Origin of the sequence: Pseudomonas sp. rhizo25, assembly GCF_031931935.1 — a bacterium.
Classification (GTDB): domain Bacteria; phylum Pseudomonadota; class Gammaproteobacteria; order Pseudomonadales; family Pseudomonadaceae; genus Aquipseudomonas; species Aquipseudomonas synxantha.
The window spans coordinates 114,340-340,967 of sequence record NZ_JAUJXA010000006.1 but is presented as its reverse complement, the minus strand read 5'-3'; the positions used below and the strand labels follow the sequence as shown (position 1 = coordinate 340,967).

At 59.9% G+C, this 226,628-nt stretch carries 213 protein-coding genes, 1 other RNA gene, 3 pseudogenes and 1 riboswitch (2 of these 218 only partly in view); of the genes and pseudogenes, 143 read left to right on the top strand and 74 right to left on the bottom strand.

Annotated features, from left to right (window positions below):
* From QZR30_RS16545 to QZR30_RS16535, 3 genes are all read left to right on the top strand, one after another.
* Window positions 1–784 carry the 3' portion of a mechanosensitive ion channel family protein gene (locus tag QZR30_RS16545; protein WP_003193288.1) on the top strand. 41 nt of this gene lie to the left of the window's left edge, so 784 of the gene's 825 nt are visible here — the last part of the coding sequence; its start codon lies off the left edge, out of view; its stop codon occupies window positions 782–784.
* Between the two features lie 87 nt (window positions 785–871).
* On the top strand, window positions 872–1,462 hold the full coding sequence (gene sigX, locus QZR30_RS16540; RefSeq protein WP_003193286.1) for an RNA polymerase sigma factor SigX: 591 nt from the start codon (window positions 872–874) through the stop codon (window positions 1,460–1,462).
* A 107-nt stretch (window positions 1,463–1,569) separates the two neighbouring features.
* On the top strand, window positions 1,570–2,550 hold the full coding sequence (locus tag QZR30_RS16535; protein WP_046071663.1) for an OmpA family protein: 981 nt from the start codon (window positions 1,570–1,572) through the stop codon (window positions 2,548–2,550).
* A gap of 60 nt (window positions 2,551–2,610) precedes the next feature.
* On the opposite strand, the gene cobA is transcribed toward QZR30_RS16535, so the two are convergent.
* The 8 genes from cobA to QZR30_RS16495 form a co-directional block, all read right to left on the bottom strand.
* On the bottom strand, window positions 2,611–3,354 hold the full coding sequence (gene cobA / locus QZR30_RS16530; RefSeq protein WP_311903697.1) for a uroporphyrinogen-III C-methyltransferase: 744 nt from the start codon (window positions 3,352–3,354) through the stop codon (window positions 2,611–2,613).
* A 9-nt stretch (window positions 3,355–3,363) separates the two neighbouring features.
* Complete coding sequence (locus tag QZR30_RS16525) at window positions 3,364–6,072, bottom strand: nitrate reductase (RefSeq protein ID WP_311903696.1); 2,709 nt, start codon at window positions 6,070–6,072, stop codon at window positions 3,364–3,366.
* Window positions 6,072–6,389 (bottom strand): nitrite reductase small subunit NirD, encoded by a 318-nt coding sequence (gene nirD / locus QZR30_RS16520; RefSeq protein ID WP_005790365.1) that lies wholly within the window; start codon window positions 6,387–6,389, stop codon window positions 6,072–6,074. The genes QZR30_RS16525 and nirD overlap by 1 nt, the downstream gene beginning before the upstream one ends.
* The gene (gene nirB, locus QZR30_RS16515) at window positions 6,386–8,839 is read right to left on the bottom strand and encodes a nitrite reductase large subunit NirB (protein ID WP_046071666.1); all 2,454 of its coding nucleotides are present in this window, start codon (window positions 8,837–8,839) and stop codon (window positions 6,386–6,388) included. Before nirB ends, nirD begins: the two co-directional genes overlap by 4 nt.
* A gap of 224 nt (window positions 8,840–9,063) precedes the next feature.
* Window positions 9,064–10,737: a bifunctional protein-serine/threonine kinase/phosphatase gene (locus QZR30_RS16510; RefSeq protein ID WP_311903710.1), complete on the bottom strand. Its 1,674-nt coding sequence runs from the start codon at window positions 10,735–10,737 to the stop codon at window positions 9,064–9,066.
* Window positions 10,737–11,948, bottom strand: a complete 1,212-nt coding sequence (locus QZR30_RS16505; protein ID WP_311903694.1) for a nitrate/nitrite transporter — start codon at window positions 11,946–11,948, stop codon at window positions 10,737–10,739. The genes QZR30_RS16510 and QZR30_RS16505 overlap by 1 nt, the downstream gene beginning before the upstream one ends.
* Before the next feature lie 154 nt (window positions 11,949–12,102).
* Window positions 12,103–12,678, bottom strand: a complete 576-nt coding sequence (locus QZR30_RS16500; protein WP_046071668.1) for an ANTAR domain-containing response regulator — start codon at window positions 12,676–12,678, stop codon at window positions 12,103–12,105.
* A 13-nt stretch (window positions 12,679–12,691) separates the two neighbouring features.
* Window positions 12,692–13,891, bottom strand: a complete 1,200-nt coding sequence (locus QZR30_RS16495; protein WP_311903693.1) for a CmpA/NrtA family ABC transporter substrate-binding protein — start codon at window positions 13,889–13,891, stop codon at window positions 12,692–12,694.
* Window positions 13,892–14,137: 246 nt separating this feature from the next.
* Between QZR30_RS16495 and QZR30_RS16490 the strand changes: the two genes are divergently transcribed.
* The 5 genes from QZR30_RS16490 to QZR30_RS16470 all read left to right on the top strand — a co-directional run bounded on the left by QZR30_RS16490 (window position 14,138) and on the right by QZR30_RS16470 (window position 16,722).
* Window positions 14,138–14,380 carry a hypothetical protein gene (locus QZR30_RS16490; RefSeq protein WP_311903691.1) on the top strand — a complete coding sequence of 81 codons (243 nt, stop codon included), beginning with the start codon at window positions 14,138–14,140 and terminating at the stop codon, window positions 14,378–14,380.
* 15 nt (window positions 14,381–14,395) lie between these two features.
* Window positions 14,396–14,611, top strand: coding sequence for a FliM/FliN family flagellar motor switch protein (locus tag QZR30_RS16485; protein ID WP_043047071.1), 216 nt, complete (start codon window positions 14,396–14,398; stop codon window positions 14,609–14,611).
* A gap of 164 nt (window positions 14,612–14,775) precedes the next feature.
* Window positions 14,776–15,162, top strand: a complete 387-nt coding sequence (locus QZR30_RS16480) for a winged helix-turn-helix domain-containing protein (protein ID WP_046071671.1) — start codon at window positions 14,776–14,778, stop codon at window positions 15,160–15,162.
* Entirely contained in the window at window positions 15,155–15,616 is a 462-nt protein-coding gene (locus QZR30_RS16475; protein WP_046071672.1) for a transglycosylase SLT domain-containing protein, read from the top strand. Before QZR30_RS16480 ends, QZR30_RS16475 begins: the two co-directional genes overlap by 8 nt.
* 86 nt (window positions 15,617–15,702) lie before the next feature.
* Window positions 15,703–16,722, top strand: coding sequence for a quinone-dependent dihydroorotate dehydrogenase (locus QZR30_RS16470; protein WP_043047068.1), 1,020 nt, complete (start codon window positions 15,703–15,705; stop codon window positions 16,720–16,722).
* 135 nt (window positions 16,723–16,857) lie between these two features.
* On the opposite strand, the gene rmf is transcribed toward QZR30_RS16470, so the two are convergent.
* Window positions 16,858–17,073 (bottom strand): ribosome modulation factor, encoded by a 216-nt coding sequence (gene rmf / locus QZR30_RS16465; RefSeq protein ID WP_002553055.1) that lies wholly within the window; start codon window positions 17,071–17,073, stop codon window positions 16,858–16,860.
* 543 nt (window positions 17,074–17,616) lie between these two features.
* Between rmf and rlmKL the strand changes: the two genes are divergently transcribed.
* Together rlmKL and QZR30_RS16455 are read left to right on the top strand one after the other, a co-directional pair.
* Complete coding sequence (gene rlmKL / locus QZR30_RS16460) at window positions 17,617–19,881, top strand: bifunctional 23S rRNA (guanine(2069)-N(7))-methyltransferase RlmK/23S rRNA (guanine(2445)-N(2))-methyltransferase RlmL (RefSeq protein ID WP_046071673.1); 2,265 nt, start codon at window positions 17,617–17,619, stop codon at window positions 19,879–19,881.
* Between the two features lie 232 nt (window positions 19,882–20,113).
* Window positions 20,114–22,540 carry a sensor domain-containing diguanylate cyclase gene (locus QZR30_RS16455; RefSeq protein WP_056845686.1) on the top strand — a complete coding sequence of 809 codons (2,427 nt, stop codon included), beginning with the start codon at window positions 20,114–20,116 and terminating at the stop codon, window positions 22,538–22,540.
* A gap of 70 nt (window positions 22,541–22,610) precedes the next feature.
* On the opposite strand, the gene dacB is transcribed toward QZR30_RS16455, so the two are convergent.
* A complete protein-coding gene (gene dacB / locus QZR30_RS16450; RefSeq protein WP_046071674.1) occupies window positions 22,611–24,071 on the bottom strand; it encodes a D-alanyl-D-alanine carboxypeptidase/D-alanyl-D-alanine endopeptidase in 1,461 nt (486 codons plus the stop codon).
* 234 nt (window positions 24,072–24,305) lie between these two features.
* Here dacB and QZR30_RS16445 point away from each other — a divergent pair, with 234 nt between their 5' ends.
* Entirely contained in the window at window positions 24,306–24,650 is a 345-nt protein-coding gene (locus tag QZR30_RS16445; protein ID WP_003193255.1) for a YggL family protein, read from the top strand.
* Between the two features lie 37 nt (window positions 24,651–24,687).
* Here the strand turns inward: QZR30_RS16445 and QZR30_RS16440 are convergent, their stop codons facing one another.
* On the bottom strand, window positions 24,688–25,878 hold the full coding sequence (locus tag QZR30_RS16440) for a benzoate/H(+) symporter BenE family transporter (RefSeq protein WP_043047064.1): 1,191 nt from the start codon (window positions 25,876–25,878) through the stop codon (window positions 24,688–24,690).
* A gap of 342 nt (window positions 25,879–26,220) precedes the next feature.
* Between QZR30_RS16440 and QZR30_RS16435 the strand changes: the two genes are divergently transcribed.
* Complete coding sequence (locus QZR30_RS16435) at window positions 26,221–26,985, top strand: GntR family transcriptional regulator (RefSeq protein WP_046071676.1); 765 nt, start codon at window positions 26,221–26,223, stop codon at window positions 26,983–26,985.
* Between the two features lie 139 nt (window positions 26,986–27,124).
* On the opposite strand, the gene guaD is transcribed toward QZR30_RS16435, so the two are convergent.
* The 4 genes from guaD to xdhA form a co-directional block, all read right to left on the bottom strand.
* Window positions 27,125–28,429 carry a guanine deaminase gene (gene guaD, locus QZR30_RS16430; RefSeq protein ID WP_311903688.1) on the bottom strand — a complete coding sequence of 435 codons (1,305 nt, stop codon included), beginning with the start codon at window positions 28,427–28,429 and terminating at the stop codon, window positions 27,125–27,127.
* A 12-nt stretch (window positions 28,430–28,441) separates the two neighbouring features.
* Entirely contained in the window at window positions 28,442–29,281 is an 840-nt protein-coding gene (xdhC, locus tag QZR30_RS16425; RefSeq protein WP_056845645.1) for a xanthine dehydrogenase accessory protein XdhC, read from the bottom strand.
* 123 nt (window positions 29,282–29,404) lie between these two features.
* On the bottom strand, window positions 29,405–31,804 hold the full coding sequence (xdhB, locus tag QZR30_RS16420; RefSeq protein ID WP_311903687.1) for a xanthine dehydrogenase molybdopterin binding subunit: 2,400 nt from the start codon (window positions 31,802–31,804) through the stop codon (window positions 29,405–29,407).
* Window positions 31,797–33,245: a xanthine dehydrogenase small subunit gene (gene xdhA / locus QZR30_RS16415; protein WP_311903686.1), complete on the bottom strand. Its 1,449-nt coding sequence runs from the start codon at window positions 33,243–33,245 to the stop codon at window positions 31,797–31,799. Before xdhA ends, xdhB begins: the two co-directional genes overlap by 8 nt.
* A gap of 280 nt (window positions 33,246–33,525) precedes the next feature.
* On the opposite strand from xdhA, the gene QZR30_RS16410 reads away from it, so the two are divergent.
* From QZR30_RS16410 to QZR30_RS16370, 9 genes are all read left to right on the top strand, one after another.
* Window positions 33,526–34,185, top strand: a complete 660-nt coding sequence (locus QZR30_RS16410) for a GntR family transcriptional regulator (protein ID WP_046071681.1) — start codon at window positions 33,526–33,528, stop codon at window positions 34,183–34,185.
* 2 nt (window positions 34,186–34,187) lie between these two features.
* Window positions 34,188–37,676, top strand: a complete 3,489-nt coding sequence (gene smc / locus QZR30_RS16405; protein WP_046071682.1) for a chromosome segregation protein SMC — start codon at window positions 34,188–34,190, stop codon at window positions 37,674–37,676.
* Window positions 37,677–37,934: 258 nt separating this feature from the next.
* Window positions 37,935–38,798 (top strand): cell division protein ZipA, encoded by an 864-nt coding sequence (zipA, locus tag QZR30_RS16400; protein ID WP_046071683.1) that lies wholly within the window; start codon window positions 37,935–37,937, stop codon window positions 38,796–38,798.
* Between the two features lie 87 nt (window positions 38,799–38,885).
* Window positions 38,886–41,252, top strand: coding sequence for an NAD-dependent DNA ligase LigA (ligA, locus tag QZR30_RS16395; protein ID WP_046071684.1), 2,367 nt, complete (start codon window positions 38,886–38,888; stop codon window positions 41,250–41,252).
* A 199-nt stretch (window positions 41,253–41,451) separates the two neighbouring features.
* Entirely contained in the window at window positions 41,452–42,618 is a 1,167-nt protein-coding gene (locus tag QZR30_RS16390; protein WP_059397805.1) for a zinc-binding metallopeptidase family protein, read from the top strand.
* A gap of 160 nt (window positions 42,619–42,778) precedes the next feature.
* Window positions 42,779–42,875, top strand: an RNA gene (ffs, locus tag QZR30_RS16385) — signal recognition particle sRNA small type.
* A gap of 159 nt (window positions 42,876–43,034) precedes the next feature.
* Complete coding sequence (locus QZR30_RS16380) at window positions 43,035–44,996, top strand: hypothetical protein (protein WP_046071686.1); 1,962 nt, start codon at window positions 43,035–43,037, stop codon at window positions 44,994–44,996.
* A gap of 158 nt (window positions 44,997–45,154) precedes the next feature.
* Window positions 45,155–46,201 (top strand): N-acetylmuramidase family protein, encoded by a 1,047-nt coding sequence (locus QZR30_RS16375; RefSeq protein WP_046071687.1) that lies wholly within the window; start codon window positions 45,155–45,157, stop codon window positions 46,199–46,201.
* Window position 46,202: 1 nt separating this feature from the next.
* Window positions 46,203–46,793: a hypothetical protein gene (locus tag QZR30_RS16370; RefSeq protein WP_046071688.1), complete on the top strand. Its 591-nt coding sequence runs from the start codon at window positions 46,203–46,205 to the stop codon at window positions 46,791–46,793.
* A 114-nt stretch (window positions 46,794–46,907) separates the two neighbouring features.
* On the opposite strand, the gene QZR30_RS16365 is transcribed toward QZR30_RS16370, so the two are convergent.
* Window positions 46,908–47,771 carry a LysR family transcriptional regulator gene (locus tag QZR30_RS16365; RefSeq protein ID WP_046071689.1) on the bottom strand — a complete coding sequence of 288 codons (864 nt, stop codon included), beginning with the start codon at window positions 47,769–47,771 and terminating at the stop codon, window positions 46,908–46,910.
* 102 nt (window positions 47,772–47,873) lie between these two features.
* Between QZR30_RS16365 and QZR30_RS16360 the strand changes: the two genes are divergently transcribed.
* The 6 genes from QZR30_RS16360 to QZR30_RS16335 all read left to right on the top strand — a co-directional run bounded on the left by QZR30_RS16360 (window position 47,874) and on the right by QZR30_RS16335 (window position 54,534).
* Window positions 47,874–48,815 (top strand): DMT family transporter, encoded by a 942-nt coding sequence (locus QZR30_RS16360; RefSeq protein WP_046071690.1) that lies wholly within the window; start codon window positions 47,874–47,876, stop codon window positions 48,813–48,815.
* Between the two features lie 77 nt (window positions 48,816–48,892).
* Window positions 48,893–50,959 carry a DNA polymerase III subunit gamma/tau gene (dnaX, locus tag QZR30_RS16355; protein ID WP_311903685.1) on the top strand — a complete coding sequence of 689 codons (2,067 nt, stop codon included), beginning with the start codon at window positions 48,893–48,895 and terminating at the stop codon, window positions 50,957–50,959.
* A gap of 44 nt (window positions 50,960–51,003) precedes the next feature.
* Window positions 51,004–51,342: a YbaB/EbfC family nucleoid-associated protein gene (locus QZR30_RS16350; RefSeq protein ID WP_017527493.1), complete on the top strand. Its 339-nt coding sequence runs from the start codon at window positions 51,004–51,006 to the stop codon at window positions 51,340–51,342.
* Between the two features lie 139 nt (window positions 51,343–51,481).
* On the top strand, window positions 51,482–52,516 hold the full coding sequence (locus QZR30_RS16345) for an NADP-dependent oxidoreductase (RefSeq protein ID WP_056845637.1): 1,035 nt from the start codon (window positions 51,482–51,484) through the stop codon (window positions 52,514–52,516).
* Window positions 52,517–52,582: 66 nt separating this feature from the next.
* Window positions 52,583–53,185 carry a recombination mediator RecR gene (gene recR / locus QZR30_RS16340; RefSeq protein WP_043047046.1) on the top strand — a complete coding sequence of 201 codons (603 nt, stop codon included), beginning with the start codon at window positions 52,583–52,585 and terminating at the stop codon, window positions 53,183–53,185.
* A 200-nt stretch (window positions 53,186–53,385) separates the two neighbouring features.
* A complete protein-coding gene (locus QZR30_RS16335) occupies window positions 53,386–54,534 on the top strand; it encodes an acyl-CoA dehydrogenase family protein (protein WP_311903684.1) in 1,149 nt (382 codons plus the stop codon).
* A gap of 133 nt (window positions 54,535–54,667) precedes the next feature.
* Here the strand turns inward: QZR30_RS16335 and QZR30_RS16330 are convergent, their stop codons facing one another.
* Together QZR30_RS16330 and fnr are read right to left on the bottom strand one after the other, a co-directional pair.
* Window positions 54,668–55,216, bottom strand: a complete 549-nt coding sequence (locus QZR30_RS16330; protein WP_057011878.1) for an adenine phosphoribosyltransferase — start codon at window positions 55,214–55,216, stop codon at window positions 54,668–54,670.
* Window positions 55,217–55,292: 76 nt separating this feature from the next.
* Window positions 55,293–56,027, bottom strand: a complete 735-nt coding sequence (fnr, locus tag QZR30_RS16325; protein ID WP_046071695.1) for a fumarate/nitrate reduction transcriptional regulator Fnr — start codon at window positions 56,025–56,027, stop codon at window positions 55,293–55,295.
* A gap of 156 nt (window positions 56,028–56,183) precedes the next feature.
* On the opposite strand from fnr, the gene QZR30_RS16320 reads away from it, so the two are divergent.
* On the top strand, window positions 56,184–56,645 hold the full coding sequence (locus QZR30_RS16320; RefSeq protein WP_056845634.1) for a VCBS domain-containing protein: 462 nt from the start codon (window positions 56,184–56,186) through the stop codon (window positions 56,643–56,645).
* A 6-nt stretch (window positions 56,646–56,651) separates the two neighbouring features.
* Here the strand turns inward: QZR30_RS16320 and hemN are convergent, their stop codons facing one another.
* From hemN to ccoG, 6 genes are all read right to left on the bottom strand, one after another.
* Window positions 56,652–58,034: an oxygen-independent coproporphyrinogen III oxidase gene (gene hemN / locus QZR30_RS16315; protein WP_046071696.1), complete on the bottom strand. Its 1,383-nt coding sequence runs from the start codon at window positions 58,032–58,034 to the stop codon at window positions 56,652–56,654.
* 102 nt (window positions 58,035–58,136) lie between these two features.
* Complete coding sequence (locus QZR30_RS16310) at window positions 58,137–58,820, bottom strand: sulfite exporter TauE/SafE family protein (protein ID WP_046071697.1); 684 nt, start codon at window positions 58,818–58,820, stop codon at window positions 58,137–58,139.
* Complete coding sequence (gene ccoS, locus QZR30_RS16305; protein WP_068967571.1) at window positions 58,813–59,025, bottom strand: cbb3-type cytochrome oxidase assembly protein CcoS; 213 nt, start codon at window positions 59,023–59,025, stop codon at window positions 58,813–58,815. Before ccoS ends, QZR30_RS16310 begins: the two co-directional genes overlap by 8 nt.
* A gap of 22 nt (window positions 59,026–59,047) precedes the next feature.
* Complete coding sequence (locus QZR30_RS16300; protein WP_311903682.1) at window positions 59,048–61,492, bottom strand: heavy metal translocating P-type ATPase; 2,445 nt, start codon at window positions 61,490–61,492, stop codon at window positions 59,048–59,050.
* 116 nt (window positions 61,493–61,608) lie between these two features.
* Entirely contained in the window at window positions 61,609–62,148 is a 540-nt protein-coding gene (locus tag QZR30_RS16295; RefSeq protein WP_046071700.1) for a FixH family protein, read from the bottom strand.
* A gap of 15 nt (window positions 62,149–62,163) precedes the next feature.
* Window positions 62,164–63,579 (bottom strand): cytochrome c oxidase accessory protein CcoG, encoded by a 1,416-nt coding sequence (gene ccoG / locus QZR30_RS16290; RefSeq protein WP_046071701.1) that lies wholly within the window; start codon window positions 63,577–63,579, stop codon window positions 62,164–62,166.
* 575 nt (window positions 63,580–64,154) lie between these two features.
* Between ccoG and QZR30_RS16285 the strand changes: the two genes are divergently transcribed.
* A complete protein-coding gene (locus QZR30_RS16285; protein ID WP_311903681.1) occupies window positions 64,155–64,652 on the top strand; it encodes a hypothetical protein in 498 nt (165 codons plus the stop codon).
* A gap of 137 nt (window positions 64,653–64,789) precedes the next feature.
* Complete coding sequence (locus QZR30_RS16280) at window positions 64,790–65,206, top strand: hypothetical protein (RefSeq protein WP_124401521.1); 417 nt, start codon at window positions 64,790–64,792, stop codon at window positions 65,204–65,206.
* Between the two features lie 95 nt (window positions 65,207–65,301).
* Here the strand turns inward: QZR30_RS16280 and ccoP (QZR30_RS16275) are convergent, their stop codons facing one another.
* The 8 genes from ccoP (QZR30_RS16275) to ccoN (QZR30_RS16240) all read right to left on the bottom strand — a co-directional run bounded on the left by ccoP (QZR30_RS16275) (window position 65,302) and on the right by ccoN (QZR30_RS16240) (window position 72,150).
* Complete coding sequence (gene ccoP / locus QZR30_RS16275) at window positions 65,302–66,279, bottom strand: cytochrome-c oxidase, cbb3-type subunit III (RefSeq protein ID WP_046071704.1); 978 nt, start codon at window positions 66,277–66,279, stop codon at window positions 65,302–65,304.
* Window positions 66,276–66,461, bottom strand: a complete 186-nt coding sequence (locus QZR30_RS16270) for a CcoQ/FixQ family Cbb3-type cytochrome c oxidase assembly chaperone (protein WP_005790274.1) — start codon at window positions 66,459–66,461, stop codon at window positions 66,276–66,278. The genes ccoP (QZR30_RS16275) and QZR30_RS16270 overlap by 4 nt, the downstream gene beginning before the upstream one ends.
* Window positions 66,462–66,466: 5 nt before the next feature.
* Window positions 66,467–67,075, bottom strand: coding sequence for a cytochrome-c oxidase, cbb3-type subunit II (ccoO, locus tag QZR30_RS16265; RefSeq protein WP_068933558.1), 609 nt, complete (start codon window positions 67,073–67,075; stop codon window positions 66,467–66,469).
* The gene (ccoN, locus tag QZR30_RS16260; RefSeq protein ID WP_046071705.1) at window positions 67,075–68,517 is read right to left on the bottom strand and encodes a cytochrome-c oxidase, cbb3-type subunit I; all 1,443 of its coding nucleotides are present in this window, start codon (window positions 68,515–68,517) and stop codon (window positions 67,075–67,077) included. The genes ccoO (QZR30_RS16265) and ccoN (QZR30_RS16260) overlap by 1 nt, the downstream gene beginning before the upstream one ends.
* A gap of 441 nt (window positions 68,518–68,958) precedes the next feature.
* On the bottom strand, window positions 68,959–69,906 hold the full coding sequence (gene ccoP / locus QZR30_RS16255; protein ID WP_068967569.1) for a cytochrome-c oxidase, cbb3-type subunit III: 948 nt from the start codon (window positions 69,904–69,906) through the stop codon (window positions 68,959–68,961).
* Window positions 69,903–70,103: a CcoQ/FixQ family Cbb3-type cytochrome c oxidase assembly chaperone gene (locus tag QZR30_RS16250; protein WP_043048991.1), complete on the bottom strand. Its 201-nt coding sequence runs from the start codon at window positions 70,101–70,103 to the stop codon at window positions 69,903–69,905. The genes ccoP (QZR30_RS16255) and QZR30_RS16250 overlap by 4 nt, the downstream gene beginning before the upstream one ends.
* Window positions 70,104–70,106: 3 nt before the next feature.
* Entirely contained in the window at window positions 70,107–70,715 is a 609-nt protein-coding gene (gene ccoO, locus QZR30_RS16245) for a cytochrome-c oxidase, cbb3-type subunit II (RefSeq protein ID WP_003193159.1), read from the bottom strand.
* A gap of 10 nt (window positions 70,716–70,725) precedes the next feature.
* On the bottom strand, window positions 70,726–72,150 hold the full coding sequence (ccoN, locus tag QZR30_RS16240) for a cytochrome-c oxidase, cbb3-type subunit I (protein WP_046071707.1): 1,425 nt from the start codon (window positions 72,148–72,150) through the stop codon (window positions 70,726–70,728).
* Between the two features lie 79 nt (window positions 72,151–72,229).
* On the opposite strand from ccoN (QZR30_RS16240), the gene QZR30_RS16235 reads away from it, so the two are divergent.
* Complete coding sequence (locus QZR30_RS16235; RefSeq protein ID WP_068967568.1) at window positions 72,230–72,919, top strand: alpha/beta family hydrolase; 690 nt, start codon at window positions 72,230–72,232, stop codon at window positions 72,917–72,919.
* A gap of 141 nt (window positions 72,920–73,060) precedes the next feature.
* Here the strand turns inward: QZR30_RS16235 and QZR30_RS16230 are convergent, their stop codons facing one another.
* The 3 genes from QZR30_RS16230 to QZR30_RS16220 form a co-directional block, all read right to left on the bottom strand.
* The gene (locus QZR30_RS16230) at window positions 73,061–73,537 is read right to left on the bottom strand and encodes a hypothetical protein (protein WP_052721989.1); all 477 of its coding nucleotides are present in this window, start codon (window positions 73,535–73,537) and stop codon (window positions 73,061–73,063) included.
* A 204-nt stretch (window positions 73,538–73,741) separates the two neighbouring features.
* A complete protein-coding gene (locus QZR30_RS16225) occupies window positions 73,742–75,307 on the bottom strand; it encodes a methyl-accepting chemotaxis protein (RefSeq protein ID WP_046071709.1) in 1,566 nt (521 codons plus the stop codon).
* 94 nt (window positions 75,308–75,401) lie between these two features.
* The gene (locus QZR30_RS16220; protein WP_046071710.1) at window positions 75,402–76,193 is read right to left on the bottom strand and encodes a CPBP family intramembrane glutamic endopeptidase; all 792 of its coding nucleotides are present in this window, start codon (window positions 76,191–76,193) and stop codon (window positions 75,402–75,404) included.
* A gap of 161 nt (window positions 76,194–76,354) precedes the next feature.
* Between QZR30_RS16220 and QZR30_RS16215 the strand changes: the two genes are divergently transcribed.
* Window positions 76,355–76,519, top strand: coding sequence for a hypothetical protein (locus tag QZR30_RS16215; protein WP_173664494.1), 165 nt, complete (start codon window positions 76,355–76,357; stop codon window positions 76,517–76,519).
* A 98-nt stretch (window positions 76,520–76,617) separates the two neighbouring features.
* Complete coding sequence (locus QZR30_RS16210) at window positions 76,618–77,478, top strand: DMT family transporter (RefSeq protein ID WP_059397793.1); 861 nt, start codon at window positions 76,618–76,620, stop codon at window positions 77,476–77,478.
* Window positions 77,479–77,597: 119 nt separating this feature from the next.
* Here the strand turns inward: QZR30_RS16210 and QZR30_RS16205 are convergent.
* Window positions 77,598–78,176: pseudogene (locus tag QZR30_RS16205) on the bottom strand (DMT family transporter); the annotation flags it as partial.
* A 54-nt stretch (window positions 78,177–78,230) separates the two neighbouring features.
* Here QZR30_RS16205 and QZR30_RS16200 point away from each other — a divergent pair.
* From QZR30_RS16200 to QZR30_RS16145, 12 genes are all read left to right on the top strand, one after another.
* On the top strand, window positions 78,231–79,847 hold the full coding sequence (locus QZR30_RS16200) for a recombinase family protein (protein ID WP_311903680.1): 1,617 nt from the start codon (window positions 78,231–78,233) through the stop codon (window positions 79,845–79,847).
* A gap of 896 nt (window positions 79,848–80,743) precedes the next feature.
* Window positions 80,744–81,298, top strand: a complete 555-nt coding sequence (locus QZR30_RS16195; RefSeq protein WP_311903679.1) for an NUMOD4 domain-containing protein — start codon at window positions 80,744–80,746, stop codon at window positions 81,296–81,298.
* Window positions 81,299–81,536: 238 nt separating this feature from the next.
* Entirely contained in the window at window positions 81,537–81,824 is a 288-nt protein-coding gene (locus QZR30_RS16190) for a hypothetical protein (RefSeq protein WP_311903678.1), read from the top strand.
* Window positions 81,821–82,171 (top strand): hypothetical protein, encoded by a 351-nt coding sequence (locus QZR30_RS16185; RefSeq protein ID WP_311903677.1) that lies wholly within the window; start codon window positions 81,821–81,823, stop codon window positions 82,169–82,171. The genes QZR30_RS16190 and QZR30_RS16185 overlap by 4 nt, the downstream gene beginning before the upstream one ends.
* 185 nt (window positions 82,172–82,356) lie before the next feature.
* The gene (locus QZR30_RS16180; RefSeq protein ID WP_311903676.1) at window positions 82,357–82,917 is read left to right on the top strand and encodes a hypothetical protein; all 561 of its coding nucleotides are present in this window, start codon (window positions 82,357–82,359) and stop codon (window positions 82,915–82,917) included.
* A gap of 15 nt (window positions 82,918–82,932) precedes the next feature.
* Window positions 82,933–85,215 (top strand): tape measure protein, encoded by a 2,283-nt coding sequence (locus QZR30_RS16175; protein ID WP_311903675.1) that lies wholly within the window; start codon window positions 82,933–82,935, stop codon window positions 85,213–85,215.
* Between the two features lie 9 nt (window positions 85,216–85,224).
* Complete coding sequence (locus QZR30_RS16170; RefSeq protein ID WP_311903674.1) at window positions 85,225–85,587, top strand: hypothetical protein; 363 nt, start codon at window positions 85,225–85,227, stop codon at window positions 85,585–85,587.
* Window positions 85,588–85,722: 135 nt separating this feature from the next.
* On the top strand, window positions 85,723–86,724 hold the full coding sequence (locus QZR30_RS16165; protein ID WP_311903673.1) for a hypothetical protein: 1,002 nt from the start codon (window positions 85,723–85,725) through the stop codon (window positions 86,722–86,724).
* A gap of 181 nt (window positions 86,725–86,905) precedes the next feature.
* Window positions 86,906–87,178: a hypothetical protein gene (locus QZR30_RS16160; protein WP_311903672.1), complete on the top strand. Its 273-nt coding sequence runs from the start codon at window positions 86,906–86,908 to the stop codon at window positions 87,176–87,178.
* A gap of 113 nt (window positions 87,179–87,291) precedes the next feature.
* Window positions 87,292–88,101, top strand: coding sequence for a hypothetical protein (locus tag QZR30_RS16155; protein WP_311903671.1), 810 nt, complete (start codon window positions 87,292–87,294; stop codon window positions 88,099–88,101).
* 168 nt (window positions 88,102–88,269) lie between these two features.
* The gene (locus tag QZR30_RS16150) at window positions 88,270–89,085 is read left to right on the top strand and encodes a DUF4393 domain-containing protein (RefSeq protein WP_311903670.1); all 816 of its coding nucleotides are present in this window, start codon (window positions 88,270–88,272) and stop codon (window positions 89,083–89,085) included.
* 342 nt (window positions 89,086–89,427) lie between these two features.
* Window positions 89,428–90,144: a recombinase family protein gene (locus QZR30_RS16145; RefSeq protein ID WP_311903669.1), complete on the top strand. Its 717-nt coding sequence runs from the start codon at window positions 89,428–89,430 to the stop codon at window positions 90,142–90,144.
* Between the two features lie 245 nt (window positions 90,145–90,389).
* On the opposite strand, the gene QZR30_RS16140 is transcribed toward QZR30_RS16145, so the two are convergent.
* Complete coding sequence (locus QZR30_RS16140; protein WP_311903668.1) at window positions 90,390–90,572, bottom strand: hypothetical protein; 183 nt, start codon at window positions 90,570–90,572, stop codon at window positions 90,390–90,392.
* 91 nt (window positions 90,573–90,663) lie between these two features.
* Window positions 90,664–90,972 (bottom strand): annotated as a pseudogene (locus QZR30_RS16135) (EamA family transporter); the annotation flags it as partial.
* Window positions 90,973–91,126: 154 nt separating this feature from the next.
* On the opposite strand from QZR30_RS16135, the gene aceK reads away from it, so the two are divergent.
* The 5 genes from aceK (at window position 91,127) to QZR30_RS16110 (ending at window position 99,079) form a co-directional block, all read left to right on the top strand.
* Window positions 91,127–92,836, top strand: coding sequence for a bifunctional isocitrate dehydrogenase kinase/phosphatase (aceK, locus tag QZR30_RS16130; protein ID WP_056845623.1), 1,710 nt, complete (start codon window positions 91,127–91,129; stop codon window positions 92,834–92,836).
* Between the two features lie 116 nt (window positions 92,837–92,952).
* Window positions 92,953–96,864, top strand: coding sequence for an ATP-dependent RNA helicase HrpA (gene hrpA, locus QZR30_RS16125; protein ID WP_046071714.1), 3,912 nt, complete (start codon window positions 92,953–92,955; stop codon window positions 96,862–96,864).
* A gap of 209 nt (window positions 96,865–97,073) precedes the next feature.
* Window positions 97,074–98,195: a beta-ketoacyl-ACP synthase III gene (locus QZR30_RS16120; protein WP_068967567.1), complete on the top strand. Its 1,122-nt coding sequence runs from the start codon at window positions 97,074–97,076 to the stop codon at window positions 98,193–98,195.
* Between the two features lie 42 nt (window positions 98,196–98,237).
* The gene (locus QZR30_RS16115) at window positions 98,238–98,852 is read left to right on the top strand and encodes an RNA polymerase sigma factor (RefSeq protein WP_046071716.1); all 615 of its coding nucleotides are present in this window, start codon (window positions 98,238–98,240) and stop codon (window positions 98,850–98,852) included.
* Window positions 98,846–99,079, top strand: coding sequence for an anti-sigma factor family protein (locus QZR30_RS16110; protein WP_046071717.1), 234 nt, complete (start codon window positions 98,846–98,848; stop codon window positions 99,077–99,079). Before QZR30_RS16115 ends, QZR30_RS16110 begins: the two co-directional genes overlap by 7 nt.
* A gap of 37 nt (window positions 99,080–99,116) precedes the next feature.
* Here the strand turns inward: QZR30_RS16110 and QZR30_RS16105 are convergent, their stop codons facing one another.
* Window positions 99,117–100,439, bottom strand: a complete 1,323-nt coding sequence (locus QZR30_RS16105) for a putative porin (RefSeq protein WP_046071718.1) — start codon at window positions 100,437–100,439, stop codon at window positions 99,117–99,119.
* 284 nt (window positions 100,440–100,723) lie between these two features.
* Between QZR30_RS16105 and QZR30_RS16100 the strand changes: the two genes are divergently transcribed.
* The 3 genes and pseudogenes from QZR30_RS16100 to QZR30_RS16090 all read left to right on the top strand — a co-directional run bounded on the left by QZR30_RS16100 (window position 100,724) and on the right by QZR30_RS16090 (window position 102,430).
* Window positions 100,724–101,848, top strand: a complete 1,125-nt coding sequence (locus QZR30_RS16100; protein ID WP_046072698.1) for a GNAT family N-acetyltransferase — start codon at window positions 100,724–100,726, stop codon at window positions 101,846–101,848.
* Window positions 101,849–101,925: 77 nt separating this feature from the next.
* Window positions 101,926–102,204 (top strand): annotated as a pseudogene (locus QZR30_RS16095) (BrnT family toxin).
* Complete coding sequence (locus QZR30_RS16090; RefSeq protein ID WP_046071719.1) at window positions 102,182–102,430, top strand: BrnA antitoxin family protein; 249 nt, start codon at window positions 102,182–102,184, stop codon at window positions 102,428–102,430. Before QZR30_RS16095 ends, QZR30_RS16090 begins: the two are co-directional and overlap by 23 nt.
* A 54-nt stretch (window positions 102,431–102,484) precedes the next feature.
* Here the strand turns inward: QZR30_RS16090 and aqpZ are convergent, their stop codons facing one another.
* From aqpZ to QZR30_RS16065, 5 genes are all read right to left on the bottom strand, one after another.
* Entirely contained in the window at window positions 102,485–103,186 is a 702-nt protein-coding gene (aqpZ, locus tag QZR30_RS16085) for an aquaporin Z (RefSeq protein WP_046071720.1), read from the bottom strand.
* A gap of 175 nt (window positions 103,187–103,361) precedes the next feature.
* Window positions 103,362–105,194, bottom strand: a complete 1,833-nt coding sequence (locus QZR30_RS16080; protein WP_046071721.1) for an ABC transporter ATP-binding protein — start codon at window positions 105,192–105,194, stop codon at window positions 103,362–103,364.
* A gap of 82 nt (window positions 105,195–105,276) precedes the next feature.
* The gene (locus QZR30_RS16075) at window positions 105,277–105,840 is read right to left on the bottom strand and encodes a peptidylprolyl isomerase (RefSeq protein ID WP_032879982.1); all 564 of its coding nucleotides are present in this window, start codon (window positions 105,838–105,840) and stop codon (window positions 105,277–105,279) included.
* A 3-nt stretch (window positions 105,841–105,843) separates the two neighbouring features.
* A complete protein-coding gene (locus QZR30_RS16070) occupies window positions 105,844–106,647 on the bottom strand; it encodes an alpha/beta fold hydrolase (protein WP_046071722.1) in 804 nt (267 codons plus the stop codon).
* 14 nt (window positions 106,648–106,661) lie between these two features.
* A complete protein-coding gene (locus QZR30_RS16065; RefSeq protein WP_046071723.1) occupies window positions 106,662–107,585 on the bottom strand; it encodes a LysR family transcriptional regulator in 924 nt (307 codons plus the stop codon).
* Window positions 107,586–107,634: 49 nt separating this feature from the next.
* On the opposite strand from QZR30_RS16065, the gene QZR30_RS16060 reads away from it, so the two are divergent.
* The 3 genes from QZR30_RS16060 (at window position 107,635) to QZR30_RS16050 (ending at window position 109,775) form a co-directional block, all read left to right on the top strand.
* Complete coding sequence (locus tag QZR30_RS16060; RefSeq protein WP_046071724.1) at window positions 107,635–107,949, top strand: hypothetical protein; 315 nt, start codon at window positions 107,635–107,637, stop codon at window positions 107,947–107,949.
* A gap of 149 nt (window positions 107,950–108,098) precedes the next feature.
* Window positions 108,099–108,698, top strand: a complete 600-nt coding sequence (locus QZR30_RS16055; RefSeq protein WP_046071725.1) for an FMN-dependent NADH-azoreductase — start codon at window positions 108,099–108,101, stop codon at window positions 108,696–108,698.
* A 204-nt stretch (window positions 108,699–108,902) separates the two neighbouring features.
* Complete coding sequence (locus QZR30_RS16050; RefSeq protein WP_046071726.1) at window positions 108,903–109,775, top strand: carboxylate/amino acid/amine transporter; 873 nt, start codon at window positions 108,903–108,905, stop codon at window positions 109,773–109,775.
* On the opposite strand, the gene QZR30_RS16045 is transcribed toward QZR30_RS16050, so the two are convergent.
* Together QZR30_RS16045 and QZR30_RS16040 are read right to left on the bottom strand one after the other, a co-directional pair.
* Window positions 109,729–110,760, bottom strand: coding sequence for an NADP-dependent oxidoreductase (locus QZR30_RS16045; RefSeq protein ID WP_068967566.1), 1,032 nt, complete (start codon window positions 110,758–110,760; stop codon window positions 109,729–109,731). The genes QZR30_RS16050 and QZR30_RS16045 overlap by 47 nt on opposite strands.
* A gap of 78 nt (window positions 110,761–110,838) precedes the next feature.
* Window positions 110,839–111,627, bottom strand: a complete 789-nt coding sequence (locus QZR30_RS16040; protein WP_046071728.1) for an SDR family NAD(P)-dependent oxidoreductase — start codon at window positions 111,625–111,627, stop codon at window positions 110,839–110,841.
* Between the two features lie 137 nt (window positions 111,628–111,764).
* On the opposite strand from QZR30_RS16040, the gene QZR30_RS16035 reads away from it, so the two are divergent.
* The gene (locus QZR30_RS16035) at window positions 111,765–112,331 is read left to right on the top strand and encodes a TetR/AcrR family transcriptional regulator (RefSeq protein ID WP_059397789.1); all 567 of its coding nucleotides are present in this window, start codon (window positions 111,765–111,767) and stop codon (window positions 112,329–112,331) included.
* A gap of 16 nt (window positions 112,332–112,347) precedes the next feature.
* Here the strand turns inward: QZR30_RS16035 and QZR30_RS16030 are convergent, their stop codons facing one another.
* A complete protein-coding gene (locus tag QZR30_RS16030; RefSeq protein WP_046071730.1) occupies window positions 112,348–113,640 on the bottom strand; it encodes a mechanosensitive ion channel family protein in 1,293 nt (430 codons plus the stop codon).
* Window positions 113,641–113,833: 193 nt separating this feature from the next.
* On the opposite strand from QZR30_RS16030, the gene QZR30_RS16025 reads away from it, so the two are divergent.
* Window positions 113,834–115,180, top strand: coding sequence for a DEAD/DEAH box helicase (locus tag QZR30_RS16025; RefSeq protein WP_046071731.1), 1,347 nt, complete (start codon window positions 113,834–113,836; stop codon window positions 115,178–115,180).
* Between the two features lie 47 nt (window positions 115,181–115,227).
* On the opposite strand, the gene QZR30_RS16020 is transcribed toward QZR30_RS16025, so the two are convergent.
* The gene (locus tag QZR30_RS16020; protein ID WP_068967564.1) at window positions 115,228–115,503 is read right to left on the bottom strand and encodes a hypothetical protein; all 276 of its coding nucleotides are present in this window, start codon (window positions 115,501–115,503) and stop codon (window positions 115,228–115,230) included.
* Window positions 115,504–115,657: 154 nt separating this feature from the next.
* Between QZR30_RS16020 and QZR30_RS16015 the strand changes: the two genes are divergently transcribed.
* Window positions 115,658–116,059 carry a hypothetical protein gene (locus QZR30_RS16015; protein ID WP_056845613.1) on the top strand — a complete coding sequence of 134 codons (402 nt, stop codon included), beginning with the start codon at window positions 115,658–115,660 and terminating at the stop codon, window positions 116,057–116,059.
* Window positions 116,060–116,098: 39 nt separating this feature from the next.
* Here the strand turns inward: QZR30_RS16015 and QZR30_RS16010 are convergent, their stop codons facing one another.
* The 3 genes from QZR30_RS16010 to QZR30_RS16000 form a co-directional block, all read right to left on the bottom strand.
* Window positions 116,099–116,968 (bottom strand): DUF6279 family lipoprotein, encoded by an 870-nt coding sequence (locus tag QZR30_RS16010; RefSeq protein ID WP_311903666.1) that lies wholly within the window; start codon window positions 116,966–116,968, stop codon window positions 116,099–116,101.
* Window positions 116,969–117,034: 66 nt separating this feature from the next.
* Window positions 117,035–117,757: a TorF family putative porin gene (locus QZR30_RS16005; protein WP_056845611.1), complete on the bottom strand. Its 723-nt coding sequence runs from the start codon at window positions 117,755–117,757 to the stop codon at window positions 117,035–117,037.
* A 207-nt stretch (window positions 117,758–117,964) separates the two neighbouring features.
* Entirely contained in the window at window positions 117,965–118,144 is a 180-nt protein-coding gene (locus tag QZR30_RS16000; RefSeq protein ID WP_003193095.1) for a hypothetical protein, read from the bottom strand.
* 322 nt (window positions 118,145–118,466) lie between these two features.
* Here QZR30_RS16000 and QZR30_RS15995 point away from each other — a divergent pair, with 322 nt between their 5' ends.
* A complete protein-coding gene (locus QZR30_RS15995) occupies window positions 118,467–119,303 on the top strand; it encodes a CvfB family protein (RefSeq protein WP_019820451.1) in 837 nt (278 codons plus the stop codon).
* Between the two features lie 112 nt (window positions 119,304–119,415).
* Window positions 119,416–119,814 carry a DUF2177 family protein gene (locus QZR30_RS15990; protein WP_311903665.1) on the top strand — a complete coding sequence of 133 codons (399 nt, stop codon included), beginning with the start codon at window positions 119,416–119,418 and terminating at the stop codon, window positions 119,812–119,814.
* Here QZR30_RS15990 and QZR30_RS15985 read toward each other — a convergent pair.
* Entirely contained in the window at window positions 119,758–120,936 is a 1,179-nt protein-coding gene (locus QZR30_RS15985) for an MFS transporter (RefSeq protein WP_046071736.1), read from the bottom strand. The two genes, QZR30_RS15990 and QZR30_RS15985, sit on opposite strands and share 57 nt — an antisense overlap.
* A 104-nt stretch (window positions 120,937–121,040) precedes the next feature.
* On the opposite strand from QZR30_RS15985, the gene ptrR reads away from it, so the two are divergent.
* A complete protein-coding gene (gene ptrR / locus QZR30_RS15980) occupies window positions 121,041–121,934 on the top strand; it encodes a putrescine utilization regulator PtrR (RefSeq protein WP_046071737.1) in 894 nt (297 codons plus the stop codon).
* 142 nt (window positions 121,935–122,076) lie between these two features.
* The gene (locus QZR30_RS15975) at window positions 122,077–122,199 is read left to right on the top strand and encodes a PA1414 family protein (protein ID WP_003193089.1); all 123 of its coding nucleotides are present in this window, start codon (window positions 122,077–122,079) and stop codon (window positions 122,197–122,199) included.
* Window positions 122,200–122,295: 96 nt separating this feature from the next.
* On the opposite strand, the gene QZR30_RS15970 is transcribed toward QZR30_RS15975, so the two are convergent.
* Window positions 122,296–123,678 (bottom strand): sodium:solute symporter, encoded by a 1,383-nt coding sequence (locus QZR30_RS15970; RefSeq protein ID WP_046071738.1) that lies wholly within the window; start codon window positions 123,676–123,678, stop codon window positions 122,296–122,298.
* A 163-nt stretch (window positions 123,679–123,841) separates the two neighbouring features.
* Window positions 123,842–124,792: an agmatinase gene (speB, locus tag QZR30_RS15965; RefSeq protein WP_021490873.1), complete on the bottom strand. Its 951-nt coding sequence runs from the start codon at window positions 124,790–124,792 to the stop codon at window positions 123,842–123,844.
* A gap of 153 nt (window positions 124,793–124,945) precedes the next feature.
* Here speB and QZR30_RS15960 point away from each other — a divergent pair, with 153 nt between their 5' ends.
* The 7 genes from QZR30_RS15960 to QZR30_RS15930 all read left to right on the top strand — a co-directional run bounded on the left by QZR30_RS15960 (window position 124,946) and on the right by QZR30_RS15930 (window position 132,770).
* A complete protein-coding gene (locus tag QZR30_RS15960; protein ID WP_032895879.1) occupies window positions 124,946–125,839 on the top strand; it encodes a LysR family transcriptional regulator in 894 nt (297 codons plus the stop codon).
* Window positions 125,840–125,845: 6 nt separating this feature from the next.
* Window positions 125,846–126,451: a tRNA-uridine aminocarboxypropyltransferase gene (locus QZR30_RS15955; RefSeq protein WP_059397786.1), complete on the top strand. Its 606-nt coding sequence runs from the start codon at window positions 125,846–125,848 to the stop codon at window positions 126,449–126,451.
* Window positions 126,452–126,603: 152 nt separating this feature from the next.
* Window positions 126,604–127,506 (top strand): cysteine synthase CysM, encoded by a 903-nt coding sequence (gene cysM / locus QZR30_RS15950; protein WP_005790197.1) that lies wholly within the window; start codon window positions 126,604–126,606, stop codon window positions 127,504–127,506.
* Entirely contained in the window at window positions 127,506–128,858 is a 1,353-nt protein-coding gene (rlmD, locus tag QZR30_RS15945; RefSeq protein WP_046071740.1) for a 23S rRNA (uracil(1939)-C(5))-methyltransferase RlmD, read from the top strand. The genes cysM and rlmD overlap by 1 nt, the downstream gene beginning before the upstream one ends.
* Before the next feature lie 123 nt (window positions 128,859–128,981).
* The gene (gene relA / locus QZR30_RS15940) at window positions 128,982–131,225 is read left to right on the top strand and encodes a GTP diphosphokinase (RefSeq protein WP_046071741.1); all 2,244 of its coding nucleotides are present in this window, start codon (window positions 128,982–128,984) and stop codon (window positions 131,223–131,225) included.
* A 140-nt stretch (window positions 131,226–131,365) separates the two neighbouring features.
* Window positions 131,366–132,199: a nucleoside triphosphate pyrophosphohydrolase gene (gene mazG, locus QZR30_RS15935; protein WP_046071742.1), complete on the top strand. Its 834-nt coding sequence runs from the start codon at window positions 131,366–131,368 to the stop codon at window positions 132,197–132,199.
* A 25-nt stretch (window positions 132,200–132,224) separates the two neighbouring features.
* Window positions 132,225–132,770 (top strand): DUF2058 domain-containing protein, encoded by a 546-nt coding sequence (locus tag QZR30_RS15930; protein WP_014719402.1) that lies wholly within the window; start codon window positions 132,225–132,227, stop codon window positions 132,768–132,770.
* Between the two features lie 97 nt (window positions 132,771–132,867).
* On the opposite strand, the gene QZR30_RS15925 is transcribed toward QZR30_RS15930, so the two are convergent.
* From QZR30_RS15925 to purM, 4 genes are all read right to left on the bottom strand, one after another.
* On the bottom strand, window positions 132,868–133,056 hold the full coding sequence (locus QZR30_RS15925) for a hypothetical protein (RefSeq protein ID WP_043048934.1): 189 nt from the start codon (window positions 133,054–133,056) through the stop codon (window positions 132,868–132,870).
* A gap of 318 nt (window positions 133,057–133,374) precedes the next feature.
* Complete coding sequence (locus tag QZR30_RS15920) at window positions 133,375–134,088, bottom strand: DUF3108 domain-containing protein (protein WP_046071744.1); 714 nt, start codon at window positions 134,086–134,088, stop codon at window positions 133,375–133,377.
* Between the two features lie 8 nt (window positions 134,089–134,096).
* The gene (gene purN / locus QZR30_RS15915; RefSeq protein ID WP_056845600.1) at window positions 134,097–134,747 is read right to left on the bottom strand and encodes a phosphoribosylglycinamide formyltransferase; all 651 of its coding nucleotides are present in this window, start codon (window positions 134,745–134,747) and stop codon (window positions 134,097–134,099) included.
* Window positions 134,747–135,805, bottom strand: coding sequence for a phosphoribosylformylglycinamidine cyclo-ligase (purM, locus tag QZR30_RS15910; protein WP_005790182.1), 1,059 nt, complete (start codon window positions 135,803–135,805; stop codon window positions 134,747–134,749). Before purM ends, purN begins: the two co-directional genes overlap by 1 nt.
* A 353-nt stretch (window positions 135,806–136,158) precedes the next feature.
* On the opposite strand from purM, the gene QZR30_RS15905 reads away from it, so the two are divergent.
* From QZR30_RS15905 to QZR30_RS15885, 5 genes are all read left to right on the top strand, one after another.
* The gene (locus QZR30_RS15905) at window positions 136,159–137,199 is read left to right on the top strand and encodes a DUF2066 domain-containing protein (RefSeq protein ID WP_311903662.1); all 1,041 of its coding nucleotides are present in this window, start codon (window positions 136,159–136,161) and stop codon (window positions 137,197–137,199) included.
* A 59-nt stretch (window positions 137,200–137,258) separates the two neighbouring features.
* Complete coding sequence (locus QZR30_RS15900; RefSeq protein ID WP_043048930.1) at window positions 137,259–138,332, top strand: AI-2E family transporter; 1,074 nt, start codon at window positions 137,259–137,261, stop codon at window positions 138,330–138,332.
* Between the two features lie 204 nt (window positions 138,333–138,536).
* Entirely contained in the window at window positions 138,537–139,241 is a 705-nt protein-coding gene (hda, locus tag QZR30_RS15895; protein WP_003193052.1) for a DnaA regulatory inactivator Hda, read from the top strand.
* 209 nt (window positions 139,242–139,450) lie between these two features.
* A complete protein-coding gene (locus QZR30_RS15890) occupies window positions 139,451–140,080 on the top strand; it encodes a C40 family peptidase (protein ID WP_046071747.1) in 630 nt (209 codons plus the stop codon).
* Window positions 140,081–140,224: 144 nt separating this feature from the next.
* Complete coding sequence (locus QZR30_RS15885) at window positions 140,225–140,764, top strand: C40 family peptidase (protein WP_034117134.1); 540 nt, start codon at window positions 140,225–140,227, stop codon at window positions 140,762–140,764.
* A gap of 150 nt (window positions 140,765–140,914) precedes the next feature.
* Here QZR30_RS15885 and QZR30_RS15880 read toward each other — a convergent pair whose 3' ends face one another.
* Window positions 140,915–142,228, bottom strand: coding sequence for a PQQ-dependent sugar dehydrogenase (locus QZR30_RS15880; protein ID WP_311903660.1), 1,314 nt, complete (start codon window positions 142,226–142,228; stop codon window positions 140,915–140,917).
* 99 nt (window positions 142,229–142,327) lie between these two features.
* Window positions 142,328–142,573: riboswitch (cobalamin riboswitch) on the top strand.
* Between the two features lie 80 nt (window positions 142,574–142,653).
* Between QZR30_RS15880 and cobO the strand changes: the two genes are divergently transcribed.
* From cobO to QZR30_RS15815, 13 genes are all read left to right on the top strand, one after another.
* A complete protein-coding gene (gene cobO / locus QZR30_RS15875) occupies window positions 142,654–143,265 on the top strand; it encodes a cob(I)yrinic acid a,c-diamide adenosyltransferase (protein WP_043048925.1) in 612 nt (203 codons plus the stop codon).
* Window positions 143,262–144,653: a cobyrinate a,c-diamide synthase gene (locus QZR30_RS15870; protein WP_056845597.1), complete on the top strand. Its 1,392-nt coding sequence runs from the start codon at window positions 143,262–143,264 to the stop codon at window positions 144,651–144,653. The genes cobO and QZR30_RS15870 overlap by 4 nt, the downstream gene beginning before the upstream one ends.
* A complete protein-coding gene (bluB, locus tag QZR30_RS15865) occupies window positions 144,650–145,300 on the top strand; it encodes a 5,6-dimethylbenzimidazole synthase (RefSeq protein ID WP_311903658.1) in 651 nt (216 codons plus the stop codon). The genes QZR30_RS15870 and bluB overlap by 4 nt, the downstream gene beginning before the upstream one ends.
* On the top strand, window positions 145,297–146,205 hold the full coding sequence (cbiB, locus tag QZR30_RS15860; RefSeq protein WP_046071751.1) for an adenosylcobinamide-phosphate synthase CbiB: 909 nt from the start codon (window positions 145,297–145,299) through the stop codon (window positions 146,203–146,205). Before bluB ends, cbiB begins: the two co-directional genes overlap by 4 nt.
* The gene (gene cobD, locus QZR30_RS15855; protein WP_046071752.1) at window positions 146,198–147,187 is read left to right on the top strand and encodes a threonine-phosphate decarboxylase CobD; all 990 of its coding nucleotides are present in this window, start codon (window positions 146,198–146,200) and stop codon (window positions 147,185–147,187) included. The genes cbiB and cobD overlap by 8 nt, the downstream gene beginning before the upstream one ends.
* Window positions 147,184–148,635 carry a cobyric acid synthase gene (locus tag QZR30_RS15850; protein WP_046071753.1) on the top strand — a complete coding sequence of 484 codons (1,452 nt, stop codon included), beginning with the start codon at window positions 147,184–147,186 and terminating at the stop codon, window positions 148,633–148,635. Before cobD ends, QZR30_RS15850 begins: the two co-directional genes overlap by 4 nt.
* Window positions 148,636–149,106: 471 nt before the next feature.
* A complete protein-coding gene (cobU, locus tag QZR30_RS15845) occupies window positions 149,107–149,628 on the top strand; it encodes a bifunctional adenosylcobinamide kinase/adenosylcobinamide-phosphate guanylyltransferase (protein ID WP_059397779.1) in 522 nt (173 codons plus the stop codon).
* Entirely contained in the window at window positions 149,625–150,680 is a 1,056-nt protein-coding gene (gene cobT / locus QZR30_RS15840) for a nicotinate-nucleotide--dimethylbenzimidazole phosphoribosyltransferase (RefSeq protein WP_311903657.1), read from the top strand. The genes cobU and cobT overlap by 4 nt, the downstream gene beginning before the upstream one ends.
* Window positions 150,677–151,252, top strand: a complete 576-nt coding sequence (cobC, locus tag QZR30_RS15835) for an alpha-ribazole phosphatase family protein (protein WP_311903656.1) — start codon at window positions 150,677–150,679, stop codon at window positions 151,250–151,252. The genes cobT and cobC overlap by 4 nt, the downstream gene beginning before the upstream one ends.
* Before the next feature lie 2 nt (window positions 151,253–151,254).
* Window positions 151,255–151,983: an adenosylcobinamide-GDP ribazoletransferase gene (locus QZR30_RS15830; protein ID WP_056847906.1), complete on the top strand. Its 729-nt coding sequence runs from the start codon at window positions 151,255–151,257 to the stop codon at window positions 151,981–151,983.
* Between the two features lie 42 nt (window positions 151,984–152,025).
* A complete protein-coding gene (locus QZR30_RS15825; RefSeq protein ID WP_046071758.1) occupies window positions 152,026–152,430 on the top strand; it encodes a MarR family winged helix-turn-helix transcriptional regulator in 405 nt (134 codons plus the stop codon).
* A gap of 63 nt (window positions 152,431–152,493) precedes the next feature.
* Complete coding sequence (locus tag QZR30_RS15820; protein WP_162252764.1) at window positions 152,494–153,693, top strand: MFS transporter; 1,200 nt, start codon at window positions 152,494–152,496, stop codon at window positions 153,691–153,693.
* 150 nt (window positions 153,694–153,843) lie between these two features.
* Window positions 153,844–154,392: a glutathione peroxidase gene (locus QZR30_RS15815; RefSeq protein ID WP_046071760.1), complete on the top strand. Its 549-nt coding sequence runs from the start codon at window positions 153,844–153,846 to the stop codon at window positions 154,390–154,392.
* A 65-nt stretch (window positions 154,393–154,457) separates the two neighbouring features.
* Here QZR30_RS15815 and QZR30_RS15810 read toward each other — a convergent pair whose 3' ends face one another.
* The 4 genes from QZR30_RS15810 to QZR30_RS15795 all read right to left on the bottom strand — a co-directional run bounded on the left by QZR30_RS15810 (window position 154,458) and on the right by QZR30_RS15795 (window position 157,615).
* On the bottom strand, window positions 154,458–155,735 hold the full coding sequence (locus tag QZR30_RS15810) for an OmpP1/FadL family transporter (RefSeq protein ID WP_046071761.1): 1,278 nt from the start codon (window positions 155,733–155,735) through the stop codon (window positions 154,458–154,460).
* Window positions 155,736–155,881: 146 nt separating this feature from the next.
* Complete coding sequence (locus QZR30_RS15805; RefSeq protein ID WP_046071762.1) at window positions 155,882–156,364, bottom strand: hypothetical protein; 483 nt, start codon at window positions 156,362–156,364, stop codon at window positions 155,882–155,884.
* A gap of 278 nt (window positions 156,365–156,642) precedes the next feature.
* Window positions 156,643–156,867 (bottom strand): hypothetical protein, encoded by a 225-nt coding sequence (locus tag QZR30_RS15800; RefSeq protein ID WP_005790139.1) that lies wholly within the window; start codon window positions 156,865–156,867, stop codon window positions 156,643–156,645.
* A 442-nt stretch (window positions 156,868–157,309) separates the two neighbouring features.
* Window positions 157,310–157,615, bottom strand: a complete 306-nt coding sequence (locus QZR30_RS15795) for a hypothetical protein (RefSeq protein WP_274355381.1) — start codon at window positions 157,613–157,615, stop codon at window positions 157,310–157,312.
* 457 nt (window positions 157,616–158,072) lie between these two features.
* On the opposite strand from QZR30_RS15795, the gene QZR30_RS15790 reads away from it, so the two are divergent.
* Window positions 158,073–158,396 carry a sel1 repeat family protein gene (locus QZR30_RS15790; RefSeq protein WP_046071764.1) on the top strand — a complete coding sequence of 108 codons (324 nt, stop codon included), beginning with the start codon at window positions 158,073–158,075 and terminating at the stop codon, window positions 158,394–158,396.
* A gap of 175 nt (window positions 158,397–158,571) precedes the next feature.
* Window positions 158,572–159,936, top strand: a complete 1,365-nt coding sequence (gene rmuC / locus QZR30_RS15785) for a DNA recombination protein RmuC (RefSeq protein ID WP_177342334.1) — start codon at window positions 158,572–158,574, stop codon at window positions 159,934–159,936.
* Window positions 159,937–159,998: 62 nt separating this feature from the next.
* On the opposite strand, the gene QZR30_RS15780 is transcribed toward rmuC, so the two are convergent.
* The 3 genes from QZR30_RS15780 to QZR30_RS15770 all read right to left on the bottom strand — a co-directional run bounded on the left by QZR30_RS15780 (window position 159,999) and on the right by QZR30_RS15770 (window position 164,578).
* Entirely contained in the window at window positions 159,999–163,469 is a 3,471-nt protein-coding gene (locus QZR30_RS15780) for a hybrid sensor histidine kinase/response regulator (RefSeq protein WP_311903654.1), read from the bottom strand.
* 117 nt (window positions 163,470–163,586) lie between these two features.
* Window positions 163,587–163,970: a YbaN family protein gene (locus QZR30_RS15775; protein ID WP_046071767.1), complete on the bottom strand. Its 384-nt coding sequence runs from the start codon at window positions 163,968–163,970 to the stop codon at window positions 163,587–163,589.
* 20 nt (window positions 163,971–163,990) lie between these two features.
* Complete coding sequence (locus tag QZR30_RS15770; RefSeq protein ID WP_043049657.1) at window positions 163,991–164,578, bottom strand: UPF0149 family protein; 588 nt, start codon at window positions 164,576–164,578, stop codon at window positions 163,991–163,993.
* Between the two features lie 275 nt (window positions 164,579–164,853).
* On the opposite strand from QZR30_RS15770, the gene recQ reads away from it, so the two are divergent.
* Window positions 164,854–166,983, top strand: coding sequence for a DNA helicase RecQ (recQ, locus tag QZR30_RS15765; RefSeq protein WP_046071768.1), 2,130 nt, complete (start codon window positions 164,854–164,856; stop codon window positions 166,981–166,983).
* Window positions 166,984–167,104: 121 nt separating this feature from the next.
* Window positions 167,105–167,539, top strand: a complete 435-nt coding sequence (locus tag QZR30_RS15760; protein WP_046071769.1) for a MarR family transcriptional regulator — start codon at window positions 167,105–167,107, stop codon at window positions 167,537–167,539.
* Window positions 167,540–167,668: 129 nt separating this feature from the next.
* Here QZR30_RS15760 and QZR30_RS15755 read toward each other — a convergent pair whose 3' ends face one another.
* Entirely contained in the window at window positions 167,669–169,858 is a 2,190-nt protein-coding gene (locus QZR30_RS15755) for a patatin-like phospholipase family protein (RefSeq protein WP_056847909.1), read from the bottom strand.
* Between the two features lie 84 nt (window positions 169,859–169,942).
* Between QZR30_RS15755 and QZR30_RS15750 the strand changes: the two genes are divergently transcribed.
* On the top strand, window positions 169,943–170,230 hold the full coding sequence (locus tag QZR30_RS15750; protein WP_046071771.1) for a SelT/SelW/SelH family protein: 288 nt from the start codon (window positions 169,943–169,945) through the stop codon (window positions 170,228–170,230).
* A 34-nt stretch (window positions 170,231–170,264) separates the two neighbouring features.
* Here QZR30_RS15750 and QZR30_RS15745 read toward each other — a convergent pair whose 3' ends face one another.
* The 3 genes from QZR30_RS15745 to QZR30_RS15735 form a co-directional block, all read right to left on the bottom strand.
* The gene (locus tag QZR30_RS15745; protein WP_059397771.1) at window positions 170,265–170,546 is read right to left on the bottom strand and encodes a hypothetical protein; all 282 of its coding nucleotides are present in this window, start codon (window positions 170,544–170,546) and stop codon (window positions 170,265–170,267) included.
* Window positions 170,547–170,676: 130 nt separating this feature from the next.
* Window positions 170,677–171,561 (bottom strand): DMT family transporter, encoded by an 885-nt coding sequence (locus QZR30_RS15740; RefSeq protein WP_056847911.1) that lies wholly within the window; start codon window positions 171,559–171,561, stop codon window positions 170,677–170,679.
* Between the two features lie 98 nt (window positions 171,562–171,659).
* A complete protein-coding gene (locus QZR30_RS15735; RefSeq protein WP_056847912.1) occupies window positions 171,660–172,409 on the bottom strand; it encodes an AraC family transcriptional regulator in 750 nt (249 codons plus the stop codon).
* Window positions 172,410–172,546: 137 nt separating this feature from the next.
* Between QZR30_RS15735 and QZR30_RS15730 the strand changes: the two genes are divergently transcribed.
* On the top strand, window positions 172,547–173,356 hold the full coding sequence (locus QZR30_RS15730; RefSeq protein ID WP_056847913.1) for a UDP-2,3-diacylglucosamine diphosphatase: 810 nt from the start codon (window positions 172,547–172,549) through the stop codon (window positions 173,354–173,356).
* A gap of 124 nt (window positions 173,357–173,480) precedes the next feature.
* Here QZR30_RS15730 and QZR30_RS15725 read toward each other — a convergent pair whose 3' ends face one another.
* The 3 genes from QZR30_RS15725 to phhA form a co-directional block, all read right to left on the bottom strand.
* Window positions 173,481–174,674, bottom strand: a complete 1,194-nt coding sequence (locus tag QZR30_RS15725; RefSeq protein ID WP_311903647.1) for an amino acid aminotransferase — start codon at window positions 174,672–174,674, stop codon at window positions 173,481–173,483.
* On the bottom strand, window positions 174,674–175,030 hold the full coding sequence (locus QZR30_RS15720) for a 4a-hydroxytetrahydrobiopterin dehydratase (protein ID WP_005790113.1): 357 nt from the start codon (window positions 175,028–175,030) through the stop codon (window positions 174,674–174,676). The genes QZR30_RS15725 and QZR30_RS15720 overlap by 1 nt, the downstream gene beginning before the upstream one ends.
* A 98-nt stretch (window positions 175,031–175,128) precedes the next feature.
* Window positions 175,129–175,920, bottom strand: coding sequence for a phenylalanine 4-monooxygenase (phhA, locus tag QZR30_RS15715; protein WP_043049667.1), 792 nt, complete (start codon window positions 175,918–175,920; stop codon window positions 175,129–175,131).
* A 256-nt stretch (window positions 175,921–176,176) separates the two neighbouring features.
* Here phhA and QZR30_RS15710 point away from each other — a divergent pair, with 256 nt between their 5' ends.
* The 37 genes from QZR30_RS15710 to cspE all read left to right on the top strand — a co-directional run bounded on the left by QZR30_RS15710 (window position 176,177) and on the right by cspE (window position 213,148).
* Window positions 176,177–177,739: a sigma-54-dependent phenylalanine hydroxylase transcriptional regulator PhhR gene (locus tag QZR30_RS15710; protein WP_043049668.1), complete on the top strand. Its 1,563-nt coding sequence runs from the start codon at window positions 176,177–176,179 to the stop codon at window positions 177,737–177,739.
* A gap of 319 nt (window positions 177,740–178,058) precedes the next feature.
* On the top strand, window positions 178,059–178,799 hold the full coding sequence (locus QZR30_RS15705; RefSeq protein ID WP_311903646.1) for a flagellar basal body rod protein FlgF: 741 nt from the start codon (window positions 178,059–178,061) through the stop codon (window positions 178,797–178,799).
* A gap of 57 nt (window positions 178,800–178,856) precedes the next feature.
* Window positions 178,857–179,642 carry a flagellar basal-body rod protein FlgG gene (gene flgG, locus QZR30_RS15700; protein ID WP_003192986.1) on the top strand — a complete coding sequence of 262 codons (786 nt, stop codon included), beginning with the start codon at window positions 178,857–178,859 and terminating at the stop codon, window positions 179,640–179,642.
* A 51-nt stretch (window positions 179,643–179,693) separates the two neighbouring features.
* Window positions 179,694–180,389 (top strand): flagellar basal body L-ring protein FlgH, encoded by a 696-nt coding sequence (gene flgH / locus QZR30_RS15695; protein ID WP_046071779.1) that lies wholly within the window; start codon window positions 179,694–179,696, stop codon window positions 180,387–180,389.
* A 27-nt stretch (window positions 180,390–180,416) separates the two neighbouring features.
* A complete protein-coding gene (locus tag QZR30_RS15690; RefSeq protein ID WP_162252765.1) occupies window positions 180,417–181,505 on the top strand; it encodes a flagellar basal body P-ring protein FlgI in 1,089 nt (362 codons plus the stop codon).
* A gap of 4 nt (window positions 181,506–181,509) precedes the next feature.
* Entirely contained in the window at window positions 181,510–182,775 is a 1,266-nt protein-coding gene (flgJ, locus tag QZR30_RS15685; protein ID WP_046071780.1) for a flagellar assembly peptidoglycan hydrolase FlgJ, read from the top strand.
* 10 nt (window positions 182,776–182,785) lie between these two features.
* Window positions 182,786–184,831, top strand: a complete 2,046-nt coding sequence (gene flgK, locus QZR30_RS15680) for a flagellar hook-associated protein FlgK (protein WP_046071781.1) — start codon at window positions 182,786–182,788, stop codon at window positions 184,829–184,831.
* Between the two features lie 14 nt (window positions 184,832–184,845).
* A complete protein-coding gene (locus QZR30_RS15675) occupies window positions 184,846–186,456 on the top strand; it encodes a flagellar hook-associated protein 3 (protein ID WP_046071782.1) in 1,611 nt (536 codons plus the stop codon).
* A gap of 276 nt (window positions 186,457–186,732) precedes the next feature.
* Window positions 186,733–187,662 carry a ketoacyl-ACP synthase III gene (locus QZR30_RS15670; RefSeq protein ID WP_046071783.1) on the top strand — a complete coding sequence of 310 codons (930 nt, stop codon included), beginning with the start codon at window positions 186,733–186,735 and terminating at the stop codon, window positions 187,660–187,662.
* Window positions 187,663–187,926: 264 nt separating this feature from the next.
* The gene (locus QZR30_RS15665) at window positions 187,927–189,615 is read left to right on the top strand and encodes a flagellin N-terminal helical domain-containing protein (protein ID WP_046071784.1); all 1,689 of its coding nucleotides are present in this window, start codon (window positions 187,927–187,929) and stop codon (window positions 189,613–189,615) included.
* Window positions 189,616–189,687: 72 nt separating this feature from the next.
* Window positions 189,688–190,032 carry a flagellar protein FlaG gene (locus QZR30_RS15660; RefSeq protein WP_046071785.1) on the top strand — a complete coding sequence of 115 codons (345 nt, stop codon included), beginning with the start codon at window positions 189,688–189,690 and terminating at the stop codon, window positions 190,030–190,032.
* An 83-nt stretch (window positions 190,033–190,115) separates the two neighbouring features.
* Entirely contained in the window at window positions 190,116–191,486 is a 1,371-nt protein-coding gene (gene fliD, locus QZR30_RS15655; RefSeq protein ID WP_046071786.1) for a flagellar filament capping protein FliD, read from the top strand.
* A gap of 119 nt (window positions 191,487–191,605) precedes the next feature.
* On the top strand, window positions 191,606–191,995 hold the full coding sequence (gene fliS, locus QZR30_RS15650) for a flagellar export chaperone FliS (RefSeq protein ID WP_034117091.1): 390 nt from the start codon (window positions 191,606–191,608) through the stop codon (window positions 191,993–191,995).
* A 25-nt stretch (window positions 191,996–192,020) separates the two neighbouring features.
* Entirely contained in the window at window positions 192,021–192,317 is a 297-nt protein-coding gene (locus tag QZR30_RS15645; RefSeq protein WP_005790088.1) for a hypothetical protein, read from the top strand.
* Between the two features lie 169 nt (window positions 192,318–192,486).
* On the top strand, window positions 192,487–193,959 hold the full coding sequence (locus QZR30_RS15640) for a sigma-54 dependent transcriptional regulator (RefSeq protein WP_043049678.1): 1,473 nt from the start codon (window positions 192,487–192,489) through the stop codon (window positions 193,957–193,959).
* Window positions 193,960–194,227: 268 nt separating this feature from the next.
* Window positions 194,228–195,439 carry a sensor histidine kinase gene (locus tag QZR30_RS15635; RefSeq protein ID WP_059397768.1) on the top strand — a complete coding sequence of 404 codons (1,212 nt, stop codon included), beginning with the start codon at window positions 194,228–194,230 and terminating at the stop codon, window positions 195,437–195,439.
* Window positions 195,440–195,446: 7 nt separating this feature from the next.
* On the top strand, window positions 195,447–196,823 hold the full coding sequence (locus QZR30_RS15630) for a sigma-54-dependent transcriptional regulator (RefSeq protein ID WP_068967549.1): 1,377 nt from the start codon (window positions 195,447–195,449) through the stop codon (window positions 196,821–196,823).
* 130 nt (window positions 196,824–196,953) lie between these two features.
* Entirely contained in the window at window positions 196,954–197,283 is a 330-nt protein-coding gene (fliE, locus tag QZR30_RS15625) for a flagellar hook-basal body complex protein FliE (RefSeq protein ID WP_005790083.1), read from the top strand.
* Window positions 197,284–197,299: 16 nt separating this feature from the next.
* On the top strand, window positions 197,300–199,075 hold the full coding sequence (gene fliF, locus QZR30_RS15620; RefSeq protein ID WP_043049681.1) for a flagellar basal-body MS-ring/collar protein FliF: 1,776 nt from the start codon (window positions 197,300–197,302) through the stop codon (window positions 199,073–199,075).
* A complete protein-coding gene (fliG, locus tag QZR30_RS15615; RefSeq protein WP_003192957.1) occupies window positions 199,068–200,084 on the top strand; it encodes a flagellar motor switch protein FliG in 1,017 nt (338 codons plus the stop codon). Before fliF ends, fliG begins: the two co-directional genes overlap by 8 nt.
* 10 nt (window positions 200,085–200,094) lie before the next feature.
* Entirely contained in the window at window positions 200,095–200,859 is a 765-nt protein-coding gene (gene fliH, locus QZR30_RS15610) for a flagellar assembly protein FliH (RefSeq protein ID WP_046071790.1), read from the top strand.
* Complete coding sequence (gene fliI, locus QZR30_RS15605) at window positions 200,849–202,207, top strand: flagellar protein export ATPase FliI (protein WP_046071791.1); 1,359 nt, start codon at window positions 200,849–200,851, stop codon at window positions 202,205–202,207. The genes fliH and fliI overlap by 11 nt, the downstream gene beginning before the upstream one ends.
* Before the next feature lie 3 nt (window positions 202,208–202,210).
* Window positions 202,211–202,660, top strand: coding sequence for a flagellar export protein FliJ (gene fliJ / locus QZR30_RS15600; protein ID WP_043049684.1), 450 nt, complete (start codon window positions 202,211–202,213; stop codon window positions 202,658–202,660).
* 119 nt (window positions 202,661–202,779) lie between these two features.
* Window positions 202,780–203,085 carry an STAS domain-containing protein gene (locus QZR30_RS15595; protein WP_046071792.1) on the top strand — a complete coding sequence of 102 codons (306 nt, stop codon included), beginning with the start codon at window positions 202,780–202,782 and terminating at the stop codon, window positions 203,083–203,085.
* Complete coding sequence (locus tag QZR30_RS15590) at window positions 203,082–204,800, top strand: ATP-binding SpoIIE family protein phosphatase (protein WP_311903639.1); 1,719 nt, start codon at window positions 203,082–203,084, stop codon at window positions 204,798–204,800. Before QZR30_RS15595 ends, QZR30_RS15590 begins: the two co-directional genes overlap by 4 nt.
* Before the next feature lie 30 nt (window positions 204,801–204,830).
* Window positions 204,831–205,175 carry an Hpt domain-containing protein gene (locus QZR30_RS15585; RefSeq protein ID WP_046071794.1) on the top strand — a complete coding sequence of 115 codons (345 nt, stop codon included), beginning with the start codon at window positions 204,831–204,833 and terminating at the stop codon, window positions 205,173–205,175.
* Window positions 205,176–205,258: 83 nt separating this feature from the next.
* Window positions 205,259–206,560: a flagellar hook-length control protein FliK gene (locus tag QZR30_RS15580; RefSeq protein ID WP_046071795.1), complete on the top strand. Its 1,302-nt coding sequence runs from the start codon at window positions 205,259–205,261 to the stop codon at window positions 206,558–206,560.
* A 221-nt stretch (window positions 206,561–206,781) separates the two neighbouring features.
* A complete protein-coding gene (gene fliL, locus QZR30_RS15575) occupies window positions 206,782–207,285 on the top strand; it encodes a flagellar basal body-associated protein FliL (protein WP_043049689.1) in 504 nt (167 codons plus the stop codon).
* A gap of 9 nt (window positions 207,286–207,294) precedes the next feature.
* Window positions 207,295–208,263 carry a flagellar motor switch protein FliM gene (gene fliM, locus QZR30_RS15570; protein ID WP_046071796.1) on the top strand — a complete coding sequence of 323 codons (969 nt, stop codon included), beginning with the start codon at window positions 207,295–207,297 and terminating at the stop codon, window positions 208,261–208,263.
* Window positions 208,264–208,305: 42 nt separating this feature from the next.
* Window positions 208,306–208,773: a flagellar motor switch protein FliN gene (gene fliN, locus QZR30_RS15565; RefSeq protein ID WP_043049691.1), complete on the top strand. Its 468-nt coding sequence runs from the start codon at window positions 208,306–208,308 to the stop codon at window positions 208,771–208,773.
* Between the two features lies 1 nt (window position 208,774).
* Window positions 208,775–209,212 (top strand): flagellar biosynthetic protein FliO, encoded by a 438-nt coding sequence (gene fliO / locus QZR30_RS15560; RefSeq protein WP_046071797.1) that lies wholly within the window; start codon window positions 208,775–208,777, stop codon window positions 209,210–209,212.
* The gene (fliP, locus tag QZR30_RS15555; protein ID WP_046071798.1) at window positions 209,212–209,955 is read left to right on the top strand and encodes a flagellar type III secretion system pore protein FliP; all 744 of its coding nucleotides are present in this window, start codon (window positions 209,212–209,214) and stop codon (window positions 209,953–209,955) included. Before fliO ends, fliP begins: the two co-directional genes overlap by 1 nt.
* 18 nt (window positions 209,956–209,973) lie before the next feature.
* Window positions 209,974–210,243, top strand: a complete 270-nt coding sequence (gene fliQ / locus QZR30_RS15550; RefSeq protein ID WP_003175300.1) for a flagellar biosynthesis protein FliQ — start codon at window positions 209,974–209,976, stop codon at window positions 210,241–210,243.
* Window positions 210,244–210,247: 4 nt separating this feature from the next.
* Window positions 210,248–211,033, top strand: coding sequence for a flagellar biosynthetic protein FliR (fliR, locus tag QZR30_RS15545; protein ID WP_046071799.1), 786 nt, complete (start codon window positions 210,248–210,250; stop codon window positions 211,031–211,033).
* A gap of 3 nt (window positions 211,034–211,036) precedes the next feature.
* Window positions 211,037–212,173 carry a flagellar biosynthesis protein FlhB gene (gene flhB / locus QZR30_RS15540; protein ID WP_043049695.1) on the top strand — a complete coding sequence of 379 codons (1,137 nt, stop codon included), beginning with the start codon at window positions 211,037–211,039 and terminating at the stop codon, window positions 212,171–212,173.
* A 227-nt stretch (window positions 212,174–212,400) separates the two neighbouring features.
* On the top strand, window positions 212,401–212,577 hold the full coding sequence (locus QZR30_RS15535; RefSeq protein WP_108240712.1) for a cold-shock protein: 177 nt from the start codon (window positions 212,401–212,403) through the stop codon (window positions 212,575–212,577).
* Between the two features lie 367 nt (window positions 212,578–212,944).
* Window positions 212,945–213,148: a transcription antiterminator/RNA stability regulator CspE gene (cspE, locus tag QZR30_RS15530; RefSeq protein ID WP_274358531.1), complete on the top strand. Its 204-nt coding sequence runs from the start codon at window positions 212,945–212,947 to the stop codon at window positions 213,146–213,148.
* Window positions 213,149–213,272: 124 nt separating this feature from the next.
* Here the strand turns inward: cspE and QZR30_RS15525 are convergent, their stop codons facing one another.
* A complete protein-coding gene (locus QZR30_RS15525) occupies window positions 213,273–213,527 on the bottom strand; it encodes a DUF6124 family protein (RefSeq protein ID WP_274355320.1) in 255 nt (84 codons plus the stop codon).
* A 575-nt stretch (window positions 213,528–214,102) separates the two neighbouring features.
* On the opposite strand from QZR30_RS15525, the gene flhA reads away from it, so the two are divergent.
* From flhA to QZR30_RS15465, 12 genes are all read left to right on the top strand, one after another.
* Complete coding sequence (gene flhA, locus QZR30_RS15520) at window positions 214,103–216,217, top strand: flagellar biosynthesis protein FlhA (protein WP_046071801.1); 2,115 nt, start codon at window positions 214,103–214,105, stop codon at window positions 216,215–216,217.
* An 11-nt stretch (window positions 216,218–216,228) separates the two neighbouring features.
* The gene (flhF, locus tag QZR30_RS15515) at window positions 216,229–217,545 is read left to right on the top strand and encodes a flagellar biosynthesis protein FlhF (protein WP_005790047.1); all 1,317 of its coding nucleotides are present in this window, start codon (window positions 216,229–216,231) and stop codon (window positions 217,543–217,545) included.
* Between the two features lie 105 nt (window positions 217,546–217,650).
* Entirely contained in the window at window positions 217,651–218,484 is an 834-nt protein-coding gene (gene fleN / locus QZR30_RS15510; protein ID WP_003192912.1) for a flagellar synthesis regulator FleN, read from the top strand.
* Window positions 218,481–219,221 (top strand): RNA polymerase sigma factor FliA, encoded by a 741-nt coding sequence (fliA, locus tag QZR30_RS15505; protein WP_046071802.1) that lies wholly within the window; start codon window positions 218,481–218,483, stop codon window positions 219,219–219,221. Before fleN ends, fliA begins: the two co-directional genes overlap by 4 nt.
* Before the next feature lie 167 nt (window positions 219,222–219,388).
* Entirely contained in the window at window positions 219,389–219,763 is a 375-nt protein-coding gene (locus QZR30_RS15500; RefSeq protein WP_005790040.1) for a chemotaxis response regulator CheY, read from the top strand.
* 18 nt (window positions 219,764–219,781) lie between these two features.
* The gene (locus QZR30_RS15495; RefSeq protein WP_043049702.1) at window positions 219,782–220,570 is read left to right on the top strand and encodes a protein phosphatase CheZ; all 789 of its coding nucleotides are present in this window, start codon (window positions 219,782–219,784) and stop codon (window positions 220,568–220,570) included.
* A gap of 11 nt (window positions 220,571–220,581) precedes the next feature.
* Window positions 220,582–222,780, top strand: a complete 2,199-nt coding sequence (locus QZR30_RS15490) for a chemotaxis protein CheA (RefSeq protein WP_056847924.1) — start codon at window positions 220,582–220,584, stop codon at window positions 222,778–222,780.
* A gap of 48 nt (window positions 222,781–222,828) precedes the next feature.
* Complete coding sequence (locus QZR30_RS15485; RefSeq protein ID WP_311903636.1) at window positions 222,829–223,959, top strand: protein-glutamate methylesterase/protein-glutamine glutaminase; 1,131 nt, start codon at window positions 222,829–222,831, stop codon at window positions 223,957–223,959.
* Window positions 223,959–224,699, top strand: a complete 741-nt coding sequence (locus tag QZR30_RS15480; protein WP_043051091.1) for a flagellar motor protein — start codon at window positions 223,959–223,961, stop codon at window positions 224,697–224,699. Before QZR30_RS15485 ends, QZR30_RS15480 begins: the two co-directional genes overlap by 1 nt.
* 16 nt (window positions 224,700–224,715) lie before the next feature.
* A complete protein-coding gene (motD, locus tag QZR30_RS15475; protein ID WP_059397763.1) occupies window positions 224,716–225,603 on the top strand; it encodes a flagellar motor protein MotD in 888 nt (295 codons plus the stop codon).
* 51 nt (window positions 225,604–225,654) lie between these two features.
* Window positions 225,655–226,443, top strand: coding sequence for a ParA family protein (locus QZR30_RS15470; protein ID WP_043051089.1), 789 nt, complete (start codon window positions 225,655–225,657; stop codon window positions 226,441–226,443).
* On the top strand, window positions 226,443–226,628 hold the 5' portion of the coding sequence (locus QZR30_RS15465) for a CheW domain-containing protein (RefSeq protein ID WP_311903635.1). 603 nt of this gene lie beyond the right edge of the window; the window shows 186 of its 789 coding nt (coding positions 1–186); the start codon lies at window positions 226,443–226,445; its stop codon lies off the right edge, out of view. Before QZR30_RS15470 ends, QZR30_RS15465 begins: the two co-directional genes overlap by 1 nt.

Below are 226,628 nucleotides of genomic sequence, written 5' to 3'. Positions count from 1 at the left end.
GACCGCATTGTGGACCAAGGTGGCGAATTTCATTCCCAACCTGTTTGGCGCCCTGGTCCTGGTATTGCTGGGTTTTGTCGTGGCCAAGTTGCTCGATACCCTGCTGTCCAAGTTGCTGGCGAAACTGGGGCTGGATCGCCTGATGGCCGGCACCGGCCTTACCAAGTTGCTGGGCCGGGCAGGGTTGCAAGTGCCGATTTCGACCCTGATCGGCAAGATCGTCTACTGGTTCGTTCTACTTATTTTTCTGGTTTCTGCGGCTCAATCCCTTGGACTTGAGCGAGTTTCAGCTACGCTCGACATGCTGGCGCTGTATTTGCCGAAAGTCTTCGGTGGCGCGCTGGTGCTGCTGGTGGGGGTTTTACTGGCGCAACTGGCCAACGGGCTGGTGCGCGGGGCCGCCGAAGGCGTGGGGTTGGACTATGCGGCAGGCTTGGGGCGAATCGCCCAGGGGCTGGTGATCATCATCAGTATTTCTGTCGCGATCAGCCAGTTGGAGGTCAAGACTGACCTGCTCAACCACGTGATTGTGATTGTTTTGATTACCGTTGGTCTGGCCGTTGCGCTGGCCATGGGCTTGGGAAGCCGGGAAATTGCCGGCCAGATTCTTGCGGGAATCTATGTGCGTGAGCTGTATCAAGTTGGGCAACAGGTGCGTGTGGGCGAGGTCGAAGGGCAAATCGAGGAGATCGGCACAGTCAAGACAACCGTGCTGACCGATGACGGGGAACTGGTGTCGCTGTCCAACAGGATTCTCCTTGAGCAGCAGGTCAGTAGCCGCTAATCCGGAAAACCCTGCTAATGTACGCCGCCGCGAACCCGGGTGACCGGGTTGCAACGGACATTGACCTGACTGTCGGCACGACTTGTTTTGAATAAAGCCCAAACGCTGTCCACGCGCTATGACCCACGTGAGCTCTCTGATGAGGAGTTGGTCGCGCGCTCGCACACGGAGCTGTTTCACGTAACACGTGCGTACGAAGAATTGATGCGCAGGTATCAACGCACTCTGTTCAACGTTTGTTCAAGGTATTTGGGGAACGATAGAGATGCGGATGATGTCTGTCAGGAAGTGATGCTCAAGGTGCTCTACGGCCTGAAGAACTTCGAGGGCAAATCGAAGTTCAAGACATGGCTGTACAGCATCACGTACAACGAGTGCATCACGCAGTATCGGAAGGAACGGCGAAAGCGTCGCTTGATGGACGCTTTGAGTCTGGACCCCCTTGAGGAGGCGTCTGAGGAAAAGGCGCCGGCACCCGAGGAGAAGGGCGGACTTGATCGCTGGTTGGTGCATGTGAACCCGATTGACCGAGAAATTCTGGTGCTTCGCTTTGTCGCAGAGCTGGAATTTCAGGAAATCGCTGACATCATGCATATGGGCTTGAGTGCTACAAAAATGCGTTACAAACGTGCTCTTGATAAATTACGTGAGAAATTTGCGGGCGAGACTGAAACTTAGTGCGTAGCAAATATCTCTTACGTGTAGGCAAGTTCTGTTAGACTTGTCGCCGAGTTGTCCCCCGGTTTGTGGGACTGCTTTACAATCACCAGATGGGGATTTAACGGATGAAACTGAAAAACACCTTGGGCTTGGCCATTGGTTCTCTTATTGCCGCTACTTCTTTCGGCGTTCTGGCACAAGGCCAAGGCGCAGTTGAAGGCGAGCTGTTCTACAAGAAGCAGTACAACGATAGCGTCAAGCACATCGAAGACGGCTTCAACCCAGGCGCTCGCATTGGTTACTTCCTGACCGACGATCTGTCGTTGAATCTGTCGTACGACAAGACCAACCACACCCGTTCGAACGACGGCACTGGCAACCAGAAGATCAAAGGTGACACTGGCAGCCTCGTTGCCCAGTACCACTTCGGTCAGGCTGGCGTTGATAGCCTGCGTCCATACGTTGAAGGCGGTTTCGGCCACCAGAGCCGTACCAACGTCAAGGCTGATGGCCACAGCGGTCGCGACCAGACCACTTTCGCTACCATCGGTACCGGCGTGAAGTACTACTTCACCAACAACCTGTACGCACGTGCTGGTGTTGAAGCTGACTACGGTCTGGACAACGGCAAGTGGGACTACTCCGCACTGGTTGGCCTGGGCGTGAACTTCGGCGGTAACGCTGGCGCAGCTGCTCCAGCTCCTACCCCAGCACCAGCTCCAGAGCCAGTTCCAGAGCCAGAAGCTCCGGTTGCTCAGGTTGTTCGTGTTGAGCTGGACGTTAAGTTCGACTTCGACAAGTCGGTTGTTAAGCCTAACAGCTACGGCGACGTGAAAAACCTGGCCGACTTCATGGCTCAGTACCCAGACACCAACGTAGAAGTTGCTGGTCACACTGACTCCATCGGTCCAGACGCCTACAACCAGAAGCTGTCCCAGCGTCGTGCTGACGCTGTTAAGCAAGTCCTGGTTAAAGATGGCGTAGCTCCAAGCCGCATCACTTCCGTAGGTTACGGTGAGTCCCGCCCAGTTGCTGACAACGCAACTGAAGCTGGCCGCGCTGTTAACCGTCGCGTAGAAGCTGCTGTTGAAGCCACTGCTAAGTAATTAGCCTGGCTTTATAAAAAAACCCGGCTTAGGCCGGGTTTTTTTCGCCTGTAATTTGCCTCAGGCGCTGGCCGCTGCAGCGACACAAGCCGTCTGTGCGGCAGCAGCAACGTGGCCAATCACCAGGATCGCCGGGCTTTTCAAGGCGAATGCCTGCGCGTCCTCATGCATCCGCGCCAGCTCGCTGCGGCATTCGCGCTGCCGGGGCAGCGATGCGTTTTCGATCATCGCCACGGGCATATCAGCCGCCATGCCACCGTCCAGCAGTTGTTGACGAATTTCCTCCAGCTTCGCCACTCCCATGTACACCACCAAGGTGGTCCCACCTTCTGCCAGCGCGCGCCAGTTCAGTTGGCTGTCGTCCTGGGTATGGGCGGTGACCAATGTCACCCCGCGACTGACACCGCGCAGCGTTAACGGAATATCGCAGTTGGTCGCACCCGCCAGCCCTGCTGTGATGCCATTGATCAATTCAACTTCAACGCCGTGCTCGCGCAGCCACAGCGCCTCTTCACCACCGCGACCAAAGATGCACGGGTCGCCGCCCTTGAGCCTCACCACACATTTACCCTGGCGTGCATAACGCAGCATCAGGCGGTGAATAAATTCCTGGGGCGTGGAGCGGCAGCCACCGCGCTTGCCGACAGTCACCACCCGTGCAGCGTTACAGTGTTCCAGTACTGCCGGGTTGACCAAGTCATCAATCAGCACCACATCCGCCTCATGCAGGGCCCTGACCGCCTTGAGGGTCAGCAATTCCGGATCACCGGGCCCGGCGCCTACCAGCCACACTTTTGCGCTCATGTTGTTCCCTCACACACTAATTGCGATTGGCTGCGGGGTGCTGGCCAAAAGACGTTTGATTTCCGGTACGCAGGAGCCGCATTGCGTGCCGCAGCCCAGTTCCTGCTTGAGGCCGTCCAGGTCCAGGCCCTGGGCAATACTTGCGCATACGGCGTTTTCACTGACGTTCTTGCAGTTGCACAAAATCTTGCTGCTGGCCGCCGCACCGCCTGGTGGCGCGCTTAATGGCGCCAGGAGCCAGCGTCGCAGCTGTTCGTCGGCGCGACCTTCCAGCCATAGGCTTTGCAGCCAGTGACGGGCCAGGGTTTCGCCGGCCAGGCGCAGGGCGGTGATGCGTCCCTTCTCGATCTTCACGCGCTTGCCGATTGAGCGGCGCGGGTCGTCGTAGGCCATGACCGGCCCGTCGTCCAGTCCCAGCAGTTGGTCAATGCGGTTCAGCTGTTGCAGGTCGGGTGCCTCGGTATGTGCCGCCCGCACCAGCAGCGCTGGTCTCTCACGTCCGGCCAGGCTCAGGCTCACGTAGGCAAAGCCCTCACACAGCGGGCGCAGGGCTTCGAAGTGTTGCTGCACATCGCCCTCGATCAGCGCAAACAGCTGCCACGGCAGTTGCACCGCTTCCAGGCGTACGCCGCTGTGCTTGAGTTCCGGCTGCTTGGACAGTGGATCGAACGCCGGTTGGGTGAGAACGTTCACGCCACCCTTGAGAAAGCGGTCGCCCCAATGCATAGGCAGGAACGCCTGGCCGGGGCGCACGCTGTCATCGCTGCTGACGGCGACGATCACATTGCCTCGACGGCTTTTCAGGTTGACCAGGTCACCTTCTTTGAAACGATGGCGACGCAGTTCGTCCGGGTGCAGGCCCAACAATGCCTCGCTGACATGCCCGAACAACTGCGCGGCCGTGCCGGTGCGGCTCATGCCATGCCACTGGTCGCGCAGGCGCCCGGTGATCAGGGTCAGGGGGAATCGTGCGTCACGCTGTTCCTTGGCGGCGCGGTAAGGGTCGGCGATAAACCGCGCCCGGCCATCGTCCGTGGGGAAAATACCGTCGGTGTACAGGCGCGGCGTACCCGTCTGCGCGCCCTCGGGAAATGGCCATTGCTGTGGGCCAAGCTGGTCGAGCAGGGCATGACTGATCCCCGACAAGTCCAGGTCACGGCCTTGAGTCAGTTGCTTGAATTCATCAAACAACTGCGCCGGCTCTTCAAAGGCGAACAGGCTGGGCGCGCCGGGCCGCAGGCGCTGTTCCAGGCGCTGTGCGAAATCCACGGTGATTGCCCAGTCCGCCCGCGCCTCTCCCGGTGGGTCGATGGCATGGCGTACGTGGGAAATGCGCCGTTCGGAGTTGGTCACGGTGCCGTCCTTTTCGCCCCAACTGGCTGCCGGCAGCAGCAGGTCGGCATAGGCGGCGGTTTCGGTGGTGCGGAACGCCTCCTGTAGCACCACGAACGGGCACGCCGCCAAGGCTGCGCGCACGGCACTCTGGTCTGGCAGGGATTGGGCAGGGTTGGTGCAGGCGATCCACAGGGCCTTGATCTTGCCGGCCTGCACCTGTTCAAACAGTTCGATCGCAGTGAGGCCGGTGGGCGCCGGCAGTTGATCCACGCCCCAATAACGCGCGACCTCGGCGCGATGTTCTGGGTTGGTTGCGTCACGATGGCCCGGCAGCAGGTTGGATAGGCTGCCGGTCTCGCGCCCACCCATGGCATTCGGTTGTCCAGTCAGGGAAAACGGCCCGCAGCCCGGCCGGCCAATGGTGCCCGTGGCCAGGTGCAGGTTGATTAATGCGCTGTTTTTCGCGCTGCCAGCAGTGGATTGGTTAAGCCCCATGCACCACAGCGACAAAAAACTACTGGAAGTGCCTATCCACTGGGCGCACAGGCGCAACTGCTCGACACTGATGCCGCACAGCTGCGTGACCATTTGCGGCGTGTAGTCATGCACCAGGCGTTTCAGCTCGGCCAGGCCCTCGGTGTGGGCCTGGATAAAGGCGTGGTCGATCCAGCCTTCCCACAGCAGCAGATGCAAGATCCCATGGAACAACGCCACATCCGTCCCCGGCAGGATTGCCAGGTGCAGGTCAGCCAAATCGCAGGTGTCTGTACGCCGAGGGTCAATCACCACCACTTTCATCTGCGGGCGTTGCGCCTTGGCTTGCTCCAGGCGTCGGAACAGTACCGGGTGGGCGTAGGCCATATTGCTGCCGACGATCATCACGCAGTCGCTGTTTTCCAGGTCTTCATAGCTGCACGGCGGTGCATCGGCGCCCAGGCTGCGTTTGTAGCCGACCACGGCCGAAGACATGCACAGCCGTGAGTTGCTGTCGATATTGTTGGTGCCAACCAAGGCCCGGGCCAATTTGTTGAAGCTGTAGTAATCCTCGGTCAGCAGCTGCCCCGAGATATAGAACGCCACGCTGTCGGGCCCATGTTCGGCGATGGTGTCGGCGAACACAGTGGCCGCGTGTTCCAGGGCGGTGCCCCAATCGGTGCGCGTGCGTGCCAAGTCCTTGCCCAGGCGCAATTGCGGGTACAGGGCGCGCGCGCTCAAGTCGCCGGTCAGGTGCAGGCTCGCGCCTTTGCTGCACAACTTGCCGAAGTTGGCCGGGTGGTTTGGGTCGCCTTGCACGCCGAGGATCTGCACGCCGTCGTGCTCGATCAGCACGCCGCAGCCCACCCCGCAATAACAGCAGGTGGACGCGGTGGTCTGGCGGTTCATCAACCAGCGTCCCGTAGGGCCAGCATCACCCGACCGTTTTCCACCCGGGCCTGGTGATGGTGGGCGCAGCCGATATCCGGGGCCTGGGCTTCGCCGGACGCCAGGTCAATCTGCCAGTTGTGCAGCGGGCAGGCAACGCGCTTGCCGTAGATCAAGCCTTGGGACAGCGGGCCGCCCTTGTGCGGGCAACGGTCGTCGAGGGCGAAGACTTCGTCGTCACTGGTGCGAAAAATCGCGATGTCGCCTTTCGGCCCACTGATGATGCGCGAGCCCAGGGTGTTGATTTCATCCAGGGCGCAGATATCCAGCCAGTTCATAGCGAGACCTCCAGCTGTTTGACAGCGATAACGTCGAATTCCTTTTTCAGCAGCGGCTGTTCCAGACGCTCTTTCCACGGGTCCTGCTCGAATGACAGCGAGAACTGCAGGCGCTCGTTGAGGGCCTTGCGGCGGGCCGGGTCCTCAAGCACCGCCTTCTTGATATGCTCCATGCCAACCCGTTGCAGGTAGTGCACCGTGCGCTCCAGGTAGAAAGCTTCTTCACGGTACAGCTGCAGGAACGCGCCGTTGTATTCGCGCACCTCTTCAGCGGTTTTCAGCTTGACGAAGAACTCCGCGACTTCGGTCTTGATCCCGCCATTGCCGCCGATGTACATCTCCCAGCCAGAGTCGACGCCGATGATTCCGACATCCTTGATCCCCGCTTCCGAGCAATTGCGTGGGCAGCCGGAGACCGCCAGCTTGACCTTGTGGGGCGACCACATATTGAACAGGTCATGCTCCAGCTCGATGCCCAGTTGCGTGGAGTTCTGCGTGCCGAATCGGCAGAACTCGCTGCCCACGCAGGTTTTCACGGTGCGGATGGACTTGCCGTAGGCGTGGCCTGACGGCATATCCAGGTCCTTCCATACGCCCGGCAAGTCCTGCTTTTTGATGCCGAGCAGGTCGATACGCTGGCCGCCCGTGACCTTGACCATCGGCACGTTGTACTTGTCGGCTACGTCGGCAATTCGGCGCAGCTCCGAGGGGTTGGTCACTCCGCCCCACATCCTTGGGACTACCGAGTAGGTGCCGTCTTTCTGAATATTGGCGTGGGCGCGCTCGTTGATCAGCCGCGATTGCGGGTCGTCCTTGGCCTCGCCGGGCCAGGTGGAAATCAAGTAATAGTTGAGGGCCGGGCGGCAGGTGGCGCAGCCATTGGGCGTGCGCCAGTTGAGGTAACGCAGGGTGCTGTCGATGGTCAGCAGGTGCTGCTCGCGGATGGCCTGGCGGATCTGCCCGTGATTGAGATCGCTGCAGCCGCAGATGGCCTTTTCGCTTTTGGGTTTAACGTCGGCGGCACCGCCCACGGTGTTGATCAGGATCTGTTCCACCAGGCCAGCACAGGAGCCGCAGGAACTGGCGGCCTTGGTGTGCTTTTTCACCTCGTCGACGCTGAACAAGCCTTGTTCCTGGATCGCCTTGACGATGGTGCCCTTGCACACGCCGTTGCAGCCACAGACTTCGGCGCTGTCGGCCATGCTCATGGCCTTGTCCTGCCCTTGGTGGCCGACGTCGCCCAGCGCATTCTCACCGAACATCAGGTGATCGCGAATTTCGCCAATGGCGTGGTTCTCGCGAATCTGACGGAAATACCAACCACCATCCGCGGTGTCGCCGTACAGGCAGGCACCGACCAGGATGTCATCCTTGATCACCAGCTTCTTGTACACGCCGCCGATCGGGTCGGAGAGGGTGATGGTCTCGGTACCTTCTGCGCCCATGAAGTCGCCGGCGGAGAACAGGTCGATGCCGGTGACTTTCAACTTGGTCGAGGTGACCGAGCCCTTGTAGGTGGCAAAACCCAGCTGGGCCAGATGGTTGGCGCAGACCTTGGCCTGTTCGAAAAGGGGCGCCACCAGGCCATAGGCGATGCCGCGATGGCTGGCGCATTCGCCGATGGCGTAGATGCGCGGATCGTAGGTTTGCATCGTGTCATTGACCAGGATCCCACGGTTGCAGGGGATGCCGGACTTTTCCGCGAGTTCGGTATTGGGGCGGATACCGGCGGCCATCACCACCAGGTCGGCGGGGATGATGTCGCCATTCTTGAACTGCACCGAGCCGACCCGGCCATTGCCGGCGTCGTGCAGGGCCTGGGTCTGTTCGCACAGGCGAAACACCAGCCCACGGCTTTCCAGCTCGGTCTGCAGCAGTTGGCCGCTGGTTTTGTCCAGCTGGCGTTCCAGCAACCATTCGCCCAGGTGCACCACGGTTACATGCATGCCACGCAGCATCAGGCCATTGGCAGCTTCCAGGCCGAGCAGGCCGCCGCCGATCACCACCGCATGCTTGTGGGTCTTGGCGGTGTCGATCATGGCCTGGGTATCGGCGATATCGCGGTAGCCAATCACGCCCTGCAGGGTGTTGCCGGGGATCGGCAGGATAAACGGCGTGGAACCGGTGGCGACCAGCAGGCGATCATATTCGGCCTCAGTACCGTCTTCGGCGATGACTCTGCGCTTGACCCGGTCGATCTGCACCACCTTGCGGTTGAGCAGCAACTTGACGTTGTTGTCCAGGTACCAGTCCAGGTCGTTGAGTACGATCTCTTCGAAGGTTTGCTCACCGGCCAGCACCGGCGACAGCAGGATGCGGTTGTAGTTGGTGTGGGGCTCGGCGCCGAACACGGTGATGTCATAAATGTCGCTGCTGAGCTTGAGCAGTTCTTCCAGGGTACGCACCCCGGCCATGCCGTTGCCGATCATCACCAGCTTGAGTTTTTTCATGTCGCTCTCCGACCAAACACGCGCAAACAAAAAAAGGCGTCCCCGCTAGTCAGCTAGCGAGGACGCCTTTGTCCTGGTCCCGTTCTCTCGGGAAGCACGCGCCTTCGTCGTTGAAGGGGCGGCTGTATGTGGGTTGTTGGGGAAGCTAATGCAGCAGCTGTGCCAAGTTCCCATGCCCCCTGTTTTATTGGGCGTTTAAATAGCGCCTCGACGGATTTTGCTCGTTAGTGGTGCAAAAGCCAGTACATCAGCACCAGATTGATCAGCAGCGAAGCCACCGCCAGGGTCTGCCACACCTTGAGCGGTTCGCGCTCCAGCAAAGGCCGTGGTCGTACATTGAGTTCGCGGCGGTCGGCCTGTTCCAGTACCAGCAGCCATTCTTCGGCGGTTTCATAACGTTGGGCGGGAAGGACGGCCACGGCACGTTCCAGACTCAGGGGCAACCAATCCGGCAAGTCGGGACGATAGCGGCTGGCGCTGACCGGCTGGTTAAAGCGCGGGCGTTGGAAGGCTTCGATTTCGCCGTAGGGGTAATGCCCGGTCAGCAGGTAATACAAGGTCACACCAACGCCATACAAATCCTGTTGCGCCGTAGGCTGCTCGCCACCGAAGGCTTCCGGTGCAATAAAGCTCGGGGTGCCGGGCAGCAGATGGGCGCGGTCTTCAGACAGCCCAGGGCAGTAGGCCAGGCCGAAGTCCAGCACCCGCAGTTCGCCATCGTCCCCCAGCAGCAGGTTTTCCGGCTTGATATCGCGGTGCAGGATCTGTCGGCGATGCAGCAGGCCTACGGCGCGCAGCAAACGTTCGGCGATAGTCTGCCACTGCGCCAGCGGCAACGGGCCTTGCTGCTGGAACAGCTGGGCCAGGGTCTGCCCGGGATATTCGCGCATGACGTAGTACAAATGCTGACGACCACTGGCGGCGTGGACTTCAGGAAAGGCGCGGCCGGCGACTCGGCGCAGGAACCATTCTTCCGACAACAAGGCTTGGGCCGCTTCGGTGTCGTCGTCGTCGTGGCTCAGTGGCAGGGTCTTGAGCAGCCAGGGTTGATGCTGGGCATCGCGGACCCGATACAGCAGCGACTGCCGACTCTCGGCCAGCACGCTCTCCACTCGCCAGCCTTCAAAGGTCTGGCCGGCCTTCAGCACTGGCGGCAGCGGCCATTGCTGTAACTGCACCAGGGCGTCGCCGAGGGTGGCGGCGCCGAGTTGGTCGATGCGCACCAGCAACGCACTGGCGTTATCTTGGCTGCCGGCCAGGTGCGCAGCGTTGACCAGGGTGTTGACGGCCAGGTCGAGGTCGCTTTGTTCACGCAGGATCGTGCCGATGCTGGCGTCGCCCAGCGTGGCCCACACCCCGTCGCTGAGCAGCAGGAAGCATTCACCTTCGCGCAGTTCGCCGTCGAGGAAATCCAGCACCAGGTGCTGATCCAGGCCGAGGGCGCGCTTGAGCACATGTTGCATGCCCGGCTGTTCCCACACATGGTCTTCGCTGATGCGTTGCAACTCGCCGTCGAGCCAGCGATATACCCGGCAATCGCCGACATGGGCCAGGGTGAAACGCCGGCCGCGAAACACCAGGGCGCTCAAGGTAGTCAGCAACGGTTGCCCGCCGCCATTGGCCTGCAACCAGCGGTTCTGCGCCAGCAGCAGACGCTCCAGCGCCTGGGCCACGCCCCAGGTCTGCGGTGTGGCGTAGTAGTCCAGGGCCAGGGCCTGCAGGGTCGAGCGTGCGGCCAGGCCACCGTCGGCGCATTGGCTGACGCCATCGGCCAGAGCGCACAGGTAGCCTTTGCTCGCCGCCAGTTCCGCCAGGGGCGTGACCACGCGCAGCGCATCCTGGTTTTCGCTGCGCGGGCCGATGGCACTGGCCTGGGCGACGCTCAGTTGCAGGCTCATCAGACGCGTGCGGCGGTCACGGCGGCCGAACCCCAAGTGGTTCTCCAGCGCCGCTTCACGCCATGCAGGCCGAACCAGGCCACCACACCGAGACTGGCGAACAGCCATAGGGCCAGTTGATAACTGCCGGTACTCTGTTTGATCGCACCCATTCCGGCGGCGAGGGCGAAGCCGCCGATGCCGCCGGCCATGCCGATCAGTCCGGTCATCACGCCGATTTCGCGCCGAAAACGCTGGGGCACCAGTTGGAACACCGCGCCATTACCGGCGCCGAGGCCGAGCATGGTGCAGACGAACAGCGCCAATGCCGCGTAAGAACTCGGCAGGTTGAAACCTACTGCAGCGATGCACACCGCCGCCACGCCGTACATGCCGAGCAGGGTGCGAATCCCGCCGAATCGATCCGCCAGGGCGCCGCCCAAGGGCCGCATCAGGCTGCCGCCGAACACGCAGGCGGCGGTGTAGTAGCCGGCAGTCACCGGGCTCAGGCCGTACTGGTCGTTGAAGTAGCCGGGCAGGGCGCTGGCCAGGCCGATAAAACCGCCGAAGGTCACGCTGTAGAAAAACATGAACCACCAGCTGTCGCGGTCGCCCAGGGCCTTGAAGTAGTCGGCCATGGATTTGGCTTTCGGCCGCTCTGGGGCATTGCGTGCGAGCCAGGCGAACACGATCAGCGTCAGCACCAGCGGAATCAGCGCAAAGCCGAACACGTTGCTCCAGCCGAACGCGGCCGCCAGCACCGGTGCCAGCAATGCGGCGAACACGGTCCCGGAGTTACCGGCGCCGGCGATGCCCATGGCCTTGCCCTGGTGTTCCGCCGGGTACCATTGGGACGCCAAGGGCAGGGCGACCGCAAAGGAGGCACCAGCCATGCCCAGGAACAGGCCCAGCAGCAAGGCTTGCTCGTAGCTGTGGATCCCCAGTTTCCAGGCACAGAACAGCGCCACGATCACAATCACCTGACCAATCAAACCTGCGGTCTTGGGCGATAGCTTATCGGCCAGCATGCCCATCAGAAAGCGCAGCAGCGCGCCCGCCAGGATCGGTGTCGCCACCACCAGGCCACGCTGTTGAGTGGTCAGCTGCAAGTCGGCGGCAATCTGCACCGCCAGCGGGCCCAGCAGGTACCAGACCATGAAGCTCAGGTCGAAATACAGGAACGCGGCGAACAGGGTCGGGGTATGCCCGGATTTCCAAAAGCTTGATTTCATCATGCACCTCAACGGTTGGGGGCTAGGGGACCAAAACGCAAAAAACGCCGCCACCAGGTTCGCGAGGGGCAAACCGGATGGGCGACGTCTTTGTCGTGGAGGGGCAACCGCCGTTGGCTACCTGTCAGGATTGTTTAGCAAGAGCTGAGCCAGATCAGCCGAGCAACTCGCTCATGGCAATAATCTGCTCCGCCACCTGGATCAGTTTCTGTTGGCGACTCATGGCCTGGCGGCGCATCAGGGTGTAGGCCTCTTCTTCATTGCAGTCCTTCATTTTCATCAACAGGCCCTTGGCCAACTCGATGCGCTTGCGCTCGGCCAACTGCTGGTCGCGGGCGTGAAGCTGGGCGCGCAGGGCCTGGTCGCTCTCGAAGCGGGCCATGGCCACATCAAGAATCGGTTGCAGGCGCTGGGCCTGGATGCCTTCGATAATATAGGCACTGACCCCGGCCCTGATTGCCTGACGCATCACGTGCGGGTCGTGCTCATCGGTAAACATCACGATGGGCCGGGGTTGGTCGCGGCTGACCAGCACCACTTGCTCCATCACATCGCGACCGGGTGACTCGGTATCGATCAAGATCACGTCCGGGCGCACCGTTTCGACGCGTGCGGGCAGGTCGATGGTCAGCCCCGACTCATCGATCACTTCGAAACCAGCCTCGGTCAGCGCAGCCTTGAGGCGCCCGACCTTGCGCGCAGTGTCATTGATCAACAGGATTCGCAGCATTGTCTTACCCCTTTCAGCGCAGCGCTTGGCGGCTGGCGTCATCGGCCAGGGCATGCAGGCGAAAGCTGCGGGCGTAGCCGGCAGGGTCGGAGCCGTCCCAGGTCTTGCCGTCGATCAACGTGCTGCTGCGCATCTCTGAGTCGCTGGCGGCAATGCCCAGCGTCTCGGCCGCCTGGCGATACAGCGCCAGTTGCTGCACCTGCCGGGCGACGCCCAGGTAGTCAGGGTCTTCACGCAACAAGCCCCAGCGTCGGAACTGGGTCATGAACCACATACCGTCGCTGAGGTAGGGCAGGTTCACCTCGCCACCGGCAAAAAAACGCAATGCGTGGGGATCTTGCCACTGGTTGCCCAGGCCATCGTCATAGTTGCCCAACAGTCGCGGCTCGATACAGTCCAGTGGGGCGTCCAGATACTCAGGGGCACTGAGCAGTTGCGCAGTGGAGCGGCGGTTTTCGCTGCCCTGTTCGATAAACCGGCTGGCCTCGAGGATCGCCATCACCAGCACGCGGGCGGTATTGGGATACTCGTCGACGAAGGCCTGGGTGCAGCCCAGGACTTTTTCCGGATGATCGGGCCAGATCGCCTGGCTGGTCGCCAGGGTAAAGCCTTGATTTTCCTTCACTGCGCTGGCGCTCCAGGGTTCGCCGACACAAAACCCCTCGATGCGTCCGGCTTGCAGGTGCGCAACCATCTGCGGTGGCGGCACCACTACGCTGTTCACATCCCGCAACGGATGAATGCCTTGGCTGGCCAGCCAGTAATACAACCACATGGCGTGGGTGCCGGTGGGAAATGTCTGGGCGAAGGTCAGTTTCGTCCGGCTTTGGTGCACATGGCGTTCCAGTGCCTCAGGAGTGACCACACCCTGGGTTTGCAGGCCGCGGGACAGGTTGATGCTCTGGCCGTTCTGGTTCAGCCCCATCAGCACCGCCATGGGGCAGGGTGCGACACCGCCGATGCCCAGATGCACGGCATAGATCAGCCCGTAGAGACTGTGGGCGGCGTCCAGTTCGCCGCTGACCAGCTTGTCACGCAGGTTGGCCCAGGACGACTGGCGCTTGAGATTCAGCGTGAGGCCATAGGGTTGGGCAAAGCCCTGGGTGGCGGCAACTACCAGCGAGGCGCAATCGGTCAATGCCATGAAGCCCAGGTCGAGGCTGCTTTTTTCCGGGGCGTCACTGCCGTTTACCCAAGCCAGTGGATCGTTCATCAACACCTGCCTTTTTCCAGGAAAGCCGTGATTCCCTGGGGTGGCGGTGCAGGCCATTGCAGGGTAACCACGCCTATGTACGTAGGCTCGCCGAGTCTTTGGCGCGGGCCTGTTACAGAGTGCATAGCAAGGCACATGCCATGGGCTGGAAGGTGGGTTCTGCCGTCAGCTTTCCATCATGATTGAACCTCGTGCGCCTCGCAGTATGGCCGCTTCTTCAAGCCATACAGCCCGGGAATATCTACGGTGCACCCTGATTCATCTGTAACGATCAAATACCGCTGGCTGTACCTCGGGCTGATCTGTGGCGTGTTGTTGCTGGGCAGTCGAGCTGCCTGGTGCGAGGCGTACCTGGCACGGGATGAAGGCTTGCACACCTTCAGCCGTGCCCCATTGCCGCCCACGACCGTGCTGGCGCAGTTGACCACTGCGCAACTTGAGCCTGTGCAACGTGCGTTCCTGCAAACAGATCCTGAGTTTTCCCCCTGAAAAAGGCCTTTGTCCATGCACCTGGAAATACTGTTGCAGGAACAACTGATCAGCCGCAAGCGTCTGGCTGCGTTCGCACCGGGGAAGGTGCTGCCCTTGGATCCAGGGGTAACCCGATGTGTGGAGGTGCGGGTCAATGGGCAACTGATGGCATTGGGTGAGCTGGTGCAACTGGAGGACCGGCTGGGGGTGGAGTTGCAGGAGACCTATCAGGAGTGGATCTCTCAATAAGAGCGGGTAGCGAATTGTCCTACCGGAGGGTGCAAAAAAAAGTCGGCTGAATGGGTTTTGTCCTAGCGCGGGCAGAAGTGCCGATTTCTATAGTTGTGACATTGGCGCGAGCTGGCACAGGAAATAAGGATTTTGAATGGCAGTAGTCGAATGCAGAGGTGTGTATGGTCGTCGTGACTGCTGAACCTGCGACTTCCCTGGTCTTTGCTCGCTGGACTTTGCATGGCGATGGCCGGTTGACGGGCGGGCACGCGGATATTCAGTTGCCACCCAAGGAGGGGCAGGTTCTGCGTCTGCTGCTGGCCTCCGGTGGCACGTTGATGACCAAGGACCGTTTGTTGGAACTGGCCTGGTCCCGGGGCGAGGTGGCCGATGAGTCACTGACGCGATGCATTTACTCCCTGCGCAAGCACCTGGGTGCTGACAAAGGATTTATCAAGACGATCTACGGCAAGGGGTATCGCTTTACCTGCCCGGTGCGGGTGGTTAGCGACCCATCAAGGCACGTTGTGCACGTGTGCTCATTCTGCGGTCAGGCCAGCAATGCTTAAGGGGGGGAGCAGGAGCCTGCTGCTCGGCTTGCTGATGGGCAGCAACCAGGCACTGGCCTATTGCTGGGACGAAATGGCCCGGCGATACGATCTGGAACCTGAGTTGTTGCAGGCCATCGCTGCAGTAGAGTCGGGTTACCGCTCCCAGGCAATGAACTACACCAACCGCAACGGCACGCGTGATATCGGCCTGATGCAGATCAACAGCATCCACCTGCCGCGTTTGCTCAAGCAGGGCATTACCGAAGAGCGTCTGCTGAACGAGCCTTGCCTGTCAGTGGAGGTCGGTGCCTCGATCCTGGCTGAGTTTATCCAGCGTTTCGGATATAACTGGACGGCGGTGGGTGCCTACAACGTCGGGCCGGGGCCAGGCCCGCAACGTGAGGCACTACGCCTGCGGTACGCGGAAAGGATCTGGGTGCGTTATGAAGCGCTGGTTTCGCAGCGTCAATGAGATCAGCGCGGCGCGCCTCGCATGCGGCCCGCCACCCCGGCTATAATCGGCGCCACCTTTTGCCGCCATCCGAGTCTAGCCCGCCCATGTATACCTTGGCCCGCCAGCTGTTGTTCAAACTCTCCCCGGAAACCTCCCACGATCTGTCCCTGGACCTGATCGGTGCCGGTGGCCGCCTGGGACTCAATGGCCTGGTATGCAAGGCCCCGGCGAAAATGCCGGTGTCGGTGATGGGGCTGGATTTCCCTAACCCGGTCGGCCTGGCAGCCGGCCTGGACAAGAACGGCGCGGCCATCGATGGGTTCGCGCAGCTGGGGTTCGGCTTTGTCGAAATCGGCACCGTGACCCCGCGGCCACAACCGGGCAATCCCAAACCACGCATTTTCCGCTTGCCGGAAGCCGAGGCGATCATCAATCGCATGGGTTTCAACAATCTGGGCGTCGACCATCTGCTGGCGCGGGTCCAGGCGGCGAAGTACACAGGCATCCTTGGTATCAACATCGGCAAGAACTTCGATACGCCGGTTGAGCGCGCGGTGGATGACTACCTGATCTGCCTGGACAAGGTCTATGCGCACGCCAGCTATGTCACCGTCAACGTCAGCTCGCCCAATACGCCGGGCCTGCGCAGCCTGCAGTTTGGTGACTCCCTCAAGCAACTGCTCGAAGCCTTGCGCCAACGCCAGGAAGATCTGGCCGTGCGCCATGGCAAGCGCGTGCCATTGGCGATCAAGATCGCGCCGGACATGAGCGATGAAGAAACCGTGCTGGTGGCCCAGGCCCTGGTGGAGTCGGGGATGGACGCAGTGATTGCAACCAACACGACCCTCAGCCGCGTGGGCGTCGAAGGCCTGGCCCATGGTGACGAGGCGGGCGGCCTGTCGGGCGCGCCGGTGCGGGACAAGAGCACCCATATCGTCAAGGTGCTGGCGGCCGAGTTGGCTGGGCGGTTGCCGATCATCGCGGTGGGCGGTATCACCGAAGGCAAGCACGCTGCCGAAAAGATCGCGGCTGGCGCGAGCCTGGTGCAGTTGTATTCAGGGTTTATCTACAAGGGACCGGCGCTGATACGCCAGTCGGTGGATGCCATCGCTGCCTTGCGCTGATGTAAACGCTAATCGGCAGGTAATAAAAAGGGCTCCATAAAGGAGCCCCTGGGCCGAAGCCCGCCGCCCGGATGGGGCGCGCGTGGTTAAGTCGTTACATATTCAGAGGTGTGTGTCGGAATTTAAGTGCCCTGATTAGCCGACGGCGTGAAGTTCGTTGAGTCTGTGTATGCCCGCAGTGCCAGTCATACCGTCCCAGTTGTCGCCGCGTCCTTCTCGCCAGCCATTGATCCAGGCTTGGCGTACCGACGGTAGAGTAAATGGGCAAAGCTCACGGGATTTTCCATGAACACCATATTGATATCCGCGTAAAAATGCTCTTTCCAACGGATCACGCTTAAGTCTTCTCATAGGGTGTTTCCCTCACTTGTTGACTGTCTAGATATCCTTCGGCCTTGTCCAAGGCCGGGCAGAGTTTTTCTGCCGTTGGTGGGCTCGCTGCCGGCGTGGCGAGCCGATGTGTCGGCGTCGTTACGGCGCCAACCTGTGTTGAGTTCTAACCAATAGGTCACATGGATTCAATGATCGTTTTGTCATAAGCACGTAACGATAACGATGCTATAGCCATAAGCTGGGATGGCTTTTCGTCCCTTTTATTGGGCAAAGCCAGCTATGATGTGCCCTGCAAAGAGAAAGGGTTTAATCCTTTAGTGAGAATTTCCGCCTGTTGCAGTCGGTTATTATTCGACGAAGGGTCAGAATATTTCGTTTTGTTGCGGATGTAATCGCTAAAAAGTTCTCTCTGCCCCGTCAATAAAGGCCCGAGGGCCCGTCAGACGGGGTGGAACGGCACATTCGTGCCACGCGAGCACTCTTCAAGAAAAGTGCTTGATTGAAAACCGAGCCGGCGATGCGTCGCCCGTTCATTTATTGCTGAAAAGCCTGGAATGCCCCATGTCGGACCGTTTTGAACTCTTCCTCACTTGCCCCAAGGGCCTTGAAGGCCTGCTGATCGAGGAAGCCGTCGGGCTTGGCCTTGAGGAAGCCCGCGAGCACACCTCGGCTGTGCGCGGCATGGCCGACATGGAAACCGCGTACCGCCTGTGCCTGTGGTCGCGCCTGGCCAACCGTGTGCTGCTGGTGCTCAAGCGCTTCCCGATGAAGGACGCCGAAGACCTCTACCATGGTGTGCTGGATATCGAATGGGCCGACCACATGGTGCCCGATGGCAGCCTGGCGGTGGAGTTCAGCGGTCATGGCTCGGGCATCGACAACACCCACTTCGGCGCGCTGAAGGTCAAGGATGCGATCGTCGACAAGCTGCGTACCCCGACCGGCGAACGTCCGTCCATCGACAAAATCAACCCTGACCTGCGCATTCACCTGCGCCTGGACCGTGGCGAAGCGATCCTGTCCCTGGACCTGTCCGGCCACAGCCTGCACCAGCGCGGCTACCGCCTGCAGCAGGGCGCGGCACCGTTGAAGGAGAACCTGGCGGCAGCGATTTTGATCCGCGCCGGCTGGCCACGCATCGCCGCCGAAGGCGGCGCGCTGACTGACCCGATGTGCGGCGTAGGCACCTTCCTGGTCGAAGGCGCGATGATCGCCGCCGACATGGCCCCCAACCTCAACCGCGAACTGTGGGGCTTCACCACCTGGCTGGGCCACGTCCCGGCGCTGTGGAAGAAGCTGCACAGCGAGGCCACCGAACGCGCGGCCATCGGCATGAACAAACCGCCGTTGTGGGTACGAGGCTACGAAGCTGACCCACGCCTGATCCAGCCGGCACGCAACAACATCGAGCGCGCTGGCCTGAGCCATTGGATCAAGGTGTACCAGGGCGAAGTCGGCACCTTCGAGCCGCGCCCGGACCAGAACCAGAAAGGCCTGGTGATCTGCAACCCGCCCTACGGCGAGCGCCTGGGTGACGAAGCCAGCCTGTTGTACCTCTACCAGAACCTCGGCGAGCGCCTGCGCCAGGCCTGCATGGGCTGGGAAGCGGCGGTGTTCACCGGCGCGCCGGACCTGGGCAAGCGCATGGGCATCCGCAGTCACAAGCAGTATTCCTTCTGGAACGGCGCATTGCCGTGCAAATTGCTGCTGATCAAGGTCAACCCGGATCAGTTCGTCACCGGCGAACGCCGTACCCCGGAACAGCGCCAGGCCGAGCGTGAGCAAGCGGCTTACGACCAGGCCCCGACCGAGCCGGTAGAGCGCCAGTACAACAAGAACGGCAACCCGATCAAGCCGGCCCCGGCGCCCGTGGTAGAGCAGGCGCGCTTGAGTGAAGGCGGGCAGATGTTTGCCAACCGCCTGCAAAAGAACCTCAAGCTGTTGGGCAAATGGGCCAAGCGTGAAGGCGTGGATTGCTACCGTGTGTATGACGCTGACATGCCTGAATACTCCATGGCTATCGACCTGTACCACGATTGGGTGCACGTGCAGGAGTACGCCGCGCCGAAATCCATCGACCCGGAAAAAGCCTCGGCCCGCATGTTCGATGCCCTGGCAGCGATTCCCCAGGCACTCAACGTCGACAAGAGCCGCGTGGTGGTCAAGCGTCGTGAGCGCCAGAGCGGTACCAAGCAATACGAACGCCAGAGCGCCCAGGGCAAGTTCACCGAAGTCAGTGAAGGCGGCGTGAAGTTGCTGGTCAACCTCACCGACTACCTGGATACCGGCCTGTTCCTCGATCACCGCCCGATGCGCATGCGTATCCAGAAGGAAGCGGCGGGCAAGCGCTTCCTCAACCTGTACTGCTACACCGCCACCGCCAGTGTGCACGCCGCCAAGGGCGGTGCGCGCAGCACCACCAGCGTCGACCTGTCCAAGACCTACCTGGACTGGGCGCGTCGCAACTTCTCGCTCAACGGTTTCTCCGACAAAAACCGGCTGGAGCAGGGTGACGTCATGGCATGGCTGGAGGCCAGCCGCGATGAGTTCGATATGATTTTCATCGACCCGCCGACCTTCTCCAACTCCAAGCGCATGGAAGGCATCTTCGATGTGCAGCGCGACCACGTGCAGTTGCTCGACCTGGCCATGGCCCGCCTGGCACCGGGTGGAGTGTTGTACTTCTCCAACAACTTCCGCAAGTTCCAGCTGGAAGCCAACCTCAGTGAACGCTATGCGGTCGAGGAGATCAGCGACAAGACCATCGATCCGGATTTTGCGCGCAATGCGAAGATCCACCGGGCCTGGAAAATCACCGCACGCTGATTAAACATCAGAAGTTCTGAATGCGTTGAGTATCCAGTGTGGGAGGGGGCTTGCTCCCGATAGCAAAGTGTCAGTCACCCGATGTATTGACTGATACACCTCTATCGGGAGCAAACCCTCTCCAACATCAAGCGCCCGCAGTTTTTACGCTGGTCAAACCCTGGGCCAATGGCTATAACTGAAAGCCTAGCCATAGTGACGCCCCCGCACGCTGGCGTTGCGAGTGTTGCCCATGCCGATGCAAGCCGGTCGCCCGAAAATCCTTGGTTTTATCAGTGAGCAGGCGTCGGCTTGGCTGGTGGCGTTGGTCGTACTGTCGGTCGGTAGCGCGTTGACGGTGGTTGTCGCGTGGGCGGCGGCCGACCTGTATCAGCAGCAGGTGCACCAGCGTTTCCAATTGTTGGTCAATGAACGCTTCACTCGTATCCAGGAACGTTTCGAAGATCAGGAACAACGCCTGGGTAGCTTGCAGCGTTTCTTCGCCAATTCCGCTGATGTGTCCCGTAGCGAGTTCGACGGTTTTGCCCAGCCGCTGCTGCTGCATGCCCGTGCCTATTCCTGGGCGCCGCGGGTATTTCGCGAGCAGCGCAGCCAGTTTGAACAACAAATCTCACGCCAGCGCGGCGTACCTTTTGCGATCCGTGAACTGAATGCCTTGGGCGAGTTGGCGCCGGCCACCGAGCGCGATGAATACGTCCCGGTACTCTACAGCCAGACGCAAAGCCTGCTGGGCGCCCCCTTGGGTTTTGACCTGCTGGCCCAGCCTTTGCGCCGCTCAGCCCTGGAACGTGCACAACAAAGCGGCAAGCCTGCGGTGTCACAACCCATGCAATTGGTGGGCGTCGAGCCTGCCTATGCAGCCGGAGTATTGCTGGTAGCGCCGGTCAGCAAAGCTGGCGATACCGAGCCCTACGGTTTTGTCATGGCGGTGATCAGCATGCGCCAGCTGGTGACCGACGGTTTACCCAAACCGAACCGCGACAACCTGGTGATGCAGATCGTCGATACTTCCGACAGCCAGCAGCGGGAGTTATATGCGTCGAGCAATGCACTGGGCAACAGTGACCTGTCGTCTACGCGCCGTCTTGCCCTCGGTGACCATGTCTACGCCCTGAGCGTGCGTGCGAGCCAGGTGTTCGACATGGCGAATCACTCGTCCATGAACACCGTTCTGGCCATGGGCGTGCTGCTCAGTGCCTTGCTCAGTGCCTTGCTCTACGTGTTGGTCAGCCAGCGCCAGCGCGCGTTGAAACTGGTGGAGCAGCGTACCGTGCAGTTGCGCTTGCGAGAGCAGGAGTTACGTGGGGCTCATGGTCAGCTGCGCAGTGTGCTGAACGCGGCGACCCAAGTGGCGATCATCGCTACCGACTTGCGTGGTGTGATCAACACCTTCAACGCTGGCGCCGAACGCATGCTGGGGTTCAAGAGCGAAGAGGTGCTGGGCCGCCTGAAATTGGAAAGCCTGCACCTGGCCTCGGAACTTGAAGCACGCGCTGTGCCGTTGAGCGCGGCGTTGGGCAAGCGCATCCCGCCGAGCCAGGCGATGCTGGTGGAGAGCCCTGACAGCCAACATGAAGCCCGGGAGTGGACGTTGGTACGCAAGGACGGCAGCCAGCTGACCGTCAACATGCTGGTAACGGTACTGCTGGACGACTACGGCCTATGGGTCGGGCATTTGGCGATTTACCTGGACATCACCGCGCAGAAGGGCGCCTACGAAGCCCTTGCCGCGCGGGACCGCTTGCTTAAAAAGCTCAGCAGTCACGTGCCTGGCGGAATCTTCCAGTTCACCCTGGAACCCCAGGACAACTGGCGTTTCATCTACGCCAGCCAAGGCATGCGCGATATCTATGAAATTGAACTCGGCGTATTGCAACAGGATGCGCGCACGGTGTTCGAGCGCATTCACCCGTTGGACGCCGAGCGGGTGCGGGCGTCGATTCGTTTGTCGGCCCTGCAATTGAGCCACTGGCGCGAAGAGTACCGCGTGCAATTGCCGCAGCGAGGCCTGCGCTGGATTCGCGGCGAGGCGACGCCGGAGGAATTACCGGGAGGCGGTACGCTCTGGCACGGTTATGTATCGGATATCTCCGATCTCAAGCGGGTCGAGGAAGAACTGCGTGCGCTGTCCATCACCGATTCATTGACGGGCATTTATAATCGCCGTTATTTCCAGGATCGCCTCAAGGTCGAGATGCTCCGCCTTAACCGCAGCGCCGGTACTCTGTCGTTGATCATGCTCGATATCGATCACTTCAAGCGGATCAACGACCAGCACGGCCACGCCATGGGTGACCGCGTATTGCAGGAGTTGTGCAAGCGCATTGGCCAGCGTTTGCGGCGTACCGATGTCTTCTGCCGGGTAGGCGGCGAAGAGTTCGCGGTGCTGTGCCCCGGCACCGATGGCGCCCAGGCTTACAGCCTGGCGACGCAGTTGTGGCAGTCGTTGCGCAATACGTCGATGGAACCGGTGGGTATCGTCACCGCCAGCTTTGGCGTGGCCAGTTGGCGGGCCGATGAGGATATAGATGGGTTGCTGCTGCGTGCGGATTCGGCGGTGTATGTGGCCAAGCAGGCGGGCAGGGACCGGGTCGAGGCGTGTGGGAGTGGGCAAGCCCTAATGCCTGTAGGAGCGAGCTTGCTCGCGAAAAAGCCGTAGACGCCGCGTTTACTCAGGAAACACGCGTTAACGTTGACGATTTTCGCGAGCAAGCTCGCTCCTACAGGGTTTAGAGAACCGGCGCGGCCGCCACCGCCTTCGGCTGGCGATACAGGTCCAGCAACACCTGGTCCAGCACCGACGATGCACCCCATGGTTTGTTGTCATTGAGGATCGCCACCACCGCCCAGGTGTTGCCGTTGTTGTCGCGGCTGAACCCGGCGATGGCACGCACGGTATTCAATGTGCCGGTCTTCACATGGGCTTCGCCGCGCATGGCGGTGGTCTTCAAACGTTTACGCATGGTGCCATCGGTGCCGGCGATTGGCATCGAGCTGATGTACTCCGCCGCATAGGGGCTTCTCCAGGCCGCTTGCAGCATGGCCGCCATCTCGCGGGCGCTGACCCGTTCGGCGCGGGACAGGCCAGAGCCGTTCTCCATCACCAGGTGCGGCGCGGTAATGCCTTTCTTCGCCAGCCACTGGCGCACGACGCGTTGCGCGGCCTTGGCATCGTCCCCATCGGCATCGTTGCGAAACTGCGCGCCCAGGCTCAGGAACAACTGTTGGGCCATGGTGTTGTTACTGTACTTGTTGATGTCGCGGATGATTTCCGCCAGGTCCGGCGAGAACGCGCGGGCCAGTACCTTGGCATCCTTGGGCACTGGCGCCTGGATATCACGGCCCTGGATGGTGCCGCCCAATTCCTTCCAGATTGCACGCACGGCACCGGCGGTGTAGGTGGCGTGGTCAAGCAGTGACAGGTAGGTCTGCGAGCTGCAGCCATCCGCCAGTTGGCCGCTGACAGTCACGGTCACACTGCCGTCGGCGGCAGTCACGGGGCTGTAGCGCACGTCACCGGTGCACTGCTTGGCGTTGGTGACCTTCACTTGGTTGTCGATGCGAATGCTGGCAATCGGCGGCTCGACTGACACTATCACCCTTCCAGAATCATTGCGGGTCACGAAGCGCAGGGCCTTGAGGTTGACCAGCAAGGCGTCGGGCTTGACCAGGAACGGCTTGTTTTCGTCGTTGCCGTCGTCATTGAACTCAGGCAATTGCGGCTGATTGAAGAAGTTGCGGTCCAGTACCAGGTCGCCAGTGACTTGCTGCACGCCATTGGCGCGCAGGTCGCGCATCAGCAACCAGAGTTTTTCCATGTTCAGCTTGGGGTCGCCACCGCCCTTGAGGTACAGGTTGCCGCGCAACACGCCGCCGCTGAGGGTACCGTCGGTGTAGAACTCGGTCTTCCACTGGTGGTTGGGGCCGAGCATTTCCAGAGCCGCGTAGGTGGTGACCAGCTTCATAGTGGAGGCCGGGTTCACTGAAACATCGGCATTGAACACAGTGGGGGTGCCGGGGCCGTTCAGCGGCAGCATTACCAGGGACAGCGCGGTGTTTTGCAGCTTGGCTTTCTGCAGGGCCTGGGCAACGCTGGGCGGCAGGGTGGTATTAATAGGAGCAGCAGTGGCACAGAAGGCCAGTGGCAAGAGGAAACCGGCGAATAACACTGAACGTAAAGATTTGATCATAAGAGGTAAAACCCTACTGCTGAGGAGGGTGAAAAGGTGAGGGGTATGAAAGAAAATCCCTCAATGGTCACGAAAGTGTCGGCATTATGCCCCAAGCTGGAACCACTTGTAGCTCAACGATAGCTGCTAATTGTGGTTTTTTGTCGGCTTTTGCCCGCCCGTCCCAGAGAGTCGGGCAATTGCCGCCTTAAACTGCTAAAGTGCCGCCCGTTATTACTTATGAGGATTGTTCCAATGGCGACTAACCGTTCCCAGCGTCTGCGCAAAAAACTGTGCGTTGATGAATTTCAAGAGCTGGGTTTCGAACTGAACCTGGACTTCAACGAAGGCCTGAGTGAAGAAGCTATCGACGCTTTCCTCGAAGCATTCATCAAAGAAGCCATGGAAGCCAACGGTCTGGGCTATGTCGGCGGCGACGACTACGGTCTAGTTTGCCTGCAGAAGCGTGGCTCGGTTTCCGAAGAGCAGCGCGCTGCTGTTGAAGCCTGGCTGAAAACCCGTTCCGAGCTGACCAAGGCTGAAGTCAGCCCGCTGTTGGACGTGTGGTATCCGGAAAAGCCGATCAACGCGGCCAAGTGATACTAAATAAAACGGCGACCTGAGGGTCGCCGTTTTTTTATGCCTTGCGCCAATTCAGAATCAGCAACGTCAACACCCCCGCCACAATCCCCCAGAACGCCGAACCGATGGAAAACAACGTCAAGCCTGACGCCGTGACCATAAAGGTGATCAGCGCCGCTTCCCGCTCTTTCGGCTCATTCATGGCGATGCTCAGGCCATTGATGATCGAGCCAAACAGCGCCAGGGCTGCAATCGACAATACCAACTCCTTGGGCAGCGCCGCGAACAGTGCCGCCAGCGTTGCGCCGAATACTCCGGCAATCCCGTAGAACACCCCGCACCACACCGCTGCGGTGTAGCGCTTGTTGCGGTCTTCATGGGCATGGGGCCCGGTGCAGATTGCCGCGCTGATGGCCGCCAGGTTGATGCCGTGGGAGCCGAACGGAGCCAGCACCAGCGAGGCCAGGCCAGTGGTGGTGATCAGCGGCGACGCTGGGACGTTGTAGCCGTCGGCCCGCAGCACGGCAACGCCGGGCATGTTCTGCGAGGTCATGGCCACCACGAACAGCGGGATGCCGATGCTGATGGTCGCCGCCAGTGAGAAGTGCGGCGTGGTCCACACCGGCGTCGCCACTTCCAGGTGGAAGCCGCTGAAATCCAACAGCCCCATCAGCCCAGACAGCGCGGTGCCAATCAGCAGCGCGGCGAGCACGGCATAACGCGGGGACAGACGCTTGATGACCAGATAGGTGAAAAACATCCCCAGCACCAGTCCGGTACGATGCTGCGCGGCGACAAAAATCTCGCTGCCGATCTTGAACAGGATCCCCGCCAGCAGCGCCGCCGCCAGCGACGCCGGGATCCGCTTGACCAGCTTTTCAAAGCTGCCGGTCAATCCGCAAATCGTTACCAGCACCGCGCAGGTGATGTAGGCGCCAATGGCCTCGCCATAACTCACGCCGCCTAAGCTTGTGATCAACAGCGCGGCGCCCGGTGTGGACCAGGCGATGGTGATAGGCGTGCGATAGCGCAACGACAGGCCAATGCTGCACACCGCCATGCCGATGGAAATCGCCCAGATCCACGAGGAAATCTGCGCCGTGGTCAAGCCGGCGGCCTGGCCAGCCTGGAACATCAGCACCAGGGAGCTGGTGTAGCCGGTCATCATGGCGATAAAGCCGGCGACGACGGCCGACGCAGAAGTGTCGGCCAGCGGGCGCAAGGGCGCTTGGGTGGCATCGGTCATGGAGGGGTATTCCTTTTACCTGACTACGCACAGTGTAGGAGCGAGCTTGCTCGCGAAAAACGCCAACGATGACGCGCGGTTTCTGGAGGATTGCTGCGCTCTCGGGGTTTTCGCGAGCAAGCTCGCTCCTACAGTGCGATATCGTTTATGGGAAATCGTGGAATCAAGCCTAAACTCAAACGTAACGAGTCATTGCAATACAGCCGGGGCCGCAAACAGCCGTACAGTGTGTTGGCGCATCGGGTTGTGTACAATGTGCCCTGTTTTTAGGTGATACTTGCCAGCGTAGCGTCGTTGCCGTATTACCGTTATTTCGCCGCCGTTCTCCAAACCCGAGTGCCCATGAACGAACAGTTGCAACCTCTCAAGAAACAACCGCGAGCCGGCAAGACCGGTCGCAGCGGAACCCAGGACGATATTGTCTACGCGCATATCTTCGAGGCGATCCTCGAACAACGCCTGGCGCCCGGAACCAAATTGAGTGAAGAGGCACTGGGCGAGATCTTCGGCGTGAGCCGCACCATCATCCGCCGTGCGCTGTCGCGCCTGGCCCATGAGGGTGTGGTGCTGCTGAGGCCCAATCGCGGCGCGGTGGTTGCCAGCCCAAGCGTGGAAGAAGCGCGCCAGGTGTTCATGGCCCGGCGCCTGGTGGAGCGGGCGATCACTGAATTGGCGGTGCAGCACGCCACCGCCGAGCAGTTGGCCGAGTTGCGCCAGATGGTCAACGACGAGCGCGACAGCTTTTCCCGTGGCGATCGCGGTGCGGGTATCCGCCTTTCGGGCGAATTCCACCTGAAATTGGCTGAGGCAGCAAAAAACGCGCCGCTGATCAGCTTTCAGCGCAGCCTGGTGTCCCAGACCTCATTGATCATCGCCCAGTACGAAAGCGGCAACCGCTCGCACTGTTCGTATGATGAACACACCCAGTTGATCGACGCGATCGAAGCCCGCGATGCGGTGCTGGCGGTGAACTTGATGATGCATCACATGGACCATATCGACAGCAAGCTCAACCTCGATGAAGAGAGCGCGTCGGATGACTTGCATGCGGTGTTCTCGCATTTATTGCAGACCAAAAAGCCCGGGCGCTCGTCGGTAAAACTGTAATCTCCCTGATTCACTGGGGGATAAAAATGTGGGAGGGGGCTTGCTCCCGATAGCAGAGTGTCAGTAGCAGATAGGCTGACTGACACACCGCTATCGGGAGCAAGCCCCCTCCCACATTGGTTTTGTGTTGTGGCTGGGTTCAGCGTTGATGCACCAACTGTCCGGCTGCATAGGTCTGCAACACCGTCCGATCATCCCCCAGCGTCATCAATACAAACAGCGTCTCGGCAATGTTATTGGCCTGTTTCAAGCGATAGCTCAGCAGCGGCGTGGCGTTGTAGTCCAGCACCAAAAAGTCCGCATCCGTGCCAGGCTGCAACGTGCCGATCCTGTCTTCCAGACGCAACGCCCGCGCACCGCCCAGGGTCGCCAGGTACAGCGATTTGAACGGGCTCAACCGTGCCCCGTGCAACTGCATGACCTTGTAGGCTTCATTCAATGTTTGCAGGAGCGAGAAGCTGGTACCGCCACCCACGTCGGTGCCCAGGCCCACGTTGAGTTTGTGTTTCTCCGCCATCGGCAGGTTGAACAAACCACTGCCGAGAAAGAGATTCGACGTCGGGCAGAATGCGACTGCCGAGCCGGCCTTTGCCAAGCGTGCGCACTCGTCATCACACAGGTGCACGCCATGGGCAAATACCGAGCGCTCGCCCAGCAGTTTGTAATGGTCGTACACATCCAGGTAGCCGCTACGCTCCGGGAACAGTTCCTTCACCCACTCGACTTCCTGCTTGTTCTCACTGATGTGGGTCTGCATGTACAGGTCCGGGTATTCCCCCAGCAGTTTCCCGGCCAGCGTCAATTGCTCTGGTGTGCTGGTGGGGGCAAAGCGTGGCGTCACCGCGTAATGCAGGCGGCCTTTGCCGTGCCAGCGCTCGATCAGCGCCTTGCTTTCCTGATAGCCGGATTCGGGCGTGTCAGTCAGATAGTCCGGCGCATTGCGGTCCATCATCACCTTGCCGGCGATCATGCGCAGGTCGAGCTTCTCGGCCGCTTCAAAGAATGCATTCACCGATTGCGGGTGCACGCTGCCGAACACCAGCGCGGTGGTGGTGCCGTTGCGCAGCAGTTCCTTGATGAAGATATCCGCGACTTCCTCGGCGTGGGCCTTGTCGGCGAACTGGCTTTCACACGGGAAGGTGTAGGTGTTGAGCCAGTCCAGCAACTGTTCGCCATAGGCACCGACCATGCCGGTCTGCGGCAGGTGGATATGGGTGTCGATCAGGCCGGGGGTGATCAGCGCGTCCTGGTAGTGGGTGATGTCGATATCGGCAGGCAGGCTCGGCAGCAGATCGCTGGCGTGACCGAGCGCGCTGATCTGACCGTTATCGATCACCAGCAGGCCATCTTCGAAATACTCGTAGGAGGCTTCGATGCCAACGACGGCAGGGTCGTCGATGCTGTGCAGGATGGCGGCACGGTAGGCTTTGCGAGTCAAAGGCATGGTTATCTCAATTTAGATAGCTTGGCTGCGGCGCGAAGCCGGCAGCAATTTGGCAATGGGTTCGGCGCCGGCAGTGTGCTGGCCGAAATTGGCGTTATAGGTGGCGATGATTTCGCCGGCGATGGAAATGGCGATCTCCACGGGCAACTTGCCCTTTACCTCGGTGAGGCCCATGGGGCAGCGCATGCGTTGCAACTGCGCGGTGTCGAAGCCGCGGTCACGCAGGCGGTGTTCGAATTTCACGCGCTTGGTCTTCGAACCGATCAGGCCGAAGTAGGCGAAGTCATTGCGCTTGAGCAGGGCGGCGGTCAGTTCCAGGTCCAGCGTGTGATTGTGGGTCATGACGATGCAATAACTACCCGCTGGCAGGTCTGCAATTTCATCGACCGGCTCTTCGCTGACGATTTTACGCACGCCTTGGGGGACATTCTCTGGGAATTCCTGATCGCGGGAGTCGATCCAGCGCACCCGGCACGGCAGGCTCGCCAGCAACGGCACCAGCGCACGCCCCACATGGCCGGCGCCAAACACCGCGATCTGCGCCTGCACCTGGCCCATGGGTTCGAACAGCAGCACGGTCACGCCACCGCAGCACTGTCCGAGGCTGGCACCGAGGCTGAAGCGCTCCAGATGGGTGTTCTGCTGGCCGCGGGCGAGCATGTCGCGGGCGATCTGCATCGCCTTGTATTCCAGGTGCCCACCGCCGATGGTGTCGAACGTATGGGCGGCGCTGATTACCATCTTGGAGCCGGCATTGCGCGGCGTGGAGCCGAGCTCTTCGATGATGGTTACCAGGACGCAGGGTTCGCCCTGGTCTTGCAGGGTGGCGAGGGCGCTGATCCAGTTGTTCATGTTCACCTCAACATTACTGTTGTCAGTTCGGTCGTCATCGGGAGCAAGCCCCCCCTCCCACATTTGCTCTGTGAATACCTTCAAATGTGGGAGGGGGCTTGCTCCCGATGGCAGCGCCGCGGTCTAGAGCGAAGCCATCTCAGTTTCAGCCTCAATGGCCTTCACCGCCTGAACCTGCCGCATCTGCTCACACCCCCACAACACCCGCTCCGGCGTCGCCGGCGCATCGATCTTGGGCTGCTGGCGATAGTCAGCCAAGCTCGCCACCGCGTCCTTGATCGCACACCACGAAGCAATCCCGAGCATGAACGGCGGCTCACCCACGGCCTTGGAATGGAACACCGTGTCTTCCGGGTTCTTGCGGTTTTCCACCAGCTTGACTCGCAGGTCAAGCGGCATGTCCGCTACGGCGGGGATCTTGTAGCTGGCCGGGCCGTTGGTCATGAGCTTGCCCTTGTCGTTCCACACCAGCTCTTCCATGGTCAGCCAGCCCATGCCCTGGATAAAGCCGCCTTCGACCTGGCCGATGTCGATGGCCGGGTTCAGCGAGGCGCCCACGTCGTGGAGGATGTCGGTGCGCAGCATCTTGTATTCGCCGGTCAGGGTGTCGACGATCACTTCGCAGCAGGCGGCGCCGAAGGCGAAGTAGTAGAACGGCCGACCACGCGCCTGGCTACGGTCGTAGAAGATTTTCGGGGTCTTGTAGAAGCCGGTGCTCGACAGCGAGACCTGGGCGAAATACGCCTGCTGGATCAACGTTTCGAACGTCAGGATTTGTTCGCGAACACGCACATGGCCGTTGCGGAACTGCACGTCCGCTTCGCTGACGTCGTACTTGCGCGCGGCGAACTCCACCAGGCGCTGCTTGATGGTCTCGGCGGCATTCTGCGCGGCCTTGCCGTTAAGGTCCGCACCGCTGGAGGCGGCAGTGGGCGAGGTGTTGGGCACCTTGTCGGTGTTGGTGGCAGTGATCTGTACGCGGTCGATGTCCACCTGGAACACTTCAGCCACCACCTGGGCAACCTTGGTATTCAAGCCCTGGCCCATCTCGGTGCCGCCGTGGTTCAGGTGGATGCTGCCGTCGGTGTAGATGTGGATCAACGCACCAGCCTGGTTAAGGAAGCTGGCGGTAAAGGAAATACCGAATTTCACCGGGGTCAGCGCCAGGCCCTTTTTCAGGATCGGGCTGTGGGCGTTGTACAGGCGGATCGCTTCACGGCGCTCGGCGTATTGGCTGCTGGCTTCAAGCTCGGCGGTCATCTCTTCGAGCATGTTGTGCTCGACGGTCTGGTAATAATGGGTGACGTTGCGCTCGGTCTTGCCGTAGTAATTGGCCTTGCGTACTGCCAATGGGTCCAGCGCCAGGTGACGCGCGATGGCGTCCATCACCTCCTCGATCGCGACCATGCCCTGGGGGCCGCCGAAGCCGCGGTAGGCGGTGTTGGACGCGGTGTTGGTCTTGCAACGATGGCCATTGACCGTGGCATCGCCCAGGTAATACGAGTTGTCGGCGTGGAACATGGCGCGGTCGACAATCGAGTTGGACAGGTCCGGCGAGCAGCCGCAGTTACCCGCCAGTTCCAGGTTGATGCCGTGCAGGCGACCGCTTTCGTCGAAGCCCACGTCGTATTCGATATAGAAAGGGTGGCGCTTGCCGGTCATCAGCATGTCTTCGACCCGAGGCAAGCGCATCTTGGTCGGCTGGCCAGTGAGGCGCGCCACCACCGCGCACAGGCAGGCCGGGCTGGCGGCCTGGGTTTCCTTGCCGCCAAAACCGCCGCCCATGCGGCGCATGTCGACCACGATCTTGTTCATCGACACGTCGAGTACTTCGGCCACCAGCTTCTGCACTTCGGTAGGGTTTTGCGTGGAACAGTAGACGATCATGCCGCCGTCTTCGGTGGGCATCACCGAGGAGATCTGGGTTTCCAGGTAGAAGTGTTCCTGGCCGCCGATATGCAGGGTGCCCTGGATACGGTGCTTGGCGCTCGCCAGCGCCGCGGCCGAATCGCCGCGTTGGTGGGTGTGGCTGTCGAGCACGAAATGCTTGTTGCGAAAGGCCTCGACTATATCCAGCACCGGCTCCAGGTCTTCATATTCAATCACTGCCGCCATCGCCGCCTTGCGCGCAGTCTCCAGGTCGCGGGCCGCCACGGCCAGCACCACTTGACCTACGAACTGCACGGTGTCGATGGCCAGCAACGGGTCGCCGGGCATCAATGGGCCGATGTCTTTCAGGCCCGGTATATCTACGTGGGTGATGACGATGCGCACGCCGTCAAAGGCGTAGCAGGGCGCAGTGTCGATGCTGAGGATGCGGGCGTGGGCGCGGTCGGACAGGCGCGCATACAGGTGCAACTGGTTGGGAAATTCCAGGCGGTCATCGATGTACTGCGCTTCGCCGCTGACGTGCTTGGCGGCGCTGTCATGCTTGACGCTGCGGCCGACCCCGGAGGTCAAGTCCCGGGCAAACAGCTCGGCAAGTTCGGCCTGGGTTTTTACGACGGCGTGATGGTTAGACATATGCGGTCACCCGAGTCTCGATGTGCGGCGTTTGCAGCTCGATGAAGTATTTGCGCAGCAGGTTCTGCGCGCTGAGCAGGCGGTATTCCTTGCTGGCGCGGAAGTCCGACAGCGGCGTGAAATCTTCGGCCAGGGCGACGCAGGCTTTTTCCACGGTGGCGCTATTCCAGGTAGCGCCCACCAACACGGCCTCGCAGCTTTTTGCGCGTTTTGGCGTGGCGGCCATGCCGCCGAAGGCAACACGGGCTTCGCTGATTACCCCATTGTCGATCTTCAAGTTGAAGGCGGCGCAGACTGCGGAAATATCATCGTCCAGGCGCTTGGACACCTTATAGGCACGAAACAGTGCATGGCACTTGGGCACGATGATCTTCTCGATGAACTCGCTGTCCTGGCGGGCGGTGACGCGGTAATCGATGAAATAGTCTTCCAGTGCCAGGGTGCGACGGGTGTTGCCTTTGCACAGGACGATCTGCGCACCCAGGGCAATCAGCAGCGGTGGCGAATCACCAATCGGCGAGGCGTTGCCGATATTGCCGCCCAGGGTGCCCTGGTTGCGGATCTGCAGGGAAGCGAAGCGGTGCAACAGTTCGCCAAAGTCCGGGTATTCGTGGTGCAGCGCGGCGTAGCAGTCTGAGAGGGCAGTGGCCGCGCCGATTTCCAGGCGGTCGTCGAAGTCCTCGATGCGCTTCATTTCTTCAATATTGCCAACGTAGATCATCACCGGCAGGGTGCGATGGAACTGGGTGACTTCCAGTGCCAGGTCGGTACCTCCGGCCAGCAGGCGGGCTTGGGGGTAGGCATCGTAGAGGTCCGCCAGGTCGGCGACGGTCAGCGGCACCAGGCAGCGTTTGTCGCCACTGTTGAGTTCGCCGGTCTGGGTCGGTGCGATGCTTTTGAGACGGGCGATAGTGTCGGCCTGGCGACTGTCAAACTGGTCCTGGGGCTTGTTGCAGCAGGCTTGTTCGGCGGCGGCGAGGATCGGGCGATAACCGGTGCAGCGACATAGGTTGCCGGCCAGGGCTTCATGGGCTTTGTGGCTGTCGGGGGCATCGCTGTTCTTTTGCAGGGCAAACAGCGACATCACGAAACCCGGGGTGCAAAAGCCGCACTGCGAGCCGTGGCACTCGACCATGGCCTGTTGCACGCTGTGCAGCTGGCCCTGGTGCTTGAGATCTTCGACGCTGATCAGTTGCTTGCCGTGCAACGACGAGACAAAGGTCAGGCAGGAGTTGAGGCTGCGATAACGAATCTGCTCGGCACCCTGATCGTTGGTGTGCAATTCGCCGACCACCACGGTGCACGCACCGCAGTCGCCACTGGCGCAGCCTTCCTTGGTACCGGGCTTGCCCACATGCTCACGCAGATAATTGAGCACTGTCAGGTTGGGGTCCAGGGCGTGCTCGCTACGGAGTTCCTGGTTAAGTAAAAACTGGATCACGGAAGGCCTCGCAGACTCATTATTGTTGTTAACCGCTTTGCGCCGAATCTAGTCATGTCTGACTTTTCGGTCAATGGTTTTCTGACTTAAGGGTCAAGAAAATGCGATCGCAACACTTTCAATTATGGTCCAGTCTTCTGGAACCAGCGTTTTGGGCGGCGTACAGGCTTTCATCGTTGCTTATTTCATGCCAAATTCGCCACGGTGGGCGTAGCGCCATCAGCGGGCCAATGCGCTACACTGCCGCGCTTGTACCGATAGAAGATTTTGAAGGGAAAACATGACGTTCAAGGCGCCGGACAGTCTCGCCGAGCAAATTGCTCACCACCTCGCCGAACGTATCATTCGCGGCGATCTCAAGCCTGGGGAGCGGATCCAGGAACAGAAGGTCACGCTGGCGCTCAACGTCAGCCGTGGTTCCGTGCGTGAAGCCTTGCTGATCCTCGAGCGCCGCCACCTGATCGCGATCCTGCCGCGTCGGGGTGCCCATGTCACCGAGCTCACCGCGCACAAGGTGCAGAGCCTGTGCACCTTGATGGGCGAGATGTACATCCTGCTCGGCAATGCGGTAGCCGAAGGCTGGCAGACCCAGGCCGACATGGCGCCGTTCCTGCAGATCCAGCAACGCCTGCAAGCCAGTTACGAGCGTGAGGATATCCGCGCCTTCGTCGAAGAAAGCTTCAATGTGATGCGCGCCGCCTACCCCTTCGCCAACAATCCGTATCTGCAGGAAACCGTCGAGAACCTGCAACCGGCGATGAACCGCGCTTATTACCTGGCCCTGGACCAACGCAAGGCGTCCATGAGCGAATACCTGGCGTTGTTCGAGCAATTACTGGCCGCCGTACTGGCCCGTGACCTGGTGCAAATTCGCCTGGTGCTGTCGGCTTACTGCCAGCGCAGCAGCTCGCTGGTGATCGCTGCGTTGGCGGACGCCTAGACGTGCGGCTCAAGTGCATCAAGTTGGCGGGGTTCAAATCCTTCGTCGACCCCACCACGGTGAACTTCCCCAGCAACATGGCGGCAGTGGTGGGCCCCAATGGCTGCGGCAAGTCGAATATCATCGACGCCGTACGCTGGGTGATGGGCGAGAGCTCGGCAAAAAACCTGCGCGGCGAGTCGATGACCGACGTCATCTTCAATGGCTCTACCAGCCGCAAGCCGGTGAGCCAGGCCAGCATCGAGCTGGTGTTCGATAACTCCGACGGCACTCTGGTCGGTGAGTACGCGGCCTATGCGGAAATCTCGATTCGCCGCAAAGTCACCCGCGACAGCCAGAACAGCTACTTCCTCAATGGCACCAAGTGCCGTCGTCGCGACATCACCGACATCTTCCTCGGCACCGGGCTTGGCCCGCGCAGTTATTCGATCATCGAACAGGGCATGATCTCCAAGCTGATCGAAGCCAAGCCCGAAGACCTGCGTAACTTTATCGAAGAAGCGGCGGGTATCTCCAAGTACAAGGAGCGTCGTCGCGAGACCGAAAATCGCATCCGCCGCACCCATGAAAACCTCGCCCGCCTGACCGACCTGCGCGAAGAGCTGGAGCGCCAGTTGGAGCGCCTGCACCGCCAGGCCCAGGCCGCCGAGAAGTATCAGGAATACAAGGGCGAAGAACGCCAGCTCAAGGCGCAACTCTCGGCCCTGCGCTGGCAAGCATTGAATGATCAGGTGGGCCAGCGCGAAGCGATCATTGGCACCCAGGAAATCAGCTTTGAAGCGCTGGTGGCCGAGCAGCGTAATGCCGATGCCAGCATCGAACGCTTGCGTGACGGCCACCATGAACTCTCCGAACGCTTCAATCTGGTGCAGGGCCGTTTCTATTCAGTGGGCGGCGATATCGCCCGGGTCGAGCAGAGCATTCAGCACGGTCAGCAGCGCCTGCGCCAGTTGCAGGATGACCTGAAGGAAGCCGAACGCGCGCGCCTGGAAACCGAATCGCATCTGGGCCATGACCGCACCTTGCTGCTGACCCTCGGCGAAGAGCTGGACATGCTCACCCCCGAGCAGGAAATCACCAACGCTGCCGCCGAAGAAGCCGCTGCCGCCTTGGAAGAAGCCGAAACCACCATGCACGCCTGGCAGGAACAGTGGGACACCTTCAACCTGCGTTCCGCCGAGCCACGCCGCCAGGCTGAGGTGCAGCAGTCACGCATCCAGCAGCTGGAAACCAGCATGGAACGCCTGGCCGAGCGCCAGCGCCGTTTGCAGGAAGAGCGCGTATTGCTCGCCGCCGACCCGGAAGACGCGGCGATCATGCAGTTGAGCGAGCAACTGGCCGAAAGCGAAATGACCCTCGAGGAGCTGGAGGCCAGCGAAGAACAGCAAGTGGAGCGCTTGGAGCAACTGCGTCAGCAATTGCACACGGCAACCCAGGCGCAGCAGCAGGCCCAGGGGGATTTGCAGCGTCTCAATGGTCGCCTGGCATCCCTTGAAGCGCTCCAGCAAGCGGCGTTGGACCCTGGCACCGGTACCGCCGAATGGCTGCGCGACCAGCATTTGGCCGAGCGCCCGCGCCTGGCCGAAGGCTTGAAGGTAGAAGCCGGTTGGGAGCTGGCGGTGGAAACCGTTTTGGGCGCCGATTTGCAAGCCGTGCTGGTGGACGATTTTGGCGGCTTCGACCTGGCCGGCTTTGCCCAGGGCGACTTGCGCCTGCTCAGCCCCGCCGCCGATGGCACGCGGGTGCCGGGCAGTCTGCTGGACAAGGTTGAAGCGGCGATTGACTTGTCGCCGTGGCTGGGCCAGGTCAAGCCGGTGGAGTCGCTTGAGCAGGCCTTGGCCCAGCGTGTTCAACTGGGGGCCGGTGAGAGCCTGATCAGCCGTGATGGCTATTGGGTCGGGCGCCACTTCCTGCGGGTACGGCGTGCCAGTGAAGCCGAAAGCGGCGTATTGGCCCGTGGCCAGGAAATCGTCAATTTGACCGCCGAGCGTGAAGAGCGTGAAGCCACCCTCGAAAGCCTGGAAACCGAACTGCAAACCCTGCGCGCCACCCAGCGCCAGCAGGAGACCGGTCGCGAACACCTGCGCCGGCTGTTGCAGGACGAAGCGCGCCAGCAGGGCGAATTGAAAGCCCAACTGTCGGCGAGCAAGGCCAAGGTCGAACAACTGACCCTGCGCCGCACCCGCCTCGATGAAGAAGTGGCCGAAATGGGCGAGCAGCGCGCCCTGGAACACGAGCAGATCGGCGAAGCACGCCTGCAATTGCAGGAAGCCCTCGACAGCATGGCCCTGGACACCGAGCAGCGCGAGTTGCTGCTGGCCCAGCGCGACAGCCTGCGCGAACGCCTCGACCGCGTGCGCCAGGAAGCGCGCCAGCACAAGGATCATGCCCACCAGCTAGCGGTGCGCCTCGGCTCGTTGCGCGCCCAGCACGACTCCACGCGTCAGGCCCTCGAGCGCCTGGAGATGCAGTCCGAACGCCTGACCGAAAAACGCGAGCAACTGAGCCTGAACCTGGAGGAGGGCGAGGCGCCACTGGAAGAGCTGCGCCTCAAGCTCGAAGAGTTGCTCGATAAGCGCATGACCGTCGACGAAGAACTCAAGACCGCGCAGATCGCCCTCGAGGATGCCGACCGCGAACTGCGCGATGCTGAAAAACGCCGCACTATGGCCGAGCAGCAATCCCAGTTGATCCGCGGCCAGCTCGAACAGCAACGCATGGAATGGCAAGCCTTGACTGTGCGACGCAAGACCTTGCAAGACCAGTTGCTTGAAGACGGCTATGACCTGCACGGCGTGCTCAACACCCTGACCGCTCAGGCCAACGAGAAAGACGCCGAAGAAGAACTTGAACGGATTGCCGCACGCATTCAACGCCTGGGCGCGATCAACCTCGCGGCCATTGATGAGTACCAGCAGCAGTCCGAGCGCAAACGTTATCTGGATGCCCAGGACGCCGATCTGGTGGAAGCGCTGGATACCCTGGAAAACGTGATCCGCAAGATCGACAAGGAAACCCGCAACCGCTTCAAAGATACCTTTGATCAGATTAATGGCGGTTTACAGGCGTTATTCCCAAAAGTTTTCGGTGGTGGCAGCGCTTACTTGGAACTGACGGGCGAAGATCTACTCGATACAGGGGTAACGATCATGGCGCGGCCTCCGGGCAAGAAGAACAGCACCATCCATTTGTTGTCCGGCGGCGAAAAGGCCCTGACCGCATTGGCCCTGGTATTTGCCATCTTCAAGTTGAACCCGGCGCCGTTCTGCATGCTCGACGAAGTTGACGCACCGCTGGATGACGCTAACGTGGGACGCTACGCTCGGTTGGTCAAAGAGATGTCCCAGACCGTGCAGTTCATCTATATCACTCACAACAAGATCGCCATGGAAATGGCCGATCAGTTGATGGGGGTCACGATGCACGAGCCGGGTTGTTCGCGATTGGTCGCGGTGGATGTGGAAGAAGCGATGGCGATGGTGGAATCCTGAGCCACGCCAGCAGAGAGAATTTTCAGCACGATGTAGGGCGGTTTACCGGTCTAACGAAAGTGGCAAATGGACATATTTGTTCAAGGCATTTTGACAGACGGTGTAAAGTTGTCTTTGGTCGTGCTAGTTTAATGTCAATTTTTCGTGTGCGTGGGCAAAACGTCAGCCAGAACATAGAGTTGGCGCCACGTTTTAAAGCGGTTTGCACGGTGCTAAACCCCTTATTTTTCAGCATTTTTTATAGAGGCACGGGATTACATGGAAATCGGTCTGCGCGAGTGGCTGATCGTCATCGGCATTATTGTCATTGCCGGTATTCTTTTTGATGGCTGGCGCCGTATGCGCGGTGGCAAGGGTAAGCTCAAGTTCCGCTTGGACCGAAACCTGTCCAACCTGCCCGACGACGACGGCAGCGCCGAGCTGCTGGGGCCGCCCCGTGTGCTGGATACCCATAAAGAGCCGCAACTGGACGAGCACGACTTGCCGTCGATGAGCGCGCCGGTGCGTGAAGCTCGCGAGCCGTCGTCCAAGCGCGGCAAGCGTGGCAGTGCAGCGGTAGCCGAACCGCACCAGGGCGACCTGAACCTCGACGTCGATGATGGCCCGAGCTTCAGCAGCCGTGACAACGATTTCCCCGACGAGACCCCGACCAAGAGCGCAGCGCGCCAATCGGTAAACGATCAGCCGGCTGCCGAAGAAGTGCTGGTCATCAGCGTGATCTGCCGCGATGCCGGTGGTTTCAAAGGCCCGGCACTGTTGCAGAACATCCTTGAAAGCGGCCTGCGTTTTGGTGAAATGGATATTTTCCACCGCCACGAAAGCATGGCCGGCAATGGCGAAGTGCTGTTCTCCATGGCCAACGCGGTCAAGCCGGGCACCTTCGATCTGGACGATATCGACCTGTTCAGCACCCCGGCGGTGAGTTTCTTCCTCGGCCTGCCGGGCCCGCGTCACCCGAAACAAGCGTTCGACGTGATGGTGGCGGCGGCCCGCAAGCTGTCCCAGGAACTCAACGGCGAGCTCAAGGACGACCAACGCAGCGTCCTGACCGCCCAGACCATCGAACACTACCGTCAGCGCATCGTCGAGTTCGAGCGTCGCGCCCTGACACAGAAACGCTGAGGTTCGATCATAAGCGTTGTCTGTAGAATCCATGCACTAACATATTGAGCAGCTTCGGCTGCTCTTTTGCTTTATGAGAGAACACCCATGACCGCCGCCCTTACCCGCATTCTCGAACTGCGCGCTGAACTGGATCAGCACAACTATCGCTACCATGTGCTCGACGAGCCGAGCATTCCGGACGCTGAGTACGACCGCCTGTTCCACGAGCTCAAGGCCCTGGAAGCCGAGCACCCGGAACTGGTGACGCGCGATTCTCCGACGCAGCGGGTCGGCAGTGCGGCGCTGTCGGCGTTCACCCAGGTCAAGCACGAGATCCCGATGCTCAGCCTGGGCAACGCCTTCGATGAAGCCACCATGCTCGAATTTGATCGCCGGGTCACCGAGGGCCTCGACCTGCCGGTGGGCGATCTGTTCGGCGCTGGCGCGGCGGTGGAGTACAGCTGCGAGCCGAAGCTGGATGGCCTGGCGGTCAGCCTGCTGTACCAGGATGGCGAACTGGTGCGCGGTGCTACCCGTGGCGATGGCACCACGGGGGAAGACATCAGCGTCAATGTGCGCACCGTGCGCAATATTCCTTTGAAGCTGCACGGCAGCGGCTGGCCGGCCACCCTGGAAGTGCGTGGCGAAGTGTTTATGTCCAAGGCCGGTTTCGAGCGCCTGAACGCCTCGCAACTGGAAGTCGGCGGCAAGACCTTCGCCAACCCGCGCAATGCTGCGGCCGGCAGCCTGCGCCAGCTGGATTCGAAGATCACCGCCAGCCGTCCACTGGAATTCTGCTGCTATGGCATCGGCCAGGTGACCGCAGATATCAGTGACACCCATATTGGTAACCTCAAGCAGTTGCAGAAGTGGGGCATGCCGATCAGCCACGAGCTGAAGCTGGCCAAGGGCATCCAGGAATGCCTGGACTACTACCGCGATATTGGCGAGCGGCGTAATGCGCTGGGCTATGAGATCGACGGGGTGGTGTTCAAGGTCAACAGCATCGCCGCCCAGCGTGAGCTGGGCTTCCGCGCCCGTGAACCGCGCTGGGCCATCGCGCATAAATTCCCGGCGATGGAAGAGTTGACCGAGTTGCTCGACGTGGAATTCCAGGTCGGCCGTACCGGCGCCGTGACTCCAGTGGCGCGCTTGAAACCGGTCAAGGTGGCCGGTGTGACCGTGGCCAACGCTACCTTGCACAACATGGACGAAGTGGCGCGCCTGGGACTGATGATCGGTGACACGGTGATCATCCGCCGCGCCGGTGATGTGATCCCGCAAGTGGTCTCGGTAGTCACCGAGCGTCGCCCGGAACACGCCCGTGCGGTGCAGATCCCCGAGAGTTGCCCGGTGTGCGGTTCCCATGTCGAGCGCACGCAGTTGGTCAAGCGCAGCAAGGGCAAGGAAACCGTCAGTGAAGGCGCGGTGTACCGTTGTGTCGGGCGTCTGGCCTGTGGCGCGCAGCTCAAGCAGGCGATCATCCATTTCGTCTCGCGTCGTGCCATGGATATCGACGGCCTGGGTGACAAGACTATCGAGCAACTGGTGGATGAAAAACTCATCGGCTCGCCGGCGGATCTCTACAAGCTCAAGTATGAACAGATCATTGACTTGGAAGGCTTCGCCGACATCTCCAGCAAGAAGCTGATCAGCGCCATCGAAAACAGCAAGGCGCCAACCCTGGCGCGCTTTATCTATGCCCTCGGCATTCCCGATGTGGGCGAGGAGACCGCCAAGGTGCTGGCGCGCTCCCTGGCTTCGCTGGAGCGTGTGCAGAAGGCTTTGCCGGAAGTGCTGACGTACTTGCCGGATGTGGGGTTGGAAGTGGCCCATGAGATCCATAGTTTCTTTGAAGACGACCACAACCAGGAAGTGATCGGTGCGCTGTTGGCAGCGGACGAATGCGGCCTGCAATTGCAGGACCAGGGCGACCTGAGCGCCGAATTCGCTGCCAGCACCACCTTGGGCGGCTTGCTCGACAAGCTGCACGTGCCTTCCGTAGGGCCGGGCGCCGCGCAGAAACTCGCGGACAAGTTCGGCACGCTTGAAGGCGTAATCAAGGCCGACTGGCTCGACATGCGCCAGGCGCTGCCCGAGAAGCAGGCCAAGGCCGTGCGCGACTTTTTCGATAATGCCGACAACGCCCATCGTGCCCTGGCCATCGAGCAACAGCTCAAGGACTTCGGCATGCACTGGCAGAGCGAGAAGAAGGTGGTCGAAGGCTTGCCGGAAGCCGGGCACACCTGGGTACTCACCGGCTCCCTGGAGCTGATGAGCCGCGATGTGGCCAAGGACAAGCTCGAAAGCCTAGGCGCCAAGGTGGCCGGTTCCGTCTCGGCGAAAACCCACTGCGTGGTGGCCGGGCCGGGCGCTGGATCGAAATTGGCCAAGGCCAGTGAGCTGGGCATCAAAGTGCTGGACGAAGAAGCTTTCGTGGCCTTCCTGGCCGGGCACAACATCAGCGTCTGAAACGCTTTTGCCCCCTGTAGGAACGAGCTTGCTCGCGAAGAACCGGAGTGCCCCGCTGTGAATCAGGCCCCCCGCGTTATCGTTAACGATCTTCGCGAGCAAGCTCGCTCCTACAAAGAGCAGTGGTGTCATCCCTTGCGTGTTGAACGATCCCGAGCGAGAAATGATCTAGTCTCTGTCACCCCAGGGAGAACCCGCGATGTTTCGCTACTTCGAGCAACTCAGTTCGCGCATCGCCGCGCCGTTCATGGCCCAATCCTCGCGCAACAGCAAGGTGTGGCAATGCCGCTGCGGCCAGTCGCTGTTCTTCCGCAACAGCCAGTGCCTGGCCTGCCAGGCGGTGTTGGGTTACCTGCCGCAGCAAAGCCGCCTGTCCTCCCTGCAACCTGGCCCTGTGGTTGGCACTTGGCTGGCGGACGATCATCTCGACGCCGGTGCTTTTCGACGCTGCGCCAACCTTGACACCCCGGCCGCCTGCAACTGGCTGGTCCCGGCCCACAGTACCGCGACGCTGTGCTTGGCCTGCAGCCTGAACCGCACCATTCCCGACCTGTCGATTGCGCAAAACCCCGAACGCTGGCGCAAGGTCGAAACCGCCAAGCGCCGGTTGGTGGCACAGCTGATTAGCCTGGGCCTGCAAGTGGTGCCCAAGAGTGTCGACGAAAACACTGGCCTGGCCTTCGACTTCATCGGCATCGACCTGCAAGGCAACGCGCCCACCACTGGTCATGCCAACGGCCTGATCACCCTGGACATCAAGGAAGCCGACGATGCCCACCGCGAAAAAGTCCGCGTACAGATGCACGAGCCGTACCGCACCTTGCTTGGCCATTTTCGCCATGAAGTCGGCCACTACTATTGGGATCGCCTGATCGCCGACAGCCACTGGCTTGAACCGTTCCGAGCCTTGTTCGGCGACGAGCGCGCCAGTTACGCCGACGCCCTCGACCAGCACTACCAGAACGGCCCGCGCCCTGACTGGCAACAAAACTGCGTCAGTGCCTATGCCACCATGCATCCATGGGAAGACTGGGCCGAAACCTGGGCCCACTACCTGCACATGATGGATGCGGTGGACACTGCCCTGGGCTTTGGTATGAGCGCCCGCGAGATGGACCTGGATTACCAGCCGTTTGCCCTGACGACGCTGTACGATCCAGAACACCCAGGCGGCCCGGCATTCCTCTCGTTCGTCAACGCCTGGATCGAACTGGCCGGCATGCTCAACGAACTGTCCCGTGCCATGGGCCAGCCGGATTTCTACCCCTTCGTGCTGCCGTCGGCGGTGATTGCCAAGTTGCACTTTATTCACCTGGTCATCCAGGAAGAGGGCGGCAGGGCCGATGCGGTCCTGCATGCACAATGATTAACCCCTGTGGGGAGGGGGCAAGCCCCCACATTGGATAGCGCAATTGTTGAACGCCATGGCAAGTACTTGAAGCTTCTCATTTTTTACGGTTGTAACTTCCGATGAGAACGGTACAATGGCGCGGCTTGCCGAGAGGCCAGCGTCGTTATGGTGACCCCATCGGTCCCCCCGCAACGATTACCCGTGAACCTGGTCAGAGCCGGAAGGCAGCAGCCACAGCGGGAACATTGTGTGCCGGGGTGTGGCTGGTGGGGTTGCCTCCATAACGCTCCCTCCTGCGGTCCCTTCTTCGATTCCAATTCATATTTGCTGCCCTGCCAGTCATCTGTGACGCCGGTTGCACAGCGCATGACGGTCATCTCTCGACCAGTGGCATACTCCCAAGCGTCTCTTTCCCCTGGCTACGAGGCTATATGCACTCGGAACATTTTGATTTATCCAGCCCTGTGTTCTTGCCGATCACCGATGAAACCTGTGCGGGTTTGTTGGCTGGCGACGGTGCAGGGGCGCTCGTCGCCCTGAGTGAGCCGGAGCTGGCGGCCGTGCTGGTTATCCAGAATCTGGCGCAGGTGCCGGAAAGCGACCTGAGCGCCAGTGGCGCTGAAAAAGTCTTGGCCAAGCTCATTGACTGGGCGGTAGAGGCCAGCCATTCGACGAGCGTGTCTCTGTTGTCGGAAGCACAGCGGCTGTTCGACCAAAGGAAGCTGTACTTCGGTCTTAATGTGGTCAAAAGCCTCAAGCTGCGCTTTCTGCTGGCGGAGGAGGTACAGGCGCGAGACTACCTGCTGCCCAGCGGCAAGTGGGACGTCGAATATAAAGTGCGCCACCTCAAGGCAAATGACCCGTTCAGCAAACAGATGGTCACGCCTCGGCACCGCGAACGCTGGTTGAGCGCCGAGCAAGACAAGCTGGTCAGGACCTTCCGCGCCAACTTGAACGAAGACCTGCATGTCCAAGGCTACGCGGGCATCGGTAAGAGTCATCTGCTGGTGGCCTTGATGGAGCACCTGCGTCCGGAAAAAACCTTGTTGCTGGCGCGTACCCCGGCAAAACTGGAAACCCTGCGCGCGCGCATGGTGGGCGTACGCGAGCGAAAGGCCGGCCAGACCTTCTACGCCTTTGCGCATACCTTGTTGCATGGCCCAAGGCCCAAACCACTGGATACCCAAGCAAGGGCGCTGAGCAAGCAGGCACTGGCCCAGGAGCTGAATATCTTCGGTTTCCGGCGTTTGGAGGGGCAAGCGGTGGTGGATGTCTGTCTCAAAGTGCTGGAAGCCTACTGCCGCTCCTGGGAATACAGCCTGTCGGCGAAGCATTTGCCGCATTTCAAGCAGCCGCTGTCCGTCGTCGACTCGCGGGCACTGCTCGAATACGCCAGCCGGTTGTGGAGCTACCTTGAGGCGAATCCGGCCTGGGGCAGCCAGACCGGATTTGAAGCCTTGTTGATGATCAAGCGCGCCAGCCTTGCCGGCTGTGTGGTGCCCGAGCGCTATACCCACGTGCTCATCGACGAGAGCCAGGACATTCCGGCGCCGCTGCTGCAGATGATCGAGCGCGGCCGCCAGGTGCTGGTCACCCTGGGCGACGAGTACCAGCAGGCCAGTGGTGGGGTGGTCAAACGTGCCCGTGAGGTTCGCCACACGGACATTTGCTACTCCGTGCGTTCCGGACGCAACGTCGAGCGCCTGGTCAACCCTTTGATCAGCCAGCATTCGGATAAAAGCAAAGTGCTCTTTGAGGGCGCGCGGGACGCCGACGTCGGTATTGAGTTTTATCCGCAGGGTTTCGTGCCGCCGCAAGGTTGCGTGGTGCTGACCGCGTCCTATTGGGACACCATGAAGTGGGCCATGCAACTAAGTGACGCCCGTTGTGCATTCGGCCTGGCGAGTAAAGAGGCGCAGCAGTCACTCAAGTATTTCATGGACACGGTCATCGCGTTGTTCAAGCCAGATTTCTATAGCAACGAGTTCAATGACAGTGGCCCTCATCCTTTTTTCAGCGATATGGCCGATTGGCAGCAAGTGCGCGAGGCATGTCAGTTCGATGAGGCGTTTCTTTGGGTTGAGGCCGAGTTGGAAAAAGGCTTTAACCTGGCTGACGTTACACGTTTGAACCGGCTAAGCGGCCATCCGCACGAGCGCTGCCTGCTGATGCTGGCGCAAGATGCGGGCGGGCTGGAGTTCGAACGGGTGCTGCTTACCCCCGAGTTGTTGACCAATGTGAAGTTCCAAGACGCCTATGCGTTCGACCAGCGACTGTGTGCGGTGTATATCGCGATTTCCCGAGCGACTCAGCAATTGTATCTGCCCTACGATGTGGTTGAATGGATCGACTATCACAAGTATCAGAAAACCCGAGAGTTGCACGGTTACTGACGGATTTAACCGAGCCATTTCACAACTTTCAAAACGCCCTCTGGACAATTCGCATACCGCCTTGCTAGCTTGCGCCAGCCACTTGTTTCAGAGTATGACAAGGGCACGGATTTGATATTGAAGTGCTATCACTTCTTTCACTCACAAGGATGTCTGTCATGAAGAGCCTGCAAGGGTTGCCTCGTCTTATCAGTGCTTCAGTAGGCGCTCCCGGTAAAGCCCGCAACTTGCCCGCTGATGTTCAGTGCATCCAGTACCTATTTAACTTGATCATTCCCAAGATGGGCTTTGCCTTGCAGGAAAACGGCAAGTGCGACGGCCAGTTGGTGCAATGCATCAGCCAGTATCAGTTCCGCCATCTCAAATACGCCCATCCCGATGGTGTGATCGACCCCACGGGGCGCACGTTCAACAGCTTGATCGAAGAAGCGGTGAAGGTGCCCGTGAGGGCCTTCCCGGCCATGCGCATTCCGAGCTTTCTCAACGCATTGGGCAATAACAACGTCGATGCGGTGCAAGCCACGGTCAACGTCTACCTGAGCCAGGTGCGTGCAGTGATCGAGGCCGAGCGGCGCAACCGCCAGTTAATGCTCCAGGCCACCTGTGACGGCGGCACAACGCTCAGCGATACGGATTTCCAGAATGCCGCCAAGCAACTGGGCAACGGCATTTCGACAAATGTGGTCAAGGCTTTTGCGACCGTGGAGTCGGGCGGGAAGGTGGGTTTCGGGCCGGCAAAGTTACCGATCATCGCCTTCGAAGGGCACCACTTTCGCAAGTACACCAATCACATCTACGACCAGTCGCACCCGCTGCTGTCGTATGTCTACAAGAAAAAAGCCGGGCCGCAGTGGCAGACCAATAACAAGGACCAGGTCAAGGCCTGGGAAACCATGGCTACCGCATTCGCCCTGGACCAGGAGGCGGCATTGATGTCGGCGTCCTGGGGCATGTTTCAGGTCATGGGATTCAACTTCGCATCCTGCGGTTTCAAGACGGTGTTTGAGTTAGTCGCAGCGTTGAAAGTGAACGCCGGTAATCAACTCAAGGCCTACATCAGCTTTTGCAGCAAGAGCACGGCGTTGATGAGTGCGATGAAAAACAAGGATTTCACAGCCATGGCCCGCAACTATAACGGCGATGACTACGGCAACTATGACGTGCTGATGAAACAAGCCTACGAAGCCTTTGAAGGGAAGAAATAAGATGATTCGTTTTCTGGCGATGGGCGTGTTGTCGTTATGCACGGTGGCGTCGGCACTGGCTGGCTCGCCAACCTTGCATTCGGGCAAGTACGAAGGGTTGATGCTGGCGGTAACGCCTGGGCATCAGGTCGAGGGTTTCTACGCCGAGGCGATGGGCGAGGGCGTGAGCCGCCGTTGCAGCTTCTACCTGCAAGGCAAGCCTGAGGCGCTGACCACCTGGCTGGACGCCGCCTACCCTGGCAGTGTGGCTGTGGCGTCCGACGGCGTGATCCTGACGGTGGAGCAGGGCCGTCAACACCCCGGCTGTATCAACGTGCTGATGCCGGAAATCGCCACCGGCCTGGACCTGACCCAGACCGCCAGCAAAAAGTGGATCGGCCTGGTGACCGTATCCGCCGACAAGGCTTACCTGTTGAAAACCCCGGGTGCGAAGGCCGCCAAGCGTCCCTACATCGTCAAGGATGATGTGGTGGGTGTGCTGGCGTTCAAGGATGGCTGGGCGCAGGTGGAGTTTATCAATGCTGACGACCGTTCGTTCACGGGGTGGATCAGCCAGGGCCAGTACGCACGGTTGGTTGCGCCGAAGCTCTGAGAAGCTCTGAAATGTGGGAGGGGGCTTGCTCCCGATGAGGAAGGGTCAGCTAGCACCTATATTGATTGACACACCGCTATCGGGAGCAAGCCCCCTCCCACATTTAGGAATGTGTCAGCCAAAGGTCTCGCGCAGTAGCCCGGCGAATGCATCCCGTGCCAGGTGTCGCTGGGTGTCCTTGTGCCAAAACAGCAGGTTGTCCACCGCCGCCAGTTCGTCGAACCGATAGGACGCCAGCTGATTGGCCTGCTCATAGCGCGCCAGAATGCCCTCGGGCGCTAGCGCCACGCCAATCCCCGCGCTGACGCAGCCGATGATCGTGCCCCAACTGGCGTAGCTGGCAATCGCTGGCTTGAAGTCATGGGGCTTGAGCCAGTTTTCCAGGGCGGCGCGATAGGGGCAGCCTGGCGGCCATACCAGCAGCGTGCGGCCGGCCAGGTCCTCGGCGCTATTGATAGGTGCACTGGAGGCGCTGGCAATCAACACCAGGCGCTCGCTGTAGACCACGCTCTGTTCCAGCTTCGTACGTTTGCCACCGGCGGCCACCAGGGCCACGTCCAGGCGATGGTGTTGCAGGTCGTCGAGCAATTGCGCCCAGGCGCCGGTGACCAATTCCAGGCTGACCTCGGGGTAACGTCGGTGATATTCCGCCAGCAGCGGTGGCAGGCGGCCGCTGGCGCTGGATTCCACCGCACCGATGCGCAAGGTGCCACGGGGAATGGCGTTGGCATCCACCGCACGTTTGGACTCATCCACCAGCGCCAGGATGCGTTCACAGTAATCCAGGAAGATCTCACCCGCAGCACTGATCGCCAACCCGCGGCCGGCGCGGATAAACAGCGGCGTGCCCAACTCGTTTTCCAGCTGCTTGATGCGCGTGGTGATGTTGGACGGCACACAGTGCAACTGCAAGGCAGCCTGGGCCACGCTGCCGGTTTGTGCCACGGCGCGCACCATTTTCAGTTGGGCCAGTTCCATTGCTCAGTTCCCGTGATTTCAGAAGTCAGAAACACTTAATTGTCCTAGGCCCGGCCTGGGCCAAGACTGACGGCATGCCTTCTCAATGCGTGGATGCCGTCGATGAATACCCCGTCACCTCTAAAGCTTACGCTAGTCATTGCCAGCGTCATCCTCTGTTGGGCCTATTCGCCGATTGGCGTGCACATGGGGCTGCACAGCTACAGCCCCGGTCAATTGGCGTTGCTGCGGTTCCTGATTGCATCGGTATTCATGGGGGGCGTGGCGGTGGTGGTCGGTATCGGCCGCCCGCAGGTGCGCGATCTTCCCTGGCTGCTGGTCTTAGGTTTCTTTGGGGTGTTCCTGCACCACACCAGCATCAATAGCGGTCAGCAATGGGTGACGGCGGCGGCGTCCAGCGTGTTGGCACAGTCGGCGCCGTTGTTCAGTGTGTTGATCGCGTTTTTCTGCTTGAAGGAACGGGTCAGTGCCTGGCGCTGGGCCTGTGTGCTATTGGGCCTGGCCGGCGTGCTGGTGGTGATCTGGGGCGACCACGGCGTGGGCGACATCGACCCTCGGGGCTTGCTGATCCTGCTGGCGGCGTGCTCGTGGAGTGTGTATTTCGCCATCGCGCGGCATTACGCCCATCGCTACAGCCCGCTGACCCTGGCGTGCTACATGGTGTGGTCCGGCACCTTGATGCTTTGCGTGAACCTGCCGGGCCTGCCCGCCGCCATCGTACAGGCACCGTTACCGGAGAACTTCGCGGTGCTGGTGCTGGGCATTTTCCCCAGCGCCTTGGCCTACCTGGCCTGGGGGTATGTGTTGAAGCATGTCGAGGTCAGCCGTGCTTCGGTGGCGATGTACCTGATCCCACCGGTGGCCATGGTGATGGCCGCAATGCTGCTCGGCGAGCATGTGGCCCTGCAGGTGGTGCTGGGCGCGGTGATCGTGCTGGCCAGCGTGGCCGCCATTAGCCTGGAGCGCCACTGGCGTTCAATCGTTCATGCAGGACGTGTGCAAAAGCCCGCTGTGGGGCCAATCGGGCGACCTTCGTCAGATTAGACGAGCGTGCCGGATGCAATTTCCCCCTTGCTCCGCTAGCATTACCGGCTTCCGCTTCCCAGTTGCGACGGTTTTCGATGAGTTATCAGGTTCTTGCACGTAAATGGCGCCCGCGCTCGTTCCGCGAAATGGTCGGCCAGACCCATGTGCTCAAGGCTCTGATCAATGCCTTGGACAGCCAACGGCTGCACCACGCCTACCTGTTCACCGGTACCCGCGGGGTGGGCAAGACCACGATTGCGCGCATCATCGCCAAGTGCCTGAATTGTGAAACCGGTATCACTTCAACGCCTTGCGGCACCTGTTCGGTATGCCGCGAGATCGACGAGGGGCGTTTTGTCGACCTGATCGAGATCGACGCCGCGAGCCGCACCAAGGTCCAAGACACCCGCGAGCTGCTCGACAACGTGCAGTACGCACCGAGCCGTGGCCGCTTCAAGGTCTACCTGATCGACGAAGTGCACATGCTGTCCAGCCACTCTTTCAACGCCCTGTTGAAAACCCTGGAAGAGCCGCCGCCCTACGTTAAGTTCATCCTGGCCACCACCGACCCGCAGAAACTTCCTGCAACGATTTTGTCGCGGTGCCTGCAGTTCTCCCTGAAAAACATGACCCCCGAGCGCGTGGTCGAGCATTTGACCCACGTGCTGGGCGTCGAGAACGTACCGTTCGAAGACGACGCGCTGTGGTTGTTGGGCCGCGCCGCCGACGGTTCGATGCGTGACGCCATGAGCCTCACCGACCAGGCCATCGCGTTCGGCGAAGGCAAGGTCATGGCTGCCGATGTGCGCGCCATGCTCGGCACCCTGGACCACGGCCAGGTATATGATGTGCTTCATGCGCTGATTGAAGGCGACGCCAAGGCGCTGCTCGAAGCGGTGCGCCACCTCTCGGAGCAAGGCCCGGATTGGAACGGCGTGCTCTCGGAGATCCTCAATGTGCTGCACCGCGTCGCCATCGCCCAGGCCCTGCCGGAAGGCGTCGACAACGGCCATGGCGACCGCGATCGCGTATTGGCCCTGGCCCAGGCCTTGCCGGCCGAGGATGTGCAGTTCTACTACCAGATGGGCCTGATTGGCCGCCGGGACCTGCCCCTGGCGCCGGACCCGCGCGGCGGCTTTGAAATGGTGCTGCTGCGTATGCTGGCGTTCCGGCCGGCGGATTCGGCAGACGCACCGAGACAGCCGCTAAAGCCAGTGGGGATCAGCCAGGCCACAGTTGATTCCGCCAAACCAGTGGCTGGCGCGGCAGCTGTCGCGTCAGTAGTCGCTGCACCCGTACCGGTTGCGCCGACGCCTGAGCCTGAGCCTGAGCCGGTTGCAGCAGCGCCTGTGGTTGAACCTGCGCCGGTTGTCGAGCCAGAGCCTGTGGTCGACCTGCCCTGGAATGACCCGGTCGAAGCCGAAGCCGAGCCAGAGCCTGAGCAACAACCCGCCGTGGAGCCCGTGCTGGAAACCGCCGGCGAGCAGCCCGAGCTGACGCCGATGCCGGCGCCGACCCCGGACAGCGTCGTGCCGGATGCCCCTGAATGGGTGTCGGCACCGGTCCCCGAGCCGACGGTCGCCCAGGTCGAGGCTGCAACCCCAGGCATTGACCTGGACGATGAACCGCCGCTGGATGAAGACTACATCGAGCCGGACATGGACTCGGCCTACAGCTACCTGGACGAATTGGCCAGTGAGCATACCGCCGAGCCAGCGCCCGAGCCCGAGGCAGAACCGGCTGCGGCCCCGGCCACCGGCTTGGCCCTGCAATGGCTGGAATTGTTTCCGAAATTGCCGATCTCCGGCATGACCGGCAGTATCGCCGCCAACTGCACCCTGATTTCCATCGAGGGCGACCACTGGCTGTTGCACCTGGACCCGGCCCATAGCGCCTTGTTCAATGCCACCCAGCAGCGTCGGCTCAACGATGCGCTCAACCAGTACCATGGGCGCACGCTGACCATCGCCATCGAGCTGATCAAGCCCGAGCAGGAAACTCCGGCCCAGGCGGCGACTCGTCGGCGCCTTAACCGTCAACGCGAGGCCGAGGATTCGATCCACGCTGATCCGCTGATCCAACAAATGATGCAACAGTTCGGTGCGGTCGTCCGTCACGATACTATTGAACCTGTCGAAGCCCCGGTGTCCCAGGCGTCATGACTCCGGGCTACTAACTTGATCCACGTACTTTTGAGGTGATTCCCATGATGAAAGGTGGCATGGCCGGCCTGATGAAGCAGGCGCAGCAGATGCAGGAAAAGATGGCCAAGATGCAGGAAGAACTGGCCAACGCCGAAGTCACCGGTAAAGCCGGTGGCGATATGGTCAGCGTGGTGATGACCGGTCGTCACGACATCAAGCGCGTGAGCATCGACCCGAGCCTGCTGGAAGGCGTCAGCGACGACGACCGCGAAGTGCTCGAAGACTTGTTCGCCGCGGCCGTCAACGACGCCGTGCGCAAGATCGAAGCCAACAGCCAGGACAAAATGTCCGGCGTGACCGCTGGCATGCAATTGCCACCGGGCATGAAGCTGCCGTTCTGATACAGACTTTGGCTAGATTCAAATGCCGGGCATTGCGCCTGGCATTTTTTTTGGGCCGACGAAACATCGAACCCCAACCCGTTACCCATGGTCTGCACCTTATACCGTTGAATTCTCATCGATAACAGGAGCCCCGCTGATGCCTCAAGAAATGACGCTCAACCAACGCATCGTCCTGGTCTCACGCCCTCAAGGCGCACCCACGCCGGAGAACTTTCGCCTTGAACGTGTGAGCCTGCCGGAGCTGGCAGACGGTCAGGTGTTGTTGAAGACGCTGTATCTGTCGCTGGACCCCTATATGCGTGGGCGCATGAGCGACGCACCGTCCTACGCCGCGCCCGTGGAAATCGACGAGGTAATGACCGGTGGTGCTGTCAGCCGTGTCGAGCAATCGCGTCACCCGAAATTTGAGGTAGGCGACCTGGTGGTGGGCGCAACCGGCTGGCAGAGCCACTGCATTTGCGATGGGAGCAACCTCATGCCAGTGCCCAAGGGCCTGGCGAGTCCGTCGATGGCGTTGGGTGTGCTGGGTATGCCGGGCATGACCGCCTACATGGGCCTGATGGACATCGGCCAGCCCAAGGCCGGGGAAACCCTGGTGGTGGCCGCTGCGTCCGGCGCGGTGGGCTCGGTGGTGGGCCAGGTGGCCAAGCTCAAGGGCTTGCGTGTGGTGGGCATCGCCGGTGGTGCGGACAAGTGCCGCTATGTGGTGGATGAGCTGGGCTTTGATGCCTGTATCGACCACAAGAGCGCGGACTTTGCCCAGGAACTGGCGCTGGCCTGTTTCAAAGGCGTGGACATCTACTTTGAAAATGTCGGCGGTAAAGTCTTCGATGCGGTGCTGCCTCTGCTCAACCCCAAGGCGCGCGTGCCGCTGTGCGGGTTGATTGCCGGTTACAACGCCCACGAAGCGCCCAGCGGCCCTGATCGCCTGCCGGCGCTGCAGCGTACCTTGCTGACCAAGCGCGTGCGTATCCAGGGTTTTATCGTGTTCGACGACTATGGCGACCGCCAGCCGGAGTTCCTCAGCGCCATGGCGCCGTGGGTGCGCGATGGCAAGATCAAGTTCCGCGAGGACGTGGTCGATGGCCTGGAGCAGGCGCCCGAAGCCTTTATCGGCTTGCTCGAGGGGCGCAACTTCGGCAAGTTGGTGGTGCGCGTCGCGCAGGATTGAGTATTTGACGCTAATCCGGGGCGCGGGTATAAACCGCGTCTCGTTGTTTTGTCGGACCCTTCGCCCATGAGCTTCAGCCCCCTGATTCGCCAACTGATCGACGCCTTGCGCACGCTGCCCGGTGTCGGCCAGAAAACTGCCCAGCGCATGGCCCTGCAACTGCTGGAGCGTGATCGCAGCGGCGGCACCCGCCTGGCCCAGGCCCTGAGCCAGGCCATGGAAGGCGTGGGCCACTGCCGCCAATGCCGCACCCTCACCGAAGAAGAGCTCTGCCCGCAATGCGCCGACCCACGCCGTGACGACACCTTGCTGTGCGTGGTGGAAGGGCCGATGGATGTGTATGCGGTGGAGCAGACCGGTTATCGCGGACGCTACTTCGTGCTCAAGGGCCATCTTTCGCCGCTGGACGGGCTGGGGCCGGAGGCTATCGGTATTCCGCAACTGGTCGCACGAATTGAAGCGCAGGGCACTTTTACCGAAGTGATCCTGGCGACCAACCCGACCGTGGAAGGTGAAGCCACGGCGCATTACATTGCCCAGTTGTTGACCAATAAAGGCTTGATCACCTCGCGTATTGCCCATGGTGTACCGTTGGGTGGCGAGTTGGAGCTGGTCGATGGTGGCACCTTGGCCCACTCGTTCGCGGGTCGTAAGCCGATCGCGCTCTAACATCCGCAGCAGGATCAAATGTGGGAGGGGGCTTGCTCCCGATTGCTGTGTGTCAGTCGACAGAGTTATTGGCTGATCCACCGCTATCGGGAGCAAGCCCCCTCCCACAGTAGTTTTGTGGTGTCAGTGATAACTGTGTATGGCTTGATAACCAAGCAAGCGCTTGGTAAGTTCGCTCCATCTCGCCATGGAGCTTGCCGATGTCTGCCTATCAGGAATACTTCGATCCCAGCCACCAATTGGTCCGCGACAGCGTGCGTCGTTTTGTCGAGCGCGAAATGTTGCCGGGTATTGAGCAATGGGAGGAGGCTGAGAGCTTTCCCCGCGAGCTCTATCTCAAGGCGGGCGCGGCGGGCATTCTGGGGATTGGTTATCCGGAATCGCTAGGCGGCAGCCACGAAGGTGATCTGTTCGCCAAGGTGGCCGCCAGCGAAGAATTGATGCGCTGTGGTTCCGGTGGTGTGGTGGCGGGGCTGGGCTCCCTGGATATCGGCCTGCCCCCCATCGTCAAATGGGCCAGGCCCGAGGTGCGTGAGCGCGTGGCGCCCCAGGTGTTGAGCGGCGAGAAGATCATCGCGCTGGCCGTCACCGAACCCAGCGGCGGCTCGGATGTGGCCAACCTGCAGACCCGTGCCGTACGCGAGGGCGAAGATTACCGTGTGAGCGGCACCAAGACCTTTATCACCAGTGGCATCCGTGCCGATTTTTATACCGTGGCGGTGCGCACCGGCGGCCCGGGCTTTGGCGGCATCAGCCTGCTGATGATTGAGAAAGACACGCCCGGGTTCACTGTCGGCCAGCCGCTGAAAAAGATGGGCTGGTGGGCGTCGGACACCGCCGAACTGTTCTTCGACGATTGCCGCGTACCCGCCGGCAACCTTATCGGCGCTGAAAATATGGGCTTTGCCTGCATCATGGGCAATTTCCAGAGCGAGCGCCTAGCCCTGGCCTTGATGGCTAACATGACCGCGCAACTGGCCCTGGAGGAGAGCCTCAAGTGGGCCGCCCAGCGCGAAGCATTCGGCAAGCCCATCGGCAAATTCCAGGTGCTCAAGCATCGGCTGGCGGAAATGGCCACCGCCGTGGAAGTCTCCCGGGAGTTCACCTATCGCCAGGCCTCCAGGATGGCCGCTGGCAAGAGCGTGATCAAGGAGATTTCCATGGCCAAGAACCTGGCCACTGACACGGCTGATCGGGTGACCTATGACGCAGTGCAGATATTGGGTGGGCAGGGGTATATGCGTGGCAGCCTGGTGGAGCGGCTGTATCGGGATAATCGGATTCTGTCGATTGGTGGGGGGACGCGGGAGGTGATGAACGAAATCATCAGCAAGCAGATGGGGCTTTGACCGGCGGTGTTCTTTCGGGCCCCATCGGGAGCAAGCCCCATCGGGAGCAAGCCCCCTCCCACATTCTTGATTGTGTTCACAAGTCAAAATGTGGGAGGGGGCTTGCTGCCGATGAGGCCAGTCCTGACAAAGACTATCTTTCAGTCAACCCAAACTGCGTCAGGCAAAACGTCGGAATCCCCATGTCTTCCAACCGCTGCGACCCACCCAGCTCAGGCAAATCAATAATCGCCGCGGCTTCAAAGATCTTCGCGCCCATGCGCCGCACCAGGTTAGCCGCAGCGATCAAGGTACCTCCGGTGGCGATCAGGTCATCGAACATCAGCACCGAATCCCCTTCGCACAGGCTGTCGGCGTGCACTTCCAGGAAGGCTTCGCCGTATTCGGTCTGGTAACCCTCGGCAAGCACGTCCGCCGGCAGCTTGCCCTGCTTGCGAAACAGGATCAGCGGCTTGTTGAGCTGATAGGCGATGATCGAACCAATCAGGAAACCACGCGCATCCATTGCGCCAATATGGCTGAAGTCGGCCTCGACGTAACGCTGTGCAAAGCTGTCGGCGACCAGGCGCAGGGCGCGGGGCGATTGGAACAGGGGAGTGATGTCACGAAAGATAACCCCAGGCTTGGGGAAGTCGATGACGGGGCGAATCAGGGATTTGATGTCGAACGAATCGAAAGTCATCGTCGCAGAGTCCTGGGCGGAAAACGGACTCGAAGTATACCTGCGGCCTCGCCGATTGGCGCGGCCGCAGTCTGGATCAGACCTCCAGTGAACCGCCGGCCAGTGCGCACAGCTGGATCGGATCAAGGATATGCACTTCTTTGCCCTCGGCGGCAATCAGCTGGTTCTGCTGGAAGCGGGTAAATACGCGGGACACGGTCTCTACGGCCAGCCCCAGGTAATTGCCGATTTCATTGCGCGACATGCTCAGGCGGAACTGGTTGGCCGAGAAACCACGGGCACGGAAGCGCGCCGACAGGTTGACCAGGAATGTAGCGATGCGCTCGTCGGCGGTTTTCTTCGACAGCAGCAGCATCATTTGCTGGTCGTCACGAATCTCGCGGCTCATCACGCGCATCAGCTGGCGACGCAACTGCGGCAATTGCAGGGCCAATTCATCGAGGCGTTCGAAAGGGATTTCGCACACCGAGGTCGTCTCCAGCGCTTGGGCCGACACCGGGTGAACCTCGGTGTCCATCCCCGACAGCCCGACCAACTCGCTGGGCAAGTGGAAGCCAGTGATTTGTTCTTCACCGCCATCGCTTAGGCTGAATGTCTTCAACGCGCCCGAACGTACTGCATAGACCGAATCGAACTTGTCGCCCTGGCGAAACAGGAACTCGCCTTTTTTTAGCGGGCGCCCGCGTTTCACGATGTCGTCCAGCGCATCCATGTCTTCCAGATTCAGCGAAAGTGGCAGGCAGAGGGGAGCCAGGCTGCAATCCTTGCAGTGAACCTGGCTGTGAGCGCGCAGTTTGGCTGGCTCAGACATTTCTTAAATCCTTGTGGGAAAACACACATAAGACGTAAGGGTAACGCACTGGGGGGCACCGAAGCCAGCATGTACAAAAAACCTGGCGGAATATAAAGATTTGCCCGAGGCGGCCGATAGCACTGCCATCGAATATGAACGCGGGTGGCTCAAACCATGTTATCCCTCAGTACTCAACTCGCCTCGCGCACCCAGGTCCAGGCACTGCCCGAAGCCAAGAAGGCGGTAGACTCCGATGTTGCCGCGATCCCGTCGACGGATGCAGCCAAGCCTGCCGTTTCAGTGACCATTTCTGGTGCCGCGATGAAAGCTGCAGCGGCGGAGAAAACCTCAAACAGTGATATCGATGACAGTGGCCTGGCGGACAACGTCAAGAATCTGCTGAAGATGATTCGCGAGATCAAGAAACAGATTGCCGAGAAACAGGCTGAGATGGCGGCGGTGATGGCTGATAAAAACCTCTCGCCGGAACAGGCACGTGCCCGGCTTTCGGGCCTGCAATCGGCGTTGAGCGCACTGCAGGCCGGGTTGACCAGCGCTCAGGCGTCGCTGGCCAAAGCCATGAAAGACATGAGCGGCGCCGATGCGATCAAGACTGCCGGGCTGGCGATGAAGTAACCACCGTCAGATGACCCGCGAAAATCGCTGCCTGTTCTGGTGCTCCAGATAGGCATCGAACACCATGCACACCGAGCGCACCAACAAGCGCCCGGCCGGCAGCACACGAATGCCCAGGGCATCCAGCTCGATCAAGCCATCGGTCGCCATCGTCTCCAGTTGCGGCCATAGCTCGGTGAAATAACCGCGAAAATCGATGTTGTAGGTCTGTTCGATCCCTTCGAATACCAGGCTGAAATTGCAGATCAACTGCTGGATCACGTCCCGGCGCAGACGATCATCCGTGGTACAGACCAGTCCACGGCTGGTCGCCAGCTGCGCGCCCGCCAAGGCATTCTGGTACTGGTTCAGATCACTGCTGTTTTGACAGTACAGGTCGCCGACCTGGCTGATCGCCGACACTCCAAGCCCAATCAAGTCGCAATGCCCGTGGGTGGTGTAACCCTGGAAGTTACGCTGCAACCTGCCTTCTTCCTGGGCAATGGCCAATTCGTCGTCTGGCAAGGCAAAGTGGTCCATGCCGATATAGCGGTAGCCGGCCTGGGTCAATTGCTCGATGGTGGTTTGCAGCATCAGCAGTTTCTCAGCCGGCGAGGGCAGGTCGTCGATGTTGATCCGCCGTTGCGGCATGAAGCGTTCTGGCAGGTGCGCGTAGTTGAATACGGACAGGCGGTCCGGCTGCAAACGGATGACTTCCTCCACGGTGCGCGCAAAATTCAGCGGAGACTGCTTGGGCAAGCCGTAGATCAGGTCGATATTGATCGAGCGAAATTGCAGGGTGCGTGCCGCATCGATCACCGCGCGGGTTTCTTCCAGGCTTTGCAGGCGATTGACCGCCCGTTGCACGTCGGGATCGAGGTCTTGCAGGCCGATGCTTACGCGGTTGAAACCCAGCTCGCGCAGCAGGCCCATGGTGGCCCAGTCGGCTTCGCGTGGATCGATTTCGATACCGTAGTCGCCTGAATCGTCATCCAGCAAATTGAAATGTTGGCGCAGGCAGGCCATCACCTGGCGAAGTTCGTCGTGACTGAGAAAAGTGGGCGTACCGCCGCCCAGATGCAGCTGCTCAACCGTTTGCTTGGGGTCGAGGTGACAGGCCACCAGCTGGATTTCCTGCTCCAGGCGTTGCAGGTAGGCCTGGGCGCGGCCGCGGTCCTTGGTGATGACCTTGTTGCAGGCGCAGTAGTAGCAAATGTTGGCGCAGAACGGCACGTGCACATATAGCGACAAGGGCCGCACGGCCTTGCGGCTGTCACGCAGCGCGTGGAGCAGGTCAAAGGTGCCGACCTGGCTGTCAAATTGTACGGCGGTGGGGTAGGACGTGTAGCGCGGCCCCGCCAAGTCGTAGCGGTGAATCAGATCTGTGTCCCAACGAATGGCGTCGAGCATGCGGGCGGTCCCCGGGAATGGCTAGTGGGCCGAGTCTAGGGGCAGGGCTGGGCAGGCATCTTGATTTGCATCAACGGGGAGCGGCGCTATGCCACATGGCCTTTAATGCCCCATTAGCCAGTGCTGATGCGGGCCCGGCAGCGTCCAGATACCGAAGATCATTACCAGCACGCCCCCGGCGACACGCACGCTGCGCTTGCGCAATAACGCGGTCACGCGTTCGGCCGCCAACCCGGTGGCGAGCAGCACCGGCCAGGTGCCCAGCCCGAAGGCCAGCATCAGTAATGCACTGTCCAGCGCATTGCCCTGGCTCGCCGCCCAGAGCAGGGTGCTGTAGACCAACCCGCACGGCAACCAGCCCCACAACGCGCCCAGCAGCAAGGCGCGCGGCAGGCTGGATACCGGCAGCAGACGGTTGGCAACAGGCTGTATATGCCGCCACAGGCCACGCCCGAGGCTTTCGATACGGGTCAGGCCGCTCCACCAGCCGGCCAGGTACAGGCCCATGCAGATCAGCAGCAGCCCGGCGAGCACGCGCATGAACATCGCCGCCGGGCTGTTGGCCACTGCCCAGCCGGCCAGGCCAATCAGTAACCCCGCCGTTGCATAGCTGAGGATGCGTCCCAGGTTGTACGCCAGCAGCAAGCGAAAGCGGCGGCTGCGTTGCGCCTTGGGGATCGCCAGGGTCAGCGCGCCCATCAGCCCGCCGCACATGCCCAGGCAATGGCCGCCGCCGAGCAGGCCAAGGATCAGCGCCGAGACCAGCAGGGGCGCCAGCTCAAGCATTGGGTGGGGCTTTGGGCGGTTGCTCGGGGCCGTTGGCTTCGTCGACGGCGGCCAGGTGATTCGGATCCTGATCGTCGAACAACACGCTGTGGGCCGGACCATCGAGGTCCTCGTACTGGCCACTGTCCACGGCCCAGAAGAAGATGTAGATCGCCACACCCACTAACAGCAGCGCCGCCGGAATCATCACGTATAGAGCTGGCATCTGCACTCCATGCCCACGCGGCTCAGGCCGGCAGCGGGCGGGTTATCAAGGTGGTGCCGGTGGCTGGCGCGCTCGGCAGGCGAGTCAGGCGCAAGGCGTTGAGCACCACGGTCAATGAGCTGAGGGACATGCCGATCGCCGCCCAGATCGGGGTGATCCAGCCCAGGGCGGCAAACGGCAGCATAAGGCCATTGTACAGCCCGGCCCACAGCAGGTTCTCAATGATTACCCGACGAGTGCGTCGCGCCAGGCTGAAGGCCTGCACCAAGGCATCCAGGCGGTTGGACAACAGCACCGCGTCGGCACTGGTTTTCGCCAAGTCCGTGGCCGAGCCCATGGCTACGCTGATATCAGCGGCGGCCAGCACCGGCACATCGTTGACGCCATCGCCGAGCATCAGCACTTTGCGACCTTCCTTGTGCAGATTCTGTAGCACCCGCAGCTTGTCGTCAGGGCGCAGGCCACCGTGGGCTTCGTCGATGCCCAGCTCAAGGGCGACACTGGCGACCATCGGCGAACTGTCCCCCGAGAGCAGCAGCGTACGCCAGCCGCGCGCCTTGCAGGCGGCCAACAAGGCCGGTGCATCGCTGCGCAGGCGGTCGTCCAGCACGAACCAGGCGAGTGCGCCGTTACGATCGCCCAGCAGCAGCCATTGCCCGGCTTCATCCGGCGCCGCCGGCATCGCGCAACCACTGAGCGCGCAGACAAACGCCGGTTGGCCGATACGCAGGTGCCGCTCACCCACGCGACCTTCCAAGCCTATGCCGGGGGAACTGAGCACTTCGTCGGCGGCCAGCGGCGCACGCCCAAAGGCGCGGGCGATCGGGTGTTCCGAGCGGTTCTCCAGGGCGGCCGCGAGGCTCAGGCATTGGTCGCTGTCCAGCGCGCCCAGGGGCCGGATGGCGCGCAACGCCAGGCGCCCTTCGGTGAGGGTGCCGGTCTTGTCGAAAATCACTGTATCGATCTGGTTCAGGCCCTCAAGCACATGGCCACGAGTCAATAGCAACCCAAGAGTGTGCAAGGTGCCGGTGGCAGCAGTGAGGGCGGTCGGCGTGGCGAGGGACAGCGCGCACGGGCACGTGGCCACCAGCATCGCCAATACAATCCAGAACGCCCGGGATGGGTCCAGCTCCCACCACAGCAGGCCGATCAGCGCGGCGGCTATCAACGAGCACAGCAGGAACCACTGCGCGGCGCGGTCGGCGATCTGCGCCAGGCGGGGCTTCTCAGCCTGGGCGCGCTCCAGCAGGCGCACGATGGCGGACAACCGTGTGTCATGGCCCAGGGCGCGCACTTCGACGCTCAGCGCGCCTTCGACATTCAGAGTGCCAGCGGTGACGCTGTCACCAATCCCCCGGGGTTGTGGCAGGTACTCGCCGGTCAGCAGGGATTCATCGATGCTGGATTGGCCGTCGAGAATCACGCCATCCGCCGGCAGCACCGCACCGGGGTGCACCAACACGCGATCACCCAGCGCCAACTCACTGAGCAGGATGCGTTCGCTCTGGCCGTCATTTTTCAGGCGCAGGCAGGAGGCAGGCAACAGGTTGACCAACTGAGCGGTGGCCGCTGCGGTGCGTTCCCGGGCGCGACGCTCTAGGTAACGCCCAGCCAGCAGGAACAGCGCAAACATGCCCACCGCATCGAAATACAATTCGCCCACACCGGTGATCGCCGTCCAGATGCCCGCCACGTAGGCGCCGCCAATCGCCAGGGACACCGACACGTCCATGGTCAGGTGGCGCGTGCGCAAGTCGCGCAGGGCGCCCTTGAAGAAGGGTGCGCAGCTGTAGAACACGATGGGCGTGGTCAGAAACATCGCGACCCAGCGCAGGATCACATGCAGCTCCGGGCTCAGGTCGATATTGAATTCCGGCCAGGTGGCCATGGTTGCCATCATCGCCTGGAACCACAGCAAGCCGGCGACGCCCAGTTGGCGCAGGGCCAGGCGGTTCTCGCTGGCCAATTGCTCGGCGGCGCGGTCGGCGTGGTAAGGGTGGGCGGCGTAGCCGATATGGCGCAGTTCGCTGAGCAGTTGGCTCAACGGCAATTGCCCATCGGCCCAGCGTACCTGCAGGCGGTGGTTGGACAGGTTCAGCCGGGCCTCGGCTACGGCGGGCAGGCTGCGCAGGTGCTTCTCGATCAGCCAGCCGCAGGCGGCGCAGCTGATGCCTTCCATCAACAGGGTGGCTTCGGCAAGGTCGCCTTCGTGGCGCACAAAGGGTTTTTGCACATCGGCGCGGTCGTACAGCGCCAGCTCATCCACCAGTTGCACCGGTAATGCCTCAGGGTTGGCCGAGGCTTCGCTGCGGTGCTGGTAATAGCTTTCCAACCCACCGGCAACGATGGCTTCGGCGACCGCCTGGCAGCCCGGGCAGCACAGTTCGCGGCGCTCGCCGAGGATTTGGGCGGTAAACCGGCTGCCGGCGGGGACGGGCAGGGCGCAGTGGTAGCAGGGGGTGGTCATGGTTCAAGGTCTTTGGTGGCTGGGAGGGCCTCATCGCGGGCAAGCCCGGCTCCCACATTCGGTTGCGTTCTCCTGTGGGAGCGGGCTTGCCCGCGATGCGCGTAACGCGGCTTTTTTTACTGCTTCAGGTCTTCGGCACCCTGCAACGGCTCGTCACCCAGCAGCAAGTCCTTGTCATGGCTGACCTCTTCCTCTTCGAACATCCGCCAGGTCTGGTCACCTTCCACGCCGAGCAATTCCACGAAGCGCCGGCCTTCGACCTTGTCGGCGACCTGGCCGATATAGCGGCCCTGCCCAGTGTCACTACGGGCCAGGACGATCTTGCGATCCTTCTCCGGCTGGGTTGGGGAAATCAGGTTCAGTTCCAGGGTCGCCGGGCCGCTGTTGCCGGTCAGTTGCAGTTCGACTTCGCCGGTCAGTTCATCCAGGTGCAGCCTGGCGCGCAATTGCAGGGTCTGCGCCAGTCGTTCGCGGTCCAGGGAGCGGTTGATGCCTTTGCCGGCTTCGTAGTAGTTGTCGTTGACCAGGTTGTCCGGGTTGTTCACCGCGATGGTCACCATGGACAAGGTCAGGGTCACCGAGCAGGCCAGGATCGCAATGATGATCCAGGGCCAGAGGTGCTTGTACCAAGGGCTTGCGGCAGTGGCTGAGGACATTGGTTCTATTCCCTGTTAACGGACTTGTGGGCCGATGAATCGGCTCTTGGCTTCAATATGAACGCTGGTGTCATCGGCGTCCTTGAGGATGAACGTCACCTCGTTGGTGCTCGACGGCAACTGCTCCGGCGCACTCGACAGCTCTACCGGCATGCTGACGATATCGCCGGCAGCTACCTTGATTTCGCGTCGGCCTTGCAGCTTGAGGTCCGGCAGGCCGGCGGCGTCGAGCACGTAGGTGTGGTCGCGCTGGTCCTTGTTCATGATCTTCAGGCTGTAGACGTTCTCGATGCGCCCTTCGGCGTTTTCGCGGTACAGCACGCGGTCCTTGCTGACATCGAAGCCGACCAGCGAGCGCATGAAAAATGCGCCGACCAGCAGGCTGATCATTGCCAGCAGCACCAGCGCGTAGCCGATCAACCGTGGGCGCAGCTTATTCGTCTTCTGCCCGGACAGGTTGTGCTCGGTGGTGTAGCTGATCAACCCGCGGGGGTATTCCATCTTGTCCATGATGGTGTCGCAGGCATCGATACAGGCAGCGCAACCAATGCACTCGATTTGCAGGCCGTCGCGGATATCGATACCGGTCGGGCACACCTGTACGCACATGGTGCAGTCGATGCAATCGCCCAGGCCCTGAGCCTTGTAGTCGACGCCTTTTTTGCGCGGGCCGCGTACTTCGCCACGGCGTGGGTCGTAGGAAACGATCAAGGTGTCTTTGTCGAACATCACGCTCTGGAAGCGCGCATACGGGCACATGTAGATGCACACCTGTTCGCGCAGCCAGCCCGCGTTGCCGTAGGTGGCGAGGGTGAAGAAACCCACCCAGAAATACGACCAGCCGTCGGCCTGGCCAGTGAAAAAGTCGAACACCAGCTCGCGGATCGGCGAAAAATAGCCGACGAAGGTCATGCCGGTGGCGAAGCCGATCAACAGCCACAGCGTGTGCTTGCTGAACTTGCGCAGGAACTTGTTGGCGCCCATGGGGGCCTTGTCCAGCTTGATGCGCTGGTTGCGGTCGCCTTCGGTGACCTTTTCGCACCACATGAAGATCCAGGTCCACACGCTTTGCGGGCAGGTATAGCCACACCACACACGCCCGGCGTACACGGTGATAAAGAACAGCCCGAAGGCCGCAACGATCAGGATGCCCGAGAGCAGGATGAAATCCTGGGGCCAGAAGGTCGCGCCAAAAATGAAGAACTTACGCTCCGGCAGGTTCCACCACACAGCCTGGTGGCCGCCCCAATTCAGCCACACCGTGCCGAAGTAGAGCAGGAACAAGCCGGCGCCACCGAGCATGCGCAAATTACGGAACAGCCCGGTGAAGGCGCGGGTGTAGATTTTCTCTCGCGAGGCGTAGAGGTCGACGCTGTTGCTCGCGTTTTTGGCAGGCGGGGTAACGTCATGTACCGGTATCTGGTTGCTCATCATTGCATCCCACGGCGGTGGAGATTTGCCTCGGCCAGTACGTGCCAGCCGGGGTCAAATTGGGGGGTGTTGCAGTGGCCTGATGATACGCCCCCGAGGGTATGTAAGGGGTGCGACCTTTGGTCGCGTTGGGAGAAATCAATTGATGGTGTACGTGATCTGGATCAATTGACTTGTAAAGTATGGACGCTTTTTGCAGGCAGGCAGGTCATTCGTCTATGGATTAATCGGTATCCCCCTGAAGCTGAGGTCGTTGACGTTGCGTGTGATGCCCACGAAGCAGCGCTTTGGCGGCGGTCAGCGCATCACGTTCGTCGGTTTGGCCTGACACATTCAATATGTATGCAGTTCATCAGCGAAATTTCCGGCACTTACAATGCGCACTGGTTGCGGTTGATGCTTTTAATTAACTTGTACCTGTGTTTGAACTTCGTCCACCACGGACGTTCTCGGTTTAATGGATACAAACACGCTTACAGGTTCTCGTTTTTCTGGCGGAACTGTTTGGTGGGGGTTTTAACTAATTCACTGTCCATCGAGTGCGATGGGCTAAATTATTTTAGTTGAGGTGTTAAATGATTATTGATGACGCTGCTCGGCTGTCAGCTAATTTAACTGGGTTGGCCGACTTGCCGTTGGGGCTGCCGGCTCCCGATCATGGTGTGCCACATTACGCGAATACGCTAGAAAGTTTTCGCACTCAGCCATCGTTTGGGGGGAATCTGGTACCTCAGGATTCCAAGGTGATAGAGGGCGAGGTAGTGGAAAGACTATTGCGTAATTTCAATGTGTTTGAAGAGCCCAGCTCCCCGGGAACTATTACGGTGGGTACGCTGATGGATATTGTCAGCGGGCGTAAATCTGGCATCTCAGCCGACAACATTGAACTGGCCAAAATGATTTTTATAATGCCCGGTCTTATGAGTAAGCTTGATAGCATGAATGTTTTTAATAAAGTCGATTTGGAGAATTTGAATGGCATCATTGATAGGCGCACTTTAGAGCAGTTGGATATCTATCATGCGCCATTGCGTAACGCACGGCGGGCGTTTTTTAGAACAGTAGTATTTTGATAGAATAGGCAGGGGTCGCCTTTTAGCACCCTGTAGGCTTGTACGCATGGGCTGGAACTGGAACGACGAAAATGAACACTCATTTATCACCCAATGCCCATGGTGGGAGTGGGATTACATACCAGTAAGGTGACCACGTGATTATCGTTCCGAATCCTGCGACTTATAACGTTCCAGGCCCTGCGCCCCTGCCTGCCAGCGAGACACGTGCAACGTTGCGTGAAATGTCCAATCTTTACGCCGGCCTGGACCGGTATGAGCTAGCCAGGACCTTGGGTGATAACTTCGAGCGGTTTGTGGACCCTGAAGCCCCGGGTTTTTTGACGCTGGATTATTTGCAGTACATAGCCTTGGGCTTGGCTGGTAACCAGTTCACCCTGGCGGACCAGGTCCTCGTCCTTGAGGTCCTCAACCGCGCTGGCTTCGCGGCTTCCCTGGACTTGGACGAAAAAGGTGAGAGTAACCGCAAGTTTGATCGGCAGGATATCCATAATTACCAGGATGCGCTGTTCACTGAACATGAGGAAAGAACTGCCGGCCCGGACGCTCGATAAAGGCCGCTGCTTAGCATTAACAGGTAGTTGTAACAGCCATCTACAAAAAAGCCCCGCCAGTTTTCACTGCGCGGGGCTTTGTTGTTTTCGAGGTTTTACTGTTCTTCGGCCTTCTTATCCCCATGGGACAAGCTGTACACATAAGCCGCCAGCAAATGCACCTTATCGTTCCCTTGCAGTTGCTCCTGCGCCGGCATCTGGCCTTGGCGACCATAGCGAATGGTCTGCTGCAGCTGGGCAAAGCTCGAACCGTAGATAAACGCCCCCGGATGAGTCAGGTCCGGCGCGCCCATTGCAGGCGTGCCTTTACCGGCCGGGCCGTGGCAGGCCACGCAGTTGGCGGCGAAGAGTTTCTCACCGTTGGCTACGTCGGCCTTGGCGCCTTCCGGAAGCTTGCGGCCGTCGAGGTTGGTCACCACAAAGCCCGCGACGTCAGCCACCCCTTGCTCGCCGATGACTTCGGCCCAGCCTGGCATCACCGCGTGGCGGCCTTGCATGATGGTTTGCTTGATGGTCTCCGGCTCGCCGCCCCAGCGCCAGTCGGCGTCGGTCAGGTTGGGGAAGCCGTACGCGCCCTTGGCGTCGGAGCCGTGGCACACTGAGCAGTTGGAGGCGAACAGGCGGCCGCCCATCTTCAAGGCTTGCGGGTCCTTGGCAACTTCTTCAATGGGCATCGAGGCAAATTTGGCAAAGATCGGCCCGAACTTGGCGTCCGACCTGGCCATTTCTTTTTCCCACTCATGCACACCGGTCCAGCCGGTCTGGCCGTTGGCGAAAGCGGTTTGCTTGTCGTTATCGAGGTAGTTGTAACCCGGCAGCAAGCCCTTCCAGTTGCCCAGGCCGGGGTACAGCACCAGGTAGCCAAGAGCAAAGACGATGGTGCCGACAAACAGCATGAACCACCATTTGGGCAGTGGGTTGTCGTACTCCTCGATGCCATCGAACGAGTGGCCGACGGTCTCGTCCGTTTGCTCGGTGCGCTGGCCCTTGCGGGTCGACAGCAGCAGCCAGGTCAGGGCGAAGATGGTACCCAGACTGAGGACTGTGACGTACAGACTCCAGAACGTAGTCATTCTTTGTTACTCCTAGAAGCTTGCTCGACGTGCTTGATGGCTTCGGGGTCATCCGCAAAGGGCAGCATGGTCGCGTCGTCAAACTCCGACTTGCGCCGCGGGCTGAACACCCACAACGCCAGGCCGACAAAGGCCACCATCACCACAACGGTGCCCAGGCCACGAATCATCCCGATATCCATGTAGGTCACCGTTTGCTTTTGATGATGGTGCCAAGGCCTTGCAGGTAGGCCACCAATGCGTCCATTTCGGTCTTGCCCTTCACGGCGGCGGCTGCACCGGCGATATCTTCGTCGGTGTAGGGCACGCCCAGGGTGCGCAAGACTTCCATCTTCTTCGCGGTGTCCTTGCCGTCGAGCTTGTTTTCCACGAGGAACGGGTACGCCGGCATTTTCGACTCCGGCACCACGTTGCGCGGGTTGTACAGGTGCGCACGCTGCCAGTCATCGGAGTAACGCCCGCCGACACGGGCCAGGTCCGGCCCGGTGCGCTTGGAGCCCCACAGGAACGGGTGGTCCCACACGCTTTCGCCTGCTACCGAGTAGTGGCCGTAGCGTTCGGTTTCGGCACGGAACGGGCGGATCATCTGCGAGTGGCATCCTACGCACCCGTTGGCGATGTAGACGTCGCGGCCTTCCAGTTCAAGGGCGGTGCGCGGCTTCATGCCTTCGACCGGCTTGTTGGTCACGTCCTGGAAAAACAGCGGCACGATCTGGGTCAGGCCGCCAATGCTCACGGCGAGGACCATGAAGAAGGCCAGCAGGCCGATATTCTTCTCGACTACTTCATGCTTCATCAGTGGGCTCCCACAACGGCGATCTTGGCGGCGGCTTCGGCTTCTACAGGGTCAGAGGCACGCACGGTGCGCCAGACGTTGTAGGCCATCAACAGCATGCCGCTGGCAAAGAACGCTCCGCCCAGGGCCCGCACGATAAAGCCCGGGTGGCTGGCCTGCAGCGCTTCGACGAAGGAGTAGGTGAGGGTGCCGTCATCGTTGATCGCACGCCACATCAGGCCCTGGGTGATGCCGTTGACCCACATCGAGGCGATGTAGAGCACGGTACCGATGGTGGCCAGCCAGAAGTGCGCATTGATCAGCCCGACGCTGTGCATCTGCACGCGGCCGAACAGTTTGGGGATCATGTGGTACAGCGCGCCGATGGAAATCATCGCCACCCAGCCCAGAGCGCCAGCGTGCACGTGGCCGATGGTCCAGTCGGTGTAGTGGGACAGCGAGTTGACCGTCTTGATGGCCATCATCGGCCCTTCGAAGGTCGACATGCCGTAGAACGCTAGGGACACCACCAGGAAACGCAGGATCGGGTCGGTGCGCAGCTTATGCCAGGCGCCCGAGAGGGTCATCATGCCGTTGATCATGCCGCCCCAGCTTGGGGCCAGCAGGATGATCGACATCGCCATGCCCAACGATTGTGCCCAGTCCGGCAGCGCGGTGTAGTGCAGGTGGTGAGGACCTGCCCAGATATACAGGGTGATCAGCGCCCAGAAGTGCACGATGGACAGGCGATAGGAGTAGATCGGGCGCTCGGCCTGTTTCGGTACGAAGTAGTACATCATGCCGAGGAAGCCGGTGGTGAGGAAGAAGCCTACGGCGTTGTGGCCGTACCACCATTGGATCATCGCATCCGTCGCTCCCGAGTAGGCCGAGTAGGACTTGAACAGGCTGACCGGCAAGGACGCGTGGTTGACGATGTGCAGCATCGCCGTGACCAGGATGAATGCCCCGTAGAACCAGTTGCCCACGTAAATGTGCTTGGTCTTGCGCTTGACGATGGTGCCGAAGAACACCACTGCGTAGGTCACCCAGACAATCGCGAGCAAAATCGCAATCGGCCATTCCAGCTCGGCGTATTCCTTGGTGGTGGTGTAGCCCAGGGGCAGGCTGATGATGGCGCCGATGATGACCGCCTGCCAGCCCCAGAAGGTGAAGGCAGCCAGGCTGTCGGAGATCAGGCGGGTCTGGCAGGTACGCTGCACGACATAGTAGGAAGTGGCAAACAACGCACATCCACCGAAGGCAAAGATCACCAGGTTGGTGTGCAGCGGGCGCAGGCGACCGAAGGTCGTCCATGGCAGGTCGAAATTCAATTGCGGCCAGACCAGTTGCGAGGCGATGAACACCCCGAGCCCCATGCCAAGGATCCCCCAGACCACCGTCATGATGGCGAACTGGCGGACTACCTTATAGTTATAAGCAGTCGGACTGATTGCTGTGCTCATTCTAAGGTTCCACGGTTTAGGTTTTTTTATAGGTAAAATCGGTCGCAAGTATGTAGAAAGCGAGGGGCCATTGCAACGCAATGGCTGACCTGTATCAATGCGTTCCACGCCAGATTCTGCGCCCTTTCCATGTTTGGCGTAAGGATTAAATCCGAAATCGAAAGCTGATCAAGTGGACAGGAATTTTAGAGGGCGCGACGAATACCGTCGCCTACGCCAGAATTGCTCCACTGTGGGAACAAGCGTAGACCCGAATATGAGGGGGGGGAAGTTGGGTGTTGCGAGGGTGCGACACTTGGTCGCGCAAATGAAGACGACATTGGATCACTGTAGGAGCGAGCTTGCTCGCGAAGAAATCCAAAGCGCCGCGTTTATTCCGGATAAATGCGGTGTCCTCAGGTTCTTCGCGAGCAAGCTCGCTCCTACAGTAAAGCGGAGCGGTTACTTGGTCGGGCTGTCTGGCGTTGCACCATCAGCGTTATGGGACAGGCTATACACGTACGCCGCCAGCAGATGCACCTTGTCATTGCCCTGCAGCACTTCCTGGGCCGGCATCTGGCCCTGGCGACCATGGCGGATGGTCTGCTGCAACTGCGCCAGGCTGGTGCCGTAGATAAACCCGCTTGGTTCGGTCAGGTTCGGCGCGCCCATGGCTTCCACGCCATGGCCTTGCGGGCCGTGACAGGCCACGCAGGTGGTGCTGAATGCGGCTTGGCCGGCGGCCAGGTCAGCGGTGTTGTCCGCTGGCAAGGGCAGCTTGGCCAGGTCGTGGCGCACATAAGCGGCGACGTTCTTCACCCCATCCTCACCCAGCACTTCACCCCAGGCCGGCATGGCTGCGTGGCGACCGGCCATGATGGTGGCCTTGATCGCTTCGGCCGAACCGCCCCAGCGCCAGTTGCTGTCTGCCAGGTTGGGGAAGCCGTAGGCGCCCTTGGCATCCGAGCCATGGCACACTGCGCAGTTGGAGGCGAACAGGCGGCCGCCCATCTTCAACGCTTGCGGGTCCCTGGCGACCTCCTCCACGGGCATCGCCGCGAATTTGGCGAAGATCGGCCCGAACTTGGCGTCGGCCTTGGCCATTTCCTTGTCCCACTCCTTGGTCTGGGTCCAGCCGTCCTCATAACCCGGCAGCACGCCTTTCCAGTTGCCCAGGCCCGGGTAGAGGATCAGGTAGCCGACGGCAAACACCAGGGTGCCGGCGAACAGCATGAACCACCACTGGGGCAGCGGGTTGTCGTATTCCTCGATACCGTCGAAGGCGTGGCCCATGGTCTGGTCGACGCTGCCCTTGGTTTCGCCCTTGCGGGTGCCGACCAAGAGCCAGGTCAGGCCGATCAGGCTTCCCAGGGTCAATACGCAGATCCATGTACTCCAAAAAGTAGTCATGGCCGAGTGCTCCTTGTTGCTGGCTCTGCTTGAGCGTCGGTTGGGGAGGGTTCATCGGCAAACGGCAGCATGGTCGCATCGTCAAACTCCGACTTGCGCCGTGGGCTGAACACCCACAGCGACAGGCCGATAAAGGCGATAGCGACCACCAGCGTGCCTAGGCCGCGGATGGTGCCTGCATCGAATTCAAATCCCATGGCTCACCTCTTGCTCTTGATGGCAGTGCCGAGCACTTGCAGGTAGGAAACCAGCGCGTCCATCTCGGTCTTGCCCTTGAGGCTGGCGACCGCGCCATTGATGTCGTCGTCGGTGTAGGGCACGCCGAGGGTGCGCATCACCTTCAACTTGGTCTCGGTGTGGCTGCTGTCGACGGCGGCGGTGACCAGCCATGGATAGGCCGGCATCTTCGACTCCGGTACCACGTTGCGCGGGTTGTACAAGTGCGCGCGGTGCCAGTCGTCCGAGTAGCGCGCGCCGACGCGGGCCAGGTCTGGCCCGGTGCGCTTGGAGCCCCACAGGAACGGGTGGTCCCACACGCTTTCGCCTGCCACCGAGTAGTGACCGTAGCGTTCGGTCTCGGCGCGGAACGGGCGGATCATCTGCGAGTGGCACTGCACGCAGCCTTCGCGGATGTAGATGTCGCGGCCTTCCAATTGCAATGCGGTGTAGGGCTTCATGCCTTCCACCGGTTTGTTGGTCACGTCCTGGAAGAACAGCGGGACGATCTGGGTCAGGCCGCCGATGCTCACGGCGAGCACCATCAGCAGCATCAGCAGGCCGACGTTCTTTTCAATCGTTTCGTGTTTCATCATCGACTCCTCAGGCCATCTGCGCTGCGGCGGTGACTTCGGCCGGTTGCGCCGAACGCACGGTGCGCCACGTGTTGTAAGCCATCAGCAACATGCCGGTGAGGAAGATCGCACCACCCACCAGCCGCACGATGAAGCCTGGGTGGCTGGCCACCAGGGTTTCGACGAAGGAGTAGGTCAAGGTGCCGTCTTCGTTGACTGCACGCCACATCAGGCCCTGGGCGATGCCGTTGACCCACATCGAGGCGATGTAGAGCACGGTGCCGATGGTGGCCAGCCAGAAGTGCGCGTTGATCAGGCCGAGGCTGTACATCTGCTCGCGTCCGAAGACTTTCGGGATCATGTGGTACAGCGCGCCGATGGAGATCATCGCTACCCAGCCCAGTGCACCGGCGTGTACGTGGCCGATGGTCCAGTCGGTGTAGTGGGAGAGGGCGTTGACGGTCTTGATCGCCATCATCGGGCCTTCAAACGTCGACATGCCGTAGAACGCCAGGGACACCACCAGGAAGCGCAGGATCGGGTCGCTGCGCAGCTTATGCCAGGCGCCCGAGAGGGTCATCATGCCGTTGATCATGCCGCCCCAGCTCGGGGCCAGCAGCACCAGCGACATCACCATGCCCAGGGACTGTGCCCAATCCGGCAACGCGGTGTAGTGCAAGTGGTGGGGACCTGCCCAGATGTACAGGGTGATCAGCGCCCAGAAGTGCACGATGGACAAGCGATAGGAATACACCGGACGTTCGGCCTGCTTGGGCACGAAGTAGTACATCATCCCCAGAAAGCCCGCGGTCAGGAAAAAGCCCACAGCGTTATGCCCATACCACCACTGCACCATGGCATCCGTCGCACCGCCGTACAGCGAGTAGGACTTGGTCAGGCTGACCGGGATTTCCAGGTTGTTGACGATGTGCAGGATCGCCACGGTGAGGATAAACCCGCCGAAGAACCAGTTACCCACATAGATATGCTTGGTGTTGCGCTTGGCCACGGTGCCGAAGAACACAATGGCGTAGGCGACCCAGACGATGGTGATGAGGATGTCGATCGGCCATTCCAGCTCGGCGTATTCTTTGGAGCTGGTGTAGCCCAGCGGCAAGCTGATCGCGGCCAGCAGGATCACCAGCTGCCAGCCCCAGAAGCAGAACGCTGCCAGTTTCGGCGCGAACAGCTGGGTCTGGCAGGTGCGCTGCACCGAGTAGAACGAGCTGGCAAACAGCGCGCAGCCCCCAAAGGCAAAGATCACCGCGTTGGTGTGCAACGGGCGCAGTCTTCCAAAGCTGGTCCAAGGTAAATCGAAATTGAGCGCAGGCCAAACCAATTGGGCGGCGAGAAAAACCCCGAGCCCCATGCCGACGATGCCCCACACCACCGTCATAATGGCGAATTGGCGGACCACCTTGTAGTTATAGGCGGTACTTAAAGTAGTGTTCATGGTTCCCCATCCACGGTTCAACCCAAGCAGATGCGGCACTTGGGCTGGAGTTATAGGCAGACTAAAAAGCGAGGCAAGCATGGGCAAAGAGCACAAGGCCAGTATTGACGGGGATCAATGGGCGCAGTGTGTGTGCGAACGCGGCTGGCTGTGGGATGTCGCCACGGGCACGGCTTCGGGCGAGCCGGTCACGTTGATCCTGGCCCATGGCGCCGGCGCGCCGATGGACTCGGCGTTCATGAGCGACATGGCTGCACGCCTTGCCGGGCATGGGGTGAACGTATTGCGCTTCGAGTTCCCGTACATGGCCCAGCGCCGTGTGGATGGTGGCAAGCGCCCGCCGAACCCGGCGCCGAAACTGCTGGAGTGCTGGCGCGAGGTGTATGGCGAGGTGCGACGTCATGTCGCTGGGAAGCTGGCGATTGGCGGCAAGTCCATGGGCGGGCGCATGGCGAGTTTGGTCGCCGACGAGTTGGGGGCCGATGGCTTGGTGTGCCTGGGTTATCCGTTCTATGCAGTGGGTAAACCGCAGAAGCCACGGGTTGAGCATCTGACCGGGTTGAAGACACCGACATTGATTGTGCAGGGCGAGCGCGATGCGCTGGGCAATAGGGCGGCGGTGGAGGGTTATGACTTGTCGCCGGGCATTGAGGTGATGTGGCTGGTGGCGGGGGATCATGACTTGAAGCCGTTGAAGGCATCGGAGTTCAGTCATGAGCAGCATCTGGAGGCTGCGGCACTCAAGGTTGTTGAGTATCTGCGGCGTTGATTTTCAGGTGGGGTAAGTTTGGCGGTGCTCGCTGAGTTACATCGCTCGGCGAGCACCTGTGCAATAAAAGCTGTTTGCTGCTGTTACTCTGCTTCTACGGTTTTACCTAGCCAACAGGATTGATCCAGTAGGTTGATAACTTCAGAGCTGGTTTGGTACATCATCTCTGATCATATTGAAGCTTCCTTCGGGTTCAAGAGGAAGGCCGTCTGCTATGAAACGTGCGGAGAAGGTTCCTTCAGTCGTACCGGCACGGGGATCAAGCTTGATATGGACCTCGGCCCACTCGGCTTGAATGACGCGAACACCGTCCCAGCCATCGACCGGAGGGATGCTGTGAGCATGGGAAAACAACAAGCCGTTTGCAAGTGTGTAAGTCCGATCTATCGGATCTTCATTTATATAAGGAATCCGAAATGAAAAAGAATAATAGTTTTGTTCATCGGTTCTTCCGGTTATTCCCGACAATAGCCAGCGGTGGGTTGGTGTATCTCTGCTCAAGCCAAATTCCAAGCGCTCCGCCTCCGTCTCAGGATTGTTGCCAATTTTCCACTTAAAATAATACTCAGAGCTCTGGCGATGAGTGGCTGGTGGGATGTAGATGTCATATATGCTCATGATGAACTCCTTCTCAGTCAAACGATAAAGACCCATTGGGGGTCAAGTTTGTTTGTTGAAAACTACACCCCGAACCAGACTTCATCTACTGTCAAAAATGACAGTAGACATCGGCCCTTTTTTGATTTGGCAAATGTTGGCCTTGATGCCGGAGGCAAAAAAAATCCCCGATGCTTATCGAGGATTTTTTCTTGGTAGCCATATTCAGCGATTAAATCGCTCCACCAGTGAATACTGCGTATTCGCCGTATGAGTCAGCTCTTCACTCAACTGCGCCGAGCTCATCGCTTGTTCCGAAGTCTGATCCGCCAACAGCGCAATGGTGCTGATATTACGGCTGATCTCTTCGGCCACTGAGCTTTGCTCTTCGGTAGCCGCAGCAATCTGGGTGGTCATGTCGGTGATATTCGCCACCGCTTCACTGATACCCACCAACGCCTGGTCCGCTTCCATCACCCGCGCCACGCCTTCTTCAGCCTGGCGATGCCCGGCGTCCATGGTTTGCACGGCCGCAGCCGCGGTGTGTTGCAGCTTGGCGATCAGGGTATGGATCTGCCCGGTGGACTCCGCAGTCCGCTGGGCCAACTGGCGCACTTCGTCAGCCACCACGGCAAAGCCACGGCCCATCTCACCGGCACGCGCCGCTTCGATGGCGGCGTTGAGGGCCAGCAGGTTGGTCTGGTCGGCGATGCCTTTGATCACATCGACCACGCCGCCGATTTCATCGCTGTCCTTGGCCAATTGGGTGACGGTTACGCCGGTCTCGCCCACGGCCACCGAAAGCCGCTGGATCGCCTCGCGGGTTTCCCCGGCGATATCGCGACCGCGACCGGTCAGGCGGTTGGCTTCCTGGGTAGCATCAGCGGTGCGCTGCACGTGGCTGGCAACTTCCTGGGTGGTCGCTGCCATCTGGTTGACCGCAGTGGCTACCTGTTCGGTCTCCACACGCTGGCGTTCCAGGCCACTGGAGCTGTTGTGCGCCAGGGTGTTGGAGCGTGCCGCCTGGTCGTTGAGGTGTTCGGCGGTGTCCTGCAAGCGTGTAAGACAGGTCTTCAGACGCGCTTCCTGGCTGAGGATCGACATCTCCAGGCGCGCCTGGGCGCCACGGCTGTCGGTGTACATCTGCGCGATCAACGGGTCAGAGGTGGTCTGCTCGGCCAGGCGCAGCAAACGCTTGAGGCCGCGCTGTTGCCAGCTCAGGCCCAGCAGGCCCAGCGGCACCGACAGCGCCGCCGCCAAGGCGAAGCCCCATTGGGACGTAAGGGTGGCGCCGATCATGAAGCTCAATTGGCTGACCAGGATAAATGGCAGCCAGTCCTGCAGCACCGGCAGCCACTTGTCCCGCTGGGGAATGGCCGACTTGCCTTGGTTGATACGTTGATAGAGCGCTTCGGCCCGGCGGATCTGCTCGGCGGTGGGCTTGATGCGCACCGATTCGTAGCCGACCACCTGGTTGCCGTCGAAGACCGGTGTCACGTAGGCGTTAACCCAGTAGTGGTCACCGGTCTTGCAGCGATTCTTGACAATGCCCATCCATGGCAAGCCTTGTTTGAGCGTTGACCACATATGCGCGAACACCGCCGGCGGCACATCCGGGTGACGCACCAGGTTGTGCGGAGCCCGGGTCAGTTCGTCGCGGGTGAACCCACTGATTTCGACAAACGCGTCGTTGCAGTAGGTAATGACACCCTTGGCATCTGTGGTGGAGATCAACCGTTGCTGAGCGGGGAAGGTACGTTCGCGCTGGGTAACGGGTTGGTTATTACGCATGATTGTTCAATCCGCAAGGCTTTCAGGGGTTATCGGCCATGGCGGGCATTTATTTAACTTATTTTTGCAACAATCCGGACGAGCGGGTTAGAGCTCAGCCGGCCAGCATCGGATAGGTGAACAGCCCGAAGTGAAGCAGATTCAAGCCAAAGTGCGTGGCAATCGCCGCCCCCAACCCGCCGAAGCGATACGCCAGGCCGTAGCCGACGCCGGCAATACTCGCCAGCAGCACCCACTGCCAACCTGCGCCCAGGTGTACCAGCCCGAATAACAACGAGGCCAGCAGCAGCGCGAGGTTCTCGCCATAGGGCAGGTGTTTGAAGCGTTGGCTCAGGCCGCCCTGGATATAGCCACGGAACAGCGCCTCTTCAACCAGCGTCACCAGCAGCAGGTTATTCAATACCCACAGCCACGCCTGGTCAGGCCATTTCGGCGCCCAACTGATCATGCCCATCAGGGCAGCGCCACCCAGGGCGGCGATGGCGGTCAGGGTCAGGGCCAGCGCAGTGACGCAGATCGACAGGCGCAATGACCGTCGCGCCACAATCCATGGGCAGGCCAATAGCAGCCAGAAGCCGATCAGTGGTTTGTCCTGGTTCAGGTACATCGAGAAGGGCACGGCGTCAGGGGTAAAACGCTGGGGTGCGATGCCCCGGCCGTTGTAGAAACCCGGCAGCCAGTGCATCGCCAGGCCCAGGGCCAGGACGATGAACAACCCGTGGCCCAGGTAGCGGGCCCAGGGGTTGCGTTGCTGGCGTACGGCGTAACCGGCCACCAGCAGCAGCGCCACGGACACCGCAGCCAGCAGGCCCAGTTGGCCATAGAGCAGGGCCACGACATAGCCAATGGAAAGCAGCGTGAGGTACAGCCAGGGCAGGGCAATCATGTGAAATCCTTCTAAAAAAACTGGGCGGCATTATAGCGAGCGGCCTGGTTCGGCGGCATGAAAACTCCTCCACGCAAAAAGGCTTGTAGGGAAAGGATTGCCAAGTAAGTTTGCGGCTGGTTATAGTCGACGCGTCTTTATCCCTTCAAAAAGATCAGCACATGCCAGCTTCCCAGCGCATAGCGGTAGTCGATTCAGCGGTCAACGCTGTGGTCGTGCCGTGCGGCGCCAAGCAGCCTGCGCAGATCAGTCACTACCCGCCACCTGTCAGTAGCACGCCGGTGTACGCAGTCGTATCACCGCCGGGTGTTGGCATTTCGGGCTGATCAGCTGTTCGCTGTAGCCCTGTGCCTACCTGAAAAAAACCTACTGAAATTCGGTATTTACCGAGTCGGCTTGTTTGCCTGATCACAGGTGGTAACTCATGTCTGTTCTTTCGAAACAATCCGTGGCCGCGGCGGCCTCGACGAGCCTGTTTGTGCTGCTGTGGAGCAGCGGGGCGATTTTCTCCAAGCTGGGCCTGGCTCATGCTTCACCCTTTGCCTTTCTGCTGATCCGGTTTGCCATCGCCCTGGCCGGGCTGGTGGTGCTGGTGCCAATCCTCAAGTTGCAGCTGCCACGTCCCGGCAAGCCCATGCTGTATGCGGTGTCGACGGGGCTGGTGCTGCTGGGGGCCTATCAGATTTTTTATCTGCTGGCCCTGGACCTCAAAGTCCCCCCTGGGGTGATGGCCACCATCATGGGCGTACAGCCGATCCTCACCGTGGTGCTGATGGAACGCCAGCGCTCCTGGCGACGGTTATTCGGCCTGGGATTGGGCCTGGCCGGGTTAATTATGGTGGTGTACCAAGGCATCGGGCTGGCCGGCATGTCTCTGGCCGGGATGCTGTTCGGGCTGCTGGCGCTGGCGAGCATGACGTTGGGCTCGATCATGCAAAAGCGCATCACCGACAATCCGTTGGGCACGTTGCCGCTGCAATACCTGGCCGGGCTGTTGTTGTGCGCGGTGTTCGTGCCGTTCCAGCCCTTCCATTTCGAGCACAATGCGAGCTTTTACCTGCCGGTGCTGTGGATGGGGTTGGTGGTGTCAGTGTTGGCAACGCTGCTGTTGTATCGTCTGATCGCCCGCGGCAACCTGGTGAATGTCACCAGCCTGTTCTATCTGGTGCCGGCGGTGACGGCGGTGATGGATTACCTGATCTTCGGCAACCGGCTGGCCGTGTTGAGCCTGTTGGGGATGGGGTTGATCATCGTCGGCCTGGTGTTTGTGTTCCGTAAAAACTGAAACCCACCCCTGTAGGAGCGAGCTTGCTCGCGAAGAACGTCAACGATAACGAGGGCATCCTGAATCAATGAGGTGCTCTCGGGTTTTTCGCGAGCAAGCTCGCTCCTACAGTGAGGTGGTTATTTGGCCGGGCGCAGCACCAACCACAATGCCCCGGCAATCAACACCCCGCCATACAGGTGAGCCATGGACAGCGGTTCATCGAGCAGTAATGCCCCCCATAGCACGCCGAACGGCGGGATCATAAAGGTCACGGTCATCGACTTGACCGGGCCAATGGACGATAGCAAGCGGAAGTACAGGATGTAGGCGAATGCCGTGCACACCAGCCCCAACCCCAGCAACGACGCCCATACCTGCCAGCCGCCCCAGCTCGCCGGTGGCTGGCTGATGGCGCTGTAGGCAAAAAACGGCAGCAAGAACAATGTAGCGCCCAGCATGCTGCCCAGAGCCGACAGGCGACTGTCCAACCCGCCGCGCTGATCCAGCCAGCGCCGCGCCAGGAAACCGGCAAAGCCATAGCAGGTGGTCGCCAGCAGGCACGCCAGTGCGCCCATCAACAATTGCAGATCAAAGGCCACCGGCCCCGCACGCGTGAGCACGGCTACGCCAAGCAGCCCCAGGGCTACCCCCGCGACTTTCGACGGTGTCAGGCGTTCGCTGAAGAACAGCCCGCCAATCAGCACACCCATCAACGGGATGAAGTCGGTAATGTTAGGATCGGTGTACTAGCGTATTGTGAGGCTGTGTAAATGTCCAGAAAAGTCGCCCATTCATACATCCGTTTCAGTAGTGCCCAGCAGGCTACAGGCGACAGCTTGAAGCGTCAGCAGGACATGCTGACCAAGTGGCTGCTGGCCCATCCTGATTACACGTTGAGTAGTACCAGATTCACTGATTTGGGTATCTCAGGCTTCACAGAGGAAAACCTTCTTCAAAACGGATTCGGCAAGCTGCTGGCAGCTATTAAGCATGGCGACATTGCCAGCGGTGACGTTGTGTTGATCGAGGCTATTGACAGGGCTGGGCGCTTCAACCCAAACCACATGCTTCACACGCTCACGGGTATTACCAGGGCTGGAGTGAGGTTGATTACGCTAGACGATGGCCTGGAGTACAACGACGACCCAAATAATACCAACAACCAATTTTTACTCGTAGCCAAGTGTCAGCAAGCACACCAGTATTCCACCGCTCTTTCATCAAGGGTGAAAGCCGCATATGCGGCCAAACGGGAAAAGGCTGCTAAGGGCGAGGGTGCGACCAGACGTACACCGCTGTGGCTTGATGCTAACGGGAAGCTGGTCGAGGACTTAGCGCCTTTGATCGTTTCGATTTTTCAGGATTACGCTGATGGTATTGGCGAACGAAGAATCCTAGCCCGTGTCCGTGGACAACATCCGCTACTGGATAATCTGAATCCCAGCACCATCAAGAAGTGGCTCAAGAACCCAACGGCTATAGGTCGTTGGCAGCCACAGCCTGTTGATCGTGTAGAGCAGGCTCCAATTGAAGATGTGTATCCCGCTGTGGTCAGTAAGGAACTCTGGCACCGCGTACAGAAGCGTTTGGTATCTGGTACCAAGATCAAGTCAGCATCAGCCGTCTACCTACTTTCTGGGTTGGTAAGGTGTGGTCGATGTGGAAAGAACTTCGGTGTGGTTAACGTCAAGCGTTCTCCAGCTGTGATGTTATGCATGGGGCGTCACAGGTTGGGTGAGGCTGGGTGCAGTAACAGCCGATCAATCCCTATGCACGTCCTTGACTACATCCGTAGCCAAACGATGTATGGGGCAATGCAACGAGCTGCTGCTAGTCAGAATTTGTCTTCTGGCGAGAAACGAATGATCGAGATTGACGGTGAGCTAACCGAACTCCGTCGCCGTGAATTGAATGCTGCTGAAGCGGTCGTGCAGTACGGAATGTCGAAGGTCTTTACGGATGTACTCGACAAGGTACTGGCCCAGATTGGTGAGCTTGAACAAGAGAAAGTACTGCTGAAGGTGGCACCTGCCCCTTCGACGTTGGAGGACATGGTAGATCTGCAACACGCTCTACTTGACGACGATAAGCAAAGGTTGAATGCATTGCTCCAGGGCGTGGGGTACGCCATCGTCTGTGATGGCCCTACGATCACCGTCAACGAGCCTCACATAGAAACTGGGGGCAGTGTTCAAGTGTATGAGTACAAGGGCTCACATCGACCCACAGAGACGTACAGGCTGCTTGAGAATGGGCAGTTGCTTGCGTTGGACATGCCCAATTCAAAACAGGCTGCTGCTGCATTGGCAGAGTTTGAAGCTACGCCGACTACTCAGCACTTGCAGTGGGATGGTGGGGATGGGTTTGTTGAGTTGGGCGGGAAGTAACGCCGATAGGATGGGTGCCCAAGCCCAACGCAATTAGTGTCGCAATATCAAAAGCAAGGGCTTGGGGGTTCAGAGCTCTTAAAATCAAGAGCTGTTGTTTTTAAAATCAAAAGCTCTTGATCTTGGGGCTTCGCTGGGGTTCGTCGCCAGGATTGTTTCCATGAGTCTGATGATCATGTCTCAACGAGAAATCTACTTTCTTGTGAATTAGGTTTACATCCAATCAATCGTGTGAAATAATTTATAATAGGGTAATATTTTTCTTGACATTTGAGATTATTGTGTTATTATAGGTAGTAGATAGAGAGCAGTAAGCTTTCTTCTCCAGGTCAGCACTCCAAAGTGCATTAGCTCCCGACTGGGGAGCGACCAAATCCAGTCAAGAATCAAACTTTATAGTTTGGTGTGTAGAGTCAAGTTAGCTGATTACTTGGGTTAAAAAATATTAGCAGTTGGCATACTCATTGAAGGCTCCCACAGAAGCTACTGCCGTTCTGTGACAATCTCATGCGAGGCAAGTTGTGTCATTCCAACTTGCATCGTCGCCAGTGTGGCGCTCACTACACTGGCACCTATTCGTACTAAAAATTTCAAGCCTGCAAAAGCCTGAACTTAGCCCATTCCTTTCGTCAGGAACAAAGAAGCCATCCATGTGATGGTATTTTTTGGCCTTGACGTCAGAATTCGTACATTTTCAAAACAACTCAAACTAATCCATTAGAAAGGAGATTTTCCCGTGGCCCAAATTGCTATACGCCTTTGCAAGTGCTGCGACGTTCCCATGGAAACACGCAACGCTAAGAAAGAATTCTGTTCACAGGCGTGTCAGAAGAAATACAAACGCCGAAAGGCAAAACAAACCCAACAGTAACAACAACCTGACGAAAGGAATATACATGACCCATTACTACAACAAACAAATGACTAACGCCGTCATCCTCGGCCCAATCACAAGAAATGTGCTCGCTGCGGAGATTTGGGTTAGAAGCTCAGAATTTCATCTTTACGAAATATCTACCGTGGGCAGGGTCCGTAGAGCCCACACCAGAGAACTAGTCAAACCATATCAAGCTTGTAAGGGCTACTTGTCCGTCCAGGTCCAAGCCATTTTCGGTAAATTCCAACCCGTGAAGATAGCTCGACTTATGACTGACGCATTCTTCAAGCGTAGAGACGGTTATCAGCTCGATCATCGTAACGGTAATCGCGCTTTGAACGCCTTGTTCAACTTGCGTTACGTTCCAGCGAGCGTAAACCAACGGAATCGAAAAGACACCGTAATGGTTGAGTGGAACAACACTCGCCAGCCACTTCTAGATGCAATTGAAGCTGTATTTGGAGCCAGTAATCCACAACGCTATCAGTACATTGCTAGTCGTATTCGTGAGGGTGAAAGCTTCACAGATGCTTCCATTCAAAGGGCACAGTTTGAGCAAAGGAGTAGAAAATAATGACTCAACATTTTTTAATGATTGATCGCAAGCTAATGCTGGTCACAGTTTGTCCATACGGCGGTGGGCTGCCACGCAATACTAAGCGCCACTGTTACCACCTACTTGACTCGCGTGAAGGTGGTTATGTAGCAACAGCCCTCCGCAAGCAGAATCGTACTAACGTTTTGAGTGTTCACTCCCTAGCTAATAAACCATGGTTCATCAAAATCGTTAACAAGCTTACAGGTGGTAAATAATGCTCAATTTCTCAGTTCCAGAAACGCAAACGATTAATTACGCCGCTGTCACCGAGCTTGATGGTGTGCAGACCGTATTTCATGTAGTGCAACTGACTGCTCAAGAAGCCCATCCAGATAGCCTGGAATGGGGTGAAAAAGAATTGTCTACCAATAATGATTGCAAAGTTAGGTTGGTCAAGCTTACCCCAAGACAGGCATTGCGATGGTGGAATAAAGCTGATCATTTCAAATCAATAGCGCTTGCAGTTGTACTGATGACACCAACATTAAGGAGAGTGAAATGACGCTTCTAGAAAGGCTTCAACATAAAAGGGAGCTTCGTAGAATATGGAAGCCACGCAAGCCAAAGAAAATCATTCTAACAACCACACAGAAAGCAGAGAACAGAGCAGCCGCTGAAGGTATTGTCATCGCTATTCAACGTCAGATTGAAAAAGAACTGGCGGCTGAAGCTGAAGTACAGCAACTGTACATGGATGCATCCAAAGCCATTTTCTCAGGTGAATGTCTTGTGAATGTATCTAAAGGGACTATTTATATGAAACCAAGTTTAGAAGAGGTACAGAATAATGTATTCAAGTTTACACCCAGAAAATCCAGTCAGGCTGGTGACCCAAAGCATTTACGCTGACCTGGAACACGCCGTAGGCGAGCTGTTCCTATACACCGATGAGGCAACGTTCGATAACCTCCGCCAACAGTTCAAACGTCACCACTTGCCAAAATTCATTGCTGAAATTCAGCATATCAAATCCCTTGCTATTTCTCGTGCGATTCAACGTCGCAAAACTGACAACTATTCGGAGTAATACAAAAATGACAAGCAAACACAACAATAGCCTGACCATCGATTACAAATTCAACCAAGCAGAACTAGACTCCCGTGTATTTCAAGCCGAAGTGGATTATGAGGCTCATATTCAAGGAAGTCGCCGTTATGACCACGAAGCTGCTAAAGAAGTTGTTGTAACTGATTCAGCCAAAATACGCATTTTTGAAAACAGCCTAGCTGACGCTCTTCAAGTTTTTGCAGATAGACGCGATGAAGGTTACACGCTAATCACCAGCGCTCATGACTTCCCAACTGTTATTACAGGCTACGGTACGCAACCAACAATTGCTATGACTATGCGTAAACCACAACACATTATTGATGCTCGGTTAGCTGAAATCAAATCAGAGATTGAAGTGGTCTATCGTGCGGAGCTAGCTGCCAAGTACGAAGCTTTCATTGAAGCCCTGGCTGAACGTGAAGTAGCTCGTGAAGAACAGAAAGAGATTGACCGCCTAGCAGCGATAACTGCTAAAGCTGAAGTTAAACGCGGACAACGTATTCAAGCTCTGAAAAAAGAGCTGGTAGAAGAATTCCCAGCATAATAAGGATGTTCCATCATGCTAGAAAAAGAAATTGCCAAGTTGTACGGGACGCTTCAGTTTAAAGCGGATTATCGTCCGCTGCTTGTCTTTAAGCAGTCACTCGTAAAAACTGACAGCGAATTAAAACGACTCATGAAGTCGCTCGATCAGGTCCAGGCCAAGATTAAACGCCTTGGTTCTAGCTCTAACGTCGCCCAAGCTAGTAAGATTTTCCAAGCACAGCAAACAGCTGCGATTAAGAATGGTAAGCTGCTCGCAACACTTGAAACTCAGAGGCTTGCAGCAATCAAGAAAGAAGCAGCAGCAAGAAAGGTTGTAGATAGTGCTGATACATCTGCTGCAAAGAATCAACTCTCTATTCGTCGTGAAGCTGCCCGACTTGCAGAGGCTCAACGCCTAACTGCTCGTCGTGATCATATCCATGGTATTAGAACTACGCAGGCCCAAGCTAGATTGCTTGCGATACAAGCTACTGAAGAACACCGCCGTAATAGTCGCCAGAGTCAATTACAGCGTACACAGCAACGTTTACATACGAATGTATCAAATGGGCATCAACGTATCACCAGCGGCCTTACAAGCCTTGCAGCTAGTAGCGGGTTTGGTGGAGGGATCGGCGGTGGGCTTACCAGTTTCGCCAGTAACCTAAGCACAGGCTCTATGGCTGTCAGTGGATTCTCTGCTTTGGTTATTGCTGCTGGGGCTGCTTTGAAAGGATTCGCGGACGCTGCAACAGAGCGTACAGAGTCTCGTGTTAATACACGTTTTCAGTTTCGGGCCTTAGACGAAAAAGATCCTGAAGTCGGGAAGGTGCAGGAGTCACGATTCTATAAGCTGATGGATTACTTAGGCATGAGTGCCAAGGATGCCGCAGCGGATTACGTCAAGTCGCAACTGGCGCTAGCTGGAAGTGGTATGACTACTAATGAATCCGCTGACGTACTTGAAGGTACGTTGAGTATGGCGAAGGCCACGGGCAGCAGTACAGCGACCAATAGCCTTGTTTTGAAAGCTATTACACAGATGGCAAGTAAAGGCCAAATCATGGCGGAAGAGCTGAAAAACCAACTCGGTGACAGCCTGCCTGGAGCGATGAAGTATGCTGCTGAAGCATATTCAAATGTCAGCAAGAACGGCAAAACAGGCCAAGACGCTATCGCTGCTCTTATGAAAGATATGGAGCTTGGCAAGATCAAAGGTGCCATGGTTAAGCCCGTTTTGCTGGAGCTTGGGCGTATTCTGAAAGCTAACGCAAACCTTGGTGGTCGTTTAGACAACGCACGCCAGAGTCACAGCAGCAGCCTTAACCGCCGTGAAAATATCTACGATCAAAACTACGAAAGTGCCAATTTTGCTGGAACGTCACTCTTTGGTAAGTCCGGTGCGTTGGCAACCGCTCGTAAAGATCTTGATCGCCAAATGGAATTCCTTGCCGAAGATATGCAAGGAATTATGGATAAAGCAGGTGAGTCAGCTGGGCACCTTCTGGAATACTTGGCTCTTGGCGCTGATGCCCTTGACCGCTTGATTCAGCTAGGTAATGGCAACAAGGGCGCATTTGATGATTTATTCAGCAAACCAGAAGAGATTGAGAACTTCCATGAAGTTGTAGGTCAAGTAAGTGGGTTGTTCGATAATATTGGTGCGGCGATTGGTAAGATCAACGAAGCAACCGGCACTGTTGGCTTCTCACCAGAGTTTAAGTCTACACTTCAAGAAATCGAAGCAATCTCTAATGTCATTGCCGAAACATGGAAATTCATCACAGATAAGCTGACTCGTGCAACTAAAATGCGTGATCAGAAAATCATGGATGCTAAAGCTGAAGGTCGTGAGGCCACAATTTACGAATTGAACAAAGCTACCGTGCAAGGTATTAGTGGTTTTGGTGCTGATCCAAAAGACATGTCCAACGATGCATATCAAGCCATGCTTGAGCGACGCCCAAAGACATTTGCTGAAAACATCGGTAATGCCCTAAATAATCCAACACTGTTGTCTAACGTCGTAGGATTGGCCGTTACACAAAGTATGCAGTTGCAAGGTGTTCAAGATAGTCTGTTTGTTGGGCAGCAGAAGCTCACACAAGAGCGTCTGGACGATAAAGGTAACCCGGTTGGTGTTATGGCGTCAGATAAGGTATCAAACGTCTATAACGTCACTGTAGAGTCTGCCAATATTAAAGTTGAAGCTGGCACTGATCCTGTAGTATTTGCTCGCGAATATGCTGCTGCTCAAACTGACTCTTGGACTAACGCGATTGCCAGGTTGTCTGCGAATCAAAAAGAACTGGAGTAATACTAAGCAATGATGACCAAGCAACAATACTTTTTGTTGCTTGTACTCGTAGTTTCTCTTTTCGTTGGTTCTACTGGATTTATCTATGCTGTCCACTCTCGCCAATCCGCTTTTGTCACAACACAGTTTGAAGACGTTCTAGCCAAACTCGAAAGACAAGACGATCGAATTCTCTCCTATACCAATAATCTTATGTCCAAGCAGTTGACGGTTGAAGAGCTATCAACTCAAGGCACGAAAGCTCAACTTGTCCAGCAACGTATGTTTTATGAGGATGTACGCAAAGAGCTTCACATAATCGTAAGAGAAGTTATTTCCCAAGACTACGATGCAAGCGGCAAGAAACCTTTGCCTAAACAACAATCTCCATGAGGTCAAATATGAAAACTTTCATATGTATCAACTGTAAGCATGTGTTTGTAGCGAAACGGTATTCACCGTTTTGCAGCGGACAGTGCCGTAAAGAACAAACCCAAACCACTAATTGCCAACCAGCCGGGGCCAAACATGAAAGCAGTAACTCAGAAAACCGGTAATCGTATCACCTGTAAACACTGTGGCAAGCAAAAGCGCGTTAAGTCGTCCAAGGCCGTTTACTGTGGTGATGCTTGCAAGAACGCTGCAAGGTACGCCCGTGCAAACGGCTTAGAGGCGAAGCGCGAAGTTAAAGGCAAGAATTCTGCCTTCATGTTTTGGATGGCAAAAGAATGTCGTCGTGCTGGTACTCTTCAGATTCTTGAAGGTCACACTGTTGAATCCCTGGGCCAGCTATATGGCGTCTACAAATTCAATAGTCGTGCTAATACACGCGGCGGGCACACTGAGAAGTTTCACTTGTGCCACCTATCGCCTGTCGCTGGTGAAAAAACAATCGGTAAATTGACTGCTGCTAATCTCGTGGTAGCTCAAGCATCAGCTAATCAGAGGTGGGGTAATAAAGACATGAACGTAGGCGAGTGTATTTCCAAGGACGCACTTGAATACAAGTACGCCGTTGAAAGTGACGCTCCATTGGCTGCTCTGTCTGCACGAATCATTACCTATATTGGTAGAGCCGTGTTTGCTGAGTTCGTGAAAGTTTCAAAGGTCAAGTCTGCGGAGTTCGTAGAGCTGCAACATTGGTTTGAAGAAAATGAAATCTTTGTCAAAGACATACACAAGCAATCTACAAAAAAGCTGAAAGAGCTTAAAGCTGCCTACCTCAAAAATAATGTAACTAGCATCACCAAGAAGCCATACAGAGCGCCCCTGGGTGGTATGACAGCTATAGAGGTCTACGCTCATGAGCTAGCAAGGTTTAATGCTGATCCAGCCGCTGTGAAGCTTGTAGAGCGTTTGGCTGGTCTGGTAGGCGAGGGTGAAGCTTTTGTTGATATCTACTTAGAAGTGCCAGCTGCAACAGAGCGTGCGATTGAACGTATCTGCTTTGATTGGTTGCATGGGGCTGTGGATAATTTGCACTTGGCGATTTACAGGTTGATCCATGTCCACATTCGAAAAGCTGCATAAAGAAAACACTCACTAAGCAATAATTACCATGGTGACAAATGGCTGAAAGCTTGATTCCATAAGGGCTCCAGCCCATTTCACTGTCTTAACATTGCTAGTTCTACTACCAGCGTTAGCTGGCAATCAACTAATGAATGCGTCAGATGATTCATTCAACACCTCAACACAAGGAAACAACACAATGATTCAAGTACAACCCTATCCAACCCTAAACACTGTCTTGCTAGGTCAAGAACTACGCCACGTTTTCGTAGGTGCTGGTAAGACTTACGATGAAGCATTACACCAAGCATTCGCTAATGACATGAAGGGTGCGGACTACGATAGCTTCCACCGTAAGCAATTTATCAAGTTCTATGAAGCTGATGTAGCTCACGAAGGTGAAAAGGCTTTCCGTAACCGTAGCTGCGATGAAGCCAACTACAAACTGTTCAAGCGTCAAGAAGCTGCTTGATGCTCCACACCACGCCCTGGCCTCATACGCTGGGGCTTTTCTTTGCCTGTAGGAAAGCGTCATAGGCTTGTGGCACAATGCCTTCATGAACACATAGCATGGAGCCGAATCGAATGGATGAAGAATATTTCCCTACAAACCAAGAATTTTTTATAGGTTTGCCTCTTTACAGTTGCTATAAGGTAAATGAGAAAAATTTTCCAAAGCTTAGAGAATTCATGAGGTATGATGGGCCTCTAGATACTTACTGCGTGCAATGTGGTCGTGAAAGTGTGTTTAATGTTCAATTTTCGCCAGTAGCTAATACTAATTTGCATAGAAATAATTGGTCTGATTCGCTTTATATACACTTCATGGCTTACTGTTCGAGGGATAGGGATCATACTGCTAATTACTCCTTTAAACTTGATGGGGATGAGGGTGTTACCAAGATCGGTCAGTATCCATCTATGGCGGATGCTGATGGAGTCAAACTAAAGAAGTATAGATCTGTTTTAGATAAAGAGCTTCACTCAGGGTTCTCTAAGGCGGTGGGCTTGGTTTCGCATGGAGTTGGTGCGGGTGCCTTAGTTTATTTGCGGAGAATTTTTGAGTCGTTAATAGAGGGTGCCCATGCAGAGGCTAAGAAAGATAGTGATTGGGTGAAGTTGCATGAGGCTGAGTACGCTGCTGGTCGCGTCGCTGATAGGGTGAAGTCTCTAAAGAACTATCTCCCGTCCTATCTGGTAGATCATCATACGATGTACGGTGTCTTGTCTTCTGGTGTTCACAATATGTCAGAGCAAGAATGCTTAGAGTTGTTCCCTACGTTGAAAATTGGTATTGAGTTAATTCTAGATCAGAAAATCCAGAAGAAAGAAGAGGCTGAAAAAGTAGCCGCACTTCAAAAAATGCTCAGTGGAAAAGCAAGCGGAAGTCGTTAGTCCGATTGATTCGGGTTAGCAGAGGCTACATAGGATCAAGAATTGATGACCTGATGCTGCAAACCACGCCCTGGCCTAACAAGCCGGGGCTTTTCTTTACCTACGGTTTTCTTTCACACCATGGCATGGCATTCTGCCCTCAAGTCAGGGAATGTCCAGAGGTGTTACGTGAGCGATGACAACAAGGTCAAAGAAACCATAGATGCTGTGAAGGGTTTGGTAGAGGCTGTGCCTATCTATCAGGATCTAGCTCAACCGGCGGTGAAGCAGGTAGGCAAGGCGCTTGAGACGGTAGCCAAGACTATTAACATTGCACTGGCACCTGTCGGGGCTCTGGTTTGGGGATATGAGCAATGTCAGGGGTTCATCGCCAATAAGGTAGCTGAAAAGCTGAAGGGCGTTCCACCTGAGGATATTGTGACTCCTAAGCCAAACGTAGCCGGTCCCGCTATTGAAGCATTGCGGTACACGGGCCACGAAGAATCGTTAAGTAACATGTATGCCAACCTGTTAGCGGCATCAATGACCAAACAGACCGTGCGTGAAGCCCATCCCGCATTTGTTGAAATCATTAAGCAATTAACACCTGATGAAGCAAAGCTTATACCGCTGTTGTTACGGGAACGAGCCCTGCCACTTCTGACAATTCGTTCAAATATTATCCCTGTCGATGGTAGAACCGGTTCGAAGGATATGTTCTCGAATTATTCGTTGTTCGGTCGGGAAGTTAACGTTGAACATCTTGATATGATGCCTTCGTACCTGAATAATATCTGTAGATTAGGTTTGGCTGGGATTCCCGATACAACTTGGTACACGACCCCCGGAATTTATGATGAGTTAGAGAATTCTCCATTTGTCTTGGGGTGGAAAAGTTTTATAGAGCGAGATAATGAATTTACATGTTCATTTGCTAGGCGGATGTTAAAGCCAACTCCGTTGGGCGAACTGTTCGCTAGGATATGCACTGACGTAACCGAGTAAATTATCAGGACGATTAATTCCTGTTCTTTCGGGAGAAGTGTATGTGCTAATGGGCTGAAGTATCCATTCCATAAGGGCTTAGTCTTCGGATTGCTAGACCTTCTGCATTTCCGCTACGTAAAGCTAATTATCAATTATTTTTAGCAATTCTGAATTATAAAAAAATCAAAATTCAGCATATAATGTCAATGAATTAATTTCTATTGTAGTTGTGAAGTTGATCGGTTTCTTCTATTTAAATTGATTTGCCCAAACGCATCAAATTGGAGCTCATGATCTTTACGTATTGCTTCCGACCGTTTGCATGTTGTAAAATTGCCTTACATTGAGTGAGGTGCCGACATGAACGTAATTGCTTACTACCGAGTATCGACCAAGGGTCAAGGTGATTCAGGATTGGGCTTGGATTCTCAGAAGCTCTACGTCCAGCAAGCAGCTACACAGATGGGCTGGAATATCGTAGGAGAGTTCACCGACATTGCATCAGGCACAATCCCACCTCAAGAGCGTAATGCCTGTAAGGCCGCTCTCAAAGCTTGCAAGGATAGTAATGCTGTACTGGTAGTCGCCAAGCTCGACCGTTTGAGTCGTGATGTAGAACACATTGCAGGCTTACTGAAGCTGGTTGATTTCAAGGTGGCAGTGATGCCCCAGGCTGACAAGTTTCAACTCCACATCTATGCAGCATTGGCAGAGCAAGAAAGAGAGTTCATCAGTCAACGGACCAAGGACGGATTAGCCAGTCTGAAGGCGAGGGCGGTAGCTGGTGATGTGGTAGCTGCTGAGAAGTGCGAGCGTATGAAGAACGGCAACAAGGCTGTTGTAGCTGCTGGATTAGTGGTCAAGGCTCATGAAGGCAATCGTGCCAAGGCTGACAAGGTGAGCCAGTCATACGCCGATGCTATCAAGTCTGCCATGTTCGATGGTGTATCTACCTTGTCTGCATTGGCTGAACGCTTCAACGCGCTCAAGCTGCCTTCTAGCCGTGGTGTTGTAGGTAATTGGCAAGCCGTTCAGGTAGATCGCCTGTGCAAGCGTCTTGGTATTGCCTTTCCTTGATGGCGTGATGGCCGTCTTCTGTGCTGATCGCCACGGCCACAGATATTTGAAAAAAGCATAGCTTCAGCATTGGCCTCTCCGTGGTCTGTTAAGCAGATCAGAGAGAAATCCAATCGCCAATCCTATGTAGATATTTTTCTATCTGGCAAAAGAAAGCCCCGCACATGCAGGGCTATTTTTTTGGCGGAAAATTGGTGTGGTGTTCGGAATGCCCTAATGGAGATTCTTTCTGCAAGCCGCTTACATCACTTAGACATGTCTTCTATAAGTGCGACGTACAAAACGCCCAGGCCAATCACCAGTAGTCCCATAAAGAGGTAGTGGAGCAAAGAAGCCACGTTCTGTTTGAACGTCTGCCGTCTCTTGGCTTGGATGGTTGTTTGGATGAGGTGGCGTAGGCGGGATAGGGCCAAGGTGATGGCTTTCATGGGGTATTCACTCCGTTGTAAATAGGCGTTCCTCGCGGGTATTGAGTCCCGTGAGAAATTAGGAAATTGCCTATCCCAACAGTGCCGACTATAGCGGCGTGGTTGCATTGAAGATCGCCGAATAACCCGCCGGCAATACCTGGGCCGCCACCGAGTACATGGTCGCAGGGATCCCTGAGTTGATTACGCCCAGCAGCAGTACCGTCTTGAACTTGCCCTGGAAATCCCAGCTCACGCGCATCATCGCCAGGATCACCAACAACCCCGCGGCGGCAATCGACACGCGGAAAAACGCAGTCGGCACGGTGCCGATTTCCGGCGCGATGATGCGCATGAACAGGAAACTCGCGCCCCAGATGGCCGCCAGTCCCAGCAAGTAGAGGGTATCAACAGGTCTCACGGAAAACTCCTAAGCCAATCAGGCGGGGGAGTGTTGCCCAGCGTCCTGGTCGACACAATCTCTAAGTACCGCGGCCCGTGAAAAATCTTCCTTCTCCTGCCACCGTTCACTGGCTAAGCTCTGGGCTTCCAGCTACCCGCTCGAGGTTTCCCGCATGTCGCAGCCCGCCCTCGCTATCGCCCGGATGATCCTCGACGGTTTTGATGATTACCGTGAGCACTTTCGCCTGATCACAGATGGCGCCCGCGAACGATTCGAGAAGGCGCAGTGGCAGCAGGGGCAGGCCGCCTCGGCGGCGCGTATCAACCTCTATGAAGAGAAAGTCGCCGAGGTCACCGCGCGCCTGCGAGCCAGCTGCGAAGCGGTCGCGCTGCTGGACATCGACCTGTGGCCACAGGTGAAAAGCGCCTATATCGACCTGATCGACCTGCGCTTTGACGATGAACTGTCCGAGACCTGGTACAACTCGATCTTCTGCGGCCTGTTCAGTCATGACCTGATCAGTGACCGCTGCATGTTCATCCACACCACTCGACCAAGCCAGCGCCGTGCAAGGGCGGCGCAAACCCGGATCTACACGCCAACCGGTAATATTGCGCAGATGCTCGCGCAGGTGTTTGCTGACTACAGTTTCAGCGAGCCCTACGCCGACCTGCCGGCAGACCTGCAACGCCTCGAAGCCCAACTGCGGGAAAACCTGCCGGATTGGGTATGCAAAGACCCGGACCTCAACGTCGAGTTGTTTTCCTCGGTGCTCTACCGCAACAAAGGTGCCTACCTGGTAGGGCGCATCTACACACGTGACGAACAATGGCCCCTGGTCATTCCGCTGCTGCACCGCGAAGGCCGTGGCATCCAGATCGATGCGCTGATTACCGACGAAGCCGACGTGTCGATCATTTTCTCGTTCACCCGTTCCTATTTCATGGTCGATGTACCGGTGCCCGCCGAATTCATCGGCTTTCTCAAGCGCATCCTGCCGGGCAAGCACATTGCCGAGCTATACACTTCGATCGGCTTCTACAAACACGGCAAATCCGAGTTCTACCGTGCGCTGATCAACCACCTGGCCACCACCGATGACCAGTTCATCATGGCCCCCGGCGTGCGCGGCATGGTCATGAGCGTGTTTACGCTGCCGGGCTTCAACACCGTATTCAAGATCATCAAGGACCGCTTTTCGCCGTCGAAAAACGTCAACCGCGCCACGGTTATCGAGAAGTATCGCCTGGTTAAGAGTGTCGACCGGGTCGGGCGCATGGCCGATACCCAGGAGTTCGCCGACTTTCGCTTCCCCCTGGGCAAGTTCGAGCCAGAGTGCCTGGCCGAGCTGCTGGAAGTCGCTGCCGGCACGGTCCAGGTCGAAGGCGACACGGTCCTTATCCGCCACTGCTGGACCGAACGGCGCATGACCCCGCTCAACCTCTACCTCGACAACGCCAACCCCGCCCAGGTACGCGAAGCCCTGGAAGACTACGGCCTGGCGATCAAGCAACTGGCAGCGGCGAATATCTTTCCCGGCGACATGCTACTGAAAAACTTCGGCGTCACCCGTCACGGCCGCGTGGTGTTCTACGACTATGACGAGATCTGTTTCCTTACCGAAGCCAACTTCCGGCATATCCCCGCACCGCGCACCCCCGAGGATGAAATGGCCTCCGAGCCCTGGTACTCCATCGGCCCGCTGGATGTGTTCCCCGAGGAATTCCCGCCGTTCCTGTTTGCCGACGCCGGCCAGCGCAAGCTGTTCGACGAGCTGCATGGCGAGCTGTACAACGCCGACTACTGGAAGGGCCTGCAAGATGCGATTCGCGCCGGAAAGGTCATCGATGTGTTCCCCTATCGCAGAAAGGACCCGCTATAACGCATCCCGGTGTGGGAGGGAGCAAGCCCCCTCCCACATGTTTGACCTGCCAGATGAGTCGCTTTTCTGCCACACTTGCCGGCCGCGCATAACATAGATGACCGTCGAAGTAGCTGATGACTGACCAAGCACCCACCATCGACCAACTGCTCAAAACCCTCGATCACGCCATGCTCGCCGACCGCCACCGCTTGCGCCGGCAGTTGCTCGAGCTGCGTAAGAAGCCCGATGAGGACAAGCTGGCGCAGTGGGTGGCGCGCATGCAAGCGTCCTGTGCCCAGGTCACGGCACGGCGCGCCAGCCTGCCGGTGATTCGCTATGACGACAGCCTGCCGATTGCCGCCAAGCGCGATGAGATCAAGGACGCGCTGCTCAAGCACCAGGTATTGATCATTGCTGGCGAGACCGGCTCGGGCAAGACCACCCAGTTGCCGAAGATCTGCCTGGAAATCGGCCGCGGCCAATACGGCCTGATCGGCCACACCCAACCGCGCCGGATTGCAGCGCGCAGTGTCGCCAGCCGTGTGGCAGAAGAGTTGGCCACGCCATTGGGCGCGTTGGTCGGCTATCAGGTGCGCTTCGAGGACCAGAGCGATTCCAACACCCTGATCAAGCTGATGACCGACGGCATCCTCTTGGCCGAAACCCAGAATGATCGTTACCTGGAACGCTACGACACGATCATCGTCGACGAAGCCCACGAACGCAGCCTGAACATCGACTTCCTGCTCGGCTACCTCAAGACCCTGCTGCCGCGTCGCCCCGACCTGAAAGTCATCATCACCTCGGCGACCATCGACCTGGAGCGCTTTTCCAAGCACTTCGACGACGCGCCGATTGTCGAGGTGTCGGGCCGCACCTTCCCGGTGGACACCTGGTATCGCCCGCTGACCCTGGAACAGGACGAAGAGGGCAACCGCGTCGAGGACGACTTGACTGTCGATCAGGCGATCCTCGCCACCCTCGATGAAATCGCCGCTTACGAGCGCAGCGAACGCCGCAGCCCCGGCGATGTGCTGGTGTTTTTGCCGGGCGAGCGTGAGATCCGCGACGCCGCCGACATGCTGCGCAAGGCCCAGCTCAAGCACACTGAGATCCTGCCGCTGTATGCGCGCCTGTCGCCGGCCGAGCAGCAGCGCATTTTCCAATCCCACCCGGGTCGGCGCGTGGTGCTGGCGACCAACGTCGCGGAAACCTCGCTGACCGTACCGGGCATTCGTTATGTGATCGACAGCGGCACCGCGCGCATCAGCCGCTACAGCTACCGCGCCAAGGTGCAGCGCCTGCCGATCGAGGCGATTTCCCAGGCCAGCGCTAACCAGCGTAAAGGCCGTTGCGGCCGGGTCGAGCCGGGCATTTGCATTCGCTTGTACAGCGAAGAGGATTTTATCGGCCGCCCGGAATTTACCGACCCGGAAATCCTGCGCACCAACCTGGCCGCCGTGATCCTGCAGATGCTGCACCTGCGCCTGGGCGAGATCACCGATTTCCCGTTTATCGAACCGCCGGATGGCAAGGCGATCAGCGACGGTTTCAACCTGCTGCAGGAACTCTCGGCGGTGGACCGTAACAGCCAGCTCACCCCCTTGGGGCGCCAGCTTGCACGCCTGCCGGTGGACCCGCGCATGGGCCGCATGTTGCTCGAAGCGGCCAAGCTGGGCAGCTTGCAGGAAGTACTGATCGTCGCGAGCGCCATGTCGATCCAGGACCCGCGCGAGCGCCCACCGGAGCGTCAACAGGCCGCCGACCAGGCCCACGCTCAGTGGAAGGATCCGGATTCGGACTTCGCCGGGCTGGTCAATCTGTGGCGTGGCTTTGAAGAGCAGCGCCAGGAACTGACCGCCAGCCCGCTGCGCAACTGGTGTCGCAAGAACTTCCTCAACTACTTGCGCCTGCGCGAGTGGCGCGACTCCCATCGCCAGTTGAGCCTGATCTGCCGCGACATGCAGCTGAGCGTCAATAAAGAGCCGGCGGATTTCCCCAAGCTGCACAAGGCAGTGTTGTCCGGCCTGCTCAGCCAGATCGGCCAGAAAACCGAAGACGGCGATTACCTCGGTGCGCGGCAGCGGCGTTTCTGGATCCACCCCTCGTCCGGCATCGGCAAGAAGCGCCCGCAATGGCTGATGACTGCCGAGCTGGTGGAAACCACCAAGCTCTATGCGCGCATGGTGGCGAAGATTGACGCCGACTGGATCGAGCCGCTGGCCGGGCACCTGATCAAGAAAAATCACTTCGAGCCCCATTGGGAGAAGAAGCGCGGCCAGGTGGTGGCGTTTGAGCAGATCACTCTGTTCGGGTTGATCATAGTCGGACGTCGGCCGGTGCATTACGGGCCGATTGACCCGGTGGTGTCCCGCGAGTTGTTTATCCGGGAAGGCCTGGTACGCGGTGAGATTCAGTCCCGCGCCAAGTGCCTGACAGCTAACCAGCGCCTGCTGGAGCAACTCGACGAACTGGAAGCCAAGGCCCGTCGTCGCGATATCCTCGCCGACGAAGAAACCCTCTACGCCTTCTACGACGCACGCTTGCCGGCGGAGATTCACCAGACGGCCACTTTTGACAGCTGGTACAAGGTCAACAGCCAGAAAGACCCGCAATTGCTGATCATGCGCGAAGAAGACGTGCTGGCCCGTGAGGCCAGTGAAGTCACCGCCGCGCATTATCCGGACACCTTGCACCTGGGCGACCTGGCCCTGGCCTTGAGTTACCACTTCGAACCCAATCACCCCCGCGACGGCGTCACCCTGCGCGTGCCGGCGCCATTGCTGCCGGCCTTGCCCGCCGAGCGCCTGGAGTGGCTGGTGCCAGGCGTGATCGAAGCCAAGTGCATCGCCCTGGTGCGTAACTTGCCCAAAGCGCTGCGCAAGAACTTCGTGCCGGTGCCGGACTTCGTCAAGGCGGCGCTGCAACGCATCGAATTCGGCCAGGGCTCGCTGCCCCAGGCGCTGGGGCGCGAGTTGCTGCGCATGACCGGTGCGCGGGTCAGCGATGAAGCCTGGGCCGAAGCGGCGCAGCAGGTAGAAAGCCACCTGAAGATGAACCTGGAAGTGGTCGACGGCCAAGGCAAGTTCCTTGGCGAAGGCCGCGACCTGGCCGAACTGACCGCACGTTTTGCAGAAGCCAGCCAGGCCGCATTGGCCGTGCCGCAGACCGCGAAAAGCCAGCAGCCGGTGGAAGCCAAGGTGTTCGCGGCGGTTGCCGAAAAGACCCAGCAAAACATCGCCGGCCTGTCGATGACGGTGTACCCGGCGCTGGTGGAAGAAAATGGTACGGTCAAGGAAGGCCGGTTCTCTACCGCCGCCGAGGCTGAGTTCCAGCATCGCCGCGCGTTGCAGCGTCTGCTGATGCAGCAATTGGCCGAGCCGGCGAAATTCCTGCGCGGCAAATTGCCGGGCCTGACCGAGTTGGGTTTGATGTACCGCGAGCTGGGGCGTATCGACGCGCTGGTGGAAGACATCCTGCTGGCCAGCCTCGACACCTGCGTACTGGAGGGCGAAGCCAGCCTGCCTCGTGATGGCGCCGGCCTGGCGGCTTTGGCGGAACGCAAGCGCGGCAGCTGGACCGAACACGCCGAACGCCTGGCGCGCCTGACCCTGGACGTGCTGAAGCTGTGGCACGGCCTGCAAAAGCGCTTCAAAGGCAAGATCGACCTGGCCCAGGCGGTAGCCTTGAACGATATCAAGCAGCAACTGGGCAACCTGGTGTACCCGGGTTTTGTACGGGAAACCCCGGCGCAATGGTTCAAGGAACTGCCGCGTTTCCTCAAGGCCATCGAGCTGCGCCTGGAGAAACTGCCGAGCCAGGTGCAGAAGGACCGGGTGTGGAGTACCGAATTGGGCGGCCTGTGGGCGCAATACCAGAACCGCCTGAACAAACACACCCAGGAAGGCAAGCGCGACCCGCAGTTGGAGCTGTACCGCTGGTGGCTGGAAGAATACCGTGTGTCGTTGTTTGCCCAGCAGTTGGGCACCAAGGTGCCGATTTCCGATAAACGCTTGAGCAAGCAGTGGAGCCAGGTAGAGCCCTGAACCTTCCCGGTTTCCTGAACTGGGCAGGTCCCACATTCAAGGTGTTTGTGTGGCCTATGGCGCCAAATCCCCGGCATTGTGGCAAACTTCGCGGTCACAAGATTGAATAACGAATTGCCAGTTTGATGCCCGCCTGATGGACTCAAACGACTTACAGTTTGGTACGACGGTACCAATATCTTCTGCCTGACAGATTTAGAGGAACGACCGTGCATAACGTCGTCATCAGCGGCACCGGCCTGTATACCCCGGCCAACAGCATCTCCAACGAAGAGCTGGTGCAGTCTTTCAATGCCTACGTACAACAGTTCAATGCTGACAACGCTGCCGCCATCGAGCGTGGCGATGTGCAAGCGCTGACGGAGTCGAGCGCGGCATTCATCGAGAAAGCGTCCGGTATCAAGAGCCGTTTTGTGATGGACAAGGACGGCATCCTCGACCCTCAGCGCATGGCCCCACGCTTGCCCGAGCGCAGCAACGACGAATGGTCGGTGCTCTGCCAGATGGCCGTCGGCGCTGCCGAACAGGCCCTGCAACGCGCCGGCAAGACTGCCGCGGATATCGACGGCGTGATCGTCGCCTGCTCCAACCTGCAGCGCGCCTACCCGGCGATTGCTATCGAAGTCCAGGAAGCCTTAGGTATCCAGGGCTTCGGTTTCGACATGAACGTGGCGTGCTCCTCGGCCACCTTCGGCATCCAGAATGCAACCAACAGCATCCAGTTGGGCCAGGCCCGGGCGATCCTGATGGTCAACCCGGAAGTCTGCACCGGCCACCTGAACTTCCGTGACCGCGACAGTCACTTCATATTTGGTGATGCCGCCACCGCGGTGATCCTGGAGCGCGCTGACCTGGCGACGTCCGAGCACCAGTTCGAGGTGGTGAGCACCAAGCTGCTGACCAAGTTCTCCAACAACATCCGCAACAATTTCGGCTTCCTCAACCGCACCGCGGAAGAGGGCATCGGCGCCCCTGACAAGCTGTTCGTGCAGGAAGGCCGCAAGGTCTTCCGCGATGTCTGCCCGATGGTGGCCGAGTTGATTGGTGCACACCTGGCGGAAAACCAGCTGGACGTCACCGATGTGAAGCGCTTCTGGCTGCACCAGGCCAACCTGAGCATGAACCACCTGATCGTGAAAAAGCTGCTGGGGCGCGACGCGTCGGTGGAAGAAGCGCCGGTGATCCTCGATACGTATGCCAATACCAGCTCCGCCGGTTCGGTGATTGCGTTTCACACCTATCAGGACGACTTGCCCAAGGGCACCGTGGCGGTGCTTAGCTCGTTCGGCGCCGGGTATTCGATTGGCAGCGTGATCCTGCGCAAGCGCTGATCTGTAAGAACTGGCCGTATTTTCAGCAAGATCGAGGTTTGAATGGCTGCAGCGGACGACGCGCACCTGCTTGAACGCTTGCTCAAGGGAGAGCAGCGGGCCTACAAGGAATTGGTCAGCACTTACCAGAGCGCAATGCGCGCGGTGGCCTATGCCATTGTCGGCCAGCGCCACGCCGACGAGGTGGTGCAAGACGCCTGGCTCTCGGTGGTGCGCAACCTGGCCAGGTTCGAAGGACGCTCCAGTCTCAAGACCTGGCTGCTGACCATCACCGCCAACTCCGCCAAAGGGCGTTATAAACAGAATCGCCGGGAAGTGCTGCTCGACGATTTGCCTTCGCCCCATGGCACCATTGGTGATGAGCGATTCAGCCCGGATGACGGCCACTGGGCAGTCGCGCCGTATGCCTGGCACCAGGACACCCCGGAAGCGCTGCTGACCGAGGATGAATTGCGCGAATGCCTGGAGCACACGATTCTGAGCTTGTCCCAATTGCAGGGCAGTGTGCTGGTGCTACGTGAACGCCAGGGATTGGAGTTGGAAGAAATCTGTAATCTTCTGAGCCTTTCACTTTCCAATGTACGTGTGCTGTTGCATCGAGCGCGGCTTAAAGTCTTCGCCACGGTGGAGCATTTTGAGGAAACGGGAGAATGTTGACCTGTAAGGAACAAGTCGCTCGCTCCAGTGATTATCTCGATGGGCAATTGACCTTTCGCGAGCGTCTGCTCGTGCGTCATCACTTGATGTTCTGCCCGAACTGCCGACGCTTTATCCGTCAGATGCGCCTGATGCAGGCGACGCTGAAGATCCTGCCGCAGGAGCCGGTAAAGGATGTCGATGCGCTGGCTGAACGATTGGCAGCCGAACGGCTGAAAGATTTGTAGGAGCGAGCAAGCCCGCTCCTACAACGGGGGGGGGGGGTTAGAACTTGGCTTCAGCATCCAACTGCAAGGTGTTGGTATTGGCATCACGCTGCGTGCGGCTGGCGTAGTCAGCCTTGGTCAGGAAGTACGTGGCGCCGAGGGCAAAGTTCTTGTCGATGTCGTAGCTGACCTTCATCTTATGGCCGCGCGAACCGGTGGTACCGTTGGCGAAGTCCGAATCGGTGAAGGCGCCTACGACGGCATTACGTTGAACGTCGCGGTAGTTGTAGTCCAGGTTGAAACCGAACACCTTGGACTTGGCACCCAGCAACCACGCGGTGTCCTGGTCGGTCACAGCATCGTTGTTCTTCACGTACTGGCCGTAGAACGCCAGGGGCACTGCCAGGCCGCCGATATCTGCCTGGGCAAAACCTTCATACAGGCGGAATTCGTTGTTGGCCGAGTTGCCGTTGACCGCCAACGCGCAAGGCGTGGTGGTGGTTGTGCAGCGGCTGTCCTCGTCATTTTTGTAGGCGTAGACGCTGCCGCCCAAGGTCATTTTCAGGTTGTCGGTGACCGAGAAACGCGTACCCAGCTGGCCGGATGTCAGGCGCAGGTCGTGGCGGAACTGCACGCCGTCTCCGTCGACGTTGTCCTTGAGGTTGTAGTTGCCAAGGCTGCCGAACAGTTCGGCGCTGCTGCCCAGTGGGTATTTGTAGGTAACGGCCAGGCCTTCCGGGTTGATATCGCTATCCCAGATCACGTCGCCCATGCTCACCCATGGCTGGAGCATCTTGCCGCCGATCACGTGCAGGTTCTTGATCTGGTCCGGGTGGTAGTCGATGTAGCCCAGGTCCAGCCAGATCGATTTTTTATCGAAGTAGCCATCCTGATCCTGGTTGGTGGAACGAGCATCGTCGCCGCCACCGGTGGCGATGCGGATGCCGGTGTCCACCTGTGGGTTGATCTCGGTGTAGGCACCCAGGCGGGCACGGATACGTTGACGGTCCTTGTCACGCCCGCCGTTGTTGGGCTCGCCATCGATCTTGATGGTTTCCTGGCGGAAGCGTACGTCACCTTTGAACTGGGTTTTGGCGGCCCAGGCCAGCTTCTGGTCGAAGCTGCTCAGCTCGTTGGTTTTTTTCGCGGTGGCCGCGATCTGCTCGTTGGTCTCTTGTTGAGCTTGCCGTGCGATCTGCTGTTCTTTTTGGTCCCTGGCCAGCTCTGCTTGCAGTTCGCTGTACTGCGCCGCAGTGATCTGGCCGTTGGCCTTGAGCATGTCGAGCAATTTAGCGTCGACTGCAGCGCTGGCCGGTAGGCTCAGGGCCAGCAACAGGCCGCCACACAGGACCGCCGCAGTTTTAGTGGAAGCAAGACGCATATCAATCTCCGAAAGTGAGGAGGGATGGCAAACCATCCAGGACACAACCGACCAATGACGGACGGAAAAAATGTCACCCGGTAGACCCAGGCGCTCTAAAAACTGGCGTCAGTATCGCGACCGTTTATGACGGAGTAGTGGCTAAGTGATTTCATCTAGATGACAAATGGGCTGAGGTTGGAACTATTTATTTCCAAGTCTGTCAGCGTGTTTTCAAGGTGTGCACTGGGTTGCGATAAGCGATACTCGCCAGGCTTTAACGCCAAGAATCAGTGAGGATGCCGATGCCGTTGCAACGCCTGGACAGCCTGTCCGAAATCGCCCCAGAGGTCTGGGACGCCCTGGTGCCGCAGGCCCAGCCGTTTGTACGGCATGGGTTCTTGAGCGCGCTGGAGGACAGCGCCAGCCTGAGGCCGCAATCGGGCTGGCAGCCGGAGCATCTGCTGCACTGGGAAGGGCAGCGCCTGGTGGCGGCACTGCCGAGCTATCGCAAATGGCATTCCTACGGCGAGTATGTGTTCGACCATGGCTGGGCCGATGCCTGTGAGCGCGCCGGTATTGACTACTATCCCAAGCTGCTGACGGCGGTGCCGTTCAGTCCCGTCAGCGGCCCACGTATTTTGGCCGCCAATGCCGAGGACGGCTTCGAGTTGCTCAAGAGTCTGCCGGGCTACCTGGAGATCGAAGGGCTCTCCAGTGCCCATATCAATTTCACTGACGCCTTGGCCGATGAGGCCTTGGCCCTGCAGCCGGGCTGGATGCAACGCCTGGGCTGCCAGTTTCATTGGCAGAACCGCGGCTACCGCGACTTCCAGGATTTTCTCGATGCCTTGAGTTCACGCAAGCGTAAACAGATGCGCAAGGAGCGCGAACAAGTGGCGGGGCAGGGCATTGAGTTCGAGTGGCTGCAAGGCCATGAACTGAGCGAAGCTCAATGGGATTTTGTCTATGCCTGCTACGCCAACACCTATGCAGTCCGCCGCCAATCGCCCTACCTGACCCGTGCGTTTTTCAGCCTGCTGGCCGAACGCATGCCCGAGGCCATCCGCGTGGTGCTGGCCAAGCAAGGCTCGCGCCCGGTAGCCATGGCTTTCAGCCTGATCGGTGGCGACAGCTTCTACGGCCGCTACTGGGGCTGCCTGGCGGAATTCGACCGACTGCACTTCGAAACCTGTTTTTACCAGGGCATGGACTACGCCATCGCCCACGGCCTGCAACGCTTCGACGCCGGTGCCCAGGGCGAGCACAAATTGATTCGCGGGTTTGAGCCGGTGATTACACGGTCCTGGCACTACCTGCGCCATCCGGGGTTGAAGAGTGCCGTGGAGGATTTTCTTGAGCGTGAACGGGTGGGGATTCTGGCGTATGCCGAAGAGGCGAGGTCAGCCCTGCCTTATCGGCAGGGCTAAAGCATCGGTCTGGCAGTACTGCAGGTGAACGGTCAAATCGCTATTCTGTATGTACAAAAGTACATACAGGATGTGCCATGCATTTTGAGTGGGATGAAGCCAAGAACAAAGCCAATATTTCTAAGCACGGCATCGATTTTAACCACGTCCCTGATATTTTTAGACACCCAATGCTGGCCTAGCGCGATGATCGGGCGGATTATGGCGAAGAGCGTTGGATCAGTATTGGCTAGATCAAATTGTTAATGGGTGTGGTCGTATATACCGAGCGGCGTGGTGATGTGATCCGTATCATCTGGGCCCGAAAAGCAACCAAGAAGGAGGCCAAATACTATGACGCAAACATCGAAAACTGATTGGAAGCGCTTGGCCAAGATGAATGAAGAAGAAATCGATACCAGTGATATCCCCGAGCTGGACGCCGAATTTTTCCGGCGTGCCGAGCTTCGTGTCCCGGTGAAGCAGGCGGTGACTATTCGACTGGATGCCGACGTTCTCGAGTGGTTCAAGGGGCAAGGTACTGGATACCAGACACGTATCAATCAACTGTTGCGTCAATACATGCAGGCCCATCAGGGTTGAGCAACATTGAATTGAATTCAGCCCTGCCTTATCGGCAGGGCTGATCCGTTTGCCTTAGGCCCCTTCATCCTTGCCCAGCCATCGATAGGTCACGCCGCCGATCACCGCGCCGAGGATCGGTGCGAGCCAGAACAACCATAGCTGCTGGACTGCCCAACCGCCGACAATCAACGCAGGCCCCGTGCTGCGGGCTGGGTTGACCGACGTGTTGGTGACCGGGATCGAGATCAAGTGGATCAGCGTCAGCGCCAGGCCAATGGCAATAGGCGCGAGGCCCGCCGGGGCACGGCGGTCGGTGGCGCCAAGGATGATCAGCACGAACATCGCTGTCATCACCAGCTCGCAGACAAAGCCTGCCGCCATTGAATAACCACCGGGTGAATGCTCGCCATAACCATTGCTTGCCAGCCCGGAGGCCAGTTCGAACCCGGGTTTGCCACTGGCGATGAAGTACAGCAGTGCGGCGGCGATGGCGCCACCGATCACTTGGGACACTATATAGGCTGGCAATTCCTTGGCCGGGAATCTGCCGCCCACCACCAGCCCCACCGAGACGGCCGGGTTAAGGTGGCAACCGCTGATATGCCCGATGGCAAATGCCATGGTCAGCACTGTGAGCCCAAAGGCCAGGGACACGCCGAGCAGGCCGATGCCGACGTTGGGGAACGCTGCGGCCAACACCGCACTCCCGCAGCCACCTAACACCAGCCAAAACGTACCCAGTCCTTCCGTTACGGAACGTTTGAACAGTGACATGAACACTTCCTTAGATTGCTCTATCTGATTAACGGTCTGTGTGGCTTCCCTGCCGCCTTAAATCAGGGCCCTCCTGGGGCCTGATTGCAGTACAGCAGGATTGTGTCGCACGACCAGCCAGATGGAGAAAGCTGTCAGAATTGTTCGGAATTGAACGGCGGTTTACCCAATAAAATCAGTCTATACCGACAAACCCTCCGGTTTGATGCTGCCATAACCGCGAATAAAGTCCGCCATGTGCCAGCAATTCGGAATGGCTGCCGCTCTCGGCGATCTGGCCTTTCTCCAGCACGACCAGGCGATCCATGCGCGCAATGGTCGACAACCGGTGCGCGATGGCAATCACCGTCTTGCCCTGCATCAGGGTTTCCAGGCTTTCCTGGATCGCCGCTTCCACTTCCGAGTCCAGCGCCGAGGTGGCTTCGTCCATGATCAGGATCGGCGCGTCCTTGAGCAGCACGCGGGCGATGGCGATACGTTGGCGCTGACCGCCGGAGAGTTTCACCCCGCGCTCACCCACATGGGCGTCCAGCCCGGTGCGGCCTTCGGAGTCCGACAGCAGTGGGATGAACTCATCGGCGCGGGCCTTGTGCACCGCGGCCCAGAGCTCTTCGTCCGTGGCGTCGGGCTTGCCGTACAGCAGGTTGTCGCGGATCGAGCGGTGCAGCAGCGAAGTGTCCTGGGTGATCATGCCGATCTGTTCGCGCAGGCTTTCCTGGGCGACTTCGGCGATATTCTGGCCGTCGATCAGGATGCGTCCGCCCTGCAGGTCGTAGAGGCGCAGCAGCAGGTTGACCAGGGTCGATTTGCCCGCTCCGGACGGGCCGATCAGGCCGATCTTCTCCCCGGCCTTGATCTCCAGGTTCAGGCCACCAATGATTCCGCTCTTCTTGCCGTAGTGGAAATCTACCTGTTCGAAGCGCACTTCACCCTGGGGCACGCTCAGGCGTGGGGCGTTGTCGCGGTCGATCACGGCCAGCGGCTGGGCAATGGTTTTCAGGCCGTCCTGCACCATGCCGATGTTCTCGAAGATGCCGTTGACCACCCACATGATCCAGCCGGACATGTTGACGATACGGATCACCAGGCCGGTGGCCAGGGCAATCGCGCCCACCGAGATCAGCGAGTGGGTCCACAACCACAGTGCCAGGCCGGTGGTGGTGACGATCAGCAGGCCGTTCATGGTGGTAATCGCGATGTCCATGCTGGTCACCACGCGGCTGGCCAACTGGGTTTTTTCGGTCTGTTCAATGATTGCTTCCTTGGCGTACTGCTGCTCGTATTGGGTATGGGCGAACAGTTTCAAGGTGGTGATGTTGGTGTAGCCGTCGACAATGCGGCCCATCAATTTGGAGCGTGCTTCGGAGGAAATCACCGAGCGTTCCTTCACACGCGGCACGAAGTAACGCAGTGCCAGGCTGTAGCAGATGATCCAGCTCACCAGCGGGATCATCAGGCGCCAGTCGGCCTCGGCGAACAGCACCAGGGCGCTGATGGCGTAGATCGCCACGTGCCAGATCGCATCCACCGCCGCCACGGCGGAATCGCGCAGTGAGTTACCGGTTTGCATGATGCGCTGGGCAATGCGCCCGGCGAAGTCGTTCTGGAAGAAATTCAGGCTCTGCTTGAGCACGTAGCTGTGGTTCTGCCAGCGAATCAGGCTGGTCATGCCGGGGCTGATGGTCTGATGTACCAGCAGGTCGTGCAGGGCGCCGAAAATCGGGCGCAAGAGCAGGGCGACCACGGCCATCCAGATCAGCTCGGTGCTGTGGATCTGGAAGAAATCGGCGGGCGGCGTGCCCTGGGCCAGGTCGATGATGCGGCTCAAATAGCTGAACAACGCGACTTCGATCAGCGCCCCAATCAGGCCCACCACCAGCAGGGCGGCGAAATGCGGCCACACCTGGCGCAGGTAGTAGAGATAGAAGGGCAGGACTTTATCGGGAGGTGCGGCGCTGGGCGCGTCGCGGAAAATATCGATCAGTTGTTCAAAACGACGATAGAGCATTAGGCTTGACGCCCGCCGTGCGGGCTCTCCTTTCAAATGCGCGCGCTGCCTTGTGGGCTGCGCGCGAAGCTTGCTGCTGACCTCAGTCGATGCGCTTGGCCGACTTGATCAGGACAGGATCGATTGGCACGTTCTGCATGCCTTGCTTGGTGGTGGTCTGGGAGTTGACGATGATGTCGACCACGTCCATGCCTTTGACAACCTTGGCGAACACGGCATAACCGGCATCACGACCCGGGTCGAGGAAGGCATTGTCGGCGACGTTGATGAAGAATTGGCTGGTGGCCGAGTTCGGGTCATTGGTGCGCGCCATCGACAAGGTCCCACGCACGTTATGCAGGCCGTTACTGGCTTCGTTCTTGATCGGCGCTTCGGTCGGTTTTTGCGACATCTGTTGGGTAAAGCCGCCGCCCTGGACCATGAAACCCGGGATCACGCGGTGGAAGATCGTATTGGTATAGAAACCCTTGTCGACATAGGCAAGGAAGTTCTTGGTGCTGATGGGTGCCTTGACCGGGTCCAGTTCGATTTCGATGTCACCGTTGGTGGTGGAGATCAATACGTGGGGCGCCTTGGCAGGTTCGGCCGCCATCAGGTTGGCAGCGAACAGAACGGAACCGGCAAAGAAGGCGATTTTTTTCAGCATGGGTCAGTGATCCTGGGTAGTGGTTTCGACGGTCTTTAGAAAATCGAGCAAGGTCGCGTTAAAGACTTCGGGTTGATCCAAGGGCGTGGCATGGCGGGAATCTTCAATAACGACCAGCCGCGCATCGGGCAGCAGTTTTACATAGATTTCTTTCTGCGCCACGGGGGTGTAGTCGTGGTCGGCGCTGATGACCAGGGTTGGACAGGTAATCTTCGAAAGTTGTTCCTGCACGCCCCAGCCCACAATCGCGTCGAAGCTGGCGAGATAAGCACGTTTGTCGTTCTTTGCCCAGCGTTCGGCCATCTTGCGCCGCAGGTCGGCCTGCGCTGGTTTGGGGAACAGCCGTTCGCCCAGGGCCTTGCCGAGGGTGCTCAGGCTGAGCACGCGGGCCAGGGTCCTGCGCTTGGCCCACTGCCAATAGTCACCAGCGCTGCGCACCTTGACCTCGGGCGCGCTGTTGACGATGCACAGGCTCTTGACCCGTGCGGGTTCATCTACGGCCAGTTGGAAGGCAATCATGCCGCCCATGGATAACCCCACTACATGGGCCGCAGGCAGGTCCAGGTGGTCGATCAGGGCAATCAGATCGAAGGTGAACCCCTGGATGCTGTAGCGCTCGCGGGGTCTGTCGGAGCGGCCATGGCCGCGCACGTCGACCACGATCAGGCGATAGTGCCGGGCGAGTACCGGCACTTGCAGCTCCCAATCCTGGCTGCTTGAGCCCAGGCCATGGATCAGGATCAGCGGGTTGCCGTGGCCGTATTCCTCGTAATGCAGGCTGCAGCCTTCATGCTCGAACCAGGCCATGGATGAACTCCGTTTCAGGCTTGCAGGGGCGCGGCAAAGGGCGCGTCCAGGGGAGCGGTGTCAAAGGTGCGCAGCAGTTCCACGAGGATCTGCGTCGCCGGCCCCAGGGGTTTATCTTTGTTTGAATACAGGTAGAACGTCGGGTGGCGGCTGCCGCCCTGTGCCAAAGGCAGTTGCTTGAGCACCCCTTCGTTCAGTTCGCGCTCGACCATGTGCCGGGGCAGCCAGGCAAAACCCAGGCCGCTGCTGACGAAGGCTGCGGCGGTGGCCAGGCTGCCGACGGTCCAGCGCTGTTCGGCGCCGAGCCAGCCGACATCCCGCGGTTGCTGGCGGCCGGAGTCGCGGATCACCACCTGCATCTGGCTTTCCAGGTCCTGGAAACTGAGTTCGCGGCCCATGCGGTGCAAGGCGTGCTCGGGATGGGCGACGGCAATGAATTCCACCGCGCTCATTTCCGTGCCCAGGTAACCGGGGATACTGAAGCCGCAAATCGCCAAGTCGGCCACGCCTTCCATGAGCAGCTCCTCGACCCCCGACAGCACTTCTTCGCGCAGGCGCACGCGGCAGCCGCGGCTTTGGGGCATAAACGCGGTGAGGGCGCGCACCAGGCGCGCGTTGGGGTAGGCAGCGTCCACCACCAGGCGCACTTCAGCTTCCCAGCCCTGTTCCATATGGTGGGCGAGGTCTTCCAATTGACTGGCGTTCTTCACCAACTGGCGGGAACGGCGCAATAGCACTTCACCGGCTTCGGTAAGCACCGCCTTGCGCCCATCGATGCGCAGCAGCGGCACACCCAGTTGGTCCTGCATACGGGCCACGGTGTAGCTCACCGAGGACTGTGAACGGTGCAGCGCTTCTGCGGCCTGGGCGAAGCCGCCGTGGTCGACCACGGCTTGCAATGTGCGCCATTGATCGAGGGTAACGCGGGGCGCTTTCAAGATGAGCTCCTCTTGTCCTAAGCTGGCGGTCCTTATTGGAGACTGCCGAATGAGAAAATTCTGTTGTGTGTTGCTGGCGCTGCTGCCGATGAGCGCGTTTGCCTACCCCATCGACGTGACTAAAAAGATCAACGGCGTAAGCGTGGACTACACCGCATCCGATGTGGACGCCGACATCAGTTCGATCCAGTTGAGTAACTACGGCACCAACGATGCGCTGTGTTCGGTAATCTTCACCAACGGCCCGGAATCGCCGCGCCGTCGCACCGTGACCGTACCCGCCGGCAAAAGCACTAACACCACGGCCAAGTTCAACCGCGCGATTATCAAAATGCGTATTGCTTTGGACTGCGCTCCAAAATAAAGCAGCGGAGCATGCCAGACAGGAATACTCCGCTTAACAACAAATTTCTAGATGGGTTGTAGCAGTTTTTTGCGCTTTTTTATCGAATAGGCCCTGGTTAACCTTCGCTCCATCGACTTACAGCAATTACCGATGGAGCCTACCAAGCCATGTCCAATGTCCTGATCATCGAAAGCAGTGCGCGCCAGCAGGATTCGATCTCCCGCCAGCTCACCAAACAGTTCATCAGTCAATGGCAAGCAGCCCATCCGGCCGACCGCATCACCCTGCGTGACGTGGCGCGCAATCCCGTTCCCCACTTGGACGCCAACCTGCTGGGTGGGTGGATGAAACCCGCCGAGCAGCGCAACGACGATGAACAGGTGTCCCTGGACCGTTCCAATGAATTGACTGACGAACTGCTGGCTGCCGATGTATTGGTGATGGCTGCGCCGATGTACAACTTTTCCATCCCCAGCACCCTTAAAGCCTGGCTGGATCACGTGTTGCGGGCCGGTGTGACTTTCAAGTACACCGCCACCGGGCCACAGGGTTTGTTGACTGGCAAGCGTGCCATCGTACTCACTGCTCGTGGCGGCATTCACGCCGGCGCCACCTCGGATCACCAGGAACCGTACCTGCGCCAGGTCATGGCTTTTATCGGCATCCACGACGTGACCTTCATTCACGCCGAAGGGGTGAACCTGGGGGCGGGCTTCCAGGAGAAAGGCGTCAATCAGGCTAAAGCACTGCTGGCGCAGGTGGCGTGAAGCGTTAATCGCCAGATAATCCCGCGCTGTTTATATAGCGCCACGCAAACCCTTCAAGTACGCGTATCGAACCTCCCTTTTGCACTTGTAGCTCCTGAGTGCTCCTGCCCGACTGCCGCTTGAGCGAGGTCGGGTTTTTTTTGCGTCGAGTTTCTTCAAACCGCGAAAAGCTTTAATGTCGCGACCATTCGACATGAGGCGCGCATGGGCTATCTACTGGTTGTCACCCTGATTCAGGCATTTTCCTTCAGCTTGATCGGCGAATACCTCGCCGGTCACGTCGACAGCTACTTTGCGGTGCTGGTGCGCGTGGTGCTGGCGGGGCTGATTTTTATCCCGCTGACCCGCTGGCGCTCGGTGGAGCCTGCGTTCATGCGCGGCATGCTGCTGATCGGTGCATTGCAGTTCGGTGTGACCTATGTGTGCCTGTACCTGAGCTTTCGGGTGCTGACGGTGCCGGAAGTGCTGCTGTTCACCATCCTCACGCCGTTGCACGTGACCCTGATCGAAGACGCGCTTAATCGCCGTTTCAACCCTTGGGCGCTGGTCGCAGCCTTGGTGGCGGTGAGCGGTGCGGCAGTGATTCGTTTTGATCAGATCACGCCCCACTTCCTGATGGGGTTCTTGCTGTTGCAGCTGGCCAACTTCACCTACGCGGCCGGGCAAGTCATGTACAAGCACCTGGTGGCGCGTTATCCGAGTGACCAACCGCATTTCCGGCGTTTCGGTTATTTCTACCTGGGCGCCCTGCTGGTGGTGTTGCCCGCATTCCTGCTGTTCGGCAAGGCTGATTTCCTGCCGCAAGCGCCGCTGCAATGGGGCGTGCTGGTGTTCCTGGGAGTGGTCAGCACCGCGCTGGGCATGTACTGGTGGAACAAGGGCGCCTGCCTGGTCAATGGCGGCACCCTGGCGGTGATGAACAACTTGCATGTGCCGGTGGGGCTGCTGCTGAACCTGCTGATCTGGAACCAGCACGAGCCGCTGGGGCGTTTGGCCTTGGGCGGCCTGGTGATTCTGGCGGCGGTGTGGATCAGCCGGCTGGGTGTGCGTCAGGCGGTATCGTCTCCTTTATCGTGATCACGACTTTGCCTTTGGCCCGGCCTTGTTCGACATAACTCAAGGCCTCGGCCGTCGACTCGAAAGGGAAGGTACGGTCGATCACCGGCTTGATAATGCCGGACTCAACCAGCGCGGTGAGTTCATCCAGTTGGGCACCACTGGCGCGCATGAAGACGAAGTCATAACGGACGTTTTTTCTGCGCGCTTTGCGGCGAATGCCACTGCTCAAGACACCCATGACCAAGCCCAATCCCCACGACAGGTTTTGCTCGCGAGCGAATGCCGGCGTCGGTGGCCCTGAGATGGAGATGAGCTGGCCGCCCGGCTTGAGAATGTCGAGTGACTTTGCCAGCGCATCCGGGCCGAGGCTGTTCATGACCACGTCGTAGTCGTTGAGCACGGTTTCGAACTCTTGCTGCTTGTAGTCGATCACCACATCCGCGCCCAGCGCCTTGACCCACTCGACGTTGGCGGTACTGGTGGTCGTAGCGACAAAAGCGCCCAAATGCCTAGCGAGCTGGATGGCGATACTGCCGACACCACCGGAGCCGGCGTGAATGAAGACCTTCTGGCCTTTTTTCAGCCTCGCCGTTTCAACCAGCACCTGCCACGCGGTCAGCGCGACCAGGGGTAGGGAGGCGGCTTGCTCCATTGTGATGTTTGCAGGTTTGCGTGCCACTGCGTCTTCGCGTACCGCAATCAGCTCGGCGAACGTGCCGATGCGCTGCTTGGGAGGGCGAGCATAGACTTCGTCACCCGGCTTGAAGCGTCGTACCGCCGACCCCACGCTGAGCACCACACCGGCCAAGTCATTGCCCAGTGTCAACGGCAACGCATACGGCAGGATCAGTTTGAATTCGCCTTTGGCGATTTTTGCATCCAGCACATTGATGCTGCTGGCATGTATTTGAACCAGCACGTCATGTTCACCCACCACCGGTGTCGGGGCTTCGGTGATGCGGCCTGTGTGCTTGCCATAACGCTCGATTGAAAATGCCTTCATGGTTCAACGCTCATCGCTTCGACGGAAGGGCAGGCGCCTATGCATCGCAGTAGCACAGCACGCCTGCAAAAGGGTTGATCAGGCTTTGACCAGGTAGCGGTCAGCCACCTTGGACTGCTTGATCTGCGCCAGCAAGCCTTGTCGCGCTGCCTGCAAGGCATCCCAGCGAGCGCCGTCCTGCAACGGCGGGATCGTCACGGGCTCGCGACGGTCAAAGCCGATCAGCGCCGCATCGACCAGGTCACCCACTTCCATCACGTCCGTGAGGGTATTGATGTCAATGCCAGCCCGCTCCCAGATCTCGGTACGCGTGGCCGCCGGCAGCACGGCCTGCACATAGACGCCTTTGGGAGCCAGCTCAAGGCTCATACCCTGGGACAGGAACAGTACGAACGCCTTGGTGGCGCCATACACCGTCATGCCGAACTCCGGCGCCAGGCCCACTACCGAGCCTATGTTGATGATAGCGCCGTCACCTGCTGCCGCCAGGCGCGGGGCAATGGCGCTGGCAAGTCGCACCAACGCCGTGGTGTTGAGCGCAACCAACTGAGCGACGCTGTCGCTGGACTGTTCGATAAAGCTGCCGGACTGCGCGGCCCCTGCATTATTCACCAGCGTGCCAATGCTGGCGTCCTCGCGCAGGCGCGCTTCAACCGCTGCCAGGTCAGCGCTTTGAGTCAGGTCGGCGGGGAGGATATCAATGCTGATGGCGTGCTGTTCACGCAGGCGGGCGGCGAGCGCTTCCAGGCGCTGGGTGTCACGGGCGACCAATACAAGATTGTGGCCGCGCTGGGCAAAACGCTCGGCGTAGGCGGCGCCAATGCCGGTCGAGGCGCCAGTGATGAGAACGGTAGTGGAAGTGCTCATGGTGTGATGCTCTGTGGATGCGATGAGGTTTTATGATGTCGATCATAATCAAAACTGTCAACGGTTTTGATTACGATCAACATCATAGTAAGATGCCTATATTGCAGGGCAATCGCAGGGCAGCAGGAGCGCAAAAAATGAAGATCACCAAGACACAATCACAAAGCAATCGAGCGCATATCGTCGCGACGGCTTCCGAGCTGTTTCGTGAACGCGGTTTCGATGGTGTGGGTGTGGCCGAACTGATGGCTGCCGCCGGTTTCACCCAGGGCGGCTTCTACAAGCATTTCGGCTCCAAGGCGGATTTGATGGCAGAAGCGGCCGCCAACAGTCTGGCGCAGTCGCTTGCCGACAGCGCACACCTGGAGGTGGAGCAGTTTTTCGAGGTGTACCTCTCCAGGCAGCACCGCGACCACCGCGGCGGCGGATGCACCTTGGCGGCGTTGTGTGCAGATGCTGCGCGTCAATCGGACACGCTCAAGGAGACCTTCGCCAACGGGCTGGAAAACACGCTGCAGGCCCTGCAGACAAAGTACGACGCGGCGCAGGACGAACCACAGGAAGACGTGCGCGCGAAAATGCTCAACAGGATGGCCCACGCCATCGGCGCCATTATGCTGTCGCGGGCGTGTCCGGATGATTCCGCCCTCGCCGATGAAGTGCTTGAGGTGTGCCGCAAGGAGATTACGGCATCACTGCCGTAATCCCGTTTGGGTCACATCACACCGTTTCGACGTTGGACACCTGGGTGGCTCCGACCAAGGCAGGCAATACGCCGGCGCGCAGGTCATTGCCGCTCGGTTGCTGATACAGGCTCAACCCGAACTCCGGCAACACCGCCAACAGATAATCAAAGATATCCCCCTGGATCCGCTCGTAATCGCCCCACGCCGTGGTGCGGGTAAAGCAGTAGATCTCCAGCGGCACGCCCTGGGCGGTGGTCTGCATCTGGCGCACCATGCAGGTCATGTTCGGCTGGATGTCCGGGTGGCTTTGCAGGTACGCCAGTGCGTAGGCGCGGAACGTGCCGAGGTTGGTCATGCGCCGGCGGTTGGCCGATAGTTGCGCGCTGTGGCCCTGGGCTTCGTTCCAGGCCTTGAGTTCGGCCTGCTTGCGACCGATGTAGCCGGTGAGCAGGTGCACCTGGGTCATGCGCACTTCTTCGTCATCGCGCAAAAAACGGACGCCGCTGGCGTCGATATACAGGCTGCGCTTGATGCGCCGCCCACCGGAAGCCTGCATGCCGCGCCAGTTCTTGAACGACTCGGACATCAGGCGCCAGGTGGGGATGGAGACGATGGTCTTGTCGAAGTTCTGCACCTTGACCGTGTGCAGGGTGATATCCACCACATCACCGTCGGCGCCGACCTGGGGCATTTCGATCCAGTCGCCGACCCGCAGCATGTCGTTGCTGGTCAGCTGCACGCTGGCGACGAATGACAGCAGGGTGTCCTTGTACACCAACAGGATCACCGCTGACATGGCACCCAGCCCCGACAGCAACAGCAGCGGCGAACGGTCGATCAGCGTAGCGACAATGATGATCGCGCCAAACACGAACAACACCATCTTCGCCAGTTGCACATAGCCCTTGATCGAGCGGGTGCGCGCGTGTTCGGTACGGGCGTAGATGTCCAGCAAGGCATTGAGCAGCGCGCTCATGGCCAGCACCAGGAACAGAATGGTGATCGCCAGGGCCACATTGCCGATAAACAGGATGGCGGTCTTGCTCAGGCCCGGCACCAGGTACAGGCCGAACTGGATCACCAGGGACGGGGTCATCTGCGCCAGGCGATGGAAGACTTTGTTGTGCTGCAGGTCGTTGAGCCAGTGCAGGGCCGGTTGCCGGCCAAGCAATTTGATGGCGTGAATAATGAGGTAGCGTGCTACCCGTCCGAGTAGCAGGGCCACCACCAGCAACACCAGCAAGCCGAGGCCGGCGTGCAGCAGCGGATGTTCATCGAGGGTGCCCCAGAGGTCCTGGGCGTTGAGCCAGAGCTGTTTGATATCCATGAATGAAACCGATTCTTCTGTAAGGCGAGACGGGGGGATTAGAGCATTTAAGTGCAACAAAGTTGACGTTCTAGACAAATACGCTGACAAAAAAGCAGCTGATTAGCCCTGTTCGCGTAAAGAAACTCGGTTTGGACGCGCGAAACCGGTAACCTATGCCGCTGATATTTTGTATTTCTTCGAGGTAGCACCCGTGTTTTCCCAATTCGCCCTGCACGAACGCCTGCTCAAAGCCGTGGCCGAGCTTAAATTTGTCGAGCCTACGCCTGTGCAAGCAGCGGCCATCCCGCTCGCGCTCCAGGGGCGTGACCTGCGGGTGACGGCTCAAACCGGCAGCGGCAAGACCGCTGCTTTTGTCTTGCCGATCCTGCACCGCCTGATCGGCCCGGCCAAAGTCCGTGTGAGCATCAAGACCTTGATCCTGCTGCCGACCCGCGAGCTGGCCCAGCAGACCTTGAAGGAAGTGGAGCGCTTCTCGCAGTTCACCTTCATCAAGTCCGGCCTGATCACCGGTGGCGAAGACTTCAAGGTCCAGGCCGCCATGCTGCGCAAGGTGCCGGACATCCTGATCGGCACCCCGGGGCGCATGATCGAGCAACTCAATGCCGGTAACCTTGATCTCAAGGAAGTCGAAGTGCTGGTGCTCGACGAAGCCGACCGCATGCTCGACATGGGCTTCGCCGATGACGTGCAGCGTCTGGTGGCCGAGTGCGTCAATCGCCAGCAGACCATGCTGTTCTCCGCCACCACTGGCGGTTCGACCCTGCGCGACATGGTCGCCAAGGTCCTGAACAACCCCGAGCACCTGCAGGTCAACAACGTCAGCGATCTTAACGCGACCACGCGCCAGCAGATCGTCACCGCCGACCACAACGTGCACAAAGAGCAGATCCTCAACTGGCTGTTGGCCAACGAGACCTACCAGAAGGCCATCGTGTTTACCAACACCCGGGCCGCGGCTGACCGCATCTACGGTCGCCTGGTGGCGCAGGACTACAAGGCTTTCGTGCTGCACGGCGAGAAAGACCAGAAGGACCGCAAGCTGGCCATCGACCGCCTCAAGGCTGGCGGCGTGAAGATCCTGGTGGCCACCGACGTCGCCGCCCGCGGCCTGGACGTGGACGGCCTGGACATGGTGATCAACTTCGACATGCCTCGCAGCGGTGACGAATACGTACACCGTATTGGCCGCACCGGACGTGCCGGCAACGATGGCCTGGCCATCTCGCTGATCTGCCACGGCGACTGGAACCTGATGTCGAGCATCGAGCGCTACCTCAAGCAGTCGTTCGAGCGCCGCATCATCAAGGAAGTCAAAGGCACCTACACAGGGCCGAAGAAGGTCAAGGCGTCGGGCAAGGCCGTGGGCGTGAAGAAGAAAAAGACCGACGCCAAGGGTGACAAGAAAAAGGCCGGCGCCAAATCGCCGACCAAGCGCAAGATCGCCAACCGGCCGAAGACCGACAACCTGTCGCTGGTCAGCAAGGACGGCATGGCGCCGCTCAAGCGCCGCAAGCCAGAAGCACCGGCTGCCGAATAAGCAGCTGGGCATAAAAAAACCGGACGATGTCCGGTTTTTTTTCGCCATCAGTTTTCTGTTTTGGCGGCCGCTTCCTTCAATTCCTTAAGCCGGGCATCAATCAACTGGCACTTGTCCGGAAACTCGGCACTTTCGGTATCCAGATCCATTTTCTGCAACTGGTCATTCATCTCCTTGGCCTTGGTTGGGTTCTGCTCGGTGAGCCTGGTCACTTCCTTGGCCAGTTCTTCGCGCTTGGCCGTGGCCTCGTCGAGCGTACAAGCCCAGGCGGGCAGGGCGGCAAGCAACGTGGCGGCGATGGCCAGGTTTCTCAGGGTTTTCATGGTCGGACCTCCTTGGCGGTATAGGCAGTTGAGGCGGCGAACGTCTGGAAAGTTCAGAGAAATGACGCCCGTCTATCCGGGTGAACGGCCAGTGCCCGCACGTGTCACTACCTATGACGGGCTAATTTTCCATCGGCCTGCAGGAGGAATCAGGATGACGACTTACAACTGGGATCTGATCGAACGTCTGCTGCATGAAGTGCAGAACGGCGAGGGTAGCTTTGCCCCGCGTAAATACGCCGAACAGGAAGCTGCTGATAAAGCGACGGCTGGCGAGGACACCGGGAATCTGGATGCGCTGAAAAAGACTGCTGCGGACTACGAAGCGCTGCTGTTCAAGCGCGGGTTCATTGAGTCGCGTCCCGAAGAGGAGGGCGGCAACGGTGAGAACTTCATCTTGACCCCGCGGGGCGCAAGCCTGCTGGCGTTGATCGACAGCTCGATTCCTGGCAATGAGCACCCCCGTCAAGTGATGGACGAGCAGGAGGACGCGCTGGAGGAGGCGACCTTCGATCAAGTCTCTTCCAAAGCTGCGATTGCCGGTGGCGCTATCTAACCCCCGAATCCAATGTGGGTGGGAGCCCTGCTCCCTTCCCTATTGATTTGCGCCGGCCTTGAGGCATTTGAGTGCTTTGAAATCGCTCCGTACGCCGTCGATTTTTTGCTTCAGCTTCTGCCGCTGTTGCACCGTGCTCTCAGCCATCAGGTCCACGATCAGGCTGCGCGCTGCCGCTTCGGTCTGAGCATATGCAGCACGGTATTCAGGCGTCCATAAGCTCTCCCTGTCCACCAGCAAACGTTGCATCTTCTGCGGGAAGTCGGCGTCGTGGCGGTGCTCGACGGCCTCGATAAACTGCGCCTGCCAATGGGCGCGGTTGCCGATCCACGCCTGGTTCTGTTCACCCAGGGCGATGGACCAGGCCGTTACGCGGTGTTGCTGGCTGGCGCTCAGCGGGCCGATCCAGGCGTCCAGGCGCTTGCTCATGCGCTCGGCGCGCTCCTTGACCTGCTGGGCCAGCGGTGGCTTGAGGTATTCGTCCTGGCGTTTGCGCAGGTCCTTGGCAAGGGCCTCGCTCATGTCCTTGACCTGCTGATCATCGAGACCTTGCAGCAACTGCACAGCGGACGGGGTGATTTCCCGTGCGATCTCGGCAATCGCCTGCTTGGCTTCGACGGTTCGGGTTTGCAGCGCGGCGTCAGTGATTTGGTTGCTGTCGACCATTTGCTGCAGGCGGTCCAGCCAGTCCAGATAACCCGGCAATTGTGTGGTGCAATGCCAGGCCAGGTGTTCCTTGAGGGTATCGTTGAACCAGCTCTTTTGCCCGGCGTTCATGTCCAGGTAGTCGTTGAGGGTCCAGGGGATGATCACGTCGAGATTACGGTAGGCCAGGCCCACGCGATTGCAGCCGGCGAGCACCAGGCTCAGGGTCAACAGTACCATCAGGAGTTTGAGCCGGCGCAACATGGGCGAGTCCTTGCACGGATGGGGTTAATGCATGTGAACCTGCGCGGGGTGCGACAGTTCAGCCCATCAATAAAACGGCCGGACAGCCTTCAAGGTCAACAGACCGTCACATTGCGAATTGTGTCCGGAGTAGGCCGAGCAGTCACCGCCGCTGAGGCTGGAATCGCTGTAGATCAGGTCCAGGTCAATGCCTTTCCACGCCCGGGAAAATTGCACCGACCAATCGCTGAAACTGCTGATGGCGCCGTTTTCCACCGAGACCGGTGTGCCCAATTGGTGGGTGGTGTACTTCATGCTGACGCCGATACCGAAAGGCTGGGTGCCGCCGAGGTCGGCAAACAGGGTGCTGTCCTGGCGGTCGGGGTCGTTGCTGAAAGACACGCCAAAGCGGTTGCCCAACAGATTCAGGCCGCCGTAGACCTCCTGGCTGTCGAGGGGGCTGACCTTGGGGTAGCTATAGTGAATCAAGCCCACTTCATAGCCCAGGGTCTGGTCGAAAGGGCGTTTGAAACCCAGGTAGGAGTCGACTTCGAGATTGTTGGGTGAGGAAAGGCCCATGTTCGGTGAAAACTGGCCGAAATACAGGCCGCTGTCGTGGCTCAAGTCCAGGCCGCCGTGGAACGAGTCGCTACCAGGGGAGGTCGGCTTGACCAGGCCCTGGGCCATGCTCCGGCTGGGGGTGGTGCCCAATTTCAGGTCGAAGTCACCCAGTTCGCGCTGGAAAATCTGCGCTTCGGCCAATGGGCTGGCGACCAGGATACTGACCAGGAAAATGCAGCGTTTAAGCATGCTTCACTCCATGAAAAGCGAGGAGCAGTAACGGATGGGTTCGAGCAGATGCCCGTGCTAGACGTGTGCAAGGATACCGGCGAATGCCAGGTGTTGAGACCCGTTCGTCGATTAGCTTGATATTGGATGCGGTGCGAGGGTGTTTCAAACTCTAGTCCTAGCGCCTTGAGGGCAAGACGCTTAGGGACCAGATGCAGTGCGCAGGTATTACTTCTTGCCCAGGCTGATCTGCTTGGACGGGCCGAAAGTCTGGCCGCTCACGCCCTTGGCAATCTGCTGGATTTCGCCACCGGACTTGAGGAACGCAGCAATCTGGCTGTTGATCGATTCGCTGGTTTCAACGGCGGGAGCTGGCTTTGCTTTGCTGTTGGATGCTTTTACGCGCATGGCGGCCACTAACCTGTAGAAAATTAACTTGGCCAGGCATCGTACAGGAAATACTTGACAATTGCTTGGCAAATATCCCCGGAGAATAAGTGCTGAGATCCGAAATAATCTCAGTTAATCGATGAAATAAAGCGCTAACTTGCTGTTTTAGCTCGAAACCATTGGGCGGGCCGGGGTTGATGACAGGGCAAAACTCAACCGATTGATCAGACGAGTGGAGTGTTGCCAGTGAAACGCCATGCCAGCTTGTGAATTTTCAGGCCTGCGCGCGTGCAAGGCGCAACTCGGGTAGAATGCCGCCCACGCAATGAGGGTATTGGAAATGGCTTTAGTCGGGCGCTACAACAGCTTGCAAGTAGTCAAGCACACTAACTTCGGTTTGTACCTCGATGGTGCGCAAGATGGGGAAATCCTCTTGCCTAATCGGTATATCCCTAAAGATATTCCCAGTGAAGATGAAGACTGGCTTAACGTTTTCATTTATCTGGACAGCGATGACAAACTTATCGCCACCACCGAAAAACCCAAAGTTCAAGTCGGCGAATTTGCCAGTTTGAAAGTTGTGGAGGTCAACAGCATCGGTGTATTCCTCGATTGGGGGTTGCCAAAGGATCTGCTGCTGCCCTATTCGGAAGAAAAACGCCAATTGACCGCGGGTGAGTATTGCGTGGTGCATGTCTACCTCGACAAGCACACCAAGCGCATCACCGCCACCGCACGTCTTGACCGCTACCTGGACAAGACGCCAGCCAACTACCAAGTGGGCCAGGAAGTCGATCTGCTGGTGGCCGAAGCCACCGACATGGGCTTCAAGGCAATCATCAACAACAAGCACTGGGGCCTGATCCACAAGAACGAAGTGTTCAAGTTCCTGCGCCCGGGCAAGGAAGAAAAAGGTTTTATCAAGGAGATCCGCGCCGATGGCAACATCAGCCTGAGCCTGCAACCGGTCGGCCAGGAAGCGGCCTCCAGCCTGAACTCCAAGATCCTCGCCAAGTTGCGCGACAACAATGGCACGCTGCCGGTCAGCGATAAAAGCGATCCGGCCGTGATCAGCAACTTGTTCGGCGTGAGCAAGGGCAACTTCAAGAAGGCTATTGGTGCGCTCTACAAGCAGGGCCAGATTGTGATTCATGCCGATCGCATTGAACTAAGCTGAGTGTGCCTGGCTCTTTGTAGGAGCGAGCTTGCTCGCGAAAATATTCCAGGCGCAGCGTGGCGTCGGATGTACGTTTTTCGCGAGCAAGCTCGCTCCTGCAAAGGCTTGTGTCATGTCCAAGAGAACGCTCTTCGCCTACCTCGGTACCCTGCTCGCCTTTCTCATCCTTGACGGCCTATGGCTCGGCGTCCTGATGGGTCCCACCTACAAATCCCTGCTCGGCCCGCTGATGCTTGATCAGCCGCGCTTGTTGCCGGCGGTATTGTTCTATCTCCTGTATGTGCTCGGTTGTGTGGTGCTGGTGATCTTGCCCAGCGCAAGCTGGCAACTCGCTGCGCGTTTGGGCGCCTTGCTTGGCCTGGTGGCCTATGGCACTTATGACCTGAGCAACTGGGCCACGCTTGAAGGCTGGTCAGCCGGGCTGGCAGTGATGGACATGGCGTGGGGCACCTGCCTAACCGCGATGTGCTGCACCGTCGGCCATCTGTGTGCACATCGGCTGCGTCGGTAATCGACGGTTGATCAAGACTGAGCCCGCCAATAACAAACCGACACCGGCGATGACCAGCGCCGGTTGCAGGCCACCACTGAGGTGGCTGCTCACCGACGCCAGCAATGGCCCGCTCAGTTGACCGATGGCAAAGCTGGCGGTCAACAGCCCGGTGCTGCGTTGGTAGCCGTGGGGCGCGACTTCCCGCAAGCGTGCCATCACCAATTGCATGCAGGCCAGGAACGGCGCACCGCACAGTAATACACCAAGCGCCAGGCCCCAACTATTGCCGAGCAGGCAGGCAAACACGCCTACTGCTTGCAGCCACAAGGTTGCCATCAGCCAGTGACGGGTGGTGTGCGGGTCCTTGCGGCGCAAGCTTGCCACCCCCACACCCAGTGCGGCCGCCAGGCCAAAGCAGGGCCAGAATAGATCGGCCTGCCAGGCGCCTTTGAACTGTGCGTTGGCCATCTGCGAGAGAAAGGTCGCCGGGATGATGTAGCCCAGGCCGAATAAAAAGTAGATCCAGCACAGGTGCGCGATGCTGCCGTTATTACCTTGGCTGGCGGCCTGTGCAGGTGCGAGGGTCGGCTTCGGTAAAAACGGCAGGATCGCCAGCAGCATCAGCAGCGCCACCACGCCGTAAATCAACCACAGCGTGGCAGAACTTTGCCCCCTGAGGTTCGAGCCCAGCGCCAGCAAACCTGTCATCAAGATCCCCAGCCCTGGCCCGGCAAAGATCAACGCGCCCAGGCGTGGTCTGCCGGCGGCAATCGCCAGAGGTTGGCTCAAACTGGTGATCATCACCAATACCCAGGCGCTCGCCACGCCGGTGCCGAAGCGCAACAGCAGGTGTGGCCAGAACCCGTTGGCCCAGTACGATGCCAGGGTCAACAATACGCAGAGCCATAGCCCGCCGTAGAGGCGCCCGCGTACATGGTGATGGCTGCGGGCAAAGATCGAGTCCACCGCGCCTACGAAGTAGCCCAGGTAGTTGGCGGCTGCGATCAGCCCGGCGCCGGTCAGGTCGATCTGACCTTCGCTGAGCAAATGTGGCATTTGTGGGGTAAGGGCGAAGCGGCCAATACCCATGGCCATCATCAGTGCGATGAAACTGGCGAGTAAACGAATCAGCGGTGACATGTTCAGGGTTCCTGCAAAAAAGCGAATGACTTGCAGGCTAAGACGGATTGACTTTCTGTAAAAATGAATAATAGTGAGTAACTTATTCAGTTTTGGAGAAAGGTATGGAGTTCAGTCAATTGCGGATTTTCCAGGCCGTGGCCGAAGAGGGCTCCATTACCCGTGCGGCTGAGCGTCTGCACCGCGTGCCTTCGAATCTCTCGACCCGGCTCAAGCAGATGGAGGAACAGCTCGGCGTCGAGCTGTTCGTTCGCGAACGCCAGCGTTTGCAGCTTTCTCCTGCGGGCAAGGTGCTGTTGGACTACAGCACTCGGCTGCTGGCGCTGCATGACGAAGCCCACGGCGCCGTACAAGGCGGGCAACCGGCCGGTGACTTTGTGTTGGGCAGCATGTACAGCACCGCGGCAGTCCACTTGCCGAAACTGCTGGCGCGTTATCACAAGACTTATCCCATGGTGAACCTGCAGGTGCAGTCGGCACCCAGCGGGGAGCTGCTGGAAGGTTTGATTACTGGACGTCTGGACGCAGCTTTTGTGGACGGTCCGATGACTATCGCCACCTTGGATGGCGTGCCCTTATGCGAAGAGCGCCTAGTGCTGATTTGCGAGGCTGATCACCCGCCGGTGCGCGGTCCACAGGATGTGGCTGGCCGTTCGGTGTTCACTTTTCGACGCAGCTGCGCCTACCGTACCCGCCTGGAAACCTGGTTTTCCCATGATCGCGTCGCCATGGGGCGGGCGATCGAGATCGAGTCCTACCAAGGCATGCTCGCTTGCGTGATCGCCGGTTCCGGCGTGGCGTTGATGTCCGAATCCATGCTCGACAGCCTGCCAGGCAAGGACAGCGTGTCCGTTCATCCGCTGACTGGGCCTTTTGCCACTGCAACCACCTGGCTGATGTGGCGAAAGGGTATGCTCGGCGCTAACCTCAACGCATGGATCGACCTGCAGCAAGAGGGTAGGGCCGAGTCTTTGCCAGATACCCGTGCGATTGCTTGAACGATCCGTCAGGATTCAGATCAATCCAGTAATAGTTCGTTGTGGTTTCGTTCAAGCAATACCTAGGACTTAGGGCTACTATCACTGTAGGAAACGGCGACAGAACTCACGCCGACCAGCACTACCCTCAAAGGGGGCAACCATGAAAGAGAAAATCCAGAACTGGCTCCATGACCTTGGCGTTGCGCTGGGCTTGATCGAGCCACCGCTGCAACCGGTGCCGATCCGAACGGATGATGAGCAGCGTCGGCCACGTCGCCGCTAATTACTCGCTCTCGCACTTGTTTGTTCAAGGCGAAAAAAACGGGCGCGACCTCCGACGTCGCGCCCGCTGAAGAAACTCGCTAAATCCTTTTATAGCTCAAACCGTCCGAGCCGCCACTGTATCCGGTCGGCGCGACACTAAGCTCACCAGCACAAAACTCACCAGCGCGACCGCCAGGCTGTAGTAAATCGGCGTGTTTGCGTCCAGCCCATCCTTGAACATAAACACCAACGCGGTCACAAAGCCCAGGGTCATGGACGTTATCGCCCCGGAGGTCGTTGCACGTTTCCAGAAAATCGCGCCAATCAATGGCACTAACATACCGCCTACCAGCAGGTTATAGGCCAGGGTCAGGGCGCTGATCACATCGTTCACCACCAGGGCGATACCCAATACGGCAACGCCGGTCAGCAGGGTGAACAAACGGTTGATGCGCAAGCTCGATTGCTTGCCACCGCGCAGCCGTGGCAGCAGGTCTTCGGTCAGTACGGTGGAGGCGGCGAGGAGGCCTGCGCTGGCGGTGGACATCATCGCGGCCAGTGCGGCGGCGATAACCAGGCCACGAATGCCATCCGGCAACGAAGCTTTGACGATGGCGGCGAAGGCATTGTTGACGTTGTCCAGGTTCGGTATCAGCACATGGGCGGCCATGCCGATCAGCGCGCAGGCCAAGCCGTAGAGGATGCAGTAGACACCGGCGAACGTGCCGGCGTATTGGGCGACCTTCTCATCACGGGCAGTGAACACCCGCTGCCAGATATCCTGGCCGATCAGGATGCCGAAGAAGTAGATCATGAAGTAGGTGGTGATCGTGTCCCAGCCGATGGCGGTGAAGCTGAAGTTCGACGCTGGCAGCTTGGCAACCAGTTCGTCCCAGCCGCCGACGCGGTACAAACAGATCGGCAGTAGGATGAACATCAGGCCGACGGTCTTAATCACGAATTGCACGATATCGGTGAGGGTCAGCGACCACATGCCGCCGATGGTCGAATACACCACCACCACGCCGCCGCCTACCAATACCGACACCCAGAACGGCAGGTCGAACAGCACTTGCAGCACAGTGCCGATGGCCAGGATCGAAGTCACCCCGATCATCAGCGCGTAGGCCAGCATGATCACCGCACTGGCCTGGCGCGCCATGGGGTTATAGCGTTTTTCCAGGACCTGGGTGACGGTGAATATCTTCAACTTCAACAGCGGCTTGGCCAGGAACAGGTTCAGCGCAATGATCCCCGCACCCAGCGCGGCGCACAGCCAGAAACCTGAAATGCCGTGCACATAGCCCAGGCGCACGGTGCCGACGGTAGACGCGCCGCCCAGGACTGTGGCGGCCATGGTGCCCATGTACAGCGACGGGCCGAGGTTACGGCCGGCCACCAGGTAGTCTTCGTGGGTCTTGGCACGGCGCATGCCGTAGTAGCCGAGCACGAGCATGCCGGCGGCGTAGAGGAGTACGACGAATAAATCCAAAGCCATGGCGGTGATTCTCCGATTATATTTTTTATGGTCGATCAGGCGGCAGCCGGCTCCGTAAACACGCGAGCAAAAGTCAGGTATATCGAGGAGGGGGCTCTACGACCCCCTTGGTTGTCAGTGTGTAAAGACGGTTCTTGTTATTTTCATACCTCGTGCGCGCTCATCAGCGATGCGCCACGCCAGGCAGTACGCAAAGCATCTCGTACAGCAGGTTGGCGCCGAGCAGCGAGGTGTTGCCGGTGGTGTCGTACGGCGGCGAAACTTCTACCAGGTCGCAACCAATCAGGTCGAGGCCCTGGCAACCGCGGATGATCTCGATGGCCTGGATGGTGGTTAGCCCACCGATTTCCGGGGTGCCGGTGCCGGGCGCCCAGGCGGGGTCGATGCCGTCGATGTCGAAGCTCAGGTACACCGGGCCGCCGCCGACTTTCTCGCGTACTTCGGCCATCAACGGCGCGAGGGAGTGGTGCCAGCATTCTTCGGCCTGTACTACTCGAAAGCCCTGTTTGCGGCTCCAGTTGAAGTCTTCGGCGGTGTAGCCCTGGGCACGCAGGCCGATCTGCACCACGCGGTCGCAATCGAGCAAGCCTTCTTCCACGGCACGCCGGAAGGTGGTGCCGTGGGCGATTTTCTCGCCGAACATATGGTCGTTGACGTCGGCGTGGGCGTCGATGTGCACCAGCCCGACCTTGCCGTGTTTCTTGTGGATCGCCCGCAGGATCGGCAGGGTGATGGTGTGGTCGCCGCCCAGGGTCAGGGGGATCACATCGTGCTCAAGGATTTCATCGTAGGCCTCTTCGATGATGCGCACGGCGTCGAGCAGGTTGAAGGTGTTGATCGCCACGTCGCCGATATCGGCCACCGACAGCGAGTCGAACGGTGCAGCGCCGGTGGCCATATTGTACGGACGGATCATCACCGACTCGGCACGGATCTCCCGTGGGCCGAATCGCGTACCGGCGCGCAATGAGGTGCCGATATCCAGGGGCACGCCAATAAAGGCGGCGTCCAGGCCCTTGGCCGTTTGCAGGTGAGGAAGACGCATCATGGTGGCGATGCCGGCGAAGCGCGGCATTTCGTTGCCGCCCAGTGGTTGGTGGAAAATCTTGTCCACGGGATTGCCTCATCGTTGTTTTGTTTATTAGTGGCTGATTCTGCGAAAAGCCTGGCGTAGGAAGAATCGGCTGGGGCAAATACTTAGTTCAGATTTTTCTAAACTAATGCGCACAGGTAGACTTCCATTCTCCCTCCACGCCTGGAGCCAACCATGGCCAACGCCTTGCCCGACCTGAAACTGCTGCGCATCTTCGTCAGCGTTGTGCGCCATCAGGGTTTCGCCAATGCCCAGCACGAACTCAACCTGTCCACATCGGCCATCAGCACCTATATGAGCCAGCTGGAATCAGCCTTGGGCCTGGTGCTGTGTCATCGTGGTCGTGGTGGTTTCAGCCTGACCAGCAAGGGCGAGCTGTTTCATCAGGAAACCCTGCGCCTGCTGGGCGAACTGGAAGGCTTCGAACAATACGCCGCGGCGTTGAAAGGCGAGCTGCGCGGTACCCTCAAGCTCGGCGTGCTCGACTCCACCGTCAGCGACAAGGCCTTGCCCTTCGCCGAGGTGATCGGCGCCTACAGCCTGGAGCACCCGGCAGTGCACCTGCACCTGTCGGTGATGAGCCCCTATGAACTGCAACTGGGTGTACAGGACAACCGGCTGGACCTGGCCATCGGCGCGTTTTCCAATCGCATGAGCGGGCTGGTCTACATGCCGCTGTACCGCGAACAGCACTGGCTGTATTGCAGCACCCGGCATCCGCTGTTCAATGAGCGGCGTATCCCTGAACAAGTGATCACCCAGCAGCGCATGGTCGGCCGTGGTTATTGGAGCCAGGCCGAGCTGGCGCGTCACGGCTTCAAGCACAGTGCCGCGACGGTGGAAAGTATGGAGGCTCAACTGATCCTGGTGCTGTCCGGCGCCTACATCGGCTACCTGCCCGAGCACTATGCCCAGGCGTGGGCCGACAAGGGCGACCTGCGTGTATTGCTGCCCGCCACGTTTGGCTACCAGGCACCGTTTTCGATGATCATGCGCCGCGGTCGCAGCCGTGAACCGCTGATCCAGACTTTCCGCGACTTGCTCAAGACCCAGCTCAACCAGGCCTGAAAACACATGTCCAGACCCCAATGCCCGCGCTGCCTGCGGCCGACCACTCACTGTCTCTGTGCGCTGATCCCCCACCTCGACAGCCGTACCCGCGTGTTGCTGTTGCAGCATCCGAGCGAGGTCAACCATGCGCTCAATACCGCGCGGTTGGCGGTGTTGGGCTTGAATAATGCGCAGTTGCTGGTGGGCGAGGTGTTTGATGACCTGGCGACGTTATTGAGTGCGCCTGGGTATCAGGTGCGGCTGTTGTTTCCTGCCGATGATGCCCAGCCGTTGCAAGCCTATGCGCCCGATGACCAGCCGCTGTTGCTGGTGGTGCCCGATGGCACCTGGCGCAAGGCGCGCAAACTGCTGCATCTCAACCCGTTGCTGGCGGCGTTGCCCCGGGTGACATTGGCCAACGGCGGCGTCTCCCGGTATCGCTTGCGCAAGGCGCCGGAGCCTGGAGCCTTGTCGACGCTCGAAGCGATCGTGCAAGCGCTGCAGGTACTGGAAGTGCCGGTATCGTTCGAGCCGCTGCTCAAACCCTTTGAAGCGCTGATCGAAGGGCAGATTGCGGCGATGGGGGAAGAGGTTTTTCAGAGAAATCATGGCGGCGGACGGCAGGAGTAGCAGGTTTATCGACTTGCTCCCGATGGCGTCCGAACAGTCGCCACTTTATTCGCTTATTCCTATAAGCCATAAGCACCACACTTTGCGTGATATGGCCCGCCGGCCTTTCCCGGTATGATGTTCGCCCCCGCAGTCTGGATTGCGAATACGCCATGACCTTGCAGTACCCAACAATCGCCGATTGCGTCGGCAACACGCCCCTGGTCCGCTTGCAACGCATGGCGGGTGAAACCAGCAATACCCTGTTGCTCAAGCTCGAAGGCAACAACCCGGCCGGCTCGGTCAAGGACCGCCCGGCGCTGTCGATGATCGCCCGCGCCGAGCTGCGTGGGCAGATCAAGCCCGGCGACACCCTGATTGAAGCCACCTCCGGTAACACCGGGATCGCCCTGGCCATGGCCGCCGCGATCAAGGGCTACAAGATGGTGCTGATCATGCCCGACAACGGCAGTGCCGAGCGCAAGGCAGCGATGACCGCGTACGGTGCCCAGCTTATTCTGGTGAGCCAGGAAGAGGGCATGGAAGGCGCCCGTGACCTCGCCGAGCGCATGGCCGCCGAAGGCCGTGGCGTAGTGTTGGACCAGTTCGCCAACGGTGATAACCCCGAGGCGCACTACACCAGCACCGGTCCGGAAATCTGGCGCCAGACCCAGGGCACCATCACTCACTTCGTCAGCTCCATGGGCACCACCGGTACCATCATGGGCAACTCGCGCTACCTCAAGGAGCAGAACCCGGCGATCCAGATCGTTGGCCTGCAACCGATGGAAGGCGCGGCCATCCCGGGCATCCGCCGCTGGCCCGAAGAGTACTTGCCGAAGATCTACAACGCCACGCGGGTGGACCGCATCATCGACATGGCCCAGCGTGAAGCCGAAGACACCACACGCCGCCTGGCCCGTGAAGAGGGCATCTTCTGTGGCGTGTCCTCCGGTGGCGCCGTGGCCGGTATGTTGCGCTTGTCCAAAGAGGTGGAAAACGCGGTGATCGTCGCGATCATCTGTGACCGAGGCGACCGCTACCTGTCGACCGGCATTTTCGACGAACCCAACTGATGGCCAAGCACGAGAGAGGCCTGCGCTTCCAGCCGACGGGCGGCAGCCGGGCCCCACAGATTCCCGTAGGCAAGAAGCAGCGCTTGACCATCGAGCGCCTGGCCAACGATGGCCGGGGCATTGTGTTCCTTGAAGGCCGTACCTGGTTCGTGAATGGTGCGCTGGCCGGCGAAGAAGTTGAAGCGCGGGTGTTGGGCACCCACGGCAAAGTGGTCGAAGCCCGCACCGAGCGGGTGTTCAAGGCCAGCGAACTGCGTCGCCCTGCACCTTGCATCCATGTTGGTCGTTGTGGTGGCTGCAGCGTGCAGCACCTGCCGCACGATGAGCAGCTTGCCCTGAAACAGCGCATGCTCGCAGAGCAACTGTCGCGGGTGGCCGGTGTCGAACCGCAAGAATGGGCGCCGCCATTGAGCGGGCCTGAGTTCGGTTATCGGCGTCGCGCCCGTGTGGCGGTGCGTTGGGACGCCAAGGCAAAGCAACTCGAAGTGGGTTTTCGCGCCGTGGCCAGCCAAGACATCGTCGCCATCGATCAGTGCCCGGTGCTGGTACAGGCTTTGCAACCGATCATGCAGCGTCTGCCGAACATGCTGCGTCGTTTGAGCAAGCCGCAGGCGCTGGGGCATGTGGAGCTGTTCAGCGGTTCGTCGATCGCCGTATTGCTGCGGCATATGGCGCCGTTATCGGAAGCAGACCTGCTGAGCCTGAAAGAATTCTGCAGCTTTCATGACGCCCAATTGTGGCTGCAGGGTGAAGGGCAACCGGAACCCGTCGAACCCGGCCGGGCCCTGGGTTTCCGACTTGACGCCTGGGATCTGGAATTGGCTTACCGGCCTGGAGACTTCGTGCAAGTCAACGCCGGGGTCAACCAGGCGATGGTTGCCCAGGCCCTGGAATGGCTGGCGCCACAGTCCGACGAACGGGTGCTCGATCTGTTTTGCGGCCTGGGCAACTTTGCCTTGCCATTGGCTCGCCAAGCACGCGAAGTGGTGGCGGTGGAGGGCGTGCAGGCCATGGTGGACCGCGCCGCACTTAACGCTGCAAGCAACAATGTGCATAACGCACAGTTTTATCAGGCGGATTTGTCCCAGCCTTTGACGGACGCGGAATGGGCCAAACAGGGCTTTTCTGCGGTACTCTTGGACCCACCCCGCGATGGTGCCCTGGAGGTTGTGCGCAAGCTCGCCACCCTGGGGGCCAAGCGCCTGGTGTATGTGTCCTGCAACCCGGCCACGCTGGCGCGGGACACGGTTGAGTTAGTCAAGCAAGGCTACCGGCTAAAGCGTGCCGGGATCCTCGACATGTTTCCGCAGACCGCGCATGTCGAGGCCATGGCGTTATTTGAAGCGGGCTAGGATGCCCGTTTAATCCGACTGGCCTGCATTCTCCAAGGCCCTGATCCGCCAGGGAGTTTGCTGCAAAAGGTCAGCGATGATTCATTGGCGCACTGAAGGTGCGTCGTAGGGAAGGTAAGCAAGATGGTACAGGTGAGAGCACACCAGCCGATCAACACCGACGGCAGTATCAATCTCGAGGCATGGCTGGATCATGCCGTCAGTGTCGACCCGGCACTGGACCGTGAAGCCTTGAAGGCAGCCTGCGAGTTCGCTCGTGAGTCTGAGCAGCAAGACAATGCGGCCAAGAACCTGTGGGCCGAAGGCACTTCAAGCTTTCGCACCGGGTTGGAAATCGCCGAGATCCTGGCCGATCTCAAGCTGGACCAGGATTCGCTGATTGCCGCCGTGCTCTATCGCGGCGTGCGTGAAGGGCATATTCCGTTGGCAACCGTTGGCCAGCGTTTCGGCGCGGTGGTGGCCAAGCTGATTGACGGCGTGCTGCGCATGGCGGCCATCAGTGCCAGCCTCAGCCCGCGCCAATCGATGGTGCTGGGCACCCAGGGCCAGGTGGAAAACCTGCGCAAGATGCTGGTGGCGATGGTCGACGACGTGCGCGTCGCCCTGATCAAGCTGGCCGAGCGTACCTGCGCGATCCGTGCGGTAAAGACTGCTGACGACGAGAAGCGCAACCGCGTTGCCCGTGAAGTCTTCGATATCTATGCACCGCTGGCCCACCGCCTGGGTATCGGCCATATCAAGTGGGAGCTGGAGGACCTGTCCTTCCGCTACCTGGAACCCGACCAATACAAACAGATTGCCACGCTGCTGCACGAGCGGCGTCTGGACCGCGAACGCTTTATCAGCGACGTGATGGGCCAGCTGCGTTCCGAGTTGCAGGCCACCGGCGTGGATGCCGACATCAGCGGCCGCGCCAAGCACATTTATTCAATCTGGCGCAAAATGCAGCGCAAGGGCCTGGCTTTCAGCCAGATCTACGACGTGCGTGCCGTGCGCGTGCTGGTGCCAGAGATGCGCGATTGCTACACCGCGCTGGGTATCGTCCACACCCTGTGGCGGCATATCCCCAAGGAATTCGACGACTACATCGCCAACCCCAAGGAAAACGGCTATCGCTCGCTGCACACCGCGGTGATCGGCCCCGAGGGCAAGGTGCTGGAAGTGCAGATCCGTACCCACGCCATGCACGAAGAGGCCGAGCTGGGCGTGTGCGCGCACTGGCGCTACAAGGGCACCGACGTCAAGGCCGGGTCCAACCAATACGAAGAGAAAATCTCCTGGCTGCGCCAGGTGCTGGAATGGCACGAAGAACTTGGCGACATCGGCGGCCTGGCCGATCAACTGCGCGTGGATATCGAGCCGGACCGGGTCTATATCTTTACCCCTGACGGCCATGCCATCGACTTGCCCAAGGGCGCCACGCCGCTGGACTTCGCCTACCGCGTGCACACCGAAATCGGCCATAACTGCCGCGGCGCCAAGATCAACGGGCGCATCGTACCGCTCAACTACAGCCTGCAAACCGGTGAACAGGTCGAGATCATCACCAGCAAGCACGGCACGCCGAGCCGCGACTGGCTGAACCCGAACCTGGGCTACATCACCACCTCGCGGGCGCGGGCGAAAATCGTCCACTGGTTCAAGCTGCAGGCACGCGACCAGAACGTCGCTGCCGGCAAGACCCTGCTCGAACGCGAGCTGGCGCGCCTGGGCCTGCCCCAGGTGGACTTCGACAAGCTGGCCGAAAAAGCCAACATGAAGATCGCCGAAGACATGTTCGCCGCCCTCGGTGCCGGCGACCTGCGCCTGGCGCAACTGGTCAACCTGGCCCAGCAACTGGTCGAGCCGGAGCGCGGCAACGAACAGCTGGAACTCATCCCACGCAAGGCCACCGGCTACAAGCCGGGCAAGCGTGGCGATATCCAGATCCAGGGCGTGGGCAACCTGATGACGCAAATGGCCGGTTGCTGCCAGCCGCTGCCGGGCGACGCCATCGTCGGCTACATCACCCAGGGCCGTGGCGTGAGCATTCACCGCCAGGATTGCGCCTCGGTGCTGCAACTGGGCGGGCGCGAGCCGGAGCGGATCATCCAGGTCAGTTGGGGCCCGGTGCCGGTGCTCACCTACCCGGTGGACATCATCATTCGTGCCTACGACCGTTCCGGTTTGCTGCGGGACGTCTCGCAAGTGTTGCTTAACGAGCGGATCAACGTGCTGGCGGTCAATACCCGTTCGAACAAAGAGGACAACACGGCGTTGATGTCCCTGACCATCGAGATTCCTGGGTTGGATGCGCTGGGACGGTTGCTGGGGAGGATTTCCCAGTTGCCGAACATCATCGAGACGCGGCGCAACCGCACCCCATGAGTAACTGGGTGAACGCCGTTTGAAGTGTGGGAGGGGGCTTGCTCCCGATAGCTGCCTATCAGTTGATACATCTGGTGACTGAAACACCGCTATCGGGAGCAAGCCCCCTCCCACATTGGATCTTCAGTGGAAAGAGATTGATGTATTCACTAGATGACCTGCTGCACCTGATGAACCGCCTGCGGGACCCGCAATACGGCTGCCCGTGGGACATCAAGCAAACCTACGCCACCATCGTGCCGCACACCCTGGAAGAGGCCTACGAGGTGGCTGACGCCATCGAGCGCGGCGACTTCGACCATCTGCAAGGTGAGCTGGGCGACCTGCTGTTCCAGGTGGTGTATTACAGCCAGTTGGCGCGTGAAGAAGGGCGCTTCGAATTTGCCGGGGTGATCGACAGCATCACGCGCAAGCTGATCCGGCGCCATCCTCACGTGTTCCCAACCGGCGACCTGTATGCGCCGCTGGATATCCCGCAATTGAGCGAAGAGCAGGTCAAGGAACGCTGGGAGCAGATCAAGGCCGAGGAACGCGCGGAAAAATCCGACGCTCCGGAGCAGCTTTCCCTGCTCGATGATGTGCCAACCGCCTTGCCGTCGTTGTCCCGGGCCGCCAAGTTGCAAAAACGCGCCAGCCAGGTCGGTTTCGACTGGCCGGACGCCTTGCCGGTGGTGGATAACGTGCGCGAAGAGCTGGCCGAAGTGCTGCAAGCCATGGCCGATAATGATCCGCAGGCCATTGCCGATGAAGTCGGTGATCTGCTGTTTGCCGCGGTCAACCTGGCTCGTCACCTCAAGGTCGACCCGGAAACTGCGTTGCGCGGCGCCAATGCCAAGTTCGAGCGACGTTTCCGTTTTATCGAACAGGCATTGCGCGATACGCACCAACCCATAGAAGATTGCACCCTCGAAGCGTTGGACGCCCTGTGGGGCGAAGCAAAACGCCAGGAAAAGAATGTGTCCAGCTGCGGTTGAGCAGTTGCCTAAGTGAGTAAGCACCATGAGCCTTTCCCTTCGCGACCAGTTGCTCAAAGCAGGTCTGGTCAATCAAAAGCAGGCCAAGCAGGTCGGCAAAGAGAAACAGAAGCAGCAGCGCCTGGTCCACAAGGGCCAGGCCGAAGTCGACGACACCCAGGCACGCCTGGCCGCCGAGGCCCACGCCGAGAAGGTCAAGCGTGACCAGGAGCTGAACCGTCAGCAACAGGAAAAAGCCGAGGCCAAGGCCCGTACTGCGCAGGTCAAGCAACTGATCGAGACCTCGCGCCTGCCCAAGCTGACCACCGAGGACTACTACAACTTCGTGGATGACAAGAAGGTCAAGCGCCTGTCGGTCAACACGCTGATGCGCAACAAGCTGAGCAACGGCTCCCTGGCTATCGTGCACCACGGTGGCGGCTACGAGGTGATCCCACGGGAGGCGGCGTTGAAGATCCAGGAGCGCGCGCCTGAGCGTATCGTGCAGCTCAATATCCTGACTGAAAGCCAGGTGCCGGATGAGGATGATCCGTACGCCGCCTACCAGATCCCGGATGATCTGATGTGGTAAACCTTTAGATATGAAAAACCCCGCTCGAAAAGGCGGGGTTTTTGTTTGCAGGCACTCCAGCTGCGTGGGGCTGGGGTGGCTGTCGGATGTCAGGGTTTCAGGAGCTTTGTGCCTGGCGTTGCAGTTCAAGAGTTTCAAGCTCGTTTTTATAATTATGAGCGTCGCTCTCGTTGTGAAACATGCCGACCAGCAAATCTTGTTGGTGTACATCCCAGATGTGAATCCCATGGCCCAGTGCTTCGTGGGACATATGTGCATCGTCGCGTTCAGTTACTTTTACAGTCATCTGCTTGCTCCAATCTCTGGTTGATCTGCGGCAAGTCGTCGCAGGCCTTTGTTATATGTTTTGTTAGCTTGCTAAGTAAACGACTTTTGCGCGCAACAATTCTTTGCAGGAAACGCAACAATCCTGCAGGCCGCTTAAACCGTGACATTCGGTCGCAGGCTCATGAGTTTTATGACAAAAGTTTCATGTTCGAGCCTGCCAGTGAGCCTCAAATGTGGGAGGGGGCTTGCCCCCGATAGCGTCAGAAGCTTCACAGCAAAATTTCCAGGCAAAAAAAAGCCCCGCATTCAGCGAGGCTCTTTTCCAGCACATCAGCAATCAGCTGCCCTTGACGGCCTGGCCATCAACAGTGCCATCCTGCAGCATGATGTTGTATTCCTTGCCATCGGTCTCAACCTGACGCAGGGCTACCAGGATGCCGCCCTGGTCTTTGGCAAACCACATCTGGGTAATGCGCTTGCTCTGCGACGGGTCACGCACGCGCTCGACCTTGATCGCATCGATCGAGCCTACCTTGGTCTGGACTTTTTCCGGGCCAATCACGCGGAAGTCGTAGGTGTCGGTATCAGTGCCTTCAACCACACGGTAGCTCATGCTTTTCTTGCCGGCGGCCACGTCGCGCTGCAGGGCGAGCTGGTAGGTGGACTTGTCGAGCATGCCACTTTCGAGGGTGACATTGACCGGGTCTTTGTTTTCAAAGCCGGTGACTTTCTTGGCGCTCTGGTCGAAATCCAGGTTGACCTTCTTCGCCTTACCCAGCCCGCCACGCTCGAAGCTGTAGCTCTTGGGCTGCAGAGTGTCCTTGTCGAACAGGATCACGCTGGTTTCGGTCAGGCTGGCAATCATCATCGAGGCCTTGAAGTTCAAGGTCCAGGTGCCATCGCCATTCTTGACCAGACTGCGTTCAGCCGAACCACTCATGGGCAGTTGTTTCCAGTCGGCGGTGTAGCTGACGGAGAACGGGTGAAGGTCTGCCGCTTGTACGGCAGGCAAAGCGAACAGCGCAAAAGCGAAGAGCAGGGCGCGACGCATAAAATCTCCTAGGTTCGAATCAAGTGGCCGCTGGCCGCGAGTAACTGACCGTCCAATAATGCACCTTGGTCACCGAGAATCAACCGCCCCTCGGCAAACCAGCGAACAGCCAGCGGGTAAATCCTGTGTTCCTGGGTATGAACCCGTTGCGCAAGGGTCTGCGCTGAGTCGCCTGACTCTACCGGAACCACTGCCTGTACGACCAGAGGCCCGCCATCGAGTTCCTCGGTGACAAAGTGCACGCTGCAACCATGCTCGCTGTCACCGGCGTCAAGGGCGCGCTGATGGGTGTGCATGCCTTTGTACTTGGGCAGCAGGGAAGGGTGGATATTGAGCAGGCGTCCTTCGTAATGCCGCACGAAATCAGCGCTGAGGATGCGCATGAAGCCGGCCAGCACCACCAGTTTTGGCTCAAAGGCGTCAATCAGTTCGATCAAGGCGCGGTCGAAGGCTTCGCGACCATCGAACGCCTTGTGATCCAGGGAGCGGGTATCGATACCCGCGTCCCTGGCGCGTTGCAGGCCGTAGGCGTCGCTGCGGTTGGAAATCACCGCAGCGATGCGCACCGGGCTGTCGCCGGTACGCGTGCTGTCGATCAGGGCCTGCAAGTTACTGCCGGTGCCGGACAGCAGCACCACGACATCACAGGTCGAAGGCATCAGTGAGCCTTGAGGTTCTTCAGTTCAACCTGGGCTGCGCCTTCTGGAGCAGTGGCGATCTGGCCGATGACCCAAGGTTGCTCGCCGGCTTCACGCAACACGTTCAGCGCGGTTTCAACGTGCTCTTGCGCCACGCAGATGACCATGCCCACGCCGCAGTTCAGCACGCGGTGCATCTCGGTTTCGTTGACGTTGCCTTTTTCCTGCAGCCAATCGAAGACCGCCGGACGCTGCCAGCTGGCCACGTCGACAATCGCCTGGGCGCCTTTTGGCAATACGCGCGGGATGTTGTCCAGCAGGCCGCCGCCGGTGATGTGGGCCATGGCCTTGACTGCGCCAGTGTCCTTGATCAGCTTGAGCAGCGGCTTGACGTAGATGCGGGTCGGGGCCATCAGCAGGTCGGTCAGTGGCTTGCCGTCGAGCTGGATGTTCTCGATGTCGGCGCCAGACACTTCGATGATCTTGCGGATCAGCGAGTAGCCGTTGGAGTGCGGGCCGGACGATGGCAGGGCGAGCAGGGCGTCGCCGGCCGCCACCTTGGAGCCGTCGATGATCTCGGCCTTTTCCACGACGCCGACGCAGAAGCCGGCCAGGTCGTAGTCTTCGCCTTCGTACATGCCTGGCATTTCAGCGGTTTCGCCGCCGACCAGGGAGCAACCCGACAGTTCGCAGCCGGCGCCGATGCCGGTCACGACCTGGGTCGCGGTCTCGACATTGAGCTTGCCTGTGGCGTAGTAGTCGAGGAAGAACAACGGCTCGGCGCCGCACACCACCAGGTCGTTGACGCACATGGCAACCAGGTCGATGCCGATGCTGTCGTGCTTGTTCAGGTTCAGCGCCAGGCGCAACTTGGTGCCCACGCCGTCGGTGCCGGACACCAGTACAGGCTGCTTGTAGCCGGCCGGGATTTCGCAGAGGGCGCCAAAACCGCCCAGGCCGCCCATGACTTCGGGGCGCGCAGTGCGCTTGGCGACGCTCTTGATGCGTTCGACCAATGCTTCACCGGCGTCGATGTCTACACCGGCGTCCTTGTAGCTCAGGGAGGGTTGCTTGCTCATGATCCAGGCCTTTAGGGGGGATTTCTGGGTAACGACCGAGCGGGCAGGCGCTTTTGGTAAAAGGCCCAGCCGTTGACGGTCTGCGAAGGCGCGCGATTTTATCAGGCTTGAGGGGCAGCGGCCATCCTCGGGCCGACGGGCAGGGCCATATAGGTAGAAAACCGCTGAAAAAATCCTGATCGGCTCTGCCTGGGTGGCTGTTAAGGTATAGCCTTGGATCCGCAATCGTTATGACAGCACCAAAACTTATCGAGGCCCCTGTGAATGTTTTGCTGGCTGGCGTGGTCACAGCCTGGCTAAACCGGTTTCACAAGGTCTGTTCCAGCCGCTAATTTGTCGTTCGGGAATCTTCCATGCGTCTGTGTAAATTCTTCTTTGTAGGCTGCTTGTCGTTGGTCAGCCTGGCGAGCCATGCCGAAACCCTCAATGGCCTCTATCAAGTACTCGAGCCCGTCAGCAGCCAGTCGCCCCAAGAGCGCGACCAGGCCACCCAGCGTGCCGTGCAGACCCTGGTGATCCGCCTGACCGGCGACGCCAAGGCCGCTGACGGCCCTGGGCTGGCGGCGATCCGCAAGGACCCGCAACAAATCGTCAGTCAGTACGGCTACGACGCAGGCCCACCGGAAAGCCTGCAAGTGGACTTCGACCCGGTCAGCACTGATCGCGCCTTGCGTGACGCGGGCCTGTCGATCTGGGGCAGCAATCGGCCGTCGATCCTCGGTTGGTGGCTGAACGATTCCACCGAAGGCAGCAGCCTGGTCGGCGATGGCCAGGCGGTTGCCCAGGCGCTGCGCCGGGCCGCGCAACACCGTGGCTTGCCGCTGCGTCTGCCACTGGGCGATCTGGATGAGCAGGTGGTTGCCACTGCGCCAAACCTGGAAAGTGCCGACGCCACACCCTTGCGCGCAGCCTCCGAGCGCTACGGCGCCGATGCTTTGCTCGCTGTGCACGCGCGCCAGGAAGGCAATCAGTGGCAAGCCAAATGGCGCCTGTGGCTGGGCGACAAGGCCGAGCAGGGCACTGCCCAGGGCGCTGACACTGCCGCACTGGCCGATGCTGTATTGCTGGCGGTCAGCCAAACGCTGGCGCCGCGCTTTGCGGTCAAGCCGGGGGTGAGCAGCGAGCAGCTGCTTGAGGTGCAAGGCATGAACCTGGAGCGCTACGCCGCACTGGGCCGCTTGCTGGAACCCTTTGGTGGTCAACCGCAATTAGTGGACGGCAATCGCATCGTGTATCGCGTCAATGGCAGCGCCGAGCAGCTGCGTACTCAATTGAGCCTTGCCAAGTTGCAGGAAATCCCCGCAGGTGAAGCCCCGGTTCAACAACCGCCGGTGGATGGCACGCAACCGGCGGCTGCACCTGAGCCCCAGGCGCAACTGCGTTTTCGTTGGTAAATGATGTTCCTCCTTCTATATAGAAGGTGGGCGTAGATAGATAACAGATGGAGTGGTTTATGGCGGATACGCGTCGTTGGGTGTGGCTTGGCGGGATTGTCCTGCTGTGCGGTTTTGTGTTCTTGCTGCATTCGATCCTGACGCCGTTTCTGGTGGCGCTGCTGCTCGCGTATCTGTTCGATCCCGTGGTGGATCGCCTGGAAAAAGCCGGTATGTCGCGCACCTGGGGTGTGGTCACGGTGTTTGCGCTGTTCACGCTGATTATCACGGCGCTGGTGCTGATACTGGTGCCGATGTTGGCCAAGCAGCTGTTTCGCCTCTATGAACTGGCGCCGCAGATGCTCGACTGGTTGCAGCACACGGCAATGCCGTGGGCGCAGTCCAAGTTTGGGCTGGCGGATGGTTTCTGGAAGTTCGACAAGGTCAAGGCGGCCATCAGCGAACATATGGACAAGACCACCGACATCGTCAGCGTGGTGCTCAGCCAGGCGACCGCTTCAAGCCTGGCGCTGATCGGTTGGTTGACCAACCTGGTGCTGATCCCGGTGGTGGCGTTCTACCTGCTGCGGGACTGGGACATCATGATGGCCAAGATCCGTAGCCTGCTGCCCCGTGACCGTGAAGAACGCATCGTCTCGCTGGCGGGAGAATGCCATGAGGTGCTCGGTGCATTTGTCCGCGGCCAATTGCTGGTGATGCTGGCCTTGGGGGTTATCTACGCTGCCGGTCTGATGGCGATCGGCCTGGAGCTGGGGCTGTTGATCGGCCTGATCGCGGGCCTGGCGGCTATCGTGCCGTACATGGGCTTTGTGATTGGCATCGGTGCGGCGCTGGTGGCGGGCTTGTTCCAGTTTGGCGGCGACCTTTACCCGATGCTGGGGATTGTCGCGGTATTCATGGTTGGCCAAGCCTTGGAAGGCATGGTGCTGACGCCGCTGCTGGTGGGTGATCGGATTGGCCTGCACCCGGTGGCGGTGATCTTTGCGATCCTGGCCGGTGGCGAGTTGTTCGGCTTTACCGGCATCCTGCTCGCGCTGCCGGTGGCGGCGGTGATCATGGTGCTGGTACGGCACGTACACGACTTGTATAAGGATTCGGACGTGTACACGGGCATTGATGAGCCTGATTTGTAATCGTGATGTCACAAACCCGGCTCAGGCCGGGTTTGTCGTTTATGGCGGCGGGTGCGTCAAACAATCCGCGTAAATTCGCCAGGTTAACGCAAACCTTTGATTTTGCTTGTGGTCTGCTGCATTGTGCGCCCGGCGTCACGGGTATAAACTTTGCAAACTTTACATAGAGGCCACTAACGGTTCGATGGGAGCCGTTCAGTCAGCATGAAACCGATTCAGCTGCCCCTAGGTGTGCGTCTGCGTGATGACGCTACCTTTATCAACTACTACCCAGGCGCCAATGCCGCTGCACTCGGCTATGTCGAGCGGCTCTGCGAAGCCGACGCCGGGTGGACTGAAAGCCTGATCTACCTGTGGGGCAAGCATGGCGTGGGGCGTACCCACCTGTTGCAGGCAGCTTGCCTGCGTTTCGAGCAGATGGGGGAGCCGGCGGTGTACCTGCCCCTGGCTGAGTTGATGGATCGCGGCATCGGCATCTTCGACAATCTTGAGCAGTACGAGCTGGTGTGTCTCGATGACTTGCAGGCAGTGGCCGGTAAAGCGGAATGGGAAGAAGCGCTGTTTCATCTGTTCAACCGCCTGCGCGACAGCGGCCGGCGCCTGCTGATCGCCGCATCGACTTCACCGCGTGAGCTGCCGGTGAAGCTGGCTGACCTCAAGTCTCGCCTGACCCTGGCGCTGATCTTCCAAATGCGCCCGTTGTCCGATGAGGACAAGTTACGTGCCCTGCAACTGCGTGCGTCCCGTCGCGGCCTGCACCTGACCGACGAGGTCGGGCACTTTATCCTCACCCGTGGCACCCGCAGCATGAGCGCGTTGTTCGATTTGCTCGAACAGCTCGACCAGGCTTCGTTGCAGGCGCAAAGGAAATTGACGATCCCTTTCCTGAAAGAAACCTTGGGTTGGTAAGTGATTGATTTGCCGTGGTTCGGCACTTTTCAGGCGTCAGAAAACCTGCGCTTGAGCCAAGCAGGCCACGCAGTAGCAGCGATAAATGGAATTACGGCTTAGATGTCATAGTCGAAACCAGAAGTCACATAGATCGCGATTGAATTTGCAAATCGATGTGATAGAGGGCATAGTCTCGGCTTCTTTACACATCAGCCACGGTCGTGCCCATGCTAAATCGCTTCGCACCCCTCGTGCCTCTCGCACTCGTTACCCTGTTGTTTGGTTGCGCCTCCCACCCTCAGCAGGTGGTAGAGCAGCAGAAGCCACAACCACAGACTCAACAAAAATTCGTCGCCGCACAGTCTTCCACTGTTTATGAGGAAGAGCTGGCTACTGAGAAGGAACTGGCCGATTTCTCTGGCAGCAAGCCTTATCAGCTGCCTTTGCTGGCCGACAGCATTCTTGAACGCGGCAAGTCCCTGATCGGTACACGTTACCGCTTTGGCGGTACCTCTGAAGCTGGTTTCGACTGCAGCGGCTTCATCGGCTACCTGTTCCGTGAAGAAGCCGGCATGAATCTGCCTCGCTCGACGCGCGAAATGATCAACGTGGATGCACCGTTGGTCGCACGCAACAACCTCAAGCCGGGCGATCTGCTTTTCTTTAGTACCAGTGGTCGTGGGCGTGTCAGCCACGCCGGTATCTACTTGGGCGATAACCAGTTTATTCACTCCAGCAGCCGCCGCAGTGGTGGTGTCCGGGTCGATAACCTGGGTGACAGCTACTGGAGCAAAACCTTCATCGAAGCCAAGCGCGCACTCGCCATGGCCCCGACTACGGTTACCGCTAGTAAGTAAAGTTAAAGTGATACTTGAAGTTTGACGTGTAAGCGCTAGAATCCCTGAACATTGTTGTCATCCGTTCGCGCGAGCTTTGCTTGCGCGTTCTGGTTTTCAACGTTCGGCAGCGAAAGCCGCATCCAGTCCAGGATTGTTCTGCACATGTCGACCTCGGCCCGCCTGATTCTTATTGTTTGCGCCGCCCTGCTCAGCGCCTGCGCGAGCCGCCCACCGCCGCCCGCGCCTGTAGCGGTCAAGCCAAAGCCGGTGTTCAACTACGCTACCCAGAATTTCTCGCCCGCTGCCGAAGACGTGCTCTTCCGCGCCCTGGGCCTGGTCGGCACGCCTTATCGTTGGGGCGGCAACACGCCGGACTCGGGCTTTGATTGCAGCGGCCTGATTGGCTTTGTATTCCGCGATGCCGCCGGGATCTCCCTGCCGCGCACTACCCGCGAGCTGATTGTGATGCGTGCCCAGGACGTCAGCGAGCAGAACCTGCAAACCGGTGACCTGCTGTTCTTTGCCACCGGTGGTGGTTCACGGGTCAGCCATGCGGGGATTTATGTCGGCGAAGGGCGCTTTGTGCATGCGCCGCAAACCGGCGGTACGGTGAAGCTGGATACGCTATCCAAAGCGTATTGGCAAAATGCCTACCTGAGCGCAAAGCGAGTGTTGCCCGGGAATCTGGCACGCAACCCTTAAGTCGTAACATGGATCAAAATGTGGAAGGGGGCTTGCTCCCGATAGCGGTGTAACAGTCAGCACATACTCAGCTGACAGGCCGCTATCGGGAGCAAGTCGAATCGTCGCACCGCCCCTCCCACATTGTTTTTGTGGTGTTTTTAAGAGGGGTTATTTGGCTGCCGAAACCCGCCAAACCTTATTCCCCACATCATCAGCCACCAGCAAATCCCCTTGCTGGTCGATCACCACACCCACCGGCCGGCCCATGGCTTTCTCATCGCTGTTGAGAAACCCCGTCAGCACATCCACCGGCTGTCCTTTTGGCTGGCCCCCTTCAAACGGCACGAAAATCACCTTGTAGCCACTGTGCGGCTTGCGATTCCATGAGCCATGCTGGCCGATAAACGCACCGTTGCTGAACTGCGCGGGCAGTCTGTTGCCCTCGGCGAATGTCAGCCCCAGCGACGCAGTATGAGGGCCTACCGCATAGTCCGGCGCGATAGCCTTGGCGACCAGATCAGGGTTTTGCGGTGTGACACGCACATCCACATGCTGGCCGTAATAGCTGAAGGGCCAGCCATAAAACCCGCCATCCTTGACCGAGGTGATGTAGTCGGGCACCAGGTCACTGCCGATTTCATCGCGTTCATTGACTGCCGTCCACAGCTTGCCACTCTGCGGTTCCCAGGCCATTCCGTTAGGGTTGCGCAGCCCGGAGGCGAAAATGCGCTGCGTGCCGGTGGCGCGGTCGACTTCCCAGATTGCGGCGCGGCCCTGCTCTGCCTCCAGGCCGTTTTCGGCGACGTTGCTGTTGGAGCCGACGCTCACATACAGCTTGCTGCCATCCTTGCTGGCCACCACGTTTTTCGTCCAGTGGTGGTTCAAAGGCCCGCCCGGTAAGTCCACGACCGTAGCGCCCTGGGCTTTGATCGCGGTTTCACCCGGCTGATAGGGGAAGCGCAGCAACTTATCCGAGTCCGCCACATACAGGTCGTTGCCGACCAGCGTCATGCCAAAGGGCGAATTGAGATTCTCCAGAAACACTGTGCGGGTTTCGGCCACGCCATCGTGATCGGCATCACGCAGCAACGTAATGCGGTTCGGGCTCGGCACGCCGGCACCGGCACGGCCCATGACTTTTTCCATTACCCAGCCACGCACGCCTTTGGAATCGTCCGGCTTGGGTGGTGCATTGGTCTCGGCCACCAGCACGTCGCCGTTGGGCAGCACGTAGAGCCAGCGCGGGTGATCCAGGCCCTCGGCGAAGGCGGCAACCTGAGTGCCGGCAGCGGCGGTTGGCTTGGCGCCCTCCGGCCAGCCAATGGCCGGGGCGATATTGACGGTGGGGATCAGGGTCTTGTTCGGTTCCGGCAGCTTGGGCGCGGGCCCGGTGCCGTCGGAGACCTGCAAGGTAGAGCTTTCACCGCAGGCGACGAGGCCACCGGCGAGCATGATCAGTAAGGCGACTCGGGTTTTATGCATGGTTTTCTCCTTGATACCTGTAAGGGTAGAGAAGCAGGGTGTACGGATGGTTCAAGTACAGGCCCAGCTTTAATTGACGCTCCACCCCCAACCCACTAACCTTCGCGGCTTGTTCCAGGTGCTCTGTGGCGTGCGCGTCGGCAGAGTGAAACAGGGAAGCCGGTGAGTGAGCGCATTTATACACAGTGCTGCCACGATTCCGGCGCTGCCCCCGCAACGGTAAATGAGTCAAGACGGTGCTGTTTGCCACTGTATCGCCTGCGATATGGGAAGGCGCGCCCTCGGCTGCTTCGATAAGACGCGCCACTCATGAGTCCGGAGACCGGCCTTGAACATTCAACAGCATCACGGTGGGCGATGCTTGGCTGTCTGTTTTGTCTTTTTCCTGCCCGCCGTTTTTTGTCCAGCCCCAACGGAGAGCTGCCATGACCGATTCCCCCGACCGCGACGAACGCCACTTGGCGCGCATGCTGCGCAAGAAAGCCGTGATCGACGAGCGCATCGCCAATTCGCCGAATGAGTGCGGCCTGTTGCTGGTATTGACCGGCAATGGCAAAGGCAAGAGCAGCTCGGCCTTCGGCATGCTGGCCCGCGCCATGGGCCATGGCATGCAGTGCGGTGTGGTGCAGTTCATCAAGGGCCGCAACAGCACCGGCGAAGAGCTGTTCTTCCGACGCTTTCCCGAGCAGGTGCGCTTCCATGTGATGGGCGAAGGTTTTACTTGGGAAACCCAGGACCGCCAGCGCGACATCGCTGCCGCCGAGGCGGCCTGGGCCGTGTCCCGTGCAATGTTGCAAGACGCCTCTATCGGCCTGGTGGTGCTGGACGAGCTGAACATCGCCCTCAAGCACGGTTACCTGGACTTGGACCAGGTACTCAGCGACCTGCAAGCCCGCCCGCCGATGCAGCATGTGGTGGTCACCGGCCGCGGCGCCAAGCCCGAACTGATTGAAATGGCCGACACCGTCACCGAAATGGGCATGCTCAAGCACGCCTTCCAGGCCGGTATCAAGGCCCAGAAAGGCGTCGAACTTTGAATCAGCCCCGTCATTGCCCGGCCGTATTGATCGCCGCTCCGGCGTCCGGCCAGGGCAAAACCACCGTCACCGCCGCGCTCGCACGTTTGCATTGCAACCTGGGACGCAAGGTGCGCGTGTTCAAATGCGGGCCGGACTTTCTCGACCCGATGATCCACGAGCGCGCCAGCGGTGCGCCGGTGTATCAACTGGACATGTGGATGGTGGGCGAGCAGGAAAGTCGCCGTCTGCTCTGGGAAGCGGCAGGGGAGGCTGACCTGATCCTGATCGAAGGCGTGATGGGTTTGTTCGACGGCACGCCCTCCAGCGCCGACCTGGCGCGGCACTTCGGCGTGCCGGTACTGGGCGTGATCGATGGCACCGCCATGGCCCAGACCTTTGGCGCCCTGGCCCTGGGCCTGGCACGTTATCAACCCGACCTGCCGTTTGCTGGCGTGCTGGCCAACCGCGTCGGTACTTTGCGTCATGCCCAGTTGCTCGAAGGCAGCCTCACCGAGGGCTTGCGCTGGTACGGCGCGTTGTCCCGGGAGACCGGCATCGAACTGCCCAGCCGCCACCTGGGCTTGGTGCAAGCCAGTGAATTAAATGACCTCGATGTGCGCCTGGACGCCGCCGCCCAGGCCTTGGGCAGCAGTTGTGAAGTGGCCTTGCCGCCGCCCGTGACCTTTGCCGCGCCCGCTGTGATCGAGGCCGAGCCGTTGCTCGCCGGCGTGCGCATCGCCGTGGCCCGTGACGAAGCCTTTGCCTTTACCTACGGCGCCAGCCTTGACCTTTTACGGGCGATGGGCGCTGAGCTGAGCTTTTTCTCACCGATCCATGATCGCCAACTGCCGGAAGCTGACAGTCTGTATCTGCCCGGCGGGTATCCGGAATTGCACCACCAAGCCCTGTCGGCCAACATCCCGATGCTGGAGGCCATCCGTGCGCATCACGCCGCCGGTAAACCGCTGCTTGCTGAATGTGGCGGCATGCTCTACCTGCTCGATTCGCTCACCGATGTGCACGGTTCTCGTGCCGAACTGGTGGGCCTGCTGCAGGGCGATGCAGTGATGCAAAAGAAACTTGCAGCCCTGGCTCTGCAAAGCGTCGAACTGCCGGAAGGTGTCCTGCGTGGCCACACCTACCACCATTCCCTGACCAACACCGAATGGGCGCCGATTGCCCGCGGCCTGAGCCCCAACGGTGGGCGCGGTGCCGAAGCGGTGTATCGCCAAGGGCGGATGACCGCGTCCTACGTGCACTTTTATTTCCCGTCCAACCCGCGCGCGGTCGCCGCGTTGTTTGCGCCAGACCTTGAGACCGCTATCGCAGGCAAGCCAGCTCCCACAGTTGACCGAGTTGAAACCCAATCCAATGTGGGAGGGGGCTTGCCCCCGATGAGGCCATGACTGACAACGCCTTCCCCAAGGCCGACCGCGACGCTGTCTACCGCGCCATCGCCGAACGCCGCGACATGCGCCACTTCACCGGCGGCAGCGTCGCCTCGGAACTGCTGCAGCGCCTGCTCCAGGCCGCGCACCAGGCGCCCAGCGTCGGCCTGATGCAGCCTTGGCGTTTTATCCGCATCAGCGACCGATCTTTGCGTGGGCAGATTCAACAACTGGTGGAAGAAGAGCGCGTGCGCACCGCCGAGGCCTTGGGCGAGCGCTCCGATGCGTTTATGAAGCTCAAGGTCGAAGGTATCAGCGACTGTGCCGAAGTGTTGGTGGCTGCGCTGATGGACGACCGCGAGCGCCACATTTTCGGGCGCCGTACCTTGCCGGAAATGGACATGGCGTCGTTATCCTGTGCCATCCAGAACCTATGGCTGGCGGCGCGCGTGGAAGGCTTGGGCATGGGCTGGGTCTCGCTGTTCGAACCCCAGGCCCTGGCCGAGCTGCTGGGCTTGCCGCCCGGTGCCAAGCCCCTGGCGGTGTTATGCCTGGGACCGGTGGCGCAATTCTATCCGGCACCGATGTTGCAGCTTGAAGGCTGGACCGAGCCGCGACCGCTGAGTGACATGCTGTATGAAAACAAGTGGGGAGTGAGTCAATGAGTGTGGCCTTGCTGTGTGTCGCTGCGGTGGCGCTGGATGCGCTGCTGGGTGAGCCCAGGCGCTGGCATCCGCTGGTGGCGTTCGGCAATTTCGCCGGGCGTATCGAGCAGCGTTTCAATACCGGTGGACGCGGCTGGCGCAGCCATGGCGTGACCGCGTGGTTTATCGCGGTGGTGCCGCTGACCCTGCTGGCCACGGCTTTGTCCTGGGCGCCGTTGATTGGCTGGCTCGTGGAAATCCTGGCGTTGTACTGCGCCCTTGGCATGCGCAGCCTGGGCGAGCATGTGGCCCCGGTGGCCCAGGCTCTGCGCAGGGATGACCTGGACGAGGCGCGCAAACGCGTGAGCTACCTGGTCAGCCGCCAGACCAGCGAACTGGACCGCACTGAAGTCGCCCGCGCCGCCACTGAGTCGGTGCTGGAAAATGGCAGCGACGCGATATTCGCCGCGCTGTTCTGGTTCGTGGTGGCCGGTGTGCCAGGGGTGGTGCTCTATCGCCTGAGCAACACCCTGGATGCCATGTGGGGCTATCGCAACGAACGCTTCGAACGCTTTGGCTGGGCGGCCGCCAAGATAGACGATGTGCTCAACTATATTCCTGCGCGCCTGGTGGCTTTGACCTACGCGTTATTGGGCAAAACCCGCTTGGCCCTCAAATGCTGGCGCGTCCAGGGCCCGACCTGGGACAGCCCCAACGCCGGGCCGGTGATGGCCGCCGGTGCCGGTGCACTGGGGGTCGAGCTGGGCGGTGCGGCGATTTATCACGGCGAGGTACATCAGCGCCCGCCGTTGGGTGAAGGTCTACCGGCCGATGCCGATTCCATTGATCGCGGCTGGCAACTGGTGCAACGCGGCGTATGGTTGTGGTTGTTGGTCCTGTGCATAGGGGCACACATCTATGCTTGAACACGGTGGTCGGCTGCGAAAGGCCGCGATTGAGTATGGGATTGCCGAGGCGGATTGGCTCGACCTGTCCAGTGGCCTGGCGCCTTGGCCGTGGCCGATCCCAGAGATCCCGTTGCGTGCCTGGGCGCGCCTGCCGGAAAGCGACGACGGCCTGGAGCAGGCCGCCAGCGACTATTACGGTACCGCCCAGTTGTTGCCGGTGCCGGGCTCCCAGGCCGCGATCCAGTTGCTGCCGCGCCTGCGGCGTTCCGGCAAGGTCGGCGTGCTTTCGCCCTGTTATGCCGAGCACGCCGAAGCCTGGCGTCGCGCCGGCTACGTGGTGCGCGAAGTGCAGGAGCAGGAGGTCGATTTCTATCTTGACGGCCTCGACGTGCTGGTGGTGGTCAACCCCAACAATCCCACGGGCCTGAGCCTGCCACCGCAGCGCCTGCTGGACTGGCATGCACGGCTGGCCCAGCGCGGTGGCTGGCTGATAGTGGACGAGGCCTTCATGGACGTTACCCCAGAGTTGAGCCTGGCCAGCCATACCCATGAGGTCGGTTTGATCGTGCTGCGTTCATTCGGCAAGTTCTTCGGCCTGGCCGGTGTGCGCCTGGGCTTTGTGCTGGCCGAACGCAAGTTGCTCAAGTTGCTCGCCGAACAGGTCGGGCCCTGGGCCGTCAGCGGGCCGACACGGGTGCTGGGCCAAGTGTGCCTGCGCGATACCGCCGGGCACACCCGCCAGCGCAAGCGCTGCATCGACGCCGGCCAGCGCTTGTTCGAACTACTTGAAAGCCGGGGCTTTGAGCCCCACGGCGGTTGCGCGTTGTTCCAGTGGTTGATTACGCCGCACGCCGAGCGCCTGCACGAGTTCATGGCCCAGCGCGGCATCCTGCTGCGCCTGTTTGTGCATGACAGCAGCGTGCGTTTCGGCCTGCCCGATACCGACGCCGATTGGCTGCGACTCGACCAGGCCCTGGCCGCCTACAAGGACGCCACATGAGTACCTTGATGGTGCAGGGCACCACCTCCGATGCCGGCAAGAGCACCCTGGTGACTGCGCTGTGTCGCTGGCTGGTGCGCCAGGGCGTGGCGGTGGTGCCGTTCAAGCCGCAGAACATGGCGCTCAACAGCGCCGTCACCGCCGAAGGCGGCGAAATCGGCCGTGCCCAGGCGGTCCAGGCCCAGGCCGCCAACCTGGCGCCCCACACCGATATGAACCCGGTGTTGCTCAAGCCCAACAGCGATACCGGTTCCCAAGTGATCATCCATGGCCGCGCCGTGACCAGCATGAATGCCGTGGCCTATCACGACTACAAGGCTATCGCGATGCAAGCGGTGCTGGCTTCCCACGCGCGTTTGAGCCAAGCCTACCCGGTGGTTATGGTCGAGGGCGCGGGCTCCCCGGCCGAGATCAACCTGCGTGCCAACGACATTGCCAACATGGGCTTTGCCGAAGCAGTGGATTGCCCGGTGCTGTTGATCGCCGACATCAATCGCGGCGGCGTGTTCGCCCATCTGGTCGGCACGCTGGAGCTGCTTTCGCCCAGTGAGCAGGCGCGGGTCAAGGGTTTCATCATCAACCGTTTTCGCGGTGATATCGCGCTGCTGCAGCCTGGGCTGGATTGGCTGCAGACGCGCACCGGCAAGCCGGTGGTGGGGGTGTTGCCCTATGTGATGGACCTGCATCTGGAGGCCGAAGACGGTATCGATCAGCGCCAGGTCGACAAGGCCGCCCAGGTGCTCAAGGTGGTGGTGCCGGTGTTGCCGCGTATCAGCAACCATACGGATTTCGACCCGTTGCGCCTGCACCCCCAGGTGGATTTGCAGTTTGTCGGGCCGGGCCAGGCGATTCCTGCGGCTGACTTGATCATTCTGCCGGGGTCGAAAAGCGTGCGCAGCGATTTGGCATTCTTGCGTGCCAATGGTTGGGATACGGCCGTGGCGCGGCATTTGCGCTATGGCGGCAAGGTGCTGGGGATTTGCGGTGGGTTGCAGATGCTGGGTGAGCAGGTGCATGACCCGCTTGGGCTGGAGGGTGTGGCCGGGTCGAGTGCTGGTCTTGGGCTGCTGGCGTTTACTACGACGCTGGAGGTGGAGAAGCAGCTGCGTAATGTACGCGGGCGCTTGGTGCTCGAGGATGCGGAGGTCAGTGGGTATGAGATTCATGCGGGGGTGACGTCGGGTGAGGCCCTATTGAGCGCGGCCGTGCTGCTGGACGATGGGCGCAGCGATGGGGCGCTGAGTGCTGATGGGCAGATTCTTGGTACCTATCTGCATGGGCTGTTCGAGGCGCCGGCGGCGTGCAGTGCGTTGTTGCGTTGGGCTGGGTTGCAGGATGTGCAGGAGGTGGATTATCACGGGTTGCGTGAGCGTGATATCGAGCGGCTCGCGGACTTGGTAGAGCAGCACTTGGACACCGGTTTGTTGCGCAACCTATGCGGGATTTGACGGTGTTCGAATGTGGGAGGGGGCTTGCTCCCGATGGCGGCCTGTCGGTGTACATATCCATTGCTGCGGTAACGGCCACCTATGGTTCCGCTCTTACAGCGGGTCACTTTTGAACAGCGCAAAAGTAACCAAAACGCTCTTGCCCCACCACTCGGCACCTCGCCCAGGCTCGGTGTGCCCTCACTCCGGCTTGAATCCGTGGGCCGCCGTCATGGGCCATCCCTGGCCCAGGACGGCTAACCCGGCGTCCTGCCGGGTTACCCACGGCTTCAAGCCTGCGTTCGGCCAGCGTGGTTTAACGGGGCGCCTAAGATCAAAAGCAACATCAAGAGCGGCTCGCTGCGCATCGTGGTTACGGTTGGCGGCGGGCTTTTGCTTTTCTGTAGGAGCGGGCTTGCCCGCGAAAGACCTGAGAGCGCCGCGTTCATTCTGGCTTGCCGCTCCATCTATGACCTTTACAGGGCCAATTCCATGCTCCAACTGATCTTGGGCGGCGCACGCTCGGGCAAGAGTCGTCTCGCTGAAAAGCTCGCCAGCGATAGCGGTTTGCCGGTTACTTACATCGCCACCAGCCAGCCTCTGGACGGTGAAATGAATCAGCGGATTGCCCTGCATCGTGGGCGTCGTCCAGACCATTGGGGGTTGATTGAAGAACCCCTTGAGCTGGCGCGGGTACTGGGTGAATACGCCGCTGCCGACCATTGCCTGTTGGTGGACTGCCTGACGTTATGGCTCACCAATCTTCTGATGCTCGAAGACGCCGATCGGCTGGCGTTCGAGCGTGATCAACTGCTGCAAACCCTGGCGTCGCTGCCGGGGGAAATTATTTTTGTCAGCAACGAGACCGGTCTGGGTGTCGTGCCGCTGGGCGAATTGACTCGCCGTTATGTGGATGAAGCCGGTTGGCTGCATCAAGCTTTGGCCGAGCGGTGTCAGCGTGTTGTCTTGACGGTCGCCGGTCTGCCCCTGACTTTGAAAGGTACTGCGTTATGACGGATTCCTGGTGGCTCAAGCCCTGCAAGGCCATTGATATCGCTGCCCACGAACAGGCGCTGGCACGCCAGCAGCAGTTGACCAAGCCGGCTGGTTCCCTCGGGCAGTTGGAAGCGCTGGCGGTGCAGTTGGCGGGCTTGCAAGGCCAGGTCAAACCGTCGGTAGATCGACTGTGGATCGCGATTTTTGCCGGCGATCACGGCGTGGTTGCCGAAGGCGTGTCGGCATTTCCTCAGGAGGTGACTGGGCAGATGCTGCATAACTTTGTCACCGGTGGTGCGGCGATCAGCGTGTTGGCGCGGCAGCTCGGTGCGCAGTTGGAAGTGGTCGACCTCGGCACCGTCACGCCGTCGCTGGATTTGCCCGGCGTGCGTCACCTGAATATCGGCGCGGGCACGGCCAATTTTGTCGAAGGCCCGGCGATGACTCAGGCCCAGGGGCAACTGGCCCTGCAAGCCGGACGAGACAGCGTGAGCCGCGCCCTGGACAGCGGCGCGCAGTTGTTTATCGGCGGCGAGATGGGCATCGGCAATACTACTGCGGCCAGCGCCTTGGCCTGTGCCTTGCTGGATTGCCCGGTGAGTGACCTGACAGGCCCGGGCACGGGTTTGAATGCCGCGGGTGTCAGCCACAAGATCGCGGTCATCGAGCGGGCATTGGCGTTGCATGCCGTTCAGCGTGGTGATGCGTTGCAAACGCTGTTCAACCTCGGCGGCTTTGAAATCGCGGCGCTGGTCGGCGCTTATCTGGCCTGTGCCCAAGAAGGTATTGCGGTGCTGGTGGATGGCTTTATCTGCAGCGTTGCCGCACTCGTGGCGGTGCGCTTGAACCCGGCGTGCCGCCAATGGCTGTTGTTCGGCCATCGGGGCGCCGAGCCGGGCCATCGCGATGTGCTGCACAGCCTGGATGCCCGACCTTTGCTGGAGCTGGGCCTGCGCCTGGGCGAGGGCAGTGGCGCGGCGCTGGCGGTGCCGTTGTTGCGCCTGGCGTGTGCACTGCATGGGCAGATGGCAACGTTTGCCGAAGCGGCCGTGGCGGATCGTCCCGCATGACCTTGCACCTGGACCTGCTGCGTCACGGCGAAACCGAGTTGGGTGGCGGCTTGCGTGGCAGCCTGGACGATGCATTGACTGCCACGGGCTGGGCGCAGATGCGTGCCGCCGTGGTGGGGCAGGGGCCGTGGGATCGTCTGATCAGTTCACCGCTGCAACGCTGTGCCTTGTTTACCCAGGAGTTGGGGGCGCAGCTTAATGTGCCGGTAAGTCTTGAGCCTGATGTGCAGGAGCTTCACTTCGGCGCCTGGGAAGGTCAGAGCGCAGCCGCGTTGATGCAGACTGATGCCGAAGCGCTCGGCCTGTTCTGGGCGGATCCCTACGCTTTCACGCCGCCGCAAGGCGAGCCGGTCAGTGAGTTTTCCGAGCGCGTGCTCGGCGCTGTCTCACGACTGCATCGGGCTTATGCTGGCCAGCGCGTGCTACTGATCAGCCACGGCGGCGTGATGCGCCTGCTGTTGGCCCGCGCGCGCGGTTTGCCCCGTGAGCAATTGCTTAATGTCGAAGTCGGCCACGGCGCTTTGTTCAGCCTGCAGGTTGGCGCCGACAGTGTCTTGAAGGAAGGAGCCTGACGATGCTGCCATTTTGGATCGCCCTGCAATTTCTCAGTAGCCTGCCGATCCGCTTGCCGGGCATGCCACAGCCCCAGGAGCTGGGCCGCTCGTTGCTGTTTTATCCGCTGGTGGGGCTGCTGTTCGGCGTGTTGCTATGGGGCCTGAACCTGATGTTGATGGGCGCGCCCTTATTGCTGCATGCCGCACTACTATTGGTGGCCTGGGTGCTGCTCAGTGGCGGCCTGCACCTGGATGGCCTGGCGGACAGCGCCGATGCATGGTTGGGTGGCTTTGGTGACCGCGAGCGCACCCTCAGCATCATGAAAGACCCGCGCAGCGGGCCGATTGCGGTGGTCACCCTGGGCCTGGTGTTGCTACTCAAGTTCAGCGCGTTGGTGGCCCTGATCGAACAGCACAATGGCGTGGCCTTGATCCTGGCGCCGCTGATCGGGCGGGCTTCGATGTTGGCGCTGTTTCTCACCACGCGCTACGTACGTGCAGGAGGATTGGGCCAGGCATTGTCCGATCATTTACCGCGGATTGTCGGACAACAGGTGCTGATCCTCAGCGGCCTGGCGTGCGTCCTGATTGGTGGTTTCAACGGCGGCATCGCGGTGTTGCTGGCGGCGCTGTGCTTCGTGTGGCTGCGTCACTTGATGGTCAAGCGTCTGGGTGGTACCACGGGCGATACGGCTGGCGCGCTCTTGGAGTTGCTCGAAGTCGCTGTACTGGTCGGGCTGGCCCTGTAACCCTTTCTTGCATTTCCTTAACTCCGGGTATATACACGCTCCATGCTTGCCTCCCAATGTTTATGCACCAACCTGCGACGCGCCGCCCGTGGCGTCAGCAGGCACTACGACGGCGCTCTCGACGGCTTCGGGATCAACGTTGCCCAGTATTCTCTGCTGTGTAACTTGCAGCGCCTTGACCAACCGAGCATTTCCAGCCTGGCCGAGGCCATGGGCCTGGACCGTAGCACCTTGGGGCGTAATCTGCGCGTGTTGGAAGGCGAAGGGCTGGTGCAGTTGGTCGAGGGTGACGATCTGCGCAACCGCCTGGTGGTGTTGACCGAAACGGGGCAGGAGCGACTGGCCGCGGCCTTGCCGGCCTGGGAAGCGGCGCAACAGAAACTGATTGATAAGTTGGGCGCCGAAAAGCGCGAAACGTTGTTGGCCTTGCTGGACGAACTCGCCTGACGCGCGGTTTGTTCGACTATAAGCGGGTATATACCCGCGAGCGGAGAATAAGAAATGACCTCGATGTGGCGCACCAGCGGTTGGATCCTTGTGGGGAGTGCGCTGATCCTGGCGCTCTCCCTGGGCGTACGGCATGGCTTCGGCTTGTTCCTGTCGCCCATGAGCAGCGAATTTGGCTGGGGGCGTGAGACCTTTGCCTTCGCCATTGCCTTGCAGAACCTGATCTGGGGCCTGGCCCAACCGTTTACCGGGGCCTTGGCAGACCGTTTCGGCGCGACCAAGGCAGTGTTTGTCGGCGGCGTGTTGTATGCCGTGGGCCTGGTGCTGATGGGCATGTCCGACTCTGCGTGGTCGCTGTCCCTGAGCGCAGGCTTGCTGATTGGTATTGGCCTGTCCGGTACTTCGTTCTCGGTGATTCTTGGTGTGGTCGGCCGCGCCGTAGCCCCGGAAAAACGCAGCATGGCCATGGGCATCGCCAGCGCCGCCGGCTCCTTCGGCCAGTTCGCCATGGTCCCCGGCACCCTCGGCTTGATTGGTTGGTTGGGCTGGTCTGCGGCACTGCTGGCGTTGGGCTTTATGGTGGCGTTGATCCTGCCGCTGGTCGCGATGCTCAAGGATCGGCCGCTGCCGGCCACGGTCGGTCAGCAAACCCTGGGCGAAGCTCTCAAGGAAGCCTGCTCTCACTCAGGGTTCTGGCTGTTGTCCTTCGGTTTTTTTGTCTGTGGTTTCCAAGTGGTATTTATCGGTGTGCATTTGCCGGCATACCTGGTCGACCAGCACCTGCCGGCCACGGTGGGCACGACGGTGCTGGCCTTGATCGGCCTGTTCAACGTGTTCGGCACTTACACGGCCGGGTGGCTGGGCGGGCGCATGTCCAAGCCGCGCCTGCTCACCGGCCTGTACCTGTTACGGGCCGTGGTGATCGTATTGTTCCTATGGGCGCCGGTCACTGAAGTCACCGCCTATCTGTTTGGCATGGCGATGGGGTTCCTGTGGTTGTCCACCGTCCCCCTGACCAACGGCACCGTCGCGACCTTGTTTGGTGTACGCAACCTCTCAATGCTCGGTGGGATCGTGTTCCTGTTCCACCAACTCGGCTCATTCCTTGGTGGTTGGCTGGGCGGGGTGGTCTATGATCGAACCGGCAGCTACGATTTGATCTGGCAGGTGGCGATTCTGCTCAGCCTGCTCGCTGCGGCCCTGAACTGGCCGGTGCGTGAGCGCCCGGTGGCGCGTATGCAGGCGCAGATGGAGGCGGCATGAGGCTAACGGTGCGCGTTATGGCCATGGCGGCGGGGTTGGTCCTGTTGCTGCTGGCCTGGTGGGGTTGGCAACAGGGCGGTCTGGCGTTGATGCAACTGGGCATGGCGATCTGTTAAGTTCAATGCCTGAACTGACTCAAGGACTTTGATCATGCTGATGCGCTGGCTCGCTGTACCCGTCCTCATGGCTGTTGGCAGCTTGGCCATGGCTGCCGACTGCCCGCCGCTCTTGGAGGGCCAACTGCCCAAGCTGCGGGCCAAGGAATCCATTGACCTGTGCCAGCGCTTCGCCGGCAAGCCCCTGGTGATCGTCAATACCGCGAGCTTTTGTGGGTTTGCACCGCAATTCAAAGGCCTCGAGGCGTTATACCAGCGCTACAAGGACCAAGGTCTGGAAGTAATTGGCGTGCCTTCCGATGACTTCAAGCAGGAAGCCAAGACCGGGGAGGAGACTGCCAAGGTCTGCTACGTGAACTACGGCGTGACCTTCACCATGACCGAGCCGCAGAAAGTCAGGGGGCCGGATGCAGTGCACCTGTTCAAGCTGCTGGCGCAGCAGAGCAGTGCGCCGAAGTGGAATTTCTATAAATACGTGGTGGACCGCCAGGGCAAGGTAATTGCCAACTTTTCCAGTGTGACCAAGCCGGACAGCCCGGACCTGATCAAGGCGGTGGAAGAGGCATTGGCGTCCAAACCCTGAGCCGCGACCAATGAAAAGCCCCGCCTCCTGTGCAGGAGAGCGGGGCTTTTTTATACCGCTGCGAATCAGAAGCGGTAGGTCATACCCAGGCCGAAACCGTTGGCACTGTTTTCATACTTGGCGTTGTAGCTGGCCAATGCGTTGGAGCGCGAAACCTTGACGTCTTCTTCCTTCAGGTAGGAGTAGGCCAGGTCGACGGTCATGTTCGGCATGACCTCGTAGCCCAGGCCCAGGCTGAAGATCGTGCGGTCGCCAGTCGGGATGCGTGGCGAGCGATCCGTGTTGTTGGTTGGCGATTGGTCAAAGGTCAGGCCGGTACGCAACACCACTTGCTTGGTGAGCTGGTACGAGGTACCCACGGCGTAGGCCCAGGTATCGTGCCAGTTCTGGTCTTCCTTGATAGTGCCCACCAGGGCAGGAGCGAGCGCACCACCCGTTGCGCCGCTCACGCCGTCGTTCTTGACGGTGATGTCTTTCAAGCGGCTCCAGCGTGTCCACGTTGCACCCGCATAGAGTTTCCAGGCGTCGGTCAGGTCTTGGGTGACCGACAGGTCATAGGACTCAGGTGTATCAATCTTCAGCGATGCATCGTAGCGATTGCTGCGCAGGGCTGCAGCGGTCGCTGCAGGTGCAGTGACTTCAGTGTGGCCGTCCAGCTTGTAGCTGACCTTGGAGTGATAGGTCAGGCCAACGCGGGTAGTATCGGTTGCTTGTACCAGCACGCCAATATTGAAGCCCAGCGCGGTGTCGTCGCCCTTGATCTTGATGTTGGTGTCTGGCGCACGAGCATTCAGCGTCAGGTCTGATTCCAGGGTGCCGGCGATGCGGTTGATGGTCGGGCCAAAACCAACGGAAACACGGTCGTTGAAGGCGTAGCTGACCGTTGGCTGGAAGGTGATGACTTTCACTTCACTCTTGCTGCCAAAGCCACGGCCCTGGAAGCCGCTTTCGTAGTCAGTCACCAGCCCGAACGGTGCATAGACGCCGAAGCCGACAGCCCACTGATCATTGAGTTTATTGGTGTAGAAACCGAAAGGGACGGCAGTGAAAGGCACCATGTCGCCTTTGTTGCTACCGCGGGAGCGGCCGCTGACGTCGCTGATATCAGTGGAGGCATCAATGGCAGCAACACCGCCGGTGATCTGTTGACCTTCCAGACGTGCCATACCGGCAGGGTTACCGAACACAGTGCTTGCATCATCGGCAGAGGACGAGCGACCTGCGAAACCGGTACCCATCCCGCTGACGCTCTGCTCGTTCAGGGCAAAGCCGCTGGCGAACAGTTGGGAGGATGCCATGGCAACGGCGAGGCTAAGTGTGGTCTTGAGCATTACTTTTTTCATTATTAGAACTCCGTGGTGATCACCGCTGCGGAAAGTATCAATAAATTTCGCATCGCGCTATAGGCTGTAATACAGGAGATAGAGCGGTTTTGTAGGACAATCAGACCAGAATTCAGGTTTTTTGGCGAATCTTGCATTTTGCCCGGTCAACACGCCGCCTGTTTTATGGGGCAGGCGCAGGTTTGCCACGCTTGAGTGAAATCCCGCAGACGACCTTGTGGATGGAAAATTTCTTTCCAGATACGCGCCATGGCCAGCACATCGCCGGGCGCAGGCAGGGTGTAGCGACGCTGTTCCACCAACAGCCAAGCGATGGCCGTGGCGTAGCGCAGGTTTACAGTCAGTTCCAACTGAGGTGCACTGAGGAAGGCATGTTGGCTGGCCAGCCCGCGGACCAGGCTCGCCCGCTCGGGGTCCAGCGCCAGGTAGTCATCCCAGAGCGCACGGTGGCGCGGTTCGGTGATGCTGTAGAGGCCATGGCCGCGTCGATCATGCAAGGCCGAACCCAGTTCCGATTGGCTGGCAGCAATGCCCAGTAGCAGGGATTCGGCTGCAGCGTCATGGCGGCCGAGGTACATCAACGTCGGCCTGATCACATAACGACACAATTCGCTGGCGGCAATACCCATACAAGCCTCAGTCCAATATAGGGGTGGACGAGCCTGAGAAGGGAGGGCTTGGCAGCGGTGAATCGGATCTCAGGCCCGTCGCAAGCGGATCATGCCGCTCGAGTTGAAGTGTAGTGTCATATTTATGATGTAAAGGACTGTTTTTAAAACATCTTCTTCATTCGGTTATAACGTTTATATCTATTTGTACTTAATTCAAGGGCTTGGCGACCATATTCCAGGCAATAAAAAACCCTGTTTTTCAGACAGGGTTTTTGTATTTCAGCGACTCGGGTCGATCAGGCAGTCAATGCCTGACGGGTACGCTCGATCACGGCCTGCAGCGGCTCTGCGCTGGAGTATTGATCGGGGTATAGGCGTTCGCTGTGACGTGCGATGCCGTGTTCGTTGACCAGGGTGAAGCTGAAGCAGCCTTTGCGAGCGGCCATGATCAGGCAGTTCATTGGGGCAAAAGCGTTAGTGAGGGTGCGAATGGCATCCTGAGTGTGGATTTGAGCGTTCATATTATTGGTGTTCCTACAAATGACACGGATAAGAACCGTGCAACGTTAAAACGTTCCAGTAACGCTGATCACCATTGATCAAGCGAAGAACCTGACTGGAACAAAGCAGCCAGTTTGAAGCGCTGATAAATTAGGCGCGCTTGGGCTGGCAGGTAGGTACTTAGGAGGGCAGGCAACACAACAGGGGCAAAGGTTCTGGGCCCAGGGTGAAGATCCTGATCAATTTGCAGGTTGGTTCGGTCAGAGTATTGAAACTTCGCGACACCCTTTGCTTGTTCAAAGGCTGTGTCGTCGCAAGGAATACCTGGAAACCATCGAGGTGGTCGATCCCATGTGTTCAGGGGATTTGTTCGACCAGAATTGACTTTCAGCTTGGTACTAACGCCGCGGATAGTAACGGATCGAAACGGGGAAGGGAAGGGCAATGGCAAAAAAACTTCAATCAACCGCCGAGCCACCCGCGGTAGACCAGTACCGTTATCGAGGCTGCCAGAGCGCAACCCAAGCCGTAGGCCGCAAGCGTCAGGCGCAAGGACTGCCCGCTCTCGATCACGCCCATGACCTCGCGCATGTCATTGATCTTGCCGTCACCCAATTCAATGCACAGGCTCACTGCGGTGAAAGCCGCCGCCAACAGGATCGCGCTGGCGAACAGCGCGCCGTCCGGGGAAGGTAGCACGGCATTGATGCCCAGGGAGGTCGCGCAGATGGCCAATAGCAGCACGGCGAATAACAGAATTCCTTTCATCGGCCCTACAGGGTTGCGTTGTCGGTGGGGCAGTGTGGCGAGACGCGACACATTTGGAAAGTCCCTGGGTTTGTCCGGGCAGTAACATGTTTAAGGCATGTTGAATCAAAAAACGCTGACCTTATAACCCCCACGCGGGTACTTGTGCACATTGGTTGCGACGTGTGTAACCCCTCTGTTCCTGACCTTGAACGGCGCGCATTTGCCTGCATTCAAAATTTAAGTCAATGAAAAATCTCGCTTTTTTTTATTGGTGAAAAAATCGTCAGTTTGACTGCGGCCCCCGTTCCGTGGGCCTTTGCGCCCGTTCAAGGGGGGTTGTCCACTGAGTTATCCACAGCTTCTGTGGATTGTCCCGAGCGCTTGCTCTAGAACGGGCGTGCCGGGTTTTTTCAGCTTTACCTGTACGAAAAAAAGAGTAGAGTGGCGCGCCTTCTGTTCTGTCCCGCAGTGCTTTATGAAGTTTCGCTCAGTATCACCTTCTGTTACCGACACTCGTCAAACTGTTACCGCCCCCAAGCGTTTCTCCTTGAAGGTCGCTTTGTGGCTGCTCGATAGCCCTCGCCTGGGGCAAAGTACCAACATCAAACACTTCGCTGGACGCTTGCTCAAACAGCCAGCCCGGGAAGGGGTGGTGGCCGCGCAGAGCCGTCTGGGCCAACTGATGTGTCGCGAATGCGGGAACGCCCGCGACCGCCGTATAGGCTACGACCTGCTGCGCTCGGCCGCCCGCGCCGGCGACCGGCGCGCCCAGCGCGAACTGGGGCAGGTCGAAGACTGAGCTGTCCTCCAGCCCTGCGCTTGGTTACCCTTGTTTTTTTTCGGTGATGGCAGAAATGGCTATGGTTGTTGACTGGACCAGTATCGCCTTGGGACTTGTTGGCGCAGCAGTACCTTTGTTGGCGCTGTGCTGGCAACTCCAGCGACGTCTGAGCGCGCGGGCCACCGGCTGGGAACTGCTGGAAGAGCGCCTGGCGACCGCGCAACTGGCCCAGGAGGGGCTCGCTGCCCAATTGGACGCCAGCCGCGATGAGATCAGTGACCTGAGCCACGCTAATGCCGCCAAACAGGCCGACCTGGCTGCCCTGCGCCGCGAAGTCGAGCTGCTGCAGATCGACCGCGATAACGCCCGCGACGCCGCCCACGCCTGGAACCTCGACCGCAGTGCCAAGGAAACCGAGCTGCGGCGTCTCGACGCCCTGGCGGCGGCCCTGAGCGCGGAGCTGCGCGAGCAACAAGAGAGCCATCAACAACGCCTCACTGACCTGCAAGGCTCACGGGATGAGCTGCGTGCGCAGTTCGCCGAGCTGGCCGGCAAAATCTTCGATGAGCGTGAGCAGCGCTTTGCCGAAACCAGCCAGGAACGCCTGGGCCAACTGCTCGATCCGCTCAAGGAGCGCATCCAGTCGTTCGAGAAGCGAGTCGAAGAAAGCTACCAGAACGAAGCCCGCGAGCGTTTTTCCCTGGCCAAGGAGCTGGAGCGCTTGCAGCAACTGAACCTGCGCCTGTCGGATGAAGCCACCAACCTGACCCGGGCCCTCAAGGGCCAGAAAACCCAGGGCAACTGGGGCGAGCTGATCCTTGAGCGGGTGCTGGAGCACGCGGGCCTGGAGAAAGGCCGTGAATACCAGACCCAGGTCAGCCTCAAAGGCCCGGATGGCGAGCGTTTCCAGCCGGACGTACTGATCATGTTGCCGGGCGACAAGCAGGTGGTGGTCGACTCCAAGGTCAGCTTGACCGCCTATCAGCAATACGTCGCGGCGGATGATGAGGTAATTGGCCAGGCGGCGCTCAAGCAGCACGTGCTGTCTCTGCGCAATCACGTCAAAGGCTTGGCCGGCAAGGATTACAAGCGCCTCGAAGGTTTGCACAGCCTGGACTTCGTCCTGCTGTTCGTGCCGATCGAAGCGGCTTTTTCCGCGGCATTGCAGGCCGAGCCCAACCTGTTCCAGGAGGCCTTTGACCGCCATATCGTGATTGTCAGCCCGACCACCTTGCTCGCCACCCTGCGGGTGATCGACAGCCTGTGGAAGCAGGAGCGCCAGAGCCAGAACGCCCGGGAAATCGCCGAGCGTGCCGGGTGGCTGTACGACAAGTTCGTGCTGTTTATCCAGGACCTGGACGAGGTGGGCAATCGGTTGCAGCAGTTGGACAAGGCTTACAGCGCGGCGCGAAACAAACTGACAGATGGACGCGGGAATCTGGTCAGTCGTACCGAGCAACTAAGGCTGCTCGGTGCCCGTGCCAGTAAGAGCCTGCCGGCGGATCTGCTGGAACGGGCGATGACAGATTCGGATGGCGTAGCGCATCTCCCCGAATAAACACAGGGTCAAATGTGGGAGGGGGCAAGCCCCCTCCCACATTTTGACCGAGTACAAGCCATTTACAGAGGCAGGTGCCTGCTCAACAGTGCCCGCAACGCCGCCGGCTTCACCGGCTTGGCCAGGTAATCCAACCCCGCGCCATGCACCTCGGCGACCATCTCCGGGCGCCCGTCGGCGCTGATCACCACACCGGGAATCGGCTCGGCCAGTTGCGCCCGTAGCCAGCCCATCAGCTCGGTGCCGGTTTCGCCATGGTCCAGGTGGTAATCCACCAGTGCCAGTTGCGGGCGCATGCCGTCGGCCAGCAGTGCCGCACATTCGGCCTGATTGGCTGCGGTCCAGACTTCGCAGCCCCAGCGCGTGAGCAGGCTGCGCATGCCGATCAGGATGCTCTCCTCGTTATCCACACACAGCACCCGGGCGCCGCTCAAAGGCAGGCCGTTTTCCGCCGGCGCCTTGGGTTGCGGGCTGGCCTGGTTGCGCGCCAGCGGCACGCACACGCTGAAGACGCTGCCCTTGCCCGGCCAGGAGCGCACACTCAATTGATGCCCCAGCACACGGCACAAGCCGTCGGCAATCGCCAGGCCCAGGCCCAGACCCTTTTCAGCCCGGGTCTGGTGGCTGTCCAGGCGCTTGAACTCTTCGAAAATCACCTTTTGTTTATCCAGCGGAATGCCTGGGCCGCGATCCCAGACTTCCAGGCACAGTTCGCCTTGGCGTCGACGTACACCAAGCAGCACTGGGCCGTCGGCATAACGGAAGGCATTGGTCAGAAAGTTCTGCAGGATCCGCCGTAGCAACTTGATGTCGCTGTCTACCCGCAAGCGGCTGGCGCGCCAACGGAAGCGCAAGCCTTGCTCATGGGCCAGCGCCTTGAACTCAGCGCCCAGGGTGTCGAACAGCTCATTGAGTACAAAGGGCTGGCGTTGTGGATTGATCTTGCCGTTTTCCAGGCGGGAGATATCCAAAAGGTCGCTGATCAGGTCTTCGGCCGAGCGCAACGAGCTGTCCAGGTGCTGCACCAACTGCCGTGCCTCGCTGGACAGGCCGTCGTGCTGATGGGAGAGGGCGGCGGAGAACAGCCGTGCGGCGTTCAGCGGTTGCATCAGATCGTGGCTCACCGCCGCCAGGAATCGCGTCTTCGATTGGCTGGCGGACTCGGCCACGCCCTTGGCGTCGGTGAGGGCCACATTGAGCTGCGACAGTTCATGGGTGCGTTCGGTGACCCGCTGCTCCAGGCCCTCGTTGGCCTCGGTCAGCGCTTGTTCGGCTTCGCGGAACGCGGTGATGTCGGTGAAACTCATGACAAAGCCTCCGCCGGGCATCGGGTTGCCGATCAGCTCGATCACCCGACCATTGGGAAACAGGCGCTCGGATGTGTGCGCACGGCCCTGGCGCATCCAATGCAGGCGGCGCGCCACGTGCACTTCTGCCTCGCCAGGCCCGCACAAGCCGCGCTCGGCGTTGTAGCGAATAATGTCGGCAATCGGCCGGCCGACGCTGATCAGGCCGTCCGGGTAGTTGAACAGCTCCAGGTAGCGCCGGTTCCAGGCCACCAGTTTGAGGGACTGGTCCACCACGCTGATGCCCTGGGTAATGTTCTCGATGGCGCCTTGCAGCAGGGCACGGTTGAACTGCAGCACCTCGGAGGCCTCGTCGGCGATTCGTACGACGTCCTCCAGCTGCATTTCCCGCCCTTCAATCGCCGCTTTCACCACGGCTCGCGTCGAAGAGGCACCCAGTACACCCGCCAGCAAGCGTTCGGTGTGGGCAATCCAATCGTTATCGGCATTCTGGTTGGGGTTGAAGCCTTTGCCCTGGCGATAGGCAAAGCGAATAAAGCTCTGCTGGGCACGTTCTTCGCCGACAAAGCGTGCCGCCAGGCTGAGCAGGTCGCTGATCTGCACCGACAACATGGACCGGGCATTGGCACGCTGGCTGATTTCCTGGCCGATAAAACGCCCAGCCTGCCAGTGTTCGGACACCCGTGTGCGTGACAGCATTGACACCCACACGAACAAGGTGAAGTTACCCGCCAGGGAAAATACGGTGCCTAAGGTCAGCGATGTCACCGACAGCCCGAACGGGTGGGAATGCATCCAGGTCAGGCCGGGGAAAAGGCTGAGCGACCAACCCAGGCTTTTCGCGGTAACTGGCAGGACCAAGGTGTAGAACCACAGGAATGTACCCGCGGCCAAGCCGGCAAAGACGCCCCGGCGGTTGGCCTGCTTCCAGTAGAGTGCGCCGAGCATTGCCGGGGCCAGTTGGGTCACGGCGGCAAAGGCGATCTGGCCGATGGTAGCCAGGCTGGCGGTAGAACCCAGCAGGCGGTAGCTCACATACGCCAGCAACAGGATAATCACAATGCTCACCCGGCGTACCGAGAGCATCCAGTGGCGGAATACTTCAAATGGCCGCTCGGCGCTGGAGCGCCGTAACAGCCAGGGCAGCAGCATGTCGTTGGAAACCATGGTCGACAAGGCGATGCTGGCCACGATCACCATGCCGGTGGCGGCCGAGGCACCGCCAATGAACGCCAGCACAGCGAGAGCTGGATGGGCCTGGGCCATTGGCAGGCTGATCACATAGGAGTCTGGCAGCACCGAGCCAGGCAGCAGCATCTTGCCACCTAGGGCGATAGGCACCACGAACAGTGCAGCCAGGATCAAGTAGGCCGGGAATACCCATTTGGCCAGGCGCAGATCCTGGGGGTCGATGTTTTCAACCACGGTCACATGGAATTGCCGTGGCAGACAGATAATCGCCATCATGGCGACGCCGGTCTGTACCACCATAGAGGGCCAATTGATGGTCTCTTTCCAGTATTCCTCCAGGCGTGGCGCGAGCATCGCCTGGCTGAACAGGTCGCCGAAGCCGTCGTACAAGCCGTAGGTGACAAACGCACCGACGGCAAGAAAAGCAAACAGCTTGACCAGGGACTCAAACGCAATCGCCAGCACCATGCCGCGATGGTGTTCGGTGGCGTCGAGGTTGCGCGTACCAAACACAATGGTAAACAGCGCCAACACCAGGGACACGATCAAAGCCGTGTCCTGGGCCCGGGTGCCGGTGGTGTCGGGGCCGGCGCCGATCAATAGGTTCACCCCCAGTACGATGCCTTTGAGTTGCAACGCGATATAGGGCAGCACGCCGACCAGGCAGATCAACGCCACCACCACCGCCAGGGACTGGGATTTGCCGTAGCGGGCGGCGATAAAGTCGGCAATCGACGTGATGTTTTCCTGCTTGCTGATCAGGATCATCTTCTGCAGCACCCAGGGTGCCAACACCAGCAGCAGCACCGGTCCCAGGTAGATCGGTAAAAATGCCCACAACTGTTCGGCGGCCTGGCCTACAGCGCCAAAGAAAGTCCAGCTGGTGCAGTACACGGCCAGCGACAAACTGTAGACCCACGCACGCACACGCGGTGGCAGCGGCGCATGGCGGCGGTCACCGTAAAAGGCAATGGCAAACATAATGGCCATATAGGCCAGGGCAACGGCGGCAATCAGCCCGCTGGACAGCGTCATGGTAACTCCGAGCATAAGAACACCCAGGCACTCCAGGCCCGGTTGGACAGTCTCGCATGATGCCTGGGGTTAGTCAGTGTCGACCAAGGTCGTGTGGGATCTAATGTCGCAGGTGCGTCAGCGCGGTGGCAGGGTTTTCTGACGCAGGATATAGATCGTCACCAGGACCGCACTGGTCAGCATGAAGCCGCGTGCCCAGGGCAGGGGTACCAGATAGCAGGAGATCGCGATGCTCAACCACATCAAGCCGATGGCGTAGACCTTGCCTTTGAGCGGGATGCCATTGCCGTCCAGGTAGTCACGGATCCAGGGGCCCAGGCGCGGGTGCTCCACCAGCCAGCGGTAGAAACGCGGGGAGCTTCGAGCGAAGCAGGCGGCGGCGAGCAGGAGGAAGGGCGTGGTCGGCAACACCGGTAGGAAAATGCCTATCACTCCCAGCGCTACGCTGAGCCAGCCAATGGCCAGCAGCGCGTAGCGCAGGAGCAGCGAGCGGTTGCCCATGGGTGCCACGGGCAAGCGACTCAGTGGTGACGTGGCTTGAGGATCGCCGGTTTTTCGTCAGGCGCGTTGCACAGCAGGTACAGCGCGGTGAGGGCTTCCGGGATCTGTACGATCATGTCGTCCATCAGGTTGGCGTCGGCGGCGATGTCGGCGAACTCCGGCTGGTCGTCGAACAGGCCGGAACCGACCATGATCGGCAGCAGCATTTCGCTGACTTCTTCCTCGGCGGTTTCGAACCAGGCGGCTTCGCGCAGGAACACGCCTTCCATGAAACCGATGCACCAACCGCGCAGGTCGGAGTCGTCCGGCTCTTCACCCAGGTCCAGGTCGCATGGCAGCTCGAATTCCTCATCGGAGGCCAGCTGGCGGCCGATGTGGGCCTTGAGGGCCAGCAGGGTGGCTTCGATTTCTTCGCGCTGGGCGGCGTCGGCGTAGTGAGGCTCTTCGGCGAACAAGGCGTCGATCCACTCACGGTCCGGTACCACGTCAGAAGAGATCGACAGGGCGGTCAGGTAGCCGTGGGCGGCCACGTAGTCCAGCGCCTCGTCATGCAGCTCATCGGCGTCGAGGAAGGCTTGCAGGCGGGTTAGTTGCTCAGCGAAGGACATTGAAGGGCTACCTTGGGAATAAACGATGCTGAATTCTAGGCTTTCTTGAGCGCCCAGGCCAGCCGCACCGCACATTTGCCCGGTTTTAGCGTGGGCGTCTATTCGTCAGGCGCGCCCTTTGGCGGATGATGCTCGGGTATACTGCCGCGTTTTGTGATGCCCCTGCAGGCCCAGCGCCAATCCGGGAAAACTTCGCTTACGGATTATTTACCGTGGCAGCGCATTTTTTCGGCCAGCCTGTACAGAGGGATTTCGGCACCATTTTGGAGTTTTACATGCTCGAGCAGGCTCAACGCGTCCTCAAGGACATCTTCGGCTACGACAGTTTTCGTGGCCGCCAGGGTGCGATCATTGAGCGCGTGGCCAATGGCGGCGATGCCCTGGTGCTGATGCCTACCGGTGGCGGCAAATCCTTGTGCTTCCAGGTGCCGGCACTGTTGCGCAATGGCCTGGCCGTGGTGGTGTCACCACTGATTGCGCTGATGGACGATCAGGTCGCCACCCTTGAAGAGCTCGGTGTCGCCGCTGCGTCGTTGAACTCCACCCTCAGCGCCGAACAGCAGCGCGACCTGGCCGCCCGCATCAAGCGTGGCGAGGTGAAGATGTTGTATCTGGCACCCGAGCGCCTGGTGCAGCCGCGCATGCTGTCCTTCCTGCAGAGCCTGGACATTGCCCTGTTCGCCATTGACGAAGCCCACTGTGTATCGCAATGGGGGCACGATTTCCGCCGCGAATACCTGCAGCTTGGCCAGTTGGCGGAACTGTTCCCCGACGTGCCGCGCATCGCCCTGACCGCCACCGCCGACAAACGTACCCGCGAAGAGATCGTCGAGCGCCTGCATTTGCAGAACGCCGAGCGTTTCCTGTCGAGCTTTGACCGACCGAATATTTTCTACCGCATCGTGCCCAAGGAGCAGCCGCGCAAACAGTTGCTGGCGTTCCTGTCCGAGCGGCGTAGCGATGCGGGCATTGTCTATTGCCTGTCGCGCAAGAAGGTCGACGAAGTCGCCGCATTCCTTTGCGAACAGGGCTATCCGGCGTTGCCTTACCACGCAGGCCTGCCGAACGATCTGCGTGCCTATCACCAGAAGCGCTTCCTCAACGAGGAGGGCCTGATCATGGTGGCGACCATCGCCTTCGGCATGGGCATCGACAAATCCAACGTGCGATTCGTCGCGCACATGGACCTGCCCAAGTCCCTGGAGGCCTATTACCAGGAAACCGGGCGCGCCGGCCGTGATGGCCTGCCGGCAGATGCCTGGATGGTGTACGGCCTGCAAGACGTGGTGATGCTCAAGCAGATGCTGCAGAACTCCGAAGGCGACGAACGCCATAAGCGCCTGGAGCAGCACAAGCTCGATGCCATGCTGTCATTGTGTGAAGAGACCCGCTGCCGGCGCCAGACGCTGCTGGCCTATTTCGACGAAGACATGCCCGAGCCCTGTGGCCACTGCGATAACTGCATCGACGGTGTGCAGACCTGGGACGCCACCGAGCCGGCGCGCCAGGCATTGTCGACGATCTACCGCACCGGCCAGCGCTATGGCGTGGGTCACCTGGTGGATGTATTGCTGGGCAAGGACAACGAAAAAATCCGCAGCTTCGGCCACGAGAAACTCTCGGTCTACGGCGTTGGCAAGGCCCGCGCCGAAGGCGAGTGGCGCTCGCTGTTCCGGCAGATGGTTGCCCGTGGCCTCGTCGATATCGACATCGAGGGTTACGGCGGGCTGCGCCTGAATGACAGTTGCCGACCGTTGCTCAAGGGTGAGGTGAGCCTGGAGCTGCGCCGTGACCTCAAGCCCCAGACCACCGCCAAGAGCAGCAGCACCAGCCAGGCCAGTCAGCTTGTACGGGGCGAGGAGCGCGAACAGTGGGAAGCCCTGCGCACCTTGCGGCGCAAACTGGCGCAGGAACACAGCGTGCCACCCTACGTTATCTTCCCCGACTCCACCTTGCTGGAGATGCTTCGCGAACAACCCACTACCATGGCCGAGATGGCCCGGGTCAGCGGTGTGGGTGCGCGCAAGCTTGAGCGTTACGGCCAGGCGTTCCTCGAAGTGCTTGGTGGCCAGGCCGAAGCACCGAAGGAAGTGGCCGATATTCGCCACGAACTGATCAGCCTGGCCCGCGCCGGCATGACCCCGATCCAGATCGCCGGTCAGCTGCAATGCTCGGAAAAAAATGTGTATACCTTGCTCGCCGAAGCCATCGGCAAGCAGCAATTGTCGTTGGAGCAGGCCCTTGATTTGCCTGAGGATTTGCTCGGCGAAATTCAGGATGCATTTCTCGATGGAGAAGGCGAATTGCCACCTGTCGCGGAGATCGCCTCGTTGTTCACCGGACGTGTTCCTGAGGGCGTTTTGTACTGCGTACGTGCCGCTTTGCAGTCGGAATTCGAAATTTAATGCGCCAATTACGACAATGTAACGAATCAGTACATACCGGGCCTTGCCTACTGACATGGCTCATGCTTAGCTGACTAATAATTAGCCATACTTTATTTTCAGTCTTAAACATGAGTTTTTTATGCCGTTAACCGATCAACACCGTTTTGGCATGCAATTGGCGCAAATGTCCCGAGGTTGGCGCGCCGAGCTGGACCGCCGCCTGGCGGGGCTGGGCTTGTCCCAGGCGCGATGGCTGGTGCTGTTGCATTTGGCCCGTTTTGCACAAGCCCCTACCCAGCGTGAATTGGCACAAAGTGTTGGCGTGGAAGGGCCGACCCTGGCGCGTCTGCTCGACAGCCTGGAAGGCCAGGGCCTGGTGCAACGTCAGGCCGTGGTGGAAGACCGCCGCGCCAAACGCATCCTGCTGTGTGATACCGCCCAGCCGCTGATTGATCAGATCGAGACCATTGCCACGGCGTTGCGTCATGAGTTGTTCGTTGGGGTGAATGAAGAGGATCTGCGCGTGTGCATGCGTGTGCATGAGCACATCCTGGCGAACCTGGAAAAGTCCTGATCGCCCATTCACTGGGGATCAAAATGTGGGAGGGGGCTTGCCCCCGATTGCGGTGGGCCAGCTACAGAATTGTTGACTGATACCCCGCCATCGGGAGCAAGCCCCCTCCCACATTAGTTCGGTGCTGTGTCAGAAGGTCTGGCCGAGGTTCAGGTACACCGCCTTCTGGTTATCATCATTGAACCCATAGCTGAAATTCAGCGGCCCCAGAGGCGTATCAAACCCGAGGAAGATACTCGCGGCGTTGATATAGCCGCTGTCGAACTCATTATCGTTATTCCACGCCCGGCCCCGTTCCAGTGAGGCGCCCAGGTACAACGGGAAGTCCAGCGGCAGGTACGAACGCGGGGTCAGTCGGCGGAAGTACACCGCACGCATCAGGCTCACGTTCTGCCCCGAGATCGCATCCTGGCGAAAGCCCGACAATTGCCGCGCTCCACCCAGCTGGAAGCTGGAAATCACCACATCGGAATCATCCAGGGTACGTCCGTAACGACCGCCCAGTATCAACGTGTCCGGGCCATGGCTCATGGCCTTGTCCAGCTTGAACTCCCATTGGCGGTAACGCTGGTCCGAGCCCAGCCCCGGTTCGAACTCGCGATAGGCCAGGCCGATGTCCTCGCCGCTATGGGGGAAGTACACGTTGTCAAAGGAGTCGAATGAATATTTAAGTTCATAGAAGCCTTCGCTGAAGCTCACGCTCGGCAGGTCGCGGTCGCCAATACGTACGTCGGCCTTGCCCCAGGCCTCGCCAACGCCGAAGCGGATCTCGCCGCTGTTGCCGATCTGCCGGCCCACGTTCAAGCCGAAACCGTAGCGTTCCAGGCGATATTCGGAGATGGGGTCGTTGTCCAGGACCAGTTCTACGTTCTGCGCCTCGGCTCTGATATACGGCGCGACAAAGTAACGCGAGCCGGTGTCCATCGGCTGGTAGAACTCGCTGTACAGCTCTTGCCGATCACCGATCTGCACCCGCGTCAGCCATTCGGCGCCGAGGCGGTTGATACCGTTGACGCGATAGCTGGCGCCGAGATTGAAGGCGCTGTCGCCGCGCATATCATCCGACAGGTTCAAGCCCAGGCGCAGGTAATCGGTGCCGCTGCGTTTGCCGCGCGCGCTGATCACCAGGGTATTGTCCTGGCCTTTTTTCACCACGCGGTATTGCACCTGCTCGAAGTAATCCAGGCCGTACAAGGTGCCCATGTCCGATTGCAAGCGGCCCAGGTTCAGTGGCTCGCCCAGCCCCTGGCGGATGTAGTAGCGGATCACGTCGTCACTGACTTTGGAGTCGTTTTCCACCTGTATCGCGGTGATCACCGGGGTGCGTTCGCCTGGCGTGCGCGCAGCCACCAGCTCAGGGTCGATAGGCTCGGCGGGGCGCAGGTGCGCCAGGCGTACATCAAGGGCGCGGGTGGCGCGGTAGCCGGCGTCGATCATGTCCTTGGCGCGGCCGAAGTCCGTCACGCCATAGGCGGCCAGGGGCGGCTGGATCAGCACATCCTTGGGGTTCAGGGCCTTGAGTTGTTCTTCGGAATTGCGCCGGGTCATCAGGGTGATGGATTGGTTGAGCACGTCCACCACGGTTGCCAGTTGCTTGCGCGAGCGCAGCGGGGTGCCGATATCGACCACGATGGCGATGTCGACGCCCATCTCCCGCGCCACATCCAGCGGAATATTGTCGGTCATGCCGCCGTCCACCAGCAGGCGCCCGTCGAGCTCCACCGGGGCGAACACGGCAGGGATCGACATGCTGGCACGTATTACCTGGGGCAGGTGGCCCTTGCTGAACACGACTTTTTCGCCGGTGGTGATGTCGGTGGCCACGGCGCGGAACGGGATCGGCAGCTTGTCGAAGTTACGGGTGTTGCTGCTATGGGCAAACATGCTTTCCAGCAGCAGCGCCAGGTTCTGGCCCTGGATCACGCCCAGCGGCAGGCCGAGGCTGCCGTCGTCGCGGAAACTGAGTTTCTGCTTGACCAGGAAATCCCGGTCGTCCTGTTTGCGTCGAAACGGTACGTCTTCCCGCGGTGGGGCGTCCGACAGGGCCTGCTGCCAGTCGATACCCAGCGCCAGCTTCTCCAGTTCATCGATCTTGTAGCCCGACGCGTACAGCCCACCGATCACCGCGCCCATGCTGGTGCCGGCAATCGCGTCGATATGGATACCCTGTTCCTCAAGGGCCTTGAGCACGCCGATATGCGCCAGGCCGCGGGCGGCACCGCCGGACAGCACCAGGCCGATTTTGGGGCGTGATGTTTCCAAGGCGTCGGCAAGCAGGGGGACAAGGCACAGGAGCAGGCAGGACAACAGGCGGCGCATCATCAATCTCGAGGCTGGGCGATAAAGGCCGCTATTATAGCCACCCGATGCGTCGGGCCCGTCATGTGAGGAGCGGCTTAAATTATGTCTGCAAGCAAACCTGAGATCGTTATCACTTATTGCACCCAGTGCCAGTGGCTGTTGCGCGCTGCCTGGCTGGCCCAGGAGCTGCTCAGTACATTTGCCGATGACCTGGGGCGCGTGGCGTTGGAACCGGCCACCGGCGGCACCTTTCGCATCACCTGCGATGGGGTGCAGATTTGGGAACGCAAGGCCGACGGCGGTTTTCCCGAAGCCAAGGTGCTTAAACAGCGGGTGCGTGACCAGATCGACCCGCAGCGCGACCTGGGCCATAACGATCGTACGCAATGAAGGTCACCGCCACAGAGGGGCGGTGACCCTATCGCTACTTGGCGGCAAGCTTTTGCTTGATAAAACCGACCACCCACGTCAACACCAAGCCACCGACGCCACCGCCGACAATATTGCTGCCGACCGCAGCCACATCCAGCGCTTCGCCATTGGTGGTGCCGGTGAGTGCGGCGACAATCTGGCCCAGCACCAGGCCGCCGACCCCGCCGAGAAAGGTATTGAGCCCTGTCCCCAGGCTCTGCCTGGTCATGCCGGCAATGTTGCCGCCGACGGCACCGCTGATGATCTTGACCAGCAAGCTGATGAGCATTTCCATGATGAAGCTCCTGCATCGCTTTGAGGGATGACCACTCGCTTGCAGCAACTTCAGAAAACACCATGGCTGTCGTCGAGGAGTCTTTATCCGTTGAACGACTACAGACTGTTGCGGACGCTTGAAGTATAGATCAGGCCGTTGCCGTCGGCTGTTTCGCCTGGCTGGCGCTGCCCATCAAGCCGGAAAGCACGATGGCGACGATGATCAAGGCACCGCCCAGCAGCATGCGCAAGGTCGGCGTTTCGGCGAACAACAGCCAGGCTACGGTGATGCCGTAGACCGGTTCCATGGCAAACACCACCGAGGCGGTGCGTGCCTTGATCACGGCGAGGCTGGCGACAAACAGGCTATGGGCAAGGCCAGTACAAAACACGCCCAGCAGCCCGATCCACAACCAGTCAATGGCGCGCACGTCCGCGAGTCCCGGAGCGGCCACCGGCAGCAGGCACACGGCGACCACCACGTTCTGGCACAGCGCTGCCTGCACGGCAGGAACGCGCCCGGAGCTGGCGCGATTGTTCAGCGACAACAAGGAGAACAACAACCCCGAGGCGATCCCCCACAGCAACCCGCCCGTGGCCTCGCTGGCGAGGTTGAAATCCGGGGTGACCAGCACCAGGCCAACGCTGACCAGGACCACCAACAGCACTTCATTGGCACGAATGCGCTCGCGGAAGATCAACCCTTCAAGGATCACGGTAAAGGCCGGGAAGGCCGTGAACCCCAGGGTTGCCACGGCCACGCCGGCGACTTTGACGGCAATGAAGAACGTCACCCAATGGGCGGCCAGCAGCACACCGCTGACCAGCAAGCGGCGCCAGTCGCGCATCTCCAGTTTCTTCCAGGGCGCGTTGCTGGCAAAGCGGGCAAACACCGCCAGGGCAAGCACGGCAAACGCGGCACGCCCAAACACGATGATGGCAGGGGAGGCCGCTGCCAGCTTGCCGAATACGCCAGTGAGGCCAAACATCAGTGCGCCGATATGCAGGGCGCCAAGGGCTGAGCGGGGAGTCATTGTGATCCTTGAACCAACGGGGTAACAGCCTCGCAGTCTAGAGGGTTGGTTCGCGGGTGTCTGTCGCCGGTCTCGCGTTTTTTAGCGTGGGGCTCTTGTCAGTCGCCCCGGCGCAGGGCGCTAGGGGAGGCGCCAAACTCGCGAAGCATGGCTGCACTGAATGCGCTCTGCGAGGCATAGCCAACGCGCTCGGCAATCTCACCGATGGCCAACGGTGTGCCGCGCAAAAGCTCCAGCGCCATATGCAGGCGACGACTGCGTAGATAATCCATCGGCGTCTGCCCGCATTCGGCCATGAAGCGTGCATGCAGGCGCGCCACGCTAAGCCCGGCGATACGCGCAAGGTCAGCCACCTGCAACGGGTGCGCAGCGTGGCGCTGGATATGGGCATTGAACGCCGCATAAGGCAAGCGTCGACCTGGCAGCGCTTGGGCCTGGGGCTGATTGAGACTGGCCAGTAACAGCACCGCACCTTGCTGGACGATCAGCGGGTCGTGCACCGGGCTGTGCGCCAGCCACTGCACCAGTTGGCTTTGCCGCGGATTCAGCGTCAGTCGCGACGGTTGCCCCAGCAAGCGACGACTGGCATCGGCATGCTCACCCAAAGATTGCACCACCCAATGCTCGGTCGGTACATCCAGCACCAGGCAGCGGCTACCGTCGCGGCTGCCACAGGCGTGGTGGGTGGAGAAGGGCAGCACCATCACACTGCTTTCGCGTACCTGGCTGCCACGGCCATCGACTTCCAGGTCCAGGTGCCCGGACAGACCGAACACCAGCTGCGCATGATCATGGCTGTGGGCGATGGGCGCTTCGAGGTAATGGCGTAGCGTGAGGCTCGGGCTCATCGCGGTCTCCAGGGCGGCAATGCGCCAGTCTACAACGCTTTGCGGGCATCGAGCGCTGTCATCAGACTGACGCATGGCTGTCATGGGCTATTAATCGCCAAGGCGCAAGCTCGCGAAAACAGCGTCGAGGGATGCCCATGAGCCATGCCGAGTTCACCAAGCCCAGCCGCAAGCAACGGGTGCGAACCCTGTGGATTTCCGACGTGCATCTGGGCACCCGGGATTGCCAGGCTGAACACCTGTCACAGTTTCTCAAGGGCTATCACGCCGACAAGGTTTACCTGGTGGGCGACATTATCGACGGTTGGAAAATGCGCGGCGGCATGTATTGGCCCCAGGCCCACACCAACGTGATCCGCCGCCTGCTGACCATGGCCAAGCGCGGCACCGAGGTGATCTACGTCACCGGCAACCATGATGAGTTTTTAAGGCGCTATTCCAAGCTGATCCTCGGCAATATCCAGTTGGTGGACGAGGCGGTGCATGTAACCGCTGATGGTCGGCATCTGTTGGTCATCCACGGCGACCAGTTCGATGTGATCACCCGCTATCACCGTTGGCTGGCGTTCCTCGGTGACTCGGCCTACGAATTCACCCTCACCCTCAACCGCTGGCTCAATCATTGGCGTGCACGCTATGGCTACGGCTACTGGTCGCTGTCGGCGTACCTGAAGCACAAGGTGAAAACCGCCGTGAGCTTTATCAGCGATTTCGAAGAGGCCATCGCCCACGAAGTCACCAGGCGCGAACTGCATGGGGTGGTGTGCGGGCATATCCATCATGCCGAGATTCGCAAGGTGGGGGAGGTGGATTACCTCAATTGCGGGGATTGGGTGGAGTCATGCACGGCGTTGATCGAGCACTGGGATGGGCATATCGAGCTGTATCGGTTGGCGGATGCTCAGGCCAGGGAGGCGCAGCTCAAGGCTGAAATGGTCACGGGCTAAAAACCAACTCGGTTAAAAATGTGGGAGGGGGCTTGCCCCCGATAGCAGTGGATCAGCCAGCAACTATTCAGCTGACACACCGCAATCGGGGGCAAGCCCCCTCCCACATTGGGTCCCGGGGTTTTCAGTTGTAAACGTCGGCGATAGCTTGGGCCAGCAGCGTCAAACGTGTCGCATCCACCCCGGCCACGTTGGCCCGGCCTGAACTGACCATATACACGCTGTGCTTCTCGCGCAGTTGCTTGACCTGATCGGCACTCAAACCGGTATAGGAAAACATCCCGCGTTGTGCGCCGATATGGGCAAACTTCTCGGCCAAGCCATGGGGCGCCAACGCTTCCACCAACCCGGAACGCAAGTGCGCGATCCGCGAACGCATGGCCTCGACTTCCTCGCTCCACAGTTTTTTCAGCTCGGCATCACCAAGAATGGTCGCGACCACGGCAGCACCATGATCAGGCGGCGTCGACCACAGATTGCGCGCGATATTCGCCAGTTGGCTGCGCACATCGGTGAGTTTTTCCGCATCCGCGGCACATACGATCAACGCGCCCACACGATCGCGATACAAACCAAAATTTTTCGAGCAGGAACTGGTGACCAGCACTTCCGGCAGTTCAGCTGCGAACAATCGCACCGCCCAAGCGTCCTGCTCCAGGCCATCGCCAAAGCCCTGGTAGGCAAAGTCGATCAGCGGCAGCAACTGGCGTTCACGCACAATCTGCAACACCTGGCGCCAATCATCCTGTGACAGGTCGAAGCCGGTCGGGTTGTGGCAGCAGGCGTGCAGTAGCACCACATCGCCCTTGGGCACCGTTGACAGGGTTGCCAGCATCGCCGCCACATCCAGGCGGTTGTCACTGCCCACGTAAGGGTAATGACTGACCTTGAGTCCAGCCTTGGCGAAGATGGTTTCGTGGATCGGCCAGGTCGGATTGCTCAGCCACACGCCACGGCCAGGCAGGCTCTGGGCGATAAAATCGGCGCTCAAGCGCAGGGCACCGGTGCCGCCTGGGGTCTGGGTGGCGCCGGCACGGCGCTCGCGCAGCAAGGCCGAATCGGCACCGAGTACCAACTGGCTGATCAGCGTGCCGAAAGCCGCATCGCCATGGCCGCCGATGTAGGTCTTGGTCACCTGGGTATCGACCAGGCGCTGCTCCGCAAGCTTCACCGAGTGGGGAATCGGCGTCAGGCCCTGGTCGTCCTTATAGACGCCCACACCCAGGTCGAATTTGTCCGGGTTGGCGTCCTGGGCATACAGGTCCATCAGCCCGAGGATCGGGTCGCCGGGCACGCGGCCAATGGCGTCGAAGTGCATTACTTGCGGCCCTCGGCGGTCTTGGCCACTTCATCGGTGCGTGCGGCCATGATGAAGTCGTTGCGGTGCAGGCCCTTGATCGAGTGGCTCCACCAAGTCACAGTGACTTTGCCCCATTCGGTGAGCAGGCCAGGGTGATGGCCTTCGGCCTCGGAGATTTCACCCATGGCGTTGGTGAAGGCTAGGGCGAACTTGAAGTTCTTGAACAGGAAAACCTTTTCCAACTGCATGACGCCGTCGCGCACTTCGATGTTCCAATCGGGGATCTGCTTGAGCAGCACCGGCAGTTCTTCATCGCTGACTTGCGGGGCATCGGCGCGGCAGGCTTCGCAGTGGGCTTGGTTCAAGGTGGTCATGGGAGGTGTCCTGAATTCGAATGTTTGAAGGTCAGTGGCGTTACCCTAAAGCAACGCGGGGCCAGGGAACAGACTCACCTGGCGTTAAAACCTGAGGTTCACGCGGCTTTGGGTTTCGGAGGGAATTTCGGAGCGTGCAGCCCCAATTCCATACCGCGCTCAACCATGCCCATGATGTCTTCCTGCGCCACGTCGAACAGGCGCTTGAGTTCGGGCAATACGAAGTACAGCGGTTGCAGGATGTCGATGCGATATGGGGTGCGCATCGCTTCCAGCGGGTCGAAGGCTTGATGCTCCGGCTCGTCCGACAGGCAATACACGCTTTCTTTAGGTGACGACAGAATGCCGCCACCATAGATGCGCCGCCCTTGGGGCGTGTCCACCAGGCCGAACTCGATGGTCATCCAGTACAGACGCGCCAGGTATACCCGTTGCTCCTTGGTCGCCGCCAGGCCGAGCTTGCCGTAGGTGTGGGTGAATTCGGCGAACCAAGGGTTGGTCAGCAAAGGGCAGTGGCCAAAGATCTCGTGGAAAATATCCGGCTCTTGCAGGTAGTCCAATTCTTCGCGGGTGCGTATGAACGTCGCTACCGGAAACTGCTTGCTGGCGAGGAGTTCGAAGAAGGTCTGGAAGGGAATCAGCGCCGGCACGCGGGCCACTTGCCAGCCGGTGGTTTCGGCCAGCACCTTGTTGATTTCGCCCAACTGGGGGATACGATCCAGGGGCAGGCCGAGCTTGTCGATGCCGTCCAGGTATTCCTGGCAGGCGCGACCCTCGATCACCTTGAGTTGACGAGTGATCAGGGTATTCCACACCGCGTGTTCTTCCGGCGGGTAGTGGATAAAACCTTGCGCATCGGGCTCGCGGGCCACGTAGTGCGTCTGCTTCATACGGCTCTCCTGCTAGGCATTCGTTCTTGTTATGTCCTGCGATGCATTATTGATAACCCGGTGGGCCCAGGATTCCATCTACGTTGCACCAGGGTATGTAGGAAAAATTACCGTTTTTCGTAAAGTATTCGTTACGAATGGATGACTTATCCGCGTTATGGGCTGGGAAACGCCTACGCTCTGTCACATAATCTTGACGACTATCTGCGCTGGGCGACAAAAAGACGCGGCGCCTACCTACTTTTCGAGCCTTTTCATGCGTATCAAAGTGCATTGCCAGAACCGCATCGGCATCCTGCGGGACATCCTCAACCTGCTGGTGGAGTACGGCGTCAACGTCGCCAAGGGCGAGGTCGGTGGGGAGCATGGCAATGCCATCTACCTGTTCTGCCCGAACCTGGTGAATATGCAGTTCCAGGCGCTACGCCCGCAGTTCGAAGCGATTGGCGGCGTGTTCGGCGTCAAGCGAGTGGGGCTGATGCCCAGCGAGCGGCGGCATATGGAACTCAATGCGCTGCTCGGCGCCCTGGAGTTTCCAGTGCTGTCCATCGACATGGGCGGCTCCATCGTGGCCGCCAACCGTGCGGCGGCGCAGTTGCTCGGCGTGCGTGTGGACGAAGTGCCGGGCATTCCGTTGTCGCGCTACGCTGAGGATTTCGACTTGCCGGAGTTGGTACGCGCCAGCAAATCGCGCATCAATGGGCTTCGGGTCAAGGTCAAGGGGGACGTGTTCCTGGCGGATATCGCGCCGCTGCAATCCTCCGAACACGATGACAGCGAAGCCATGGCCGGCGCGGTGCTCACCCTGCATCGCGCCGACCGCGTCGGTGAGCGTATCTATAACGTGCGCAAGCAAGAGCTGCGCGGGTTCGACAGCATTTTCCAGAGCTCCAAGGTCATGGCCGCAGTGGTCCGCGAAGCGCGGCGCATGGCGCCACTGGATGCGCCTCTATTAATAGAAGGTGAAACCGGCACGGGTAAAGAGTTGTTGGCCCGTGCCTGCCACTTGGCCAGCCCCCGTGGGCAATCACCGCTGATGGCGCTCAACTGCGCAGGGTTGCCCGAGTCGATGGCCGAGACCGAACTGTTCGGCTACGGCCCCGGCGCTTTTGAGGGCGCGCGGGCGGAAGGCAAGCTCGGGCTGCTGGAATTGACGGCGGGCGGCACCTTGTTCCTCGATGGGGTGGGGGAAATGAGCGCGCGCTTGCAGGTGAAGTTGTTGCGCTTCCTGCAGGACGGCTGTTTCCGGCGGGTTGGCAGTGACGAAGAGGTGTACCTGGATGTGCGCGTGATCTGCGCCACTCAGGTGGACTTGTCGGAACTCTGCGCCCGAGGTGAGTTTCGCCAGGATCTTTATCACCGGCTCAATGTGCTGTCGTTGCATATCCCGCCGTTGCGCGAATGCCTCGACGGCCTGGTGCCACTGGTTGAGCACTTCCTCGACCAGGCCAGCCGACAGATCGGCTGCCCTTTGCCCAAGCTCGCGCCTGCGGCGATGGATCGCTTGAGTCACTACCACTGGCCAGGCAACGTAAGGCAGCTGGAAAACGTGCTGTTCCAGGCCGTGTCGCTGTGTGACGGTGGGGTGGTCAAGGCCGAGCATATCCGCTTGCCGGACTACGGGGTGCGCCAGCCCCTTGGCGATTTTTCCCTGGAGGGCGGGTTAGAGGAGATTGTTGGACGGTTCGAGAAGGCCGTGCTGGAAAGCCTTTATGCCGAGCATTCCAGCAGCCGGCAGCTTGGCAAACGCTTGGGCGTGTCGCACACCACCATCGCCAATAAGCTGCGCGATTACGAAATCCTCAAGGCCGACAAATAATTCGCTGACACTACGCGGTCAAAAATGTAGGAGGGGGCTTGCTCCCGATGGCGGTGTGTCAGCTACAGGTGAGCTGACACACCGCCATCGGGAGCAAGCTTCACATTTGATCTTCGTCGTTTTCCAGGTCGGTGGTTGCCGCAGGCGGCAGTAGTCCGCCGTTTTTTCGACTCGCGCTCAAGCCTCAAATCATCCTGTTTCGCCGCAAACCCCCGTCGCGCCTGGACTTCAGCCTCTTTTTAAAAGTTGGTTCGCAAATTGCTTAAGCCTCATTAGTACAGCGGTGGACGGCAAGCGTCCGTCAGAAAGAGGATAGAGCGTGGACAAATACCTTTATGTGGCAATGACCGGCGCCAGTCAGAACGCACTGGCGCAGAAGGCCCATGCCAACAATCTGGCGAACATTTCCACCAACGGCTTCCAGCGTGACCTGGAGCAGGCGCGTTCGATGCCGGTGTTCGGTGACAGCTTTCCGGCGCGGGCATTTGCCATGACCGAGCGGCCGGCCACTGACTTCTCTCCGGGGGCGATGATCGAAACCGGTCGTGACCTGGATGTAGCCGTCAGCGGCGACGGCTGGATGACCGTGCAAACCCCGGATGGCGGCGAAGCCTACGTGCGCAGCGCCAGCATGAATGTGGATGCCCTGGGCGTGCTGCGTGCCGGCAACGGTATGCCGATCATGGGCAACGGCGGCCCGATTGCCGTGCCACCCCAGCAGAAAATCGAAGTGGGTGCAGACGGCACCATCAGTATCCGTGCCATGGGCGAAGGCCCACGGGTGATGGCGGAAGTGGACCGCATCAAGCTGGTCCAGCCCGACCTCAAAAACATGACCAAGGGCCTGGACGGCACCATCCACACCAGGGATGGCCAGCCGGCCCAGGCCGACGCGAACGTCACCCTGACCTCGGGCTTCCTGCAGGCGAGCAACGTCAACGCGGTGGAGGAAATGACCGCGGTGCTGGCGCTCTCCAAGCAGTTCGAGCTGCACATCAAGATGATGAACAGCGCTAAAGAAGACGACCAGGCCATGACTCGCGTCATGCAGATGAGCTAAGCCCCTAATTAATTTCGTCGCACGGCGCCAACAAACAGGCGCACGAAGGAGAACAGCATGCTTCCGGCTCTATGGGTTGCCAAGACAGGCCTGTCCGCCCAGGACACCAACCTGACCACCATTTCCAACAACCTGGCGAACGTCTCGACCACGGGCTTCAAACGTGATCGCGCCGAGTTCCAGGACCTGCTCTATCAGATCAAGAAGCAACCAGGTGCCCAGTCGACTCAAGACAGCGAATTGCCGTCGGGCCTGCAACTAGGTACCGGTGTACAGATCGTCGGCACCCAGAAAAACTTCAGCGCCGGTAACCTGCAACAAACCGGACAACCGCTGGACATGGCCATCAACGGCCGTGGCTTCTTCCAGGTGCTGCAACCGGATGGCACTACTTCCTATACCCGTGACGGTACTTTCCACCTGGACTCCAATGGCCAGATCGTCACCGCCAACGGTTTCGCCCTGGAACCTGCCGTGGTGGTACCACCGGATGCCAAGACCTTTACCGTGGGCAACGACGGTACCGTGTCGATCACCGTGGCCGGCAACCCGGCGTCGCAAGTGATCGGCAACCTGCAAACCGCCGACTTCATCAACCCGGCCGGCCTGCAGGCGATGGGCAACAACCTGTTCCTGGAAACCGCCTCCAGCGGCGCGCCGCAAATCGGCACCCCTGGCTTGAACGGTTTCGGCACCACCCTGCAAAGCACCCTGGAAACCTCCAACGTCAGCACCGTTGAGGAGATGGTCAACATGATCACCACCCAGCGCGCCTACGAGATGAATTCCAAGGTGATTTCCACCGCCGACCAGATGCTTTCGTTCGTTACGCAGAATCTGTAATCCAGTCTGGGGCGCTTTCGAAAGCGCCTGCAACACCATGAGGTAAGGGTCATGAATCGCTATGTTTCCGTTTTGGCATTGAGTGGGATCGCCGTGCTCGCGGGGTGTGTTGCCCCGACGCCAAAGCCCAATGACCCGTACTACGCGCCGGTGTTGCCGCGCACGCCATTGCCGGCGGCGGCCAATAACGGCTCGATCTACCAGGCCGGTTTCGAACAGAACCTGTACAGCGACCGCAAGGCGTTCCGGGTCGGTGACATCATCACCATCACCCTTAACGAGAAGACCCAGGCCAGCAAGAACGCCAACTCGCAGATCGGCAAGAACAGCAAGGCGAGCATCGGCCTGACCTCGTTGTTCGGGGGTGGCCTCAGCACCAACAACCCCCTGGGCGGCGGTGACCTGAGCCTGGATGCCGGCTACAGCGGCGACCGCGCTACCAACGGCAAGAGTGCGGCGGGGCAGGGCAACAGCCTGACCGGTTCGATCACCGTGACTGTGGCCGACGTATTGCCCAACGGCATCATTGCCATACGCGGTGAAAAGTGGATGACCCTCAACACCGGCGACGAGCTGGTGCGCATTGCCGGCATGGTCCGCGCCGATGACATTTCCACCGACAACACCGTGCCTTCGACGCGGATTGCCGATGCACGCATCACCTACTCGGGTACGGGTTCGTTTGCTGATGCCAGTCAGCCGGGCTGGTTCGACCGGTTCTTCCTTAGCCCGCTGTTCCCTTTCTAGGTGGCCACTTTGAACTTCAAACAGCTGATGGCGACGGCACTCTTGCTGGCCTTAAGCGCTGTGGCCCAGGCCGAACGCCTGAAGGACATCGCCAGTATTTCCGGCGTGCGTTCCAACCAGTTGATCGGCTATGGCCTGGTGGTGGGGCTCAACGGTACGGGTGACCAGACCACCCAGACGCCGTTCACCCTGCAGACCTTCAACAACATGCTCTCGCAGTTCGGCATCAAGGTGCCGCCAGGCTCGGGCAACGTCCAGTTGAAAAACGTCGCCGCCGTGTCGATCAGCGCCGACTTGCCGCCGTTCGCCAAGCCGGGCCAGGTGGTGGACATCACGGTGTCGTCCATGGGTAACTCCAAGAGCCTGCGCGGTGGCACCTTGCTGATGACGCCGCTCAAAGGTATCGACGGCAACGTCTACGCCATCGCCCAGGGCAACCTGGTGGTGGGCGGGTTTGACGCCGAAGGCCGCGATGGCTCGAAGATCACCGTTAACGTGCCGTCGGCCGGGCGCATCCCCGGTGGCGCCACGGTTGAACGCACCGTGCCGAGCGGGTTCAACCAGGGCAACAGCCTGACCCTGAACCTCAACCGTTCCGACTTCACCACCGCCAAGCGCGTGGTCGATAAGATCAACGACATGCTTGGCCCTGGTGTAGCCCAGGCCATCGACGGCGGCTCGATTCGCGTCACCGCGCCGCTGGACCCAAGCCAGCGCGTGGACTACCTGTCGATCCTGGAAAACCTTGAGGTCGACCCTGGCCAGGCCGTGGCAAAAGTCATTATCAATTCGCGTACCGGCACTATCGTGATCGGCCAGAACGTCAAGGTTTCGCCGGCAGCGGTGACCCACGGCAGCCTGACGGTGACCATCACCGAAGACCCGATCGTCAGTCAGCCGGGGCCGCTGTCCAACGGCCAGACCGCCGTGGTCCCGCGCTCGCGGGTCAATGCCCAGCAAGAAGCCAAGCCGATGTTCAAGTTCGGCCCCGGTACCACCCTGGACGAGATTGTCCGCGCGGTGAACCAGGTGGGCGCAGCGCCCGGTGACTTGATGGCGATCCTTGAAGCTTTGAAACAGGCCGGCGCCTTGCAAGCCGACCTCATTGTGATCTGAGGCCATGGCCATGGATATGCGCAAAAGCGGCATCAGCAGCACGGCGGACTCGGGGTCTTACTCCGACTTGAACCGGCTTAACCAGCTCAAAGTCGGCGCCGACAAGAACAGCGACGGCAATATGCGCAAGGTGGCGCAGGAGTTCGAGTCGCTGTTCCTCAACGAGATGCTCAAGTCCATGCGCTCGGCCACCGACGCCCTGGGCAAGGACAACCCGCTGAACACCCCGGCGGCCAAGCAGTATCAGGAAATGTACGACCAGCAACTGGCGGTCTCGATGTCCCGCGAAGGCGGCGGTATCGGCCTGGCCGACGTGCTGATGCGCCAGATGCAGAAGAACAAGCCGGTGCAGGCCCAGGCCGCCACCTTGCAAGGCCCGGCGGCGGATGTGCCGGTGAAGAAAGTCGATGTGCCGACCGAGATTGGCGCCGGTACTCAGGCCGACGGGCCGCTGGGCCGCTCCAATGGCCAGCGGCCTTTGTGGGCTTATCGCGTGGCGGTTCCTGAGGGCACCAGTGCGCACACCAACGACATGGAGCTGATGAACCAGCGCCGTATCGCCTTGCCAAGCAAACTGGCCGACCGCCTGCTGGCTGGCATCGTGCCGAGTGCCCCGGTTGCCGCCGAAGCCAAAAGCGCGCCCCTGCGCAACAGCGCCGCCGACGACAATGTGGTCAGCAGCGCCGCCCGCAGCTTTGCCGTGCCAAGCGGACAAATGCAGGTCTATGGCCGCGCCATTGCCCAACCACCGCTGGCGCCGGCGAAAAAAGCCTTCAGCTCCCAGGACGAATTCGTCGCCACCATGTTGCCGATGGCCAAGGCGGCCGCCGCGCGTATCGGTATCGACCCCAAGTACCTGGTGGCCCAGGCCGCGCTGGAAACCGGCTGGGGCAAATCGGTGATGCGCGCCGAGGACGGCAGCAGCAGCCACAACCTGTTCGGCATCAAGGCCGGCCAGAGTTGGCAGGGCGGCCAGGCCCGTGCGATCACCAGCGAGTTCCGCGATGGCGCGATGGTCAAGGAAACGGCGCAGTTCCGTTCCTACAGCTCCTACCAGGACAGCTTCCACGACCTTGTGACCCTGCTGCAAAGCCATGATCGCTATAAAGAAGTCTTGAAATCAGCCGATAACCCGGAACAGTTTGTACGCGAGTTGCAAAAAGCCGGTTATGCAACCGACCCGGCTTACGCCAGCAAGATTTCGCAGATCGCAAAAAATATGAACAGTTACCAGAACTACGCTGCCGCTGGCGCAACCACACATTTATAAGGTCTGAACCATGAGTTTGCTCAGTATCGGGATGTCAGGGCTCAACGCCGCTCAAGGATCGCTGTCGGTCTTGAGTAATAACATCGCCAACGTTAATACCCCAGGGTACTCGCGGCAGCAGACCACGCAGAATACCAACGCGTCGAACCCGTTCGGCGGTGTGTTCATCGGCACCGGTACCACCCTGGCTGACGTGCGCCGGGTGTACAACGAATACCTCGACACCGCCTACCAGAACAGCACGGCCCTGAATAACGATGCCAAGGCGTATCTGGATCAGGTCGGTGCCGTCGACAAAGTGTTGTCGGACAAGACCACCGGTTTGTCCTCGGTGCTCAGTTCGTTTTTCGCCACCCTGCAGACCGCGGCGTCCAACCCCAGTGACCTGTCTGCGCGGCAGCTGCTGGTGACCAACGCCCAGACCCTGAGCAGTCGTTTCAACTCGATTTCGACGCAGTTGACCCAGCAGAAAGAGACCATCAACAACCAACTGAGCAGCATGAGTGAGCAGGTCAATCAATTGACCGCCTCGATTGCCTCGCTTAACAAGCAGATCACCCAGGTGCAAGGCGCGTCGGGCAATGCGCCGGCCAACCTGCTGGACTCGCGCAACGAGGCGGTACGCTCGCTCAATGAATTGATCGGCGTAACGGCCACCGAGAAGAACGGCCAGTTCAGCGTGACCACCGGCACCGGCCAGTCCTTGGTAGAAGGCGGGATCTCCAATACGATTTCTGCAGTGCCGAGCAAAACCGATAACAGCCAGTACACTATCCAGTTGAATACCAACGGCACCCCCATGGACTTGGGTGGCGTGATCAGCGGCGGCAGCATCGGCGGCCTGTTGCGTTATCGCAGTGATGCCTTGATGCCGGCTATCAATGACCTGGGCCGTATCGCCATAGCGACCGCAGACACCATCAACAACCAACTGGGCCAGGGCTTGGACCTCAATGGTGACTTTGGCGTTTCGCTGTTCAAAGACATCAACAGCGCCGTCGCCGTTGCCTCGCGCAGCCAGGGCGCATTGGGCAACAGTGCCGGGGCAGGCAACCTGAATGTGACGATCAAGGACAGCAGCAAGTTGTCCGCGTTTGACTACACCGTGAGCTTCAACGACAAGACCGACCCCAACAAGGTCACGGTACTGCGCTCGGACGGCAAGGCCATGGGCACCTTTGATATGTCCGCCACGCCGCCGCCGACCATGGACGGCTTCACCCTGGCGCTGGATGGCAAGGGCACGATGGCCTATGGCGACAGCTTCAAGGTCAGCCCGACTGCCACTGGGGCCAGCGCGATTGGCGTGGCGCTCACCGATGCGAACAAGCTGGCGTTTGCCGGCCCGTTGGCGGGAACCAGCAGCAACACCAACAGTGGCACGGGCACGTTCACCCAGCCGTCCCTGACAGTACCGCTGGATATTAATGGCGGCGCCGACACCGCACAGCTGCGCGCCGGTATTGAAAACTCGATGCCGGTGAAAATGGTCTTTGCCAAACCGGCCGCTGATGGTACGCAGTCCTACACGATCAGCGATTCCAAGGGCAACCCGATCAGCACCGGCTCGATTATTCCGGGGCAGGGCAACAAGATCACCGTGGACGTGCCGATGCGTGACGCCAACGGGGTCGCGATCCCCGGCAAGAGCTTCAAGTTCGACACCACCGTCAACGGCTCACCGGCACAAGGCGACAGCACCACCTTCGCCTTCAACAGTGGCGGCAAGTCCGACGGCCGCAACGCCCAGGAACTGCTGAACCTGCAAACCAAAGCCACCGTTGGCATGGGCGATGGCAACGGCGGCACCAGCCTGGTGGGGGCCAACAGCAAGCTGGTCTCGCAAGTGGGGGCCAAGGCCAGCCAGGCCGGGGTCGACACCGCCGCCACCGGCGCGTTGCTGAGCGCCAACAAGGAAGCGCGCAACTCGGTGTCCGGGGTCAACCTGGATGATGAAGCGGGTGACATGATCAAGTTCCAGCAGTACTACACCGCGTCGTCGCAAATCATCAAGGCTGCGCAGGAAACCTTCACCACACTGATGAATGCTCTTTAAGGGAGGCTGGGACGATGCGTATTTCTACACAGCAGTATTTCGAGACCAGTTCCGCCAAGTACCAGAGCAACTATTCCAGTGTGGTCAAGGCCCAGGACCAGGCCACCACCGGTATACGCGTGCAAACCGCCGCGGATGATCCGGTGGCGGCGGCGCGCTTGCTGATGCTGCAACAGCAGAAAGACATGCTGGGGCAGTTCAATGGCAACATCGACACCCTGAAAAACTCGCTGACCACCCAGGACAGCGTGCTGGAAAATATCAATATCGCGATTCAGAGGGCCAGTGAGTTGGCGCTGAAGGCGGGCAACGTCGGCATCAGTGACGCTGACCGCAAATCGACCGCCGCGGAGATCGGCGCCATTGAAGACCAGGTCCTGGGCTTGCTCAATACCAAGGACTCCAGTGGTAATTACATGTTCTCCGGGAGCAAGACCGACACGCCTCCCTACGCCCGTAACAATGATGGCACCTACAGCTACCAGGGCGATGACACGCCGTTGAGCCTGAAAGTTGCGGAAAATCTGTCGGTAGCCATGGGCAATACCGCCAAAAGCATGCTGGAAAGCTCGGCGAACACTGGCCGTACGCAAACAGCACCTATCCTCGTGCCGCCAGCGGTCGATGATGGGAAGGTCACGGTGTCGGCCGGCCTGATTGCGGCTAACTCCAACTACGACAGCAGCTTTTCGGATGGCCAGCCGTATAAGCTGACGTTCACCAGCAGCACCCAATATGTGGTAACGGACAATGCTGGCAAAGACATTACCTCAGAGATTCCGGGCAATGGCACCTTCGATGCCACCAAGGAAGGCGGATCGAGTATCAAGCTGCGCGGGGTCAAGTTCGATATTGGCTTGAACCTGGGCAAAGACGCGCTGGGCAAAGACATACTGCCTGGTGCGCCAGCGGACGCCATCGTCAAGGATCGTGAGTTCAGCCTCTCGGTCAAGCCGGACACCTTCAGCGTATCGCGCACCCCGAGTAACCCCTCCACGGCACAGCTGAGCGGCGGCACGGTGAGCGATCCGGCGGCCTACGCCAGCACCTTTCCCAACTCCGGTGTCATCGTCAAGTTCGGTGCGGCCGGCGCTTATGACCTGTACGCGCAGCCTTATACGGCAGACAGCCAATCCATCGCCAGCGGTACCCTGGCGGCCGGTGCAACCTCGATCACGGCGGCAGGGGTGACCTTCGATGTCACCACCGCACCGGCTCCAGCCGCTGGCGACCAATTTTCGATCGGCGCCACCAGCAACAAGAACGAAAACGTCCTCGACACCCTGAGCCATTTGCGCAAAATCCTGGAAACCCCGTCAGACGGCAATCCAGCGGCGCAGAAGGAGCTCAAGGACGTGGTGGCCAAGTCCATCGGCAATCTGACCAATGCCTACGGGCAGATCGACCAGGCGCGTGGCTCCGTGGGCGCGCGCCTCAATGGCCTGGACATTCAGTCCAGGGAAAACGTCAGCCTGGACCTGGCCAATACCACCACCATGAGCGCCCTGGGCAACGTCGACTTCGCCGAAGCGGCCATCAACCTGAGCTTGCAGCAGACCATGTTGCAGGCCTCGCAGCTGGCCTTTGTGAAAATCTCGCAGTTGAGCCTGTTCAACAAGATGTAAACGGTGTTTCGTCAAGCGGCCTACTCTGGAAACAGGGCGGGCCGTTGTCGTTTATGGGGTTTAATTGTTGAAAGGTTTTGCACAAAGCACACAAAATTGAGTGACCTGTGAGTCATAAAGCGCATCTTCACTGTATCGTGTGAAAAGGATAAGTCGTCGCAGGGTCCTTGCGCGGTGGCTTTCAGCGAGATTTTCATGGGGTTATCCCCTTTATTGTCAGCACTCCCGGCGTAGCCCGAGGGGTGTTCTCCAGCTATTTAGTATTGGGAAGCCATAATGATTGGCATAAAAAGCATCGCCAGTTACGTGCCGGCAGACGGGATCGATAACTACGCCCAGGGTGCCAAATTCGCCAAGGATGAAGAGTTCATCATCGGCAAGATCGGTTCGGCGTTCCTGCCGCGCAAGGAAGCTGCACAGGAGACGTCCGACCTGTGTGTCGAAGCGGTCAACGCTTTATTTGCCAACAACCCGGCGTTGAAGCGCGAGTCTATCGACGCGCTGATCGTCGTCACCCAGAACGGCGATGAAGAGGGCTTGCCTCACACCGCAGCCATCGTTCAGGACAAACTGGGCCTGCCCACCCACGTGGCAGCCTTCGATATCTCCCTGGGCTGTTCCGGCTACGTCTATGGCATCTACGCGATGAAGGGCTTCATGGAAGCCGCCGGCCTGAAAAACGGCCTGCTGATCACCGCCGACCCGTATTCGAAGATTGTCGACCCCGAAGACCGCAACACCACCATGCTGTTCGGTGATGCGGCCACCGCCACCTGGATGGGCGAAGACGCGCCGTGGTTGCTCGGCAAGTCCAAGTTCGGCACCGACGGCTCCGGCGCGCCGCACCTGAAGGTCAGCGACGGTGTGTTCTTCATGAATGGCCGCCAGGTGTTCAACTTCGCCTTGCTCAAGGTGCCGGCGCACTTGCACGAGCTGCTCGCCGAGTCGGACCTCAAGGCCGATGACATCGACGCCTTCTGTATCCACCAGGGCAGTGCGGCCATCGTCGATGCCGTGGCACGCCGTTTCGAAGAAGCGCCGGTGGACAAGTTCATCAAGGACATGGTCGAGACCGGTAACACCGTGTCGTCGAGCATTCCGTTGCTGCTGGAAAAGCACGTGATGGACGCCACCTGGAAGCGTGTGGCGATCAGTGGTTTTGGTGTGGGCCTGTCGTGGGGCTCGGCGATTCTCTATCGCCCGTGATGTTTTAGCCGCTGCATAAAAAACGCCGATGACCCTTCGTTCATCGGCGTTTTTTTATTGGCGTCAGAAAAGCCAATGAAACCGGGGTTTTGTGCCGGTGTAAGCCCTTGAAATGCAAAGGGTGGCACGGGGCTACTAAAAAAAATCAAAAAAGTCCTCAAGCAACCGGCTACCACGACGATAACTATTACGTAGGTTCTCTAGGCCACACCCGGCGGTCGCCAGGGCCGGAAGCCGCAGTATCCAACCAACGAGGATTTCGTCATGGCATTATCAGTAAACACCAACATCACCTCCCTGGGTGTCCAGAAGAACCTGAACAAAGCTTCCGACGCTCTGAGCACTGCGATGAACCGTCTGTCGACCGGCAAGAAAATCAACAGCGCCAAAGACGACGCTGCCGGCATGCAGATCGCCAACCGTCTGGGCAACCAGGTTAAAGGCTTGAACGTTGCAATTGCCAACGCCGCCAACGGTACTTCGATCGCCCAGACCGCTGAAGGCGCAATGCAGGAATCCACCAACACCCTGCAGCGTCTGCGTGAACTCGCCCTGCAAGCGGCCAACGGTGATAAAAGCGACGCTGACCGTGTTTCCCTGCAGCAAGAATTCACCGCTAAAGTGGGTGAGCTGACCCGTATCGCCAACACCACTACCTTCGGTGGTCGTAACCTGCTGGACGGTACGTTCAACAACGTTGCTTTCCAGATTGGTGCCAACGCCAACGAGACTATCTCGTTCGGTATGGGTGACACCAGCGCTACTGCCCTGAAAGGTTCGTACAGCGAAGCCACTGTGAACGGTGCTGCTCTGGCTGGCATCAGCGCCACTGCAACCGGCGCTTCCCTCTCGGGTGCCAAGGTCGCTTCCGGTGCAGCGCAAACTGCTCTGCAAACTGCAGGTGCCGGTGTTGCTGCTGGTGGCGCAACCATTAACATCAACGGTAAAGATATCGCTCTGACTGCTGGTGACAAAGGTGCCGCGGTTGCTGCTGCGATCAACACTGCCAATGCCGGTGTTACCGCTTCCTGGGATGAAACTGGCGGTAAAATCAGCCTGTCTTCTCCTGCGGCAATCAACGTATCCGGTGGCGCCACCGCTATCGGTATCGCTGATGGCAAAACTGCTGCAGCCCCTGCTACTGGCGCAACCACTCTGGACGCCGCCGGCGCAATCAGTGTTAACGGCAAAGCCGTGACCTGGGCCGCCAACGCAACTATCACTTCTGTGCTGACCAGCATCAAAACTGCTGTAGGCACTGGTGGCGACGCTACCATCGGTTCTGATGGTCGTATCCAAGTTAAGTCTGCTGGCGGCGCTGACGTAGCCCTGTCCAACACGACTGCTGGCTCGTTGTCTTCTCTGGGTCTGTCGGCTGGTACTTCCCAGGCCAAACTGACCGCTGACACCTCGATCAGCCTGAACGGCGTTGAAGTGAAGTTCAAGGCAGGTGATAACACTGACGCGATCGTTTCCTCGATCAACAGTGCAAGCACCGGTGCTACCGCCAGCAAAAACTCTGACGGCAGCCTGGCTCTGTTCTCCAAGAAAGACATCGTAGTGGCTGACGGTAGCGCGGGCACTGGCCTGGCTGCACTGGGTCTGACTGCTGGCTCCAGCAAAGCTACCACCCTGGAAACCACCGTTTCCAACCTGAGCGTCCTGACTGCGGCAAGCTCGCAACAGGCCATCCAGGCTCTGGAAGGCGCCATGCAGCAGATCGACAGCCAGCGTTCGCAACTGGGTGCCGTACAAAACCGCTTCGACAGCACCACTGCCAACCTGCAGAGCATTTCGCAGAACTCCAGCGCTGCCAAAGGCCGCGTAGAAGATGCTGACTTCTCTGCCGAAGCTGCTGAGCTGACCAAGCAACAAACCCTGCAACAGGCTTCCACTGCGATCCTGGCACAGGCCAACCAGCTGCCATCCGCTGTACTGAAGCTGCTTCAGTAACATCGGTAACGGTTGACTAACGGAAGGGTGCGTTTACGTACCCTTTCGTTTTTTCAGTTATGAGGTGATGACATGGACATGAGCATTAAGCTGAACGCGTCTTACCCGTCTGGTGCAACCCCGGTCGCTGGCACGCCTGCTAGCGTGGCCAAACCTGTGGCGCAGGCTGAATCAGCTCTTGCCGATGAGCCCAAGCGTGCGGCATTGGAGCAAGCTGTAACCGATATTCGTGAGTTTGTTCAGGCGAGCCAACGCAACCTGGACTTCTCCATAGATGACACTACCCATAGAGTCGTCGTCAAAGTGATCGCCACCGATAGCGGTGAAGTGATCCGACAGATTCCCTCGGAAACTGCGCTGAAGCTGGCCCAGGATCTGAGCAAGGCCGGCAGCCTGTTGTTTGATACCAAGGCGTGAGTTGGCACGAAACATGTTTCTGATTGCTGCCTGAGCGTTAATGCGCCAAAAAAGCAGCAGCCGCAGGACAAGGAGAATTGCAAATGGCAAGTTCAACGATTTCCGGCCCGGGTTCGGGCTACGACACGCAATCTATCGTCAAGGCTCTGGTAGGTGCTGAAAGGGCGCCGAAGCAGACCCAGATCACCAGTCAGCAAAAAGATACGACCGTCAAACTGTCGGCCGTTGGCACGGTGAAGACGGCGTTGGAAGCCTACCGGGCGGCAATCACCAAGTTGGACAACATTTCCTCGTTCAACGGTCTTGCGGCTACCAGTTCCGAAGAGAAGAACGTCAAGGTTACCCTCGGGGATGGAGCTTCCAGCGGGAAGTACACACTCGTCGTGAACAACCTGGCAACGACGTCGAAAGTGACGACCAAGGTTTTCGAGGGCGGTACCTCTGCCAAGGCAAACAGCTCTGACGACAATCAGACGCTTACTATCAATCAGTCGGGTAAAAGTTACGATGTGACCATACCCGGTGGTGCGACCTTGCAGCAGGTGCGTGACTCCATCAACACTCAGTTGTCGGCGCAAGGTATCAATGCCAACGTATTGAGTGACTCTAAGGGTTCGCGTCTGGTTATCGGCTCCAGCAACAGCGGTGACGGCACTGCGATTACCCTTAGTGGTAACTCGGAGCTGGCCGCCGGTTATGATCCGGGCCAGGTTCCGAAGAACGCCAAATACTCGATCGATGGCGTTGCGATGGAGTCCACCACCAACAAGATCAGCTCGGCGATCAGTGGTGTAAGCCTGGAGTTGCTGACTGAGGACCCGACCAAGCCGCTCACTACCACCATTACCGTGGGCAGTAACACTGAGACTCTGAAGACGTCGGTGCAATCGTTCGTCACGGCCTACAACGCGCTGATGACATCAGTCAATGCGCAGACCAAAGTCACGGCCACGGGTGATTCCTCGACTACTACCGCGGCGGCTTTGACTGGCGACTCATCGATGCGCCAACTGGTGAACAGTTTGCGTGGTGAGCTGGTCAACGGTTCGGGCAGCGGCGCCATCAGCAGCCTGGCCCAAATGGGCATCACCACCGACCAGAAGACCGGCCTGCTCAGCCTTGACGACAAGACCTGGGACAAGGCTGTGGTCACCGGAGCGGGTGATATTGCCAAGATGTTCACTGGTGACAAAGGCTTGATCAGCCGCATGAACAATGTGACCTCAGGCTATGTTGGCGCCACTGGCACGCTGGCCGCACGCGCAACAGACCTCAACAACAAGTTGACGGAGCTGACCACTGAGCAGAGCACCCTGGATCGCCGAATGGAGGCCCTGCAGACGTCTCTCACGGCTAAGTACACCGCGATGGACACTATGATTGCGCAGATCAACAACACCAGCTCCAGCATCATGACCACGCTCAACGCATTGAATAATCCTAAATCGAACTGATTGAAGTAGGGCGCGCTTTGCGCCCTCGGCTTCGGTTCTGGATTAAAGTTTTTGCCGGTGCAGTCGAAAGACTGGATAGAGCAATCCTATTCGCCCGTGGCCTGTTTTGAGGTAGCAACATGAACCCTATGAGAGCCCTTCGCCAATACCAGAAGGTCAATTCCCACGCTCAAGTATCCGAGGCCAGCCCTCATCGTCTGATTCAGATGCTGATGGAAGGTGGGCTTGAGCGCCTCGCACAAGCCAAGGGCGCAATGGCGCGTGGGGATATTCCACAAAAAGGTTTGTTACTCACAAAGGCTATCGACATCATCACCGGGTTGCGTCAAGGCTTGGACGAAACGAAGGCCGAGGATCCCGCCACTATCCAGCGTCTTGCGGCGTTGTACGACTACATGAACGTGCGCCTGTTGAAAGCAAACGCCAGCAATGACCCAGAAATCATCGATGAAGTTGCCCGCTTGCTGATAACCGTCAAAGAAGGCTGGGATGCCATCGCTCCACAATAAGGCCGATCGCCTTGAGGTACACATCATGAGCCATGCACTGCAACGCATCGACGAAACCCGCGAAGCCCTTCTCGGCGCGCTGGCTGAGCGTAATTGGGAAGCTGTCGGCGAGTTGGACCTGGGTTGCCGTGCGGTGATTGATGAGGTGCTCAGCGAAGTGCCGGTGGACGAGGGCGCATTGCGCGAGAAATTGGAGAGCCTGCTGGTGGTTTATCAGCAGTTGCTGGAAGTCACGACCGGCGAGCGCCAGGCGATTTTCGAAGAGATGTCGCAGATCAACCAAGCTAAAAATGCGTCAAAGGTTTACCATCTGTTCGGATGAATGGGCTCAGTTGGTCCGAACGGTGCGTCATATATTTGACTGTGCCAGCATTTTTGACTTAACTAGTGCTGTTTTCAGATTTCAGACGTCTAGTAAGTAAGAAATCTTACAAGCGTCTTGATTGCCCTCATTCCGGGGCAGGAAGTTTTACTAGGGAAGTTGCTATTGCATGTGGCGTGAAACCAAAATTCTGCTGATCGATGACGATAGCGTCCGCCGCCGCGATTTAGCGGTGATTTTAAATTTTCTCGGTGAAGAAAATTTGCCCTGCGGCAGCCACGATTGGCAGCAGGCGGTCAGCTCGTTGGCGTCGAGCCGTGAAGTCATCTGTGTGTTGATCGGGACGGTAAACGCTCCTGGCGCAGTTCTGGGCTTGTTAAAGACACTGTCAACCTGGGATGAGTTCCTTCCCGTGTTGCTGATGGGCGATATTTCTTCCGTGGACCTGCCGGAAGACCAGCGCCGCCGTGTGCTTTCCAATCTGGAAATGCCGCCCAGCTACAGCAAATTGCTCGATTCCCTGCACCGCGCCCAGGTCTATCGCGAGATGTACGACCAGGCCCGCGAGCGCGGCCGTCACCGTGAACCCAACCTGTTCCGCAGCCTCGTCGGCACCAGCCGGGCGATCCAGCACGTGCGCCAGATGATGCAGCAAGTGGCCGATACCGACGCCAGTGTGCTGATCCTCGGCGAGTCGGGCACCGGCAAGGAAGTGGTCGCACGTAACCTGCACTATCACTCCAAGCGCCGCGACGGGCCTTTTGTGCCGGTCAACTGCGGGGCGATCCCGGCAGAGCTGCTTGAAAGCGAACTGTTCGGCCACGAGAAGGGCGCCTTTACCGGGGCGATCACCAGCCGTGCCGGGCGTTTCGAGCTGGCCAATGGCGGCACCCTGTTCCTTGACGAAATCGGCGACATGCCACTGCCGATGCAGGTCAAGCTGCTGCGCGTGCTGCAGGAGCGTACCTTCGAGCGCGTGGGCAGCAACAAGACCCAGAGCGTCGACGTGCGCATCATTGCCGCCACCCACAAGAACCTCGAAAGCATGATCGAGGTCGGCAGCTTCCGCGAAGACCTGTATTACCGCCTCAACGTATTCCCCATCGAGATGGCGCCGCTGCGTGAGCGCGTGGAAGACATCCCGTTGCTGATGAACGAGCTGATCTCGCGCATGGAGCATGAGAAACGCGGTTCGATTCGCTTCAACTCCGCCGCGATCATGTCCCTGTGCCGCCACGGCTGGCCGGGCAACGTCCGCGAATTGGCCAACCTGGTGGAGCGCATGGCGATCATGCACCCCTACGGTGTGATCGGCGTGGTCGAGTTGCCGAAGAAATTCCGCTACGTCGACGATGAAGACGAGCAACTGGACAGCCTGCGCAGTGACATGGAAGAGCGCGTGGCGATCAACGGCCATACCCCGGACTTCGGTGCTACCGCGCTGTTGCCGCCCGAAGGCCTGGACCTGAAAGACTACCTCGGCAACCTGGAACAGGGGCTGATCCAACAGGCCCTGGACGACGCCCATGGCATCGTCGCCCGCGCCGCCGAGCGTTTGCGTATCCGTCGAACCACCCTGGTGGAGAAGATGCGCAAGTACGGTATGAGCCGCAAAGAAGGTGATGAACAGGCGGATGATTGACGCCTGTTTTTCAACACATTGATTTAGGGTGCCCGACCTCACCAATACTGTTCAGTTTATGACGGTGCCTGTTGCCGTCATACTGCGTTGCCGCTCCTCCCCATAGCGAGCTATGAGTCGTCGCGGCGCCTTGTCTGACAGCAACAGTCACTCGTCAAAACGGAACTGTATTGGCGAGGTCGGACACCGGCGATTTTTTCGGCACGGGTATTGCTACAGCCCTCGCAACGTTCCGTTTAACTGACGGTCAGCCAAGCGAGAGAGCATCATGCCCCACGCCGCCCAACTAGCTACGGCCCCTGCCATCCAGGGGCTGGTTTCGCCTGTAGAACCGCCGACCCGCCAGGGCCTGGAGCAAGCGTTCTCACAGTTCAGCCAGATGTCGAGCCAACTGACCGACTCCTACAGTCTGCTGGAAGCCCGGGTGTCCGAGCTTAAAGGCGAACTGGCGGTGGTCAGCGCCCAGCGCATGCAAGAGCTGGCCGAGAAAGAGCGCCTGGCCAACCGTCTGCAAAACCTGCTGGACCTGCTGCCCGGGGGCGTGATCGTCATTGACGACCAGGGCCGCGTGCGCGAAGCCAACCCGGCGGCCTGCGACCTGCTCGGCCTGCCGCTGGAAGGTGAGCTGTGGCGTGAAGTCATCACCCGCTGCTTTGCGCCGCGTGAAGACGACGGCCATGAAGTCTCCCTCAAGGACGGGCGGCGCCTCTCTATTGCCACCCGCTCCCTGGACGCCGAGCCGGGCCAATTGGTGTTGCTCAACGACCTGACAGAAACCCGTCACCTGCAAGACCAGTTGGCCCGCCACGAACGCTTGTCGTCACTGGGGCGAATGGTCGCGTCCTTGGCCCATCAGATCCGCACGCCGTTGTCGGCGGCGTTGATCTACGCCAGTCATTTGACTGATGAGCAATTGCCGGCCACCACCCACCAACGCTTTGCCGGGCGCCTCAAGGAGCGCCTGCATGAATTGGAGCACCAGGTGCGCGACATGCTGGTGTTTGCCCGCGGCGAATTGCCGCTGACCGACCGCGTCACGCCTGCCGGCCTGATGCAGTCCCTGCAAGCGGCGGCGGCCACCCATGTCCAGGACGCCAACCTGCGTTGGCAGTGTGACAGCCACCAGGGCGAGTTGCTGTGCAACCGCGACACCCTGGTCGGCGCGCTGCTCAACCTGATCGAAAATGCCACCCAGGCCAGCGGCCCGGGCGCGCGCCTGAAAGTGCACCTCTATACCCGTGAACAAACCCTGCGCCTGTGTATCAGCGACAGCGGCAGCGGCATTGAGCCGCAGGTGTTGCAACGCCTGGGCGAACCGTTTTTTACCACCAAGACCAACGGTACTGGCCTGGGCCTGACCGTGGTCAAGGCGGTGGCCCGGGCCCATCAGGGACAATTGCAGCTGCGTTCCCGCCTGGGGCGTGGCACCTGTGCATTGATGACCTTGCCGCTGTTTTCCAGTGCGGCAAGCGCGGAGTAAAAGAATTATGGCTATCAAGGTTTTATTGGTGGAAGACGATCGCGCCCTGCGTGAAGCATTGGCTGACACGCTGCTGTTGGCGGGCCATGACTACCGTACGGTCGGCTCTGCCGAGGAAGCCTTGGAGGCAGTCGAGCAGGAAGCCTTCAGCCTGGTGGTCAGCGACGTCAACATGCCCGGCATGGACGGTCACCAGTTGCTCGGCCTGCTGCGCGCACGCCAGCCGCAGCTGCCGGTGCTGCTGATGACCGCCCACGGTGCCGTCGAGCGGGCGGTGGACGCCATGCGCCAGGGCGCGGCGGATTACCTGGTCAAGCCGTTCGAACCCAAGGCATTGATCGAACTGGTGGCCCGACACGCCCTGGGTGTGATTTCGGCGGGCGAGGGCGATGGGCCGATTGCCTTTGAACCGGCCAGCGCGCAATTGCTGGAATTGGCGGCGCGGGTAGCGCGCAGTGATTCCACCGTGCTGATTTCCGGCGAGTCCGGCACCGGTAAAGAAGTGCTGGCGCGTTACATTCACCAGCAATCCAGCCGTGCCAAGCAACCCTTCATTGCGATCAACTGCGCGGCGATCCCCGACAATATGCTTGAAGCCACCTTGTTCGGCCATGAAAAGGGCTCGTTCACTGGCGCCATCGCGGCCCAGGCCGGCAAGTTCGAACAGGCCGACGGCGGCACCATCCTGCTCGACGAGATCTCGGAAATGCCCCTGGGCCTGCAAGCCAAGTTACTGCGCGTGTTGCAGGAGCGCGAAGTGGAGCGCGTGGGCGCACGCAAGCCGATCCAGCTGGATATCCGCGTGGTCGCCACCACTAACCGCGACCTGGCTGGCGAGGTAGCGGCGGGGCGCTTCCGTGAAGACCTGTTCTACCGGCTATCGGTGTTTCCGCTGGCCTGGCGCCCGTTGCGCGAACGCCCGGCGGATATCCTCCCGCTGGCCGAGCGCCTGCTGAACAACCACGTCAAAAAAATGAAGCACGCCCAGGCGCGGCTGTCGGCCGAGGCCCAGGCCTGCCTGGTCAGCTACCCATGGCCGGGTAACGTGCGCGAGCTGGACAACGCGATCCAGCGTGCGTTGATTTTGCAACAGGGCGGCCTGATCCAGCCCCAGGACTTCTGCCTGGCCATGGGCAATGGCGCGGCGCCGTTGCCGAGCCTGGCGCCGGCGCCAGTGGTTGCCGAGGCGGAATCGGCCGGTGCCCTGGGCGATGACCTGCGTCGCCGCGAATTTCAGATGATCATCGACACCCTGCGCGCCGAACGCGGCCGCCGCAAAGAAGCGGCCGAGCGCCTGGGCATCAGCCCGCGCACCTTGCGCTACAAGCTGGCACAGATGCGCGATGCCGGAATGGACGTGGAAGCCTACCTTTTCGCCACCTGAAAAATGCTTCGGCTGACATGGTTTGTCGCCTTTTCTTACGAGTCGCCACGGACCTGGCACCCTTGTTGCTACCTCCCCTGTAAGAGCGGCGTAGCGTCAAAAAAATGCGGGTTGTCGGAGAGAGAAGTTCATGAGCCAGGGTATTGAGTTCAATCGGTTGATGTTGGATATGCGCGCCATGCAAATGGACGCCATGGCTCAGCCGAAATCCGTCGCGCCAGCACCGGAATTGGGCCAAAGCAGTTTTGCCGACATGCTCGGCCAGGCAATCAATAAAGTCAGTGATACTCAGCAGGCGTCCAGCCAGCTGGCCACTGCGTTCGAGATCGGTAAAAGCGGCGTGGACCTCACCGATGTGATGGTCGCCTCGCAGAAGGCCAGTGTGTCTTTCCAGGCCCTGACTCAAGTGCGTAACAAGCTGGTTCAGGCTTACCAAGACATCATGCAGATGCCGGTTTAAGGACGAGATTTAAGTCATGGCAGAAGCACTCTCCGACAACCTCCCCGCCAAGACAGACGGCAAACCGCCTCTGTTTGGCCTGTCGTTCCTGGAAAACCTCTCGGAAATGACCATGCTGCGTCAGGTAGGCCTGATGGTCGGCCTGGCGGCCAGCGTGGCGATCGGTTTTGCCGTGGTGTTGTGGTCGCAACAACCTGATTACCGCCCGCTGTACGGCAGCCTGGCGGGCATGGATTCCAAGCAGATCATGGAAACCCTCGCCGCCGCTGACATCGCCTACACCGTGGAGCCCAACTCCGGGGCGCTGCTGGTCAAGGCCGATGATGTGGCTCGTGCGCGGATGAAACTGGCTGCCGCTGGCGTGACGCCGTCCGACAGCAATATCGGTTTTGAAATCCTCGACAAGGACCAGGGCCTGGGTACCAGCCAGTTCATGGAAGCCACCCGCTACCGTCGTGGCCTGGAAGGCGAACTGGCGCGCACCATCTCCAGCCTGAATAACGTCAAGGGTGCCCGTGTGCACCTGGCGATTCCGAAAAGCTCGGTGTTCGTGCGTGACGAACGCAAGCCCAGCGCCTCGGTACTGGTCGAACTGTTCTCCGGCCGCTCCCTGGAGCCTGGCCAGGTTCTGGCGATCGTCAACCTGGTGGCCACCAGCGTCCCCGAATTGAGCAAGTCGCAAATCACCGTGGTCGACCAGAAGGGCAACCTGCTCTCCGACATGGCGGAAAACTCGGCGCTGACCCAGGCCGGCAAGCAATTCGATTACAGCCGCCGCATGGAAAGCATGCTCACCCAGCGCGTGCACAACATCCTGCAACCGGTGCTGGGCAACGACCGCTACAAGGCGGAAGTGTCTGCCGACGTGGACTTCAGCGCCGTTGAGTCCACCTCCGAGCAGTTCAACCCTGACCAGCCGGCGCTGCGCAGCGAGCAGTCCACCAGCGAGCAGCGCACCGCCGCCAATGGCCCGCAAGGTGTGCCGGGGGCCTTGAGCAACCAGCCACCGTCGGCCGCCTCGGCACCGCAGACCACCGGTGGCGCCGCTGCCACTGCTGGCGCGATCCAGCCCGGCCAGCCGCTGCTGGATGCCAACGGCCAGCAGATCATGGACCCGGCCACCGGCCAGCCGATGCTTGCGCCATACCCGGCGGACAAGCGTAACCAGTCCACCAAGAACTTCGAACTCGACCGTTCCATCAGCCACACCAAGCAGCAACAGGGCAAGATCAATCGCCTGTCGGTGTCGGTGGTGGTCGATGACCAGGTCAAGGTCAACGCCGCTGACGGTGCCGTCACCCGTGCACCCTGGACCGCCGACGAATTGGCGCGCTTCACGCGCCTGGTGCAGGACGCCGTCGGTTTCGACGCCAGCCGTGGTGACAGCGTCAGCGTGATCAACATGCCGTTCTCCGCCGAACGCAGTGAAGTGATCGCCGACCCTGCGTTCTACACCCAGCCGTGGTTCTGGGACATCGTCAAGCAAGTGCTGGGGGTGTTGTTCATCCTGGTGCTGGTGTTCGGCGTGCTGCGCCCGGTGCTCAACAACATCACCGGTGGCAGCAAGAAACAGCTGGCCTTGGCCGGTGGCGATGTGGAGTTGGGTGGCATGGGCGGCCTGGACGGCGAGCTGGCCAACGACCGCGTCAGCCTCGGCGGCCCGCAAAGCATCCTGTTGCCAAGCCCGAGCGAAGGCTATGACGCTCAGTTGAACGCAATCAAGAGTCTGGTAGCAGAAGACCCGGGCCGTGTGGCTCAGGTCGTGAAAGAGTGGATTAACGCAGATGAATGATCGAGCCGCTGTGGCCAAGCTTTCCCGGGTCGACAAAGCCGCAGTCCTGCTGCTGTCCCTGGGTGAAACCGACGCCGCCCAAGTGCTGCGCCACATGGGCCCTAAAGAGGTCCAGCGTGTAGGCGTGGCCATGGCGCAGATGCGCAATGTGCACCGCGAGCAAGTCGAGCAGGTGATGAGTGAGTTCGTCGAGATCGTCGGCGACCAGACCAGCCTGGGCGTCGGCTCCGACAGCTACATCCGCAAGATGCTCACCTCGGCCCTGGGCGAAGACAAGGCCAACGGCCTGATCGACCGCATCCTGCTGGGTGGCAACACCAGTGGCCTGGACAGCCTCAAGTGGATGGAGCCGCGTGCGGTGGCTGACGTGATCCGCTACGAGCACCCGCAGATCCAGGCGATTGTGGTGGCCTACCTGGACCCGGACCAGGCCGGTGAAGTGCTCGGCCACTTCGACCATAAAGTGCGCCTGGACATCATCCTGCGCGTGTCGTCGCTGAACACCGTGCAGCCGGCGGCGCTGAAAGAACTCAACACGATTCTCGAGAAGCAATTCTCGGGTAACTCGAATGCCTCGCGCACCACCCTGGGTGGCATCAAGCGCGCGGCCGACATCATGAACTTCCTCGACAGCTCGGTCGAAGGCCAGTTGATGGACTCGATCCGCGAGATCGACGACACCCTGTCCGGCCAGATCGAAGACTTGATGTTCGTGTTCAACAACCTTGCCGATGTCGACGACCGTGGCATCCAGGCGTTGCTGCGCGAAGTGTCCTCCGACGTGCTGGTGCTGGCCCTCAAGGGTTCGGACGAAAACGTCAAGGAGAAGATCTTCAAGAACATGTCCAAGCGGGCCTCGGAACTGTTGCGCGACGACCTGGAAGCCAAAGGCCCGGTGCGCGTCAGCGACGTGGAAACCGCCCAGAAGGAAATCCTCACCATTGCCCGCCGTATGGCCGAAGCCGGAGAAATCGTTCTCGGCGGGAAGGGCGGCGAAGAAATGATCTAAGGCGCCTCCCATGTCGAACAAAGATGAGACGCCCAGCGATCTGATTCGCGCGCGGGATGTCGGTGGGTTCGACATCTGGTCGCTGCCCAGCTTCGATCCCCATGTGCCGCAGCCTGAGCCTGAACCGGTCGTAGAAACGCCGGTGGAGATGGAAGAGGTGCCGCTGGATGAAGTCCAGCCACTGACCCTCGACGAGTTGGAGGCCATCCGCCAGGAGGCCTACAACGAAGGCTTTGCCGCGGGTGAAAAAGACGGTTTTCGCAGCACCACCCTCAAGGTCCGCCAGGAAGCCGAGGCGGCGCTGGCCACCCAGCTGGCCAGCCTGGAGCGCCTGATGGGTAACCTATTCGACCCGATTGCCGAACAGGACACGCAGCTGGAAAAATCCATGGTCGGACTGGTACAGCACATCACCCGCCAGGTGATCCAGCGCGAGCTGGTGCTGGATTCCAGCCAGATCGAAAGCGTGATGCGCGAAGCCCTCAAGCTGCTGCCCCTGGGTGTCGGCAATGTGCGGTTGTACATCAACCCGCAGGATTTCGAGCAGGTCAAGGCCCTGCGCGAGCGCCATGAAGAAACCTGGCGCATCGTCGAGGATGCCGCGTTGTTGCCCGGTGGTTGCCGTGTCGAGACCGAACACAGCCGCATCGATGCCACGGTGGAAACCCGCATCAGCCAGATCATGGACAAATTGCTGGACCAACTGCATGAGCAAGCACTGCACCCGGCAGAGCCAGACTTGAGCGTTGACCTGGACGCCCCCGATGCGCCTTGATCGCACCAGTTTCGCCAAGCGCCTGGGCAGCTACGCCGAGGCGACCGAGTTGCCCGGCCAGCCGATTCTCGAAGGGCGCCTGTTGCGCATGGTCGGCCTGACCCTCGAAGCCGAGGGGTTGCGCGCCGCCATGGGCAGCCGCTGCCTGGTGATCAACAGCGACAGCTACCACCCGGTGCAGGTCGAAGCTGAAGTAATGGGCTTTTCCGGCAGCAAGATTTTCCTCATGCCGGTGGGCAGCCTCGCCGGCATTGCCCCCGGCGCCCGCGTGGTGCCCCTGGCCGATACCGGCCGCCTGCCCATGGGTATGGGCATGCTCGGTCGCGTGCTCGACGGCGCCGGGCGCGCGCTGGATGGCAAGGGCGGCATGAAAGCCGAAGACTGGGTGCCCATGGACGGCCCCACCATCAACCCGCTCAAGCGCAACCCCATCAGCGTGCCGCTCGACGTGGGCATTCGCAGCATCAACGGTTTATTGACGGTCGGTCGCGGCCAGCGCCTGGGCCTGTTCGCCGGTACCGGCGTGGGTAAGTCGGTGTTGCTGGGCATGATGACGCGCTTTACCGAGGCCGACATCATTGTGGTGGGCTTGATCGGTGAGCGGGGGCGCGAAGTGAAGGAGTTCATCGAGCACAGCCTCGGTGAAGAAGGGCTCAAGCGTTCGGTGGTAGTGGCCTCGCCTGCGGACGATGCGCCGCTGATGCGCCTGCGCGCCGCCATGTACTGCACGCGCATCGCTGAATATTTTCGCGACAAGGGCAAGAATGTCCTGTTGCTGATGGACTCGCTGACGCGTTTCGCCCAGGCCCAGCGGGAAATCGCCCTGGCCATCGGTGAACCGCCCGCCACCAAGGGCTACCCGCCGTCGGTATTCGCCAAGTTGCCCAAACTGGTGGAACGCGCTGGTAATGCCGAGGCCGGCGGTGGCTCGATCACGGCGTTCTATACGGTATTGTCCGAAGGCGACGACCAGCAGGACCCGATTGCTGACTCGGCGCGGGGCGTGCTCGACGGGCATATCGTGCTGTCGCGGCGGTTGGCGGAAGAGGGGCACTACCCGGCCATCGACATCGAAGCGTCCATCAGCCGGGTCATGCCGTCGGTGGTTACCCCTGAGCATATGGCCCGTGCCCAGCAGTTCAAGCAGCTGTGGTCGCGTTATCAGCAGAGCCGCGACCTGATCAGCGTCGGTGCCTATGTAGCCGGTGGCGACCGCGACACCGACCTGGCCATCGCCTTGCAACCGCAACTGGTGACCTACCTGCGCCAGGGCCTCAACGACAAGATCAGCATGGCCGAAAGCCAGGCGCATCTGCAGTCCATCTTCGCCCCCGCGCCGGGCGGCTAAGCCATGGCCAACAGCCGCGCCGCCCGCCTGGCCCCGGTGGTGGACATGGCCGAGAAGGCCGAAAAAGCCGCCGTGCAGCGCCTGGGTTATTTCCAGGGCCAGGTGCGCCTGGCGGAGAGCAAGCTGGGCGACCTGGAGCGCTTTCGCGTCGAATACCAGCAGCAATGGATCGAGCGCGGCAGCAAAGGCGTGTCGGGCCAGTGGCTGATGGGTTACCAGGGCTTTCTCAACCAGCTTGAGACGGCTGTCGGCCAACAGCGCCAAAGCCTGGCCTGGCACCAGAACAACCTCGACAAGGCCCGCGAGGCCTGGCAAGCGGCGTTTGCCCGTGTGGAAGGGTTGCGCAAGCTGGTGCAGCGCTATATCGACGAAGCGCGGGCGATTGAAGACAAACGCGAGCAAAAGCTGCTCGATGAACTGTCCCAGCGCCTTCCCCGCCACGAACAGTTCTAACTAACGACGCAGGACAAATGTGGGAGGGGTTTGCTCTTACATTTGATTCGATGTGTTGCTTGGATCCGGTTCGCCTGCTACACCTTGTTGCACAGTGCCAACGACAAGGAAGCAGTCACATGTCAATCGAGTCAGAAGTATCCCTGGATGGGAAGAAGTTGACGATCGCAATCAAGGGCCGGTTCGATTTCGGCAGCCATCAGGCGTTTCGGGAGGCCTACGAGCGGTTCTACAAGGTGCCCGAGACCTATATTGTCGATCTCAAGGAGACCACCTATATGGACAGTTCTGCCTTGGGCATGCTTCTGCTGCTACGTGATCATGCGGGCGGAGATGACGCCGAGGTTCGTGTGCTCAACAGCAACTCCGACGTGCGCAAGATCCTCGCCATCTCCAACTTCGACAAGCTGTTCGACATCAGTTGAGCGCCCTGGCCCCTGTCCTTGAGGCGCTGACCATCCTGATCGCCGAAGACAGCGCCGCCGACCGTTTGTTGCTGTCGACCATCATCCGTCGCCAGGGCCATCAGGTGTTGACTGCCAGTAATGGTGTTGAGGCGGTTGAGGTCTTTGCCCACGAGCGCCCGCAACTGGTGTTGATGGACGCGCTGATGCCGCTGATGGATGGCTTCGAAGCCGCCCGACAGATCAAGCAATTGGCGGGGGAGGCGCTGGTGCCGATTATCTTCCTCACCTCGTTGCGTGAGAGCGAAGCGCTGGCCCAGTGCCTGGATGCCGGTGGCGACGACTTCCTGGCCAAACCCTACAACCCACTGATCCTGGCGGCGAAGATCAACGCCATGGACCGCCTGCGGCGCCTGCAGGCCACGGTCCTGCAGCAGCGTGACCTGATCGCCAGGCACCACGAACACCTGCTGCATGAGCAGCGGGCGGCCAAGGCGGTGTTCGACAAGGTTGCCCATTCCGGTTGTATTAACGCCGCACCGAATATCCGCTACCTGCAATCGCCCTATGCGCTGTTCAACGGTGACTTGCTGCTGGCGGCCTACACACCGTCCGGTGACATGCACATACTGCTCGGCGATTTCACCGGCCATGGCCTGCCGGCCGCCATCGGCGCCATGCCATTGGCCGAAGTGTTCTACGGCATGACCGCCAAGGGTTATGGCTTGACCCAGACGTTGCGAGAGATGAACGCCAAGCTCAAGCGTATCCTGCCGGTGGACATGTTCTGCTGCGCCACCTTGCTGTGCCTGAGCGCCCAGCGGCGGGCGGTGGAGGTGTGGAACGGCGGCATGCCCGAAGGCTATGTGCATGAAGTCGCCACCGGCCGGCGCACGCCGTTGATATCGCGACATCTGCCCTTGGGGGTGTTGTCGGCGGAGGCGTTCGATGACAGCACCGAGGTCTGGCCCATGGCCTTGGGCGACCGGGTGTTCCTGCTCTCCGATGGCGTGCTGGATACCGCTGACGCCAACGACCAGCTGTTCGGCGCCGCCCGCTTGCAACAGGTGTTCGCGGCCAACCGCGAGCCCGACCGCCTGTTCGAGGATATCGAACAGGCCCTGGCAGCCTTTCGCGGCCAGGCGCGGGACGATGTGAGCATGGTCGAGATCACCTTGCTGTCTGCTCCGCCGCTCCGTGTGGCTGAGCCGATGTATGCCGACAGCGGCCAGTCGAGCCCGCTGGACTGGTCGGTGAGTTTCGAGTTTCGCGCCCAGACTCTCAAAAACTACAACCCGCTGCCGTACTTGCTGCAACTGCTGCTGGAGGTCCACGGCCTGCGCGAGCAGAGCGGGGCGCTCTACAGCGTGATGGCCGAGTTGTATTCCAATGCCCTGGAGCATGGCGTGCTGGGCCTGGATTCAGCGCTCAAGCGCGATGCGCAGGGTTTTGCGCAGTATTATTGTCAACGCAATGAGCGGCTGGCGCAATTGAATAGTGGCTATGTGCGCGTGCATGTACAGGTGGCGCCGACCGACCAGGGCGGCACTATGACCTTGCGGGTTGAAGACAGCGGGTCGGGTTTTGACGTAGACAAGGAATTGGCGCGGCCGGTGGACGCCGACCGTCTGTCTGGCCGGGGCTTGAGCCTGGTGCGTCAATTGAGCAGCGCCGTACGCTGGTCCGATGGCGGGCGCAGCGTCTGCGTGGAATTTTGTTGGGAGGCTCTGGCATAATCCGCCGATTCTTGATCAAGGAGCGAGCAAGTGGCTGAGATTCATTTGGACCCCGACGTGTTGTCGGGTTTGCAGGACGTCATGGAGGGTGAGTATCCCAAACTGCTCGACACCTTCCTTGATGACTCGCAAAAACGCATCGAAGCGCTGCGCAACGCGCGCGACGATGCCAAGGCATTGGGGCGGATTGCGCACAGTTTCAAGGGCAGCAGTGGCAACCTCGGGGCGGTGCGGCTGGCGCAGTTGTGTCAGCGGCTGGAGACTGAGTCCGTCAAGCCATCATCGGATCTGGGCGAATTGGTTGACCAGATCGACCATGAGTTCGCGTTGGTCCGTCCGCTGTATGAGTCCGAACGCCAGCGCTTCAGTTTCTGAATCGTCGCGCCAAACCTGGCCCGACTCTTGCTCTAACTCCATAGACTGCATCCCCGACCTTCATGCAGTGGAGACCCTTACTTATGCCAGTCGCTCCCAATTCGCTTCTACAGGCTGCCCCCGCGGCCAAGCCTCAAGCGCCTGTCGCCACCCCGGCGGTAGCGGTTGCGGCCCCGCGTGACAAGGGTGCTGGCTTTGCTCAAGTGTTTGCCAACCAAGGTCCCAAGCCGGCGCCGAAGGCCGGCGACAGCCCAGGCAAAGTCACACGTGACAAGCCTGCTGATACCAACGCCAAACCGGCCGCCGATAGCGACACCCCTGCCGCCAGCAAACCAGCGGTTGCCGATAGCGGCAATTCCTTGCCTGCCAAGCCGGCGGCCAAGGCCGACGACGGCGCTGGCAGCGACGGCGACAAAGCCACCGACCCGTCCCAGGCGCAACAGCCCCCGGTTGACCCGGTGGTCGATCCGGCGGTGATCGCTGCAGTGACGCCGGTGCCTGTGCCCGTGCAAGCCTCAGCTCCCGCCGTGGCCGCCGAGGACGCGGCCCTGCCCGTCGCCGTGACCGATGAAGCCAAGCCAACGGCCTTCGACCCGGAGGCTGATCCCCTGGATGCGATGCCGGCTGTGCGCCTGGCGATGGAGCAGGGCGGCCACGTGTCGGCCAGCAGCCAGGCGGCGCAGAAAACCGCGATCCAGGATCAACCGACCGCCGCGCAGAGCTTCGCCGCCGGCCTGGCCACTATGGTCGACCAGCAAGCCACCAAGGACAGCACCGACCAGGGTGGCGACAATGCTTTCAGCGGGCTGATCGATGACGGCCTAAAGGACCTCAAGAACGCCAACAGTGACACCCGCGTGGATGATTTCGCCAACCGCCTGGCCGCGCTGACCCAGGCCGCCACGCCGAAAACCGCGAATGCCTTGCCGCCGGTCAACAATGCGCCGCTGGCCATGCACCAGAGCGGCTGGACCGAAGAAGTGGTCAACCGCGTAATGTACCTCTCCAGCGCCAACCTCAAGTCGGCGGAGATCCAGTTGCAGCCGGCCGAGTTGGGGCGCCTGGATATCAAGGTCAACATGACCGCAGACCAGCAGGCCCAGGTCAGTTTCATGAGCGGCCATGCGGTGGTACGTGAAGCCCTGGAAAGCCAGTCCGGACGCTTGCGCGAAATGTTCGCCCAGCAGGGTATGGGGCAGGTGGATGTGAATGTGTCTGACCAGTCCCGTGGACAGGAGCAGCAGCAACAGCAGGCCCATACCCGTGGTGTGAGCGCTGGCGGCGGGCGCGGTGGCGATAGCGGCGGCCAGGTGGATGTAGCTGAAGCCGTGGCGCCGGTGACCCAGACTGTCATCGGCTCCAGCGCCGTCGACTACTACGCCTGATTCAAGCCCTGTGAAGGTCAAAATGTGGGAGGGGGCTTGCCCCCGATAGCAGTGTGTCAGTCAACAAATCCGTTGCTGATACACCGCAATCGGGAGCAAGCCCCCTCCCACATTTGTTTTATGGTGTTGGTTCTTCCCGTATTGCCAGACAACTCTGGCATAACACTTGCTCTTGCCTTCCCGTAGATCTATGAATCCCAGAATAGTGACGGATTATTGGCATGGCGAAGAGCGACGACGCAGCAACTCCCCCCGCAGCAGGCAAAGGCAAGCTCAAGCTGATCCTGTTGATTGTGCTGGGCTTGCTCCTGGCCATCGGTGCCTCGATTGGCGGCACCTGGTACATCATGCACAGCAGTGCAAGCAAGCCGGTGCCCGCCGCTGAAACCGCCACTAACGTCAAGCAACCGGCAATCTTCGAACAGATGCTTCCAGCGTTTGTTGCCAATTACAACGTCAACGGTCGTCAGCGCTACTTGCAGGTGAGCATCACCTTGCTGGCGCGCAACCAGGCGGACCTGGATGCCCTCAAAGTGCATATGCCGGTGATCCGTAACAATCTGGTGATGCTGTTTTCCGGGCAGGCCTTCGACAGCCTCGCCACCCCGGTCGGCCAGGAAATGCTGCGTCAGAAGGTCACTGCCAGCGTGCAGGAAGTGGCCCAGAAAGAACTCGGCAAAGTCGTGGTCGAGCAGGCGCTCTTCACTAACTTCGTATTGCAGTAGGATCACGACATGGCCGTGCAGGACCTGCTGTCCCAGGATGAAATCGACGCGCTGTTGCACGGCGTGGACGATGGTCTGGTACAGACCGAAATGTCTGCCGAACCCGGCAGCGTCAAAAGCTACGACCTGACCAGCCAGGATCGCATCGTCCGTGGACGCATGCCGACTCTGGAAATGATCAACGAACGCTTTGCCCGCTATACCCGCATCAGCATGTTCAACATGTTGCGCCGCTCGGCGGACGTGGCGGTGGGCGGCGTGCAGGTGATGAAGTTCGGTGAATACGTGCACTCGCTGTACGTGCCCACCAGCCTCAACCTGGTCAAGATCAAGCCGTTGCGCGGCACCGCACTGTTCATCCTCGACGCCAAGCTGGTGTTCAAGCTGGTGGACAACTTCTTCGGTGGCGACGGCCGCCACGCCAAGATCGAAGGGCGTGAGTTCACCCCCACCGAACTGCGTGTAGTGCGCATGGTGCTGGAACAGGCCTTCATCGACTTGAAGGAAGCCTGGCAGGCGATCATGGAAGTCAATTTCGAGTACATCAACTCGGAAGTGAACCCGGCCATGGCTAACATCGTCGGCCCCAGCGAGGCGATTGTGGTGTCGACCTTCCACATCGAGCTCGATGGCGGTGGCGGTGACCTGCACGTGACCATGCCGTACTCGATGATCGAACCGGTGCGCGAGATGCTCGACGCCGGCTTCCAGTCCGACCTCGACGACCAGGACGAGCGCTGGGTCAAGGCCCTGCGCGAAGACCTGCTGGACGTCGACGTGCCCCTGAGCGCCACCGTGGCTCGTCGCCAGTTGCGCCTGCGGGATATTTTGCACATGCAACCGGGGGACATCATCCCCGTCGAGTTGCCGGAAGAACTGATCATGCGCGCCAACGGCGTGCCGTCGTTCAAGGTCAAGCTCGGTTCCCACAAGGGCAACCTGGCGTTGCAAGTGGTTGAGCCGATCAACCGCCGCTGATGCACCCCTATTTATGAATGTTTGCTTCGCCGAGGACATGTAATGGCTACCGAACACGAAAACACTTCCGCCGAAGACCAGGCCCTGGCTGACGAGTGGGCTGCGGCCCTGGAAGAAACCGGCGATGTCGGCCAGGACGACATCGACGCGCTGCTGGCCGCCGACGCCGCCACCGCACCGGCTGGCAATCGCCTGGCGATGGAAGAATTCGGCAGCGTGCCGAAGAACAACGAGCCGGTGACCCTCGATGGCCCGAACCTGGATGTGATTCTCGACATCCCGGTGTCGATCTCCATGGAAGTGGGCAGCACCGAAATCAACATCCGCAACCTGCTGCAACTCAACCAGGGTTCGGTGATCGAGCTCGACCGCCTGGCCGGTGAGCCTCTGGACGTGCTGGTCAATGGCACCCTGATCGCCCACGGCGAGGTGGTGGTGGTCAACGAGAAGTTCGGCATTCGCCTGACGGACGTGATCAGCCCGAGCGAACGCATCAAGAAGTTGCGCTGAGATGAAGTATTCGATGGCGGGACTGTTGCTGGCGCTGCCATTGAGCGCCCTGGCGGCGGAGCCGGTTGCCCAGGCGGCTGCGGCGCCGGTGGTCGGCAGCGGTGTCGGCGGGCAATTGACCCAGCTGGTGCTGGGCCTGTTGCTGGTGGTCGGCTTGATCTTTGTGCTGGCCTGGCTGATGCGCCGCGTACAGGGTATCGGCCCGGGCAATGCCCAGGTCATCGAGCTGGTTGGCTCGCGCGCCCTCGGCCCACGGGATCGCCTGGTGCTGGTTCAGGTTGGCGAGGAGCAGATCCTGCTCGGTATCACTCCCGGCCGCATTACCCCGCTGCATGTACTCAAGACACCGGTGAACGTGGATCAATCCCAGCCGGCCACGCCAGAATTCGCCCAGCGCCTGATGGAGTTGCTGGGCAAGGATCAGAAGGATAAGAAGTAATGCGCGTTTTCTTGACGCTCATGCTGTTGCTGGCCGCGCCGATTGCCCTGGGGGCCGACCCATTGTCGATCCCGGCGATCACTCTGGGCACCAACGCGACCGGTGCCCAGGAGTATTCGGTCAGCCTGCAGATCCTGCTGATCATGACCGCGCTGAGCTTTATCCCGGCGTTTGTCATGCTGATGACCAGCTTCACGCGGATCATCATCGTCTTCTCGATCCTGCGCCAGGCCCTGGGCCTGCAGCAGACGCCGTCGAACCAGATCCTTACCGGCATGGCCTTGTTCCTGACGCTGTTCATCATGGCGCCGGTGTTCGACAAGGTAAACCAGCAAGCCCTGCAACCTTACCTCGCGGAAAAGCTCAACGCTCAGGACGCCATCGACAAGGCCCAGGGTCCGATCAAGGACTTCATGCTGTCGCAGACCCGCTCCAGCGACCTTGAGCTGTTCATGCGCCTGTCCAAGCGCACCGACATCGCCACCCCGGACCAGGCACCGCTGACTATCCTGGTGCCGGCGTTCGTCACGTCTGAATTGAAGACTGCGTTCCAGATAGGTTTCATGATCTTTATCCCGTTCCTGATCATCGACCTGGTGGTGGCGAGCGTGCTGATGGCCATGGGTATGATGATGCTGTCGCCGCTGATCATCTCGCTGCCGTTCAAGATCATGCTGTTTGTGCTGGTGGACGGCTGGGCGCTGATTATCGGCACCCTGGCCGGCAGTTTCGGAGGCGTGTGATTTGTTAGGTGAAGCAGCATGACCCCAGAAGTCGCCGTCGACCTGTTCCGTGAAGCGCTGTGGCTGACCACCATGATGGTCGCCGTGCTGGTGGTGCCGAGCCTGTTGGTAGGCCTGTTGGTGGCGATGTTCCAGGCCGCCACGCAGATCAACGAACAGACCCTGAGCTTCCTGCCACGCCTGCTGGTGATGCTGGTCACCCTGATCGTCGCCGGCCCGTGGCTGGTGCAAACCTTCATGGAATACATCCTGCAGCTGTACGGCAGTATTCCGCAGTTGATCGGCTGACCTGATGCAGTCGTTGCTGGCCCTCACCGACACCCAGATCAGCACCTGGGTGGCCTCGTTCATCCTGCCGCTGTTTCGCGTGGCGGCGGTGCTGATGAGCATGCCGGTGTTCGGTACTACCCTGGTGCCGCAGCGTGTGCGGCTGTATTTCGCCGTGGCGATCACAGTGGTGATCGTGCCTGGCCTGCCGCCGATGCCGCCGGTCAACGCCCTGGACCTCAGTGCCTTGATGTTGATTGCCGAACAGATCCTGATCGGCGCGCTGCTGGGGTTCTCCCTGCAACTGTTCTTCCAGGCGTTCGTGATCGCCGGGCAGATCATCTCGATTCAGATGGGCATGGGCTTCGCCTCGATGGTCGACCCCACCAACGGCGTGTCCGTGGCGGTGATCGGGCAATTCCTGACCATGCTGGTGACCTTGCTGTTCTTGGCTATGAACGGCCATCTGGTGGCATTCGAAGTGCTCACCGAGAGCTTCACCACCTTGCCGGTGGGCTCGGGGCTGGTAGTCAATCATTTCTGGGAGCTGGTGGGACGCCTCAGCTGGGTGCTGGGCGCCTCGTTGTTGCTGGTGCTGCCGGCGATCACGGCGCTGTTGGTGGTCAACATTGCGTTCGGCGTGATGACGCGTGCGGCGCCGCAACTGAACATCTTCTCGATTGGTTTCCCCCTGACCCTGGTGTTGGGCATGGGGATTTTCTGGGTCGGCCTGGCTGACATTCTCAATCAGTATCAACCGCTGGCCACCGACGCCCTGCAGTTCTTACGTGATCTGGCACGGGCGCGCTGAGCCATGGCCGAGAGCGAGAGTGGTCAGGACAAGACAGAAGACCCCACGGAGAAACGTAAAAAGGACTCCAGGGAAAAGGGCGAGATTGCGCGCTCCAAAGAGCTGAATACCTTCGCCACCATGATGGCCGGCGCCGGTGCCTTGCTGATCTACGGCGGTGGCCTGGCGCTGGACCTGATGGAGCTGATGAAGCACAACTTCAGCCTGCCCCGCGAGGTGCTGCTCAGCCCCGGCGCCATGGGCCAGTATCTGCTGCACTCGGGCCAGATCGCGATCCTGGCGGTGCAACCGATCCTGATCACCCTGTTGCTCGCCGCGCTGATCGGCCCGGTGGCGCTCGGCGGCTGGTTGTTCGCCGCCGGCAGCATGGCGCCCAAATTCAGCCGCATGAACCCCGGCGCCGGGCTCAAACGCATGTTTTCCGCCAAGGCCCTGGTGGAACTGCTCAAGGCCCTGGCCAAGTTCATCCTGATTCTGTTCGTGGCCCTGGCCGTACTGTCGTCCGACATCGATGACTTGCAGCGCATCGCCCATGAGCCGCTCGAATCCGCGATCATCCATAGCGTGCAAGTGGTGGGCTGGAGTTCCCTGTGGATGGCCCTGGGGCTGATCCTCATTGCCGCCGTGGATGCACCGATCCAGCTGTGGGAAAGCCACAAGAAACTGCTGATGACCAAGCAGGAAGTGCGCGACGAACACAAGGACCAGGAAGGCCGCCCCGAGGTCAAGCAACGCATCCGCCAACTGCAGCGCGAAATGTCCCAGCGCAAGATGATGGCCTCGGTGCCCGACGCCGACGTGATCATTACCAACCCGACTCACTACGCCGTGGCCCTCAAGTACGACCCCGAGAAGGGTGGTGCGCCGATGTTGCTGGCCAAGGGCAGCGACTTTACCGCGCTGAAAATCCGCGAAATCGCCGTGGCCAACGACATCCTGTTATTGGAGTCGCCAGCATTGGCGCGCTCAATTTTCTACTCCACCGACCTCGACCAGGAAATCCCGGCCGGCTTGTACCTGGCCGTTGCCCAGGTGTTGGCCTACGTCTACCAGATCCGCCAATACCGCGCCGGCAAGGGTAAGCGCCCGGACCCGCTCAAAGACCTGCCGATCCCGCCGGATTTGCGCCGCGATTCCTGAAAACGCGCTTTTATGCCTGCCTCTGTAGGAGCGAGCTTGCTCGCGAAAAACTCAGAGTCGCTGAGTTCATCCTGTTTCCCCGCGTTATCGTTACCCACCTTCGCGAGCAAGCTCGCTCCTACAGAGGTGTGCGGTCTACCTGTCAACTTTGACAGTAGCCACGACGCCGCCTTCACTGTTTGATACAGCGATGAGGCGCGCAGGCATGCGCGTCTCGGGAGGCACAGATGGATAAGGGCACGGTCAGGTGGTTCGATGCGGTCAAGGGCATTGGCTTTATTGCCCGAGACCGTGATGGCAATGAGGTTGCAGTGGAGTCTAAAGATGCCAAGGGCAGTGAAGCCCCGCCCGCCGCGCCCAAGCGACGAAAACCCCGCAAGCGAAAACCATCACCGGATGTATGAACCGGCGCTCTAGCACCCATCGAGCGCTCGCGTCTACCTGTCAACTTTGACAGTAGCCAAAGGGCGCGTGCCGTTGTTTAGTACAGATCAGGCACTTCGCGCATGTAGTAAACCGATGCAGGGGAGAGCGGTATTGAGGCTGGCTACAGGTACTGTCAGATCCTATGAGTTGACCCGGGGCGAGTGGTTGATTGCGCTGGATGACGAGCAAGAAAGTGTTTTCATCGACTGGAGCGATTGGCATTGGGCTGCACTGTCGATTGGTGAGCAGATAACGTTTCAGATGATCCATAAACCCAAGGGCGTTTATGCGCTTCCCGTCGGCGCGAGCGTGCAGGGCGGGTCTATCGGTGTAAGGAGAAAGGCAATGGCAACGGGTACTGTGAAGTGGTTCAACGCGGAGAAGGGCTTTGGTTTTATTACCCCGGATGATGGGAGTGCGGATGTTTTTGCCCATTACTCGGCAATTGCGTCGAGTGGATTCAAAACTCTGGAAGAAAACCAAAAAGTTGAGTTTGAGATAGCACAAGGACCAAAAGGTCCTCAGGCCGTGAATATACGACCTGCTTAAAGGCTCAAATGTGGGAGGGGGCTTGCTCCCGATAGCGGTGTGTCAGGCATCTGATCCGGGCCTGACACACCGCTATCGGGAGCAAGTCGAATCGTCGCACCGCCCCTCCCACGTATGGACCGTGTTATCCGCTGCTGGCCGTGCTCGTCAGTGCTGCGCCAGCGTGCATACGATCAGCCAGTAATTGCGCTAGTTCGATCAACTGCGCAACGCCGAGCAACTCCTCTCGTTTAGGGCCTTCCAGGTCAAATGCCAGGTCGCAGCTCAGGGCATTGGCCGAAGCGAGTGTTTCACTGAGGTTGACCAGCAGGTCTTCGGTGCTGATGCCGTCGGCTACGGTAAACAGCCGGATGGGGGGATTTGGGGTGGGTTTGATCATTGTGAAGTTCCTAGAAAAGTGGAGCCGCCACTGATCGCCGCGACGCGATGGAGGGTGGCAGCTGTACGCAGGTTCGCGGACCGGTCTAGGAACAACCCGGCATACCCGAAGGTATCCCGCGCACAGCCGCCATAGCGCCGCACAGTAGACGATAAAAAACCGCTTACTGAAAGGGAGATGGTGCTTTTGTTCCGTAGTAAACCGGGCCGCGACGCCCGACCGCTGCGTTTGCAGCGGTGTACGGAGACTAGAGAGCCGGTTTCCTAGGGGCAACCCCAAATCCTTGTCAGAAATTTCCTCGATAGCACCGGCTGTACACAGATCAAATGTGGGAGGGGGCTTGCTCCCGATAGCGGTGAATCAGCCAAACATCAGTGCCTGATACACCGCTATCGGGAGCAAGCCCCCTCCCACATTTGGATTGATTTAAACCCGGTGACCCGGGGTGTTTGCGAGGTTCTCCGGGCCCAAAAGCAAAGTTGGAAGGCTTCTTGCAATACCGCCTTCAAGTCGCCTTCCAGCGTCAAAACTTTGCTTCAAGGACACGAGGAATACCGGTGGTAGATCGCTCTCAAATGCTCAACACGGCCCGTGGCACCCTGACTGACCTGTCGCGGGGCAATCTGGGTGTGCCGTTGTTGTTGCTGGTGATGCTGGCAATGATGATGTTGCCGATGCCGCCGTTCCTGCTTGATGTGTTCTTTACCTTCAACATTGCCCTGTCCGTCGTGGTGCTGCTGGTGTGCGTGTACGCCCTGCGGCCGCTGGATTTCGCGGTATTCCCCACCATCCTGCTGATTGCGACCCTGCTGCGCCTGGCGCTGAACGTGGCGTCGACGCGGGTGGTGATGCTTCATGGCCAGGACGGCCACGCCGCCGCCGGTAAGGTGATCCAGGCCTTTGGTGAGGTGGTGATCGGCGGTAACTACGTAGTGGGTATCGTGGTGTTCGCGATCCTGATGATCATCAACTTCGTGGTGGTGACCAAGGGCGCCGGGCGGATTTCCGAGGTGAGCGCGCGCTTTACCCTCGATGCGATGCCCGGCAAGCAGATGGCCATCGACGCCGACCTCAACGCCGGCCTGATCGACCAGAACCAAGCCAAGACCCGCCGCCTGGAAGTGGCCCAGGAGGCCGAGTTCTACGGCTCCATGGACGGTGCGAGTAAGTTTGTGCGCGGTGACGCCATCGCCGGCCTGTTGATTCTGTTTATCAACCTGATCGGCGGCATGGCGGTCGGCATCTTCCAGCACGGCATGACCTTCGGCGATGCCGGTAAGGTCTACGCCTTGCTGACCATAGGTGACGGTTTAGTGGCGCAATTGCCATCACTGTTGTTATCCACAGCGGCGGCGATCATGGTGACCCGTGCTTCGGGCTCCGAAGACATGGGCAAGCAGATCAGCCGGCAGATGTTCGCGTCTCCCAAGGCCTTGGCCGTGGCGGCGGGCATCATGGCGATCATGGGCATCGTGCCGGGCATGCCCCACGTGTCGTTCCTGACCATGGCCGCCTTGGCCGGTGGCGGTGCCTACCTGTTCTGGAAAAAACAGAACCAGGTCAAGGTCCAGGCCCTGCAGGAGGTTGCACGCCAACAGGAACTGCTGCCATCCCCAGCCCGCGCCCAGGAAACCAAGGAGTTGGGTTGGGACGACGTAACCCCGATCGACATGATCGGCCTGGAAGTCGGCTACCGCCTGATCCCGCTGGTGGACCGCAACCAAGGCGGGCAATTGCTGGCGCGGATCAAGGGCGTGCGCAAGAAGCTGTCCCAGGACCTGGGCTTCCTGATGCCCACCGTGCATATCCGCGACAACCTCGACCTGGCCCCCAGTGCCTACCGCCTGACCCTGATGGGGGTGATCCTTGCCGAAGCCGAGATCTACCCGGACCGCGAACTGGCGATCAACCCCGGCCAGGTGTTCGGTACCCTCAACGGCATCACCGCCAAAGATCCGGCTTTTGGCCTGGAAGCGGTGTGGATCGAAGTCAGCCAGCGTAGCCAGGCGCAGTCCCTGGGTTACACCGTGGTCGATGCCAGCACGGTGGTCGCCACCCACCTCAACCAGATTCTTTACAAGCACTCCCACGAGCTGATCGGCCATGAGGAAGTCCAGCAATTGATGGGCTTGCTGGCCAAGTCGTCGCCGAAACTGGCCGAAGAGCTGGTGCCGGGCGTACTGACGCTGTCGCAATTGCTCAAGGTGCTGCAGGCGCTGCTGGCCGAACAGGTGCCGGTGCGCGACATTCGCAGCATTGCCGAGGCCATCGCCAACAATGCCGCCAAGAGTCAAGATACTGCCGCGCTGGTGGCGGCAGTGCGCGTCGGATTGTCCCGTGCAATCGTGCAAAGCATTGTAGGCATTGAGTCTGAGCTGCCTGTTATCACCTTGGAGCCAAGGTTGGAACAAATATTGCTCAATAGTATTCAGAAGGCCGGTCAGGGCCAGGAAGAAGGTGTTTTGCTGGAGCCAAGCATGGCTGAAAAGCTGCAGCGTTCGTTGATCGACGCCGCGCAGCGCCAGGAAATGCAGGGCAACCCGGTCATTCTTTTGGTGGCCGGCCCGGTTCGGGCGATGTTGTCGCGGTTTGGACGCCTGGCTGTACCGAATTTGCACGTGTTGGCTTACCAGGAAATTCCTGACAATAAGCAAGTGACTATCGTCGCGACAGTAGGGCCCAATGGCTGAGGTAGTGGGTTATGCAAGTTAAGCGTTTTTTCGCCGCCGATATGCGTCAGGCCATGAAACTGGTCCGTGATGAGCTGGGCGCCGACGCCGCGATTATCGGTAACCGTCGGATTGCCGGCGGTGTCGAGCTGACGGCTGCGCTGGATTACACGCCCCAGGCCCTGGCCCCGCGTGTGCCGAACATGGAACTCGAAGACGAGCTGCGCAAGACTGCCTCGCGCATTGTGTCGGCCCAGGCTGAACTGAGCATGCGTGGCGACAGCGACGCCAGCACCAATCGCCAATTGTTCGCCGGCCTGCCGTTGACGGCTGCCGAGCCGCTGGTAGAACCGACGTTCGTCGAGCCACCGCGTCCAGCTGCGCCAGCCCCGGCCGCCGCTGTCGACCAACGTGTGTTCGATTCGATGCGCTTTGAACTCAACGGCCTGCGCGAATTGCTCGAAGTGCAGCTGGGCTCGCTGGCCTGGACGCAACTGCAAGGCAGCAAGCCGCAACAGGCCAACCTCTGGCGTCGCCTGCAACGCATCGGCCTGTCTGGCCCATTGTCCCGCGATTTGCTGGCCTTGACCGCCGAAGTCGAAGAACCCCGCCAGGCCTGGCGCATGCTGCTGGCGCACTTGGCACGCATGATCGCCACGCCGGAAATCGAACCTCTGGAAGAGGGCGGTGTGATCGCCATGGTCGGCCCCGCCGGCATGGGCAAGACCACCACCCTGGCCAAGCTGGCCGCCCGTTATGTGCTCAAGTACGGCGCACAGAATATCGCCCTGGTGAGCATGGACAGCTACCGCATCGGCGCCCAGGAGCAGCTCAAGACCCTGGGGCGCATCCTCAATGTGCCGGTGACCCACGTCGACCCGGGCCAGTCCCTGGCCAATGCCCTCGACCCGCTGCTGCGCAAGCGCGTAGTGCTGATCGATACCGCCGGCCTGCAAGCCAGTGACCCGGCGCTGCGCATGCAGCTCGAAAGCCTGGCCGGGCGTGGCATCAAGTCGAAAAATTACCTGGTGCTTGCAACCACCAGCCAGAAACAGGTTCTTACCGCTGCTTATCACAGTTACAAGCGTTGCGGCCTGGCCGGTTGCATCCTCACCAAGCTCGATGAAACTGCGAGCCTGGGCGAAGTGTTGAGCTTGGCCATCAGCCATGAATTACCGGTCGCCTACCTGACCGACGGGCCGCGGATCCCGGATGATCTGCATCTGCCGCGCCGTCATCAGTTGGTCAGCCGTGCCGTAAGTGTGCAAATGCAAGAAGAGCCTAGCGAGGAAGCGATGGCCGATATGTTCGCCGACCTTTACCACCACCCGGCTAAACGGGTCGGTTAAGGCAGGATGAACACCGTGAAATGTACCTACATCGATGGTCTGCAAGCGATTCACGCGGCCAAGCCATGTAGCCTGCGTCTAAGCAAGACAAGGTAAAGAAATAAAATGGGCAGCATGCATCCCGTACAGGTGATCGCGGTGACCGGCGGCAAAGGTGGCGTCGGCAAAACTAACGTGTCAGTGAATTTGTCCCTGGCCCTGGCAGAGCTTGGCCGTCGCGTCATGCTGCTGGATGCTGACCTGGGCTTGGCGAACGTGGACGTTCTGCTGGGGCTGACACCCAAACATACCCTTGCCGATGTGATCGAGGGCCGCTGTGAGCTGCGCGATGTGCTGCTCCAGGGCCCCGGTGGCATCCGCATCGTGCCGGCTGCCTCGGGTACCCAGAGCATGGTGCACCTGAGCCCCGCGCAGCATGCCGGGCTGATCCAGGCGTTCAGCGATATCGGCGACAACCTCGACGTGCTGGTGATCGACACCGCCGCCGGGATCGGCGAATCGGTGGTCAGCTTCGTGCGCGCAGCGCAAGAAGTGCTGCTGGTGGTGTGCGACGAGCCCACTTCGATCACCGATGCCTACGCGTTGATCAAACTGCTTAACCGTGACTACGGCATGAACCGCTTCCGCGTGCTGGCCAACATGGCCCAAAGCCCGCAGGAAGGGCGCAACCTGTTCGCCAAGTTGACCAAGGTCACGGACCGCTTCCTCGATGTGGCTTTACAATACGTCGGCGCAGTTCCTTACGACGAGTGTGTGCGCAAGGCCGTGCAAAAGCAGCGTGCGGTCTACGAAGCGTTCCCTCGTTCCAAGTGCGCACTGGCGTTCAAGGCCATTGCCCAGAAGGTCGATACCTGGCCGTTGCCCGCCAACCCCCGGGGGCATCTGGAATTTTTCGTCGAGCGTTTGGTGCATCAGACGAGCGCAGGACCGGTGCTATGACATCCAGCGGCTACAACCTTTACAAAAAGTCGGCACGTGACAGCCAGGGCGAATTGATCGAGCGTTATGCGCCCCTGGTCAAGCGCATTGCCTATCACCTGTTGGCGCGCCTGCCGGCCAGTGTGCAGGTCGAGGACTTGATCCAGGCCGGCATGATCGGCCTGCTCGAAGTGTCGACCAAATACGATGCAAGCAAGGGTGCGAGTTTCGAGACGTATGCGGGCATCCGCATCCGTGGCGCAATGCTCGATGAAGTACGTAAAGGGGATTGGGCGCCGCGTTCGGTACACCGCAATACGCGGATGGTCAGTGATGCAATTCGTGCAATTGAAGCAAAAACCGGTCGTGACGCTAAAGATCATGAAGTTGCGGCCGAACTCCAATTGAGTCTCGACGATTATTACGGGATTTTGAACGATACCTTGGGCAGCCGCCTGTTCAGTTTCGACGACCTGCTGCAGGACGGCGAACACGAAGGGCTGCACGAGGACGGCGCGAGTGCACATCTCGAACCGTCCCGCGACCTGGAAGACGAACGTTTCCAGAGCGCGTTGGCGGACGCGATTGCCAATTTGCCGGAGCGTGAGCGCCTGGTGCTGGCGCTGTACTACGACGAAGAGCTGAACCTCAAGGAAATCGGTGAGGTGCTGGGGGTCAGCGAATCGCGTGTCAGCCAGTTGCATAGCCAGTGCGCGGCCCGCTTGCGGGGGCGTTTGGGAGAGTGGCGCGCGCGCTGACAGGCAGTGTGGGGACACTGCAGACGCTACCGCGAAGCCGCAAGGTTTCGCGGGTTCGTTCCGTGGTGCCCTGGGCAGTCCTTTTTGTGTAACGCCTGTTGATTGAAATGGCGCGTCCAGGTGCTGGGCGCGTTTAAGACTGCTTGGAGGTCGAATTGGACAAGAACATGAAAATCCTCATCGTTGATGACTTCTCAACGATGCGGCGGATCATAAAAAACCTGTTGCGTGACCTTGGGTTCACCAACACGGTCGAGGCGGATGATGGCATCACGGCGATTCCGATCCTCAACAGCGGGAGCATCGATTTTCTGGTAACCGACTGGAACATGCCGGGCATGACCGGTATCGATCTGTTGCGCCATGTACGTGCCGATGAAAAACTGCGCAGCCTGCCTGTGCTGATGGTGACCGCTGAAGCCAAGCGTGAACAGATCATCGAAGCCGCCCAAGCCGGGGTCAACGGCTACGTGGTCAAGCCATTCACTGCGCTGGCCTTGAAAGAGAAGATTGAAAAAATCTTCGAACGCATCGGTCATTGATGCTGCCACGGGGGAGCTATGGAGCATAACGAATCATCGCAGGCCGACTTCGAGTCGACCCTGAAAAAACATGCTCACCGCTTGGTCGACAGCCTGGAAAAAGGCCAGTTCGCCGATGCGGTGCAGTTGATCCATGAGCTTAACCAGACCCGTGATCGCGGCCTGTACCAGGAAGTGGGCAAGCTCACACGCGAGCTGCACAGTGCGATCGTCAATTTTCAGATTGACCCGCGCATGCCCCAGGCCGAAGAGATTTCGCAAATCACCGACGCCACCGAACGCCTGTCCTATGTGGTCAGGCTGACCGAGGCGGCGGCCAACCGCACCATGGACCTGGTGGAAAACGCCACGCCGCTGGTCAACGGCATGGCCAGCGAAGCCCAGGCCTTGAGCGTTGATTGGGGCCGCTTCATGCGCCGCGAAGTGGGGGCTGAAGAGTTTCGGGAATTGGCCCGTCGGGTCGAGGGTTTCCTGTCGCGCAGCGAACAGGAAAACCGCACGGTGGCCAGCAACCTCAACGACATCCTGCTGGCCCAGGATTACCAGGACCTCACAGGCCAGGTGATCAAACGCGTGACCCAGCTGGTCACCGAAGTGGAAAGCAACTTGCTCAAATTGGTGCTGATGGCCGGCCAGGTCGACCGTTTTGCCGGCATCGAGCATGACCGCGAAGCGATCCTCTCGGAAAAAGATCCACAAAAACATCTCGCCAAGGGTGAAGGTCCGCAGATTCATGCCGATAAACGTGAAGACGTTATGTCAGGTCAGGATGACGTAGATGACCTGTTATCCAGTTTAGGCTTCTAAGGAGCACACCCATGAGCTTCGGCGCCGATGAAGAAATCCTTCAGGATTTCCTTGTAGAGGCCGGCGAAATTCTAGAGCAACTGTCCGAGCAACTGGTCGAGCTGGAAAGCCGACCGGATGATGCGAACCTGCTCAATGCAATTTTTCGCGGTTTTCACACTGTAAAAGGGGGCGCCGGCTTCCTCCAGCTCCATGAGCTGGTGGAGTGCTGTCACATCGCCGAGAACGTGTTCGACATCCTGCGCAAGGGTGAGCGGCAGGTCGACTCGGAACTGATGGACGTGATTCTAGAAGCACTGGATGCGGTCAACGGCATGTTCAGTGAAGTGCGCGAACGTGCGCCGATCACTGCGGCCACTCCGGAACTGCTGGCGGCCCTGGCGCGCCTGGCGGAACCGGCTGCGGCTGCGCCGGTAGCACAAGCTGAGCCGGAACCAGTGGTGGAGGCCGAGGCGGATGTGACCGACAGCGAGTTCGAACAGCTGCTCGATTCGCTCAATGCGGTCAAGGCCGAAGCCGAAGCCCCGGCGGCGCCTGTTGCCACGCCGACCAGCGAAGACATTACCGACGCAGAATTCGAATCCCTGCTCGACCAGTTGCATGGCAAAGGCCAGTTCGCAGCCGATGCCGTGGCACCCGCTGCGCCAGAAGCACCGGCTGCCAGCGCCAGCACCGACATTACCGACGATGAATTCGAGGCATTGCTCGACCAACTGCACGGCAAAGGCACGTTTGTAGCCGAAGCCCTGCCGGAAGTCGCCGCCACTGCTGCCGCAGCTCCAGCGGCTCCAGCGGCCAGCAGCGCCGCACCGGCCGGCGACGGACTGATCTCCGATCACGAGTTCGAAGCCTTGCTGGACGAGTTGCATGGCAAAGGCAAGTTCACCGAGGTAGCCCCGGCTGCCGCGGCTGCGGTCGCCGCCGCACCGGTTGCCGCCAAAGCTGCTGCGCCGGTCGCCAAGCCAGCCCCGGCCCCAGCGGCCGCCCCGGCACCTGCTCGCGCAGCGGCGCCGGCGGCTGCGGAAAAGCCCGCCAGTGAAGCCGAAACCACCGTGCGCGTCGACACCGCGCGCCTGGACGACATCATGAACATGGTCGGCGAGCTGGTGCTGGTGCGTAACCGCCTGGTGCGCCTGGGCCTGAACAGCGGCGACGAAGCCATGCAGAAGGCCGTGTCGAACCTCGATGTGGTCACCGCTGACTTGCAGACCGCCGTGATGAAGACACGGATGCAGCCGATCAAGAAAGTCTTCGGCCGTTTCCCGCGCCTGGTCCGCGACCTGGCACGCCAGCTCAAGAAAGAAATCAACCTGGAACTGGTGGGCGAAGAAACCGACCTCGACAAGAACCTGGTCGAGGCCTTGGCCGACCCGCTGGTCCACTTGGTGCGCAACGCCGTCGACCATGGCATCGAAACCCCGGAAGAACGCGAAGCCTCGGGCAAGTCCCGCAACGGCAAAGTGATCCTGGCGGCGGAGCAGGAAGGCGACCATATCTTGCTGTCGATCACCGATGACGGCAAAGGCATGGACCCGAACATCCTGCGGGGCATCGCCGTCAAGCGCGGCGTGATGGACAAGGACGCCGCCGACCGCCTGACCGACACCGAGTGCTACAACCTGATCTTCGCCCCGGGTTTCTCGACCAAGACCGAGATCTCCGATGTGTCCGGCCGTGGCGTGGGCATGGACGTGGTGAAGACCAAGATCAGCCAGCTCAACGGCTCGATCAATATCTACTCGACCAAGGGCCAAGGCTCCAAGATCGTCATCAAGGTGCCGTTGACCCTGGCGATTATGCCGACCCTGATGGTGATGCTGGGCAACCAGGCGTTCGCCTTCCCGCTGGTCAACGTCAACGAGATCTTCCACCTCGACCTGTCGCGCACCAACGTGGTGGACGGCCAGGAAGTGGTGATCGTGCGCGACAAGGCGTTGCCGCTGTTTTACCTCAAGCGCTGGCTGGTGGCTTCGGCTGCCCATGAAGAACAGCGCGAAGGCCATGTGGTGATTCTGTCCGTGGGCACCCAGCGCATCGGCTTTGTGGTCGACCAACTGGTGGGCCAGGAAGAAGTGGTGATCAAGCCTTTGGGCAAGATGCTGCAGGGAACCCCGGGCATGTCGGGCGCCACCATCACTGGTGACGGTCGCATTGCGCTGATTCTCGATGTTCCGAGCATGCTCAAGCGTTACGCCGCACGGCGTATTTGATTCTGGTGGGGCAGGGCGGTCATGCCCGCCCCGCCTAACGGAGTGTTTATGGCAGTCAAGGTCCTGGTGGTGGACGATTCGGGTTTCTTCCGCCGCCGCGTCTCGGAAATTCTTTCCGCCGATCCAACGATCCAGGTGGTCGGCACGGCCACCAACGGCAAAGAGGCGATCGATCAAGCTATTGCCTTGAAGCCGGACGTGATCACCATGGACTACGAGATGCCGATGATGGATGGCATCACGGCCGTACGTCATATCATGCAGCGCTGCCCCACCCCGGTATTGATGTTTTCCTCGCTGACTCACGAAGGCGCGCGAGTGACCCTCGATGCACTGGATGCCGGCGCGGTGGATTTCCTGCCGAAGAATTTCGAAGACATCTCGCGCAATCCCGAGAAGGTCAAGCAGATGCTGTGCGAGAAGGTGCACAGCATTTCCCGCAGTAACCGTCGCAGCCTGTTCAGCGCACCGGCGCCGGCAGCCGCACCTGCGCCCACAGCGCCTGCGCCTGGCTCGTCGTTTGCACGCCCGGCGCCTGCGCCCGTGGCTCGGCCTGCGGTGGCGCCGGTACGTAGCGCAGCGGCACCGAGTGCTCATTCGCCAGCGCCCAAGCGCAAGGCTTACAAGCTGGTCGCCATCGGCACCTCCACCGGCGGCCCGGTGGCCTTGCAGCGGGTGTTGACGCAATTGCCGGCCAACTTCCCGGCGCCGATCGTACTGGTGCAGCACATGCCCGCCGCGTTCACCAAGGCATTCGCCGAGCGCCTGGACAAGTTGTGCCGCATCACCGTCAAGGAAGCCGAGGATGGTGACATCCTGCGCCCTGGCCTGGCGTTGCTGGCCCCGGGTGGCAAGCAGATGATGGTGGATGGCCGTGGTGCGATCAAGATCCTGCCGGGCGACGAGCGCCTGAACTACAAGCCGTGCGTGGATATCACCTTTGGTTCGGCGGCCAAGTCCTACGGCGACAAAGTTCTGGCGGTGGTGCTTACCGGCATGGGCGCCGACGGCCGTGAAGGCGCACGCCTGCTCAAGCAGGGTGGCAGCACCATCTGGGCCCAGGACGAGGCCAGTTGCGTGATCTATGGCATGCCCATGGCCATCGTCAAGGCTGACCTGGCCGACGCGGTCTATAGCCTGGACGACATCGGCAAGCATCTGGTGGAGGCCTGCCTCTGATGGATGTCTTGAGCCTGATCGGCATCACCATGGCGTTTGTCGCGATCATTGGCGGCAACTACCTGGAAGGCGGCCACCTTGGCGCCTTGGCCAATGGCCCGGCGGCGCTGATCGTGATCGGCGGCACCGTGGGCGCGGCGTTGTTGCAGTCGCCGCTGAGCTCGTTCAAGCGTGCCATGCAGATTCTGGTGTGGATCATTTTCCCGCCACGGGTCGACCTGCCAGGCGGCATCGACCGCGTGGTCAACTGGAGCCTCACCGCACGCAAGGAGGGCCTGCTGGGCCTGGAAGGCGTGGCCGATGCCGAGCCCGACAACTACGCACGCAAAGGCTTGCAGTTGCTGGTGGACGGCGCCGAGCCGGAAGCGATCCGCAGCATTCTCGAGGTGGATTTCTATACCCAGGAAAGCCGTGATATCAACGCTGCCAAAGTCTTTGAAAGCATGGGCGGCTACGCGCCGACCATCGGCATCATCGGCGCGGTGATGGGCCTGATCCACGTGATGGGCAACCTGGCCGACCCCTCGCAACTGGGCAGCGGCATCGCCGTGGCATTCGTTGCCACCATCTACGGCGTGGCCAGTGCCAACCTGGTGCTGCTGCCAGTGGCAAGCAAGCTCAAGTCGATTGCCATGCGCCAGTCGCGTTATCGCGAGATGCTGCTCGAAGGCATCCTGTCGATTGCCGAGGGTGAGAACCCGCGCTCCATCGAATTGAAGCTCCAGGGCTTCATGGATTGATGGGAAGGAGCTGCCAGTGAGCCGTCGCCGTCGCGAGCCCGAGGAACATGTCAACCATGAACGCTGGCTGGTGTCCTACGCGGACTTCATCACCTTGCTGTTCGCGTTTTTCGTGGTGATGTACTCCATCTCGTCGGTCAACGAAGGCAAATACAAGATCATTTCCCAGGCGCTGGTGGGCGTGTTCAACGATACCGAACGTGCCCTCAAGCCAATTCCCATTGGCGACGAGCGGCCCAAGACCGTGACCCCGGCCAAGCCGCTGGTCAACGACAGCGATGAAACCGCCGCCGGCGTCGGTGGCACCAGCGACCCGCTGAAAAGCATCGCCGACGATATCAGTGCCGCGTTTGGCGACTTGATCAGCTCCAACCAGATGACCGTACGCGGCAACGAGCTGTGGGTGGAGATCGAGCTGAACTCCAGCCTGTTGTTCGCCAGCGCCGATGCGCTGCCGAGCGACCAGGCGTTTACCATCATCGACAAGGTGGCGTCGATTCTCAAACCATTTGAAAACCCGATTCACGTTGAAGGCTTCACCGACAATTTTCCCATCAGCACCGCGCAGTACCCGACCAACTGGGAACTGTCATCCGCCCGAGCGTCGAGCATCGTGCGCATGCTGGCCATGCAGGGGGTCAACCCCCAGCGCCTGGCTTCGGTGGGCTATGGTGAATTCCAGCCGGTGGCCAATAACGCCACGGTGGAAGGCCGTGCACGCAACCGCCGGGTGGTGCTGGTGGTGTCGCGCAACCTGGATGTACGCCGCAGCCTGACCGGTACCGGCACCGCCAATGCAACCCCGGATGCGGCGTTGAGGCGTGCTGGCACACAAACTGCACCGCCCGTAGTCAAGTCGCCGGTCAGATCGAGTAACGTCAATTCTCCGTCACCGGCTCAATAACCTTATGCAATGTCTCGGTCGCGCCTGTGCCCACCGGGAGGAACCAACCGAATGAGAGTCTGGGCAGTTGCCAATCAAAAGGGTGGAGTCGGCAAGACCACCACTTCCATCGCCTTAGCCGGCTTGCTGGCCGAGGCGGGCAAGCGCGTGGTCGTGGTCGACCTGGACCCCCACGGTTCCATGACCAGCTATTTCGGCTATGACCCGGATGCGCTGGAACACAGCTGCTATGACCTGTTCCTGCACAAGGGCAGCGTGGCGGCGGATTTGCCTGGGCAACTGTTGCTGCCCACCAGCAACGACAACATTTCGCTGTTGCCGTCGAGCACCGCCCTGGCCACCCTCGAGCGCCAGTCGCCGGGGCAAAGTGGCCTGGGCCTGGTGATCGCCAAGACCCTCGCGCAGCTGTGGCAGGAGTTCGACTACGCGATCATCGACAGCCCGCCGTTGCTCGGTGTGCTGATGGTCAATGCCTTGGCGGCCAGCCAGCAACTGGTGATTCCGGTGCAGACCGAACACCTGGCGGTCAAAGGCCTGGAACGCATGGTGAGCACACTGGCGATGATCAACCGCTCGCGCAAGCAGGCGCTGCCATTCAGCATTGTGCCCACGTTGTTCGACCGTCGTACCCAGGCGTCCCTCGGCACCCTGCGGGTATTGCGTGATGCCTACCCGGAGACCATCTGGAATGGCTATATCCCCGTGGACACACGCCTGCGTGACGCCAGCCGCGCCGGGCTCACGCCGTCGCAGTTCGATGGCAAGAGCCGTGGCGTGCTGGCGTATCGTGCGTTGCTCAAGCATCTGCTGTCGCAGCAGCTTGTGGCGCAGGTGGCGTGATGAACCGACCCGTCGACCTCAAGACCCGGCCGCAACTGGCACTGCAATCCTACCTGGATGCCTTGCTGCAGGACGCGACCGAGGAAGAGCTGCCGGAACCGATCCTGGTGCTGGAGCCTGCTGTCGAGCCCCCCGGCACGCTGGATGAGTTCCAGCTGGCGGTGCTCGAGGAGCAGGCCCGCGAT

Coding starts and splice junctions, on each gene's coding strand:
- QZR30_RS15745 (WP_059397771.1), bottom strand. CDS start 170,546: ATGGAAATGCTCATCAGCTTGCTGGTCAAGATCATCAGCGGTGCCGTC.
- QZR30_RS15885 (WP_034117134.1), top strand. CDS start 140,225: ATGTCGACCTCGGCCCGCCTGATTCTTATTGTTTGCGCCGCCCTGCTC.
- QZR30_RS16480 (WP_046071671.1), top strand. CDS start 14,776: ATGGTCGTCGTGACTGCTGAACCTGCGACTTCCCTGGTCTTTGCTCGC.
- QZR30_RS15960 (WP_032895879.1), top strand. CDS start 124,946: ATGGCCAACGCCTTGCCCGACCTGAAACTGCTGCGCATCTTCGTCAGC.
- flhA (WP_046071801.1), top strand. CDS start 214,103: ATGCTCAACACGGCCCGTGGCACCCTGACTGACCTGTCGCGGGGCAAT.
- ccoN (WP_046071705.1), bottom strand. CDS start 68,517: ATGAGCACAGCAATCAGTCCGACTGCTTATAACTATAAGGTAGTCCGC.
- purM (WP_005790182.1), bottom strand. CDS start 135,805: ATGAGCAAGCAACCCTCCCTGAGCTACAAGGACGCCGGTGTAGACATC.
- QZR30_RS15810 (WP_046071761.1), bottom strand. CDS start 155,735: ATGAAAAAAGTAATGCTCAAGACCACACTTAGCCTCGCCGTTGCCATG.
- QZR30_RS16320 (WP_056845634.1), top strand. CDS start 56,184: ATGTTATCCCTCAGTACTCAACTCGCCTCGCGCACCCAGGTCCAGGCA.
- QZR30_RS16270 (WP_005790274.1), bottom strand. CDS start 66,461: ATGGATATCGGGATGATTCGTGGCCTGGGCACCGTTGTGGTGATGGTG.
- QZR30_RS16175 (WP_311903675.1), top strand. CDS start 82,933: ATGCTAGAAAAAGAAATTGCCAAGTTGTACGGGACGCTTCAGTTTAAA.
- flgJ (WP_046071780.1), top strand. CDS start 181,510: ATGGCCATGGATATGCGCAAAAGCGGCATCAGCAGCACGGCGGACTCG.
- QZR30_RS15675 (WP_046071782.1), top strand. CDS start 184,846: ATGCGTATTTCTACACAGCAGTATTTCGAGACCAGTTCCGCCAAGTAC.
- rmf (WP_002553055.1), bottom strand. CDS start 17,073: ATGAGAAGACTTAAGCGTGATCCGTTGGAAAGAGCATTTTTACGCGGA.
- QZR30_RS16180 (WP_311903676.1), top strand. CDS start 82,357: ATGACAAGCAAACACAACAATAGCCTGACCATCGATTACAAATTCAAC.
- hemN (WP_046071696.1), bottom strand. CDS start 58,034: ATGCTCGACGCCATTCGTTGGGACACAGATCTGATTCACCGCTACGAC.
- QZR30_RS16030 (WP_046071730.1), bottom strand. CDS start 113,640: ATGGATATCAAACAGCTCTGGCTCAACGCCCAGGACCTCTGGGGCACC.
- cobC (WP_311903656.1), top strand. CDS start 150,677: ATGACCTTGCACCTGGACCTGCTGCGTCACGGCGAAACCGAGTTGGGT.
- QZR30_RS15690 (WP_162252765.1), top strand. CDS start 180,417: ATGGCGACGGCACTCTTGCTGGCCTTAAGCGCTGTGGCCCAGGCCGAA.
- QZR30_RS15580 (WP_046071795.1), top strand. CDS start 205,259: ATGCCAGTCGCTCCCAATTCGCTTCTACAGGCTGCCCCCGCGGCCAAG.
- QZR30_RS15795 (WP_274355381.1), bottom strand. CDS start 157,615: ATGAAAGGAATTCTGTTATTCGCCGTGCTGCTATTGGCCATCTGCGCG.
- QZR30_RS16075 (WP_032879982.1), bottom strand. CDS start 105,840: ATGCTGAAAAAAATCGCCTTCTTTGCCGGTTCCGTTCTGTTCGCTGCC.
- ccoO (WP_068933558.1), bottom strand. CDS start 67,075: ATGAAGCATGAAGTAGTCGAGAAGAATATCGGCCTGCTGGCCTTCTTC.
- flhB (WP_043049695.1), top strand. CDS start 211,037: ATGGCCGAGAGCGAGAGTGGTCAGGACAAGACAGAAGACCCCACGGAG.
- QZR30_RS15640 (WP_043049678.1), top strand. CDS start 192,487: ATGTGGCGTGAAACCAAAATTCTGCTGATCGATGACGATAGCGTCCGC.
- fliF (WP_043049681.1), top strand. CDS start 197,300: ATGGCAGAAGCACTCTCCGACAACCTCCCCGCCAAGACAGACGGCAAA.
- ccoO (WP_003193159.1), bottom strand. CDS start 70,715: ATGAAACACGAAACGATTGAAAAGAACGTCGGCCTGCTGATGCTGCTG.
- QZR30_RS16155 (WP_311903671.1), top strand. CDS start 87,292: ATGGATGAAGAATATTTCCCTACAAACCAAGAATTTTTTATAGGTTTG.
- QZR30_RS15905 (WP_311903662.1), top strand. CDS start 136,159: ATGCGTCTGTGTAAATTCTTCTTTGTAGGCTGCTTGTCGTTGGTCAGC.
- aceK (WP_056845623.1), top strand. CDS start 91,127: ATGTCGCAGCCCGCCCTCGCTATCGCCCGGATGATCCTCGACGGTTTT.
- QZR30_RS15790 (WP_046071764.1), top strand. CDS start 158,073: ATGAAGTTTCGCTCAGTATCACCTTCTGTTACCGACACTCGTCAAACT.
- QZR30_RS16080 (WP_046071721.1), bottom strand. CDS start 105,194: ATGCTCTATCGTCGTTTTGAACAACTGATCGATATTTTCCGCGACGCG.
- aqpZ (WP_046071720.1), bottom strand. CDS start 103,186: ATGTCACTGTTCAAACGTTCCGTAACGGAAGGACTGGGTACGTTTTGG.
- QZR30_RS15850 (WP_046071753.1), top strand. CDS start 147,184: ATGAGTACCTTGATGGTGCAGGGCACCACCTCCGATGCCGGCAAGAGC.
- QZR30_RS15925 (WP_043048934.1), bottom strand. CDS start 133,056: ATGACTGTAAAAGTAACTGAACGCGACGATGCACATATGTCCCACGAA.
- QZR30_RS16360 (WP_046071690.1), top strand. CDS start 47,874: ATGAATACCCCGTCACCTCTAAAGCTTACGCTAGTCATTGCCAGCGTC.
- fliJ (WP_043049684.1), top strand. CDS start 202,211: ATGGCCAACAGCCGCGCCGCCCGCCTGGCCCCGGTGGTGGACATGGCC.
- QZR30_RS15820 (WP_162252764.1), top strand. CDS start 152,494: ATGTGGCGCACCAGCGGTTGGATCCTTGTGGGGAGTGCGCTGATCCTG.
- QZR30_RS15990 (WP_311903665.1), top strand. CDS start 119,416: ATGTCCAAGAGAACGCTCTTCGCCTACCTCGGTACCCTGCTCGCCTTT.
- QZR30_RS16470 (WP_043047068.1), top strand. CDS start 15,703: ATGTATACCTTGGCCCGCCAGCTGTTGTTCAAACTCTCCCCGGAAACC.
- recQ (WP_046071768.1), top strand. CDS start 164,854: ATGCTCGAGCAGGCTCAACGCGTCCTCAAGGACATCTTCGGCTACGAC.
- QZR30_RS16250 (WP_043048991.1), bottom strand. CDS start 70,103: ATGGGATTTGAATTCGATGCAGGCACCATCCGCGGCCTAGGCACGCTG.
- QZR30_RS15755 (WP_056847909.1), bottom strand. CDS start 169,858: ATGCGCCGCCTGTTGTCCTGCCTGCTCCTGTGCCTTGTCCCCCTGCTT.
- guaD (WP_311903688.1), bottom strand. CDS start 28,429: ATGCCTTTGACTCGCAAAGCCTACCGTGCCGCCATCCTGCACAGCATC.
- QZR30_RS16410 (WP_046071681.1), top strand. CDS start 33,526: ATGACGTTCAAGGCGCCGGACAGTCTCGCCGAGCAAATTGCTCACCAC.
- QZR30_RS16475 (WP_046071672.1), top strand. CDS start 15,155: ATGCTTAAGGGGGGGAGCAGGAGCCTGCTGCTCGGCTTGCTGATGGGC.
- QZR30_RS15775 (WP_046071767.1), bottom strand. CDS start 163,970: ATGGGCAACCGCTCGCTGCTCCTGCGCTACGCGCTGCTGGCCATTGGC.
- QZR30_RS15800 (WP_005790139.1), bottom strand. CDS start 156,867: ATGAACGCTCAAATCCACACTCAGGATGCCATTCGCACCCTCACTAAC.
- QZR30_RS16185 (WP_311903677.1), top strand. CDS start 81,821: ATGACGCTTCTAGAAAGGCTTCAACATAAAAGGGAGCTTCGTAGAATA.
- cobA (WP_311903697.1), bottom strand. CDS start 3,354: ATGAGCGCAAAAGTGTGGCTGGTAGGCGCCGGGCCCGGTGATCCGGAA.
- QZR30_RS16195 (WP_311903679.1), top strand. CDS start 80,744: ATGACCCATTACTACAACAAACAAATGACTAACGCCGTCATCCTCGGC.
- QZR30_RS16435 (WP_046071676.1), top strand. CDS start 26,221: ATGAACGAACAGTTGCAACCTCTCAAGAAACAACCGCGAGCCGGCAAG.
- QZR30_RS15880 (WP_311903660.1), bottom strand. CDS start 142,228: ATGCATAAAACCCGAGTCGCCTTACTGATCATGCTCGCCGGTGGCCTC.
- QZR30_RS15720 (WP_005790113.1), bottom strand. CDS start 175,030: ATGACCACCTTGAACCAAGCCCACTGCGAAGCCTGCCGCGCCGATGCC.
- QZR30_RS16045 (WP_068967566.1), bottom strand. CDS start 110,760: ATGAAGGCATTTTCAATCGAGCGTTATGGCAAGCACACAGGCCGCATC.
- QZR30_RS16170 (WP_311903674.1), top strand. CDS start 85,225: ATGATGACCAAGCAACAATACTTTTTGTTGCTTGTACTCGTAGTTTCT.
- fliL (WP_043049689.1), top strand. CDS start 206,782: ATGGCGAAGAGCGACGACGCAGCAACTCCCCCCGCAGCAGGCAAAGGC.
- fliS (WP_034117091.1), top strand. CDS start 191,606: ATGAACCCTATGAGAGCCCTTCGCCAATACCAGAAGGTCAATTCCCAC.
- fliP (WP_046071798.1), top strand. CDS start 209,212: ATGCGCGTTTTCTTGACGCTCATGCTGTTGCTGGCCGCGCCGATTGCC.
- QZR30_RS16110 (WP_046071717.1), top strand. CDS start 98,846: ATGTTGACCTGTAAGGAACAAGTCGCTCGCTCCAGTGATTATCTCGAT.
- QZR30_RS15735 (WP_056847912.1), bottom strand. CDS start 172,409: ATGAGCCCGAGCCTCACGCTACGCCATTACCTCGAAGCGCCCATCGCC.
- QZR30_RS15955 (WP_059397786.1), top strand. CDS start 125,846: ATGTCCAGACCCCAATGCCCGCGCTGCCTGCGGCCGACCACTCACTGT.
- xdhB (WP_311903687.1), bottom strand. CDS start 31,804: ATGTCTAACCATCACGCCGTCGTAAAAACCCAGGCCGAACTTGCCGAG.
- QZR30_RS16510 (WP_311903710.1), bottom strand. CDS start 10,737: ATGAGCCTGCAACTGAGCGTCGCCCAGGCCAGTGCCATCGGCCCGCGC.
- QZR30_RS16230 (WP_052721989.1), bottom strand. CDS start 73,537: ATGAGCATATATGACATCTACATCCCACCAGCCACTCATCGCCAGAGC.
- QZR30_RS16375 (WP_046071687.1), top strand. CDS start 45,155: ATGAAGAGCCTGCAAGGGTTGCCTCGTCTTATCAGTGCTTCAGTAGGC.
- fliE (WP_005790083.1), top strand. CDS start 196,954: ATGAGCCAGGGTATTGAGTTCAATCGGTTGATGTTGGATATGCGCGCC.
- relA (WP_046071741.1), top strand. CDS start 128,982: ATGGTACAGGTGAGAGCACACCAGCCGATCAACACCGACGGCAGTATC.
- cysM (WP_005790197.1), top strand. CDS start 126,604: ATGACCTTGCAGTACCCAACAATCGCCGATTGCGTCGGCAACACGCCC.
- QZR30_RS15470 (WP_043051089.1), top strand. CDS start 225,655: ATGAGAGTCTGGGCAGTTGCCAATCAAAAGGGTGGAGTCGGCAAGACC.
- ccoP (WP_046071704.1), bottom strand. CDS start 66,279: ATGACTACGTTCTGGAGTCTGTACGTCACAGTCCTCAGTCTGGGTACC.
- cbiB (WP_046071751.1), top strand. CDS start 145,297: ATGAGTGTGGCCTTGCTGTGTGTCGCTGCGGTGGCGCTGGATGCGCTG.
- QZR30_RS15995 (WP_019820451.1), top strand. CDS start 118,467: ATGGCTTTAGTCGGGCGCTACAACAGCTTGCAAGTAGTCAAGCACACT.
- QZR30_RS15740 (WP_056847911.1), bottom strand. CDS start 171,561: ATGACTCCCCGCTCAGCCCTTGGCGCCCTGCATATCGGCGCACTGATG.
- QZR30_RS16190 (WP_311903678.1), top strand. CDS start 81,537: ATGCTCAATTTCTCAGTTCCAGAAACGCAAACGATTAATTACGCCGCT.
- cobT (WP_311903657.1), top strand. CDS start 149,625: ATGACGGATTCCTGGTGGCTCAAGCCCTGCAAGGCCATTGATATCGCT.
- ligA (WP_046071684.1), top strand. CDS start 38,886: ATGACCGCCGCCCTTACCCGCATTCTCGAACTGCGCGCTGAACTGGAT.
- QZR30_RS16070 (WP_046071722.1), bottom strand. CDS start 106,647: ATGGCCTGGTTCGAGCATGAAGGCTGCAGCCTGCATTACGAGGAATAC.
- hda (WP_003193052.1), top strand. CDS start 138,537: ATGAAACCGATTCAGCTGCCCCTAGGTGTGCGTCTGCGTGATGACGCT.
- QZR30_RS16500 (WP_046071668.1), bottom strand. CDS start 12,678: ATGCTGCGAATCCTGTTGATCAATGACACTGCGCGCAAGGTCGGGCGC.
- ccoP (WP_068967569.1), bottom strand. CDS start 69,906: ATGACTACTTTTTGGAGTACATGGATCTGCGTATTGACCCTGGGAAGC.
- flgG (WP_003192986.1), top strand. CDS start 178,857: ATGCTTCCGGCTCTATGGGTTGCCAAGACAGGCCTGTCCGCCCAGGAC.
- QZR30_RS16060 (WP_046071724.1), top strand. CDS start 107,635: ATGAGAAAATTCTGTTGTGTGTTGCTGGCGCTGCTGCCGATGAGCGCG.
- nirD (WP_005790365.1), bottom strand. CDS start 6,389: ATGAACTGGCTGGATATCTGCGCCCTGGATGAAATCAACACCCTGGGC.
- bluB (WP_311903658.1), top strand. CDS start 144,650: ATGACTGACAACGCCTTCCCCAAGGCCGACCGCGACGCTGTCTACCGC.
- QZR30_RS15645 (WP_005790088.1), top strand. CDS start 192,021: ATGAGCCATGCACTGCAACGCATCGACGAAACCCGCGAAGCCCTTCTC.
- flgK (WP_046071781.1), top strand. CDS start 182,786: ATGAGTTTGCTCAGTATCGGGATGTCAGGGCTCAACGCCGCTCAAGGA.
- QZR30_RS15730 (WP_056847913.1), top strand. CDS start 172,547: ATGAGCCATGCCGAGTTCACCAAGCCCAGCCGCAAGCAACGGGTGCGA.
- QZR30_RS15900 (WP_043048930.1), top strand. CDS start 137,259: ATGGCGGATACGCGTCGTTGGGTGTGGCTTGGCGGGATTGTCCTGCTG.
- QZR30_RS16050 (WP_046071726.1), top strand. CDS start 108,903: ATGGGCTATCTACTGGTTGTCACCCTGATTCAGGCATTTTCCTTCAGC.
- QZR30_RS16300 (WP_311903682.1), bottom strand. CDS start 61,492: ATGACCACCCCCTGCTACCACTGCGCCCTGCCCGTCCCCGCCGGCAGC.
- QZR30_RS15970 (WP_046071738.1), bottom strand. CDS start 123,678: ATGGCTTTGGATTTATTCGTCGTACTCCTCTACGCCGCCGGCATGCTC.
- QZR30_RS16010 (WP_311903666.1), bottom strand. CDS start 116,968: ATGTTGCGCCGGCTCAAACTCCTGATGGTACTGTTGACCCTGAGCCTG.
- QZR30_RS16365 (WP_046071689.1), bottom strand. CDS start 47,771: ATGGAACTGGCCCAACTGAAAATGGTGCGCGCCGTGGCACAAACCGGC.
- QZR30_RS16115 (WP_046071716.1), top strand. CDS start 98,238: ATGGCTGCAGCGGACGACGCGCACCTGCTTGAACGCTTGCTCAAGGGA.
- fliM (WP_046071796.1), top strand. CDS start 207,295: ATGGCCGTGCAGGACCTGCTGTCCCAGGATGAAATCGACGCGCTGTTG.
- QZR30_RS16295 (WP_046071700.1), bottom strand. CDS start 62,148: ATGTCCTCAGCCACTGCCGCAAGCCCTTGGTACAAGCACCTCTGGCCC.
- QZR30_RS16105 (WP_046071718.1), bottom strand. CDS start 100,439: ATGCGTCTTGCTTCCACTAAAACTGCGGCGGTCCTGTGTGGCGGCCTG.
- flhF (WP_005790047.1), top strand. CDS start 216,229: ATGCAAGTTAAGCGTTTTTTCGCCGCCGATATGCGTCAGGCCATGAAA.
- QZR30_RS15985 (WP_046071736.1), bottom strand. CDS start 120,936: ATGTCACCGCTGATTCGTTTACTCGCCAGTTTCATCGCACTGATGATG.
- QZR30_RS15825 (WP_046071758.1), top strand. CDS start 152,026: ATGCTTGCCTCCCAATGTTTATGCACCAACCTGCGACGCGCCGCCCGT.
- fleN (WP_003192912.1), top strand. CDS start 217,651: ATGGGCAGCATGCATCCCGTACAGGTGATCGCGGTGACCGGCGGCAAA.
- QZR30_RS16525 (WP_311903696.1), bottom strand. CDS start 6,072: ATGAACCGCCAGACCACCGCGTCCACCTGCTGTTATTGCGGGGTGGGC.
- QZR30_RS15830 (WP_056847906.1), top strand. CDS start 151,255: ATGCTGCCATTTTGGATCGCCCTGCAATTTCTCAGTAGCCTGCCGATC.
- rlmD (WP_046071740.1), top strand. CDS start 127,506: ATGGCCAAGCACGAGAGAGGCCTGCGCTTCCAGCCGACGGGCGGCAGC.
- fliR (WP_046071799.1), top strand. CDS start 210,248: ATGCAGTCGTTGCTGGCCCTCACCGACACCCAGATCAGCACCTGGGTG.
- QZR30_RS16310 (WP_046071697.1), bottom strand. CDS start 58,820: ATGCTTGAGCTGGCGCCCCTGCTGGTCTCGGCGCTGATCCTTGGCCTG.
- QZR30_RS16455 (WP_056845686.1), top strand. CDS start 20,114: ATGCCGATGCAAGCCGGTCGCCCGAAAATCCTTGGTTTTATCAGTGAG.
- QZR30_RS16140 (WP_311903668.1), bottom strand. CDS start 90,572: ATGAAAGCCATCACCTTGGCCCTATCCCGCCTACGCCACCTCATCCAA.
- fnr (WP_046071695.1), bottom strand. CDS start 56,027: ATGTCTGAGCCAGCCAAACTGCGCGCTCACAGCCAGGTTCACTGCAAG.
- QZR30_RS16380 (WP_046071686.1), top strand. CDS start 43,035: ATGCACTCGGAACATTTTGATTTATCCAGCCCTGTGTTCTTGCCGATC.
- QZR30_RS16285 (WP_311903681.1), top strand. CDS start 64,155: ATGATTATTGATGACGCTGCTCGGCTGTCAGCTAATTTAACTGGGTTG.
- fliN (WP_043049691.1), top strand. CDS start 208,306: ATGGCTACCGAACACGAAAACACTTCCGCCGAAGACCAGGCCCTGGCT.
- QZR30_RS16440 (WP_043047064.1), bottom strand. CDS start 25,878: ATGACCGATGCCACCCAAGCGCCCTTGCGCCCGCTGGCCGACACTTCT.
- rlmKL (WP_046071673.1), top strand. CDS start 17,617: ATGTCGGACCGTTTTGAACTCTTCCTCACTTGCCCCAAGGGCCTTGAA.
- QZR30_RS15490 (WP_056847924.1), top strand. CDS start 220,582: ATGAGCTTCGGCGCCGATGAAGAAATCCTTCAGGATTTCCTTGTAGAG.
- QZR30_RS16055 (WP_046071725.1), top strand. CDS start 108,099: ATGTCCAATGTCCTGATCATCGAAAGCAGTGCGCGCCAGCAGGATTCG.
- fliO (WP_046071797.1), top strand. CDS start 208,775: ATGAAGTATTCGATGGCGGGACTGTTGCTGGCGCTGCCATTGAGCGCC.
- QZR30_RS16215 (WP_173664494.1), top strand. CDS start 76,355: ATGCCAGCTTCCCAGCGCATAGCGGTAGTCGATTCAGCGGTCAACGCT.
- hrpA (WP_046071714.1), top strand. CDS start 92,953: ATGACTGACCAAGCACCCACCATCGACCAACTGCTCAAAACCCTCGAT.
- QZR30_RS15495 (WP_043049702.1), top strand. CDS start 219,782: ATGGAGCATAACGAATCATCGCAGGCCGACTTCGAGTCGACCCTGAAA.
- flgH (WP_046071779.1), top strand. CDS start 179,694: ATGAATCGCTATGTTTCCGTTTTGGCATTGAGTGGGATCGCCGTGCTC.
- QZR30_RS15780 (WP_311903654.1), bottom strand. CDS start 163,469: ATGACGCTGTCCAGCGGGCTGATTGCCGCCGTTGCCCTGGCCTATATG.
- QZR30_RS15480 (WP_043051091.1), top strand. CDS start 223,959: ATGGATGTCTTGAGCCTGATCGGCATCACCATGGCGTTTGTCGCGATC.
- ptrR (WP_046071737.1), top strand. CDS start 121,041: ATGGAGTTCAGTCAATTGCGGATTTTCCAGGCCGTGGCCGAAGAGGGC.
- QZR30_RS16165 (WP_311903673.1), top strand. CDS start 85,723: ATGAAAGCAGTAACTCAGAAAACCGGTAATCGTATCACCTGTAAACAC.
- QZR30_RS15660 (WP_046071785.1), top strand. CDS start 189,688: ATGGACATGAGCATTAAGCTGAACGCGTCTTACCCGTCTGGTGCAACC.
- QZR30_RS15525 (WP_274355320.1), bottom strand. CDS start 213,527: ATGATCAAACCCACCCCAAATCCCCCCATCCGGCTGTTTACCGTAGCC.
- QZR30_RS15595 (WP_046071792.1), top strand. CDS start 202,780: ATGTCAATCGAGTCAGAAGTATCCCTGGATGGGAAGAAGTTGACGATC.
- QZR30_RS16345 (WP_056845637.1), top strand. CDS start 51,482: ATGCCTCAAGAAATGACGCTCAACCAACGCATCGTCCTGGTCTCACGC.
- QZR30_RS16495 (WP_311903693.1), bottom strand. CDS start 13,891: ATGAACGATCCACTGGCTTGGGTAAACGGCAGTGACGCCCCGGAAAAA.
- QZR30_RS15815 (WP_046071760.1), top strand. CDS start 153,844: ATGCTGATGCGCTGGCTCGCTGTACCCGTCCTCATGGCTGTTGGCAGC.
- QZR30_RS15670 (WP_046071783.1), top strand. CDS start 186,733: ATGATTGGCATAAAAAGCATCGCCAGTTACGTGCCGGCAGACGGGATC.
- cobU (WP_059397779.1), top strand. CDS start 149,107: ATGCTCCAACTGATCTTGGGCGGCGCACGCTCGGGCAAGAGTCGTCTC.
- QZR30_RS16020 (WP_068967564.1), bottom strand. CDS start 115,503: ATGAAAACCCTGAGAAACCTGGCCATCGCCGCCACGTTGCTTGCCGCC.
- QZR30_RS16005 (WP_056845611.1), bottom strand. CDS start 117,757: ATGCTTAAACGCTGCATTTTCCTGGTCAGTATCCTGGTCGCCAGCCCA.
- nirB (WP_046071666.1), bottom strand. CDS start 8,839: ATGAAAAAACTCAAGCTGGTGATGATCGGCAACGGCATGGCCGGGGTG.
- dacB (WP_046071674.1), bottom strand. CDS start 24,071: ATGATCAAATCTTTACGTTCAGTGTTATTCGCCGGTTTCCTCTTGCCA.
- QZR30_RS16090 (WP_046071719.1), top strand. CDS start 102,182: ATGACGCAAACATCGAAAACTGATTGGAAGCGCTTGGCCAAGATGAAT.
- ccoN (WP_046071707.1), bottom strand. CDS start 72,150: ATGAACACTACTTTAAGTACCGCCTATAACTACAAGGTGGTCCGCCAA.
- fliG (WP_003192957.1), top strand. CDS start 199,068: ATGAATGATCGAGCCGCTGTGGCCAAGCTTTCCCGGGTCGACAAAGCC.
- ccoG (WP_046071701.1), bottom strand. CDS start 63,579: ATGAGCAACCAGATACCGGTACATGACGTTACCCCGCCTGCCAAAAAC.
- fliD (WP_046071786.1), top strand. CDS start 190,116: ATGGCAAGTTCAACGATTTCCGGCCCGGGTTCGGGCTACGACACGCAA.
- QZR30_RS16330 (WP_057011878.1), bottom strand. CDS start 55,216: ATGACTTTCGATTCGTTCGACATCAAATCCCTGATTCGCCCCGTCATC.
- QZR30_RS15710 (WP_043049668.1), top strand. CDS start 176,177: ATGCGTATCAAAGTGCATTGCCAGAACCGCATCGGCATCCTGCGGGAC.
- cspE (WP_274358531.1), top strand. CDS start 212,945: ATGGCAACGGGTACTGTGAAGTGGTTCAACGCGGAGAAGGGCTTTGGT.
- QZR30_RS16040 (WP_046071728.1), bottom strand. CDS start 111,627: ATGAGCACTTCCACTACCGTTCTCATCACTGGCGCCTCGACCGGCATT.
- QZR30_RS15630 (WP_068967549.1), top strand. CDS start 195,447: ATGGCTATCAAGGTTTTATTGGTGGAAGACGATCGCGCCCTGCGTGAA.
- QZR30_RS16390 (WP_059397805.1), top strand. CDS start 41,452: ATGTTTCGCTACTTCGAGCAACTCAGTTCGCGCATCGCCGCGCCGTTC.
- QZR30_RS15750 (WP_046071771.1), top strand. CDS start 169,943: ATGTCTGCAAGCAAACCTGAGATCGTTATCACTTATTGCACCCAGTGC.
- QZR30_RS15770 (WP_043049657.1), bottom strand. CDS start 164,578: ATGTCCTTCGCTGAGCAACTAACCCGCCTGCAAGCCTTCCTCGACGCC.
- QZR30_RS15760 (WP_046071769.1), top strand. CDS start 167,105: ATGCCGTTAACCGATCAACACCGTTTTGGCATGCAATTGGCGCAAATG.
- QZR30_RS16210 (WP_059397793.1), top strand. CDS start 76,618: ATGTCTGTTCTTTCGAAACAATCCGTGGCCGCGGCGGCCTCGACGAGC.
- QZR30_RS16535 (WP_046071663.1), top strand. CDS start 1,570: ATGAAACTGAAAAACACCTTGGGCTTGGCCATTGGTTCTCTTATTGCC.
- QZR30_RS15725 (WP_311903647.1), bottom strand. CDS start 174,674: ATGCACTTCGACGCCATTGGCCGCGTGCCCGGCGACCCGATCCTCGGG.
- xdhC (WP_056845645.1), bottom strand. CDS start 29,281: ATGAACAACTGGATCAGCGCCCTCGCCACCCTGCAAGACCAGGGCGAA.
- QZR30_RS15890 (WP_046071747.1), top strand. CDS start 139,451: ATGCTAAATCGCTTCGCACCCCTCGTGCCTCTCGCACTCGTTACCCTG.
- QZR30_RS16350 (WP_017527493.1), top strand. CDS start 51,004: ATGATGAAAGGTGGCATGGCCGGCCTGATGAAGCAGGCGCAGCAGATG.
- QZR30_RS15930 (WP_014719402.1), top strand. CDS start 132,225: ATGAGCCTTTCCCTTCGCGACCAGTTGCTCAAAGCAGGTCTGGTCAAT.
- QZR30_RS16225 (WP_046071709.1), bottom strand. CDS start 75,307: ATGCGTAATAACCAACCCGTTACCCAGCGCGAACGTACCTTCCCCGCT.
- QZR30_RS15500 (WP_005790040.1), top strand. CDS start 219,389: ATGAAAATCCTCATCGTTGATGACTTCTCAACGATGCGGCGGATCATA.
- QZR30_RS16160 (WP_311903672.1), top strand. CDS start 86,906: ATGATTCAAGTACAACCCTATCCAACCCTAAACACTGTCTTGCTAGGT.
- cobD (WP_046071752.1), top strand. CDS start 146,198: ATGCTTGAACACGGTGGTCGGCTGCGAAAGGCCGCGATTGAGTATGGG.
- QZR30_RS16370 (WP_046071688.1), top strand. CDS start 46,203: ATGATTCGTTTTCTGGCGATGGGCGTGTTGTCGTTATGCACGGTGGCG.
- ccoS (WP_068967571.1), bottom strand. CDS start 59,025: ATGCCAGCTCTATACGTGATGATTCCGGCGGCGCTGCTGTTAGTGGGT.
- dnaX (WP_311903685.1), top strand. CDS start 48,893: ATGAGTTATCAGGTTCTTGCACGTAAATGGCGCCCGCGCTCGTTCCGC.
- QZR30_RS16000 (WP_003193095.1), bottom strand. CDS start 118,144: ATGCGCGTAAAAGCATCCAACAGCAAAGCAAAGCCAGCTCCCGCCGTT.
- cobO (WP_043048925.1), top strand. CDS start 142,654: ATGACCGATTCCCCCGACCGCGACGAACGCCACTTGGCGCGCATGCTG.
- mazG (WP_046071742.1), top strand. CDS start 131,366: ATGTATTCACTAGATGACCTGCTGCACCTGATGAACCGCCTGCGGGAC.
- zipA (WP_046071683.1), top strand. CDS start 37,935: ATGGAAATCGGTCTGCGCGAGTGGCTGATCGTCATCGGCATTATTGTC.
- QZR30_RS16200 (WP_311903680.1), top strand. CDS start 78,231: ATGTCCAGAAAAGTCGCCCATTCATACATCCGTTTCAGTAGTGCCCAG.
- QZR30_RS15665 (WP_046071784.1), top strand. CDS start 187,927: ATGGCATTATCAGTAAACACCAACATCACCTCCCTGGGTGTCCAGAAG.
- QZR30_RS16505 (WP_311903694.1), bottom strand. CDS start 11,948: ATGAAATCAAGCTTTTGGAAATCCGGGCATACCCCGACCCTGTTCGCC.
- fliH (WP_046071790.1), top strand. CDS start 200,095: ATGTCGAACAAAGATGAGACGCCCAGCGATCTGATTCGCGCGCGGGAT.
- QZR30_RS16145 (WP_311903669.1), top strand. CDS start 89,428: ATGAACGTAATTGCTTACTACCGAGTATCGACCAAGGGTCAAGGTGAT.
- fliA (WP_046071802.1), top strand. CDS start 218,481: ATGACATCCAGCGGCTACAACCTTTACAAAAAGTCGGCACGTGACAGC.
- QZR30_RS16220 (WP_046071710.1), bottom strand. CDS start 76,193: ATGATTGCCCTGCCCTGGCTGTACCTCACGCTGCTTTCCATTGGCTAT.
- QZR30_RS16335 (WP_311903684.1), top strand. CDS start 53,386: ATGTCTGCCTATCAGGAATACTTCGATCCCAGCCACCAATTGGTCCGC.
- QZR30_RS16100 (WP_046072698.1), top strand. CDS start 100,724: ATGCCGTTGCAACGCCTGGACAGCCTGTCCGAAATCGCCCCAGAGGTC.
- QZR30_RS16235 (WP_068967568.1), top strand. CDS start 72,230: ATGGGCAAAGAGCACAAGGCCAGTATTGACGGGGATCAATGGGCGCAG.
- QZR30_RS15485 (WP_311903636.1), top strand. CDS start 222,829: ATGGCAGTCAAGGTCCTGGTGGTGGACGATTCGGGTTTCTTCCGCCGC.
- recR (WP_043047046.1), top strand. CDS start 52,583: ATGAGCTTCAGCCCCCTGATTCGCCAACTGATCGACGCCTTGCGCACG.
- QZR30_RS16015 (WP_056845613.1), top strand. CDS start 115,658: ATGACGACTTACAACTGGGATCTGATCGAACGTCTGCTGCATGAAGTG.
- QZR30_RS16485 (WP_043047071.1), top strand. CDS start 14,396: ATGCACCTGGAAATACTGTTGCAGGAACAACTGATCAGCCGCAAGCGT.
- phhA (WP_043049667.1), bottom strand. CDS start 175,920: ATGAAGCAGACGCACTACGTGGCCCGCGAGCCCGATGCGCAAGGTTTT.
- QZR30_RS15975 (WP_003193089.1), top strand. CDS start 122,077: ATGAAAGAGAAAATCCAGAACTGGCTCCATGACCTTGGCGTTGCGCTG.
- fliQ (WP_003175300.1), top strand. CDS start 209,974: ATGACCCCAGAAGTCGCCGTCGACCTGTTCCGTGAAGCGCTGTGGCTG.
- QZR30_RS15535 (WP_108240712.1), top strand. CDS start 212,401: ATGGATAAGGGCACGGTCAGGTGGTTCGATGCGGTCAAGGGCATTGGC.
- QZR30_RS15635 (WP_059397768.1), top strand. CDS start 194,228: ATGCCCCACGCCGCCCAACTAGCTACGGCCCCTGCCATCCAGGGGCTG.
- QZR30_RS15805 (WP_046071762.1), bottom strand. CDS start 156,364: ATGGGTATTGCCGCCAGCGAATTGTGTCGTTATGTGATCAGGCCGACG.
- purN (WP_056845600.1), bottom strand. CDS start 134,747: ATGCCTTCGACCTGTGATGTCGTGGTGCTGCTGTCCGGCACCGGCAGT.
- QZR30_RS15920 (WP_046071744.1), bottom strand. CDS start 134,088: ATGCGTCGCGCCCTGCTCTTCGCTTTTGCGCTGTTCGCTTTGCCTGCC.
- QZR30_RS16035 (WP_059397789.1), top strand. CDS start 111,765: ATGAAGATCACCAAGACACAATCACAAAGCAATCGAGCGCATATCGTC.
- QZR30_RS16445 (WP_003193255.1), top strand. CDS start 24,306: ATGGCGACTAACCGTTCCCAGCGTCTGCGCAAAAAACTGTGCGTTGAT.
- fliI (WP_046071791.1), top strand. CDS start 200,849: ATGCGCCTTGATCGCACCAGTTTCGCCAAGCGCCTGGGCAGCTACGCC.